Here is a 230,686-nt window from a genome sequence, read left to right as displayed (position 1 = left end):
TATCCATGGCTGGCGACTTTCCCGGATAACAAGGACGAGTTTTATCTGTTGGTCCTGATTGCCGCACTGGGCGGTATCGTGCTGTCAGCGTCTAACCACCTGGCATCGCTGTTTATCGGAATTGAACTGCTGTCACTGCCGCTGTTTGGTTTGATTGGTTACGCGTTCCGTCAGAAACGTTCGCTGGAAGCGGCCCTGAAATACACTATCCTGTCGGCGGCGGCATCGTCCTTCCTGCTGTTTGGTATTGCGCTGATTTACGCTGACTCTGGCAACCTGGGCTTCGTCAGCCTGGGCAAAAGCCTGACTGACAGCATGATTCAGGCGCCACTGTTGCTGGTGGGCCTGGGAATGCTGATTATTGGTCTGGGCTTTAAGCTGTCGCTGGTGCCGTTCCACCTGTGGACGCCAGACGTGTATCAGGGGGCACCGGCTCCGGTATCAACGTTCCTGGCCACGGCCAGTAAAATCGCCATCTTCGGTGTCGTCATGCGCTTGTTCATGTATGCGCCGGTGACCGACAGCGAAGCGGTGCGAACGGTATTGGGTATCATCGCCTTCGTTTCCATCCTGTTCGGTAACCTGATGGCGATCTCGCAGAGCAACATTAAGCGCCTGTTGGGTTACTCCTCCATCGCGCATCTGGGTTATTTGCTGGTGGCGCTGATTGCGGTGAAAGATCATCAGCTGTCGCTGGAAACCTCTGGGGTTTACCTGGCCGGTTACCTGTTCAGCAGCCTGGGTGCCTTTGGTGTCGTGAGCCTGATGTCGAGCCCTTATCGCGGTCCGGATGCGGATTCACTCTACTCATATCGCGGTCTGTTCTGGCGTCGTCCGGTTCTCTCTGCGGTGATGACGGTGATGATGCTGTCGCTGGCCGGTATTCCAATGACGCTGGGCTTTATCGGTAAGTTCTACGTGATTGCCTCTGGCGTGAGTGCGCACCTGTGGTGGTTGACCGGTGCGGTGGTGGTGGGAAGTGCTATTGGCCTGTACTACTATCTGCGCGTGACCGTGAGCCTGTACCTGAGCCCACCAGAACTGCTTAACCGCGATACGCCTGATAACTGGGCCTTCACTGCGGGCGGCGTGGTGGTGCTGATTTCAGCGATTCTGGTACTGCTGTTAGGTGTTTATCCGCAGCCGTTAATCAGACTGGTACAGATGGCTCAGCCCCTGATGTAATCGTCGATTGTCATACTGAATCAGGCCCTCGGGCCTGATTTTTTTTGTCTGAAATCTGCCTACTGCACCATGCAGCGACTTAACCGCACGACCGGTGACGACGCAAGGGTTGCTGCTGCCCTAAAAAAATGCGTCATCTTCATTCTGTCTCCCTATTTTTCTGCTGCAATGTCCTCTGGCTTGTTACAGGAGCATGGCCTATGGAGCGCCGTCATTTTTTATTAGGCTTCACCGCTGCGCTGATAGTCGCAAAGAGCACGCTGTCGCGGGCATCCCAGCCGGAAATCTCACACACGGTGATTCCGCTCTGGCCTGGCACGCCACCCGGCGGCGGCGGCCCTGTCGGTGCCGTTAAGACCTCATCTTCGGGCGCACAGCGCAATATCGCGGTGCCGACGCTGACAGTGATCAAACCGAACATGCCCAACGGCCATGTTGTTCTGATAGCCGGCGGCGGGGGGTACAAACGGATAGAAATGGCGAAAGAAGCCTGGCCTGCGGCACGCTGGTTAACGGCACGCGGCTATACGGCGGCGATTCTGCGCTATCGGCTTCCCGGCGAGGGCTGGGCAGCGGGCAACATAGTCGCGCTGCAGGATGCCCAGCGCGCGCTGCGGCTGTTACGGCCGCAGGCAAAGCGGCTCTCGGTGCTGGGTTTTTCCGCGGGTGGGCATTTACTCGGAATGGCTGTGACGCGCCATGACTTTCAAAGCTATGCTGCCCTTGATGCGTTGGACAGTGCGCCAGCTTATGCTGACGGGGCGGCGCTGATCTATCCGGTGATCACCCTGGAAGCGCCCTATACGCACACCGCAACGCACCGTATGTTGGTGGGAACGCATGCGACGGCGGCAGAGGACGCAGTCTGGTCGGTTCAGAATTACGTGTCATCGACATCGCCTCCCTTTTTTCTGGTCCAGGCCGAAGACGATCCGGTTTCCGATCCCCATAACACCCTGATCATGGCCAGCGCCTGCCAACAGCATCAGGTTGACGTCGAGCTGGTGCGCTATCTCACGGGCGGGCATGGCTTTGGTATGGGAAAACCCGGCACGCCGACCATGGCCTGGCCTCAACATTATCTTCACTGGCTGCAGAAAGGCCGGCGCGGTAAAGTGATGTGATGCCTCCCGGGCAGGCGGCCCATTTTAGTAAGGATAAGACATGCATATCAGTTGGCTGGATCTTCAGCATCAAGCCTTAAGCGTTCCGCAGCTCTACGCGGCGCTGGCTTTACGCTGTGAGGTATTCGTCGTGGAGCAGCAGTGCGCCTATCTGGACGTCGATGGCCTGGATTTGCAGGGCGAGAATCGTCACATTCTCGGCATGGCGCAGGGGGATCTGCTGGCCTACGCGCGCATATTGTCACCCGATCGCGCGGGGGCAGAGGTGAAAATCGGACGCGTGCTCATATCCAGTAAGGCTCGTGGCCTGAACTTAGGCAACCAGCTGATGACACAGGCAATCGCCAGTTGTGAGCAGCACTGGCCGGGGCATTCACAGTTTCTCTCTGCTCAGGCGCATCTTGAGGCGTTCTACCAGCGACATGGCTTTATCACGGTCAGCGACAGCTATCTTGAGGACGGTATTCCCCATATCGATATGCGCAGAGCAGGGCAGTAAAGCGCCGCTAACGGCTCAGATGCCCTGTGGGGCAAAAAAAATGCATCCCGGCGGTTGGCCTGAGATGCATTTCACGTGAGAGGGAAGCGTTAGCTTACGGTCATCTGGCGATCGTCAACGTATTTACGCTGGTCCGGCGGCGGTGGCACATACTGATAGAGCCAGGTCTCACTCAGGGTTTCGTCTTTGGTGCGCAGGAACAGGCGCATCTCGACGGGCTGTACGCTGTCGCTGTTGGGATACCAGTCGAACAGGATGCGGTAACCTTTTATCGGTTCGACATACAGGATCTCTACCTGTTTAAAGGTGCCTGAGGAAACCGTAATCACCGGTTCAATGCCTTTCGGTGCGGCTGCCTGCAAGTCGCCGCCGATAAAGTCCACAGCGAAACGGCGGCACCAGACATCCGGGAAGTGCTCGCCCGGCGCCCAGCCTTCGGGGAAACCACCAATGCCGGTGCGGGTCGCATCTACGCGGGCCAGATCGCTCTGAACGGGCGGCAGGGCGCTCCAGTAAAGCTTGTAGGCAAAATTGTATTCGCTACCGGCTTTGATCGGCTCTGCGGGCTGCCAGAAGCAGACGATGTTATCAAGCGTTTCGCCGGTGGTTGGAATTTCCATCAGGTTAATGGCGCCTTTGCCCCATTTGCCTACCGGTTCCACCCACAGGCTTGGGCGTTTGTTATACCAGCCAATCACGTCCTGATAGTTCTCAAAGTCATGGTCAAGCTGGAGCAGGCCAAAGCCGCGCGGGTTTTCGTCTTCGTAGGCGTTGAACTGCAGGCGCTGAGGATTATTTAACGGCCGGGCAATCCATTCACCTTTGCCGCTCCACATCGCCAGGCGATCGGAGTCATGAATCTGCGGATGATAGGTGTTACACATCCGGCGTTCGTTGGTGCCGCAGCTGAACATGCTGGTCATCGGCGAGATGCCTAACTGACGAATGTCCTTGCGGGCAAAGAGATGATTCTCAATCTCCATGACCACGCGTTCTGCTTCGCAGTGAATGACAAACTTATAGGCCCCGGTGATGCTGGCACCGTCCAGTAAGGCATAGCAGGTAAAAGTGGTGTCTTCCGCTTTCGGCGTTTCAAACCAGAAGGCCGTAAAGTCTGGAAACTCTTCCTGACCGTTGCTGAAGGTGTTGATGGCCACGCCACGCGCGGACAGGCCGTACTGATAAGTGTCATCGACCGCGCGGAAATAGCTGGCACCCAGAAACGAGACAATGTCGCGGCGGGCTAGCTCAGGTTTTTTGAAGGCGCGGAAACCGGCAAAGCCAAGATCCGTTTTACCCTGCAGTTGTTTGGTATCGACTTTGGCATCGTTGTAGTTAAACAACTCAGGACGAAAATGAATTTCGCGTGCTTCACGACTGGCGCTGTCCACAGAGAACATGCGGATGCGGCGTTTAAATCCCATGCCTACGTGGAAGAACTGCACATCCAGTTCGCGATTGGGAATATTGTTCCACAGAGAGTGGTTGGCATCATACTGAATGTCGTTGTATGCCTGTGGTGTCAGGGTTGCCAACGTGGGGGGAAGGGGGCCGGGTGCGCCGCCCCAGGGTTTTTTAGCCAGCGCGGCCGCATTCTTCTTCAACTCATCGAAATCGAAGCGTACTGCGGTTCCGTCAGCAATGCCATCATCTGCCCAGGCGGATTGCGCGAACAGCGTTGATAAGCCTGTCATACCGCTTACGGCGGAAAAGGCCATTGACGCTTTCATAAACATTCTGCGATTCATGCCAGAGATCATTCCTTAGCTGTTCGAGTTTGCTGTGACTGTCGTGTCAGCGCATTGATATGCACATGGCCTGATTATTACAGGCAACAGCTGGGTACGACAGTCGGCGTAGATAAAAATTCATTTCGTTGAAAATTTATCAGATAAATCAAATAAGCGAAGCGAAATCGCTGCCAGCAGGCCATCTCTTACACTTCTTTGCGTAGCGCCCAGCGTGACACAGATTCACTGCCGTTTTGTTTACTCACGCTGATTTTCAGGCAATTCCTGGCGGAGTTCCACGCAAAGCCCTGTTTTGTGACTATAGTTAACCAGGTGCTTTGCAATTCACATGGAGGAAATGATGGTAAAACAGACTGAATCTTTTGAAACAGGCTATGACGACGATATCGCACTGCTGACCGAAACGCTGGAAGAAGTGCTGAAGTCATCAGGGGATCCGGCCGACCAGAAATACATCGAACTGAAAACCAAAGCTGAACGAGCGCTGGAAGATGTAAAGTCACGTGTTAGTCAGGCGTCCGATAGCTACTACTATCGTGCTAAACAGGTTGCTTACCGTGCCGACGATTACGTCCATGAGAAACCGTGGAAGGGCATCGGTATCGGTGCAACGGCAGGGCTGGTTTTAGGCCTGCTGCTGGCTCGCCGTTAAGCTAAACGCGTAGTGCAATACGTACAACGGGCAGGCTCACTCCTGTCCGTTTGCGCTTTCTCAACATCCCTTGCCTGCTTCTTATCTCCTCCTTATCCTCTCGCCAGACGCGGCCTTATTCGACGCTAAATCTCCCTTACAGATTGTGTTTTACGCAGGGGCTTTCTAAAGTGAACCTAATGGCACAAGGAGAAAGAACGTGATTAGAGTCGAAATGCTGTCCACGGGCGATGAAGTGTTACACGGTCAAATCGTCGATACCAACGCGGCCTGGCTGGCTGATGTGTTGTTTCAGCACGGAATGCCGATGACCAGCCGTACAACAGTAGGTGATTCCCTGTCGTCCCTGGTTGAGACCTTACAGGCACGTAGTCTTGAAGCGGATGTGCTCATCGTTAACGGCGGCCTGGGGCCCACATCTGATGACCTTAGCGCCCAGGCGGCTGCGATGGCGAGTGGCGTTGAACTGGTGATGCAGGAAGCCTGGCTTGAAACTATGGAAGCCTGGTTCGCCAGTCGTGGACGTGTGATGGCCGACAGCAATCGCAAACAGGCCGAAATTCCTGCCAATGCCGAAATGCTCGATAATCCGGTCGGCACCGCCTGTGGATTTGCCCTGCAGCTCAACCGTTGCTGGCTGTTTTTTACCCCCGGCGTACCCTCTGAATTTAAAGTGATGGTTGAACAACAAATCATCCCCCGCCTGAAAAATAAATTTGACCTGCCAGAGCCGCCGCTGTGCCTGCGGCTGACGACCTTTGGTCGGGGTGAAAGCGATATTGCTAATGAACTGGAGCCGCTGGCGCTGCCGGAAAACGTGTTGATGGGCTACCGTTCATCAATGCCCATTATCGAAATTAAGCTCACCGGGCCTGCCTCACAGCGCGTGGCGATGGAGCAGGTCTGGCAGCAGGTGCGTTTACTGCTGGCGGAATGCACGATTTTTGAAGGGTTGGAGGGGCTGCCTGCGCTGTTGGCGCGAGAACTGAATCAACGTAACCTACGTCTCGCAATCAGCGAGCAGTACACGGCGGGGTTACTCAACTGGCAGTTGGCTTCGGCTGAGGTTCCCCTGAGCGCCACCGAAATTCTGCCGCAGCAGGACGAAAGCCTTGAGGTACAGGTGATGCGCACGCAGGCGCTGGCGGCGAGGCTGCAGACGCCGTTGGCCCTGTCGGTCGGCAACCTGAGCGAAGGCGAGATTTCCGTTGCGCTACACACGCCGGAGGCGACCTGGGGACAACGCGTGAAGTTTAACCACGGTCGTCATAATCTGGAAACCCGGCAAAAAGTGGTGGCGATGATGGCGATGAACATGTTGCGCCGTTGGCTACACGGCAGTGAGGTAAGCACAGGGCACGGTTGGATCGATGTGATCGAAACGGTGAAGCACTAAGCCTGAGCTTACGTAAGGGGCTGGCGTCGCCAAGCCTGTCTTATGAAAGCGCCGACAAAACGTTAAGCGGCGCGCGCTGACGGTTTTATGCTGCGGACGTGGCGTTGTTGATCTCACCTGGCTGGCAGGCTTCGATTTTGAAATCAAGGTGATTGCCCGTATTCCCTGAGCCAGCGCCAGAAAAAAAACCGCCATTCGGTTGGAATGACGGTTTTTTAACTGCCTGAGATGCGTGCCTAGAGTTCAAGCTCGATCTCGCCCTTCGCCTTACAGCAGCAGGGCAGGATCTCGCCCTGCTCAATAAACGCCAGCGGCTTTTCCGCGTAGTCGACTTCGCCGCTCAGTAGCCGCATCCGGCAGGAGCCGCAATAGCCCTCACGGCACTGGAATTCAACACACAGGTTGTTGGCTTCCAGCATCGTCAGCAGGTTAGGGTGATCGTCTGCGCCCTCCAGTCGGGTACCGGAACTGCGCAGAATAACAACGGAACGGCTCATCATTACAACTGGAAATCGTCGAAGTCGTTTTCGCCCACTTCGGAGTCAATCTGACCGACCAGATAGGAGCTGACTTCCACTTCCTGCGGGGCCACCTGTACGTTGTCCGACACCAGCCAGGCGTTGATCCAGGGAATCGGGTTAGAACGCGTTTCGAAAGGCAGATCGAGGCCAACCGCCTGCATACGAATATTGGTAATGTATTCAATATACTGACACAGGATATCTTTGTTCAGGCCGATCATCGAACCGCCGCTGAACAGGTATTCCGCCCACTCTTTTTCCTGTAGTGCCGCTTTTTTGAACAGTTCAAAACACTCTTCACGACATTCGGCGGCGATCTCTTTCATCTCAGGATCGTCTTCGCCAGTGCGCAGCAGGTTTAGCATGTGCTGAGTACCGGTCAGATGTAAGGCTTCGTCGCGGGCAATCAGCTTGATGATTTTCGCATTGCCTTCCATCAGCTCACGCTCGGCAAACGCAAACGAGCAGGCAAAGCTGACATAGAAACGGATGGCTTCCAGCGCGTTGACGCTCATCAGACAGATATACAACTGCTTTTTCAGGGCACGCAGGCTGACGGTGACGGACTTACCGTTAACCTGATGGGTGCCTTCACCTAACAGATGCCAGTAGCTGGTCATCTCAATCAGATCATCGTAGTACTGCGAGATATCCTGAGCACGTGCCAGAATCTGCTGGTTGGTCACGATATCGTCAAACACCACCGCCGGGTCGTTTACGATGTTACGAATGATGTGGGTGTAGGAGCGTGAGTGGATTGTCTCTGAGAATGCCCAGGTTTCGATCCAGGTTTCCAGCTCAGGAATGGAGATCAGCGGCAGCAGCGCCACGTTAGGGCTGCGTCCCTGAATGGAGTCCAGCAGCGTCTGATATTTCAGGTTGCTGATAAAAATGTGTTTTTCGTGATCGGGCAGGGCCTGGTAATCGATACGATCGCGTGAAACATCGACCTCTTCAGGACGCCAGAAGAACGAAAGCTGCTTTTCGATCAGCTTTTCAAAGATATCGTATTTCTGCTGGTCAAAACGGGCCACGTTAACGGACTGACCGAAAAACATCGGCTCTTTCAACTGGTCATTTTTATTCTGAGAAAAAGTGGAGTAAGCCATAAAAAACTGTCCAATGTAGACGAGGCTCAGCACCGGCCTCGCGGGAAAATGTGGGCGGGAATGGCTCCCGCCCGACCGTCAGATCTTACAGGCGCCGCTTTCGCAGCCATCATCCTGAATAGAAGGTGCCAGATCATCCTGCGCATCTTCCGCACCATCACGGGTGTTTTGATAATAGAGCGTCTTCACGCCGAACTTATAGGCGGTCAGCAGATCTTTCAGTAACTGCTTCATCGGCACTTTGCCATTCGGGAAGCGTGACGGATCGTAGTTGGTGTTAGACGAAATCGCCTGATCGATAAATTTCTGCATCACGCCAACCAGCTGCAGGTAACCGTCGTTGGAGGGCATATCCCACAGCAGTTCGTACTGATCTTTAAGACGCTCATACTCCGGCACCACCTGACGCAGAATACCGTCTTTGGATGCCTTGATGCTGATATGACCACGCGGCGGCTCAATACCATTGGTGGCGTTTGAAATCTGCGATGAGGTTTCAGACGGCATCAGCGCAGAAAGCGTTGAGTTACGCAGACCGTGGGTTTTAATCTGCTCACGCAGGGTTTCCCAGTCCAGGTGCAGCGGCTCATTGCAAATCGCATCCAGATCTTTCTTGTAGGTGTCGATCGGCAGTACGCCCTGCGCATAGGTGGTTTCATTAAACCACGGGCAGGCACCTTGCTCTTTCGCCAGCTCGTTTGAGGCTTTCAGCAGGTAATACTGAATGGCTTCAAAGGTTTTGTGCGTCAGGCCATTGGCGCTGCCGTCGGAGTAACGCACGCCGTGCTTCGCCAGGTAGTAAGCAAAATTAATCACGCCAATACCCAGCGTGCGACGGCCCATCGCACCGCGTTGTGCGGCAGGAATCGGGTAATCCTGATAATCGAGCAGGGCATCCAGCGCACGTACCGCCAGGGTCGCCAGCTCTTCCAGATCGTCCAGGCTGTCAATGGCGCCCAGGTTGAACGCTGACAGCGTACACAGCGCGATTTCACCGTTCTCGTCGTTGACGTCGCTCAGCGGCTTGGTCGGCAGCGCAATTTCCAGACACAGGTTAGACTGGCGAACCGGCGCGATGCTGGCGTCAAACGGGCTGTGTGTGTTGCAGTGATCGACGTTCTGGATGTAGATACGGCCCGTTGAGGCGCGTTCCTGCATCATCAGCGAGAACAGATCCACGGCTTTCACTCGCTGCTTGCGAATGCTGCTGTCTTTTTCATATTTGGTGTAGAGGCGCTCAAACTCATCCTGATCGGCAAAGAAGGCATCGTACAGGCCAGGCACGTCTGACGGGCTGAACAGCGTGATGTCTTCGCCTTTAAGCAGACGCTGATACATCATTTTGTTGAGCTGCACGCCATAGTCCATATGACGCACGCGGTTGCCTTCAACGCCACGGTTGTTTTTCAGCACTAACAGGCTTTCGACTTCCAGGTGCCACATTGGGTAGAACAGCGTGGCTGCGCCGCCACGAACGCCGCCCTGCGAACAGGATTTCACCGCAGTCTGGAAGTGCTTATAGAACGGGATACAGCCCGTGTGGAATGCTTCGCCACCACGGATAGGGCTGCCCAGCGCGCGGATACGTCCGGCGTTGATACCAATGCCCGCGCGCTGAGAAACGTATTTCACAATGGCGCTGGAGGTGGCATTGATCGAATCCAGGCTGTCGCCGCACTCAATCAGCACGCAGGAGCTGAACTGACGCGTAGGCGTACGCACTCCCGACATTATGGGCGTTGGCAGCGAGATTTTGAAGGTCGAGATCGCATCGTAGAAACGCTTGATGTAATCCATACGCGTATCGCGCGGATAACCTGAGAACAGGCAGGCGGCGACCAGGATATACAGGAACTGGGCACTTTCGTAGATCTCACCGGAGACGCGGTTCTGAACCAGGTATTTGCCTTCTAACTGCTTCACGGCCGCGTAGGAGAAATTCATATCGCGCCAGTGGTCGAGAAAGCCATCCATCTGCTCGAACTCTTCACGGCTGTAGTCTTCCAGCAGATGGCGATCGTACTTGCCCAGATCGACCATCTTAACAACCTGATCGTACAGCGCGGGCGGTTCAAACTGACCGTAAGCTTTTTTACGCAGGTGGAAGATTGCCAGGCGGGCGGCAAGGTATTGATAGTCAGGGGCATCGCGAGAAATAAGGTCTGCAGCGGCCTTGATGATCGTTTCATGGATGTCAGACGTTTTGATGCCATCATAAAACTGAATGTGGGAACGCAGCTCTACCTGTGAAACCGACACATTGTTCAGCCCTTCGGCCGCCCAGTCGAGGACACGGTGAATTTTGTCGAGATCAATGCGCTCCTGGCGGCCATCGCGTTTAGTAACGAGCAGACTTTGGTTCATGTCGCGTTTTTACCTTTGCGTGAGTATCCAATAATTAAAAGAAATCCCGATTTATACACAGCATATTCATTGTGAATAATGTTGTGGATAAACACTACATCTTGGGGTTGTTGACGATATGCATAACAATATGGAGGCTTATTCTAGTATTTTGCTGGCGCTTAACAAGAGGAAAAAATGATGTCTGCGGGGGTTGTATTTTCTGAGGGTTTTCTTAAGCCGCGTCTCGTAAGGCCGCAGGTCGTGTCAACCATTCAGAGAAAATATTGCAATTTATGATCGACCGCTGATTTTTCAAACATTGCGCTAACTTTTCCAACACCTCAGCGCGGGAGAGCAAAACGTGCAGATACCGTCTCAGCCAATGCCCTGGATCCGCCCCACGGAAACGCTAACCTGCGCAGATGACAACAGGATGACAGCAGCGTGGGCAGGGCAGAGCCGCACGCTGCAGGATTATCAGGCGTCGCCGTGATGCGTGTGTATCATGTAGTTCACATCCACACCGTTACCCAGACGAAACTTATCGGTGATGGGGTTGTAGTGCAGGCCAATCATATTGCGCTCACGAAGCGGTGTTTCATCGACCCAGCCCAGCAACTCAGAAGGGCGGATAAATTTTTTCACATCATGCGTGCCGCGCGGCACCATGCGCAGCACATATTCAGCACCAAAAATGGCCATCAGCCAGGCTTTAGGATTGCGGTTGATAGTCGAGAAGAACACCTCACCGCCGGGTTTCACCAACTGCGCGCAGGCGTGCACCACCGAACGCGGATCGGGCACATGTTCTAGCATCTCCATGCAGGTCACCACATCGTATTCGCCCGCGTGTTGGCTGGCGTGCTCTTCCACCGTCTGTTGCACATAGCTGAGTGTGACGCCGCTCTCCAGGGCATGCAGACGCGCCACTTCCAGCGGTTCGGCACCCATATCCAGCCCGGTGACCACCGCGCCTTCCCGCGCCATGCTTTCGGCCAGGATGCCGCCGCCACAGCCAACATCGAGAACTTTCTTGCCGAACAGCCCGTTGCTGTGTTGCGCAATATAGCCCAGCCGCAGAGGGTTAATACGGTGCAGCGGTTTAAATTCGCCCTCCAGATCCCACCAGCGCGAGGCAACGGCCTCAAACTTGGCAATTTCCTTATGGTCAACGTTCTGACCGCTTTCCTGTGAAGTTGAAATCATAACCTTGTTACTCCGGCTAATAGCGTTGATGGTTGGGAGTATACCTCAAGCTGGCCGGGGCCGTAGACTGAAGAGTCAGCAGTCATTCCCCGACTCGCCTTAAATTGAAATGCATGATAGCTGAATAGAATGTCCCATTTGTAAGCCGTCAGGTGGGAGCATCTGATGTGTGATTGCGTTATCGGCACTATCAGACTGACGGCCGGAAAATAAATATGACCTGTAGTGGAGGTGGACAGGATGGAAAAAGGCGAGGCAAAAAGCACGCTTAAGTTATTTTTTCCTTGTCAATAACAAAGGGATTAACGCCATGAAATAGGGAAAAGGTATCCACAGAAAACCAATCACACGACTTCTGTTGAGATAGTTAAGGCACCGCAAACTGCTGGAAATAACCGGCATAATAAATGCAATGATAAGAAGTATTGAAAGAGAATCGTCCGCCAGAAAGGACAGATAGAGTGAAAACCAGGCTATCTGGAAAACAAGGAAGATGAGATATTCGAGTTTCGAATCCTTTTCTTCGTAGTTCATGCAAAGTCTGAACCCTTTTTTAATGGTTTTAAAAATCAAGGTGCTCTCCTTTTTAACACTAGCGCAATACTAATGACAAAACCGCACAAAATTGCCAGTGCGGCAGGCAACGGATAACCTGTAGTGATAGTTTCACATGGAGAGGATTTTATTTGATACGTCACTATTATCAGAACTAACGAAATCGAAAATTGAAGAATTTGTTGTGTTATAAGTTTAATGAAACGGTTGTTTTTCTTTCTAAGGATTAGAGCTGAAATTAATAAATAAATTGAAAAAGTCAATCCTGTAATCAACTTGTTATAAAATAAACTGCTGATATTATCCGTTAGTGTTTCCTGACATGCAGATCCCAGCGTTAATATTTCATAGTTGAAAGTAAATCCAATACTAAACAGAATTAGCGATAGTAACACGGTTGAAAAAATAAAGTTTTTTTTAATCATAGCTTTATACCGTGTTTTTTCATGTCAAACATTGATTTTGCTAATTCAGTTTTATCAGTAATGAATTTTGTTTCTTTCGTATTGCTATTGTATTTAGCCATTGCAGTGGGGGTATCAATCCCTCCATTGTCCATAGTGAATTTCACATTTTTATTTCCATATAGAATAATATTAGGGATAGGGTCCTTGCCGTAATTAACTGTTGGTGAAAATCTGGTTGTTCTAGGCTTAGTTAAATTTTTAGGAATATCCAGAACATCAGAATCAGGCAAAAGTGAAAATGAGGCTAAAGACCCTGAAAATGCAAGCGTATAAACTAAATCGCCAGTGTATTTTGTGTGTACTGGAGCGCCGAAAGAATACTTAATGGTTTGCCAAAGGGTGATATCTGCAGGATTGATTTTTTTGCCCTCCATATACATATCTTGCTTTTTGGATAAGCTGATCACCATCCGGTAGACCTGAACTAGAGATGGAGAAATTCCGCCGAAAGAAAAACCATCAGGAATGAGTCCATCGCGAGGATAAATGCGCTCAATGATGTAATAGAGTCCTGTGGATTCAACTAGTGATATATTCATACAGTAACCGATGGCAGATATAATTTTCTGATTAGCATACCACTTACACCTTGATTTTGAAGCAGCAAAGAAGGAACAGTTGAATGGAAAACAGTGGGATTAATAATATTGAGAGTTTTTTAAGATTTTTCTTAGGTGGTTTTGGCCTCTGTCCTAAATCGTACTCTTAATGGAAGGCTGAGGCAGATTAACAACAGTTTAGACTGGGGGTTTGAGGCGGCTCTGTAGAACGGTATATTCGTCATGCTAACCTCAATGTCCTGCTCGTCGAGCACAGGCCACTTTCTTTGCACGCATCTAGCGAAGAATCTTTTTGCGTTGCACTTTCCCGTATCAAAATTGACTCTGTCGGGGATGAAAAACCTCGTCCTTAACGATGCTTTACTTTCCCCTCACGTGCGCCTGTGTGATATACTTTCGCACCTTTAAAATCCGGGATTAGTAGAGGGATAGCGGCTCCATGAGCGACCTTGCGAGAGAAATTACACCGGTTAATATCGAAGAAGAGTTAAAAAATTCTTACCTCGATTACGCCATGTCGGTCATCGTTGGCCGAGCTTTACCCGATGTGCGTGATGGCCTGAAGCCAGTACATCGCCGCGTACTATACGCGATGAGCGAACTGGGTAATGACTGGAACAAACCCTATAAAAAATCTGCCCGCGTCGTCGGTGACGTTATCGGTAAATATCACCCCCATGGTGATTCTGCCGTTTACGACACCATTGTACGTATGGCCCAGCCTTTCTCCCTGCGTTACATGCTGGTGGACGGTCAAGGCAACTTCGGATCCATCGACGGCGACTCCGCTGCGGCGATGCGTTATACCGAAGTGCGCATGTCCAAAATCGCCCACGACCTGTTAGCTGACCTGGAAAAAGAGACCGTTGATTTCGTTCCGAACTACGACGGCACCGAGCAGATCCCTGACGTTCTGCCCACCAAAATTCCTAACCTGCTGGTAAACGGTGCGTCCGGTATCGCAGTCGGCATGGCAACCAACATTCCACCGCACAACCTGCGTGAAGTGATCAACGGCTGCCTCGCCTATATCGAAGATGAAAACATCAGCATCGAAGGGCTGATGGAGCACATTCCGGGGCCTGACTTCCCGACAGCGGCCATCATTAACGGTCGTCGCGGCATTGAAGAAGCCTACCGCACCGGTCGCGGTAAAGTGTATATCCGTGCCCGTGGTGAAGTGGAAGTGGACGCCAAAACCGGGCGTGAAACCATCATCATTCACGAACTGCCGTATCAGGTGAACAAAGCGCGCCTGATTGAGAAAATCGCCGAGCTGGTGAAAGAAAAACGCGTTGAAGGCATCAGTGCGCTGCGTGATGAGTCTGATAAAGACGGCATGCGTATTGTCATTGAAATCAAGCGCGATGCGGTTGGTGAAGTCGTCCTCAACAACCTCTATTCACTGACTCAGTTGCAAACCTCTTTCGGTATCAACATGGTGGCGCTGCATCAGGGCCAGCCGAAGATTATGGCGCTGAAGGAGATTCTGGAAGCCTTCGTTCGCCATCGTCGTGAAGTGGTTACGCGTCGTACGATTTTTGAACTGCGCAAAGCTCGCGATCGTGCGCATATCCTTGAAGGCCTGGCGATTGCGCTGGCTAACATCGATCCGATCATTGAGCTGATCCGCCGTGCGCCCACGCCTGCCGAAGCGAAAGCGGGCCTGATCGCACAATCCTGGGATCTGGGCAACGTGTCTGCCATGCTGGAGCGTGCCGGTGATGATGCTGCCCGCCCAGAGTGGCTGGAAGCGCAGTTTGGTATTCGTGAGGGTAAATATTACCTGACTGAACAGCAGGCTCAGGCCATTCTGGACTTACGTTTACAGAAACTGACCGGGCTTGAGCATGAAAAGCTGCTGGATGAATACAAACAGCTGCTGGATCAAATTGCGGAGTTGCTCCACATCCTGGGAAGTTCTGAGCGCCTGATGGAAGTCATTCGTGAAGAACTGGAACTGATGCGCGATCAGTTCGGCGATGAGCGCCGCACGGAAATCACTGCGAACAGCGCAGACATCAACATCGAGGACCTGATCAATCAGGAAGATGTGGTCGTCACGCTGTCGCATCAGGGCTATGTAAAATATCAGCCGCTGAGTGATTACGAAGCGCAGCGTCGCGGTGGCAAAGGCAAGTCTGCCGCCCGCATTAAAGAAGAAGATTTTATCGATCGTCTGTTGGTGGCAAACACCCACGATACGATTCTGTGCTTCTCCAGCCGTGGCCGACTCTACTGGATGAAGGTTTACCAGCTGCCGGAAGCCAGCCGTGGGGCACGTGGACGTCCAATCGTCAACCTGTTGCCGCTTGAAGCGAATGAACGTATCACGGCGATTCTGCCTGTGCGCGAATACACCGAAGGCTTCAATATCTTTATGGCAACCGCGAGCGGCACGGTGAAGAAAACCGGTCTGCAGGAGTTTAGCCGTCCACGCAGCGCCGGTATCATCGCCATTAACCTGCGCGATGATGACGAGCTGATTGGCGTAGCGCTGACCAACGGTAACGACGAGGCGATGCTGTTCTCGGCCGCCGGTAAAGTGGTTCGCTTCGCCGAATCTGCCGTGCGTGCCATGGGCCGTACGGCCTCGGGCGTACGCGGTATCAAGCTGGCGCAAAACGATCGTGTGGTTTCCCTGATTGTGCCGCGTGAAGAGGGCGCAATTCTCACCGTGACGCAGAACGGCTACGGTAAGCGTACCGCGAACAGTGAGTATCCAACCAAATCCCGTGCGACGCAGGGCGTGATCTCCATCAAAGTGACCGAGCGTAATGGACCGGTGATTGGTGCAGTGCAGGTGGTCGACAGCGATCAGATCATGATGATCACCGATGCCGGCACCCTGGTGAGAACCCGTGTGTCTGAAGTCAGCATCGTGGGCCGTAATACCCAGGGTGTGATTCTGATTCGTACGGCAGAGGACGAGAACGTGGTCGGACTGCAACGCGTGGCTGAGCCGGTGGAAGAAGAAGAGCTGGACTCTATCGACGGCAGCGTGGCTGAAGGGGATGACGATATCGTACCTGAAGTCGACAATGACGACGATGACGTACCCGCAGCGGACGACGATGAGTAATTAGCGCGTCGTACGTTAAGAGCAACGGCAGGTCAGGGATCACCCGACCTGCCGTTTTTTTTGCGGCAGGTTTGGCAAAGGATGATTTCCTCAGGGGCAAATAGTCCCAAACTGCGCCCGGTGCCCGTCACCGACTGGCTTTTTTGCTGCGATAAAGCTAGTGTATGACCATTAAAAATCCCACGATGCGACTAACCTTGCCACCTGCGAGTTACCTTTGAAATATCTAGTCTCTTTCCGCACGACGCTTCGCATTTCGCGCTATCTGTTTCGCGCGTTGGCGCTGCTAATCTGGCTACTGGGCGCGGTGCTGACCACCTTCTACATCATTAGCGTACTTCACGATAAAGAGAACAAGGTACGGCAGGAATTTGCTGGCAACTACGGCACAATTGACTGGTACGTTCGCCTCTCAGCGGGCAAGATGCGCGAGCTTAAGTTCATCGCTGAAAACCACCTCACCAGCGCCAGCGGCGGGGGAGAAGCCTCAGATCGGTCAACGGCAGGAAAGACGATTCAACCGCAGTTTACCCCCCTTTTTTCCAGTGATGACTGCACCGCCATGAGCGCGACCTGGCGCAACTCACTGGACTCACTCAGTAACTATATCAATTACTGGAGGAGTCATTTCGCCTCATCTTATGAGCTCAACCGGGTGTTCCTCATTGGTGGCGATAACAAGTGTCTGGCGGATTTTGCTATTGGTAACAACGTTAACCGCGATAACAGCCTCAAGCTGTTGCAGGAAAACCTTCAGCGCTACCGCAACAGTTCGGAAGAGGAGCGTCGCAACCCGGTCTACTGGGTAAACAGCAGCGCCCAGCCAGGCGTAGGAAACTTCTCTGTTATCATGCCGATCTACGTGGCGGATAAACTTCAGGCCCTGCTGGGCGTCGAGCAAAATATCCAGCTTGATGCGTTTATTCAGCCCGGTAGCCTGCCCGTCACGGCAACGATTACGGATGAAAATTACGCTCCGCTCCTGACCTCGCGCCGGGGCGGTTTGGGCTTTTCATTAAATGAATTGCCTGATGATAAAACCTGGTTTGGCTATCTTGACGGTTACCGTCAGCTGGTGCTGAAAAAACCGTTGCCACCGTCGAATCTTAACGTGGTGTGGTCGGTCTCTACCGATGTGCTGGTCGATCAGCTCAAACTGATGATGATCAATGCCCTGTTGCTGAATATCCTGAGCGCTATCCTGCTGTTTACGCTTGCCTGGCTGTTTGAGAGACGCATGTTTTTGCCAGCGGAAGAAAACGCACACCGGCTGGAAGAGCACGAGCAGTTTAACCGTAAAATTGTCGCTTCAGCGCCGGTAGGGATCTGCATTTTACGCACCAGCGATGGTACCAATATTCTCAGTAACGAGTTGGCACACAACTATCTGACGCTGCTGACGCAGGAAGACCGTAAGCGATTAAATGAGATCATCGGCGGGCAGCAGGTTAACTTTGTTGATGTCCTGACGGGCAGTAATACTAACCTGCAAATCAGCTTTGTGCATTCCCGCTACCGCAATGAAAACGTGGCGATCTGTGTGCTGGTGGATGTTTCCGCCCGCGTGCGCATGGAGCAATCCTTACAGGAAATGGCCCACGCGGCAGAGCAGGCCAGCCAGTCGAAATCCATGTTCCTGGCAACGGTCAGTCACGAACTTCGTACGCCGTTGTATGGCATCATTGGTAACCTGGATCTGCTGCAGACGCGGCAGCTGCCGAGCGGTATAGACTCGCTGGTGACCGCGATGAATAACTCTTCCAGCCTGCTGTTGAAGATCATCAGCGATATTCTCGACTTCTCCAAAATTGAATCGGAACAGTTGAAAATAGAGCCGCGACCTTTCTCGCCGCGCGAAGTAATCACCCATATTGTCGGAAACTATCTCTCCCTGGTGGTGAAGAAGCGCCTGACGCTTTACTGCTATATCGAGCACGATGTTCCGCAGGCACTTGATGGTGATCCTCTGCGACTGCAGCAGGTGATTTCTAACCTGCTGAATAACGCCATTAAATTCACCCATACGGGCTGTATTATTCTGCATGCCTATGTCACACAAGGCTATCTGGCGTTCCGCACGCGTGATACCGGTGTGGGTATTCCGGCTAAAGAGTTGACCCGACTGTTTGATCCCTTTTTCCAGGTGGGCAACGGCGTACAGCGTAATTTCCAGGGGACCGGATTGGGGCTGGCGATCTGTGAAAAACTGATCAACATGATGGACGGTGACATTGAGGTTGAGTCTGAGCCGGGAATGGGAAGCCAGTTTATTGTCCGTATTCCGATCTACAACGGTAAACAGCCTTCCATTCCGCTGCTGGACGGCTTACAGGATAAGAAAATCTGGCTGGCGATGCGCAATGAATATCTGGCGCAGTACCTTGAACGGCTGCTAAAGCAGCATGGTATCCAGGTTGCTGAATATCAGGCCCAGCCGGGCAGTGATGATGTGGTGCTGACAGATTACGTGCCCGACATCCACGCGCCAGTGCGGGCGGTTATCACTTTTGACGGTTCGCACGTGGACATGCCTCGTGAGCCTCAGACGGGACGCTGGATCCACAGCACGGCAACCCTGCATGAGTTACCCACGCTGCTGGCGCGCATTTACCGGATTACGGTTGACGCGGAGGTGAATGATGGCCTGGCGCTAGACGGTCCGGTGGAAGAGAAAATTCATAATGACGACATTATGGTACTGATCGTTGACGATCATCCTATCAACCGTATGCTGCTATCAGAACAGCTTGGCACCCTCGGTTATCAGGTCAAGACCGCCCAGGACGGCGTCGATGCGTTAAACGTTCTCAGTCGTAATAACATCGATATCGTGCTTACCGATGTCAACATGCCGAATATGGATGGCTATCGCCTGACGCAGCGGCTGCGCCAGCTGGGGCACGTGTTCCCGGTAGTCGGCGTCACCGCCAACGCGCTGGCAGAAGAAAAACAGCGCTGCATGGATGCAGGGATGGACAACTGTTTGTCTAAGCCGGTGACCTTAGACGTGTTGAAAACAACGCTGGGCATTTATGCAGAGCGGGTAAGGAAAACGCGGGTAGGGTAGCAGGGAAAAGAGGCGGTGCGAAACGCACCGCCTGAGGACTTAATCTTTATCGATTTGTGTCGCACTGACGGACGACAGGTAGTTGAGCAGGGCGATATCATTATCCACGCCCAGCTTCATCATGGCCGATTTTTTCTGGCTACTGATGGTCTTAATACTGCGGTTCAGCTTCTTGGCAATTTCGGTCACCAGGAAACCTTCAGCAAAGAGGCGTAATACTTCGCTCTCTTTAGGTGACAGACGTTTATCGCCATAGCCGCCCGCGCTGATTTTCTCCAGCAGTTTGGCGACGCTTTCCGGCGTATATTTCTTGCCTTTCTGCAGTGCCGCCAGCGCTTTTGGCAAATCGGTTGGCGCCCCCTGTTTCAGGACAATGCCTTCAATATCCAGATCCAGCACCGAGCTCAGAATGGCTGGGTTATTGTTCATTGTCAGAACAATGATGGACAGATCGGGATAGTGACGTTTGATATATTTAATCAGCGTAATACCGTCGCCGTATTTTTCCCCTGGCATAGAGAGGTCGGTGATCAGGACGTTCGCATCAAGTTTGGACAGGTTGTTGATTAGCGCCGTTGAATCTTCAAATTCACCTACAACGTTAACCCACTCAATTTGTTCCAGAGACTTTCGGATACCGAAAAGAACAATTGGGTGATCATCGGCAATAATTACATTCAAGTTATTCATCTTATTGGTTACCTTGCTGCAGCAGTTGATTGACATAAGCGTCAATATTACTGGTGGTATTTTTAATGTTTGAATCGTCACATACTTTGATGTGGTGTTCTAACGCTTCACAAAGCTGTTTGCCCGGTGTCAAATTGAGCATAGCAAACACGCCCTTAAGGCGATGAGCTGTCTGAGCAAGCGAGGCATAATCTGATATCGCTGACTCAGTATACAATCTCTTTACATCATCCGGTACTGTCTCAGTAAACAGCTGGAAATAGCCTCCACTTAACAGTGCCGTGCCGGCGTCATCTTCAGTGTCATCCTCCATCACATCGTGGGACAATTGCTTCTCAATCAGTGCCAGCAAGGCATCAAGTAATGCATTGCTGAGATTGAAATTGACGCGATACTGTTGGTCGTTTAAAGCATGATGGCCGGGTTCATCCTCCGCCAGCAATAAAGCCCAGCCGCTGAGTTTGCTGGGATCGTCAGTAATCTGTACATCGTGATCCTGGCCTGAGATACGTTCATCCGGCGTCAGGCAGCGTGCGCCCCAGTTCTCCAGATGGCGACAGACGATCTTGTGCACGTCTTCAACGGCAATCTCAACCAGGGCGGTAATCCCTTCGAGAATCTTCTCTTGATCGTCTTCGTGCTTCTCTTCAAGCGTGAGCGGAAGCTGAATGTTATATCGGGTGCCAATGTCCGCCTTGGCAACGATTTCCAGGCTGCCGCCCATTTGCTTGCACAGCTGTTTGCACAGGAAAAAGGCCATGCCCGAAGCCTGACCATAACGATCCTGGCTGGTATCGCCCAGGAACGGAAAATCGACATTGGCCAGTTCATCGATCGTGAGCCCAGCTCCCGTATCCACCAGCTCGATATAGAGGCGGTCAGGGTGCTGTTCGGCGGTTTTTACCTCAAGGGTAATCTTGCCCCAGCGCGTGGTGATCAGGGCATAGTGCATTAGCGTCGTCAGCACTTTGCGCAGGGCACGGCGATCGCCAAAGCGTACTTCATCGTTCGGCTGATGATTATTCACCACCAGCGATAACCCTTTACGACGCAGCAGTGGCAGGCTTTCCAGCGCGATTTCGTCCAGAAGTTCCTGCAGATTAAACACACTGGCGTCAGGCGACCAGTCGTGCGCTTCAAGGCGATTCAGCAGCACAATATCGTCGACCAGACGTGCCAGTGACTGGCTCTCATCCAGAATATCCAGCACGCTTTCGTCATTCTCTCGCTGGCTCAGGTGCACCAGCTGCGAGACAATTTTTTCCAGCGGCTGATTTAACGCGTGACCAAGATGATGCAGCAGTTGCTGACGCATCTGGTGGTTGCGATCTAACACCTGTTGCGCTTTTTGCAGTTTCTTGTTCACCAGCAGCTCGCGATCCTGATCGCGCATCATGAACAGTTGGGTGTGCGGAGACAGCACGCTTCGTGCGTGACGAATCTCATACACTTCATTGTTGATGGTGGCTTGCAGTACGCCCTGATGCTGGTCGGACATATTGATGATTTTCTGCAGATTCAGGTGAGGCAAAAGATGCTCAGCGATTTTATTGCTCAACAGCGTGCGGTTACTGGCAAAATCATAGACCAGCAGGCCAACGGGCAAACTGGCCACAATCTCCTGATTGAGCACCCGGAGCGAATCCAGCTCGGCGCTTTGATTCTCACTGGGTCGCAGAGACTGCTGACGTAGCAACAACATGCCGCTAAGCGAGAGTAAAAACAGCACCAGGTTAATCAGCAGCGGCCACATCAAATTATGTGCGCTGTCGAGCAACAGGCGTAAGAGCGGCACACGGTAAACCAGCTGTAGCGATGTACTGGGTAGTGCAGCGGCGATTTCAATATCGTGATTGACCAGGGCTACCTGTGTGGTTTCAACATCGTCCTGATTGCTGCTGGCGTTGTTATTCAGCGTGGCATCCTGACGCAGCTGGAAATTCTCCACCGGCATATTCAGGGGAATTAAGTCGTTGATGGGCAGATCAAATGCCACCACGGTCGCCAGATGACCGGGCTGATTAAACGTGGTGCGCAACGTAAAATAGTGGTCGTTCTGAAAGGCAAGATGGCGAAGGGGAGAAAAGCTTTCACGCTCATCCAGCGCATTGGCCTGCTGCAGCATTTCAGCACGTCGTGCCTCAACCAGAGAACTGATGGCATTCTCTTTGTAACGCGTCGTCATGTCTTTCAGCGGCAGGGTGGAGATCATGATCAGGCTGTTGTCCTGACCATTTAAAAAGTACATGGACCAGGTCGGCGTTTCTGCACCCCATAAGGTGTCCAGATAGCTGGACATTCGCATCGACATATCCAGCGTGCTGCTGTCATGGGACCCGAAAATCAGCGCTTCGGTTTTGCGGCGCGTTTTTTCCAGATAGTAGACATCCGGACGCAGGCGCGTCTCTTGCAGATTACTGGCAGGAGGCGTACCGGCAGCACTGGTCGACAGGTTTTCATAAATCTGCCAGGTAACGAAACGGTAGGCATCAATACGTTTCTGAATATCTCGCGCCATATCCGCCATGGCGTAACGTTTGTCGGTCAACCAGGCATTGACGGAGTTTTGCACCATAAAGCCTAGCGCCAGTAACAGCACCAGATTAAATACGATAAAAAAGCGAGTGACATTGCCGGATGTCAGCGGAAACTTATACAACATAGCGTCTCAGATACCTGAATTATCGCGCAACGTTGCGCGCACTGACAGCCACAGCCAACAATAACAGTGCTATGAGTAAAAACGCACCGCTAAGGCTAATCCATTGAGAAATGAACCCGATCAACGCCGGACCAGAAAGAATACCTGCATATCCCAACGTTGTCATGGCGGAAATCGCCAGGTTAGCCGGCATATCATGCTGGTTACCTGCCGCATTGAACAACATCGGCACGGTATTCGATAAGCCAAAGCCGACCAGTAAGAACGCCAGCAATGAAGCTTCGGGCCATGGGAGGAGCACCGCTAACGCCATTCCTGATGCCGCCGCCAGCGCGCCCACCAACATGACAGGATAACGGCCGAAGCGATGAATAATTTTATCCCCGCTAAAACGCCCAACTGTCATGGCAACGGAAAACAGCGCGTAGCCGAGCCCGGCATGCGCGGTCGTCATCACAGGGTTTTGCAACAGCAGGAGTGCGCCCCAGTCGAGCACGGCGCCCTCTGCTAAAAACAGAATAAAACACAGCATGCCCAGAAAGGCGACGCGTCCACGTGGAATGACCAGCCACGGCTGATCGGGCTGGTGCAAACGCTGATTCATAAAGGTGGGGATTCTCCACAACAACAGCACCATCATCACGGCCATCACGATCAGCACGGAAAGCAGTGGCGTCAATCCCAGGCTCAACAGCAGGCTGACCGCCCCGGCACCCAGAATACCGCCCAGGCTAAAAAAAGCATGAAAGCCTGACATCATCGGCTTGCCAGCCGCTTTTTCCACTTCAACGGCCTGATAATTCATGGCGACGTCCAGCATGCCCAGTCCGGCACCAAACAGCATCAACGCGGCGGCCATGAAAAGATGCGTTTGCACCGTGGCGAGCAGCGGCATCATACATAACACCAGTAGCGTTGAAAATATCATCACTGTACGGCAGCCAAAGCGCGCTACCAACGTGCCGGTTACCGGCATCGCGAGCAATGAACCGATACCCAGACACAGCAACAGGGCCCCCAGGGAAGCACCATCTAAATGCAAGCGATCGCGTGCATAGGGCACCAGTGGCGCCCAGGCTGACATTCCCAGGCCATTGATCAAAAAAATGATGCGTGTGCCCCCGCTCAGGCGGCGGTCAGAGGGAGTTGATTTTGCGGCATCCAATGCTGTCATGGCCCTAATTCATCAGTAGCAAAGCAGAAAAGTGTAGCATTAATTGGCTGCAAAACGCTGTGAGAACACAGGTTTAACAGGTTTTCCGGACCGCTTTTATCAGCCCTGTCAGCGGCCAGTGTACCGACTTTTACCGCGACAAATTTTTTTTCCAGAACTTTCCTGGCATAACCCGCGGGTAAACCCTGCACCGGCCCTCTTTCAGGAACGATCTGCATCACAGTTTAGTGATGTGAATTGCTTAGCTGAATTTCAGTATCGGGCAGGAACCCAGAAAACAAAAAAATAGAGACATTTCCGGCACTTTTGCAATTTACTGGAAATATTTAGCAATATTTTGACATGCAATAACATGCATTCCGCCTTTTCCCTCCCTGATAAATCACAAAAATTGCTAATGTTATTTTTATTAATTCATAAATAAAACTGCATCTTATGATTGATTTTTAAACGCAGACAGTTAACTATTGATTGCACGATGTTGCCATTTGTGAGCATCGATTAATACAAATGTTAAAAAAACAAAGTCAATACTTGCGGAGTTGCCTTTTACTTCGCCTGTTTGCTTAAACCGCCTCCGCCAGGCTGAAACGTTTTCCGATACACAGCATGAAAAAACGTCAATGAAAAATCATAACTTATTTTTATGGTTTTCATTTCAGCTAATTAGATATTCTGGTGGAGCAAGGTCAAGATGGCAGAACTCACTCAAAGTCGCGTCGATATCATTTCCCGTGCAAATGGTACGCTTACGTCTCAGGTCGACGGCGGCTTAACGCAAACGATCACTCTTAATGAACCGAGCGTAGTACGCATTAATGGTACGCGTGAGGCTGTCGTACAATACCAACGTCAGGGCGACGATCTCATCGTCCAGATGCGTGACGGAAGCTCCGTTCGCTATAAAAAATTCTTCCTCGACGATGCCGCAGGCGACCACAGTGAACTGGTCTTTGATGATGGCGTGAACCCACCAGAGCATGCACTCTTTCCCACGACGGCAGGCGCAACAGATTTAGCGACAACATCCGTGACGCCCGGATTTGAGTCACTGGATAACGTGGAGCCGCTCCTGCTGGCTGATAACAGCAATATTTCTACCGGCCTGATGACGGCGAGTGGTGTTGGCCTGTTGGGACTGGGGGGGTTAGCACTGGGCACCAGTCGCGGCGGAGGCGGAGGCGGAGGCGGTGACACACCGGCAGCACCGGGAACGCCTGGAACGCCAGCAACACCGACCCTGACCGTTAATCCCTTTGCCGGTGACAACGTTCTGGACAACAGCGAGAAGGCCAGCGATCAGCTGGTGTCCGGCACCACCAGCAACGTGGAGGCGGGCCAGACCGTCACCGTGACGCTGGGCGGCCAGACCTATACCACCACAGTTGGGCCGGACGGCAGCTGGAGCCTGAGCGTACCTTCGGCGGCGCTGACCGCGCTGGCCGCGGGCACCACCACGCTCAACGTGACCGTGAGCAACGCGGCGGGAGCGGCGGCCAGTGCTGAGCAGGTGATTACGGTTGACGCGCCCGTTACCACGCCGGGCGCACCGACCCTGACCCTTGATCCCTTTGCCGGTGACAACGTTCTGGACAACAGCGAGAAGGCCAGCGATCAGCTGGTCTCCGGCACCACCAGCAACGTGGAGGCGGGCCAGACCGTCACCGTGACGCTGGGCGGCCAGACCTATACCACCACAGTTGGGCCGGACGGCAGCTGGAGCCTGAGCGTGCCTTCGGCGGCGCTGACCGCGCTGGCCGCGGGCACCACCACGCTCAACGTGACCGTGAGCAACGCGGCGGGAGCGGCGGCCAGTGCTGAGCAGGTGATTACGGTTGACGCGCCCGTTACCACGCCGGGCGCACCGACCCTGACCCTTGATCCCTTTGCCGGTGACAACGTCCTGGACAACAGCGAGAAGGCCAGCGATCAGCTGGTCTCCGGCACCACCAGCAACGTGGAGGCGGGCCAGACCGTTACCGTGACGCTGGGCGGCCAGACCTATACCACGACCGTCGGGGCCGACGGCAGCTGGAGCCTGAGCGTGCCTTCTGCAGCGCTGACCGCGCTGGCCGCGGGCACCACCACGCTCAACGTGACCGTGAGCAACGCGGCGGGAACGGCAGCCAGTACTGAGCAGGTGATTACGGTTGACGCACCGGTTACCCCTCCAGGCCCACCGACGATAACGGTGAATGACTTTGCCGGTGACAACGTCCTGGACAACAGCGAGAAGGCCAGCGATCAGCTGGTCTCCGGCACCACCAGCAACGTGGAGGCGGGCCAGACCGTCACCGTGACGCTGGGCGGCCAGACCTATACCACGACCGTCGGGGCCGACGGCAGCTGGAGCCTGAGCGTGCCTTCTGCAGCGCTGACCGCGCTGGCCGCGGGCACCACCACGCTCAACGTGACCGTGAGCAACGCGGCGGGAACGGCGGCCAGTGCTGAGCAGGTGATTACGGTTGACGCGCCCGTTACCACGCCGGGCGCACCGACCCTGACCCTTGATCCCTTTGCCGGTGACAACGTCCTGGACAACAGCGAGAAGGCCAGCGATCAGCTGGTCTCCGGCACCACCAGCAACGTGGAGGCGGGCCAGACCGTTACCGTGACGCTGGGCGGCCAGACCTATACCACGACCGTCGGGGCCGACGGCAGCTGGAGCCTGAGCGTGCCTTCTGCAGCGCTGACCGCGCTGGCCGCGGGCACCACCACGCTCAACGTGACCGTGAGCAACGCGGCGGGAACGGCAGCCAGTACTGAGCAGGTGATTACGGTTGACGCACCGGTTACCCCTCCAGGCCCACCGACGATAACGGTGAATGACTTTGCCGGTGACAACGTCCTGGACAACAGCGAGAAGGCCAGCGATCAGCTGGTGTCCGGTACCACCAGCAACGTGGAGGCGGGCCAGACCGTCACTGTGACGCTGGGCGGCCAGACCTACACCACCACAGTTGGGCCGGACGGCAGCTGGAGCCTGAGCGTGCCGTCGGTAGCGCTTGCTGGGTTAGCGGCGGGTGCGGCCACCATCGACGCAAGTGTGACGAACACCGCAGGTAATAATGCGACAGACAGTCAGCCGTTTACCGTCGAAGCGCCAGCAGGTGCAGCAGGTACACTGGTTATCACGCAGCCGCTGGGCGGCGACGGTTTTATTAACGCTCAGGAAGCAGCTCAAGGATTGACCGTAAAAGGATCGGTCGCAGGGGTGGCCCAGGGGCAGCAGGTCGTTGTGAACTTTAATGGTGTCGATTACACCGGCACCGTTGATGCCAATGGACTCTGGTCCGTCATCATTCCGTCCGGTGCCTTTAGTGGCGTCAGTGATGGGGTGAAACAAATCACCATCAGCACCGTGGATGCCAATGGTAATCTGCTGTCCAACACCGCCGATATGACCCTGCAGGCCACTACGCTGCCTGCCATCTCGCTTGATAGCGGCTCGCTGAGTGACGGTATTCTCAATAATACCGAAAGCAGCAGCGATCAGGTATTAAGCGGCAATACCGGTGTCACCGGGGCTGGCCAGCAGGTACAGGTTCAGCTCGGCGGTAAAATCTATGACCTGCCAGTAAATAATGACGGAAGCTGGAGTGTGACCGTACCTGCGGCCGATCTGGCTGCACTGCCACAGGGCAATAATCCGCTTGTGGTAAGCGCGATCGATCAGGCCGGGAATGTGGTGACACAGACCAGCACGGTCAATGTCGATACGCAACCGCCTTCATTAGGTGTGGATCCCGTGGGCGGTGACAATACGCTCAGCGTAAGCGATCTGACCCAGCCGCTGATATTGAGCGGTACCGGGCAGAATGGCGATCAGGTCACGATGTCACTTAACGGCAGATTCTACCGCACGCTGGTCAGCACCAATGGACGCTGGTCATTGCGTATCGATCAGTCCGATTTGGCCGCGTTACCCTCGGGTAGAAATCCTTTTACAGTCACCATTACCAACGCCAATGGCAGTCAGACGACGTTCACCAGCGAACTGAACGTCGCAACGGCACCAGAAGTGCAGCCAACATTGAGTGTGAACAGCGGCACCTTTGCGGGTGATGGCGTGCTGGATGGTTCAGAACAAAAACTGCCACAAACGCTCACCGGTACCTCAACAAACGTAGAGGCCGGACAGCAAGTTAGCGTCACCATTAACGGTATAACCTATATCGGTACGGTAGAAGCAAGCGGTAACTGGAGCATCGTTATACCACCCGTAGCACTGGCAACGCTGGCTGAGGGCAGTCAGGCTCTGACCGTCACCGTGGTGAATGCCGCAGGTAATACCACCAGCACCGAACTGACCTTCCAGGTTGACGCAACAGGAAGCAGCGTTGCCCTGGCTCCGGCAGGAAACAACAATTATCTTAATGCCGATGACGTGGCCAGTGAGGTCGTGCTTAGCGGTAGCACCAGCAATATCCCGGCAGGCAGCATTGTTAACGTCACCGTTAACGGTAACAACTACACCGGTACGGTAGGCGCGGATGGCACCTGGACGGTGACGCTGCCGGCGGGTAGCCTCGTTGGCTTACCCAACGGCGCGCTTCCTGTTACCACCACCATTACCGATGCGGACGGCAATACGCTGGCAACCAGCACCTCGAATATCAACGTTGTGGCGACCGATGTACCGGTTGCGACACCGGGCGATGCGTTTGTCGATGGCGTACTGAACGGCAGTGAAGCGGCAGCGGGCGGTGCTATCACCGGCAACAGTGGCGTAACCGGGGAAGGCCAGCGCGTGGTGGTTACGCTCAATGGCGTCAACTACACCGGTATTGTCGATAACACCGGTAACTGGCAGGTGAACATTCCTTCAGCGGTGCTCTCAACACTGCCACAGGGATCGGTGCCTTATACGGTTACCCTTACCGACATTGCCGGCAACACCAGTAATGCCGCCGGCAGCGTGACGGTCGATACTTTACCGCCAGCCCTGACGGTAGCAACACCGTCTGGCGATGGTGTTCTTAATGCAGTTGAACTTCAGCAGCCCCTGGTCCTGAGCGGTAACAGCGAAGGTAATGCCGTTATCGTAGTCAACATTAACGGAACCACCGTCAGCACCACCGCCAATCCGGACGGGAGCTGGACGCTGGAAGTACCGGCTGCGGCACTAAACGGTCTGACCAACGGCAGCTATCCCCTGACCATCACTGCTACCGACACCGCGGGCAATATCACAACGGACACCAGCAGCCTGACGGTGAAAGCCGATGCGGCTTCATTACCCACGCTGACCCTTAACCCGTTTGCCGGTGACAATCTGGTTGACGGCGCTGAACGTCAGGTCAATCAGGAACTGTCGGGCACCACCACCAACGTGGAGGCGGGGCAGGTTGTGACGCTGACCGTGGGCAGTGACGTGTTTAGCGGTACCGTTCTGGCGGACGGATCGTGGCGCCTCACTGTTCCTGCTTCCGTTCTGTCGGCGCTGGCCGATGGTAGCGCCACCTATACAGTTGCCGTCAGCGATGCCGCAGGCAATACCACCTCGACGGATCTTGCGTTGACGGTCAACAGTAATGCTTCCGGTGTGGCGCTTGATACGATAAGCGGAGATAACTTCCTGAATGCCAACGAGGCGGGGGAACCGTTGATCATTGCGGGAACCACCGTCAATGTGGCACCGGACAGCACTGTCACGCTGCAGTTTAATAATGTCACTTACACCGCCGTGGTCTCTGCTGGCGGTACATGGAGCGTGATCGTCCCACCATCCGCTCTGGCAGCCCTGACGGATGGCCCTGCGGCCTTAACCGTAACGACGACGGATACAACGGGCGCGGCGCTGAGCAGTTCAGCCACGCTCAATGTCGCGATTAACAATGTTCCCAACCCTGTGGTGATCACGGCCTTCGGCGACGGGATCCTGAATGCCACGGATATTTCCAGCGTACAGCAGCTTAGCGGAACGACCGGCGTAAGCGGTGTGGGCCAGACCGTGAGCGTTTCCCTGGGCGGCAATGTTTATACCGGTACGGTAGACGGAAATGGTAACTGGCGTGTGAGTCTTCCTGCCAATGCCTTAGCCGCACTGAATGAAGGCAGCACGGACTATACCGTCACGGTCACGGACGCGGCAGGGAACAGCCGCGAGGTAAGCGGTAACGTTAATGTTGACCTCACGCCACCGACCCTGACGCTTGATCCCGTCGCCGGGGACAATATCGTAGACGCCGCAGAAAGCACGGCGCCGATCGTCCTGAGCGGCAGCAGCGATGCGGGCGAGGGGCAGGTTGTGACCATCACCCTGAATAACCAGGTATGGAACACCACGGTAGGTGCTGACGGCAACTGGAGCTTTGCGCTGCCAGCGGGCGCCCTGGCAGACGTCGCAGCGGGCAGTTATACCCTGACGGTGAGCGTCAGCGATCCGGCGGGGAACCTTTCAACTGAAACCCGTGATATTACCGTGGCGACCGGTACATTAGCGATAAGCATTGATACGCCTTTTGCCGACAGCTACCTGGGTCAGATTGAGGCAGCCAGTGAACAAACGCTGACAGGCACGACAGGGCTGTCCGGCGCAGGCCAGATTGTGACCGTCACGCTAGGCGGTAATGACTATGCAGCCACGGTGGATGCTCAGGGCAACTGGACGGTCACGCTGAGTAGTACCGTCCTGCAGGCCTTGCCCGAAGGCACAAATACGCTTGTCGTCACCGTTAGCGATGCGACAGGCAGCAGCGGCAGCCTGAGCAGCGCAATCACCGTTGACTTTACCCCACCGGAACTCAGCCTGAATCCTGTAACCGGTGATAATCAGATTAACTCACTGGAAATTCTGCAAAATATTTCCGTTTCAGGTACAGCATCGCTGGCCGATGCAGGGCAAACGGTGACGGTGACGCTTCAGGGCGAAACCTATCAAACCCTTGTCTTGATTGACGGTACCTGGGTTCTTGAGATACCCGCCAGCGTCATGCAGGGCTTGCCGGATGGCCCTTACTCACTGGACGTCACGCTGACCGATGCCGCAGGCAACCAGACCACGCTCACCCAGACCCTGACGCGCGTCGCAGACAGCGCGTCGCTTCCGGTACTGACCCTCGATGCCATCAGCGGGGATAATTACCTTAACCAGGGCGAAGCGGCTGCGGACTTAACCATCAGCGGCGGCAGTACGAATTTGACCGCTGGTCAGGTGATCACCGTTTCGCTCAACGGGCAAAGCTACACTGGAGAAGTGCAGGCAGATGGCCGCTGGACGGTGACCATTCCACAGGCTGACGTCAGTGCCTTACCGGACGGTCCTCAGAGCGTGGTGGTGAGTGCCACCGACAGCGCAGGCAACCCGACCAGCAGCGATGCGACCCTTAATGTTATTGCCAGTGGCGCGGCGCTGCCGACCCTGAGCGTGGATGTGGTCGCCAGTGATGACATTATCAACGCCATTGAAGCCGGAGCGGATCTGGATGTCAGCGGCAGCAGTACGCAACTGGCAGAGGGAACGGTAGTGACCGTCACGCTGAACAACGTCGGCTACACCGGCACCGTTGACGCGGCGGGTAACTGGACGGTCTCCGTGCCGTCTTCGGCTCTGAGTGGTCTGCCTTCCGGCTCGCAACAGACCTTTGTCGTCACGGCAAATGACGTGGCAGGTAATACCGCCCTGACTAACCACAATGTCGCGATTGACACGACATTACCGGTATTGAGTGATATCAGCCTGAGTGCAGGCACATCGCTTAATCTGGCCGAGTCGCTGCAGGATCTGACCGTGAATGGCAACAGCGATCCGGGCGCGCAGATCACCGTCGTCCTGAACCAAATCACCTACACCACCAGTGCAGATGAGAATGGTGTCTGGTCACTGGCAATCCCCGCCGCGGATTTGCAGCAGCTCAATGACGGGCTCCAGACGCTGACGATTACCGCAACGGACGCCAGCGGCAATGTCACTACCAACACCAGCACCACGCTGGATGTGGCCTTCCGCACACTGCCGGAGCTGACGCTGGATACGCCGTTTGGTGATGGCATTGTCAGTCAGGCCGATGCTGCCGGTGAACTCACCCTGAGCGGCAGTGCGACTAATCTGCCAGAGGGCAGCCCGATCACGGTGACGATCGGCGATCAGCCGTTTAATACGACCGTTGGTGCCAACGGTGCATGGACCTTAACGCTGGCGCCGGGCGCGCTCGATGCCTTACCCGATGGCCTGACCCAGGTGGTGGTGACGGCCAACGATGCGGCAGGCAACCCGGCTGAAGTCAGCGCAGGCATTGAGATTCTGGTGACCGTACCGGCCGATCCGACCATAGCCGCCACGTTGTTTGGCGATAATGTGATTAATACCACTGAAGCCGCCTCCGTGCAGCTGATTACCGGCACCACGCCGTTTGGCGATGGACAAACCGTCAGCGTCAGCGTAGACGGCACGCCGCTAACCGTCTCTGTCGATGCGAACGGTAACTGGAGCGCCAGCCTGCCGCCCGATGTGATTGCCGGTCTGGCAGACGGAACGCACACGATCAGCGTGATCACCACTGACCGGGCCGGTAATACTTCTGTTGCCGTTACGCAAGACTTTACGACGGCCACGGCACCTATCCCCGAACCGACGCTGAACACGCCATTTGGTGATGGCCGTATCAACGCGATAGAGGCGCAGGCAGATGGCACCCTGAGCGGCAATCTGAATATTGATAATGCCGCCTCCGTTACGGTAACCGTCAACGGTACGGCCTATGCCGCCACGCTCAACGGTGATGGCACCTGGTCCCTGGCTCTGCCATCGGCATTACTGCAGACGCTGCCAGACGGTAACTGGCCCGTTGCGGTAACCATGACGGACACCAACGGCAATACGGCCACGATAAACAGCAACATTGTGGTAGCAATACAAACCCTGCCGGATGTCAGCCTGACTCTGCCGTTCGGTGACGGAGCACTGAATGCGGCTGAAGCGGCACAAGACCAGACGCTGACCGGCTCGACAGGTATCAGCGGCGAGGGCCAGACAGTAACGGTGACCATCAGCGGCTTTAATAACGATTTGCCACTGAATGCAACCGTTCTGCCGGACGGAAGCTGGTCACTGGTCCTGACGCCGGCGCAGATGGCGCAGATCCCCAACGGCAGTCATGTTATTACCGTCAACGCCACGGATATTGCCGGCAACACTGACAGCACTACGCTCAATGTGGTCACCGCCGTCACCGTTCCCGTGCCCACCTTTACTGACCTGCAGTTTGGTGGTGATAACGTGCTGAACATCAGCGAGGCCGCTGCTGGCGTAACGCTGACCGGGACGACCGGTAGCCTCGGTGCAAACCAGGCGGCAAGCATCAGCGTGGATCTGGATGGAACACGCTATCCGGGTACCGTTGATGCGAATGGTAACTGGAGCGTCACGATCCCACCTAATGCGTTGAATACCATCGGAAGTGGCCCGCACAGCGTGACGGTGAATGTGGTGGATGCAACGGGTAATCCGGCTACGGCACAGTTTGACTTTACCGCCGATCTGACACCGCCAGCCCCGAGCGTGGATCCGCTGCCACGCAACGGCTATGTCAACGCCACTGACGTCGAGAACGGTATCACGCTGACGGGCAATACCGGTGAAACCGGCGCTGGGCAACAGGTTGTGGTGACTATCGGCACCACCGATTTCACTGCCCAGATAGCGGCGGATGGAAGCTGGACATTGCCGTTGAGTAACGCGCAACTGAGCGCCTTAACCGATGGCACCTATTCGTTAGCCATCACCGTCACCGATCCTGCCGGTAACAGTACGACGCTCAACGAATCCCTGGTAATCGACACAACGGCGCCAGCGATCACCGGCGTGACGTTTGCAGGTGATGATGGGCTGAATTATGCCGAGAGTATTCAGCCTCAGGTGTTAAGCGGCATCGCTAACGGTGCGGAGACCGGGTCACAGTTAACCGTCTCCTATAACGGCACGCTGTTAGGTACGGCGGTTGTCGGTGCCAACGGCGCCTGGAGTCTGACCCTGACGCCAGAACAAATGAGCACCTTCGTCGCACCGGATACCACGTTAACGCTTGCCGTCAGCGACCTGGCGGGCAATCCGGTCACGCAGGATCTGACGGTGCCGGTTGATCTTACACCCCCACCAGGACCGCTGGTCACGCTGGGCACCGTATCGGGTGATAACATCATCAGCACGGTCGATCAGCAGGCAGGTGGCGTCGTGGTGAGTGGAACGTCACAAAATCTCGGTGCCACCGGTGTCGTTACCGTCGTGATCAACGGCGTGGACTACAGCACGACGATTGATGCTAACGGCAACTGGACGACGGCAACCTTACCGGTCAGTGATTTTGGCAGCACTGATGGCCCGGTCACGATTACCGTCACTGCCACCGATGGAACGGATACCGTGACCACCAGCGGCACCGTTCAGATCGATCTGACGGCACCGGTACTGACGATTAACAGCTTCACGGGTGACGATGTGGTTAACGCCAGTGAAAGTTCGACGCGTCAGACCATTAGCGGTACGGCGGACACCAGCGAAACGGGACGTACTGTGACGGTTACCCTGAATGGCAAAACCTACACGGGGATCGTGCAGGGCGACGGCACCTGGTCTACCAGCGTGCCAGCCAGTGATATGCAGGCGTTGGCCAACGGTGAAACGACCATTAATGCGCAGTTGACCGATGCCGCCGGCAACGTGGGCAGTGCCAGCCGCACCATTAACGTCGATACCGCAGCACCACTGATTGAGATTGACGCCTTCCTCGGCGATAACCTGATTAACGCCGCCGATATTGCTGTCGGGCAGGTATTAACGGGCCGGACAACCGGTGCGGAAGAGGGACAAACCATTTCCCTGTACGTGGGCGATGGCGCCCCTGTCGCCACCGGGATCATTGGCGCTAACGGCGTCTGGAGCATTGACCTCACGCCGCAGGTGCTGTCCAGCCTCAACGACGGTGCGCTGGTCTTTGGCGTGCGCGTCAACGATCAGGCTGGCAACCAGACGGATGCCACGATTACCGTGAACAAAGTGGTCAATGCCGCCTTGACGTTGGTAGTGGATTCTGTCTTTGGTGACGGCACGCTGAGCGCGATCGACACCACGATTGCCCAGACCATTACCGGTACGGCGACCTCTGCAGGCGTAGGCGCAACCGTCGCGGTCACGATCGGCGGCACTACCCTGACCAGCGCCGTGGGCCAGGACGGGAAGTGGGCGATTGTTGTTCCCCCCAGTGTTCTCGGCCTGCTGAGCGACGGTGAACTTGCCCTGAACGTGACGTTAACCGATGCAGCAGGCAACAGCCGCAGCGTGGGTGAAACGGTCAATGCCATCGTGAATGCCGTACCTGTCGTGGATAACCTGACCGGTCTGTTTGGCGGCGATAATCTGCTGAATATTGCCGAGGCCGCGGTTGATCAACAGATTGGCGGGATTATCGAGAACGCGGCAGTGGGCTCACGCGTGACCGTTATCCTGGGGACGAAGACGTATAACACCACGGTGCAAGCCGGGGGCAACTGGAGCGTGACGCTGCCGTCCGGCGATCTCTCTTCCTTACTTAATGGCAATCTGACGCTGGGCGTGACTGTCACCGATGCCGTCGGTAACGTAGCCAGCAATAGCGCAACCATTGGTATCTTCACACAAACGCCGACCATCAGCCTGACGTCACTGTTTGGTGATGGCGTGCTTAACCTGGTTGATATTGCCACCAGCCAGACCATCAGCGGCGTGGTGAATAACGTTGCTGCCGGTTCGGTGGTCACGCTGAACGTGGGGAACAGCCAGGTCACGGCAACGGTCGGCAGCAACGGCACGTTCACCGCCACGGTTGCGCCGGATATTTTGAGTACTCTGACGCAGGGAAATCTCACGATTGGCGCCACGGTCACCGATCAGGCCGGTAACACCGCCTCTACCAGCGCCGGTATTCGCGTCGATACCATCGCGCCTACCCTCACGATCAGTCCGCTGTTTGGCGATGGCCTGTTAAATGCCGCGGATGCGTTACTGGGCCAGACGATTGGTGGCGTTGTGAACGGTGCAGAGGCCGGTTCCCGTGTCGTAGTGACGATTGGCGGCCAGCAAATCGTGACGGCAACGGACGCCAGCGGGAACTTTTCTGTGTCACTGACGCCAAGGCTGCTCCAGGGTCTGACGGACGGTACGCTGACGGTCGGCGTCAGCGTCACGGATGCGGCAGGGAATACGACCAGTAGCACGGCGTCGGCCACGGTAGGGATTAATACCTTACCTAAAGTCACGCTCAACCCACTGTTTGGTGACGGCATTTTGAATATTGCCGAGTCGCTGGTCACCCAGACCATCAGCGGTACCGCCACCGGCGTAGCCGCAGGCAGTACCGTCAGGCTGGCGATTGGTAATACCACGGCAACGGCGATCGTTAACAACGACGGCACCTTCTCGGCCACGGTTTCCCCCGCCATTCTGGCCACGCTGCTCGGCGGTAACTTTACCGTGAGTGCCTCGGTTACCGACGCCGTAGGTAACACCACCTCCACCAGCGGCGGTGTGCAGCTGGGGCTGACTCAACCCACCCTGACGGTCAATACCGTGTTTGGTGACGGCATCCTCAGCGCTGCGGACCTGGCCTCTAACCAGACCATCAGCGGGACATCGAATCTGGCTGCCGGGGCGACGGTCAGTGCTACGCTCAACGGCATTACCTATTCAACGAAAGTGATCAGCGGTGGCAACTGGACAATCAGCGTGCCAAAAGGTGATTTAACCGGTATCAGCGATGGCCTTAAAGCGGTTGCGGTGACCGCCACAGATGTGAATGGCAACACCGTGACAGGCAGCGGCAGTCTGACCGTCATCAGTAATACCCCACCCGCCGTAACCATTACTTCGCTGTTTGGTGATAACGCATTAAGCGTTGCCGATGTGAAAACCACCCAGACGATTAGCGGTACGGCGACCAATGCGGAAGGGTCGCTGGTGCAGGTGACGATTGGCGGCCAGACCTTTACTACCACGGTCAGCAGCAACGGCAACTGGAGCCTTCCGGTTTCTGCCTCTAATCTCGCGGCGATCGCGGATGGACTCTATACCGTCACGGCAAGCGTGACGAATGGCGTGGGCAACAGCGGTAATGCCTCGGCTTCGCTGGGCGTTGCCAGCCGGACCACGCCAACGGCGGGCATCAACAGCTACTTTGGTGGGGATGGTTATCTGAATATTGCCGAGGCGAATGTTGCAGAAACCATTAGCGGTACGAGCAGTAACGCGATTGGGGGACGGGTTTCCGTCAACGTGGCGGGCAACATTTTCACCACGACGATTGGCAGTAACGGTGCCTGGAGTATCAGTGTGCCGTCAGCCACCCTGAAAGGCATTGCGGATGGCAGCCATTCTGTAGCCGTTACCATCACCGACGTGGGCGGTAACAGCACCACAGCCTCCAGCAGCTTCACGGCGCTGTCGCACAATCAGCCGCTTCTGGGCGTCGATCCTGTGCTGAGTGTGGTGTCATCGCTGATCAACGGGCTGACGGTGCAGGGGGGCTCTCTGAATGCGGCTCAGGGGTCAAAAGTCAGCGTTACGCTGCTGCTGGCTAACGGCAGCAATGGGCCGACGATTAACACCACCACGGATGCGCTCGGACGCTACGCGGCTAACTTCAGCCCCGCGCTGTTATCGGTTGGGGGACTGCTGCTGTCGCTCAATACGCTGGCGAAGGTCACGATTACGGATGTGGCGGGCAACAGCTACACCACGACCAATACGCTATTGTTAGGCGCTGTGTTGCCGGTTACCACGGCGTCAACGACCGAGTCCGTTGCGCTGTTCTCACTGGTGGACGACAGTGCAACCGCGGCGGGCCATGATACGCAGCACAACACGCAGTCCACCGAAGAGGCAACGCCGACGGTGCACGTGGCTTCAACGCTGACCACCGAAGCCGATGTGGCCGCGCCGGTCAATGCGTCGGAGGACAATACCGGCGTCGCGGCGGCGGCAGTCGCTGAAACGGCAGCCGTAACAGACACGCCTGTTGACGAAAGTTACAGCATTGGCGGGGTGGTCATTACGCTGGCAGATGGCAGCATCGTGGAAGGCGCATCGGTAAATGGGAGTAGTGGTGCCGATACGGTTGTGGTCAGCGATCTGAACTTCAGCCATATCGATGGCGGTGCAGGAACCGATACGCTGGTGCTGAACGGCGATCATCTGACGTTGGATCTGACCGATCTTGGTCTGAAAGTGGAAAACATTGAAGTGCTCGATCTCGGCCAGAGCGGCACGAACGCTGTGAAGCTGGATCTCAACGAGGCGCTGAATATCACTGACCAACAAAGCGATGACCTGGTGATTAAAGGGGCCGACGGTAGCCTTGTCACGCTGGTCAATGGCCAGGGGGGCACGTGGGAAATCAGTGGCGAACGCATGGTGAATGGTCAGTCCTACGAGGTCTACCATAACTCGGCGCTCACCAATGACAACACGTTGGGCGATGTTCTGATTCAACACAATCTGCAGGTACACATCGTTTAACATACGATATTCACGTTAAGCACTTACCCACAGCAGCGGTTGCGCAAGCTTCCGCTGCTTTTTTCTGCAACGTGGCTTTCAACATTCCGCCACTCTTCCTGGCAACATGTCAGCATGGGGTAAGCACGCCGTGAGGGCATCCGGCCACTAACGGATAGATGAAACAGGCCGTTTTATCTTGACTTCGGGTAACGCTGTACCGACCCAGAGTAACGGGCAGATTAACGCCGGTTCGACAGGAAGCGTAATCGTCGCCTTTTGATGCCGCCTTGCCTGACAACCGCTTCATTAATCACAATCACGAGACCTTCCAGGACCTGAGAGTGCAGCGTTCCGACTGACGGCCGCTCGTGACTCAATGGTAAGAAATATGACTTTTTTAAAATCGATGTCGTTAATTTTATCTTAAGTAGTGGCAGGGAATGGTGTCTGTTTAAAAAATCGCCTTTCAGTAAATATATTTGATAATTGGTGATTTTTAACATGACCACTTTCTCTGTATGTACTATTAATAGTAACTCGCGCTTAGCGGTCTTTACTGAACGCATTAAATAAATTAACAATAAAATGCGTGATGCTTATCGTGCCCTTGCTTTTTTTACATACTGAAATCACCAGGACGTCATCGAATGATCATAAGAAAACCTGTTGGTATGAATAATGAACAAAGCGCGTTTAGCCCTGTTTTTTTACGCCCTGAATGGCCTGGTCCTGCCCGCGGCATTTGCCGCCCCCTTACCGAAAGCGGAGTTCAACTGGCGCGCAGCACCCAGCGAAGAGCAGGTCGCCATTTTGACCCTGCGGGAAGCCATCCTTCGAGCCTTCGCACGCAACCCAAAAATTTCCGAGGCGGCGGCGCAGATTCATATTGGTGAAGGCGATCTGAGTGCCGCGCAAAGCGCCTGGTATCCCCAGATATCGCTTCAGGGGGCCGCGGGGCGCTCACATCAAACCGACTCATCTGGCAGTCTGAATAACAATGGGTCCGGCGGAATCACCCTCAGCCAGCTGTTATATGACTTTGGCCGCACTAACGGTGCCATTGACGAGCAGCATGCCCTGTCAGATGCCTACCGCTTCGGGTTATTTGACGCCATGACGCAGGTGGCTAAAGAGGCCTTACAGTCTTATCTGGAAGTCAAACGTTATCAGGCACTCGCCGCCACGGCACAGACGAATATCGCCTCGCTGGAGCACGTACGCGACATTGCCAAAATGCGTGCAGATGCCGGGCTCAACTCTCAGTCAGATGTGCTGCAGGCCGAAACCCGTATCGCCGCCATGCATGCCACGCGTGAACAGTATCTGGCCCAACTGCGTTCTGCCAACGCGCAGCTTACCGTCCTGACTGGCGTGGTGCCTGCCACGCTGCCTGAGCTGCCCCAGGCGCTGTTACAACAGCAAATTACCCTGGACAAAATCGCCTATGAAAACAGCGCATCGGTGCGCAGTGCGCAATACAAACAGGAAGCCGCCCGCGAAAGGGTCCGTCAGGCGCAATCGGGTCACTGGCCCAGCATCAAGGTTCAGGCTGGCCGGACGCGTTACGAAAACGATACCCGCTCATACTGGGACGATGAAGTCCAGCTTCAGGTAGAGGCGCCGCTCTATCAGGGCGGTCTCGTCAATGCCAAAACCCAGTCAGCGGAGGGCGATCGGCTGGCCGCCCAGGCTGCGGTACAGCAAGCCAAACTCACGATTAATCAAAACGCCTCCACATCTTACGCCGATATGATCGGTGCTCAGCAGCGTCAGCTGGCGGGAGAGGCGCAGTTAGCCAGCGCTGAACATACGCGCAACGTGTATGCCGATGAGTACCGGCTCAGTAAACGCAGCCTGAACGATCTGCTTAGCGTTGAGCAGGATGTGTTTCAGGCCGACAGCGCGCGAATCACTGCGCTTTATGACGGGTGGGATGCCACCGTCCGTTACGCCGCTGCCGTCGATAACCTGCTCGACATCATGGGTATCGATCGTCAAAAAAACAGCGGTGATCTTCTTCCTTCTTTGCAATAGCCAACCCGTTTTAAAAGGCGCGAACAATGAGTGCACAAAACCCGACGACCGATAACTGGATTGCTGCGATGTTGCGCGTGGCGGCACGCTTCGGTAAGCCTGCAGAGGGCAAAACGCTTCGCCAGCAAATGCGCTGGTTTGAACACCTGCCGGTGGCGCAGCAGCGGGATCGCCTGTGCGGGCTGCTGGGTCTCCATTTAACCATGGTGCCGCAGAACCAATTGCGCTGGCGGCAGGACATCACGCCCGTGGTGCTGGTGATGGAAAATAGCAGCGTCGCCGTGCTGGAAGAAATTGATGGCAAGGGCGGGGCGCGCTACTGGCTTAGTGAAGGCGGCGATGTCATTCGGGAAGGCGAGCTGGCAAGCCTGCTCTCCAGAGCGCAGGGGGACATTGGCGTGATTGGCGTGGCCGCGCGCGGAAGAGATGCCCGCATTGATGAATTCGTGCAGCCCTATGAGCCACACTGGTTCTGGAAAAACTTTCGCGGCATGGGCCGGCGAATCGGCGAAATATCTCTGGCATCGGTAATCAGTAACGTCCTGGCACTCGCCGGTATTCTTTTCTCAATGCAGGTGTACGACAGGGTTATCCCGGCGCAGTCCGAGGAGACGTTGTGGGTGCTGTTTGTCGGCGTGCTCATTGCCGCCGCCATTGAATATCTGATTCGCCTGATGCGAACGCAGGTTTCTGACCTGATGGGGAAACGCATCGATCTGAAAGTGTCCGCCATGCTGTTTGCCCGGGCGATGAATATTCGCAATGAGTCACGGCCTAAATCCACCGGCTCTTTCATCTCCCAACTGCGTGAAATCGATCAGGTTCGTGAGTTACTGACCTCAACCACCGTTGGCGCTGCCGCAGACTTACCCTTTGTTATTCTGTTCCTGTTTATCATGTCGTTTATCGGCGGCTGGCTGGTGCTGATTCCGCTGGCTGCTATTCCGCTCATTATCATTCCGGGGATGTTAGTGCAGTTCCCTATGGCGCGTCTGGCAAAAGCCGGGCTGCGCGAAGGCGCGCTGCGGAATGCCGTGCTGGTCGAGACGATAGAAGGCATTGAGGATATCAAAGCGCTGCAGGCCGAGCCTTACTTTCAACGCCAGTGGGAGCAAACCCACGAGGTCAGCGCCTCGATTGGCAATCAGCAACGTCTGTGGGGCGCCAGGCTGACCGGCTGGGCCTCCACCGTGCAGCAACTGACCTACGCGGGCATGCTGGTGTTCGGGGTTTATCTGGTACTGGATTCACAAATCACCACCGGTACGCTGGTGGCCTGTAGCCTGCTCTCTTCGCGCACCATCGCGCCACTCATGCAGCTGACCATGGTGTTTTCTCGTTGGCAGCACGCCAAAACCGCGATGAAAGGGCTGGATGAGCTGCTAAAAAAACCGCTCGATAAACCCGAGTCGGCCACCATGGCGCACTGTCCGACCCTGACCGGCCACTTTGAACTGCGCAACGTGCACTATACCTACGACGAAGAGAACGAAAAAAACGTGCTCAACGTGCAGCAGTTGAACATTAAGCCTGGAGAGAAAATAGCCATTCTGGGGAAGGTGGGCGCGGGCAAATCGACCCTGTTAAAAATACTGGCGGGCCAGGCGCAGGCCAGCCAGGGAAAAGTGCTGGTGGACGGCGTGGATATGGCACATATCGATCCGACCGATTTGCGCCGCCAGCTTGGCTGGCTGTCCCATGATTCGCGGCTGTTTTTTGGCACGCTCAGGCAGAATCTGCTGCTCGGCAATCCCCACGCCAGCGAACAGGAAATGCTGCAGGCGTTACGGATCAGTGGCGCGCTGTCGCTGGTTCAGCAGGATGCGGCCAGTCTGGATCGCGTGATCAATGAAGGGGGGCGAGGGCTGTCAGGTGGACAGCGGCAGATGATCATGCTCAGTCGAATGATCCTGCGCCAGCCGCAGGTGGTGCTGCTGGATGAGCCAACGGCCGCCATGGATGAGCAGCTTGAAGAGCATGTCATCCGTCAAATGCAGGGCTGGATCAGTGGACGCACGTTGATTCTGGTGACGCATCGCCCCGCTCTGCTGAAGATGGTCGATCGCATTGTCGTGATGGATAACGGGCGCATTATTGCCGACGGTGCGAAAGAGCAGATATTGCGGCGCGCCACTCAGAACGTCCCGGAAGCGACACAGGGAGGTGCGGTATGAGTGTGATCATCGATAAAGACCTTGCCAGACACGAGCGGCGCACCTCCGCGATCATCTGGTTGTGTACGGCGGCGCTGGCCTTTTTCCTGATCTGGGCGCACTTTGCCATTCTTGATGAGGTAACCGTCGGGACCGGTAAGGTTACGCCATCTACGCGCGCCCAGGTCATTGACAGCCTGGACGGTGGCATCGTTAAGCAGCTCAACGTGCACGAAGGCGATATTGTAGAAAAGGGCCAGATACTGGCCACGCTGGACCCAACCCGGTTTCAGTCCAACTTTGGTGAAGTACAGGCCAGAGTTCGCACGCTGCGTGCTTCATCGGAACGGCTCAACGCTGAACTGTCGGGAATTCCACTTAAATTCAGTGCTGAGACGCAAAAAGAGCCGCAGCTGGTGGCGCGTGAGAGACAGCTGTATGAATCGCGTCGGCGTAACCTCACCGAGACCATCAATAACCTGCAACAGTCTTTGCGGCTGGTACAGGATGAGCTGCGGTTAACTGAACCGCTGGTGGCAAAAGGCGCAGCGGGGCAGGTTGAAGTGATTCGCCTGCGCCGCCAGGTCAGCGATCTGCGTGGAAAAATCGACGAGGCGCGTAACGACTATCTGGTCCGCGCTCATGAGGAGCAGGTAAAAAACAATGCTGAACTCGACGCCCAGCTACAGGTAGCCGCAGGCAAAGAGGATCAGCTGACGCGCGCCACGCTCTATTCACCCGTGCGCGGCATCGTTAAAGATATTCAGGTCACCACGGTAGGTGGTGTGCTCGAACCCGGCGGAAAAATGATGGAAATCGTCCCCCTGGAAGATCAGTTACTGATTGAAACCCGTATCAATCCCCGTGATATCGCTTATATTCGGCCCGGGCTGGCGGCCGTGGTGAAAGTCACAGCCTATGACTCATCCATTTACGGGGATTTAACCGGCGTGGTGGAAACCGTTTCGCCTGATACCTTGCAGGATGAAGTTAAGCGCGACCAGTATTACTACCGGGTTTATGTGCGTACGCAAAAAGCAGAACTCACCAACAGGGCTGGACGACGCTTTCCTATTGTACCGGGCATGGTGGCGAATGTGGAGATCAAAACGGGGCAGAAATCTGTCATGGACTATTTGCTTAAGCCGTTGAATAAAGTCAAAGAATCGATGCGTGAACGCTAATATAGCCCACGTTTTCTGACGTCACGTATTTTAGTTACTCTGCGTGATAAATTAGCCGCTGAAGTTTACCTGCTGAGGCGGTATATTACGCGAAATAAACCCATAAATACGGTGAAGAATCCCGCAGCTATCCCGGCTATTCAACTCTCTAAGGCAATACAGACAAAGTTCAGGCAAAAAAAAGCCGGGCAATAAGCCCGGCGATATATAAGGGTAAAAAAAAATCATTCGGGGTGAATGAAGATAAGAAATAAATGATGATAGCGGGAGTAAGTATATTGGCTGGCGAATAATAAGTTTTACCATTGAGTGCTTAGGATTATTCCCACTAAAATCATTCGGATAGCTATTATTTTCAACGCGGTTGTCATTTTGTGCTTTATTTTTTATCACTCCGTGCGGCTAATAAGTTCCCCTTTATTTACATATAGCAATAAATTTTACAGATCATGAAACACTTTCGGAAATTTAGTAGCATTTTTACGATGGATTATTACCCATTATGAAACAACAATGGTTTGCCGACCGATATTACCATCGGTTTGCAGTGGCAAATATAAAAGGCACATAACAGAGGGTAATAAAAATGAAGCGTCACATTCTCTCCCTGGCGATCCCGGCATTACTGGCAGCTGCGGGCTCGGCAAATGCGGCTGAAATATACAATAAAGACGGCAATAAATTAGACCTGTTCGGCAAGGTTGACGGATTGCACTATTTCTCGGACAACGACGGTGCCAACGGCGACCAGTCTTATGTTCGTTTTGGCTTTAAGGGTGAAACCCAGGTAACAGATCAACTGAGCGGCTACGGCCAGTGGGAATACCAGGCGGCGCTCAACAATTCAGAAGCACAGGGTACGGCAAACAGCTACACCCGTGTTGGTTTTGCAGGACTGAAATTCGGCAATGCGGGTTCATTCGACTACGGTCGTAACTACGGTGTGGCTTACGACATTGGCGCATGGACTGACGTTCTTCCTGAGTTTGGTGGCGATACCTATGGCGCAGACAACTTTATGTTCCAGCGTGGCAACGGTATGGCGACCTACCGCAACAACGGCTTCTTCGGTCTGGTAGACGGCTGGAACTTTGCAGTTCAGTATCAGGGCAAAAACGATAACCCAACGGAAGCAAGCGGCGGGCGTGATGTGCTGGGTGAAAACGGCGACGGCTGGGGTCTGAGCACGACCTACGATCTGGGCTCCGGTTTCGGTATCGGTGCGGCAACCTTCCAGTCGGATCGTACCAACAACCAAAATGGCAATGCGCCGGGCATTCTGGGTCGCGGAGATAAAGCGGAAGCTTATACCGGTGGTCTGAAATACGATGCTAACAACATTTATCTGGCTGCGATGTACACGCGCGCCTATAACGCGATCAGCTTTGGCGACAGCACAAGCGCTAATCAGCCAAACACGGCCTACGGCTATGCTGACAAAGCTGATAACTGGGAATTAGTGGCACAGTACCAGTTTGACTTTGGTCTGCGTCCTTCTCTGGCGTACGTTAACTCGCGCGGCACCGATGTGCAGAACTGGGGCAAACAGAATCTGAAGAAATATGTCGACGTGGGTGCGACTTACTACTTCAACAAAAACATGTCGACCTATGTTGATTATAAAATCAACTTACTCGATGACAACGACTTTACCAAGGCCGCCGGCATTAATACCGATGACGTGGTGGGCGTAGGACTGGTGTACCAGTTCTAAATGTCACAGGGAGCGCCCGTGCGCTCCCTGATTTATTAATCTGCCGGGTGTTCCGGCTCGTTATCATCCTGTGGCACGATCACGTTGCCATATCTGGCCCCCTCGAATGCCACACCTGAAAGTGTAAACGCAGCAAAACTCAGCCAGTTTTGCATCGCAGTCATCACGGTTTCCGACTTATCCATCCCACACCTCTCAGCAACACAGTTAAGGTTTCTGGTGCAGGAATCGTGCCAGCCCAACCGCTCTCATAGCCACGGAAAAACAGGTGATTTTGCTACAATGGCGCGCGAATTAGGGGGCTGATGACCTTAAATGGTGCAGGGGCGATCAACGACGGCGCAGGTAAGTGGTTGGCATGTTGCGATTACGGCGTTGCTGCCATGTTTTATAGCTTCCTAATACGAACAGGCCCAGCACAGCGGCAAGGATTACATAAATCATCTGTGACTCCTTATTCTGACGCTCTCAGGAGCGAGCGGAACGTAGCAGTGTGATCGACCTAATAAGTTTTATCAACCATGTTTAAGTTACTTTACTTAGTGTTTGTGCTTTGAAATATGCACAGATGACCTGTTACGGATAAATAATGATGCGTTTTAAGATAAATCTCCTGTTTGTGGCTTTAATGTCATTGTTAATGGGATGTGACGACACGTCATCCAAAGCCCATGACGCCATGGTGCTGGAAGGCAAAACGATGGGAACGGTGTGGCGAGTCAGCCTGGCAGGCGTGGAGGCTGGACGCAAAGCGGCACTACAACAGCGCATCCAGCAACAACTGGATGCCGATGATGCGGAACTCTCGACGTGGAAACCGACGTCAGTGCTGTCACGTTTTAATCAGAGCCGTGCAACAACGCCTCAGCCGGTGAGTGAAAACATGGCTGATATCGTGACGATTGCGCTGCGTATCGGCAAAAAAACCTCGGGCGCCATGGATATCACGGTCGGGCCGCTGGTGAATTTATGGGGATTTGGCCCCGATAAGCAGCCCAACCATATTCCGGATGACAGCCAGATCGCCGCGGCCAAAGCCCTGACCGGCTTACAACATTTACGTGTCATACAGGGAGGCGAAGGCCAGTGGTTACAGAAGGATCTGCCAGGCTTGTATGTTGATCTCTCCACGGTGGGAGAAGGTTTTGCGACCGATCACCTTGCGCGACTGATGGAACAGGAGGGGATTAACAATTATCTGGTCTCGGTGGGGGGGGCTGTGCTATCCCGCGGGATGAATGCGCAGAACCAGCCATGGCGGGTGGCGATTCAGAAACCGACCGATCGCGAAAATGCCGTGCAGGCGCGGGTAGACCTGCAGGGACACGGCATCAGCACATCTGGCAGCTATCGAAACTATTATGAGCTAGACGGCAAACGTCTTTCACACATTATCGATCCCGCGACTGGCCGCCCGATTGACCATAAGCTGGTGTCAGCGACCGTGATTGCCACTACGGCGCTGGAAGCGGATGGCTGGGACACCGGCCTCATGGTGTTAGGTACTGAAAAAGCCAAAGCGCTGGCGATTAAAGAGAAACTGGCGGTGTATTTAATCACCCGGGAAGGCGATCGCTTCGTCAGCTGGATGTCGCCCCAGTTCTCTGCTTTTATTATTCCATCTGACTGACTGAGAGAAGCGCTATGCTGGATCTGTTTAGTGATGCCTCACCCTGGCAAGAACCCCTGGCTGATGGTGCGGTGATTTTACGCCGTCGCGCACGCGATGAAGCAGAAGATCTGTATCAGGCCATGATGGCAATAGCAGAATGTAATCCGTTTGAGCACCGCATCACGCCGGGCGGACATCGCATGTCCGTTGCGATGACCAACTGTGGGGACTTCGGCTGGTCGACAGATGCGCGCGGCTACCGATACAGTGAACAGGACAGCAGCAGTCAACGTCCGTGGCCGGCAATGCCGGATGCGTTTCGCCGGCTAGCGCAGCAGTCGGCTGAAGAGGCCGGCTTCCCGGGCTTCAATCCGGATGCCTGCCTGGTTAACCGCTACGAACCCGGCGCTAAGCTGACGCTGCATCAGGACAAGGATGAAAAAGACTTACGCCAGCCCATCGTTTCAGTGTCACTGGGCCTGGCGGCGGTTTTTCAGTTTGGTGGCTTTGAGCGGGGCGACCATGCACAGCGGGTTTTGCTGGAACATGGCGATGTGGTGGTGTGGGGCGGGCCTTCGCGACTGCGCTATCACGGCATCCTGCCGCTCAAGGCAGGCATCCATCCGCTCACCGGCGCCTTTCGCTATAACCTGACATTCAGGCGGGCTTTTTAACCCCCGCGCAAAGTGCGAATAACTATTGCTATCATTTGCCATCACATTACACTGCAGGCTGATTTTCATGTCTGGTAAGGTTCTATGGCGTTGTTGAATGTGGTTTTCTGCCAGTATCGCTGGCCGTTTATTGGCGTAATTTTGCTCACCCTGCTGAGTGCCGCATTGGGTATTGGCATGATTGCTTTTATCAATAGCGAAATGATCGTCGCCGTGAATACTTCCCTGACTGTTCTGCCCGCGTTTCTGTTCCAGGTCGTGATGCTGATGGGCGTAACGCTGGCCTCACAGCTGGCGCTGACCTGGCTGGGCCATCAGTTTGTCTGGCGCATGCGTGGCGAATTTATCAAGCGTATCCTGGACACGCGCGTGGAGCGCATCGAACAGATTGGTAGCGCACAACTGCTGGCGGGATTAACCAGCGATGTCCGGGCAATCACCCTCGCTTTTGTCCGATTGCCTGAGTTAATTCAGGGCATCATTATCACGCTCGGTTCAGCGCTGTATCTTGCCTGGCTGTCACCCAGAATGCTGCTGGTCACCAGCGGCTGGCTGGTGGTGACCATCGTCGGCGGCTGGATGCTGGTGTCGCGGGTTTATCAGCATATGGCGAAGCTACGCGATGTCGAAGACAATCTCTACCGCGATTACCAGACGGTGATCGAGGGGCGTAAAGAGCTACAGCTTAACCGTGAGCGTGCCAGACTCATCTATGAAACGGTTTATCAGCAGGACGCCAACACCTACCGGCACCATATTGTGCGTGCCGATACCTTTCATCTCAGTGCCGTTAACTGGTCAAACATCATGATGCTGGGCGCTATCGGGATGGTGTTTTACATGGCTAACAGTCTGGGATGGGCCAATACGGCCGTCGCGGCCACCTTTTCCCTGACGTTGCTTTTTTTGCGCACGCCGCTGCTGTCCGCGGTCGGCGCTCTGCCTACGCTACTGAGCGCTCAGGTCGCCTTTCGCAAGCTCAATACCTTTGATCTCGCGCCCTATGAACCTGACTTTCCCACCTTTAACGGCGAAACCGACTGGCAGACGCTTGAATTGCGAGATGTGACCTTTCACTACGGCGATAACGGTTTCCAGGTCGGACCGGTTAACTTGCGGCTCCAGCGCGGCGAGCTGGTGTTTTTAATCGGCGGTAACGGGAGCGGCAAATCGACGCTGGCCATGCTGCTCACCGGACTGTATCGCCCTCAGTCCGGCAGCCTGTTAATCGATGGCAAACCGGTTGATATGGGCGACCTCGATCGCTGGCGCAAACACTTTTCCGCCGTCTTTACCGATGTCCATCTGTTTGATCGCCTGATTGACAGCAAAGGCGATCCGGCGTCACCCGCCCGGATTCAGCAGTGGCTGGAAAAGCTTAAAATGCAGGACAAGCTAAAGATTGAAGGGAATAAGATCCTGAATCTGCAGTTGTCAAAAGGGCAAAGTAAAAGGCTGGCGTTGCTGCTGGCCGTGGCTGAACAGCGCGATGTCCTGCTGCTGGATGAGTGGGCAGCCGATCAGGATCCCCATTTCCGCCGGGTTTTCTATCGTGAACTACTACCGGCGTTACAGGCCGCCGGTAAAACGGTATTCGCCATCAGCCACGACGACCACTACTTTATTCATGCCGATCGTCTGCTGGAAATGCGTGAGGGTAATCTGTACGAATTAACCGGCCATGCTCGCGACCACGCCAGCCTGGATGCCGTCAGGCTGACCGATACCGGATTATGATGTCTGATGAACGCGATTGACAAGGCTGCCCAATGCCAGACTACTACACTCAGAAGAGGGGCAGAGGGTTGATGCATAAAGGATAAAGCCGCTCAGGGTGAGCGGCTTAGAAAAGGTCTGGTTGGCGCTTGAAATCACACGTTGCTTTGCTGTAACGCGGTGTGAGGTTGGTAGCTTGTTATAATCAATCGTTTGGCGGGATGGAGAAGTTTTTCAGTGAAACGACAAAATGTTGTTGGCCTTTGCTGATGCGCGCACCGCGATCGCACCACTGACTTGCCAGACGAAAGAAATCGTCACAACCGATGTCGTATGCCAGCTCCACCTTATTGATACCTGAGTGCAGTAAATTTTCTGCATCCTTCAGGTTTTTAGCTTGGATGATCATATCTGTACCCTCGATTTCAGGAGGAAACAGAATAAGCTTTTTTTATGACAAAAATGTTTCAGTTTGATGAACCGCTGTCTTATTTGTTATTTTTGTGAAGCATTAGACATTATGGGTTTATCACTAACTCATTAATTAATATCAATAATGGTGATTTTTTAGCAGTTTATCGGGAAAGTCTGATATTGCAACCATCAGCAGCGGGCTGTTCAGCACAGCCCGGCAAACAGAAATCGTTTAGTCCTGTTGATGTCTGTCAGGCAGCAGGCCAATCAGAGGTTTTCAGGTCTGGGCTTCATGCTCACTCTCAGGGCGAAGACGTTCCTGAGCCAGAAAACTCAGGTCGCTGCCTGCAGGACGCTGGTAAATGCGCAGCGAAAAGACGTTAGCGATGGCATATACGTATTCGAAGATGGCCGATTGGGTATGTTCATAATCGACCCAAAGCACTGACGACGTAAAGCAGTAGATCTCAATGGGCAGCCCCTCAGAAGACGGCTTCATTGACCTCACCACGATATACATCTCTTTATGGATATCATCTCGCTGAGCCAGCCAGGCGGTGAGATAGTGACGAAAGATCATCAAATTCGTCATGCCATTTTCAACGAACCAGCGATCGCCGACGGCACTCAGTTCGCGACCATCCATAAGTTTGGACAGTTGTTCATTAATGCCGCGAATCTGCGTCATGGGCTCCAGCATGGCGTGATTTACAAAGCTTATGGACGTTTGATCAATGTAGAAACTGCGCATGATCCGGCGTGCACCGGATGAGAACATGGCCTGCCAGTTGGTATAGGTTTCGGTCAGAAAGGTTTTGGTGGGAACGCGGGACAGAGTATTGTCCCAGTTGCGAATAGTAATGGTGTGAAGGGCGATATCCACTACCTCTCCACTGATATTATTGACCGGAAGCTCTATCCAGTCTCCTAGCTGCAACACATCATTCGAAGAGAGCTGTATATTCGCCACCAGCGACAGTAAGGTGTGCTGAAATATCAACATCAGTACCGCTGCCACCGCACCCAGACTGGAGATAATAATGACTGGCGACTTATTTGACATGATAGCCAGGATCATAATCGCCGAAATGATATGCACCAGAATTTTGCCGACCTGAATATAGCCTTTAATGGAATGGTTTTTACGTTTCGACTTTTTTACGTAGGAGATATTGATAATCTCCAGTACTTCATTAAAGAACAGCGACAGATAGACCATAAACAAAATGCCGCAGATGGTCTTAATGGCAATCAGCAGATGCTCGGGTAAGTCCGGCATAAACTGCAGCAGGAAGTAGACGGTGATCACCGGAATAAAATTAGACAGCTTTTCAGACAGCCTGACGTCTTTGTCCAGCGGCACCTGATTTTTATGGCTGCTGAAGAACACCTTACGTACGACTTTGACAACCAAAAACTTACAAATCAGATGCGCAACCAGGCCCGCGACAATCAACACAACGATGTTAATAGCAATGGAAAGAGCAGGTTTGTTCTCGATAAAGTGTTGTATGTTGTTCAAATAATTCATGTTAATCGTATGCCTGGAAATTTGTCTGTATTCAATCACAAACCTGATAATGGCGATAAGCGTAGCGTGCGTTTGAACGTCGTGCGAGGGGTAAGTTAATTGAATTGATTTATCATGCCATAGTGCCACTTTACGCCTGTGGCATCGCCAGCCTGTCTGACGCGTGAACAGGGGCGGCAGAGCGGGGCAGTCAACGAAAGTCTGGCTCGTTCAGGCCATGACTGTACTGCCTGTGCTGAGGTTCACGTACGCGTCCTGCGAGCGCTGGCGCGTTCACCAGGGCAGTGCATGGGTAACCGGCTTTGTACTGTGCCACAGAGGTATTTTTCGCCGCCTCATAACGGTCAGTTTCGGCAACAGGTCTTTAGCCTTTCGGTTATTCAGGACAGGCAGATATCAGTATCGTCATATTGAACCGGGGATGCTATGCGCGCATTAACTCCCTGCATATAAATGAGCATCATTGAATTAAGGTTATATTTTCCCGATGCTCATGATTTTATTGAACCTGTTCCTGCTGTCGCTCAGGCGTGTTTTTTTTCTTAGTGACATGTTGTCGGCCTGATTAAAAGGCGCTGCAAAATGCGGGTTTTACACTCTGTATTTATAGCTATTTACGCTAAATATATGGAGGATATCGCCGTGATTTGACTTATGAGAGGCATGCTGTAGGTTAAAAATACCTCAAAAACATATGCTTATCTCCACCTCTTTTCAGGAAGGTGGAAAATGAAAACTCACACTATCTCTAACAGTCACCCCGGTGGTCGTGTTCAGTCGGCGCGCTCGGGCAGAGTGGGCTTTATTGAAAAAGCCGGGTTTGGCGCCGGCGATGCGGCCTGCAATATGTTGTTTAATCCGATAACCATGTTCTTGTCGTTTTTCTATACGGATATATTTGGCCTTGCGCCGGGCGTGGTGGCGACCATCTTTCTTGTTGTACGATTTGCCGATGCGGTTTTCGACCCCTTTTACGGCGCTTATATTGATAAAACCGCGACGCGATGGGGCCGTTTTCGTCCCTGGATTATAGGCTTTGCCGTACCCTTTGCCATTAGCTGTATGGTGATGTTTTACACACCGGATTTACAGGGGCATGCAAAGGTCATGTATGCCTTTATTACCTATCTGATTTTGTCGCTGCTTTATTCCGGGGTTAACATTCCTTATTGCTCGCTGGGCGGCGTAATCACTACCAACGCGCAAGAACGGGTGTCCTGTCAGCAATTCCGTTTTATGGGCGCCGGGCTCGCCAGCCTGTTCTGCACGCTGACATTACTGCCAATGGTGGCCTTTTTCGGTAACGGAAACCGGCAAATCGGTTTCTTCTGGGTCATCACCATTTTTGCCATCATTTCCCTGTTTTTGTTTGTTTTTTGTGTGGCAACCACCCGGGAGCGCATTACACCCAAGAGCAATGCCGGAGAATCCATTTTCACTATTATCCGGCAAATCACAAAAAACGATCAGTGGGTCGTCTGTGTCTTTGCCATGTTTCTGGACTGTATCCCTTCTTTTGTGCGCGGCGCCGCCTGTATCTACTTTGCGAAGTACGTGATGGGATTAAACGATTACTACGCCACGCTGTTCCTGAGCACCGGTATTGTTGCCGGTATTCTTGGCTCTTACATTACCCCGTTTTTCACGAACCGGTGGTGTAAGGTTCAGGTTTATCAGGCATGCAAAGCGGTCGCGCTGGCGATGTCAGTGGTGTTCTTCTTTTTGCCCGCCCAGAACGTGGTACTGGTGTTTGGCTGGTTTTTTATCCTGTCAGTCATTCATCAGATTGGTGCGCCTATCCTGTGGTCGTTTATCGGTGACGTTGATGACTATGGCGACTGGAAAACAGGCAAGCGCCTGTCTGGGATCTGTGCCTCTGGCAACCTGTTTTCACTCAAAATTGCGCTGGCCGTCAGCGGCGCGATTGTGGGGGCTGTCCTGTCGGTCACCGGTTATCAGGCCAACATTGCTGTGCAAAGCAGCCGCGCCATCGCCGGGATTTATGCGCTGATGGTCTGGATTCCCGTCGTGGGTTATCTGCTGTCTGTGTGGCTGGTCCGTTCGCGCTACATATTGACCACAGCCAAAATGAAAACCATTGAAGACGATCTGTTCTCAACGCATCCCGAGTAAGCCTTTATCCGTAATTCGTTATGAAGACAGAAGGGAAGAAAATGATTACGTACTTTTTCCAAAAACAAAACTACATCGACCAGGTGGACGATGCCCTTTACGGCTCCTTTGTTGAGCATCTTGGCCGCGCTGTCTATAGCGGCATCTATGAACCTGGGCATGCCACGGCGGATCAACACGGCTTTCGGCAGGACGTGGGGGAACTGGTGCAGGATCTGGGGATCAGCACCGTACGTTATCCCGGTGGTAACTTTGTCTCGGGCTATAACTGGCGTGACGGCATTGGCCCGCAAGCCGAGCGCCCGGTCAGGCTGGATTACGCGTGGCTGACGAAAGAAAGCAACCAGTTTGGCATCGATGAGTTCGCCACCTGGTGTGAGAAATATGCGGTGACGCCAATGATTGCCGTCAACCTTGGCACAGGTACGCCGCAGGAGGCCGGTTACTTTATTGAATACTGTAATCTGGCGTCCGGCACTGCGCTCAGCGATCTGCGCATCCAGCATGGTCGTGAAACGCCGTATAATTTTAAACTCTGGTGCCTGGGTAATGAGATGGACGGCGAGTGGCAAACCGGGCAGCTGAGCGCGGAGGATTACGTCAAAAAAGCGCGGGAAACGGCAAAAATCATGCGCTGGGTCGACCGGGATATCAGGCTGGTCGCCTGCGGCAGTTCTAACTCGTTACAGGCCAGCTACCCGGAATGGGATCGTATCGTTTTGGAAGGGCTCTATCATCAGATCGATTACCTCTCATGCCACCATTATTTTGAAAACAGCACCGGTAACCCGCAGGATTTCTTAGCGTCGTTCCAGAGAATGGATGATTTTATTCATACCATCACGGCCACGGCGGACTATGTAAAAGCCAAACTGCGCAGCGATAAAAAGATGATGCTGTCGTTTGATGAATGGAACATCTGGTCAATCGAAGGCGAACCCTGGCAGGATCATTTTATCGATCCCAACAACCTTTATCAGGAAGCGCCGCCCCTGCTGGAGCAGTCTTATACCTTCCTGGACGCGCTGACGTTTGGCGGGCTGATGTGTTCATTACTCAATCATTGTGACCGGGTGAAAATGGCGTCGCTGGCCCAGTTGGTCAATGTGATTGCTCCCATCTTTACCCGCCCCGGCGGCGAGGTGATTCGCCAGACCATCTTCTGGCCTTTCCAGATGGTGAGCCAGTATGGACGCGGGCACGCGCTGCGCTATTTTGCCAACGTTCCCACCGTTAACACGGTGCATGGCGAAACCCGGCAGGTACAAAGCGCGGCGGTGTACAATGAAGAGAGGCAGCAAATTGCCTTCTTTGCGCTCAATACACACGACCATGACGCAACAGACATCAGGTTTATGCTGGATGCGTTTGGTGAGGGAGTACTCTCACAACATATCGTGTTAGCCGGCCATGCGCTGGATGCCAGAAATACCTTCTCTCAGCCGGATAATGTGGTGCCGCAACCCCGCACGCTGACAAATGAGCAGCGTCGCCAGAAACAGGTGTCGCTCCCGCCTCTTAGCTGGAACATGGTGCTGATCGATCTGCAATGCTGAACAGGGATAAACCCGCCAGTGTCGGATGTTTCTGGCGAAGGTGATGAAGCGGCGGAGCCACTCAAAACCCACTATCGAGTGGGTTTTGACCGAACTGGGCCGGGTTTATCAATCGCCTTACTCCAGGATTTCGGCCAGATTTACGATATAACGTGAGGAGATAAAGGCAATTGACCTTTTATCAAATTCCCGTTCATGACGGATATTGGATAATAGGTTCCAGTAAAAAACCTTCGCCCCATACGGCTGCAGCGACAATCGACAATCTGACAGCGCGTGGGTTTTTTATCATTGTTTATCGCGCCTTTCCGGAACCATGAACCCTGTTTATCGGGGCGACGTTCTACGCATCAGAATAAATGTTTCCCTTAAACGAAATCCTGGCATGATGCTTTTTTAACAGCGCATATTGGCCTTTATTCGCTGTTGATCATTGATTAACCCGCTCGGCACAGTCATTCCTGACTATCGAACAGCCTGTGTTTTTTATCTGTTATTGACAAATGCAGTTAAATGACGCTCAGGCAGCCGGCACTTTTTTATCCACCACAAAATCAAACTTTGTTAAACCAACACTCTGGGCACTTGTCATCACGAAGGCCACTCGCCCATACGGGGTTCCCTGATCCGCATAGATACGGATATGCGGCGGTTCAGGCAGTTTTGCCGCATCCTGCAGTCGGGCTACAAAGGCGGCGTCATCGAGTGTTTCTTTATCCCAGGCAATATTCCCGTTGGCCGTCAGCGAGATATTCACTGATTTAATGTTCTTATCGACCATGCTGGCGTTAGCTTTGGGCAAATTGACTTTTACCGCCGGATTGATCACCGGCAAGGTAATCATAAAGACAATCAGCAATACCAGCATGACATCAATAAAAGGGGTCATATTAATATCATTGACCAGCGGATCGTCATCTGACTCAAACTGTGATTTACCTGACATACTCATTTTTCACGTCTCCTGAGAAAGCCGCGCTAAACTGGCTGACTGGCGCGAAATGGCTGAACAGAGCTCGACTGAGCTTTATCGCCAGCGTGCAGTTCCTCTACGTTAGACGTAATACGTGAGCCGGTAAGATAATAAGCGTGCAGATCGTTGGCAAAACGCGCGATGGCGTGCTGAAGGGCGCGGTTGCGACGACTTATGGTGTTAAACCCCAGAACTGCCGGGATAGCCACGAAAAGGCCAAATGCCGTCATGATAAGCGCTTCGCCCACCGGCCCGGCAACGTGAGCCAGATCGGGCTGGTCGGCCATGCTGATGGACTGCAGCGCATGATAGATCCCCCAAACGGTGCCAAGCAAACCTACAAATGGCGCCGTACTGCCAATGGAGGCAAGGATCCCCAGGCCTGATTGCAGATTGGCAGCGCTGTCGTCGATACTGTTTTTCAGGGCGCGGGCCAGCCAGTCGCTAATATCCAGATTGTTGCTGATGCCTGCTTCAATCGTATATTGGTGGGACATGGCCGCGTGTCCGGCGATGGCAAGGTCGCGAAACGGGTTGTTACCGTTGGCACCCAAGGTATCAATGGCTGCCGGTAGCGTCTTTTGACTCCAGAATAAATGCTTGGTGCGGTGGGCTATCTTTTTCATGCCCGCGCCTTGTATGCATTTTATAACAATGACCGACCAGGACATGACCGACATAATTAGCAGGATAATGGCCACTGACCGGGTAATGATGTCACCCTGTTCCCATACATGTTCTATGCCAAACTCATTCATAATGCATCCTCAATTAGTAAGAAAAGCGCCCGCTCATCATCATCCTGCCCTAGCTGGATAATTTGAACGTGATGGGTTGAATCGTCATAACGGAAATCGCCTGGCCGTTTTCCATGTAAGGATTGCAGCGTATTCGGGAAACGGCTTCCATTGCCGCCTGATCCAGATCGTCAAAGCCGCTGCTCCGTGCAATTTCGCGGTGTTTCACCGTGCCATCGGAGTTAATGATCAGGCGGATTAGCACCTCGCCCTGTTCCTGAAGCCGTTTCGCCCTACGTGGATAGTCCGGAGCCGGTACCTGGCAACCCACTGTGGCGACATTCCTGGGGGCAGCATTCGGTACGCTTTTCAGCATTTGCCCTTGAGACGTGGCGGGAATCGCCGTTCGTTCCGCCACTTTTGCATTTTGCACGGGTGAAGGTTTAACCGGTTCGACCGGGTGCGTTTTTTCCGTTAACGTTTTGTGTCGAACAACTGGCTTTGGTTTGGGCTTAGGCGGCACGACTTTTGGCTCAGGTGGCGGTACAACCGGCTTGACGTCATCCTGATCGATTTCGCGCGTGCTGTTATCGGCGGTCAGGACAGGTGGCGCTTTGACGACCTCCGGAACCGGTACGGGTTCAGCGGGCGCCTCGACCATGGTTGCTTCAATACTGGTTTGGGTCGCGGGATTAATAATATTCAGCGGATGGTATTGAGTGGTGTGGGTAATAGCCATGGCAATCAGTGCCAGGTGCAAGATAACCACCGCGCTCACCGCCAGCTTTGGCAGATTTTTTTTACAGGAACTCTGCGCGCCTTGCGGAGCAATCAGGGGAGCCGTTGGTATTCCAGGCACTGAAAGATGATCTTTGAAAATAAGGCGCTCTGCTTTCACTACTACCTCACGATAAATCGCTACTGCTCAATGATTCTCAGCAGCAGTTTCTGGAAGACTTATCCTGTATGTGCAACGAGAATGAAAAAATGACACCGGCCGGGGAAGAAAAAACGCAAATTTTTATGACGCGGCCGGCTCGATCCTGATCCAGTAATTCGTAGTGCGAGTGATCGCAATCGGCATTGTTTGGGCAAGCGCGTCGAGCGTGTAGGGAATATTATCAAGCGGGAAGTTGCCGCTGACTCGCAGGTCAGCGACGGCCGGGGCGACGCGAATGACGGCAGGACTGTAATTTTTCAGTGAGTTAATCACGGAACCCAGCGTAGCATCTTTCACTTCCAGGCGACCCTGCGTCCATGCGGTTTCCTCATAGGGCGAGACGCCCAGCGGGATAAACGACTGATGATCGAACCACAGACCGTGGCCTGCCTGAACCTGCCGACTGTCACCGTTTCGATTGGTCACTTTTACCACCGCGTTCAGGACGGCCAAATGAATACCGCTCGATTCCTGCCGAACATGGAAACGGGCTTCCTGCGCAAGAATTCGCCCTGCGTGGGTGGCAATGGTGAACGGGCGTTGATCGTCGACCACTTCGGCAATGATGCCACCGGTGCGCAGTTCCACTTTGCGCAAGGTTTCATCCAGCGAAATATTCAACGCCGTGCGGGCATTCATATCCAGCGTGCTGCCGTCGTTAAGTTGGATCCTGCGCCGCTGTCCGGTATCGGTATAAGCATCGGATAACAGGTAGGGCAAAGGATATCGCTGGTTTAATATCAACCCACTGAACACACCTAACGCGGCAACGCCACAGGCTTTTTGCAGGAACTGACGGCGGCTTGACGGCGCAAGCAACGTCTGGCGCAGATTTTCTGTGGGTATACTGTGGTTTAGCGTCTGAATCTTACCCAACGTTGCTTCAATTTTTGCACAGGCGGCGTCGTGACGATCGTCGGAATAACGCCAGCGCTCATACTGCCGGAAGTCATCTTCTGTGGCATCGCCCGAGCGTAACAGCACCATCCACTCAATTGCTTCCTGCGCGACGTCGTCGGGACGCTGGGTAAGTTTCATTTGTGATGTCCCGCCATCGGGTCAGATTGACCCTGAGCCACCAGATAACAATTCGTCAGTGCTTTAGCCACATATTTACGCACCATACTGGCTGATACGCCAAGCTCTTTAGCGATTTCAGCATAGGTCATGCCATCCAGTTGGTTGAGCAAAAAGGCCTTTCTCGCATTTACGGACAAGCCATCCAGAGCGCGATCGATAGCCAGTAAAGACTCCATCACCATCTCCAGTTCTTCGGGCGAGGGGTGACAATGCTGCGGGCTATCTGCCAGAGCTTTGAGATAAGCCTGTTCAAGGTCGCGGCGTCGCCAGTTTTCATATAACACGCGCTGGGCCAGTGTCGTCAGCATGGCCCTCGGCTCGCGAATGTGGGGCAGTTCCGGAATTGCCGCCAGACGTAAAAACGCTTCAGAAGCGATATCTTCTGCCATGGTGCCGTAGCTAATTCGACGCCGTAATTTATCCGTCAGCCAGCGATAATCGCTGCGAAAAATAAGCGTTAATATATCTGAACGATCGGTCATGTCGGCAGGCATAATGTCCCCCATCTGAAAACTTAACACCTTTCTCAGCGCCTCAATAAAGACCGAGAAATGGAACCCACTTTCTACCTTGCGCTAAGGTGCAGCTTATTGTGGGAAAAACCTTTGCCTACCAGGCAAAAGAAAGGCCAATGTGTTTCCGGACTTTTCTTTTTTAAGTTTATTTTTTTTATTTATTACTATTCAGCTTGTTATAAATGCATCGTTACGCTCTGCCACTCACTTCTCTTGTGCCATCTTTTTGACGCTGGAAGGCCAGCCTCAGTAGGCCGCACCGCAAAGGTGCTGCGTTCATCTGTCGCTGACGGCGGAGACAAGACAGAACGAAAGACAAGAGTATGATTTTTTTATTAACGCGTTTCATCTTCCTGACGCGAAGCGTCATTGATGCGAGTGTTGATTCACCAGAGAGCGCCCAGTAAAAGCTCACATCCAATTAAGCACCAGAATGGTGCGCTAATGCGTCGCCGTTCACTCGGCGTTGGGTTACACAGTGATGAATAACTTATAAATTAATTTTGAATTTAAATAGTTAATATTATTAATGTTTTAAAATTAAGTGATTTTTTTCACACAAACACCCTAATGAGGTGTCACTTTTTAAATCTCATTGCACATACCTACTGAGAAGAATAATCGACTCATAACAATACGACGTAGTCCCTTTACCTTTTCTGCTGGAGCTGTAGCAATGAACGAAGCACCGCATCATGCAAAGAAAACGTATTTTACCCAAGGCCGTCTGGCGTTGGCGGTAAATATTGCCCTGGCCATTACTGCCTTTCCGCTACTTGCGTTGCAGGATGGTTATGCTGCAGCGCCTGCGGCAATCAATTATTCCGTGCCTTCCGGTTCTCTGGAGCAAGGTTTATTAGCGATAGCCCGTCAAAGTCATCAAACCATCTCGTTCGATCCTAAACTGGTGGCGCCTTACCAGGCTAAAGAGATTAAAGGTCACTTCACGCTGAAGCAGGCTATTTTGCAACAGTTGCAGGGAACGCCACTTTCCGTCACTACCACACCTAATGGTACGCTGACTATCTATGCGATGAATCCCACCTCGCCGGTTAAACCCGCCTCAGATCTGCAAGCTGCGCAGGACAGCGGTCAGACTCTGCCAACGATTACCGTTAACGGTGAGGCAGAACGCAGCGAAGATGAAACGGTATATAATCCATCAATGTCGAGTTCTGCGACGCGCACCAATTTATCCCTGCAGGATACGGCACAGTCCGTTCAGGTCATCAGCCGCAAAGTGCTGGACGATCAGCAGGCCACCTCTGTGGAAGATGCGCTGCGTAACGTAGGAGGGGTCAATCTTAGTACCGGTAATCGCGGACAAAATGGCGTTAGCATCCGAGGTTTTGCCATTACCTCAGGTTCCACAGACGGCGTATCCAATCCCAGCAACGCGGTAAACGGCAGCCCTTTAGGTTACTCCAGTATTGATGGTGTTGAGCGTATTGAGGTATTAAAAGGACCACAGGCGGTATTAGCAGGAAACAGCTCACCTGCGGGTTCGGTTAACCTTGTCCGTAAAGCGCCGACGGCTTACCCACTGCATACAATAAAAGTCGAGGTGGCCAAATACGGTGAAGTCAAAACCGCAATCGATCTCGGCGGACCATTAAACGACGATAAAACGTTCCGCTACCGCCTTAATGCATCCACCATGCACTCCGATAACAGCTTCCCGGATTTTAATGGTAATCGTGCCGACTACCTTGCACCGGTTCTCGCATGGGAAGGGGAAAAAACACATATAAAAGTGGGCGCCGAATTTACCAATACCCGAAAATCAGGCCCTGCAGCAACTCTTTATAGTAACGGCCATATTTTAAAACTGCCTGAATACCGACTGGGTGATAAAGATGACCACTTCGCTCTTGATTCTAAAACTACCTATTATGAACTGAAGCAGGATCTGTCAGATAACTGGTCGTTTAACAGTAAAGCCGCTTATGTGGACAGCGTGAATAATTTCCGCGTTCATGAAGTTTACAATGCCGCGCGCAATGGCAATTTACTGAGCCACGAGCTGGGTATCAGACAGGACACCACGTCCTTAAGCCTGCAGAACGATATCCGGGGCAAATTCGATACCGGGCCGTTAACCCATAATGTTCTGGTGGGTTATGATTACCAACATACAGAGACCACCGACTGGGAACTGGTTCAAGGGCGAATCTTCACGACGGGAAATTATAACAATCCTGACAGCCTTTCTTTTCCGCCAATACCCGATCCAACCGCTAAAAACTATAATACGCTCGAACAACAAAAGGGAATTATTCTTCAGGACCAGATTGATTTCTGGAAAAAGCTGCATCTGCAATTGTCCGCCAAGCGAGCGCAATGGACGTCAAAATCGACAGCCTATGTTTCACCGACGCGCACTTTAATTACCTTTTCAGATGAAACGAAATGGGTGCCCAGCTACGGTGTGAGTTATGACATTACGCCTGAGGTCACCGTCTATGCTAATTTACTCAACAGTTTTCAGACAAGTGGATTGCTGGACCCCCGGACCGGAAGTGCATTTGCACCTTCCACAGGAAAATCGAAGGAGGCCGGCTTTAAATTCAGTCTGCTCGACGATAACCTGACGATTACGACGTCAGCCTTTGACATTATTCAAAAAAATCTCATCATTACGAATTTTGCCGGTCAACCAGTCGGGACACAGGGAAGGGAAACCAAAGGTTTCGATTTCGATTTAAATGGTCAGATATTGCCGGGCTGGAATATCACCACCAGTTATACTTTCTCTCAGTCAAAAGATCCCGACAACGCGGCACTTATCGGTTACCAAAGCAAAGTTGTGGGTCAGCCAAAACATACCGCGAGCCTCTGGACCACCTATGAAATACAGCAAGGGAAATTACAGGGACTGGGTGCGGGTGTCGGGGTACAGGCAGCAAGCAGTACCTGGAACGGTTACAGAAACAACTATTTTAAAGAGGGCGGTTGGACCCAAACGGATGCCTCCGTTTTCTATCATCAGCCTAAATATACGGTGACGCTGGGCGTGAATAATATATTTAATCGCACGCTCTATTATTACACCTCAACCCCTCAGTTTATCAGTGTGAAACCTGACAGGACAGCACGTCTGACGCTGACTTATTCGTTCTGATACATGTAAATCACCAGAGTATACTAACGTGGTAAATAAAATCCCATCGGATGATAACCGTCCGGGTACGTGGCAATTAATCTATCCTTTCTGGATATCATCAGAGAAATGGCTGGCTATATTATTACTGGCTGTCATCCTGACAATTAATTTTACCACGACCTATGCCTTTGTCGCATTGAACAGGCTACACGGAAAATTAACCGATGCACTGGTCGCACTCAACTGGCCGGTAATCAGCAATGTCATGATTGAAAGCCTGATTATCGGCGCGTTAACCACGGTATTGCCTTTGATAAGCGTACTGGCGATAAACTATCTCACGTTGCGATGGCGGACATGGATGACCGCTCGCTTTGTGGAACGCTGGACAGAACATCCTGCTTATTATCAGTTAGAACGGGACAACGTTATCAGCAACAGCGATCAACGCGTTGCGGAAGATATCAATCTTTTTACCGACGTCACAATCAATTTATCGACCAACATTATTAATGTGCTGGTCAACATGGTCACTTTCACCATTGTGCTGTGGGGATTATCAGGCGCGTTATCCATTAGCCTGGGCAGCACGACATTATCTATTCCCGGTTACATGGTGATTGTCGTCTATTTGTATTCTGTTGCCCATCTCGCGCTGGCGCACTGGCTGGGTAAAGTCCTGATCGGCGTAAATATGAATAAACAAACGGTGGAAGCTGACTTTCGTTTCCTTGGCATGCAGGTTCGGGAAAACGCCGAGCAAATTGCTTTTTTTGAAGGTGGAGAGCGTGAACGGCGGCGGCTATTTTCGCGCTTTGAACGGGTGCGCGCCAATACCCTGCTGATGATGCGTAAGACGTTCAGACTCAACTTTTTCCAGAGCTTTTTTTCGCAGGTATTTTCGCCCTTACCCACGCTGCTGGCACTCCCGTTGCTACTGTCGGGAAAAATAACGATGGGCGGCCTGACGCAGATCACGATGGCCTACGGAACCTTGCTTAGCACGCTTTCTTTTTTCCCACAGGCTTATCAGTCATTTACCAACTGGATGGCGCTGTCCAACCGACTTCGTGATCTGCTCTGGGCGTTAAATAAAGCGCGCGATAAGCCCTCAGGGATTTTACTGAAGCACCAGGGGACGCGCCTGCAGTGCGAGAACCTGACGCTTCGGCAGCCAGATGGTTCGTTACTGTCCCATCTGCCGCACTGGCAGGTACAGGCGGGCGAGCGCTGGGTGATTCGCGGCCGTTCGGGCTGTGGTAAGAGCACGCTATTACGCGCCTGCGCCGGGCTCTGGCCTTATGGCGAAGGCACTATTATTGCCCCCGAGTCTGTTCGTACGCTTTTTTTACCCCAGAAAAGCTATATCCCGGTAGGCACGTTAAAAAGTGCGCTGACCTATCCGCTTGAACCTGACGTTTTTACCGATCAGCAGTGCCAACAGGCGTTAATTGACTGTTGCCTGGAGGCTCACGCCGCTTCGTTAACACAATTTGACCGCTGGCAGCAGGTGCTCTCCGGCGGCGAACAGCAACGGCTGGCGATGGCCCGGGTGCTGTTGCACAAACCCGAAATGCTGTTTCTTGATGAAGCGACCAGCGCACTCGATCCGCAGACAGAAAACCGACTTTATCAGGCGCTTATCGACCAGTTGCCCAACTGTACGCTTATCAGCGTGGCACACCGTAAAGAGCTTGAACACTTCCACCCTCATATTCTCACGCTCACGGCCCGTTAATGAGCGTTAACGCTTGCAAAGGAAACACTATGACGCATAAATCCATTGAATTAACCGATCTTGAGCTTGATGTCTTTCTGGCCGATGCTCAGTTACCGGTTCTCGTCGATCTCTGGGCCCCCTGGTGCGCGCCTTGCCGAGCGATGTCGCCGATTATCGATAAGCTGGCCCGTAACACGGCGGGACATTTACTGGTCGCCAAACTTGATGTCGAAAAATATCCTTCCATCATGCAGCGCTTTAGCGTACGGGGCATTCCCACCTTATTGCTGTTTAACCCGGCTCAGGACCCGGTTCGGTTAGTGGGCGCTCAGTCTCTGGCTCAGCTCAACGAATGGCTTGCCAACCATCAGGTCAACATCTCGGTACCCACAGTGCACGTCCAGCAGGACGAAAGTCTGGAATGGGGCAGTTTCTATGAGGATGACGAACTGCTCGCTTTTATTGCGGCACGTGTGCTGCGACATGCCCGCGAGCGAGAGATTACCACGGGCCAGAGTCGCTACTGGATCGAGGGTAAAGGTACCCTTGCGGCGGCGATGGTCCATCAACCCGACAGTAATGCATTTGAACGTATCACCGGGCTTTCCGCTGCACTGGGCTGCCTGCTTGACCGTTGTGAATATCTCACGGTGGAACAGGTGGAAGGCCTGTTTGGGGCGTTACGGGCAGGTAAAGATTACCGGCTGGTGCCACCAGCGTTTATGCAGTGGTGGCTGAGCGATGGGTTCTTCCCCTGGGATAATCATCTGCGTGCGCCCGAGCTAATAGCGTTACTGGCGCAGTGGCAAACACTGTGCGCCGACCGGTTTGCCGGACGCGAAACGACACCGCAGGCCTGGGCCGATATTGGCAATCTGGCATCTTCCCTGTTGTCTGGCTTCCAAACGTCAGACCGACAGCTGGAAAAGATAGTCGCCATGATGATCCAACATCTTTCACCGTTTCCTGTTACGACCGACGGTGAACGGTGGGACATCATCACGAAAAATATGAACTGGGCGCATTTCCACATTATGCAAATCCACTCAGGCTGGAGCGACGACGATCGCGCCACACCAGAGAAGCGAATGGGATGGTTTATGGCGAAAGAGCGTCAAACGCCGACGGGCAAGCTCACTCAGGGGGAGATCGCCCAGCTCAGAGAAGAATGGAAGTCGCTAAATGGTGAATTTATTAGTAAAGAAAACGCGCTTCATCAAAACCTGTTGCAGCTTGCGCTGCCAATAAGCACAGCATCGCAGACGGTTTTGAATCGCCTGCTTGCCGCGGCACCGGACCTTTAATAATGATGCATAAACAGGGGGCCGCTATGGCAAATACGTTGGCGCACAGCCGGGTTCAGCTGTCGGACCTGGCTGACAGCGTTATCAGGATGGCCTTGCAGGAAGGGGCTTCCGATGCGCAGGTGATGTTTAACGAAAGCACAGGACTGCTACTTGAAATGCGTCAGGGCCGGTTAAAAACGCGCACCCGCGCCAGTCAATCCAGCCTGTTTCTCACCGTTTACCGAGGTCATCATCAGGGAACGACCAGCTCAACGAACTATTCGTCTGCAAGCCTGCGTGAAACGGTGCAGGCCGCATGCCGTATTGCAGGTTACACCGGCGAAGATCGTTTCGCCGGACTGGCGGAGGCACGCTTTCTTTGCCGTGCATCGGACGAACTGGACCTCTGGCATCCCTGGAACCTCGACGAAGCCGATGCGACAGCACTGGCACAGCGCATAGAGGCCGGGATTGTTTCAGCGGGTGACGACGTCATTAGCGACGGTGTTACCGTGCACACCGGGCACTCGGACTGCTTCATCATGAACAGTCATGGATTTAGCTGCAGCGAACGCCAGAGCAATCACATGATGGCAGCCCGCGCGCTGGCCCGTAAGCAGAATCGCAGCCTGCTGGATTTCCATTTCTCGGTTGCCCGCCACGCCCAGTCACTCATGGCACCGGAAGAGATTGGACGCTGGGCTGGAAATGGCGCGATAGCGGCGCTGGATACTGCCCCGCTTCAGGGCAGCCAGCGCTGTCCGGTCTTGTTTGACGCTAAATGTGCGCTGTCTTTGCTTGACCATCTGGTTCAGGCGACCAGCGGTAGCGTGCTGTATCACCGTAACAGCTTCCTCGCTGACAGACTGGGCGAGACGGTTTTCAGCGACCACGTCAGCGTCACTGAAGATCCCTTCGCGCCGCAGGGGCTCGCCAGCCGGTCATTCGACGGCGACGGTATCGGCGGCACAACCCGCAAGATCGTTAATCAGGGGATTCTGGCGGGTTTTTTCCTCTCGGCTTATGCCGCGCGCCATCTTGATATGGCTCCGACCGGGAATGGATGGGGGCCGGGAAACCTGTCTCTGACCAGCAGCCTGACGCAGAAGGGCGATGATTTCGACGCGATGGTAAAAAAACTTCATACCGGGCTGATCGTGACCAGTTTCAGCGGCGGCGGGCCACGGTTGATTAACGGTGATTACTCGCGAAGCCTGCGGGGTTTTTGGGCTGAAGGCGGGCAAATACGGTACGCCGTTGATGGCGTTACGGTGGCGGGTAACCTGGCCGAAATGTTCCGCAACATTGTGGCTATCGGGACTGACGTGATAACCCAGGGCGCACTGACTTCCGGGTCTGTATTAATTGATAACCTTCAGGTGGCAGGACGCTGAGCCAAAGGAGTTTTACTATGAGTCAAACAGGCACAACCACTCGCCTGGTACAGGCCAAACAGCAATTGCTGGAACCCTACGGCCTGAGCGATGCCCTGCTACAGGACATCATGGGACGGATTCTCGTCCATCGGGTCGATTACGCCGATTTATATGTGCAGAGTCTTCGCCATGAAAGTTGGGCAATGGAAAATGGCGTGGTGAACTTTGGATCGTTTGATGTCGATCAGGGGTTCGGCCTGCGTGCGGTAGAGTACGATCAGACCGCCTTCGCTTATTCTCAGCATCTTGATCTCAAACATTTGCGCGAAGCCGCGCGATCGGTGCGGACCATCGCTAAGCATTGCTGTCTCGCCCTGCCTGAACCTGTTAAAGCCCGGCCCGAGTCAACGCATATCGGCTCCCGCGATCCCTTAGTGGCATGGGAGGCGGCAGAGAAAATCAGTCTGCTCGAAAAAATCAACCAAATGACTCGTGCGCTTGACCCACGGGTGATTCAGGTCACGGCCAGCCTTCGATTGTCCCATTCGGTTAACTATGTCCTGCGCCATGATTTTTATCAGGCTGCAGATATTCGTCCGATGCTGCTGTTGCAGGTCAGCGTCATCGTCGAGCAGCGGGGCGTCCGTGAGTCGGCCACGACCGGCATAGGTGGGCGCGGCGATTTCAACATGTTCAACGATCAGGTGCTGCAACAGACTTTACGCACGATGGTGGATTCAGCACTGATAAATTTAGAGGCGGTTGCGGCCCCGTCCGGCGGAATGCCTGTTGTCATTGCCGCCGGATGGCCCGGCATGTTGTTGCATGAAGCGATGGGGCATGGCTTTGAAGGTGACTATAACCGGCTGGGTACCTCAGTTTACGCAGGGCGCATCGGAGAGAGAGTTGCACCACCTGGGGTGAATATCGTCGATGACGGCACGCTACAGGGGCGCCGGGGTTCGCTCAATACAGATGATGAGGGGCACCCGACGCAGTGCACCTCATTGATTGAAGACGGTATTCTGCAAGGTTATATGCACGACAGCCTGAGTGCCCGTCTGATGAAACTTCCCCCCACTGGCAATGGCCGACGTCAGTCCTACGCGTATCTTCCTATGCCGCGCATGACAAACACCTTTATGCGTAATGGCCAGTATGAACCTGAGGAGATCATTGCGTCTGTTAAACGTGGATTATATCTGGCTAACCTGGGCAGCGGACAGGTGGATATCGTCAGTGGCCAATACAGCTTTCAAAGCGCGCTGGCCTACCTGATCGAAGACGGCAAAATTACAACACCGGTTAAAGGCGCCACGCTGACCGGAAAGGGACCGGAAACGCTGCAGCAGATCAGCATGGTTGGCAACGATCTGGCCCTGGATCGTGGCGTCGCCACCTGCGGGAAATCGGGACAAAATGTTCCAGTGGGCGTAGGGCAACCGACGCTTAAAGTGGATAACCTCATCGTTGGCGGCACGCGCCAGCGATGAGGTCATCATCCGACGAAACCGGTCTGTGGCGCTTGTCGCTTTGACGGACGCTACGGGTGGGCTGACCGCTGTTCAAATGTCGATGCCAGCGTTTGCGCGCGCTGCGGACGCGCCAGAGCCCGCAGCGATCATGTGTTTTAAGCCAAAAATGAACCTGCCGTCACTGACTGGCGGTAAGGGGAATCTTGAGACGGTTAACGCTTTCTCGGGTAAGGAATGATGATGAAATTAACGCCATCCTGGACTGATGCATTTGCCCGGATGCCATTAACCTATTTGCGCCAGGAATATCCCAGTCATCTTGTACACTTAATGCTTGATGACAGTGATGCCTTGTCGCCACGTGTACTGCATCCGGTTTTCTATGGCTGCTACGACTGGCACTCTGCGGTACACGGTTACTGGCTGTTGCTCCGTGCCCTGAGCCTTTATCCCACGTTGTCATGCCGTGATGAAATCATTGCTGTTTTTCATGCGCATTTTACTGAAGAAAATATCGCGCAGGAACGTGCTTATTTTACCGTACCGTTTCGCACGGCGTTCGAACGTCCTTACGGTTATGCATGGTTGCTTGGCTTATCCGGGGAGCTGAAAAAATCTGCCTTGCCGCAGGCTGCGCAGTGGTATCAGAGGCTTGAGCCACTGACGCAGGACATTCGCAGTCGCTTTATCGACTACTTCAGTAAGCTGACCTACGCTATTCGGGTCGGGACCCATACCAATTCTGCCTTCGCGCTGATGTTAGCACTGGATTACGCACGCACTTTAGAGGACAGCTTGCTGGAAAACGTCATCGTTAATGTCGCAGAACGTTTTTACCGCGAGGACACTGATTATCCAGCACATTATGAACCCGGTGGGGACGAATACCTTTCTGGTGCATTAACGGAAGCCATGTTAATGAGTAAAGTCACCGTTAACTTCGCCAACTGGTTCGATGCATTTCTACCTGATATCGCCAGTAAGACCGCGCTGATGCAGCCTGCAGAGGTCAGCGATCGTACCGATCCCACCATCACACATCTTGACGGATTGAATCTCAGCAGAGCCTGGTGCTTTAGGCATCTTGCTGTTGCATTGCCAAACGCTCATCCCGCTGTCTCGTTGCTTCAGGCCGCAGCCGAACGGCATCTGACAGCCAGTCTCCCTCACGTGGTGGGCAGCCATTACAGCGGCGGCCACTGGCTTGCCAGCTTTGCACTGCTTGCTTTGGCGTCGCCTGTTGACGGCCAGGCTCATCATCAAACGTGATCTCGCGTTTGAGATCCTCTCCGGCATCCTGAGGTTACGATAACAAGATACGTAGCAGTAAACCGATGGTCCTGTAGATATCGCAGGGAATTTGTCATGACGCTGTTTTCAATGACAAAGCGCGGTCCGTTTGCGGCAAAGACGTTGACGCCGTTTGGCATCTTGACGCTAGAGCCTGCGCTTTTTCTGGGTGCGGGCGTGGGACGTTTTTGGGGCACGAGGGCAGAAATGTACTGGACGATGATGTGCGAAGCGGCGTTGTCTCATGCCACGCGCTTCTGCTATCTGATCACAGCAAAATGATGGCTGTTTTTACCATTGTTTTACCCTCACCAATCGCAGGCAATAAAAAACCAACCGTAAAGGTTGGTTTTTTAAGGGATAATTTGGTCGGCACGAGAGGATTTGAAAAGTTAAACTAACATTATGCATTTAAAGGTATTTAAAACTGATATATATGTTAAATATGCCTATGCATATGCCTAAAACATGTGCTTATGAAAATTACTTACTTTTCCATTGTCGACGTAAGAGGGCTATGAAATCTTCGACATATAAAAGCTTATCTAAGGTAAATGCCTGTCTTCCAACATGAGCTGGGTTCAAGAAGACTGGAGCTTTATCTTGTCCCATCGAGAATGATGAATACATAGTATTGGGACTAGCCATGTACTCAGCCTGAGTTTTCCATGAGGCTGAGGAGCCACCTGATATGCTTAGTGCAGGCACGAGATGAGTTAATCGTTGTGTAGGATCGATGTCAGAGTAGATCCATAAAGCATAATCTAAAGCTTTTGAGAGCTGCTCAGTTACCTGTTCTTCGATGATGGCGGGAAGGCCTCCTGAAGGTGAAGCCAAAGGTAATGAGATCAGTAGATCGCCATTAGAATGTAGCTTTACAAGATTCTTAAGATCCCGGTTTAGCGTCTGACATATACACATCGCTCCATTTTCAAGCGATACATTTGTGCCAAATTGCTTGTCGAAGATAGCATGCCTGCCGAAAAGAGCTTCTTTTGATAACTTATCCTCAAGCTCTTTAGAGTCCATTTGAGCAGGACGGATAATGGTTGAATCAGGGCCGGCAGCAATTGAGATATCCAGATTGATTGCGCTTTGTGAAAAAGTTTGGTTACTGCGCGGCAGATTCTCAACTGCTCTAGTTTTAAGGCCCACAGGATCAAGAGGTGCTACTGCACGGGCAAGTACAAGGTCATGAATTGCTTTAAGAGCTTTAGCTTTTAGATCTTCAGCTGAAGAAAATTCCCCTCTAAAAAAGCCTTTTTCCCAAGTACTTACTTCCTTTATCAGTTTATCCTGTTCAGGTTCCGCTTCGCTGATTTCACTTTCAATGAAGATAATCAATGGCTTGGTATTACGAGCTTCGATGATTTCCTCGTGGGTTGCTGACAAGCCTGACTGTTGTATCGCTCCATATCGAGAGCCTAAAATCAAAATTACAGCGTCAGATTCACGAACACCGTTAAGACAAGTGATTTGTGGCGAATTTGCTCTAGCCCCAAAATCCTCTGCCATAAGTGGTTTATGCCCAAGAACACAAACGGCATCCTTGACAGCTTTTCTTTTATCTTCAAAACCCGATATCAACGAACTTATGAAAATATTCATATGAATTCTCAGCAGACAGGTTATTAATAAGTATAGGCATTAATCGTGAGTCGACCTTTGTTACCAAATAGGAAAATTATGAAAAATTGGTCTGCTGAGGATACAAGAGCAGTTAAAGCTTGGCTGAAAATAGAAAACTATAAAAGTTTTGAAGATACAACGCTCAATGCGCTATACCACGAGTTATGGGCAAGAGCCCTTCTTTTTAAGCCATGGCCGACTGAAGAGGAAAAGGTCGGTCTTGGTGGATACATGAGACAGATCTTCAATGGGAAGCCTTTCCTCTTCGAGCCCGAACAGCTTAACTACATGCAAGATGATCAAACTCTTCAAAGCCCACCGCATATCTTCATTACAGACATAAGCCGCCTTGCTCAACTTAGTGTAACTGGTCTCCGGGTCAATCTGTTCTCCTGGGAGCAAGGTAGTGACGAGTACTGCGTAAACCTTCCCCACCATGAAGCATATGTATCTACGGTTATGTCAGCGATATGTGAAAGCACCGTCCTTTTAGAAATCGACCTTGCCAGTGGTACAGACGATGAAATTGCAGAGTCTATCAAATCAGCTCTTCCGCAATGGAGACGCGTGAAGGGGATTGAAGCTGACGAGTCAAGAGCTGTGCGCTTCGGCTACGGGACGATAAAGAAGATTATCACCTATAGGCTAATCGCTATGCTCGACGTGCTTCTGTGGGCAAAAATGAATGACCTACGCCTTTCAGACGACAGGCTGTCGAGACTTTTGTACACAGACGAAGATGATGAGGCAGTTATTCGTCTGCACTACCATATCAAAGACGCAGACAGACCCCTTGCGATGAAAGCCGCGACCATAGATTTCATTAGGCAGTTCAACTTCTTCATAAATCGAAACCTACACCTGAAAAACATGAGAGTTTCGGAGGTTATGAAACTCTCGGATTCTAACTGACCTATCCTTCAGCGGTTCTGTTGTCTTGAGTCGCACTAACCCTCCTCTCCATATCTCCCTTACATTTGCTCTCGTCGAAACTGCACCGAGGAGAGCAACATGAAAACACAAAATACGAAACTAATGCGTTTACCTGCTGTGATTGAGAGGACTGGTTTTAGCCGTTCTTGGATCTACGAGTTGATCAATCAAAAGCAGTTTCCTCAACCTATCAAGATTGGCTCTCGTGCGGTGGCATTTATTGAGGGTGAAATTGATGAATGGATTGATGTGTTAATTGCTAAATCACGAAACGAATCCATTTAAGAGGGCTTTAATGTGAAGTTGAACGATTTTATTAGTACTAATGAATATTTTAGGTCTATGGAAAAACAATCATTTAATGAAAGATTCGATCATGTTGCAGTTACAGCCATGTGTAATGATGAATTTTCCAAAAGTATTGCTTTCTGGTTAGGAGAATATCTCTCAGGGAATATAAAGGGGGCAGTATCTGCTATTTTTGAACTTGAGTTTAAAATACAGTACGCGGTCTTTTCAATATGGATGACTTTATTTAAACAGAAAGCAGATGTTGAAAATTTGGCCAAAATGATCCTTTTGTTTAAATCTGAACATGAATTTAAGAATTTTAAGTTGTAAGATTGTTTTAAACAAATCTTATTTGTATAGGGTTAATATGGCAGTAGTAGGAATGGGGCCATGTATCATATGCATGGCCCTTTATATATGAATTACAATCTGTCTTGCTTTTTTATGGTTTCTGATAGTGGTTCAATCTTCGCACCCAACACTTCCTGTTCATTTTTAATTCTTTGAGTTAAATGTTCGTTTCTAAGATCGGCAACACGTGATTGAATAGACAGAAGGTTTTCGAATTGTGGTTCTCCGTCGAGAGTAGATTTCTGACCAAAGCCATAGATAATGAGTTGAGATATTGAATGTTTATCATCAAGATTATTGTCGATTTTGTAGTCTGATAAATATTGGAAGAAATCAAGGAACTCTCTTGCTGATAACTCTAACAGGTAGCGTTCGTAGAACTCGAAGGCGGATGATTCATTTAATTCTTGCAAGATTTCATGTTCATTTTCAGGAAAATATATCCACATAATTTCTAAGTTATTTTTAATATCAATCATAGGCTCTCCTTGGTTTTTATTGATATATAACAAATGATAAAGTAAAAGCAAGTATTGACTAGTTAAATACTTGTGTTATTAAAGATTAATGCCGTGAAAGTTGTCGATAAAATGGAAAGAATTAAAAGCCAAAACAGCTTAAATTTTGCAAAATTCTTTACGGAAATAAAGCGAAGATAGTTGTATCAAGCTGCGCAGAGTGTTTTTAAGGTATCAGGTAAATAGAATGCACCTAATATATACCTTATTAACATTTGGAAAGAATATTTAGTACCATCCTTTATTGACAGCTATTAAGCGGTATATTAATAAAATATTCTTGCAAAATTATTGTAGGTCATTGTTTTTGAATATTTAACCTATACCTGTTTTGCAAAGAATTTAACTGAAAAAAAAGGAGAGTTTATGGAAAGATTTGGTATTAAAACGTTTAAAATGAAAAATGGTGAGCGCTATTGCATTATAAAAAACAAGAAAACAGGCATCCCGTTATTTTATCCATGTTTATTTATTACAACACAACTTAGAAATAGCAATGAATCGATAAAAACAATTGAGACTCAGGCAGGGTGTATTGCACTTTTTTATCGGTTTCTTTTTATACGCAATATAGACATTGAAGAGCGAATTCAAACAGCCAGATTCCTGGATAACAACGAAATTGATCTTCTGCGCGATTTTGTCGGGAAGAGGATGAGAACTGCGAAAGTGACTAATATCAAAGATCATCATCCTGGAGTATGCAGTGCGACAAAGTACATACGGCTTACAACAATAGCAAAATATCTCGAATGGTTGTGTCAGCTAACTATCAAAAATATTGGCGACGGCTACAGGAAAATTTTCTACTTTGTGAACAAGATAAAAGCCAGAAGGCCGAAGATAAAATACAGAAATTCAGAAGGCAACGTTTATAAAACAATTGAAGAAGAAGACCTGGAAATCCTTCTTTCTGTTATTGATCCGCAATGTGAATTCAATCCATTCGACAAAAAGGTTCGGCAGAGAAATCAGCTTATAGTCACGATATTACATTCATTAGGGATAAGGTGTGGAGAGTTATTGAACCTGAGAGTAGAAGATATTGATTTTGCGGCGCAAATGCTTTTCATAAGACGAAGGGCTGACAGTATTGAGGACACAAGAGTCAATCAGCCCCTCGTAAAAACGCTTGAAAGAAATTTACCCATGTCTGACGAACTTACCAGACTTCTCCATTCATATATTACAGGCGAAAGAAAAGCCAATATCAGAAAGAAAAAGCACGGATACCTTTTCATTACTCACAAAGAAGGAGAGACACGTGGCGATCCTCTGTCCGTTCCTTCCTACCATAAGATCATTTACAGACTGAGAAGCATTGACTCAGGTTTAAGCCAGTTGACTGGACATAAGTTCAGACATACCTGGAACTATCTATTTTCGAAACTGATGGATGAAAGCACCGAGCATGTGAGTGAGGAGATGCAAGAGAAAATGCGTTCAAACCATATGGGGTGGGAGCCGGGTTCTGGAACAGCACAAACCTATAACAGACGATTTATTGTTAAGGAATCAGTAAAAGCAGCCTTGCAACTTCAGGATAATATTTTTAAAAAGCGCAGTGGGGTGTCTTATGAATAAATTAAAGGTTATAAACGCGCATAGAGATATCTTGTATGCAAAAAACGAAAGTTACACATTCGGGTTGGATGATGAATTCTGGGAGTTAAGTAGAAATATAAAATTGAATGTAGGTGAGGTGACTGAGAAGTTATCAGAAAATCTCAGATACGGTTATGTGAATACACTAAAATATTTCGCAGAAGAAATTAGCCCCGGTTCTGTTAAGCAAATTAACAGGGTTTTTATGAAGTTAATTTCAGTTATGAGCTTTGATACATTTGATGAGGCCGTAATGTTAACAACAAAATCTAATGATAAGTTCTCAAACCAGGATATCCTTTGTCTAAGGATCCTGATTAAAAAATGGTATGAATTAGGTTTTAAGGGGGTTACCAAAAGCTGTGTAGACCTCGTTGATAACTGGACGATCAAAGACAATAAAAAAGGTGAGGTTGTTAAAAGACGAGACCCTTACCAGGGGCCTCTGACAGACATGGAGTTTGATAATTTTTACGATGCCGTCTCACGTGCATACCAGAAAGGTACAATATCCTATTCTGATCTGGCAATGGCTTTAATCACTATTCACACGGGCAGAAGAAGTTTACAAATCACACAGATAAAAACGAAAGATATCATAAAAGAAAGAGCCATAAACGAATGCTATATAAATATCCCCAGAATAAAGCAAGGTGAGAAGTATAGAGCGTCATTCAGGCGATTCAGAATTACAGATGAATTATTCAACATATTTAAAGAGCAGGCACGTATTGTTTCTGAGAGTTTTAGCAAGCAACTCGGTAGAAAACTCTCTGATAAAGAGATATTAGAATTACCTTTGTTTGTCTGTCAGGAAAGGCTTGAGGGGGTTATTGAGGGTGAGAATTTACATGAGATTCTTTCTTCAGACAAACTTCACGCCTATGCGATGAAGTGTACTCAAACGCTCAAAAGAATAGCTATAGCAGAAAACGTGATCTCGGAAAGGACGCGTGAAGTAATAAATATGAATGCCAGGCGGTTTCGCTATACATTAGGTACCCGGCTTGCCAGAGAAGGTTATGGAGAAGTTGTTATAGGCGAATTACTTGATCATTCCACATTAATGTATACAGGCGTTTATGTTCAGTCAGGTCCAGATAGTTTAAATAAAATCGAAGATGCAGTTTCAGTTGAGCTTGGCTACTACGCAAAGATGTTTCAGGGAGTGCTGATTAACAAAAGTGAGGATAAATATCCCGGTGGCAACATCAGAATCAATACTGGTGAAAAGTCAGGGCAATGCGCCAGTTGCAAATCCTGCACAGCATGTGTGCCCATCCCCTGTTACACCTGCATGCATTTCAGACCTTTTGTTGAAGGGCCGCATGAAAAATTACTCGAATATTTACTCGATGAGCGTAACAGGATTCAGTGCATAGTGGCTGATCCTATGACTATACAAATACTTGATAGAACAATTATTGCAGTATCAGAGGTGATAAATAAGTGCAAAGAAATCAAAACAAACCCGGAGGTGTTAAATGGATAATATTAAAAATGATAAATTAAGAGTGCTCGAAACGCGCAGGGAAAAATATTGTGCGCAAAAAATAGATGATTTTGTGAGCTACTGTCGGTTCACTCTCAATGAAAACGACCTTGTGAGCTGGGAGGAGGTTAACTGGACAAAAGTTTTCCTTTTTACTAAAACCCCTGTCAAAGGCGTTAAAAAAAGCTCTGTTATTGTAAATGAGCCATTAGACAAGAATTTCATTGAGTTCGCTAAAAGCTATGTCCTTTACCACTACATGAATGGAGGCAGGAAAATCAATCAGCGTCTGAATATCGTTTTCAGAACACTTGAGGCAGCCCTCTTGCAGGTCAATGGGCGGAGTCATATTCAGTACGTTAATCTCACTGTTCTGGACCAGTGCGTTGTCACCTTAAGAAGCGCATACAACAAAGCAGTAGCGCATGCCTGCGGTAAAGTACTGGAGGGACTGGTTTCATTTCTCAGAGAAAAAGAATTCCTGGTCATGCAGTCACTGCTCTGGAAGAGTCCACTCAGAGCGCAGGAAGCAAGCAACAGGCTCACTAAAACTGCACAAGAGGCCCGTGAGGCAAAGTTACCTGACGAAGAGTCGTTGAATGCTATCGCTGAAATTTTCGCACTTCCAGACGATCAGCTTTCAGAAATGGACTTGTTCATAAGCTCCGTCTTTGCATTGCTCATGTGCGCACCTTCCAGAGTAACCGAAATCCTGACGCTCCCTGCGGATTGTGAAATCCGTGAGGCGGACAGGGAAGGAAAGATGCGGTACGGGCTGAGCTTCTATTCCGTGAAGGGGTTTGGTGGAAATGTGAAATGGATACCTGAAGTCATGGTCCCGGTTGCTGAGATAGCTATCAGGAGGCTAAGGACTCTTTCAGAAAACGCCCGGACATATGCCAGAGAGATTGAGATTTCTGGTGAGGGCCGTGAGCTTTACCCAGACTTCCCCTGGTACGATAAAGAAAAGAACATTCGGTATAGCAACGCACTATGTCTTCTGTTCCGGTATCAGCTCAGTGCAGGTTTAACAACGCAAAGATCTCTTTTCAGACCAACTGCCTCTATGGTTAGCGCCAACCTGGGAAGCACTGAATATCGCCGGACTCACTCTATTACAACAATTTTTGACAGGCACGGATACAGAGGGGCAAATGGGAACAGCCTTTCCCTCAGAAGTCACCAGGCAAGGCACTTACTCAATACAATTGCACAACGTGGTGGCCTTGGCGATTTTGAACTAGCCAAGTGGTCAGGACGAGTGAGGGAAACACAAAACAGAACCTATAACCACGTCAGCCAGGAAGAGAAGGTTCGGGAGTCAGTTAAGCATGGTGTGCAGAATATTGGCATTAAACCAGAAAACACCACCCCACGTGACCAGCCCCCAGTATTAGATACTTAATCAATCAATGGGGAGCAGGTCACACGAGCTATAGCAAACCCTTCATGGCGTATTGATGTCAAAGATACAGGTCACGCAGCCATTCACGTTACAGAGTTCGGCTACTGCACTCATGACTACGTAATCTCTCCGTGTACTAAGTTCAGGGACTGTATCAATTGCAGCAATCATGTGTGCGTGAAAGGGGACAAAGCCTCGCTAGGCAGGCTGGAAGCTACAGCGGCCTACACAGAGCAGCTTCTTGAAAAGGCAAAGGTAGATATGGAAGAGGAATACGGGGCTGACAAGTGGGCGGCCTATCACGAAAAAAATCAAGCAAGACTTCTGGATTTGATAGCGCTACTCAAAAGCAAAAATCTTGAGGACGGGGCGCTGGTAAGACTGGAGGGTGATGATTTTACACATATGAAAAATCTCACAGGCGCGAGCAGAAAGGAACTGATTGGAAATGAAAGGATAAATAATAATTAAAAGGAGAGCTATATGGCTAAACATCTAGATAATAAAGATATCAGCATAATTAAAAACACAATAGCAGGTTGGGACAGTGAGAAGTTAGGTAAGCTTTCATGGGAATATCTTTGTGACAGGCTTGAACCTCTGATTGGTAAGCGACCAACCCGTCAGTCACTGGGGCTTCACAAAGATATTGTCATGGCTTTCAATATTAAGAAGAAAAATATTAAGTCTGGAAACGATGAAGAAAAACGGCCAGCTAATTTAAAAATGGCCTCACAGCGTATCAGTAATCTCGAATTCAAAAATAAAGCACTGGCAGAAGAGATCAGGAGTCTGGAAGAGAGGTTTGTTGTATGGCAGTTTAATGCTATAAATCACGGAATCAGTTTTGAACAACTTAATAATGGATTGCCTGAGATAGACAGGGAAATCAATGCTGATTAAATATTTATTTGCGCATATGTTGCGCAATTTAAATTATATGTTATCTTGTATATACAACCAAGGAGTGGTTGATCATTTTTGCAAGGATGCAATCTATGAAAAATACAGACGCTCTTTCAAAAGAAGAAAAGCTACTTTTGCTTTTGCAAATGTTCATTGAGAGATTAAAAAAATCAGGTTTTGCACATGACAAGATAATTCGCTATATCTGGCTATTCTGTGTCGGCTACTACATTAAGTACTACCTTCCACAATCTAAAACAGATTTTGCAGATCGTTTTACGATCATATCTATGCTTTCAAATGCTCTAAAATCGTGTTCTTCAAGAATCATTCAGCACCTTGGCTATGAACATGAGATCACGTTTTTCTTTAGGTTTATGATTCATTATGCCATTGATAATGAAGAAGAGGCTGAGGCCGTTTATCGTAAGGAAAGGGTAAAGTATGAGAAAGCTGTACTCCTGAATCAGGTCGTTGCGGCCAGAAGAAAGAGAAAGAAAAGGAGAATTTAAAATTATATTTTGATTTGACCCTATATATCTAACGCTTTATATAATTTAAGATTGACTGAGTGGATGTATCTTCTAATATTGATTGGCAATTACACAGAGTGTTCATTGCCAGGTTAGTCTCTAATGAAGAAGTCTATCCTGGCAGAAAATATCAGCCTTTTATCAAACTGGATATCAATCGTGAGCCTTCTGAGATATCTGCTAACTGTATATTATCATGTACAGGGAGGATAAGCAGACGACGAATAAATTTCATCGCGTTGGGTAGTTTATTATTTCCAGGATGATACTCTGCGAAAACCGGGTAGCAGGTGATTGGTTTCAGTTCATAGCGATAAGGATCGGTAAGCAGGCCAAGGGCAGTTAATTGAGCCGCAAAGTGCAGCCCGTCAGTATTATCATTGAACTGCATAGCACATGCATAGGGCGCTACTTTACCGTTATCTGCAACTGGTAAAGATTTAAGCTGGGAAGCAAAGAAAGTGACTCGAGCCATGCTGAGCATATTGTCTCACGAGTCGATAGGTAATTATCCAGCCCCGTCAGCGAATGCTGACCTGCGATAGCCTGTTAACCTAACAGTTTATGTTTATAGTTCACACCGAACTGATTGCCATATCCATTCCCGTCAAAGCCCCGGCGTATAAAGGCGCGAAGGCGCTCAGCCAGATCCGTATCATTTGTTGATACGAAACCGCTTTCTCCTATTAAGAGCAGCTTATATTCATGGGCACTAAAGCAACCTAAGTGGCCCTTAAGACCTTCCTGCCCGCAAGGAGTTGAGGATCGGAAAGACTGAGCGGCATCTTCTAGCAATGGGACATTAAAACGTTTAGAAAGGAAAAGCATAGTTTCTGAAGTGCCTGGTTTACCCCACATATTACAGGCTATGATGGCTGCCAGTGCATTGTTAAGTTCAGATTCTAGCTGTTCGGGATCAAGGCAGAAGGAGTCACCATCTGTATCGATCACCACAGGCGTAGCGGCAAGCTGAAGGATAGGCAACACAGTCATAACTGCACAGACTGCTTGCTGGTACAGCGACACGGCTACCTTTACCCACGTCAATAGCTACCAGCCCTGAGTGGATTGCTGCTGTACCTGAGGAGATGGCGATGACATGTTTAAAATTAAGCCTAGCTTCCAGTTTTAGCTCGTAGTCTCTTACAGCAGCTGCAGTACCTGAGTCGTCCCGATAGTTCATAAGGCTGTTCTGATATGCTTCTGTCATGCACTCAGAAATGAATTTAGGCCTGTCGATTTAATCATTATTATTGCCCCAGCCCCATTCAAGATAAATTTCAACCACATTTTCTGACAATGAATGAAACTGGGGGTTATGCTAGTATATTTTATGTAAGTAAGCATATAAATTTATGGTGAACAGGATAACATGATCTTTTTAAAGCGGTCAGAGCATATATATCCTGACGCCACTCGATCAACTTCTGTCAAACAAATCATCTACATTATCATAATTATTATAAGCATTTTTCCCACGATAAAAATTCTCCCCATCCCATTCCTGATAATTTTCCACATTACGTTCTATTATTTCACTAGCATCTAAGTTGTCAATTATATCGTTAACTTCCTTATCGCTAAAATGCAAAGAGCTTCCACTTAAAAGATCTCTAATGATATCTTTCGCCCTTGACTCAATAATCTGTACATCGTCACTTCCATAATAATCGTTAAAGTCGCTGCTATCTTTAAAGAAATCGTGTACAGTATCTTCCCAATAAATAATTAGCTCATTTTTTATTTTCTCTGCTAATTCTTCTTCATCGAGAAGGGATGATAATGAAGCCAATAAATTTAAGTCCTCATAATCCATGTTATCGTTAATAGCTTGAAATGCAGCTTGTAAATATTCTTTTATTTCATCTTCATGGAGCAAAGTAGGGTTGTTTAACGCAATCCAGTAAATAATGCTCATTATTCTATGGTCGTAGTGAGTGCGAAGATCAAGTGTTGGTATAATATCATTTATAAAAAAAAGAGCTGTTGCTTTTTTTATTTCTTTATTAACCCTAAATATGTCAAGGAAGTTGCTGACGAAGTTAATGTTATAATTTATTTCTTTATCGTTTAACCCTTTGATAAACTGTAGAACTATGTCAGAAATAACGCTCTCGGGGATTATTTCCTTCAATAAAGTATTAAAGTTAAGCAATGATTCATTAGAGTTAAGTGAAAGGAAGTAGTTAGGAAGCAATTCTTGATTAAATTTTAAATTTGATATTAAACAATCTGATATTGAAGGGTTTAAAACATCATAATAAACAACATCGTTTTGGTCTAAAGTTCGTTGTAAAGTAGATTTGACGGCAAGTTTGCGACAATCGTCAAAACTTATATATTCGCTTCGCGAATGATCTAATTTTAAGATAGATAAGAATTTGTTATAAGAATAGCTAAGTTGTGTCTCGCTTATTTTTTTGTTGTTTAAAGACACTAGGTTTGTTAAGTAATAAACACATTTTGGAATTTGTTTAGTGAGCATATGCTCCCAAATTTTCGATGGGTTACTTAAACTATCAATAATATATGCCCAATATTCTTCAGGTTTAAGGCGTTTAATTTTATTTATATCAGTAATGAAAGATATGAGTCTTGGGTTATAATTTTTATGGCTAATGATTTTTCGGTAATTTTTATCTTTCCAAATTTGCTCCTTAAAGTTTTCTGGAAGTTCACTTAGCCAAATGTGGTTATATAATACTTTTGCTTTGTCAATAAGACTTGCATTTTTTATTTCGACTTCATATTCATGTTGCTCAGTATTATGAATATAAAAAAGTTCGCTTGTTCGCTTGCCTTGGTTCAATATTGTTGTTCTCGATGTAAGAACAAACTTTTTATCTTCCTTATTTTTAATTCTATTTATAAATCTTACTATTTTTGAGTCTTCTTTATTTAGCAATGCATCAAAATAGTTCCTGCCAAGAAAATCATCGTATAAGAAAAGCTGTCTGCGCTCTAAGGCGAAAACCCGTTCAGCTTCTTCAATGTCGCTTTCTACATATACAACTTCCCATTCATTCAAAGCATAATCGATACATATTTGTTCAGCAAGAGTAGTTTTACCCACCCCTGGAGCTCCGGTTATGATTAAAGTATTCAATTTTTTTAACCTATTTACAGCTATTTCAAAATCGTCTGTTTTTACATACCTATCTATATTTTCTTTTATTTTTTCAAGAACATCTCGACTTCTACCCACTACATCGTTATGAAGTACTTCTGCTAATACAGATGTACTATTTAGCCAGAGCTTGTAGTATTTCCTTTCTATCTGCTTGAATTCACCTATTTTGTGAGTTATATCGTCAAGGGATAATATGTCATCACTTCGTAAATACTCCTCTCCAAAAATTTCTATGATTTCCTTTTTCCGGTGAGGAGTTAATCCCTGACTTAATGCTAATATATATCTTGAAGGATTTAATTTTTTCACCTTTATTGCTTCATTTTTCAAGCTTAACAATAATGAATTGTATGGAGTGTTGAGATAGTGTTTGCATTGAATTATCACATTATTACTGCCTGAATAAAATCTTCCATCAACACCCCCATCTCTACCGGCCATGAATCTTTCTATATTTTGAATAGATTTATAGTCTTGCTTAATAATATCAATGACTAAGTTCTCGAATTCCTTATCATTTAACCTTGAAAAATCATAGCTGTTCATCTTAAAATCTCTATATGAATAAAAAGGATTGAGGTTTAATTAAGTTATCTTTTTATTGATTTTTATAAACTGTTTGTAGAATTAATATTTCATATTTCGCTATTGCTTTTGATATCCCACCCAGACTGGCTTTCAGCACCTTTGCCACCGCTTGCTGACTGTTCCCAGTATTGTGTTTTAACTTTTGATGCCTGGAACTGATAAGAGACCCCTATCAAGTCACGGTTTGTAGTGCCATTGAAAATGACATTGGTTATAAGAACGTCTTCAAGCGTAATGCGGCAATACTCGATTTGACTCCCTCCGGCCTTACATACCGATAGCTCTACCTTACCAATATGCTTGCCGTTAGAGACATAGCGCATTATTGCTGGAGTTGCTTTGTCTATCAGGGTCTGAACCGAGAGATCGCGGTACTGAACTTTTCCAGCACCACCTCCGCCTCCAACTGACATGTTCCCTGGCTGGTTCGCGCCCCATGTGAAAGATTCAATAGCAATCCAGCCCTTATGGTTACTGTCCAGTGATTCACCTGTAATTCCATCAATTTTTAGGAAGAGATCTGTACTCATGACTGGTCCTTTTTCTTTCCCTGAGAAGGGTAATCTGATTAAATAAACTTAACGATACGTATAATGACATAAAGGTACAGTCATGGACTACTGGAAACCAGATCGATTCAAGGATTACTTTCTGACTATGGCTCATGCTGAGGCAAATCAGCTGCTAAGCAATGCTAATCACCTTTCTCACATCTATCTTAAAGACGGATTTAATAGGTTACAGTTTCAGGATAACGTCAAAGCTTTCGTTAACGCTCAGCTTAACGTTATCCGTTCAGACTCCACTGATGATCAATGTCAGGAGTGCATCCAAAATCTCAAAAAGGAAAATGAATACCTTACGATTCAGGACAGAATGCTCAGAGCAGGCACAGCTGCGGTTCATGCTTCGGTACAATTGGTCAAGAATGGAGATTTTTGGGGCTATGTGATCAATGGCGTTGGGGTAGTGCTAAGCGGTATGCAGGTAATAGCCGGTGTATCAGTGATTGGTGCCTCACTTGCGTCAGGGACAATCATAGGTTCAGCCTTTGGAGGAATGTTGGTTCTGCATGGACTTAACGGCTTTCAGGAGTCTGTTGAAAACCTGGTGTATGGCAAAACTGATAGTGTGGGGTTACTCAAACAGGGGTATGTAGCAACAGCTGAGTTTTTGGGCTTCGATCAGAGGGTTGGGCAGTTAGCATACAGTTCAATGGATCTGGCACTGTCTCTCTATGGCATAGTACGTCTGGTACAAAAACCTGAGGCCTGGCGGCTCTACTATTTTCTTAATACCGACTACGTTCGCGGTATTAAGGAAATGAGCAGAAAAGAGCTATTCATAGAAGTCTATAATGACGCTTCAGCCATTAAATCAATCTCTGATACTTACAAAGAGTGACCATGCTTTTTCATGAATCTGTAAGCTTTAAATGCAGGTTTCAAAGGGACGAATATATATAAAATAACGAAACCTGCTACAAGCGTGATTGAATACGAAACAAGGTTTTCTTGTGTACCACTGCGAAAGGTATAGATGAGCCCTGCGAGAAGGATTGCTATTAATATCATTGCAACTATGAATCTCTTCTTTAACTGTGAAAGGAGCCAGGGATAAGGATAACCGTCTTTCTCAGCATGCTGACGTATCACAGAGACTTCTTTTGGTGTAAATCCTTCTTTTACAAGCATTTCTTCGATTTGCATTTTGTTCATAATTAGCGTCATTCATTTGTCTTACGATAGTCTGATTATAACTCATCACTTAAGCTTCATACAAACGTGACAGGCCTCTGAAAGGCTTCTGGTTTTTTATTTTTTAGAATGGTTCCATGGTGCTAACACTTGCGCATAAAATATATGCTTTTAAATTCCGGTAAAAAGTGAGATTGTTAATTATTGGATTCAATTAAGGTGATACTTTCCAGTTCCCATCACTTTTGGTGAATTTGAATTCAGCAACAGTTTGCTTCTCGCCCATCATTGGTAGAGTTATATCAGTATCCACTTTGCAAAGGTATGTCCCCTTTGACTCTGACTCCTTACATGAAACCTTCTCAGCTTTGTTCAGAGTCGTGAGCATGTCTTTGCTGTTCTCACCGAACCGTTGTCTGGCTTGCTTGTTTGTGTGGTCAATGTTTTCCTGCATAGCTTTCTGAATCTCGGAAGAGGATGGCTCGCTGTAGCAGCCGGTAAGCAAAACTGCTAAAGACAGGACTGCAACTGTTGAAATTTTATTCATTTTTTAATCCCTTATTTGATATTGATGATTATTGTGTTGCTGTGGTTTTGTTGAGTGTCTGATCAAAAATTTCACACCACCGCTTTAACTGCATTTCCGTATCGCGGATCCCGCGTTCATGGTGGAACCGGCCTTTACGGGGGTGAAATTTGATTTGCCACTCTGGGATTTCGATGTCTTTGACTTCAATGAAGAACCCTGAGTTCTCGAAGTTTTTAAGGCGGGTAAGGTTGTTGTGACCTATAGCCCCTGCCATACCCACTAAATCGAAAGCGACGATTTCTCCTCCATTAGCCAGGTGGTATCTCCAGCCTTTAACGTCACTGAACTTGTAAGCCTTTTTACGCTTACCTGCCTCGAGAGTTAGCAACTCACGATTCATATCAATGGTCATTTTGCTGTCCTGGAACTCATGGATCCACAGACCGTTGTCATTGACGTTCAGCAGGTCGATAGTCGACGCGTTTGCTCTTTTATGTGTGTATGACACATATGCCGTAAGGAGTAAGAAGAAGGCAGGTAATGTCCACATGAACAGGAACCCTGCAGTGTCTTTAGGATTTGAATCAGTCAATATCCACACAATCACCAGTACAACAATCCATAACCTGATAGAACGAAAGAACGAAGGTTTACGTACTTTCTGGTCATTCAAAGCCGCTGTATCCATTTTATATACCTTTGAGGTTATGTAATTCATAACTTGCTGATTGGTAACTGCTTTTACGACGCATTTTTGAACGAGTTCAAAACTTAAGCAAATCACTTGTACCGATCGATGATCTCCTTTTGATAGTTATTGGCTATCCTATATAGTTTATCGATCTGTAAAAACGATCAATTATTTGTGCAAATAAGAACTTAGGCTGAAAAATTGCGTTGAGACAGGAGGTTATCGAAAGGGTACTGCGGTACGTTCAGTCACTATTTTGCTGCTGCCTGGTAGGTCAGATAACTCAGGCTCAGCTGAGAGGACTGTATGAATTGTCGAAAATGAGGATTTTCTGTGAAGAAGTGTTTTGCCTGTCTTCTTCAGCATGTCTGTGAAAGCGTCCAGGTAAGGAATGCTCAGCAGCCATCTCAATACCCTTGTCATGAAGAAGTCAGTGCTTCTGGTTTGCTCGCTTAGCATACGCGTCATGTCGAGCAGTGTCTGCGCTTCGGTTGTCTCTGACGCTTCAACTACATGTTCATACATAGGAGGAGACGTAAGTTCGGATTCTAAAGCAGATGGTAATGACGGTGTAATAGCTACCTTTGTAGCTTTTAACTCTGAAGCACTCGTTTCATTATCTCCTATGGACGAAGCTTTCAAAGCATAGAGCAGAGGATTGTCACGTTCGGGTTCGTAGCTAAGCTTCTCTTGCAGTGTTGCCCACGAATACCCTTTACCGAGTTGCGAAGCTTTGAAAGCTATACCTGAGTATTCGAAGGAGAAACCATTCATACGGCCCGTGGAGGAAATGTTTGGTATGGGCGTTATGTCGTGCTCGCGAAGTGCTTCAATGAAGCGAGGAATATCATTGGCAGTTACAAGAAGCTCATCGATAGTATTCTGCAGGAAAGTCTTGGGGCTTTGCTGACCTTCGCGCTTCTCTTTCTGTTGCTCACTTCGTGATAGCCTCTTACGCTTACTGGATGGGGAAGGGCTATGTGAAGGCGAGGGACCTTTTGTTTTAGTCAGTTCATGCGCTATCTCAAGCTCCTGAATTACTCGCGTACTGATCAGGTTTTCATTCCTGCCCAGGTAAAGCTTCCCTCCAATGAGATCCACTCTGCTCGCAATGATATGAATGTGCTGGCCGGCCTCATCGTCATGTATGACATAGCAGCGTAGGTGCGTATCACTGAAACCCATGCGATTCATGTAGTCGTCAGCAAATGACACCCATTGTTTTGTCGTGAGTGATTCACCGATAGGTAGGCGAAGCGAGTTGTGCCAAACCGGTTTGGCAACGTCTGCACGAAGTGAAGCAGAAGCGCTGAACTCAGCTATCACCTCAGTTGCAGAAGCGCCCAACATATTGCCGCCGATAACAATCGGATTGGTTTTATGGTGCGTTCCAGGTTTCAACGCGTATAGAACAATTCCGGCAAAGCTCTTACCTCGTTTGATCTTCTGCATGCCCTTCATTAGAGGGGATACTCCATAGATCAGCGGTAAGTAGGCGAGAGCGAAGCTCAGTGATTTGCCGCTTTACTGCGAACAGTTCTGTCTTGGTAAGAGGGTTACATGACTGCTTTGCATTAAGGTGGTTAACAATCTCATTAAGCCTGTGATTTATCTCGCCAAACATTTTCCATGTTGCTCTGTTGATCTCAGGAACGACAGGAGGTTGGGTCTTTAACAGGCACATGCGAAGCCACTCACCCTTAGCGTGTTGCTTACGCTCTTGATCTAAAACATTTAGCTCTGAATTATTAAGTCTGACGCTGACGCAATGTATACGTAGATTCTCTACGAGGGGAGGGGGACATATATTATTCATAGGAATTCCTTTTCTAAATATAAGCATAATCCTTATGCCTAATCCATTTATATCCGATAGCTGAATTATGTCAACGGTTTGGGGTTGACCTACCTTTTACAATCGAAGAGCAGAAAAAGCAAGGCTACTCAGCTTCGCTGAGTTAGACCTTGCTTTCTAAAGGATTTACTTAATATAATCAGGCACTTCATTCTAAATAATTTTGTGATAAAATCTTCCCGCCTAATATGCCAGCGGAGGGGCCAATTTTGATCTCGTAATCAGCGAGGTCAATAATTTCTTGTCTATGCTCAATAATAATAACTGAATTAAATAATGGAGTTTTTTTATAAATGTATTCAGCAACTTTGCTTGCAGTTTCCGGATCTAATCCAGCTACAGGCTCATCTACAATAAGTATTTTTTTTGTTTCTTTTTTTCTGGACAGATGCTCGCAAAGTTTTATCCTACGTAATTCACCACCAGATAATGTTTGAGTTTTGCGATTTAATTTCAAGTGTCCTAAGCCTAGAGAAACCATGGTTTCAATGTTTTTATGAAACGGTAGGTTGGACTTTTCCAATAATGAATCTAACTCTTTTATTTCTTTATTGTAAAACTCAACAATATTCAAACCGTTTACTTTTAATTCAACACCTTCGCTTTTTTTATCAAACAAACTGCCTTCACAAGTTGGGCAAGTCAAATAAATGTCTTTATCATATCCTCTTTCATACCTGATGATCCCTGTGCCATCGCAGGATTTACAACCAGCTTCTTTTGAAAGTAAAAAATTTTTTGGTTCCAAATTTGTCTCTTTGGAGTAATATTCAGCTATAAGAGTATTTATTTTTATCGTAGACGCTAAAACAGAACGTCCGCTGAAGTTTGAGGTCTTCTGTGAAACATAAATAGCATTTTCATTTTCTTCTATCACTTTTGCAATGGATGATTTTCCAGAACCAGATGGGCCAGTTAGGACAGTTAAGCAACCTCTTGGGATTTTAAATTCCTGATTAATGACATTATTTCTAGTTATTGCCTTAAATTCAATAAAATCATTTGTTTTGCGCCTCTTCAAGTCCATTTTAATTGGTGAAATGTCTTCACTCGGGCAAATGTACCCACCTTTATCACCTGCTTCGATTCCTATATGTATTTTGTAATCTGCATTATCAATGAAATACGATGAATGTTCGATTAAAACAATAGTGTTATTTAAAGAAAGTTTAATAATTTTTTCATATATTTTGGGGAAGTCTTCCCTGTTTATTTGAGCTGATATTTCATCTATGACTAATAAAATGCCAGATATGTTTGAAATGAGTAATCGACTAAATCTAAGCTTTTGTAATTCGCCGCCTGATAAACTAGGAATTGAACGTGAAAAATTAAGGTACCCTAAGTTCATTTCACAGATTGATTGAAGGATCTTTTTGATTTCATCAGTTTCAGGAATGCTAGATATTCTCTCTAAGATGTCTGAAAAAGAGAGCGTCATAAATTCCAGCATATCAAATCCAAGAACACGGATGTTATTTTTACTATAATAGTTAAGATTAACTCTTGATCCGTGACATTCTGTACAGGTATTTTTTATAGTTGAATTTACAAGTGATTTTTGGCCTACCAATCTTTGAGCAAAGATCATCACACCTTCATAATATGCTCGCCTTTGTCTTGTTGAACCTTTATATTTAAATTTAAAAGCTAATCTCGATTCCGATACACCATAGAGAATTTTTCTCTTTACAGTTTCAGAAAGATTCTTGTAAGGGATTGATATGTTAATATTTTCAAGTTGGCAATAAGATAGTAACAAATTATGATATAAACCTGAAAAAGTCCCTGTCCTCCAAATAGAAAAGGGTTTTTCTTCAATACTTAGATTTTCATTAATAATTGCATTTGAATTAATAGAGGATATTTCACCTAGGCCTTTGCAAACAGGGCACTCATTATCAGGCTTGTTAATTTTTAGGAATTTGAAGTTTGGAATATGTTTACTGTTTTTCTTTGCAAGAAACGATAATGTTTGCGGAATGTTCAAATATGAATACAAAGTAGATCTAGGGTTGTTATTATTATTCGATTGCGCAATGGCTATTGCCGGTATAATACCAGCGTAACTTTCTATTTCGTATTCGTGATTTTCTCCATAACCATTCTCTAATGCGTCAAATTCATCACTACATAGTTTATATAGGCTAGAAAATGCGAGTGAACTTTTCCCAGCTCCTGACCGACCATAAATTGCTGTTATTTTGTTTTTATATATTTCAATATCTATATTTTTTAAATTATGTGTAGACACGCCATTAAGTCGGATACTATTCATTAGATCACTCTCCGCACCATTCACATTTAGGATTTCTAGTTATATCCATAATCTGCATACTAAAATCTATTGAATTGAATTCTATCCTTTTGTTCGTTTGCTGTAACATATCATATCTGTTGATAAGAATCTTGAATGCATCTAGAGAAGCCAAGCTTGCTGCTATTCCAGATAGAGGTGAGAAAGAACCAAGCTTGCGATTATTTCTATTTAAAGCTTTTACGTTTTTCAAATCATCGTCGTTAATTGAATTTAAAGCTGTTTTAAAACAATCGAAGCAAGCACTTTGGAATGGAATTATAGTCTGGCCAATTAATGTAAGATGCAAATTATAACCACCACCAACAATATGCGGGATATTATGATTCATGGCATATTTAGCGATAATTCTACTTGTTGCATCAACACTTGGCTCATCAGAACAGTTTATTATCAAATCTATGTTATTTGGTAATTGAGTTACTTCAAAAAAATCGGAAGTTAAAAACTTCGAAATAATAATAGCATTAATGTCTGGGTTAATATCTTTTAATTCTTTTTTCAAAACCGTGGCTTTATCTAAACCAACATGACTTTCAAAGTAATATTGTCGATGAAGGTTGCTCAAGTCAACGATGTCACTATCAACCAATATTAAATTACTTACATGATTTTTAGCTAAATAAGCAGAAATGATACTACCTACGGCACCTAATCCAATGATCATTACTGTCGAATTTTTTAGCCTCTCTACTGCTTTAACAACGTCACTTGTAGAATGGAAATAATCCTCTAGTAAATTAATTAGGCGGTAATCACTTTCCAATAGTTCGATAGGGTAAGGCATGTCTTGTTGAATGAGAATAAACTGTTCTTTCAAATAGGAAGCTAATTTATTCAATTGTTTTACATCAATAAACCCATGCTTTTCTGAAATTTTTTCAATGGATGTCTTACCATCAAACTGATTTAAAAGATTAACAATGTCAGGGAAATTAATTTTTAATGAAAGATTTTCACGAGTATTTGATTTAAAGAAATCTATGCCGGATTCATGAGATATTATCCCAATGCTTTCTCGTAATCTTAGCTTATCTATTACACACATTACAATCACCTTGCTTTGATAATATAAAGCTTGTTAGGTCACCGCTATTTGGAAGATATTCATAACGGATGGTTGAATAATTATATTGAGAGTCTTCCGACAAGAAGTGAATTATTTTGAAAGTGCTTAAAAATGCTGAGTACCCGCTCATCGAAGCTATGCCACCAGGACCACCGATGACATATTCCGTAAGTATATCATTTTTATTGTTAAAGTCGCTCACTAAAGGTTCAATATTATCTGTCCTGCTATATATTGGTTTCCAGTCACTTAATGCATTACTGAATGTCTTTTGAATGCAATCTATACAGGGGGTATTGGGAGGATAGACTAACTCTCCAGAACTCATCAGGTGAGCATCAAATCCGCCCGAAACGTATAAAGCAATATTTTTCTTTTGAAGAAATCGTCCTAACTTTACAGATGTGTGACCTATATAAGGTTCATCGCAACCATTAATTACAAGATTAACGTCCTGATCAATCCATTTAGATAAATTGGAATTAGGTAAAAGTTTTTCATGGTAAAATTCTATTTTAATTCTTGAGTCTATTTTCATTAAATAATTAGCTAAGACCTCAGCTTTATTTTTACCTATATCTGAGACTCTTGAAAAAATATGCCTGCTTAAATTAGACTTTTTGAAATTTTTAAAGTCGACAAGAATGAAATTTAGGATGCCAGCTCTTGCTAAGTTTTCTGCTATATTCCCCGTAACGGCTCCGCAACCTATTATTGCGACTTTTTTCGACTCTAATATTTCTTGTGTTTCATGCCCTTTCCTGTCAAATATCATATCATCAAGGTAGGCAATTTGCCGAGCATACCGAGACTTTGCATCAACGTTTTCATTGTCTTCAGTAATCAAATGTTGACCTAAAAGAAATTCAATTAGATTTTTAGCTGAATATTGTTCGAATGCCCCTAACATAGTTAGTATTTCTTGGACTGATTTTCTTCCATCTAACAAAGCTAAAAATTCAGCAATTGTTTTTGATGTAACGATTTCTACTTTTTCACGAGTAGTCATTCTATGAAAAGTAATTCTAACTTTTTCATCTTTCAGTTCAGTAACGTATACATCCACTGTGTGTTGTAAATAAAATTTTTTATTTAACATAATGTATTGATTTAAGTGTGGTTAAAAGTTCAGCCCATTTATGACTGCAAAATGGGCTGGAGTGATTAGTATTGTAATACACCTGCATTCATTTGTAAGTATTGATCCCAAGCATCCATTCCAGATTCAGTTTCCGACCCGTTTTCAATACCCCGACAATTTTTTGCTGTGCAGTATGTTGAACAGCAAGTACTAGTACCGTTAGTCTTACAACCCGCACTGTTTTGAGCTATAACATTCTTTTTTATTACTTCAAAGGTAAGATCTAAAAGCTGGCTCATTTTGAATATCCTTCAATGAATATTAAAGTGTAAAAGAAAATATAGAATAAACTCAACGCTAATCTCGGTCAACTATATTTATCTAAGTAATGATGATTTCAAAGGATTGTTTATAGGTTATTGTCATGAGATTACAGGAACTTTATCAAAAGATTATTTGATAAATATCATATAGTAGTAATTTATAGCCAGTAAACCATAGAATAGAGTGCGATATTTTCCCTGCTTGCTTATGTATGGTGTTCTCTAAGGACGGCACGAACAGCAATAAAGCATATCTGTAAACATTTAGACAACCAATGAAATTCATGAATTTTTAACTCTAAATATTTTCCATGAAATAAAAATTGATATTAACTATAGCTTATTGTATTGAAAAATATACGGCAATTCATTGATTCAAAATGTCCGGAATCTCTCAGGTTATAGTTGTTAAAAATAGCTTCAAAGAAATAAAGAAACCCGACTCATGTATGCTTTAAATGCGTTTAGGTTGAAATCTACAGAGTATTTAAATGGCCTCCGATAAGATATAACTATTAATTTGATGTACTGGCGGAGATGCTTTTAATATTTACGGGGTAATAAAAAGTCTGCCGATTTTACTTTTAATATTTCCTTAATATTGGGTTGGCTAACCAAGTTTTTATTAACGTGTCAAAAATTTTTTATAGGGGCACTTTTACGGTTTGGCATAATTTTATTCAAAGTGTATGAAGGTCACCAATAAAAGAGAGCATATTTTTAATGTAATGAAGGGTTTGAATAATAATTTTTTAAAGCATTACAGTCCCCATTTTGCTTTGTTTTTTGTGACTATAAATACAATTGTACTATTTTCTTATTTTTTGTTGACAGTTTTAAATTTGATGTTATCTATTAATCAATCATTTTATTAAATAATTGATTATCAATAAAGCTTAGGTGCTCTTCAATAGGAGAATTTATGAAAATTTTTTTTATTTTTATTAAAAGTGAATTTTATAGATTGATTTTTTTTATTGTTTATCTCTCTTTTTTTGTTTCGGGTCTTGCTGGATATAATAAAAGCGTATCTCTTATCAGTATAATTGCATCTTGTTTACTTGCTGCTACAGTTATGCTTTTTCCTTTTTTTATAATTTATTGCTTCGTTCCACTTTACCAAAAGTTTGAAGAAATTGTTTTTTTTAAAGTGTATTAAATTTTCCAAGTCATCAAGGTACGTACCCCGTTATATACAGCATTGAAAGATGTAGTAAGTAAAAGCTTGTCCAAAAGCATTGGCAGCTCTTCTAATTCATTAAATCCCTTTCGAACAAGTACTTCGCGAAACAAAACAAAATTAGAGTAGGTACTTTTGTCTTCAGTCAAATTATTTTGTGAACGCTTATCATGTGAAAATTTTGTCGTGTAAATGAAATTTGTGAAGTAAGGATCCTTAAACGTTGCATATTTATCTAGAACATTTTGAAGGAGACTATTGAGTTGGGATTGCTCTTTCTTTTTCCCGAACAGGTCTTTTATAACTCCTTTTGACTGATATTGGAATTCTGGATAAAAAGAAGGATTAATAGGTATCATTTCTTCCGAGGTTATGGGGATGTGTGTTTTTGTACCCCATGATTTTGTCGCCGTTGGAACTCCGCCAGAGCACCATGGGCAAATAATTTCAAAAGATGTCTTACTACATGAATAACATTGATAAATCATAAAGGGTTGTCCATATTGTTCGTGAAAACCGTGAGTTAACTGAGTCTTTTTATTAAGTGAGACACGAGAATAATATTCTTGTGTCTCAACACTATATGCATTTAGCGGCGCTTAGAGTGCAAGCCACAAAATTAGTATCACATGATATAGTACATTGGTTCTTTAAAAACGATTTTATTATCACTTTCCATTTTTTGAATAACGGTTGTGATAATTCCTTTTAAAGTACCACTTGTAGCTTTGAAGCCCATGGCCCTTGATACAGAATTGACCAACTCGTCCTGGGTAGCACCGAAGCTTTTATTGATAATCTCAATGATTCCTGCCTCCATTTCCTTATTAGATATGTTTTCCGACTTTCTTAATCCTGCTGATTTAACATTCGTTCTGTCTCTCAATGTGATTGAAAGACTATCATTGTATAAAAAGTCATCTTCCAGGCAAAATGAGGAATTTGAGGTTGTAATTTTTATCGCATCTTTAACAATGGCTTCAATACGGGCCCCTGCACGTTGTAGACCCCATGCTGACCTGACACGTGTAATCACTTCATTCACATGTATTGGGGCTTCCACAAGAACAATTTGCTCAACTATCTTGGCGAGCACGCCAACTGGGGTTTCATGAATCTGGAATCTTGTGTCAACAACAGGAACCGCCTCAACATATGTCACAGCTTCGTTAAAACTGCCTTCAATCGTCTCAAGACCAATCTCTGTGACGGTCTCTCTTTCTACTGTCACTATCTCGACAGGTACAGCTCTTGACCGGGATAGAGAAGTTTCCGAACGATTTTCGAGCTCTTTCTTAGCTGCCTGAATAGCAGAGAGAGTTTTCTGTAGTTGCTCTTCGGGGCGTTGGAACCAATCGGTGCTCCAAATCCTGTGAATGATCCAACCATGGTCCTCAAGCACTGCCTGACGTAGGCGATCTCGTTCTCTTGAAGAACGGCAAGAGTGGTACGTCATACCATCGCATTCAATCCCGATAAGGTAGCGACCCGGCATATCAGGGTCGGCAATGGCTAAATCAATAAAGAAACCCGCAATGCCAACTTGGGGATGGACCTGGAAGCCTTCTTTTTGCAGAGCATTTGCAACCTGTTCTTCGAACACACTGTCCATTGAACGGCCACTTTGTTCTGCAACTGACAAGCGTCCAGTTCTTGCATATTGCAGGAAAAGTTTAAAAGCGAAAATACCTCTACCCTTAGCCCTTTCAAGATCGATATCTTCGTCAGTGATTGAGGCATAAACTTCGCAACGCCTTTTAGCTCGACTGATAAGAACGTTCAGGCGTCTTTCACCACCCTCTGCTCCAAGAGGACCAAATCTCATTGCCATGTAGTTTTGTGGATTTCGGGCATATCCAACAGAAAGGATAATGACGTCGCGTTCGTCACCCTGAATGTTTTCAAGGTTTTTAACAAAAAAAGGTTCGCTTGGGTGCGCATAGAAAAAATCCTCGAACTCAGGGTTCAGCCTGCGAAGCACTTCAAGCTCGTCCTGAATACGCTTTCTCTGAGTAACAGAAAAGGTAGCCACACCTAGAGATAAATGAGGGTGGCTTCTTGCATGTTCGAGAATTGCTGTTGCTACGCGCTTTGCTTCATTTGCATTGCTTCCAGATTCGAATACGCCATCTTCAACTTTATGGAAACGCAGGCCCATACCTGCTTCTTGTGTATAGGGGCTGGGAACTATAAAAAGCTTGTTTTCATAAAACTGACTATTCGACACAGCAATCAATGACTGGTGACGACTTCTGTAATGCCAGCGAAGCATTTTTTGAGGCAACCCTCTGGCAACAAAAAGTCCCAGTATGCTCTCAATGTCTGCCACTTGTGCTGACTCGTCATCATCCTGCTCATCTGCGGAACCTGTCATTTTGGCGAAGAAAGAAGTTGGAGGTAACTGACGTTCGTCTCCGACAACAACTATCTGCTTACTTCGTGCAATAGCTCCTAATGCATCTACAGGTTGGATCTGACTGGCTTCATCCATTACCAGTAAATCAAACGACTGCTTACCTGGCACTAAAAACTGGGCAACTGACAGAGGACTCATCATCATAACTGGCTTTAATGCCTGAATAGCTGCTCCAGCTTTTGTCATGAGCTGTCGAATCGCCATATGACCGCGTTTGCGTGCCATCTCACCCCGCAGTACACCTATAGGGCCTACGCCAACTTTAGAGGGAATTGCTTTGTGGTGAGCTCTTACGACTTCAAAACTCGAAGCTTTAATTCTTCGCAGATCCATCTCAGCGAAGCTTGCTACTCTTCTTGAATGCAAATCACCATCAAAACGAGCCAGTTCTGGCTCATCTTCGACCATTAAAGACAGAATTGAGTCGAAATAAGTTCTGTCAAAAGTACCTAGTAAACGTTCGGAGGAAAGAACTCCACTACTCAAATCGGAGATTAATGGATAAATACCAAATGTTTTCGCCAGCTCTACACGGTTTTGCCAGGCAACCCATTTTGAAAGTTGTTCAGAATTATCTATCCAAAGAGTAATCTTGTCATAGACTAGATTAAAGGGTATTTCATGAACATTTTCATTTTTGAAAATTGATCCATAGGAAGATTTAAGAGAAGTAATCACTGATGTGAGTTTGGCAAACTGCGCTTGAATAGACTCACTCAAACTTCTTGATTTATGAACTAGACCCTGTTTGTCATCTATTTTAGACGCTAAAATTCTTAAGTCATCATTTGATTCAATCCAAGAATGAGATTGAAGTAACAGATCCCAGTCACTGTTTTCTTTCAACCATAATGGAGACATGGTTGACTGAGCTAAATTATCGAAATTATGAATGATATTCATTTTTTGCTGGGCGTTTGATAACAAACTCAACAATTCAATACGATCGGAAACAGAGGATTCATTTTTGACGAAAACATCTTTATACGCGGAGTCCATAGTGCTTAGCACGTCAGACTTTACAAAGAGTGATTCCAGTGGAATGCTTTTAACGGAATAATAGTTATCAAAATACTCTTCTGGCGTGGCTCCCAATGAATCCCAAAGAATACGGCTTTCATCTAAAACTTCATGGGTGAGTTTTTTAAGCTGATTCACTTGATATGCTAAGGCGTCTTTGTTGGAGAGGCGACTTGCAATTATTCGGGCTTCAGAGTTGATACCACGTAAGGTTCGCATCCATTCGACAAGTGATTTCAGCAATTCACTATCGCTATTCTCACCTCGCCAGTCTGAACCAAATGCAGACTGTCCGAACTCATTCAAATCAATGATGGATTTTCTCAATTTCTGAGCTTTTATCAACAGATCGAGGTACTCAACCTGCTGAGGGATCGTCAAACCTTTATCATTTATCAATGAAAGGGTAAGATTTTTCGACTTTCGCCATTCGCTATTAAGGAATTTAAAAGCGCCAGTGTTGTTTTCAAGGCTATTTCGTGTGCTTTCTACATCTGTTTCCCACGCCTTTTCAACAAAGATGAGATTGATTTTTTGTTTATAAATACTAATTTGTTTAATGTCTGCAACCAGACTTGCCGCTTTTTCAATACCACCTTCCCAGACAGTGGCGATGAATGCTTCTGGACTTACATTTGGAGCTTGAGTAATACTTTCTCCCAACTCAATAAGACTTTCAATCTCATTTAAATTAGAGAATCCTATTTTTGAACCCAACTCCTGTTGTAATCTTGAAGACTCTTTTAAGATCTTAGGTGTAAGTTTCTTCAGTTTATACGCAGCAGTAAAAGCATTTATATTAATATCTTTGGGTAGCTTTCGATAGCCTTCTGAAAGGCTGGCGACCTCGGTGTTGAATTTGTCTGCATGCAATTCTTTTTCAAGCTTGCTGTAGAGCTCTTTAAATGAGAATCCAGTTTCAATTAACGTCTTTGTCTCATCTTTAGAAGTGGCCCATAATGGCGAACTTAATGATTCAGGTGATAAATTAGGCGCTGAGTTAATTAATTCAGCTATTAGAATGAATTCCTGTAACTCTTTTAATGAGCCTATATGATAGGCTTCATGGGTAAGTTTGGAAAGATTGATAGACTCTTCAATAGAATCTGAAAGTTCAGACTTCAGGTTCGTTAATGAGGCAGTGAGTCTTTCAACTTCACTAGGAAGTATCTCAGTTCTATCGATACCATTCCATGGGTGCGAATCAGGAATGCCAATATCAATTATCCTTTCAATTAATTCATCAATAAGTGCATGTCTTTTGGATAAATCGTCGTTACTCCAAGATTCATACCCGCTAAGCTTATAATCGTTAGGATCAAAACCTGATTGTCTGAGACGTACCAGTTGCGCCATAACCTTATATGGTGTTAACCCAGATGGCATGTACGTTTTATGAATTCTTGCGGGGTGATTGTTGAGGATATCTCTGCTTTCTGTGAGATTATTGACTAATGTATCTGGAAATTCTCCCCGAGGTGAACCAAGTTCCCAGACTCGCTTCAGTTCTTCAAGGAATGCTCTTTTGTTGGTTTTGTTGCTATGTAACTCCAAACAAGCATCTCCGACACCCGCCTGATCAAGTCTGCGCTTGACTACTTCAAGGGCCGCCATTTTTTCAGCTACAAACAATACTTTTTTACCGTCTGCGACAGCTGAAGCTATGATGTTTGCGATTGTCTGAGATTTACCAGTTCCTGGAGGACCCTGAATAACCAAGCTTTTACCATTACGTACTTCGTGAATGGCAAGAGTCTGTGAGCTATCACTGTCCAAAATATGAAGCATTTCTCTGGGGGGAATGACTGAGTCAATTACAATGTCGTCAGAGATTAACTCACCACCAGAGAAGCCTGTTTCTAAAAGACACTTTATTGATTCCTGATCTGTAATCTTTGAATCTGAAGGCCAGTTATCAGGATCTAAATCTGTATACATCATAAATTTAGCATAGGAAAACAGACCTAGATTGACTTCATTTTCTAATACTTCCCAACCTTCTTTCAATGATATAGCTTGTTTTATCTCTGCGAAATAATTCGTTAAAGAAAAATCCTCATCGATACTCAGGGGAGGTAGGGTGATTTGGTGAACACGGCTGAGGAATGTTTCAAGTGACAGGTTGCTAATGATGTCCTCATCCCTGACTTTAATTTTAAAGCGTTCTCCTGCTTTTGCTCGCATTAATTCAACTGGTAGTAATAAAATAGGGGCGTGGCGTATGTTTGCTTTATTATTAGGATCTATCCATTTAAGCGATCCTAGAGACAGAAACAGGATGTTTACGCCTTGTTCTTCTTCAAGGGTTTTTGAGTCATAATATAAATCTAATAGCTTTTTTTGTAATGTCTTTGGCGTGAGCTTGGTCTGGAGTTTTGTATCATTATGGTTGGTTTCGGAATCATCTAAGAAAATAATATCTTCGGACTCTGAGTCTGTCTCACTATTCTCGTTGTTTTCATCTGTCTTTTTATCTTCGCGACCATGAAGAAAAGTAAACGGCTTGCCCTCTTCAAAAAGCATCTTGAACAAAATGTCAGATCTTTCATTAACTACTTCCAAAAATTTTGTAGTCTTTGATTTTGGTATGTTAAGTAAACGATTTCTAGCTGTTAGATCGAGTAACTCTGCTCGCGACTTTTCAAGTTTCTGGCTGAGTGACAGATTTGAGTTTTTGTAAAGTGAGCCTTCAATTTCGTCCATTACGCATAACCTTTGAATTGAGGATTTTACCTTGCTTATCAGTGCATTATCACTTTATAGCTAAGTAACTAAAATTTTTCTATACATATTAGAGTGTTTTGATATGAAAATTAAGAATTTTCTAATTAATATTGTTTTGTATTTTTTAACACATAAAAATCATGCACTTAAAAAATTCCGTACAAGTTGTAGCTAAGGTTAAAGGAGTTTGACATAAGTAAGATTGATGCTTTGATGCTTTAAAGGTCAGGAAATAGGTAGCCAAGTTGGTGGTAACTTATATCCACACAGCATAACGTTGTGAAAAAGATCAGGTTGGGCTTAGAAATTTTTATGCCTAATGTAGGTATAGATGCATTATTAGGTAATTTATTGAATGCTTTAAGTGGCTACCAAGAACTAGTTTCCAGATATAACTAAAGTTAACCTGCACAAGTATCTAATTTTATTGCAGAATTTTGTGAGGTGATTTTAAATCCTGTCAGTAGTTCTTGAAGCGAGTTACGTATGACTCCAGTAATGTTTATTCACTACTCAGATTATGTGTCTAAACCCGGCTGGATTCGAGTGTAACCCTCCACTCCAGCCAAGCAATACGACACTCAGATAGTATCTCGGTCAGAACGAGATTTAGCATTAGTTGTATCTATGTTCATCTTGCTATGAACTCTTAAAAATTAGACCTTGATCAAATCCCTATCAGTTTGTCAAAAGATTTCTTGATACAGCCAACTATTGATCATATTTTGAACGGAAGGATTCCCTTTCAAACATTCACAGGAGAATTTCTATGGCACTTAAGCCTGGTCCGAAACGAATTGCTGATTCAACAGGACAACCTGATCAGCGTCAACGTGATAACAAAAAAACTCCGGGAAATAACCCAAAGGTAAAACCTAGTAAAAATTCCAAACCTTAGTAATTTCTAACTAGTAACAATTAAAAGCCTTGCGGGGCTTTTTTTGTTTAAAGTACAATAAAAATTTAGATGATTATGTGGGTTTTTTAATTAAGGCCTAAATTATTATTTATCGATGAAATTTATGTTCTTTTGTTAGGTTGATTTTTTTCGTTCAGGAGTGAGTTATGCCTATTAATAGGTAAATGTAGTGGTTCGAAAGAAATCGTTAAAATCAATTTTTTATCGCATTGAATCCAGTTATCTTAGTGGCATTAATAAAAATGCTCTTCCTGAAAATTATTTTGGTAATATTCATGGAGACCTTCCCCAGTATATGAGTATCCCGATTTTATTTTTTAGCTGAGGTGGCTGCACACAACTTTCACGTTTGGTCGTCAGTTAAGCCATAAAGCTTGCATTTCAAATTTCACAAGTAGAGGTGGTTGCTTATTGACCTTTTGATAACCATATAAATAATATTTCATATCGATTTTGGTTTTTTAAATAAAAAAATTATCGTTAATTTTTAGATGCAAGGCTTAAAATAAGTGAAAACTATTAAAGCAATTCAGGTTTATAAAAGTGATGATGAGTTACAAAACCTTCTAAATGCTTGGATTAATGCCATCATACGTTATACCTCAACTAATGAGTATGATAACCCATGGTGGTATAATGAAAGGGCTTCGCTAAGTGTTTTAGCTGGAGCCTCATGGACGCTGAAAAATTGGCTCGCTTTGGAAGAGTTTTCTACGATGAAGCGTTACCGCACTCTTGTACCTGGGGTTGATAGCGGGTCTCTGCGCCATGGTCGTTGTGATTTGTTTGTTCAGTCCCCAAACAGTAGTTTTGCAATTGAAGCAAAGCAAACTGTGCAGTCTATTGGGTCTCGTTCCGATGGCAATACTTATATTGCTCGTGCGATGCGAAGGGCTTGGGAGGATTCTGGAGACTTGAGTAAAAAGGAAGCGTATCGTCGATTTGCTGTAACATTTATTGTTCCCTATATACCAGTAAATGAAGTTCTTAACGAAGAGGTTGGTGGTACTGAGGTATGTCCTGTAAAAGTAGAGAAAGCTGTCAACGATTGGTTAAGCAGCCATCATATTTTTTCTGGGAACCCTATGAAAAATGCTAACTATGCTTATGTTTTCCCTAAATTAGGTAATAAGAATTATTCGCTTAATAGGAAGCACTATCCTGGTATAATTGTTTTTTTTGAAGAACGATTCCGTGCACATCGCCAAAAAAATTCAAACGATCAGTAATTCTTCTGAGTCTTTATCTTGCATGATATAAGATGCTTTTGTTTTAACACTAATATATAAAATATTAGTATTTTTAACAATACACTGAATTTTAGCTGTTTGGTATTAAATATGTTTTATGGAGTGTTATTTCAATAAAACACATAAAGTGATAATGAAATATGATGCTAATCAGAATGTTCGAATAATTAGGGTTATGCCCATTTTAACCCAAGTGATTTTAGAAATTAATACATAGCTTTTTAGAAAGGTTTTATGGCGTTAGCGTTCTCACCCTACAGGCTTCCAGATAGTCAGCCCACCATTGCAACATGAGTTTCGCTCTTCTAAACATTCTGGTTTATGGATGTAAGTTTCCCAAACGCTATTTCGCTCTTGATGGCTTATTTGTCTCTCTACGGCGTCTCTTAACTTCAACAGATTCAATTTTTAACTTGCCGTATTCTGCTGCTGTCCTTTCTATAGAACTCATGCCGCGAGCTGTAAACTCTCACCCGAATCCTATTGTGATTATGTTTACATGACAGCTTTTCATGCAAATAGATTAGTTGGACATAATTAATAGAATAGATGCATTTGAGGCTTTTATATCACCGCTATTCTATCCGAATCGGTTTAGTTTAAACATCTCTAATGAAAATAGTAATAAAGTGGTGGAATAAATAAATCCTGGTTTTATTAATAAGGTGGTGTTTAGAGGGTTAATAGAGTTGCCAAGGTAATGAAGCGTAAATACTAAATAAACAGCAAGCGCTGCAGAGCCTAAAATAGGGCCTATGTCGGCGGGATCATTTGATTGAAGAGTCTCATTAAATTTATTGATTAACTTTTCAATTGCAAGAAATATTAAACACGCGATTACCATTCCAGCAAGTAATTTTGATATATTCGTTATCGAAGGTTCTTGTAATGCTGTTGTTTTCTGAAAAATTGAGCATGTCGATAGCCCTCCAAAAATGTAGAGTAATGGGCGTGTACTAAATTTTTCCAAAATTTTTATAAAAGTATCCATGATATTTTTCTTCCTAAACTCGATTTTAGCTAATAAATTTCAGAATTAATTATTTCTTGAATCTTCAAAAAGAGCTGTGACGCTTAGGCACCCGCTTGCCGCTAAATCAACATGCTTTCCCCACCAAGCCATCATTTCTCTTCGTTGATCAAGATACTGAGAACGGTTATATGCTCTCCTGACCTCATTGGTATCAATGTGAGCCAGTGCTGCTTCAATGACGTCAGGTTGAAAGCCTTTCTCGTTGAGAACCGTTGAAGCAATCGATCTCATACCATGCGCTACAAGCATATCTTTGAAGCCCATACGCTTCAGCGCCATGTTTGCCGTCTGACTGTTCATTGGTTCCAGGGGATTACGGTAACCGGGAAAAACGTGTGGTCTGTGCTGGCTAATTGGCTTCATAACTTCTAGCACAGCAAGTGCCTGCTCAGACAGCGGTACAATATGCACACGTTTCATTTTCATGCGACCAGCAGGAATGCGCCATTCCTTCGTCTCGAAGTTGATCTCATCCCAGCGTGTCATCGCCGCTTCTGCCGGTCGTGTCATTGTAAGGAGCTGCCATTCGATAAGACAGCGCGTCTGTCTGCCAATACTCGCAAATGCGAGATTCTTCATAAGCAGAGGTAGCTGTTCAGGTAAGAGGGCAGGGCGGTGTTTTACTTTTGGCTTATGGAATGTCTTACCGATTTTTGCCGCTGGGTTTGACGTGACTAAGCCAGAGTTCAAAGCGTAATCCATAACCTCGTTAATACGCTGACTCAACCTTTTAACAGTTTCGAGTCTGCCTGCTGCATGAGTTGGGCTAAGAGAGCCAATGAATTGTTGGGCTGTAATGCTGGAAATGGGCATAGAGCCAATATGTGGGAACACATATTTACTCATTGAGCGCCAGATATCGTTAAGCGTATGGGTTGTTAATCCTGCTGCCTCTTTGGTCTTAAACCACTCAGCTGCAACTTTTTCAAACGTACTTTCACTCACATTCTTCTGACGAAGTTGCTCTGCCTTTTTGTGCTCTTGAGGGTCGACGTCTTTGCTGAGAAGAGCGCGGGCTGATTCACGATTTTGGCGAGCTTCAGAAAGCGAAACGGAAGGGTATGAACCAAAGCTGATCATGGCCCGTTTACGAGTGAAGGGTTTGTAATAACGAAACCGCCAGAGTTTTGAGCCTCCGGGAGTTACCTGCAGTTCCAGACCATCCCCGTCATAAAGAACCAATGCTCGTCCAGCAGCTTTGGCGTTCTTCACTTCGGTATTGTTTAAGGGCTTGGTCTGTCTTGCCATGAGCAGTCTCCATTCTGTTCCTCGGAAGGCTTAGGCATATCAAAAGGCAGTCTTAAAAACGTATGCCCATGGGTATGCCTAAATCAGGTGGATTCCACTGTATCAATCAGGATTTCACTAGACAACAGAAAAACAGCAGATTTCAACAACCTACTGTTTAAACTGTTTTTTATGGTTCTCTCTGGACTTCACCAGACAAAACGTTGGGATAATTTGGTCGGCACGAGAGGATTTGAACCTCCGACCCCTGACACCCCATGACAGTGCGCTACCAGGCTGCGCTACGTGCCGAACTTTGGAAAGCTAGTCTACTGATTCTCTGCACGAATGCAAGCGATCAGGCAACTAACTGCCTCATTATTAATCAGTTAGCGATAAAACGTTTCTCTTCTGTGAGCACCTGCAACAAGAGCGCGAGTTCCGGTTTGTGATCTTTCAGTACATTTCCACTGGCGTCGTAAGCACGGTAGCTGCCGTTATTGTTCAGCACCAACGTGATTTTAGGCGTGGTAATGACCAGCTTATTATCTTCGCTACTGGTGACCCAGTCATGACGACGCTGAGCAGCAAACAGATCTTCGCCTTGAGCATAGTTGACCGGATTAGTGCGCACATGCAGCAGGCGCTGCATCAGGGTCACCATCACGTCCTGATGATCGGAAAGCCGAGTCACCGTCTGCGCGGGCGTGTCCGGCCAGTGAATAACCAGTGGCACCTGCAAGGTCTGGCGATTGCCTTCGTTGTCCGGATTGCCATCCAGCGCCACACCATGCTGAGCGGTAATGACCACCACGGTGTTTTTCAGTAAGTCACGTTGTTGCAGTGTGGTAAGGATGGCCTGAATCTGTTCATTGAGGGCAGGAGCCTGCCGCATATAGCTTCGCTGACGTGCTTTGTCGTTATCACCGCTTACCGTTGGGCCGTTCAGCGCCACCCAGGAGAACCAGGGCGTACCATCGCCTTTTTGGGCACTCAGCCAGCTTTGCCATTGTGAAACGGTGCTGGCATTGGGCTGCTCCTCGCTGGGGGGCAGAGAGTAGTCGGACAGCAGCGCCTGACGATACAGCGGCTGACTAAAACCCTCTGACGAGAACAGGCCAAACTGATAGCCCTGGGTGCTCAGTGCAGTAAGCAGGGCAGACGGCGTCCGCTGTGCCAGAACACCGTTCATATAACTCGGGGAGATGCCGTAGAACAGGCCAAACAGGCCTTTTTCTGCGTTGTCCCCGGCGCTGAAATGCTGGGTAAAGCGCACGTTCTGGCTGGCAAACTGGTTCAACGCCGGCAGGGCGTTATCGGCACTGGCATTGTTCAGACCATCCACCGTAATGACCAACAGGTTATCGCGTGAGCCTTTGTCCGCAAAGGTGATATCGCTGAGCGGATACTGCACTGCCGCAGCCTCAGGATCGCCTTGCTGCACCAGACGGCGCTGATATTCCTGCGCATCCAGCAAGCCGTGACGCTCAAGAAAGCGACGGGCGGTCATCGGATAAGAAAGGGGCAGATTCGCACGTTGCATCGTGATCGGGCGATAAAAATTAGCGTCCGCCCAGATATACATCAAATGACTGGCAAAAAAGGCGCTGATAAAAAGGGCGGCCAGCGGCTTACCAAACGAACGGCGGTTTAGGCTACGCAGCTTCTGCCAGCTCCAGGTGGCAAACAGAATCTCCACCAGAAAAATGAGCGGCACGCCGATAAACATCAGCTGCCAGTCGCGCGCCATCTCACTTTGATCGGGGTTAATCACCAGTTCCCACACCACCGGATTAAGGTGTAAATGGAAACGGTTAAAGACGGCGCTGTCGACCATCAGCAGTGTCAAACCGGCGGTCGCGACCACCGTCGAAATCACCCGCATCAGACGTTGCGACATCACCACAAACGTCAGCGGGAAGATAATCAGCAGATAAACGGCAAATACAATAAAGCTGAAGTGACCAATCCAGCTGCTGTACGCATAAATGCGCCCAGCCAGTGAAGCAGGCCAGTCGGCAACCAACAGATAGCGGCTACCCAGAATGAGCGCGAAAAAGATATTGAACAGGGCAAACCAGTGTCCCCAGCTAATCATCTGGGAGACTTTTTCGCGGTAGCGCTGTCGGTTGGTTACCATAGTTTGACGTCAGATTAGCGAATTAATGGGCGCTGTCGTCTACCGACGCCTGCAGGGCATCAGCAAAAGAACGGGCCAGAGAGCGGCGTTGCGCGGGAGCAACATCGCTGTTGATCAGATTGGTTACCATGTTCCCCAGTACCATCAGGGAAAGGTCGGTTGGCGCCTGGTCTTTTTGCAAAACCTGCGCCATTTCCGCGAGGAGTTGTTCAACGCGTTGGTCGCTGTAACGGGATGATTGTGGCATAGCGAAAACTTATCTCGTCTCAAAAGGCGATATAGTACCGGAACAGCGCACTTTTTTCCGCAAATTTATCGAAAGCGCGGTGTTCGGGTTGTGCATGGAGTTGAAAGCTGCTGCTGGCGGTGTTTGAATACGCGCCTGTGCTATTAGGAGAGTTTACCATGAGTCTGGATATCGACCAGATTGCCTTGCACCAGTTAATCAAACGTGATGAAAATCAGTTAGAGCTGGTGCTTCGTGATTCGTTACTGCCGGCCACCAATACCGTCGAGGCGATGGTGGAAGAGCTGCACCGTGTATACAGTGCAAAAAGTAAAGCTTACGGGCTGTTTAATGCTGAAAGCGAACTGGCAGATGCACTGCGCAACTGCCGCAAGGGTAACGATGATTTTCTCGCTTTTAGCCGGGCTGCTACCGGACGCCTGCGTGATGAACTGGCAAAATATCCTTTCGCCGAAGGCGGCGTAGTGCTGTTTATCCAGTACCGCTATCTGGCGGTAGAATACTTGCTGGTGGCGGTGTTAAACAGCCAGTCGAGTATGCGCGTCAACGAACAGATGGATATCAGCAGTACCCACTATCTGGATATCAATCACGCCGATATTGTGGCACGAATCGATCTTACCGAGTGGGAAACCAGCCCTGAATCGACGCGCTACCTCACCTTCCTGCGTGGACGGGTAGGGCGAAAAGTTTCTGATTTCTTCATGGATTTTCTGGGGGCGGAAGTCGGACTGGATGCCAAGGCGCAGAACCGGGGGCTGTTACAGGCGGTAGATGACTATTGTGACGAGTCGAATCTGGATAAGAATGAACGACAAAACTACCGTCAGCAGGTTTACAGCTACTGTAATGAACAGCTTCAGGCTGGGGAAGAGATCGCGCTGAAAGCGTTATCAGGTGAGCTGCCGCCACTGGGTGAAAAGACGTTTGAAGCCTTTACTCAGGAGCAGGGCTATGACCTGGAAGAGCATTTCCCGGCAGATCGCAGTACGTTACGTCAGTTAACCAAGTTTGCCGGTAGCGGTGGGGGGCTGACCCTGAACTTCGATGCCCTGTTGCTTGGCGAGCGCATTTTCTGGGATCCGGTCACCGATACGCTGACCATCAAAGGAACACCGCCTAACCTGCGTGAGCAGCTGCAACGCCGCACCAGCAGTAAATAAGCATCTGCCCGATCCGGCGTTCTGGCGGATAACAGGCAAAATAAAAGGGCCGGTTTCGCAACCGGCCCTTCTACTTTCAACGCATTCGGCGATTAAGCGCGAACGAAGTCGATGTGGTGCAGTTTTGGCTTGAACGGATGACGCTGAACAGCCTGCACTTTAACTTTGGTTTCTTTACCGTCAACCACCAGAGTCAGCACTTCTTCGTAGAAGCCTGGCTTGGTTTGCAGGTTCATCACCTGGTCGTGGTCGAGGTCGATAGCAACAGCGGCTTCTGAACCACCATAAATGATGGCCGGGAAGCGGTTTGCTGCGCGCAGGCGGCGGCTCGCACCCTTACCCTGCTCTTTACGTTCTACTGCATTGATAGTGAACATTAATACGTCTCTTTATGATTTCTGCTACAGGCGACCCAGTAACAGAAGGGTTATTCAACACCGCTTATGCACATGCAAAAGCGGGCGGCATTATAGCGGTAATCCCCTACAGGGGCAAACGCTAATAAGGCTTAGCGCAGTTCGTTAGCGCGGCGAAAGCGCCCCTGGTAGTCAAACAGCTTTTCGCGAATCTGCCAGAACTGGCCTTTGGCACGGGCCACCACAAAATCGGGATGGCGCAGAAGAGGCTGCAGGGCCAGCACATCGGCGGCGGTTTGCCAGCCCAGCGGCACGCCGGGCGCGCGCTGATGCGGGCGCATAAACAGGTGCTCAAACGCCTTGCGCTGTGCGGGCGTTTGCAGACGAAACCGCTCACTGACGCTGGTGCCGTCTTCATCGAAATAGGTGGCTTTCAACCATTCGCCTTTGTCGTCGCGGCCCTGTTCCAGCGTCATGCCGCCGCAGCGCAGAACGCGCGCATCTTTCAGCTTCAGCGCGGCTTTAAGCATATCGTCAGGATCGACCAGAATCTTGTCGCATTCGCGGCAGCGGCGCGCGGCGATGTCGTTTTCCGCGTTGCACGCCGGGCAGTTCTTAAACCGAAAGCGGTAGTCACACTGCTCGCGCCCGCCGTCGTCGTCTTCCAGTACGCCCTGACAACGTCGGCCAAAGTGCTCAATCACCATGCCATCGCTCGTGGCCTTGCCCCAGAAGGTATTGGCGAAGCCGCAGGCCGGGCAAAATACCTGCACGGGCTGATTGTCACTTTTCCCTTTCGGTGCGCCCACTTCAGGCGTAAACAGATCGTGAGGATTACCGGCATAGTCCAGAATCAGGCAGTCTTTTTTGCCGGGCGACAGGCGCAGACCGCGCCCGACAATCTGTTGATACAGGCTGACTGACTCGGTAGGGCGCAGGATCGCGATCAGATCCACATGCGGCGCATCGAAGCCGGTGGTTAGCACCGCAACGTTGACCAGAAACTTAAGCTGCTGGGCTTTAAACGCCGCGATTAGCGCATCCCGATCTTTCGCGTGAGTTTCTGCCGACACCAGCGCGCTGTTTTCAGGCAGCAGGCCCAAAATTTCGCGCGCGTGTTCGACGGTGGCGGCAAAAATCATCACGCCGTGGCGATCCTCGGCAAATTCCACAATCTGCTGGATAATATGGGGCGTCACCCGCTGCTGCTGTTTGAGTTCCCGATTCAGGTCGGCTTCGTTGAACAGACCATTTGCCTGAGCGGTGAGGCGGCTGAAATCATACTGAACCACCGGCATATCCAGCCGTTCCGGCGGCACCAGAAACTGATGCTTGATCATATAGCGCAGGGGCAGTTCATAGATGCAGTCGCGAAACAGGGCCTGCTCGTCGCCCCGAACCATACCGTGATAATGAAAACGGTAGATCCAGCCTTTGCCCAGGCGAAACGGTGTTGCGGTCAGGCCGAGCAGACGCAACTGAGGATTATGCTGGCGCAGGTGATTGAAAATTTGCTGATACTGGCTCGCTTTGTCATCACCAATGCGGTGGCACTCATCAACAATCACCAGCGAAAAGGCGCGGTCAAACAGGCTGAGATTACGTGCAACAGACTGGACGCTACCGAACACGACTTTCCGCTGGCTTTCTTTGCGCTGCAATCCTGCCGCAAAGATGTCAGCCTCAAGTCCGTAAGCCTGATACTTGCTGTGATTTTGCGCCACCAGCTCTTTAACGTGCGCCAGCACCAGCACCCGACCTCGAGCCAGGCGCGCCAGCTCGGCGATCACCAGGCTTTTTCCGGCCCCGGTGGGCAGAACGATCACGGCAGGTTCAGGATGACGACGGAAGTGGGCGAGGGTGGCATCGACCGCTTCCTGTTGATAAGGGCGTAAGGTAAAAGACATGCTGTTCACTTTTGTAAAACCTGCCGCAATTATGCCACGAATCCACAATAAACGCGCTGTCAGCGAGGCGCAGATCAGGCTATACTTCCCCTACTTTTTCAACGGTTAAAAATGCCGTTTTAGTTTCCCTCCGCAGTAACAGGCAAAACGAATTCATGCGACTCGACAAATTCATCTCTCAGCAACTGGAAATCAGCCGTGCCATCGCCGCACGTGAAATCCGTGGTCAACGTGTTACCGTTAACGGTGATGTGGTGCGCGACACCGCTTTCAAACTCCAGCCCGATCATGAGGTTGAGTATGACGGCAATGTATTGCAGATGCAGACCGGGCCGCGCTACTTTATGCTGAACAAACCTCAGGGCTATGTCTGCTCAACGGACGATCCCGATCATCCCACCATCGTCTATTTCATTGAAGAACCGATGGCGTTTAAGCTGCATGCCGCGGGCCGGCTGGATATTGATACCACCGGTTTAGTCCTGCTGACGGACGACGGTCAGTGGTCACATCGCATTACCTCACCGCGCCACCATTGTGAGAAAACTTATCGGGTAACGCTGGAAGCGCCGGTGAGCGATGACACGGCCGCACAGTTCAGCGCCGGGGTGCAGCTGCATAATGAAAAAAGCCTGACTAAACCCGCTCAGCTTGAGGTCATCACCCCCACGGAAGTGCTGCTGACCTTGAGCGAAGGCCGCTATCACCAGGTCAAACGCATGTTTGCAGCCGTGGGTAACCGGGTCGTTGGCCTGCACCGCGAGCGCATTGGTGAGATTGTGCTGGACGAGGCGCTGGAACCGGGTGAATACCGCCCGTTAACGGAAGAAGAGATAGCCAGCATTGGCTTACCGGATGAACTTAAACAAAAATAGCGAGAAACCTGGTGCGTAAGGAAAAGAATTCGCCAATGGGGCTGGTCGTCATCCTCGGCCTGTTAGCGATGTTGATGCCGTTGTCGATAGATATGTATCTGCCTGCAATGCCACAAATTGCGCGCCAGTTTGCCGTGTCCGCCGGTAGCGTTCAGATGACGCTCAATCTTTATATCCTGGGTTTTGCCATCGGTCAGTTGATCTACGGTCCGCTCGCCGACAGCTATGGCCGCAAGCCGGTGATTACGCTCGGCACCCTGATATTTGCCTGCGCAGCGGCAGCCTGCGCACTTTCGCAGTCGATTGAACAACTGATTGCGATGCGTTTTTTACACGGTCTGGCGGCAGCGGCGGCCAGCGTCGTGATCAATGCGTTGATGCGTGACAGTTACTCGAAAGAAGACTTCTCACGCATGATGTCGTTCGTCATGTTGATTACCACCATCGCACCGCTGCTGGCGCCCATCATCGGCGGCTGGCTGCTGTTAGTCTGGAGCTGGCACGCCATTTTCTGGACGCTGTCGATAGCGGCGGTTATCACCACTGTGCTGGTGGCAACCCAGATTCGCGAAACCCTTAAACCTGAGCAGCGACAGCGCTTTCACCTGCGCACCACGCTAGGTAACTTCGTTATCCTGTTTCGCCACAAGCGCGCGTTCAGCTATATGTTATCGAGCGGATTCTCGTTTGCGGGGCTGTTTACCTTTCTCAACGCTGGCCCCTTTGTTTACATCGAACTGAATCACATTTCACCGCAGAGTTTTGGCTACTACTTCGGTCTGAATATTGTGTTTTTGTTCATCATGACGCTGATTAACAGCCGGGCAGTGCGCCGTTTTGGCCCCGTGGTCCTGTTTCGCTTCGGATTGTTGGTGCAGTTTGCTATGGGCATCTGGCTGTTGATCGTCAGCGCTTTCGATCTGGGGTTCCTGCCGCTGGTATTAGGCATTGCAATGTTCATCGGCTGCGTGTCGATGGTGTCGTCAAATGCTATGGCGGTATCCTTGATGAGTTTCCGCATATGGCCGGTACGGCCTCTTCTCTGGCGGGCACCTTGCGTTTTGGCGTGGGTGCGCTGGCGGGGGCGCTGCTCTCCCTGTTCAGCTTCAACAGTGCCTGGCCCATGGTGGGAACCATTGCACTGTGCGCGACAATCTCCGTTTCGTTATTTCTCTACGCCTCACGTCCGCGTACCGTCGCCCGCTAAGCGGGCGTCTGCCATCCTCTTTTTCCGCTTAGTCAAAAATGTTTCTTATTTGTGAAAAAAAATAGCAAATAAAGTAATCGTATTGGGACTAAAATGATTGTTAGTTATCATTAAACGCGGTACATATAGCCCAAAGTGAGATTTAACTCGCAAATTTGCTCTACCGGGCGATTGCGGATCGGCGCGTTAAGCAGACTTTACCCACTCTGCAGGCTGACACCATTGGTTGTGAATTGCGCTTCATTCTCTGGAGATAGGGATCACTATGTTGCAACTTTCGGTTGTGCATCGCCTGCCGCAGCGGTTTCGCTGGATTAGCGATCGTCATGCCGTGATTGAAACCGACGATGCGGGCTCAGAAGAGCATGACGTTATTGCGCTCCGGCTGATAAGCCATGATGGTGTTCCGGCATGGGAGATTCTGCGGGAACTGAAAGACATGCTGGCCGCCATTCAGGTTGACGGCAAAATCGCTGAGTGCGAAGGGCAGCCCTGCCTTTTTATCCGCCGTTGTGATGAGAGCGCCACGAACTGCTGCCTGAAAAATCAAGGCGTGGCGATTGCGGAAACCTTCATCGGTCACTGAGCGAAACGGAGCCGAGCAGCTCGCGGGTATAAGCCTGTGCAGGTGTGGCAAAGAGTGTCTCACAGTCGCCTTGTTCAACGACCTCGCCCTGACGCAGTACGATGAGCTGATGGCAGAGCGATCGCACCACTTCCAAATCGTGACTGATAAACAGATAACTCAGCTGACGCTGCTGCTGTAATCCCCGTAGCAGCGTCAGAATCTGTTTTTGTACGGAGCGGTCGAGTGAGGAGGTTGGCTCATCCAGTATCAGCAGCTCCGGTTCAAGAATAAGGGCGCGCGCAATAGCGATTCGCTGACGCTGACCGCCGGAAAACGCAGCTGGATAGCGATGGCGGCTTTCCGCGTCCAGCCCGACCTCGGTCATGACCGCTTTGACCCGTTCGTCCTGTTGTGCGGCACTCAGGTGTGGATAATGCACGGCCAGACCTTCGGCAACGATCTGCTGAACCGTCATTCGGGGGTTCAGCGCAGAATTAGGATCCTGAAAAACGACCTGAATGCGTCGACGCAGCGGCAACAGCGCTTTTCTCGACAGCTGATGCAGCGGCTGATTGTCAAACCAGACCTCCCCCTGAGCGGCAATAAGACGCAACAACGCCATACCGGTGGTGCTTTTACCTGAGCCTGACTCGCCTACTAATCCCAGACTTTCGCCTCGTTTCAGGCTAAAGCTAAGATTCTCTACTGCAATTTTTTCGCCTGTTTTACGTTTAAACAGGCCCTGACGCAGGGGAAAACTGACGCGCAGGTTGTCCACCTTAAGAATAACCGGCGTATCCGCAGGGAGCGGCACTGCACGACCTTCCGGATCGGCTGCCAGCAGCTGCTTCGTGTAGGCGTGCTGAGGCTGTGTTAGCAGGCGCTGGCCGGCGTTATGCTCAACCACCCGACCAGAGCGCATCACGCTGACGCTGTCTGCCAGTTGGCGAACAATCTTCAGGTTATGGGTAATAAACAGCATGCCCATATTCAGTTCCTGTTGCAGTTCGCGCAGCAGGCCAAGGATCTGCGCCTGAACGGTGACATCAAGCGCGGTGGTCGGTTCATCGGCAATCAGCAGCCTCGGCTGGGTCAGCAGGGCCATCGCGATCATCACACGCTGGCGCTCGCCCCCGGAGAGCTGATGTGGAAAAGCGTTCAGGCGGGAGGCCGGCTGGCGAATACCCACGCGATCGAGGCAGCGCAGGATTTCCGCTCGCGCGGGCTCGCGTCGCATGCCGCGATGTAGAGAAAGCACTTCATATAGCTGCTTTTCAATACTGTGCAAAGGGTTGAGTGACACCATGGGTTCCTGAAAAATCATCGCCATCTGATTACCCCGCAGGCCGCGGAGTCGCTGCGCCGACGCCTTGAGCAGGTCTTCGCCTGCCAGCAGAATTTCGCCCTGAGGATAGGCGACGGCGGACGCGTGCAGCAGCCGCATGATCGACAGGGCGGTAACGCTTTTTCCGGAACCGGATTCGCCCACCAGGGCTAGGGTTTCTCCTGCCTCTATATGCAGCGAGACATCGTCCACCACCTGATACAGCTGTTTGCCCTGACGAAAGGCGATGGAGAGATGGTTAACAGCAAGCAGCGGGGTGCTCATTCAGACTCCTTTACTGGGATCAAAGGCGTCGCGCACGGCTTCGCCAATGAAAATGAGCAGCGACAGCAGAATCGCCAGCGTAAAAAAGCCCGATAAACCCAGCCAGGGGGCCTGCAGGTTATTTTTCCCCTGCAGCAGCAGCTCTCCCAGAGAGGGAGAGCCGATGGGCAGACCAAATCCGAGAAAATCCAGCGAGGTTAAGGTGGTGATAGAGCCACACAGGATAAAAGGCAGAAAGGTCAGGGTTGCCACCATGGCGTTGGGCAGGATATGACGCAGCATAATACGTCCGTCACTGACGCCCAGCGCCTGCGCGGCCCGAATATAGTCAAAGTTACGGGTACGCAGAAACTCGGCACGTACGACGCTGACCAAACTCATCCAGCCAAACAGCACGGTAACCAGCAGCAGCCACCAGAAGCTGGGCTGAATCACGCTGGAAAGCAAGATCAGCAAAAACAGCGAGGGCATCCCGGACCAGACCTCAATCAGGCGTTGACCTATCAGGTCCACCTTGCCGCCAAAGTAGCCTTGTATGGCACCGATGACGATCCCAATCACGCTGGAAAACAGCGTCAGCAGCACCCCAAACAGGAGTGAAATGCGCAGACCATATAACAGACGCGCCATAACATCGCCGCCGTTGGCATCCGTGCCCAGCCAGTTCTGCCGGGAGGGCGGCGAAGGGAAGGGCACCTGAGAAGCGAAATTAATACTGTTGGCACCGAAACGGATGGGTGCCCAAAGCGCCCAGCCGTGATTTTCAATGCGCTGTTGCAACCAGGGATCCTGATAATCCGCTGCCGTGGCAAACGGGCCACCATAATCGCTTTCGCTATAGTTAAAAAACAGCGGAGCGTACCAGCGCTGCTGATAATGCACCAGCAGCGGTTTATCATTGGCAATGAATTCCGCGCACAGGGAAAGCATAAAGACAGACAGAAAAATCCACAGCGACCAGTAGCCACGGCGGTGATGACGAAAGCGCTGCCAGCGCTGCTGATTCAGGGGAGAAAGACGCATCACCGGCCCTCAAAATCAATACGGGGATCCACCAGGGTATAGGTCAAATCACTGAGGATATTCATCAGCAAACCTATCAGGGTGAAAATATACAGGGTGCCAAACATCACGGGATAATCGCGCTGGATCGTCGCATCAAAACCCAGCAGGCCCAGGCCATTAAGAGAGAACATCACCTCAATCAATACCGAACTGGTAAAAAACATGCTGATAAAGGTGGCGGGAAAGCTGGCGATCACCAGCAGCATCGCGTTGCGAAACACATGATGGTAAAGAATGCGCCGCTCTGAGAGGCCTTTAGCCCGGGCGGTGACCACATACTGTTTGCGAATCTCATCCAGAAATGCATTTTTGGTCAGCATAGTTAAGGTAGCAAAACCGCCAATCACCGTCGCCAGTACCGGTAGCGCAATGTGCCAGAGATAATCGGTTACCCTGGCGTACCAGGGCAGCGAATCAAACTGTGGAGACGTCAGACCGCGCAGGGGAAACCAGTCAAAATAGCTGCCGCCGGCAAACAGAACAATCAACATAATGCCAAACAGAAACGCCGGAATGGAGTAGCCAATAATGATGAAGGTGCTGCTCCAGACATCAAAGGTACTGCCGTTACGCACCGCCTTTCTAATGCCCAGCGGGATGGAGACCAGGTAGATAATTAAGGTACTCCACAGGCCAAGGCTGACAGAGACGGGCAGGCTCTGTTTGATTAACTGCAATACGGAAGCACTGCGAAACAGGCTGTCGCCAAAGTCAAAGCGCAGATAGTTCCACAGCATGGTGAGATAGCGCTCCCCGATAGGTTTATCGAAGCCGTAACGTCGCTCAATTTCTGCGATGACCTCCGGGTCCAGGCCGCGCGCGCCGCGGTATTGATTATCCCCTGGCGTGACGCGATGCAGGCTGGCCTGGGTGCCACCGCCTTCACCGCTGCCCGCACCAGGCAGCCCGCTGGTCTGGCCAAACTGGATATTCGCCAGCGCCTGATCGACCGGGCCGCCTGGCGCAATTTGTACAATAAAAAAGTTGAGCGTAATGATGGCCCACAAGGTAGGAATAATCAGTAACAGTCTACGTAAAAAGTAACTTGCCAACCTGCCTCTCCTCAGCGTTTGTCGGCCGGCAGTCGCCCGGCTTTATTCACGTCATACCACCAGTTATCCAGACCTGTGCTGTAGGCAGGTTTAACCGCAGGATGGGAAAATTTGTCCCAAAAGGCAAGTCGCTGCTCGGCGTTGTACCACATCGGGATCATATACGCATTCCACAGTAAAATACGGTCCAGCGCCCGGCCCAACGGCAGCAAGGCGTCCGCATCGTCCTGATGGGCGATGATCTGTTTCACAACGCTATCGACAACGGGGTCCTTGACCCTGGCCGTGTTCCAGGAGGACTGAATATAGTCCGATTGCCAGTTGGCCTGCAGACTGCGTGAGGGGGTTGGCATCGCATGATAAATATTACTGACCATATCATAGTCACCGCTGCGCAGGCGGCGCAGGTACTGCGAGCTGTCAATTTGGCGTAGCGTTAACGTGATACCCAGCCGCGCCAGATTATGTTGATAAGGAAGCGCCCATTCACTGTTTGCGCCTGCGGGCAGCAGCAGCTCTGCGCTAAAGGGCTGCCCGGTTTTATCATTAATCAGGCGCTGATTCCTGATGTGCCAGCCCGCCTTATTCAGCAGGGACATTGCCTTGAGCAGGTTGGTGCGATCGTAGCCGCTGCCGTCAGTTTGTGGCGGCACATAGGTTTCACTGAAGACTTCAGGCGGTAACTGTGCTGCGAACGGCGTCAGAATGCGCAGCTGCGCGGCATCGGGCAGGCCCCGTGCGGCATAGTGGGTATTCTGAAAATAGCTGTCTGTGCGCTTAAAAGCCTGATAGAAAAGCGTTTTATTCATCCATTCAAAATCGAAAGCCAGCGCCATCGCCTGCCGGACCCGACGATCGCTAAACAGGGCTTTTTCATTATTCAGCGCCAGCCAGCGCGTATCAATTGAGGCGGTATTCGGTGTGGTTTCTTTCACGATCTGTCGATCGTCGAAATGACGCCCCAGATACTGCGTGGCCCATTTCTTTGCCGACGTCTCTTCCCGCAGATCAAAGGCCCCGGCTTTGAATGCCTCAAATGCCACGTTGTCGTCCAGGTAATAGTCGTAACGCATTACATCAAAATTGAACCGGCCACGGTTAACCGGCAAATCCGCCGCCCAGTAATCGTTTACGCGACTGAATTCAATAAACTGGCCCAGCTTCCACTTACTGATGCGATAAGGCCCACTCGACAAGGGGGGCTGGCTGAGCGGCTCGTTAAATTTTCTCGTCTGCCAAAAGGTTTGGGAGATCACCGGTAGCGTCAGCAATCCCAGCATCAGGTCTTTATCCGGGGCCGGTAACCTAATACGCACGGTCTGGCGGTTGAGGGCGGTGACCGTGACGCCGCGATAAAATATCCGAAACTGCGGAACCCCTTCAGTCATAAACTTTTGGAAGGTAAAGGCCACATCCTCCGCCGTAATGGGTGAACCATCCTGGAACCGGGCGCGGGGATTAAGGGTAACGTCCATCCAGCTGAAATCCACGGGATGACGAGCAGATTCCGCAATGAGGGGGTAATAACTGCTGGTTTCATCGTCCGACGTCGTGAATAAGCTGTCATACAGGGGCCCGGTACCGGCACCGGGATTGCCACGTGAGGCATAGCGGTTGAAATTGTCGTAAGTGCCAATGACGGACAAGACGATCTTGCCGCCCTTGGGCGCGGCAGGATTCACATAGTCGTAGTGACTGAAGTCTTGCGCATACTTTGGCGTTCCAACCTGAGCAAACGCGTAGCTGGTCTGAACCGGGGAAGCGTGCAGCGGAAGGGTAAGCAAGCTACACAGCAGCAGAAGGGCGAAGCGGAGCTGCATAAGGGATGTTCTCTCCTGTGAGTGTCTTGCACCGCAGCGATAATCTACGGCAATTAAAGCATGGGTTACCTGTTTTGACGCTGAAAATAGTCTTTGATCTGCTCCGGGCGTAACGGACGGCTATAAAAATAGCCCTGTAAATAGGTGACGCCGCGGTCGATCAACCAACTGGCCTGTTCGTCGGTTTCAACGCCCTCGGCCACGCTCATCAGATTGAGCCGTTTAGCCAGTTGTAACACCGTATCCAGCACCGGCGAAGTGATCGTTTCCGTTCCGATACTTTGCACAAATCCACGATCGATTTTCAGGTAATCAAAATGGTACTTCTCAAGATAGATTAATGCACTGTGCCCGGTCCCAAAATCATCAACCGCGATTTTAATGCCTCGCTGTTGTAGCCAGTGAAACAGTTCGGCCGCATTCGCGTTCTCGACGACTGCGCGCTCGGTAATTTCAAAAACATACAGAAAATGATCGTGAGGCATATTGTCCTGCCAGTACAGGACATCGTCACGAAAACTGCAGGCGCTGAGATGCAGAGGGGAAATATTTACGCTGATGCAGGTTCCTTTGGGCAGGCTATCACGGAGTTGATGTGCATCGCGGGCGACCAGTTCAAACAGGTGTCGGGTCAGGGGGACGATTTGGCGTTGTGCTTCAGCATAGCTGATAAAAATATCGGGTGGGACCGTTTCACCCGAAGGATGTGTCCAGCGTAGCAGTGCCTCCATACTATAAGATTTGCCATCCTGGGCCGAAACTAAAGGCTGATACTCGACATGAAATTCCCCTCGTCGGATACCCAGGGTGATCTCTTTGCCTGGCCGCTGAAAGCGGGTCAGCAAAAACCAAAAGGCACAACTGGCGATTAATGAAATCAGCAGGCTGCTCAGCATGATGGTCTGATAGTCACTTGCTGACAGCGTTGAACCGTAGAAAGCAAACTGGAAAGGAAGGCCTTCCAGGGGCGTTTGCATTAGCGGCGGCGGGAGTTGACGATTTCGTACCAGCGTTGGCTGCCAACTGGTCATGGCAGTTTTATGGGCGAGTAAGGCAATCCCGGTGATTTCGGGGTAAGAAGACGCTTTTAGCTGATACGTTGCCAGGCTCAGATTCAATGTCGTAAAAATGCCGGACTGAAGGGTGCCGGGCTGCTTAATCCAGATGGCCAGCACCGGCTTTGTCGGCTGCATCGGCGTACCCGGCAACAACCGAATGTCCCTGTCACGTGTGCTATCCGTTCGGGCTGAGAGCGCGCTGAGCGGCTGAAAAAAGCTTCCGGTTGCGGAAGAGCAAAACGCGTTGCCGTCTTTAACTAAAATAATGGCGCGTATGTCGCCGGCAAACGCGGCTCGCGCGGTTAACTCATGATTACCGATATAGCATTCTGACTGAACGAACGGAAGCAGGGGGGAAAGCGTGTCCGAAATAAGCGTCTGGACGCTACGTTGAAAGTCGTTACTACTGTCGATGAGCAACTGTTTATGTTGGCTTTCCCGACGATGTTGGGTTTCGATGAGCAAAACAGAGGTTAACAACAAAAAAAACAGACTGCCAATAATCGCGCTATTCCACGCGATTTGACGAGGATAAGTTGCCTGGCGTATCAGCGCCCGCGACAATGGCATGAAGTGCTTCCCCTGATCAAAATATAAAACTTACTGGTGCGCAATCGCCCGAATATTTGCGTCTGAGAATATAACGAGTCTGTTAATAATGTCTCGTTATTATTTTGATAAACAAGTATTTTTAGGGGGATTCGAGGGATTAAAAAAAAACGCTGCCTGGGCAGCGTTCTGTTTTTCTCTGGCTGAGAGGACATTCGGGAGCTGCATTAGCTCGGGTTGCGACTTAAGACCCGCCGCGCTTCGCGATAACGTTTTTTCCAGTAATCTTCATTAAGGCTGGAGATCATGACACCGCTGCTGGTCGAAGCATGAACAAAGTTGTCATTGCCGAGGTAGATACCGACATGACGGCCCGTTGAGCCAGCACGGAAGAGAACTAAGTCACCCGGTCGCAGTCTGCTGCGAGAAATCTCTTTTCCCGTTCCCTGCTGTTCGGACGTTGAGCGAGGAAGATCCAGACCAAACTGTTCGCGGAACGTACGCTGAACGAAAGCGGAACAATCAATACCACGCTTGGTATCACCGCCAAGACGGTAACGAACACCTTTCCAGCTCGCGTATTGATCCATGATGCGCGTCTTAACATCAACGTTGCGCACCATCTCTTCGAACTCATCCTGAGACGCTTGAAGTAAAAAACCATTCTGGTTGTTAACTTCATGATTCTCGTTTTTAACGGTGTTATGGGTACTGCTACAAGCTGAGAGGAGAGTTGCCAGCGCCAGAGCGGGCGCAATCCGCCAGATATATCTCAGTATTGGTTGAGACTTGACCATTATTCGGGTTTTCCTTCGAAGTCCTTACGACAAGATTGTCGCCAGCCAGATGACAAAACGGAATGAGATTAATAAGCCAGTCAGAACAAGACAATGCTTTAATTATAAAAATGTGTAAATCACCACATTTTATCTATTAAAGAATGCTTAATACCGCGTCTTCTTTTCTCACTGCGACCGAGATTAACCGATTCCAGAGGCCGTGGCGAGCGCTTTTAATCAAATTCTGATAGGTTTTTTTGATACTTATCAAACTTAAATAACTTGTTCACTTTATCAACAGTTATTCAAGGTGATAACAGGATGAAAGGGGTGATCTGGCGCTAATTCCAGGCTTAGTGCGGGCTGGGAGAAGGTCTGCAGAGTAACTATCGCCGAAGGCTGAAGAGAAGTCCTGCATTATCATCGGGTTCGGATGTTTTTTTGGTTAGCTTGCTAATTATTTCCATAGGTTTTTTATAAGTGAGGGCGGGTTATAATTTAATCATAATTCCGCCCTCGCTAATTAATTACTATTAGGGTTTATTTTTACCCGGTAATTTGTGATAAAACCAATTAACCAGATAATCACTTGCCGGCGTTAATAGCCACCAGCTTAATCCCACTAACGCCACGGAAAGCGATCCGACTGCAATATCGCTAAACCAGTGCGCGCCTGCCATGACGCGTGGCAGCGAGAACAGCCCCACAATGACAACACCCACTAAAAACGTACGGAAGCCGAAATAACGCCACATGAATGCTGCAAAGATAATGAGCATCATGCCATGATCGCCTGGAAAACTGTCGCTTGACGCATCTTTGGCTGGGATACCCGTTAACTCACTGACGCGGTGAACGTTCTCAAAGAACAGCGTCGGGCTGGCGTGTTTTTCCGGGATCAAATGACCCGCCTGGTTCAAAACGACCGCTGTCAGCAACATCGTAATGCCAATGGCAAACATACGACGGCGGCCCGCAGGCGTTTCCCGCCGCCACAGCCACAGATAGAGTAACCCCATCGCCAGCAACGACACGGCGTCAAAACCGCGAAAGTTAGTGATGGCGACCAGCAGGGCAAAGCCTGGGTGATCCACAATTTCATTATTAAACGCGAAGAAAATCCCTTTATCGATATCAAACCAAAACCCGTGATGGGGCGGTAAATACCATGAAAAAAACAGCACCAGTCCCAGCGCGTTAAGCAACAGGATGGTGACAAGGCGTGTTGCGTGCATAATTCTGCCCTAGTAAAAAATAACCGCCGACCTTAATCCTGTCAGCTTAAACGAAACCTCAACAAAGCAGATTGTAAACTATTCCAGTCGGCAGATGAGGAATGAATCATCTCAATGCGACTGTCAGGTGGGGTTGCGGCGAGAATTTCAACATGCACGTCTTCTCCCTGACGGTTAATGCTGACGCATCCTTCGGGGATGCGCAGCACGCCTTTAACCCGATCGACGGGGGCAAGCCGCGCCCATTCCAGCAAAGGAAGGCTATCAAACACCGTTTCGTGGTCAAAAATCCAGCCGCAGGCGACATAACCCTGACCCTCATTCACCGCCCGACGCCATGACGCGCGCCCGTCGAGTCGCAAGGCTGCGATACCGCTGCCCGGGGCCGCAGCGTGATGATGGTGGACCGGATGCGGAAGGGCGCGCGGTTTCCCGCGCGGACTGTCAAGTAACGCCAGGGGAATCTGACCGAACTCGGCAGTAACAAATTCACGATCGTCCTGATGGGCGGCAAGCCACGCCTGGAGGCGCTGCCGATCGGCCTCGCGCCAGCAGTCGCGTTTATTGCCGACAATAATGTCGGCCGCGGCCAGCTGATCGCGAAAGTTTTCATTTTCCGTTACACGCCCGTCGGCTAGCTGGCGGGCGTCCAGCAGGGTTAGCGTGGCCTGCAGTTCGATCCAGGGTTGATAAACAGACGACGTCAGCATCTGTAGCAGCTGGCGTGGATGGCCCAGGCCCGTGGGCTCAATCAGCAGGCGGTCGGGCTTGTTTTGTTGAAGCAGCCTGTTTAGCCCGACCTGCATGGGCAGCCCATTAACGCAACACATGCAGCCGCCGGGGATCTCCTTTAACGTCGCGCCACGGTTGGCCAGTAACGCGCCATCAATACCAATCTCACCGAATTCATTGACCAGCACAGCCCAGTTTTCATTCTGGGGCTTGTGCGCCAGCAGATGAAGCAGCGTGGTGGTTTTTCCGCTGCCTAAAAATCCGGTGAGAAGGTTAACGCGTGTCATGCCAGTGACTCCTGTAGAGAAAGAGGGTGGTGTTATAATATAACACTACCTGTCAACCCGGCGTACAGCGCGCGTTATCAGTCGGCACGTCCCATATAGCGACGCTCGGCAACATGGATGCGAATGCGATCGCCGTTGCTGAGGTACTCGGGAACCTGAATGATCAAACCGGTAGACATTCCCGCCGGCTTAGTGCGGGCACTGGCCGATGCGCCTTTGATACCGGGTGAAGTATCCACAATATCCATGTCCACCGTTTGTGGCAGCTCAAGCGCCAGCACCTGGCCATCCATCGTGAGTACCTGAATGCCGGGAATGCCACCTTCCGGGATGAACAGCAGCTCTTCTTCTATTTGCGCTTTTTTAAAGGAATAGGGCGTGTAATCTTCGTCGTCCATAAAGACGTATTCATCACCATCAATATAGGAGAAGGTAACGCTGCGGCGGCTCAGGGAGATGGCCTCAATGATCTCGTCGCCCTTAAAGCGTTCTTCCACCTTCATACCGGTGCGAACATCGGTAAAACGCATTTTATAAAGCGTTGCCGCACCGCGCGCGCTGGGGCTCTGGACATCAATATCCTTTACCAGCAGCAGTTTTCCATTGTGGGTAACGGCCATTCCTTTTTTGATTTCATTCGCCTTTGGCATTGCTGTTCTCACTTGCAGAGTAATAGTGCGCGCAACGTTACTCGCGCGGTCGTGAACAGGCAAGATAGCGCGAAAAATTTTGTGGTCGCGGATCAGTGGCAGTGCAGGCGGGCGTTTATCTTCAGGCAGGATGAAGTGACTCAAGCCTCTCGCTCTCTGGGCATCGCGCTTCTTGCGAAAGCACGTTAGCCGTGGCAGGAAAAAATTTTTACGCGGCAAGGGATTTCGACGCTTTAAGCGTTCTGCTATCGTCCACCTTTGACACTATACAGAGAAATTCAAGATGGAATGCCGTTCAGGCTGTGGTGCATGTTGTATTGCACCCAGCATTTCTTCACCCATACCTGGTATGCCCGACGGGAAGCCAGCTGGCCATAAGTGTGTTCAGCTCGATGAAAACATGCGGTGCAAAATTTTCGGTCATCCTGACCGTCCTCGCGTCTGTGGCTCGCTACAGCCGAGTACTGCGATGTGTGGCGATAATCGCGAGCAGGCAATATTCTGGCTTGGTGATTTGGAGAGAGCGACAACGCCAGGAATTTCAGTTGTGCAAAACGATGAGCAGTGAGCTTAATGCTTCGCTGTAACGCACAAGCGATAGCGCTGATTTAACGATGTGTTGAATTACTGTTAATGTATAAAGCAATACCTTTTCTGTATACCTGAGTCAGTGATCTTAAAAAAACCAACCTGGTCAGAACATCCTGAGATTTCCTGTTAAACGGGATGTACCTTCGTTTGATTCTGAGTCGTTAGATCTGGCCAATCTTCAGATTTGATTCTATAACGCCCTGAAGCCGCGGCGTTCTGTTTATAGGTGGTTCATGGAAAGAATGAATGGAGACACTTACGCGTATGGACAATTTTTTATCAAGAGTCTGATTTGGTTGGGAATTTTTGTGGCCCTTTCAGAGGCAGTATCGATTATTGTCTCATTGATATTCACTGATTTTATCCATGGAAATCCACACAGAAGCAAAAGTAATGCTGTTTCTATGATGGAAATTTTTCCATTAATAATGGGTTTTATAGCGATAATTGGCGTCTTTATTGTATTTTCACTCTCACAGGCTATTCAGGTAATTATGCTGCGAAAACTGTATCCAGCATTTGGTCGCCGTTCCTGTTTATTCGTCGCCCTTGCGACGCCGTTGGTTACGATTGTGACCTGGTATAGCTATGATTACCTGACGCCCACCGATTTTAGTTTTGTCGGAGCGGATTGGGTGCCGCCCTATCAGCATGGTATAAGTTTCACGAGATATTTCTTAACACTCGCATACCAGTGTATGGTAACGGCATTTAGCATGCTCTATTTTGATTATGAGGTCAGGGAACGCTCAAAAAAATCAGTGTTGCTGGGGACTCTTCTCATAACGATTATTGCTGGCGCTTTGTGGGGATATCACGATGCAACGGTACAATATCATTTTATAGATAATCCTGCAGATTCTCCTTCTATAACCGATTCTTAAGTTCATCACTTTTGAACTGTGCTCTTGCGCATTACCCTCCATCTTTGCCATAGCGTTTGTCAGGTACGCTTTAATCGTCCTTGTTTTAAGCTCCACCATTCAGAGTTTAAATAGCGAGAAACGGAGCGTTCACTTCATTGCGTCCAGCCGACTTCAGCGTACGCCCGGACGGTAAACGGCAAGACTCAACGCCAGATTCGCCGTCCAGAGTCGGTAACATTTTGTTTTTCAAAGCAAATCTGACGAGCCAGAGAAAGACCCGTCAGATGATGGCTATCGGTCTCACCTGATTAGCACCGTAATTTTGCCTGGCTAGGGCGATAACTCTTCAAGCGATTTCCCTTTGGTTTCAATGGCGAAGAGCAGGGTAATCATTCCGCCGATTAGGGCAATCACGGCGAACGCAATGAAAACAAACCGGATACCAAATCCCGATACAATGAAACCCACCATTAGTGGCCCAACAGACGACCCGGCGCGCAGCCAGGCGCTGGAAAAGGCAGTACCTGTCGCGCGAAGTCTGGTCGGATACAGTTCGGCCGAATAGAGATAAAGTGAAAAGGCAATTGTTTGCAAAATAGCATAGGCCATGCTGCCCAATATCAGTATCTGCCATGGCGTATTGGCACCCAGTACACACAGCACGATGAGCGGAATAATGGCCAGCATAAATGCCCAGGTGTACCAGCGCTTACGGCCTACTTGATCGATCTTAAAGGCACAAATGACAGAGGCAATAACGCCACAGGTAGAGGTAATCCATCCATAGGCCAGGCTGGTTTCTAATGGCAGATGAAACAAGGTTCTGTACATAGTAGGAAACCAGGTAATCATGCCGTTGTTAACGGTATAAACCGTGAGCCACAATCCCCACAGCATAAACGTGCGGGATTTGTAGATACCTGAAAACAGCGCCTTTACGCCGCTGGACGAGGCGGGCATCACCGGTACGGGTTTTATTACAGGCTCGGGTAATGACATACCACGACGAAGGGCTTCTGCTTCAAACAACTGAACGACTTTTTCAGCCTGTTGATGGCGGCCTTTAGAGACTAACCAGCGCGGAGACTCTGGCATAAACCAACGCAAAGGCGCCGCCAGAGCTGAAGGGATCAGGCCAATAAGAAACATGATTTTCCAGCCATAAATGGGCACCAGAAAGAATCCGATAAGGCCAGCACACATCATGCCGACTGGAAAGATCACTTCATAAAGCAGAAAAAACCGACCCCGCTTCTTTGCACCGACAAATTCGTTGATATAGGCACTGGCAACGGGAACCTCAGCACCAATGCCCAGTCCCTGCAAAAAACGAATGATCAGAATTGACCAACCGTTCCAGGCGAACAGGCAGGCGGCATCCATAATCACAAACATCACGATGGTGATACGTAAAACACCAATCCTGCCAATTTTTTCTGCCAGCGTACCAAAAAAGAGCGCTCCCACCAGTTGCCCAATATAGCTGGCTGCAATGATCAGACCGACGAACGTCGGCGTAAGCCCCCATTCCTGCGTCAGTTGTGGCAGGGCAAACGCGATGGCAATAATGGTATAGGCATCAAAAAAAGTGGACAGCCCTACCACAACACGAATCGCCATTAACCGGCGTGTGATGGGCAATCGCTCAAGCCGTGCCAGTAATACTGATGCGTCGGCGGGATGAGCGTGGCAAGCGATAACCTGAGTTGACATAGTTACACCCTGTTGCGTGATGGATATGGGGCAAACATGCAAGACGACGCGCGTTCCTGAGCCATGCATTTGCAGCCACTCACTGACGGTAGTTGCATAAAACCTGTGCAAAATGGATAGTGTGAAAACGTTAATGCAATCGTTTTCACATGAATTATCGTTGGTTTAATATCCCGCTGCGTCAATTAAGCGGCTTGATTAATTGTTAACGTGTTCACATTCCGCTCTCAGGCAATCGAAAAAGCGTGAAACAGGTCATACTCTCTTCAATAGCCTTTACGGGGATGCTCAGGCTGGGGAGAACAATGAGAGCCTAAGCGTTGAAAATCGTATTCTTCAGGCGTGACGACAAAGAGAAATGCGGCCCCCACGCAGTGCATGTTAAGGGCGTATCCCGTTGTTATAGCGTCTGTTGTATAGTATTGCCGTCTGCAGAGGGATCTTTGCCACCCACATTAATCCTCGGAGTGATATATGGATCAGGAAAGCCAGGAAAAGGAACAGTCGGATAAAAGGCTGATAACGATGCGTGATGTTGCTAATGCCGCGGGCGTAAGCATCTCCACCGTATCGCGAATTCTGGATGAGAGGCTTCCGCAGTCAAAAAGCGCGTCAGCTGAAAAGGTTCGCCAGGTTGCCCGTGAACTTGGCTATCGGCGTGATTATGTTGCCTCCAGCCTGCGCAGGGGCGATACCGGCACGCTTGGCGTTCTGGTTCCGCGTATGACGGATGCGGTGACGGCGATGCTGTTTGAGGCTATCGCGACAGCAGCTTCACGACGCGGCTATTTTGCCATCGTGGCGACCTGTGGTGACGATCCGCAACAGGAAAAAGCGTCCGCAGAATCCCTACTGGACAGACGCGTTGACGGCCTGATTCTTTCAACCTGTCGTCTGGGCGATCCGCTTCCCCAGACCCTGCGGGAGCGCGAAATACCGCACGTGCTGGTATTGCGTACGGATGGCGTAAGTCCCTCTTCCGTTGGCGATGACGAAATGGGTGGCTACCTTGCAGCGCGTCATCTGATCGATTTAGGCCATAAAAAAATCGGGATGATTGGTGGACCGGATTTTGCGTCCAATGCGTTGAATCGTCGTAAAGGTTTTGAACGGGCAATGAGTGAAGCCGGTTTGCCTGTTCGGCCAGAATGGTGCCGTTCGTCTGACTTTAATATCAAGTCAGGCGAAGATGTGGGGTCGTCAATGTTGAACCATACCTCGCGGCCAACCGCAATTTTTGCCGTCAATGATGAGATTGCGATTGGGGTCATGGCTGCGGCGCATCGTGCAGGCATGACCATCGGCAAAGACCTGTCACTGGTCGGATACAACGATATCCCCCTGGTCAGCCGCTTGCCTGTCGCATTGACCTCAGTGCGAACACCGCTGGAACATATTGCCGGTAATGCTGTAGATATGCTTATCCATGGCAGGCATGAACCCCATTTATCGACCATTATTCCTACGTTAATTCCGCGAAAATCCACGTCTTCTCCTCATCAGTAATCGTTCCTTTAATGACCGCATTGCGAATGTAATGTGGTCATTAACCCGCTGGGATCCCGATCGCAAACTCTCTTCGTCTCCCAAAGCGTTTTGTGATAACTGCCTCATTTATCAATCGCCGCTGGTTGACGCGATGAAATTAGATTGCCAATTTATCTTATGTGAAAACGATTTCAGTAACGTTTTCATATTGTGGTCACTTTGACTGAACCTGTGACTAAAAGTATTTCACATCAAGGAGTTAATCATGATTAATATCGACCTAAGAGGTTTAACCCCTGCGCCTGTCACCCCATTCACGCGCGAAGGGCAAGTGGATTTTGACGCGATTCAACGTCTGGGCAGTTGGCTGGGAAGTATCGACGGCGTAAAGGGGCTGGTGGTCCTGGGTCATGCTGGCGAGGGCACCTTTCTGACGCAGGATGAACAGGCCGACGTGATTCGGGCATTTGTAAAATCGGTCGAAGGCAAAATCCCCGTTATTGCCGGTATTACCGGGGAAGGCACCGAAGTCGCGGCGCGTGAGGCAAAACGCGCTGTCGAGGCCGGTGCGGCTGCCGGTTTGCTCTATCCCTCACACGGCTGGTTGCGTTTTGGATACCAGGACGGCGCACCTCAGGATCGCTACCGCGTCGTGTATGAAGAGAGTGGTTTACCGCTTATTTTATTCCAGTACCCGGATGTGACCAAAGCCACCTATAACCTGAAAACGCTGCTGGATATTTCCGCGCAACCCGGCGTGTTTGCGATGAAAAATGGCGTGCGTAATATGCGGCGGTGGGATACTGAAATTCCCGTCATCCGCCGTGAACGTCCCGATCTACAGATTCTGACCTGCCACGATGAATATCTGCTGCATACCATTTTTGATGTTGATGGCTTCCTGGTGGGCTACGGCAATATTGCCCCTGAGCCGCTGATTGAAATGATTAACGCAGGTAAAGCGCAGGACTATAAGAAAGCACGTGCTTTACATGATCGACTGATGCCTGTGACTAAAGCGGTTTACCATCGTGGCTCACATATGGAAGGCACTGTCGCACTCAAACATGCGCTGGTTGCGCGTGGCATTCTGGAACATGCCACTGTCCGTTCACCGCTGTTACCGCTGGGTGACGGAGCGGCCGAAGAGATTCATGCCGCAATGCGTTCTGCTGAGCTGGGCCGGGTGAAATAAAATGGGCGAGTCTGGCAGGCAGGGCGCCTTCATGTGGGAACTGCCTGTCGTCGCGGCCTAAGGCTATTCAACGTATCTCTGGGATAACCCGGTTTACTGACCGGCAGCCAGCCAGAGAAAAAAGGCATCAGCGCGATAAGAATTTACACCCTCAGTGCACCTGATACGCAGAAAACGGTTATTTAGCCGCGTGCCATTTCTCTGTAGGACATACCGATAAATAACCCGTTGCAACCTTGCGGAGTGAAAGGAAGCCTGTACCGGCCTTGAGTGTGGGCTGGAACGGTGTAAACCGCAGTCAGAAGGAATGGGATCATGCTACTACTACAGTTTATGACCGTGCTTTTTTTTCTGTTTTTGGGAATGCGTATTGGCGGTATCGGTGTGGGGTTTGCAGGTGGGGCGGGTGTAATCATGTTGTGCGCGCTGGGTGCCACGCCTGGCGATCTGCCCATGCTGGTAATGGTATTTATTATGGTGGTGATCGTCGCCATATCGGCCATGCAACAGGCAGGCGGCATTGATTATCTGGTGCAACTGACAGAACGTGCCTTACGTCGCTATCCGCGGTTGTTGGTGATTACGGCACCGCTCTCAACCTGGTTACTGACCATGATGGCCAGTACCGGGCAGGTCTCTTTTGCCTGTATGCCCGTGATTGTGGCTGTGGCCAGAGATAATCACCTTCGTCCAACCCGCGCATTAGCGCTTTCCGTTGCCGCATCCTTACTGGGCATTGTGGCCTCGCCCATTTCTGCCGCCGTGATTTTTCTCTCTGGGATTCTGGAACAGGGACCGCATGGTTGGGGCTATATTGAACTGATTGCCGTGACCATTCCCGCCACCTTCATGGCGCTTTTCTGTTCCGCCTTGTTTTACCTGTGGTGGGATCGCTTACGTCACACAGACCAGCTTGAGCATCAGGATGATGCGGTAAACACCGTACAGCATTCGCATTCCGCTCTCCACGGTAGACGTTCAGTACTGATTTTTATTGTCGGCCTGGTGACAGTGCTGATTTATGCCATTATCAGCAGCCCTAAAATGGAGATCATTACCCGCCCCGTTCTCAATAGCGGACAGGCACGGATTGCCGTAATGCTAACGGTGGCGATGGCTATCGTCATGTTCTGTCGGGTGAATGTGCATACAATTCCGGGATCGTCGGTGTTTAAAACCGGAATGACGTCTTGTATATGCATACTGGGTGTGGCCTGGCTGGGTTCCACATTTATGGAGAGCAATCGTCTGTGGTTGCAGGATAGGGTGGCGAGCTATTTTCTGGATTCCACATGGTTACTGGCGTTGATTATCGTACTGGCATCATGTTTTCTCTATTCTCAGGCGGCATCGACCAAAATTTTATTTCCGATGGCCTTAAGTATGGGCATTGCGCCCGCCACGCTTGTTATCTGTTTTCCCGCTACCGCGTCCCTGTTTATCTTACCGAACTATCCCACATTGCTGGCCGCCGTTGCGCTGGATGATACGGGATCCACCCGCCTTGGCCGACGGATAATCGATCACCCATTTATCCTGCCTGGCCTGCTGGCTACCGGTCTGTCGATGCTTTTTGCAGCAGGTTTAGCAAGGCTGTTCTAACCTTAAGGACATCATGAGGGTAAAAGGCTAAGCTCCTTTGCCGCCATGCTGTGAAGCCCGTGCTGGTGGATTATCACTGTCTGGCAACGTGCCTCTGAGAGGTTAACGTTACCCTGTTTGCAGCGTCTGCTGACGCTGCTGAAATCACGCTCAAAAAATCGGCCTCGTGTCGTCCAGACTTCAGCACTATTTTTAAGAAAATTCCGTAACCTCTCTGAATTGTGCGTAATGTCAAAGATCTGTTATGCCGTTTACGCATTTTCTTGCCTGCAAAGCCAAGCTGAATAACAATCCCTGAAACGTTTCAGCGTTGCTGTGACAACCTTCACCAGGTCAAACAGCAAGATTCAACACCATTGAGCTGAAACGATTCAATCAGCAAGCGAGGAGAATTATGTTCCAGCTCGAATTGCAGGCCATCCATACCGGAGCCAGCGCCCAAAATAAAGAAGATGCGATTCGTCAGGTTGCGGCGGCACTTACCGCTGCGGGTAACGTGGCGGAAGGTTATGTCAACGGCATGCTGGCGCGTGAGCAGCAAACCTCAACCTTTTTGGGTAATGGCATCGCCATTCCTCACGGCACCACCGACACGCGCGATCTGGTGCTGAAAACCGGCGTTCAGGTCTTTCAGTTTCCTCAGGGAATTGCCTGGGGCGACGATCAAACGGCCTATGTCGCGATTGGTATTGCCGCGAAATCTGATGAACATCTGACGTTGCTGCGCCAGCTGACGCACGTACTGAGTGACGACAGCATCGCCGAACAGCTTAAAACGGCCTCTGCTGAAGATCTGCGCGCGCTGCTGATGGGTGAGAAGCAGTCAGCTGAATTCAGCTTCGATACTTCACTAATTTCCCTGGATGTCAGCGCACGTGACCTGATAACGCTGCAGGCCGTCAATGCCGGCCGCTTACAGGCTGCGGGTGTGGTTGATGCCAGCTATGTTGCTGAGGTGGTTTCCAGTAAACCGCTGAGTCTGGGGCAGGGCATCTGGTTAAGCGACAGCGGCAAAGGCAATCTGCAAAGCGGTGTGGCCGTCAGCCGCGCGGCGACAGCCTTTGAACATGAAGGTGAATCCGTGGCAATGCTAGTCAGCGTGGCCGCCGTCGATGACCGCCCGCTGGAGGTACTGGGTTACCTGAGCGCACTGTTGCACAGCAACAAAGCCGACCGTTTGCTGAAAGCCGATGCGGCAGGTGTTTATGCCCTGCTAACCAGCGAAGTTGACGAGCAGGCAGACCAACTGACGGCTGAATTTACTATTCGCAACGAGCATGGCTTACATGCGCGTCCGGGGACCGCCCTGGTGAGCGTGATTAAACAGTTCAACAGCGACATTACGATTACCAACCTCGATGGCAGCGGTAAACCTGCAAACGGACGCAGCCTGATGAAAGTCGTTGCGCTGGGTGTGAAAAAAGGTCACCGCCTGCGTTTTACTGCCAGTGGGGAAGATGCCCAACAGGCGCTGACGGCTATCGAAGAAGCCATCAACAGTGGCTTAGGTGAGGGGGCGGCATGACCAGACGTGTTGCAACCATCACGTTGAATCCTGCGTACGATCTGGTCGGTTATACGCCAGAAATTGAACGTGGTGAAGTGAACCTGGTGAAAACCACTGGCTTACATGCTGCCGGGAAAGGCATCAATGTGGCGAAGGTGCTGAAAGATCTGGGTATCGACGTAACCGTTGGTGGCTTTCTGGGTAAAGACAATCAGGATGGTTTTCAGCAGCTCTTTAGTGAACTGGGGATCGCCAACCGTTTTCAGGTCGTGAATGGCCGCACGCGCATCAACGTCAAGCTGACTGAGCAAACCGGTGATGTGACCGATCTTAACTTTTCCGGTTTTCAGGTGACGGCTCAGGACTGGGATCGCTTTACCAGCGACTCATTAACCTGGCTGGGCCAGTTCGACATGGTGTGCGTGAGTGGCAGCCTGCCGGAGGGGGTCGATCCTGATGCCTTTACCCGCTGGATGACTGAACTGCGTACGCACTGTCCCTGCATCATCTTTGACAGTAGCCGCGAAGCCCTGGTGGCGGGCCTGAAAGCCGCCCCCTGGCTGGTTAAACCTAATCGTCGCGAGCTTGAGATTTGGGCAGGGCGCAAGCTACCTGCACTTCAGGACGTGATTGACGCAGCGCACGAGTTGCGTGAGCAGGGCATTGCACATGTGGTGATTTCTCTGGGTGCTGAAGGCGCACTTTGGGTCAATGCCTCAGGTGAATGGATAGCTAAACCGCCGGTGTGCGAAGTTGTCAGCACCGTTGGCGCAGGTGACTCCATGGTAGGTGGCCTGATTTATGGCCTGTTAATGCGTGAATCCAGTGAACATACGTTACGTCTGGCTACTGCGGTAGCCGCGATGGCTGTCAGCCAGAGCAACGTCGGCGTGACCGATCGTACCCAGTTGGCCGCAATGATGGCGCGCGTCGACTTACAACCCGTTAACTGACAGCAGGAGAGCGATAGTGAAAACGCTGCTGATAAAAGATCCTTCAACAGGACTGGCTTCTGCCTACATGGCAAAACAACGTCTGGCCGCTGCGGCTGCTCAGGCTGGTATAACGCTAACCGAAAACCCGGCCGAGGCCGAACTGGTGATCGTCACCGGTAAAACAGTACCAGAGGATGCCGCGCTGACGGGGAAATCCGTGTGGCTGGGCGATGTGCAGCAGGCAGTCAGTGAACCTGAACTGTTCCTGAATCGTGCCAAAGCCGAAGCGAAACCCTGGCAAGCCAGCGTGGCAGCACCTGCTGCCGTTGCCGCTGTGCCAGCGAATGGGCCAAAACGTGTGGTTGCTGTGACCGCTTGCCCAACGGGCGTTGCGCATACCTTTATGGCGGCCGAGGCAATCCAGGCGGAAGCGACCAAACGCGGCTGGTGGGTTAAAGTTGAAACCCGTGGCTCTGTAGGGGCCGGTAACGCGATCACCCCTGAAGAAGTTGCCGCAGCCGATCTGGTTATCGTGGCCGCGGATATCGAAGTGGATCTGGCTAAGTTTGCGGGTAAACCGATGTACCGCACCTCAACTGGTCTGGCACTGAAAAAGACCGCGCAGGAGCTGGATAAAGCCGTGGCAGAAGCGAAGCCTTATAAACCTTCTGGCGCGCAAAACAGTTCTCAGGAAGAGAAAAAAGAGGGCGGCGCGGGGGCTTACCGTCACCTGTTGACCGGCGTCTCCTACATGCTGCCCATGGTGGTGGCGGGTGGCTTGAGTATCGCGCTGTCTTTTGCGTTTGGTATCACGGCCTTTAAAGAGCCCGGTACGCTGGCCGCTGCCCTGATGCAAATCGGTGGCGGGAGTGCCTTTGCACTGATGGTTCCGGTTCTGGCGGGCTTTATTGCCTTCTCAATCGCGGACCGTCCTGGTCTGACGCCTGGCCTGATTGGCGGTATGATCGCCACCAGCATCAACGCGGGCTTCCTTGGCGGCATCATCGCCGGTTTTATTGCGGGTTATGCGGCCAAACTGATCAGCGGTAAGGTGAAGTTGCCACAGAGTATGGAAGCGCTAAAACCTATCCTGATTATTCCGCTGTTTGCCAGCCTGATCACCGGCTTGCTGATGATCTACGTGGTAGGTAAACCGGTCGCGGGCATCATGAGCGGTTTGACCAGCTGGCTGGCTAACATGGGTACCGCGAATGCAATCCTGCTGGGCGCTATCCTGGGTGGCATGATGTGTACCGATATGGGTGGTCCTGTTAACAAAGTTGCTTACGCATTTGGCGTCGGCCTGCTGAGTTCACAAACCTACGCACCTATGGCCGCGATTATGGCTGCCGGTATGGTGCCACCGCTGGCGATGGGGCTGGCGACGCTGGTTGCGCGTCGTAAATTTAACAAAGGTCAGCAGGAAGGCGGTAAAGCCGCGCTGGTTCTGGGTCTATGCTTTATTTCAGAAGGTGCGATTCCGTTTGCGGCCCGTGACCCGATGCGCGTCCTGCCATGCTGTATCGTCGGTGGCGCAGTAACCGGTGCCGTTTCCATGGCGATTGGGGCCAAGCTGATGGCACCGCACGGTGGCCTGTTCGTCCTGTTAATCCCGGGGGCGATTACGCCGGTCGTGGGTTATCTGATGGCGATTTTGATTGGTACCGCGATTGCCGGATTAGGCTATGCAGTACTGAAGCGCCCGGAAGAAGAGCTGGCGAAAGCCTGACAGGTAAGACGACAAAGGAGCCGCAAGGCTCCTTTGTCTTATTTCTTAACGTTGTTCTGACTTAAGCCAGGCAATTTCATCTTTCCAGATATCGGGATTAATGGTTTCCAGAATCAGCGGAATACCATCGAACCGCGAATCCTTCATCATCCAGCTAAAGACGGTTTTACCGATATTCCCCTCACCCAGGCTGTGATGACGGTCAACCCGGCTGCCCAGCGTACTTTTGGCATCATTCAGGTGCATCCCGCGAAGATAGTTAAAACCCACCACGCGCTCAAATTCGGCAAAGGTCTCCGTGCAGGCGGCTTCACTGCACAGATCGTATCCGCCCGCGAAGGCATGGCAGGTATCGATGCAAACGCCGACGCGCGACTTATCTTTGACGTGTTCAATAATGGTCGCCAGATGTTCAAAGCGGAACCCCAGGTTGCTGCCCTGACCGGCGGTATTTTCGATAACGGCGGTCACGCTGTGGGTTTGATCCAGGGCGATGTTAATTGACTCGGCGATGCGCTTTAAGCAGGTCAGCTCATCAATTTGCTGTAAATGACTGCCCGGATGAAAATTCAGTAGCGTCAGCCCCAGCTGTTCCGCGCGCTGCATTTCATCTACGAACGCATCGCGCGATTTTTGCAACGCGTCCATGACCGGATGCCCCAGGTTTATCAGATAGCTGTCGTGCGGCAGAATCTGGCCCGGTCCAAAATGGTATTTCTCACAGGCAGCGCGGAAGGCGGCGATGGTTTCGTCTGACAGCGGGGCGGCTTTCCACTGACGCTGGTTCTTCGTGAACAGCGCAAAAGCCGTGGCTTCCAGTTCGTGGGCGCGGAGGACCGCCTGATCCACACCACCCGATGCGCTGACGTGCGCGCCAATATACTTCATGCCGTTCTCCTGAAGGATTTAACTCAGATTGAACGGCATGATACACGATGGCGCTGTGGCAAAGCGCGGTGCGCAGGAAATTTTTAGCGAGGTCAGGAGGAGGCATTATCAGGAATACAGCCGTGCCACAAAGGGCTCGCTGTTTTCACCCGAATACGCGAAAAGTCTCAGAAAAGGGGCCGGGCGTGAGGCGAAACCGGCCGGTGCCGAATCGACCTTGTCTGTCAGAAGAAGGCAACGCAGCGGATCAGTGGCGGAGTTTCGCCAATTCGTCTTCTGTCAGGCCGGTCATTTTAATCACGGTCGGGCGATCAAGGCCGTTATTTAACATGGTCCGGGCAATCTTCAGCGCTTCTTCCTTCCTGCCTTTTTCAATGCCTTTTTGTTCCAGCTGTTCTGCAATGGTCATCAGAGCCTCTCCGTGTTGCGGCACCCGCTGTGCCAGCTTATGAACAAAGGTTTGCGCATCTGAAGCTTCGCCCACCTGTATCATGTAGTTTACCAGCGATATCACCAGCGATGAAGAGAGATGTTTATGTAGAAGAAGACTGACCAGGCTGTCAATCAGGGCTGTCAGGTTTCGCTGGTGGATATGCTTTTGCAGTAAGGTTAAGGCGGCCATGCTGCGATGGTGTGCAATCTCCTCGTCAGGGATAATCGTCACATCAACCAAAGGGAAAGCCGTGGTGTACAGTGCGCCCGCGATGTCCGGTCGGGCAAATTCATCGAGCCAGCAGAGGGAATAAGGATACGGGCTGCGTTTACCGGTATAGAACAACATTGGGATAACCAACGGCAGTGTTTTATGCCCGGCCTGCAGGTGGCGGTGCATGGCGGCAACCGCATAGCGCATCAACCTGAAGGCCATATGTTGATCCGGACCGGACTGATGCTCGATAAGCACGTGGATGTAGCCTTCCCCGGATGCGGTTTTAAGGCTGTAGAGCACGTCGCTGAAATACTGACGCAGATCGTCTTCGACAAACGAACCCGATTCCAGTTTAAGGGTGGACAGGTCGCAAAAGGCTCGTAACGGTTCTGGCAGGTGGATCGCCATAAAATCCCGCGCAATATCGGGCTGTGTCAGAAACTGCCTGAACAGGGCATCGTGAGGCGTTGGCGTGGTGGTTTTTATCTTCATCCGTCCCGGCTCGAAAAAATGACCTGCCTAAAATAGGGCAGACCGGGGCGTTCGCCTAATAACGGCGCAGTAATGTACGGCGCGTCTCGCAAATCCCCGCGAGTGGTGCAGTGAAGGGGAAGTGGCCGCCATAACCGGCCCCGTCAAGGGCCGGTCAGGAAGGGAGAGGGCTGCGTGCTTACGCCATGAGGTGCTGGACCAGCAGATTAATAGTACCGCCACCCACAATCAGCCAGACAAATACCAGTGCTCCTAACAGCACAGGCTTAAATCCGGCAGCGCGCAGGGCAGTAAAGCGGGTAGTTAAGCCCAACGCTGCCATTGCCATGGTCAGCAGGATCCCGCCGAGGGTATTTAATGTGTTAACCCACCCGGCCGGCAACCAGTGCAGAGAGTTGAACAGAGCGACAGCAACAAACATTAAAGCAAACCACGGAAAGGTGACCGGCTGTGCGCTATGCTGTGCTGTCTGTTCACGTCGCAGTACACCGCTCAGCAACAGTAAAAACGGAGCCAGCATCATCACCCGGAGCATTTTCGCAATGACTGCGCTGCTCTCGGTTTCGGGCGCAATGCTGTGCCCGGCGGCGACCACCTGGGCCACTTCGTGGATCGTCGAACCGGTGAAAACACCAAACTGTGTCAGACTGACGGCAGGGAAAAGATGATGAACCCATGGCCACAGCAAGGGATAAACAAAGATCGCCAGGGTGCCAAACAGCACGACCGTTGCCACCGCCACCGCCACCTTTGAGGGGGCCGCTTTCACGACTGGCTCTGTGGCCAGTACGGCAGCGGCACCGCAGATGCTGCTCCCCGCACCGATTAACCACACGGTGTCACGATCGAGCCTGAGCAGGCGCCTGCCCAGCAGGCAGGTTATAAAAAACGTGCTGCTCAGGGTCAGTACATCAATAACGACGCCGCTCAGGCCGACATCCGTGATTTGTTGTAAGGTGATGCGAAATCCGAACAGTATCACGCCCAGCCGGAGCAGTTTTTGTTTGGCCAGCAGTACGCCAGCGTCGCACTGACCGGCCATGGGGGAATAAACACTGTTCCCGATAATGATGCCCAGCATAATGGCCAGAGTTAACGAACCCAGCCCCAGACGCGAGACGGCAGGTACCTGCGCCAGCAGCGCCGTGACGCTGGCAAGGGTACCGCATAGCAACAGGCCTGGCAGCCATTGCTGCACAGTGTGAGATTTTGAAATGCTGATGTCGGCCATGATTACGCTCCTGGTTGAGCAAGCATCATCACGCCGGGTTTGTTAAAAGTGAAATTGATTATATATTTATAATCTACCGCTATAAGTGATAAGGCAGGATATATGCTGTTCGCACGACTGGGGCGCTTCATTACGCTCATCAAAAGAGATGTTTTAACGCTCGCCTATGCCTGCCGCGATCCCCGAACGCCGCTGTGGTGTAAAGGCGCGGCCGTGGGACTCATGGCGTACGGCATCAGCCCCATTGATGTGATCCCTGATGTCATCCCGGTCGTCGGGCTACTTGATGATGCAGTGATCATTCCCACCGGCGTCATGTTGCTGCTGAAAATGTTACCCACGGAAGTGCGCGCCAGCAGCGCAGAGCGTGCCCGGCAGCAGCGTGCACGCGGTAAAACCCTGTTCGGTGTGCTGGGTGTGGTTTTTCTGCTGTGGATAGCCCTGATGGTTTACCTCTTACAGCGTTAGATTCAGGAGTCTCCATGCACATTACACTGCGACAAATCGACGTTTTTACCGAAGTGCTGAAAAGCGGCTCCACCACGCAGGCTTCTCAGGTGCTGGCCTTGTCCCAGTCAGCCGTCAGTGCGGCACTCGCCGATCTGGAAAACCAGCTTGGCGTTCAGCTTTTCGACCGTGTAGGTAAGCGACTGGTAGTGAATGAACACGGCCGGTTACTATACCCGCGGGCCGTGGGCCTGCTTGAACAGGCGACGGAAATCGAACAGCTGTTTAAAGAAGATAACGGGGCTATCCGAATTTATGCCAGTAGCACAATCGGGAATTACCTGTTGCCGGGGATGATTGCCGGCTACCGCCGTGATTTCCCGACCTTACCTTTAGAGCTGAGCGTGGGAAACAGCCAGGACGTGATCATGGCCGTGTCTGAATTCAGGGTTGATGTCGGGTTAATCGAAGGTCCCTGTCATATGACGGAACTGGTAAGCGAGCCCTGGCTTGACGATGAGCTGGTGGTGTTTGCCGCGCCGGATGCTGCCATTTTACAGCAGCCGGTGACGCTGGCATCGCTGGCGGAGGCCACCTGGATTCTTCGCGAACGGGGTTCAGGGACGCGCGAAATCGTTGATTACCTGCTGCTGTCTCATCTGCCAACCTTCCAGCTGGGCATGGAACTGGGCAACTCCGAAGCGATCAAACATGCCGTGCGTCACGGCATGGGCATTAGCTGTTTATCCCGCCGGGTTATTGCCGACCAGCTCAGTGCCGGAACGCTCATTGAGCTGAATACGCCTTTGCCCAATTTGACGCGTACGCTTTACCGTATTCATCACCGGCAAAAACATATCTCAAAGGCGCTGTCACGGTTTTTGTCCTACTGCCGGGAATAACCGCAGGGGGAGGCTGATGATGAAATAAGCGGTTCAACCCCTTGAAATTCAGGGAGACAGGCGCTGCCGCTAATAATCTGCCGCCTATCATGAAGGTAACTTATATCAACGCAGCATTCGCTATACAGTGCGGCCTTTGCTGCTACAATCGCGCCTTATTTTTACCCAGCGTAATGTTTACACATGCATAATGACACAAAAACAACACAACAACCTGCGTTACGACGCGATCTAAAAGCGCGTCACCTCACCATGATCGCCATTGGCGGTTCAATCGGTACAGGCCTCTTTGTGGCATCAGGTGCCACCATCTCTCAGGCCGGTCCAGGCGGCGCGTTACTCTCCTATGCCCTGATTGGTTTGATGGTTTATTTCCTCATGACCAGCCTGGGTGAACTGGCGGCATTTATGCCGGTATCCGGTTCTTTTGCTACCTACGGTGCGAAATACGTCGAAGAAGGCTTTGGTTTTGCCCTTGGCTGGAACTACTGGTACAACTGGGCGGTTACGATTGCCGTTGACCTGGTGGCTTCCCAACTGGTGATGAATTACTGGTTCCCGGACACGCCAGGATGGATCTGGAGCGCTCTGTTCCTGAGCCTGATGTTCCTGATCAACTACATCTCGGTGAAAGGCTTCGGCGAAACGGAGTACTGGTTTTCGCTGATCAAGGTTGTCACCGTGGTGATCTTTATCGTGGTTGGCGTACTGATGATTGTCGGGATTATGCGCGGCGCTGAAAATGCGGGCTGGCATAACTGGCAGGTCGGTGACGCGCCATTTGCGGGCGGTTTCGCCGCGATGATCGGCGTGGCGATGATTGTCGGCTTCTCCTTCCAGGGCACTGAACTCATCGGTATTGCGGCGGGGGAATCAGAAGATCCGGCGAAGAATATTCCTCGCGCAGTACGTCAGGTGTTCTGGCGTATCCTGCTCTTCTATGTGCTGGCTATCCTGATCATCAGCCTGATTTTGCCTTATACCGATCCGCAGCTGTTACACAATGATATTAAAGATATCAGCGTCAGTCCGTTTACGCTGGTGTTCAAAAATGCCGGTCTGCTGTCAGCGGCGGCGGTGATGAACGCGGTCATTTTAACGGCGGTATTGTCCGCGGGTAACTCCGGAATGTACGCCTCAACGCGCATGCTTTATAACCTTGCACGCGAAGGCAAAGCACCGCGTATCTTTGCCCGCCTGTCAAAAGGTGGCGTCCCCCGTAATGCCCTGTGGGCGACCACGGTGGTGGCTGCTCTGTGCTTTTTAACCTCGAAATTTGGCAATCAGGAAGTCTATCTCTGGCTGTTGAATACCTCAGGCATGACCGGCTTTATCGCCTGGCTCGGTATTGCAATCAGCCACTACCGTTTCCGTCGGGGTTACGTTGCGCAGGGCCACGATCTTACTGCGCTGCCATATCGTTCCGGCTTTTTTCCCGTTGGACCGATTTTTGCTTTTGTCCTTTGTCTGATTATCACTCTGGGCCAGAATTATCAGGCGTTCCTGCAGGATAAAATCGACTGGTACGGCGTGGCGGCTACCTATATCGGTCTGCCTCTGTTCCTGCTGATCTGGCTGGGTTACAGGCTGGTGCGGGGCGGTCGGATCGTCAAATATACTGAAATGGAATTTCCCGTCTATAAAGACTAACAATGCCTGAAAGCGCCCGGTGAACGCCGGGCGTTTTTTAAGCTTACGTCATCACTGTTAACATTCCATGAATTGATAATTATTATCACCTGCACTATTGTGGCTGCGTTTTTAATTCTGGAGCCATTACTGGGTTGAATCATGACAACGGAATCCTCGTTGATCGGTGCTGAAGCGGATCATCAGCACACATTAAAAAATTATCATCAGGTTGTGCGCCGCCGAATCTTCTGGCTGGGTGCGCTGCTGATAGCGATACTCGCCTCACTCGTTCTTGATTTTACGCTCGGTCCGGCAGGGCTCTCTTTGTCCGTGTTGTGGCACACGCTGCTCTCTCCTGAGAGCGTCGATGCAGGTACCCGCGTAATCGTCTGGGATATTCGCCTGCCTTATGCCTTGATGGCGATTGTTGTTGGCCTGGCGCTGGGCCTCGCCGGCGCCGAAATGCAAACGATCCTGAATAATCCGCTCGCCAGTCCGTTCACGCTGGGCGTGTCTTCTGCGGCGGCGTTTGGTGCAGCACTGGCGATTATTCTGGGCGTAGGGATTCCGGGCATCTCCGGGCAGTGGTTTATCTCGGCCAATGCCTTTCTGTTTGCCCTGTTTGCCGCGTTGATGCTGGATGGCATTACGCGATGGACTCAGGTGTCATCGTCCGGTGTGGTGCTGTTTGGTATCGCCCTGGTGTTTACTTTTAACGCCCTGGTTTCAATGATGCAGTTTATTGCCAGCGAAGATACGTTACAGGGGCTGGTGTTCTGGACCATGGGCAGCCTGGCGCGCGCCTCCTGGGAAAAGCTGGGCGTACTGAGTGCGGCCTTTGCGCTGTTGGTTCCCTTCTCTATGCTCAGCAGTTGGAAACTTACCGCGTTGCGCCTGGGTGAAGACAGGGCGATCAGTTTTGGTATTGATGTTCGTCGTTTACGCCTGGCCACGCTGCTCCGTATCAGCGTACTGTCCGCGCTGGCCGTGGCCTTCGTCGGGCCGATTGGCTTTATTGGGCTGGTGGCACCGCATATTTCCCGCATGATGTTTGGTGAAGATCATCGCTTCTATTTGCCGGCCAGCGCGCTGACCGGTGCCCTGGTGTTGTCGCTGGCTTCTGTGGCGTCGAAAAACCTTATTCCTGGCGCCATCGTGCCGGTAGGCATTGTGACTTCGCTGATTGGCGTACCGTTCTTCCTGAGTATTATTCTGCGTCACCGGGGGACAGTATGAGGGAGCAAGGATTAAGCCTGCGCGGCTTCACGACCGGCTATCCCAAACGCCAGGTCATTGAAAACCTGAATGTGGCGCGCCTGCCGCGTGGGGAAATTACGGTTCTGCTAGGACCGAACGGCTGTGGCAAATCTACGCTGCTGCGTGCGCTGGCCGGACTGAATAAAGGGCAGGGCGAGCTGTGGCTCAACGGGAAAGACCTGATGACCCAGCCTTTCGCCCAGCGTGCCAGACAGGTCGTGTATCTGCCCCAGTCGCTGCCGGCTGGCGTTCATCTGCACGTGCTGGAGTCCATTATCGTGGCACAGCGCGCCTCCAGTGGTTTACATAGCGCCGCCAGCGAGGCGGACGTGATGGCGCTGCTGGAGCAACTGGGCATTGCGCATCTGGCCATGCGTTACCTTGACCAGCTCTCCGGTGGACAGAAACAGTTAGTGGGCCTGGCGCAGTCGCTGATTCGTCGGCCTGCGCTGCTGCTGCTGGACGAACCGCTCAGCGCGCTGGATTTAAACTACCAGTTCCACGTGATGGATTTGGTACGGCGTGAAACCGCGCTGCGCAATATGGTCACGGTGGTGGTGGTGCACGATATCAATATTGCCTTACGCCACGCTCAGCATGCGGTGATGCTTAAAGCGGGCAGGTTAATTGCCGAAGGCACGCCGGATAGCGTTATCACCCCAGCAACCCTGGCGCAGGTTTACGGCGTACAGGGCCGCATTGAGCACTGTTCACGCGGTACACCGCAGGTCATGATTGACGGGCTGGTACAGGAAGGACTGTCTTGAAATCAGGGGATTGCACTGGCAATCCCCTGTGTGAGATCACCCTACCAGCAGGTGTTGCGCATGGAAGCGCAGGTGATCTTCGACAAAGCTGGCAATGAAGAAGTAGCTGTGATCGTAGCCAGGCTGGATGCGCAGGGTCAACGGGAAGCCCATTTCCTGCGCGATCGCTTCTAAGCGCTCCGGCTGCAGTTGATCCGCCAGGAACTGATCGCTGTCGCCCTGATCGATCAACAACGGCAGACGATGCTGAACCTCCCGCATCAGCTGGCAGCTGTCGTAGGCGAGCCAGGCCTGGCGATCGTCCCCCAGATAGGCCGTGAATGCTTTCTGGCCCCAGGGAACCTCACAAGGGTTAACGATGGGCGCAAAGGCGGAAGCCGACGCAAAGCGGTTTCCCAGACGTAATGCCAGCATCAGCGCACCGTGTCCGCCCATGGAGTGGCCCATTATCGACTGACGTTCACTGACCTTAAAGTTATCGGCAACCAGCTCAGGCAGCTCGTCACTCAGGTAGTCGAACATACGGTAGTGATCCGCCCAGGGTTGTTGCGTGGCGTTGAGGTAAAAACCTGCGCCATGGCCCAGGTCATAGCCTTCGTCATTCGCAACCTGCTCACCGCGTGGGCTGGTGTCCGGCATGATTAACACCAGGCCCAGCTCGGCAGCGACACGCTGTGCGCCAGCCTTGGTGGTGAAGTTCTCGTCGTTGCAGGTCAGGCCCGCCAAAAACCACACCACCGGCGGCGGGGAATCACCGCGCGGACTCGGCAAATAGATACTGAACGTCATCGGGCAATGAAGCACCTGAGACTGATGACGCCAGCGCTGCTGCCAGCCGCCAAAAATACGATGCTCTTCCAGCAGCTCCAGAGTAGATGTCATAGATAGCGCCCCCGGTTACTTGTTAAAATGCACGACGGAGCGGATCGATTTCCCTTCATGCATTAAATCAAAGGCGTCATTAATCTCTTCAAGCGGCATGGTATGGGTAATGAAATCGTTCAGCGCGAATTTCCCATTAAGATAATCCTGCACGATACCGGGAAGTTGTGAACGGCCTTTCACGCCACCGAAAGCAGAGCCACGCCAGACGCGGCCGGTTACCAGCTGGAATGGACGCGTTGAAATCTCCTGACCTGCGCCTGCGACGCCGATGATCACCGACTCGCCCCAGCCCTTGTGACAGCACTCCAGAGCAGAGCGCATCACATTGACGTTACCGATACATTCAAAGGAATAATCCACGCCGCCGTCGGTGAGTTCAACAATCACGTCCTGAATAGGCTTGTCATAGTCTTTCGGGTTAATCAGATCGGTGGCACCCAGCTTACGCGCCAGATCAAACTTACTGGTGTTGATATCAATACCAATAATGCGGCCCGCTTTGGCCATTTTCGCGCCGATAATCGCCGACAGACCAATGCCGCCCAACCCAAAGATGGCAACGGTATCGCCTTCTTTAACCTTGGCGGTGTTCATCACTGCGCCCATACCGGTGGTTACGCCACAACCCAGCAGGCACACTTCTTCCAGTGGCGCTTCTTTACTGATTTTCGCCAGGGAGATTTCAGGCACGACGGTATATTCAGAGAAGGTTGAAGTGCCCATGTAGTGGAAAATCGGCTTGCCGTCTTTAAAGAAACGCGTGGTTCCGTCAGGCATCAGACCTTTGCCCTGCGTGGTGCGGATGGCCTGACACAGATTCGTTTTACCGGACAGGCAGAACTTACATTGACCACATTCTGGCGTGTAAAGCGGGATCACGTGATCGCCCACTTCAACGCTGGTCACGCCTTCGCCGACCGCTTCAACAACGCCACCGCCTTCGTGGCCCAGAATCGCCGGGAACACGCCTTCAGGATCGCTGCCGGACAGCGTATACGCATCCGTATGGCAGACGCCGGTGGCGACGATACGTACCAGCACTTCCCCTTTCTGCGGCGGCATAAGATCCACTTCTTCGATTTTTAGCGGTTCACCTGCGGCCCAGGCTACGGCGGCACGGGTTTTGATCATGTTCATGCAATCCCTCTTCCAGTCAGATTGTGACGCGATGTGGCGTCTGGATGGTCGTGATAAGTTAAAAATAGCGCGGAAACTCTATTCCGCCGCCTGCAATGGATGCATCAGCTCGTCATTGAGCGGACGATCGTGAAATTGTTCAATAATAAGATACTTCAGCGCCTCAACGTTGGGCGTGAAAGCATCGCGTCGCCACATCAGCCAGGTGGCGGTGTTGCGATATTCAGCCGGCAGGCTGTGTACCTGAACACGGGCGCGGTCTGGCATCTGTTTCAGCACCGACGCGGGAATCATAGCCACGCCCGCGCCGCCTGCGACACAGGCCAGCATGGCATGGTAAGACTGAATCTCCATCACGCTGTGAGGCGCGGCCTGGCTGTCGCGGTACCAGGCTTCAAGTTTAACCCGGTAAGAACAGCTGTTGCGAAAGGCAAACAGGGTATCGTCTTGCGTGTCGCGCGCGCAGGTTACCGGGATATGATCAAGATCGGTGATCAAGACCATCTCCTCGCGAAATGCAATACAGCCATTCAGATCGTCGTGCTGAACCGGGCCATCGACCAGGGCCGCGGCCAGCGTACCTTCACGTACTCGATCAATAATTTCCCCTGAGGTGCCTGTGATCAGCGATAAGGCGACAGCAGGAAAACGCTGATGGAAGGCAGCCAGAAGGCCAGGCAGGCGCGTCGCGGCGGTACTCTCCATCGAGCCAAGTGCAAAATTCCCGCCGGGTTTACCCGCTCGGGTCATATTTAATGCTTCATCACTCAGGGCCAGAATACGCTGGGCGTAGTTAAGGAAATTATGGCCCATGGGTGACAGGCGAATGCGCTGTTTTTCGCGAATAAACAGATCGACACCCAGTTCCTCTTCCAGCTGACGCAGACGCGTCGTGAGGTTGGAGGGAACCCGATGCAGCTGTTCCGCAGCACGGGCCAGGGAACCGCTTTCTGCCACGGAACAGAACATACGTAACTGAACTAAATCCATAGTGTTCTCTTCCTGTAAACAAGTTGCTTAAGATTATTCACTTTTTGTGAGTGTAAGCATCGTTCATGCTATAAGCAAGTTTCTGTGTAAAAAACTGAGGTGGCAGATGGCGTTTCGCGTGGCAATAAGTGCATTTTTGACGTTGTTTGTTGTAATGGGAATCGGGCGATTTGCCTTTACCCCGCAGGTTCCCTTGATGATTCAGGCGCACCAGTTAACGCTGACCAGCGCCAGCCTGGTGGCGGCGTTAAACTATCTGGGCTACCTGTGCGGGTCTTTCGATGCCATGCGCGCACGCCATAAGGTCGCGTTGCGTCTGCAACTCGGAACGTGGGGCGCCGTGGTGCTGACGGCACTGTCGGCCTTTGCCGACGGGCCGTGGTGGCATGGCGTTATTCGCTTTGCCATCGGCTGGGCCAGTGGATGCGCCCTGGTGCTGGCGGCGGCGTGGAGCAACGAGCAGTTGCATCAGTATGGTCGTCCGGGGCTGTCGGCAGCCGTCTTTGCCGGACCGGGTGCAGGCATTTTTATCAGCGGTCTGCTCGCGGTGAGCTTGCACAGTTATCAGGTCTCAGCGGCGCTGGCCTGGTGGGTTTATGCCGCACTGGCGGCGCTATTGGTGGCGCTCATTAGCCGAAATCTGCCGCGCAAGGGTGAGCTGCATCGTCCGGAGCAGGCACCGCCGTCGCTGGTGCTGACCCGTAACCTCCGGCGGCTGGTCCTGAGTTACAGCCTGGCGGGCTTTGGCTATATTCTCCCCGCGACATTTCTTTCACAAATGGCTGCAGTGCGTTTTCCAGGCAGTGCCATGGCACAGTTTGTCTGGCCGATATTCGGCGGTGCGGCGGTCATCGGTATTGTTCTGGGCATTGTCACGCGCAAGACGGGGAGCAGTCATGCCCGCCTGGCGGTGGCCCTGTGGGCACAGGCGCTGGGTGTGCTGGCGGCCGCATTGCTGCCGGGATTCAGCGGGCTGCTTATCGGCGCGCTACTGGTAGGGGGCGGCTTTCTGTGTGTGGTACAGCTGTCTTTGCTCTGTGCCCGTGAACTGGCACCACAGCATATGCGTTATATGGCCGGCCTGCTGACAACCGGCTATGCGGTTGGGCAACTGGCAGGGCCTATGCTCTCCTCGCTGTCAACGCTGTTTCTTCATCGTCTCGAACCCGCACTGTGGGTGGCGGGGGCCAGTCTGATCGTCGCAGGCCTTCTGGTCTGGCGGCGGGACGCGTGAAAAGCTTTCATCTCCAATCGGATTGATTGCTGGATTCCCTGCACAGAAAGTTTCACAATACGCACTCAGAAATATGACCCGCTGGCAACAGACGGCGGGCGCAACACCTGCCGGAGAAGAGTAAGATGAGCACCTTGAGTCAGGAAGCTGCACAGGTCCACGAAGCGCTGCTGGCGCGTGGGCTGGAAACGCCGCTGCGCGCACCCACGCGTGAAATAGACGATGAAACGCGTAAGAGCCTGATTGCAGGCCATATGACGGAAATCATGCAGCTGCTGAATCTTGATCTTGAAGATGACAGCCTGATGGAAACCCCGCATCGCATCGCCAAAATGTATGTCGATGAGGTCTTTTCCGGTCTCGATTATGCCAACTTCCCCAAAATCACGCTCATCGAAAACAAGATGAAAGTGGATGAGATGGTGACGGTTCGCGACATTACGCTGACCAGCACCTGCGAACATCATTTTGTGATTATCGACGGGAAAGCCACCGTCGCGTATATCCCTAAAGATAAGGTGATCGGCTTATCCAAGATCAACCGCATTGTGCAGTTCTTCGCGCAACGGCCTCAGGTGCAGGAGCGTTTAACACAGCAGGTCCTGCTGGCGCTGCAAACGCTGTTGGGAACGAATAACGTTGCCGTTTCGATCGATGCCGTTCACTATTGTGTGAAAGCGCGCGGCGTGAAGGATGCCACCAGCGCCACGACCACGACCTCGCTGGGTGGGCTGTTTAAATCCAGTCAAAATACCCGTCAGGAATTCCTGCGTGCGGTGCGTCATAACTAAAGCTGACGGGCGGGCGCGACGGTCGCCCGCCTGAGACATCAGGATCCCACATGCAACGCTACCTCGTGCTGGATTTTATTCGGGGCTGTGCCATTCTCGGCATTCTGTTGTTAAATATTATTGGCTTTGGTTTACCTTCTGCTGCCTACCTTAATCCTGCCTGGCAGGGCAGCATCACACTTTCTGATGCCTGGACGTGGGCTATTTCCGATGTCTTTGCCCAGCTTAAATTCCTGACGCTATTCGCCCTGCTGTTCGGAGCAGGCCTGCAGATGCAGCTGTCACGCGGTAGCCGCTGGCTGACTGCCCGTTTATCCCTGTTAGTGATGCTGGGATTGATTCACAGCGTATTTATCTGGGAAGGCGATATCTTGCTGGATTACGGCATTATCGGGCTGGTTATCTGGCGTATGCTGCGCGATGTTCCCTCTACCCGGGGGTTAATTAACACCGGAATTCTGCTCTATCTGATGGGATGCGCCGTGTTGCTGGTATTTGGCTTGATCTCCAGCCCTGAACCGTCGCCCTCATGGCTCCCGGGCGCTGCAGAGATCCAGTACGAGCAGTTCTGGAAGCTCAGGGGCGGTCTGGCCGCCGTGCAGATTCGTTTAGATCACCTTTCTTCGGGATTGATGGCGCTGGTGGCCCAGTACGGCTGGCAACTGGCGGGACTGATGATGCTGGGGGCGGCGCTGGTGCGCAGCGGCTGGCTGAAAGGAACCTTTCCGCTACAGCACTACCGACGCGTTGCCGCGCTGTTGCTGCCGCTGGGTTTGCTGATGGCGGCGGCGGGCGTTGCCGCACAGTGGTGGGTTCACTGGGACTACCGCTGGAGCGCGTTTTATCTGCAACTGCCGCGCGATCTGGCCAGTCCGCTCATCAGCCTCGGCTATACGGCATTGTGTTTCGGCTTTTGGTCTTCGGTCCAGCGCTGGCGGCTGAGCTATGCCATTCGTTGCGTAGGTCGAATGGCGCTCAGCAACTACCTGTTGCAATCCCTGATCTGTACCACGCTCTTTTATCGCTTCGGCGAGTTTATGCATTTCTCACGCCTGCAGCTGGTGATGCTGGTGCCAGTCATCTGGTGCGTTAACCTGCTGTTTTCCGTGCTGTGGCTGCGTTACTTCCCGCAGGGCCCCCTCGAATGGATCTGGCGTCGTCTGACGCTGATTGCCGCAGGCGCACCGTCCACTTCCCCCTCTGAAAGATAATGACCGCCATCACAAAGGTTACAGAATTGTATGTAACCGTTTTCATTGATGTGACGTAATTCACGCTGTGTGGCGATCTTCCCTGACAAAATAGCGCCGGTGTTGTAACTGGCGTAATGCCTTATCTCTCTGGAAGTGCTGCATGATAACGATTCGTGATGTTGCGCGTCAGGCCGGTGTGTCAGTGGCCACCGTTTCGCGCGTACTAAATAACAGCAGCGCGGTCACCGCTGAAACACGTGACGTCGTGTTACAGGCGGTTGACGCTCTGGGCTATCGCCCAAACGCCAACGCTCAGGCGCTGGCTACCCAGGTGAGTGATACCATCGGGGTGGTGGTTATGGATGTTTCCGACCCCTTTTTCGGCGCGCTGGTGAAGGCGGTCGATACCGTGGCACAGCGCGTGCACAAGCATGTTCTGATCAGTAACTCCTGGCACCATGAAGAAAAAGAACGCCACGCCATTGAAGTGTTGATACGCCAACGCTGCAATGCGCTGGTGGTGCACGCGAAAACGCTTTCAGACGCCGAACTGGCCGATTTTATGAGCCAGGTGCCCGGTATGGTGGTGATTAACCGTAGCGTGCCGGGTTTCGAGCATCGCTGTGTCAGCCTTGATAATGTAACGGGCGCATTGATGGCCTCAAGAATGCTGCTGCAACAGGGGCATTGCCGCATTGGCTATTTGTGTTCCAGTCATCCCATTGAAGACGTTACACAGCGGCGTGAAGGCTGGCTGCAGGCCCTGGCAGAGCAGGGGATTCGTCCGCAGGAAAGCTGGATAGCCAGCGCCGAACCCGACATGCAGGGCGGCGAAGCCGCAATGGTTGAACTGCTGGGGCGTAATCTCAATCTGAGCGCCATATTCGCCTATAACGACAGCATGGCGGCAGGCGCGCTTACGGCCCTTAAAGACAACGGAATTCAGGTCCCTCAGCATTTTTCCGTAGTGGGCTTCGACGATATTCCGATTTCACGATACACCGATCCGCAGCTGACCACCGTTCGCTATCCCATTGTTTCAATGGCAAAACTTGCCACGGAGCTGGCGCTTCAGGGGGCCGCGGGCTGTATCGACAGCAGTGCAAAACACATCTTTATGCCGACGCTGGTACGCCGCCATTCCGTAGCGCAAAAGCAAATTGTGGAGTCCGTCACTAATTCAGGCGATTCCACGATGTAACCGTTTTCAATCTGTGATTGTATTCACAGTTAATTAACATTGCTATCACTATGATGGCAGCGTCTTACAGTACTGAAACATTATGTAACGCCACTCTCCTGTTGAGGGCACCGGCCTGGTCGCCGGTTTACATGGTTCATGACACGCACTATGGATGCAGTAGCCTACACGGAAGTCACGGAAGTTGAGTTTTGCATGGCACAGCAGTGGCTCAGCCTGATAGAGAGCGCATCCTGCCTCGCCGAATAATTCTACCTGATGTTCTAACGCCATCTGCGCGGCAGAACAAAAAAAGACCCTGCAAAAAAACCGGAGATACCATGAATAAGAAGGTTTTCACGCTCACAGCACTGGTTGCCAGCATGATGTTTGGTGCAACGGCGCATGCCGCTGACACGCGTATCGGCGTAACCATTTACAAATACGACGACAACTTCATGTCGATGGTACGTAAAGATATCGAGAAAGAAGCCAAGACGCTGGGCGGTATTCAGCTGCTGATGAATGACTCGCAGAACGACCAGTCTAAACAGAACGATCAAATTGACGTGCTGATGGCAAAAGGCGTGAAAGCGCTGGCAATTAACCTGGTCGATCCGGCCGCGGCCGCGGTGGTTGTCCAGAAAGCCCGTGCTAACGACATTCCCGTGGTGTTCTTCAACAAAGAGCCAAACGCGAAAGTGCTGGCCAGCTATGACAAAGCTTACTACGTGGGTACTGACTCAAAAGAGTCGGGTGTGATTCAGGGCAAACTGATTGAGAAGCACTGGAAAGCAACCCCGGCCTGGGACCTGAATAAAGATGGTGTGATTCAGTTCGTTCTGCTGAAAGGCGAGCCGGGCCATCCGGATGCGGAAGCGCGTACCAAATACGTTATCGATACGCTGAACAAAGACGGTGTTAAAACCCAGCAGTTAGCGATGGATACGGCAATGTGGGATACCGCTCAGGCGAAAGATAAGATGGACGCCTGGCTGTCAGGTCCTAACGCCAAGAAAATCGAAGTGGTTATCGCCAACAACGATGCCATGGCAATGGGTGCCGTAGAAGCGCTGAAAGCACACAACATGTCTTCCATCCCGGTCTTCGGTGTGGATGCGTTACCTGAAGCACTGGCGCTGGTTAAGTCAGGCGCAATGGCCGGTACCGTGCTGAATGACGCGGAAAACCAGGCGAAAGCCACCATCGACATGGCCAAGAACCTTGCAGATGGCAAACCGGCGACGGCAGGCACCAACTTCAAGATGGTTGATAAGATCGTACGCGTACCTTATGTACCGGTTGATCAGGAAAACCTGTCTCAGTTCCAGAAATAACTCTTTGCAGACGGGCGCGGCAGCTGCTGCGCCTTTTTTATGTCATCACCGTTTTGTAGCCAGGTAAATTATGGCCAGTGATAATACGACCGCGCAGCGCGAATATCTGCTGGAAATGACCAACGTCAGTAAATCATTTCCCGGCGTGAAAGCTCTCGACAACGTTAATTTAAAAGTGCGGCCTCACTCCGTTCATGCACTAATGGGTGAAAACGGCGCTGGTAAATCGACATTGTTAAAGTGTTTATTTGGTATCTATAAAAAAGATACAGGCAGCATTCTTTTTCAAGGGCAGGAAATAGATTACAAAAGCTCCAAAGAAGCGCTGGAAAACGGCGTGTCGATGGTGCACCAGGAATTAAACCTGGTATTACAGCGTACCGTGATGGACAACATGTGGCTTGGGCGTTATCCACGCAAAGGCGTTTTTGTCGATCAGGACAAAATGTACCGTGATACCAAAGCGATTTTCGACGAGCTGGATATTAATATCGATCCGCGTGATAAAGTCGCCCATCTCTCCGTCTCGCAAATGCAGATGATTGAGATTGCCAAAGCATTTTCCTATGACGCCAAAATCGTGATCATGGATGAACCGACTTCTTCGTTAACCGAAAAAGAAGTTAATCATCTGTTCACGATTATTCGTAAGCTCAAAGATCGCGGCTGCGGAATTGTTTACATCTCGCATAAAATGGAAGAAATTTTCCAGCTGTGCGATGAAATTACCATCCTGCGTGATGGCCAGTGGATTGTGACTCAGCCGCTTGAAGGGCTGGATATGGATAAGATCATCTCCATGATGGTTGGGCGTTCTCTCAGTCAGCGCTTCCCGGATCGCACCAATGTTCCGGGTGAAACCATTCTGGAGGTGCGCAATCTGACCTCGCTGCGTCAGCCCTCAATTCGCGATATTTCTTTTGATTTACGTAAAGGGGAGATACTCGGCATTGCCGGGTTAGTGGGTGCAAAACGTACCGATATCGTTGAAACGCTGTTTGGCATTCGCGAAAAATCGGGCGGCACAATTAAACTGCATGGTAAAACGATTAACAATCATACCGCCAATGAAGCCATTAACCATGGTTTTGCGCTGGTAACTGAAGAGCGTCGTTCTACCGGTATTTACGCTTTTCTGGATATTGGATTTAATTCCCTGATATCCAATATCAAAAAATATAAGAACAGTATTGGTCTGCTGGATAATAAACGCATGAAAAGCGATACCCAATGGGTTATCGACGCTATGCGGGTAAAAACGCCAGGGCATCATACGCAAATTGGTTCACTTTCTGGTGGTAACCAACAGAAGGTCATTATTGGTCGCTGGTTGCTGACTCAGCCTGAAATCTTAATGCTTGATGAACCCACGCGCGGTATTGATGTGGGGGCCAAATTCGAAATTTATCAGCTGATGGCTGAGCTGGCGAAGAAGGAAAAGGGCATCATTATTATCTCTTCCGAAATGCCAGAGTTGCTGGGCATCACCGATCGTATTCTGGTAATGAGTAACGGTCTGGTCGCCGGCATTGTTGATACGAAAACGACCACGCAGAACGAAATATTGCGTTTAGCGTCATTACACCTTTAATGAAGTAAGGGCTGTTAACATGAAAGCGACTACAAAAAAGAATGCGCTAACCTGGCTGAAAGAGGGCGGCATTTATGTCGTACTGCTGGTACTACTGGCTGTTATTATTTTCCAGGATCCGACATTTTTAAGTTTAATGAACCTGAGTAACATTCTGACCCAGTCTTCGGTGCGTATTATTATCGCGCTGGGCGTGGCGGGGCTGATTGTGACCCAGGGTACTGACCTGTCTGCCGGGCGTCAGGTGGGGCTGGCCGCCATTGTAGCCGCCTCATTGCTGCAATCCATGGATAACGTCAACAAAGTGTTTCCGCATCTGGAAACCGTGCCGATTCCGGTCGTTATCCTGATTGTTTGTGTGATTGGTGCCGTTATTGGTCTGGTGAATGGTGTCATTATTGCCTATCTGAAAGTGACGCCTTTTATCACTACGTTGGGTACCATGATCATCGTTTATGGCATTAACTCACTGTATTACGACTTCGTTGGGGCCTCACCGATTGCGGGCTTCTATGATGGCTTCTCAACTTTCACACAAGGCTTCCTTCGTTTCGGTGATTTCAAACTGTCTTACATCACCTTCTATGCAGCGATTGCTGTCGTGTTTGTCTGGATTCTGTGGAACAAAACGCGCTTTGGTAAAAACATTTTTGCTATCGGGGGTAACCCGGAAGCGGCAAAAGTGTCAGGTGTGAACGTTAACCTGAACCTGATCCTGATTTATGCCTTGTCAGGCGTGTTTTATGCCTTCGGCGGTATGCTGGAAGCGGGTCGTATCGGCTCAGCCACGAATAACCTCGGTTTCATGTATGAACTGGATGCTATCGCAGCCTGCGTAGTCGGTGGCGTGTCCTTTGCCGGTGGTGTCGGTACGGTGGCCGGTGTGGTGACCGGGGTGCTGATCTTCACCGTCATCAACTACGGTTTGACCTATATCGGTATCAACCCTTACTGGCAGTACATCATCAAGGGCGGCATCATTATCTTCGCTGTGGCGCTCGACTCGTTGAAGTACTCGCGTAAAAAATAACAGCAGTGGCAATGATGTAAGCGGCCTCAGGGCCGCTTTTTTTGCGCCCTTTTACGCGGTTTGTGGGGTTCGCTCATCGTCGGGGCGCTGTTTCTTTCATGGCACCGGCGCAACGTCACGGGTGCGCAACCCTGAATTGGCTGGCGGACGTCGCCGCAGCCTTCCCGTTTCATTTCTGACAGCAGCATCAGGCGGGCAAGGGGGGGGAGCCATAAGCCATTCCGGGCTTATCTGTTACTAAAACGCGGGTAAACGGGGTGAATTACTGGCGGCGTTTCTGTTCCAGTTCCAGTAGCTGTTCTGGCGTCACGGCAGGATAGCTCTGTGCATCTTCAGGAACTTCATGTACAGCCGGGATCGGCACCAGCGGGCCAAGGAAACGCGGTTCGCGCTTCAGTAAAAACAGATCGGCCAGCGCACCCAGCCGCGCACCGACTTCACGCATTCGTACGCTGAGCATATTTTTAGGAGACGGAACCGCATAGCACTGCGCCTGGATCCCCAGGTGCAGGGCAATAAACAGCGCCCGTTCGCAGTGAAAACGTTGGGTAATGATAATAAAGTCGTTGGTATCGAATACCTTACGCGTACGGACGATAGAATCCAGCGTACGGAAGCCCGCATAGTCCAGCACAATATCAGCAGGATCGACGCCACCTTTGATGAGATCGCGCCGCATAGTCATGGGTTCGTTGTAGCTTTGCTGCGCATTGTCCCCGCTCAGCAGCAGGTAGTTCACCTTTCCACTGTTATAGGCGTTAAGCGCGCCCTGCATGCGGTACAGGTAATACTGGTTAATCACGCCGGTGCGATAATATTTGGCCGTGCCCAGTACCACCCCGACCTGACGGTGGGGAAGGGATGCAAGGTTGTCATAGATATAGGGTGCCGTTTTCCAGCTGATCCAGCGGTCCAGGCCGAGCGCCGTCGCCACCATCGTTAAGATGATGAAAAGCAGAGCAATGAAAACGCGTTTCAACATGCGCCTGAGCACTCGAGATCCGAAGTTTGGGTGGGACAAGGCTACTTGAGCGTCACCCGCTAAGCAAGTTTACCCCGTCTGGCTGGTGTAAATTTAAGCAGCGCTGGATCCGCAGGGATCCAGCGCCGAGTTTTTAGATAGAGGTACGGCGGTAGTGGCGGTATTGAGGCAGCCAGAAATTATTGGCGATAGACTGTGAGAGCACGTCTTCTGAAGTCACCACCGCGACGCCCGCGAGCTGGGCAGCTTTGCCCACTTCCATCGCGATAATCTTCGACACGCCCTGAATATCTTTAATTTCAGGCAGAACCGGGCCTTCACCATCGTTCACCAGCGGTGAACAATCCGCAAGAGCACGGCTGGCCGTCATCAGCATGGTATCGGTGACACGCGATGCGCCAGACGCAATCACGCCCAGGCCAATGCCAGGGAAGATGTAGGAGTTATTACACTGCGCGATCGGGTAGGTCTTACCGTTCCACGAAACCGGTGAGAACGGACTACCGGTAGCGACCAGGGCGGCACCATCGGTCCAGGCAATAATGTCTGCCGGCGTGGCCTCAACGCGAGACGTTGGGTTAGAAAGCGGCATCACGATTGGACGTTTGCAGTGCTTGTGCATCTCACGGATGATCTCTTCTGTGAACAGCCCAGGCTGACCTGACACACCGATTAAGATGTCTGGCTGTGCGTTACGCACCACGTCCAGCAGTGAGATCGCATCATTTGAGGTATCCCAGTCTTTCAGGTTGTCGCTTTTCTGCACCAGCTTGCTCTGGAAATCGAGCAGGTTAGGCAGTTTGTCGGTCAGCAAACCAAAGCGATCCACCATCATGACGCGACGACGGGCTTCGTCGTCGCTCAGACCTTCCGATTTCATCTGTGCGATGATCTGTTCGGCAATACCACAACCGGCTGAACCCGCGCCCAGGAAGACAACCTTCTGCTCGCACAGGCGGCTGCCTGCTGCACGGCTCGCGGCAATCAGGGTGCCAACGGTGACCGCAGCGGTACCCTGAATGTCATCATTGAAGCAGCACACTTCGTCACGATAGCGCTCCAGCAGTGGCATGGCGTTTTTCTGTGCAAAATCTTCGAACTGCAACAGCACTTTTGGCCAGCGGCGTTTCACGGCCTGAATAAACTCGTTTACAAACTCGTCATATTCTTCGCCCGTGATACGGGGATGGCGCCAGCCCATGTACAGCGGATCGTTGAGCAGCTGCTGGTTATTGGTGCCCACATCCAGCACCACCGGCAGGGTATAAGCCGGGCTGATGCCGCCACAGGCGGTGTACAGTGACAGCTTACCGATTGGAATGCCCATGCCACCGATGCCCTGATCGCCCAGGCCAAGGATGCGCTCACCGTCAGTGACCACAATCACTTTCACATTTTGTTTGGTGGCGTTTTGCAGCATGTCTTCGATGTGCGCACGGTTGGGATAGGAGATGAACACGCCACGCGCGCGGCGATAAATTTCTGAGAAGTGTTCGCAGGCGGCACCGACGGTTGGCGTGTAGATAATCGGCATCATCTCTTCGAGATGGTTGTCCAGCAAACGATAAAACAGCGTTTCGTTGGTATCCTGAATGTTGCGCAGGTAGACATGTTTATCGTTGTTGTTTTTGAAGTCCTGAAACTGACGCCATGCGCGTTTTGCCTGCTCTTCGATGGATTCTACCGCTTCTGGCAGTAAGCCATTGAGGTTAAATTCATTGCGCTCTTCGATGCTGAAGGCACTGCCTTTATTCAGCAGCGGAAATTCCAGCAATATAGGGCCAGCATAAGGAATATATAGCGGGCGTTTACTTTCGTATTCGAGTTCCATGCAGTCATGCTCCGGTTGCAAGTTTTCCTGGCGCAATAATCAAAGAGTAGGGTGACGCCAGTTTTATTGTGATGACGAAGACCTGGCGCCAGATCCTATGAAATTTCTGGCCGATGTACAGCTTTTGTAAATAAAAGATTTAGAAACTGTTTAAAACCGTGCCTCACCTTACGCTTTTGCCAGCGTAAGGTGCGTCAGGTTATCGCAACCCAGGGCGTGCAGGGTGGCCTGAGTTGCAGAGAACTGATCCAGGGCTGGCTGCGGCGTCTGGGCTAATGCGGCGGCCTGAATATCGTGGCAGGATTCCCCCGCCATATTCAGTAGAATCAGCGCGGCCTGCAAAGGGGGCAGGCTGGGATTGAAGGCGGCGTTTTCTGCATAGCGTCCGCTGAAAATCCGGCCGGAGGCGGTCTGTAACGCCACCCCGCTGAACGCCCGACTGTAAGGCGCATGGCTGCGATTAGCCGCCTTAACGGCGGCCTGAGACAGCGCATCGCCCGTTGCAACATAACCCTGGTCCACATCATCCATCAGGCGTTCGGTGATATTCAGATCGCCTGGGCCGAATGCGTCAGGCAGATAGTGCGCCAACGTATGCACCGCGCGCTGCGGCAGGCTAATGCGAATATCTGTGCCGCTGTTAAGTTCATTCATAAACTGGCGACAGTGACCGCAGGGGGTGTAATTGACAGTAATGGTCTCCAGACGGGATTCACCGCGCAGCCAGGCATGGGTGACGGCGCTCTGTTCAGCATGAACGGTTTGCTGCATGGTCGCGCCGGCAAATTCCATATTGGCGCCGAAATACCAGTTGCCGCTGACGCCGCGCGCAATCGCGCCGACGTTAAAATGTGAAAGCGTGGCAACCGCGCAGGCAGCGGCAACCGGCAGAAGCGCCAGCGCCAGCGCATCGGCATCCAGTTGAGTTTGCTCTTGCAACAAGGTGACTTGATCGGCCTGCAGCATCGCGTCAAATCCCGGCTCGCTCAGCACCGGACGCAGCGCGGTTTGCAGAGTGGCTGGAAGTACTTCAAAAGCAGAGTGGAAACGTGGATGCATGGAAGCCTCATTCAATCATCAGGGCAATGTGCCAGACATCGGTTTATATGTGATCTCTGTCTCTCTGACAATGCAACATGTCTTACAGTTTTCAACTTTGCGAGATCTCTCCCAAAGTTTTAGCCAAACCAGTGCAGCAGCAGCGGGAAAATAAAGGGGGCGAGCAACGACGTGATGATGCCGCAGATCACCAGCGCCAGCGAGCTGAAGGCACCTTCCTGAAAATCAAGTTCCGCTGCCCTGGCCGTGCCCAACGCATGCGAGGCATTGCCAATCGCCAGCCCGCGTGCGGCTTTGCTTTTCACTCCCAGCAGATTAAGCAACATATGACCAAACACGGCGCCCAGTACGCCCGCAATCAGGACACAAATTGCGCTGATGGCGGGAATGCCGTGCAGTGAGGCTGAAACCGCCATGGCGATCGGCGTGGTAACCGATTTCGGCAAAATCGTGGCGGCGATTTCTGGTGTGGCGCCCATCCACAGCGCGATGGCGGTGCCTGAAATCATCGCCGTCAGGCTGCCAATCATGCAGACGCCAATAATGGATTTCCAGCGAGCGCGAATTTGATGCATCTGCTCATACAGCGGCAGCGCCAGGGCCACGACGGCGGGCTGCAACAGTTGATTCAGTATCTCGCTGCCTGCGAAGTAGCGGGCATAAGGCATGTGCAGTAACAGCAGAAGGGGAATAATCACCGCCATGGAGACCAGAAGTGGGTTCAGCAAGGGAATTTTCAGCGTTGCCGCCAGCTTGCGCGCCAGCAAAAAAGCCCCGACAGTGAGGGGCAACGACCACCAGATATCACTCATCGTTGCCCCCTTTGATCACGGGGCGCGAATGCAGCTTATGCGCGCTTAACCCTACAATGGCCAGGACAGCGAAGGTACTGACAAGACAGGAGACCACAACAGGACCGAACTGCGCGGTAAGAATATCGGTGTAATTCATGACGCCAACGCTGATGGGCACAAACAGCAGCGCCATATAGCGAATAATCAGATGGCAACCCGGTTTGACCCAACGCACGGGCAGGATTTGCGACGCAAGCAGTGCAAACAGAATCAGCATGCCAATAATGCTGCCGGGCAGGGTGATGGGCAGCAGCAGGGCCACGCCGTTTCCGGCATATAAGCAAAGATAGATAATGATAAAAGCGCGCAGATAACGCCAACTCATCGTTAGCACGGTGTGCATGACAGGCTCCTGTTTTTAACGGGGTTTATCATACGCACTAACGGTCAGGCCCGCCAGCAATCAGCGGTGTGGCTGAAGCGCCATCCCCGGCGGTAAACCGCAGAGGATGGCCAACGGACTATTTCACCGGCATGCCGGGCACCGCGCCGCTGTCTACGGACAGGACAAACAGATCTTTGCCGCCGGGACCGGCAGACAGCACCATGCCTTCTGACACGCCAAACCGCATTTTACGCGGCGCAAGGTTGGCCACGATAATGGTCATTTTGCCAACCAGTACCGCCGGATCGGGATAGGCCGCACGAATACCGGAGAAAATCTGGCGCTTCTCGCCGCTCAGATCCAGTTCAAGACGCAGCAGCTTGTCCGAGCCTTCGACGAATTCCGCTTTCTCAATCAGCGCCACGCGCATATCGACTTTGGCAAAATCATCAATGGTAATGGTATCGCCAATCGGCGCATCGGCCAGCGGGCCGGTCGCCGCGGGTTTATTGGCGTCTGCCGCATCCGCTTTTGACGCCTCAATCAGGCCGTCGACCTTCGCCATTTCGATTCGGCCATACAGGGCCTTGAACGGCGCAACCTGATGGTTCAGCAGCGGTTGCTGAATGGCATCCCAGTGCAGCTCAGTGTTCAGGAACGCTTCGGCGCGCGCGCTCAGCGACGGCATGACCGGTTTCAGCCAGGTCATCAGCACCCGGAACAGGTTAATGCCCATCGAGCAAATGGCCTGCAGGTCTGCATCGCGGCCTTCCTGCTTCGCCACCACCCACGGCGCCTGCTCATCCACATAGCGGTTAGCCAGATCGGCCAGCGCCATGATTTCACGAATGGCACGGCCAAATTCACGGCTGGCCCAGGCCTCACCAATCTTCTCAGATGCGTCCAGGAAGGTTTGATACAGCGCCGGATCGGCCAGCTCAGCTGACAGCTTGCCGTCAAAGCGTTTGGTGATAAAACCGGCATTACGTGAGGCCAGGTTCACTACTTTGTTAACGATATCGGCGTTAACGCGCTGAACAAAATCTTCCAGATTCAGGTCGATGTCATCAATGCGCGAAGAGAGCTTGGCCGCATAGTAGTAGCGCAGGCTGTCGGCATCCAGGTGCTGTAACCAGGTGCTGGCTTTGATAAAGGTTCCACGCGACTTCGACATTTTTGCACCGTTGACGGTGACGTAGCCGTGCACGAACAGGTTAGTCGGCTTGCGGAAACCGCTGCCTTCCAGCATGGCCGGCCAGAACAGGCTGTGGAAGTAGACAATGTCTTTACCGATGAAGTGATACAGCTCCGTGGTGGAATCCTGCTGCCAGAATTCGTCAAAGTTAATATCGCCACGTTTATCACACAGGTTCTTAAAGGATCCCATGTAGCCGATAGGCGCATCCAGCCAGACGTAGAAATATTTGCCCGGCGCGCCAGGGATTTCGAAGCCAAAATATGGCGCATCGCGCGAGATATCCCACTGTTGTAGACCGGATTCGAACCACTCCTGCATTTTGTTCGCGACCTGCTCCTGCAGTGCGCCAGAACGGGTCCAGGCACGCAACATCTCACTGAACGAGGGGAGATCGAAGAAGAAATGCTCGGAATCACGCAGCACGGGTGTTGCACCCGACACCACAGATTTCGGATCGATCAGTTCAGTCGGGCTGTAGGTCGCGCTGCACACTTCGCAGTTATCGCCGTACTGGTCAGGTGACTTACATTTTGGGCAGGTTCCCTTAACAAAACGGTCAGGCAGGAACATGCCTTTTTCCGGATCGTACAGCTGAGAGATGGTCCGGTTTTTAATGAAACCGTTCTCTTTCAGGCGGCCGTAAATCAGCCCGGCGAGCTCACGGTTCTCATCGCCATGCGTGGAATGGTAATTGTCATAGCTGATGTTGAAACCGGCGAAATCTGTTTCATGCTCCTGCTTCATTTCAGCAATCATCTGCTCCGGCGCAATACCCAACTGCTGGGCTTTCAGCATGATCGGCGTACCGTGAGCGTCATCGGCGCAGATGAAATAAACCTGATTGCCACGCATTCGCTGATAACGCACCCAAATGTCCGCCTGGATATGCTCGAGCATGTGGCCGAGATGAATTGAGCCGTTTGCGTAAGGCAGGGCGCAGGTTACCAGAATTTTTTTAGCGACTTGAGTCATAGTTTGCGTAGCTTTCAGTTAAGTAAAAAAACGGGCTTAGATGGTAACCGATGGGCACAGCCGCGTAAACATAAGGGATTTCCCGTGCGCGACAGCCCGCGAAACGATCGGCATCTGATAGTATTGTTAGTACATCGCTGAAACACAGCGCAGGCCTAGCAGAAAAAGGAGTGGGGATGACAGCGCAATCCCGGGAACCGCATACACCAGAAGCTTTACGCGCCGTTGTGGCCGGCGTACTGAGCGGCTTTGAACATCCGACGCTTCAACGTAACCTCATTGCACTCAAGGCGTTACACCACGTAGCCCTGTTGGACGGCACGCTGCACATTGAACTGCTGATGCCGTTCGCCTGGAACGGGGCGTTTGAAGAGGTGAAAGCAGAAACCAGTGCTGAGCTGCTGCGCCTCAGTGGCGCGCAGGCTATCGACTGGCGTCTCAGTCATGATATCGCCACCCTGAAGCGGGTTAAAAATCATCCCGGCGTTAACGGCGTGAAGAACATTATTGCCGTCAGCTCTGGCAAAGGCGGCGTGGGTAAATCGAGCACGGCAGTTAATCTGGCCCTGGCGTTAATCGCAGAAGGGGCACGCGTAGGCATTCTGGACGCCGACATTTATGGCCCGTCCGTGCCCAACATGCTGGGGTGTGAAAAAGAGCGGCCAACGTCGCCAGACGGTAAGCATATGGCCCCTGTTATGTCGCACGGGCTGGCAACCAACTCCATCGGTTATCTGGTAACAGATGATAATGCGATGGTCTGGCGCGGCCCGATGGCCAGTAAAGCGCTCATGCAGCTGCTTACCGAAACCCAGTGGCCAGAGCTGGATTATCTGGTGCTGGATATGCCGCCGGGCACCGGCGACATTCAGCTTACGCTGGCGCAAAGCGTACCGGTCACCGGCGCGCTGGTGGTCACCACGCCGCAGGATATTGCGCTTATCGACGCGCGTAAGGGGATGGTAATGTTTGAGAAGGTGAACGTGCCGGTACTGGGCGTTGTGGAAAATATGAGTATTCATATTTGCAGCGAGTGCGGCCATCACGAGCCAATCTTTGGCACCGGCGGCGCGCAACGGCTGGTGGATGACTATGGTACCCGGCTGCTGGCGCAGCTACCGTTGCATATTCACCTGCGTGAAGACCTCGACGATGGCGAACCCACTGTGATCCGTCGTCCACACAGCGAGTTCGCGGCACTTTATCGCCAGCTTGCCGGCCGGGTGGCGGCTCAGCTCTACTGGCAGGGCGAGGTGATTCCGGGCGATATCGCGTTTCGCGCGCTTTAACGCCCGCTGGCCTCGCTGGTGTAGAGCGATGGCTGAGGATAGTGCATCAGCACATAATTCCCCTGTTCGCTCTCACCCTGAGAAATGATTTTCCAGCCGCGCTGCAAATAAAATGTTTGTGCGGCTTTGTTCATTTCCAGGCACTTTAGCGCGCCCGTTGAGGTGAAGCGCCCCTGAACCTCATTAAGCAGCGCGCTGCCTACGCCACGGCCCTGATAAGCCGGATCGACATACAGGCTGTGCAGAAAATTATCGTTTTCCATCAGCCCGGCAAACCCCACCCGATGACCGTCCAGTTCTGCAACCAGAATCGTCTCGCCGGGGATGATCTGATCGAAATCTTCAAGCTGCCAGTCCTCGTTTTCAATCCAGTCCCAGTTATGGCGGCGTGCCGCCAGATACAAGGTTCGCAGAAAAGGGCGGTCAGCCTCAGTAAACGGTCGAATATGCACATCGCGCTCCATTAATCCTTTTTAACAAACATGGCAGGGATTGCCAAAAAAGCAAAAGCAGAACAAATGTCATCTCTTTCACTGTACACTGCTGGGCGGTGCCTTTCGGGGAGACAGGAACGGGTGGTGAATTTCAGGCGCTGGATTTCACGCATAAGCAAGTAAAACGTGATTTCGCAGCGAGCGTTGCCGCCGTAAAGTCGGTTTTTTCCCTGAAAGATCAAGACGATCGGCGTTTGATAGCTTTCGTTTATTTTATTGATAACGAGGGCTTATTAGATGTTGGCCCGAAAAATTTGTAATCTGCATCACATATTCTAAAGGAGGCCATCACATGTCCATTATCAATACCAAAATTAAGCCGTTCAAAAACAGCGCATTCAAAAACGGCGAATTCATTGATGTAACCGAGAAAGACGTTGAAGGTAAATGGAGTGTTTTCTTCTTCTATCCTGCTGACTTCACTTTCGTTTGCCCAACCGAACTGGGCGACGTAGCGGATTACTACGAAGAGTTCCAGAAAATGGGCGTGGACATCTATTCCGTGTCTACCGATACCCACTTTACCCACAAAGCCTGGCACGGTTCTTCCGACACCATCGCGAAAATCAAATATGCGATGATTGGTGACCCAACTGGCGCGCTGACCCGCAACTTCGACATCATGCGCGAAGACGAAGGTCTGGCGGATCGTGGTACGTTTATCGTTGATCCACAGGGCGTGATCCAGGCAGTAGAAATCACTGCTGAAGGTATCGGCCGTGACGCCTCTGATCTGCTGCGCAAAGTGAAAGCGGCACAGTATGTGGCGTCTCACCCAGGTGAAGTGTGCCCGGCGAAATGGAAAGAAGGTGATGCCACTCTGGCACCGTCTCTGGACCTGGTTGGCAAAATCTAATTTCGCATCGATACGTCGATCATTTTCTCATCGGGTGCTGCGGCACCCGATTTTTTGACCAGGAACTCACTATGCTTGATACTAATTTAAAAACACAGCTCAAAGCCTATCTTGAGAAACTCACCAAGCCTGTGGAGTTGATTGCGACGCTGGATGATGGCGCGAAATCAACGGAGATTCGCAATTTGTTGGTCGATATCGCGAGCCTGTCAGACAAGGTCAGCTTTCGTGAAGAGAACGATCGTCAGGTGCGTAAGCCCTCGTTTTTAATTACTAACCCAGGCGCTGATCAGGGGCCGCGTTTTGCCGGTTCGCCGCTGGGTCATGAATTTACCTCACTGGTACTGGCACTGCTACAGACCGGTGGGCATCCCTCTAAAGAAGCGCAAAGCCTGCTCGACCAGATTGCGGCGCTGGATGGGGATTTCCATTTCGAAACCTATTATTCACTGTCGTGCCACAACTGTCCGGATGTGGTGCAGGCATTAAACCTGATGGCGGTGTTAAACCCACGTATCAGTCACACCGCCATTGACGGTGGCCTGTTCCAGAATGAAATTCAGGAACGCAATGTGATGGGCGTGCCCGCTGTCTATCTGAATGGCAAAGAATTCGGTCAGGGCCGCATGAGCCTGGCGGAGATTGTCAGCAAAGTCGACACCAATGCAGATAAGCGTGCCGCAGAAGAGCTGAACAAGCGTGAGGCTTACGAGGTTCTGATCGTGGGCAGCGGTCCGGCGGGCGCCGCCGCGGCTATCTACTCCGCACGTAAAGGGATTCGCACCGCGTTACTGGGCGAGCGCTTTGGTGGACAGGTGTTGGATACAGTCGATATTGAAAACTACATTTCCGTACAGAAAACGGAAGGGCCCAAACTGGCCGGTGCCCTGCGCGCTCACGTGGATGATTACAACGTTGACATCATTGACAGCCAGAGCGCGATTAAACTGATTCCCTCAGCGGTGAAAGGCGGCCTGCACGCTATTGAAACGGCCTCCGGCGCGGTGCTGAAATCGCGCAGTATCATTCTTGCCACCGGTGCGCGCTGGCGCAACATGGGCGTGCCTGGCGAAGAGCAATATCGCACCAAAGGCGTGACGTACTGCCCACACTGCGACGGCCCGCTGTTTAAAGGCAAACGCACGGCGGTCATTGGCGGCGGTAACTCCGGCGTAGAAGCCGCAATCGATCTGGCGGGCATTGTTGAACACGTGACGCTGCTGGAGTTCGCCAGTGAAATGCGTGCAGATAAAGTGCTGCAGGACAAACTGCGCAGCCTGAAAAACGTGGATGTGATTCTGAATGCACAAACCACGGAAGTGAAAGGCGATGGCAGTAAGGTGACGGGCCTGCAATATCTGGATCGCACTAACCAGACTACTCATGAGCTGGCGCTGTCGGGCATTTTCGTGCAGATCGGTCTGCTGCCTAACACCAACTGGCTGGAAGGTGCGGTTGAGCGCAACAAGATGGGCGAAATCATGATCGATGCGAAATGCGAAACCAGCCTGAAAGGCGTTTTCGCCGCAGGGGACTGCACCACCGTTCCTTATAAGCAGATCATCATCGCCAGCGGTGAAGGATCAAAAGCCTCACTGAGCGCGTTTGATTACCTGATTCGCACCCAGCCTGCGCACTAAGTTTTACGCGTAAGACGAAAGCCCTGTAACCTGTGTTGCGGGGCTTTTTAATATCCGGCCAGCGTCATCAGCATCATCCATAATGGTGTAGTTATGGCAGCAAAAAGCGTGGAAAACAGCATGCTCGCGGCCGTCGGTCCGGTTATCACATTAAATTTCTGCGACATCAGATAGACGTTCACGCCCACCGCCATGGATCCCAGCAGCACTACCACTTTGCTTTCCAGCGCGGGTAACCCGGTCAGCCAGGCAATAGCCCAGACGCACAGCGGTTGCAGAATCAGTTTCAACGCACAGATGGTGTAACTCTCTTTTAAGCCTTCCCGAATCCGGTAGTGCGCCAGGCTCATGCCAAGGGTGATCAGGGACAGAGGCGCGGCAATCGATGCCAGCATGCGTAAGGGTTCAGCGGCAATAACGGGAAGCGGCCGCTGTAGCAGACTCCAGGTCGTGCCGGACAAAATACCGATGATTAATGGGTTCTTCAGCACGCTGATCAAGGTTCGTTTAAAACCCCCCAGTGAGAAACTGCCCTGTTTGGACCACTCCACCGATACCGTCAGCAAGGTCCAGAGAATCAGGCTGTTAAACACCAGCACCAGCGCGACGGAGGGGAGTGCCGCTTGACCAAGCAGGACGGTAGCAACCGGAATCCCCAGCATCACGTTGTTCGAGAACACGCCGCCCAGGGCAAAAACCGATCCGGCTACGCCATCCAACTGAAACAGGTGCGATGCGACAATCCGTCCCACAATGAAGACCAACAGGCAACTGCCAAAAAACGCCAGCAGCAGGCGTACATCGACCGGTGGACTGTTATAAAAATCACTCATGATGCGAAACAGCATGCAGGGCAGGGCGACATTGAACACAAAACGGTTCATGCCTTCGCTGACGGTAACGGGCCATCTGCCAAACCGGATAAGGCAGAATCCCAGAAAAATCAGGATAAATAGCGGGGCGGAAAGGTAGATCTGGTGTCCTAGTGTATCCAGCAGGAATGGCATAAGTGTAAGCAATCCAGTGACTCAGTAACCGCAAGACTATCAAATTGCTTCAACCACGTAACCTGGCAAAACAGGGCGCGCGGTCAGCCAGATCATCCCAGCCAGCGACGCGCCTGATCATCACTGATATCGCGGTAATAAACCCGATGGATAACCGTATCGCAACGTTGGCAGCGGGCAGAAAGATAGGTGGAATAATAATATCGGCCAGAAGGAGAAACCGCACCCTGACGGGTGATGCTAATGTCGGTCCATCGGTGACGATGAGGAATAAGCGCTAAGAATCGCATCATGCTTCCTGTAAAGGATGAAGTGTTCTGGTAATTTTTAACTATATTATTTGAATACTTATTGTTGCGATGTTGTAGGCAGGCTTGTTAACTTCCGGGCGATGTAATAATGGTGAAAAATATTACTTAATAGTGTTAATAACTCTACTGCTATTACTTGAGAATTTTTAGCCCGCAGCATTAAGCCTTTTTTTGTAGGGAAGGGAGTTGATCCAGATCATGCAAAAGGTTGCGAAGAATTTTTCATATCAACGCAAAGCTTTGCAGAGAGAAACCATAAGGTGATGACGACCTTGATCAGTTGAACAGGCGTTAACGCCACAACGTATCCTGAAGATAGAAGTGGCCAATCAACGGTTGGGTCACGATACTAAGCTCGGGATCACGTTTTTTTGAACAGCGGTCAAAAATGCACTCGGCTTGCCACTGACTTTCAGGTGCATAGACGAGATCGGTAAATCCCTCATTAAACTCATCCCATTTTATGATGACTGGCTGATGAGTGTAGTATTGTGCAATATCAAAAAGGGGATAATAACTAGGGTAAATCAAAAATAACTTGATATAGTTAAATTCTGTGACAGAAAGGAACACTAAGCCAGCGAAAATGAATGGCAGGGAAATAACTTTCGCGACATCTTTCCAACGGCGTTCCCAAATAGATGTAACAAGTTCGCATATTAACCACATTGCCCAACTTATTAATATTAAAGTGCCCCCTATTAAAGAAAAGATAAATGTACCAGAAGACAAAGATTTATAAGCCATAATCATCAGAAGTGCAATAATCACAATCAGCGGTAAGCTAATTAAGCCTTTGATATTAGATGGTGCTTCATCGTCTTTTTGCATTTTTTATTACTCATCATCGGTAATGTTATTCAGCAGGATCGTGATTGAACGTCTGGCTTCGCTATTCGCCGTATCCGCCGGCATGTTAAACGCATGTTGGTAGTAGTGTGCCAGCTCAATAAGGCTATTCTGGTAGCCTTCAGTATGCTGCTTGATAAACTGCTGTGCGTCGTCAGATAAGCTATTTTTTCCGTATTGGATGGACTTTAAATACTTCATGCTGTGACTTAACGTGGCCGACATTTCCGCCCGCGTAATGGCATAAATTGTAAAACGAATGGTCCCTGTGCTAACAGGGGTGGCATCTTCCGCCAGATGAATAAATTGCTTAAACAACGGCAGTGTGGGCTGAGTTTGTTCGCAGTCACTGATGGGGGTTCGGCTGTCAATTGCACCACCGGCCAGCGGTTCCAGCCAGACGATATTTTGTGGATGCCGTAAAAATGCCTCGCAGGGGATAATAAGTGATTCTGGATTATTTTTGGCAATGAGCCAGAGAAACATGCCGAAGTTGTTGGTATTTTCTGCTGCGCTTTCTGCATCAGGAATTTTATCTTCGAATATATGGTTATCTGTTACTTCGAAAGCGGGTCGAATGAGTTCGGTGACCTTATTATGCCGGGTTGAACCTGCTGGAAGAGAAGTAAACTGATAAATCGCTTCGTATATGTTTACTAACTCGGGATGTGTTTTACGGATTTGCTTAATGGCTTCGCCATGATGGGTATAAAGAATCATGACAGCGAGTTCAAAAAGCCGATGATCGTAATATCCTTCAATGCATTTTTCTTGAGGATCTGTGAGACACATTTTAGTCAGGTTTTTTAACCATTGCCGTTGTGCGGTAATGAGCCCCGAAGGTCCGGCCGTGGCGTTTTTTTTCGCGAGATCAAAAAAATGCGCCATTAACCGATCTTTTGCCGATAACGTCTGGCTCTGACAAATCACCTTTTCGATTGTGCTGGGATGCGCACATGAAAAACTGGGGGCGGCACTCGCCTGAAATGCCAGCATCAATCCTGACATGAGTAACGCCAGCTTTATAAAATATGCGACCAGGCTGAGGCCAGTTTTCATCAGGATACTCTGAGTAAATAATTGTTATCTCGAGAATAAGCCCAAGAAGGCGTGTTGAATATAAACCCGGATTAAACGATCTGATTTGATGCGGGCAAGGTTGCTTTGCCAGTGGCGCAACCTTATGCTGATAACGGGTAAAGTGAATTTACCTGACGACTCGGGGTGCCCTTCTTTGTGAAGGCTGAGAAAAACCCGTATTACCTGATCTGGATAATGCCAGCGTAGCCATGGCAATTATTCAGATAAAAATCAAATGATTACTTTCAATGCCTGTCCCGTTTTGTTCAGCCGTATCTCAAAGAGGCTCACCAAATGGGACACAAGACTATTCGTCACACCATCACACGCAACGGGATTTACTACGTCCGTTTTCGCCTGCCGGGCAATACATATTTTCGTAAGTCACTGGAAACAGACAGTCACACCCAAGCTCATTTGATAATGTCGTTTGCTTCCCCTGTAATTCACATGGTGCAGAGCGGTGCAATCCAGCCGGATCAATTTGCTGCTCGTCTTTCAAACTTATCCAAACGCCTGAAACAGCAAACCGATCAATGGATAGCTCATCAATTTTTCGATGATGATCACCGTCTTGCTCAAACTCAGCCAATAGAACTGCATGAACGCCGAGATACTGTCACTCCCCTGGTAGTTGCGAAACAAAAACAAGTTACCGAATCAGCAGAAGTTTTAACTTTGGCTGGAGCATGGAACATGTACAGATGTGAGAAGGAACGTAACTGGACTAAAGCAATCGCCCAAGCCAACGAGCGTTTTATGGAAGTGTTGCTTGTTGTCTTAGGAGGGGAAACTGATGTTACGGGAATCGCCAAGCAGGACATAAAGCAAGTGATGGAAATTGTAGAAAATCTGCCGAAGCGAGTTGTTCAGCCATATCGTTCAATGACCATTCAGCATTTGATCGAATGTGATGATGTTCCAGCGGAAGATTTGGTGGGAACTGAGGCTATTCATAAACATCTCAAAATCTACAAATCTTTGTTCAAAACCTTTCTCACTGACAGCAAAGACATCCTAAAAAAATCGCCAACAGATGGAGTTGTTGCAGCACCAACAAAGGCAAGATTCGGAGCGTACAGTGCGGCAGAAATGCGTAAATTTGTGGGTTGGGCGCTTGAGCAGTCTGATGGATGGGAGAAGTGGATCACTTTACTGCTCGCTTATACCGGAGCTAGAAGAGGAGAAATAGCCAAACTTGAGAAGTCACAAGTCAAATTTGACGAAGATAGCCAGCGGCACTATCTGCTGATAGCAGAAGGAGGGCAGGGTAAAACTGAAAATGCTACAAGGCAGGTTGCGACTCATCCCAAGTTAATTGAATGGGGTTTCCTCGATTTTGTGAATCGTCAGTGGAAAGAAAAAATCTTCTCGCCAGTGGCGGGGAAGAACATGCCGAAGATTGGCAAGGTATTAGTTGATGTCCGAGATCAACTTGGGATTCCGTACCTTGACGACTTTGGGCAACGTAGACTTGTGCATAGCTTCCGTCATTCTGTTTGCTCCGCTGCAATGGCTGGATGGGTTGAAAATATTTTCCATTTGCAACAAACCGTAGGCCACGAGAAAAGCGGGTCGGGGATTACAAGACGCTATTTACATACGTTCCCATTATCTTCTGTATGCTACGTGATCGATGGTTTAGGCTGGTACTAATTTTAACTTCTCAAGCTGAATCTGCGAAGTTGGTGGATAACTAACCTCGTATCGTGGTTTAGCGAGGTTCATCATGAGGGCAAAGCTATTGCTGAGGCAGTCACCTTTGTTCTACCCATTCTTCCGCATCCGCGCTTATGTCCTTCCACACACTAATGTTTTTCACCCAATCCTATCTTTACTGAATGAACCCTAATGCAGATTGGGAAATGTTGCTTTATAGAATTGTTAGCTAAATTACTAATCATTAGATTGATCACTTTTTCCGATTGATTTATAAAATATTGATCGTTTTTACCGATCAATAAAGTGGCTCCCAACTCGAAGTTTTAAAATTTACTTTTAGTGAAAGATTTTTTTGATGTTAAAAATCATTGCCTTAAACATTATATTTTGCTCTTTTGCTCTTTTGCTCTTTTGCTCTTTTGCTGTTTTCGCCGCAAGTGAAAATGTGGCAGTAACAGAGGCTAAAAAAGTTCAAGATGAAATCCGATATGCTGGTTACGGATGTGAGCGGGTAGATGGTATTGAAACGGAAGGGTTCTTTGGAACGATAGTAAAGGTTACATGCGACAGGGTTTTTAGATTTGAATTACGATATGAACGGGGAGGTGTTAGCGTAGAGGTAGTAAATCTTTAAAGAGAGTTGGCTAACTACCAAGTATTAATTAAATTGTATTCTTGTGGCTAATGCACTATTGATAAAACGATGGTTTTTAAATGTGCTTTATCTTTCAATATTTATTTATGTCATGTTTTTGTGTAAAAAATTTAAAAAATGACGCCTTCAATTAAGGCGTCATTTTTTATTTAAATAGTAAATGCCTTTTTAGCGACTCTAAGTCTATTGAACTCAGTAATCTCTTCTACTACATAACTTATATGGTGGTTTGTGTCGTAGCTGATCCATTCAGTGTTACCACCCAGTATCTCTTTTTTACTACATGCGAGAATGCATTCATCACCCCAACTAAACTCTGGGCCTAAATAGTGAGAGGATTTAACTACTTTTTCAGATAAATCATGGAGTTGCTTATATTTCTCGTCTTTGTTTTTAGCGTAACCACGAACAACAAAGAATTTGTCTTCGATAGTATATCGTATTTTACCATTTGCATTTGGTGCTATAATATCATCTTCTGCCTTGGGGTTTCTGATACCATAATCAGAGAAAATGAGCGGTAGCTTTGAATCATCAACGAAAGATTTCCAAACGTGAATCTCGCGTCTCGTTACATAATCAGATGAGTTCTCATCTTTAACCGCTTTGTTTATGAACGCAGGGAAAGAACCGCCTGAAATAATAATGCACGAAAAATCATAATCGGACAGAATATTTAAGACATGCTTGACATGAGCATTTAACGACTCAACCGATTTGTTTGTGACGTCATCAAAGTCAAGCATTATCATAACTTCTTTGCTTGATAATCCAAGCTCTTCAATGATTGTTTCAAGAGTCTCAGTGAAGTAATCGACATCGTAAGAATCTTCAATAATTGAAGAGGAATCAATTCTAATGCAATAATTATTACCATCAGGGATATTTAAATCTTTCAATGCTATTTGGTAGTCTAAAATATCCCATCTATCGAATCCCACAACAGGATGAATAATCGCGCCGCTTTTGGAAAGTTCTCTGTAAAGATAGCTTAGTACATGCTCACCAGTTTCAATGTAGCAGTCGGCTTTCCATTGTGTGATGTCAAAGAAAAAAGCATTAGATTGACATGAAGCTACGACCTTTTTTGCCGTTCTTTGAAGGTGATCAGTTAAAGGCTGTGTTGATTCCATAAGCCATTTTGGTTCTTTTTCTTTTCTAACTAAAATAGGAATTTCAAAAAAAGGTGCTATTTTTTCAGAGTGTGCAGCCTTCAGTTTTTTTAAAGCGGCGAATTCACCTGCTTTTGCTTTGAGAATAGGTACATATGTAGGGTACATAATAACTCTCCTGCGTTTAGTTATCGAAGGCCGGAACCAATAATGCTTTTACTTCACCTTGACCAATTAGGTCGTTAAAAATTCTATAATTTCCGCTTTCACGCCGTATCCGACCTGCAATAATCGCAGGTGTGATTTTTAATTCTCTTGAGAGACTGTCAATTGCCTCTTTAGATGGGGATGAATAAACTTGGCTTCTCTTCCATATTGACCTTGGTATAAATGCTTCTCTGGCAAGTCTATTTGCTTCTGACTCCTGTCTATCATCGGTATTTGAGTCAAGGTCGTCCAAGAAAATTTCATTAGAATCAATATGCTTCCATATATGTGCTACTTCATGCAGCAAGGTAAACCAAAAGTTATCTAAGCGGTCATACCTTAACGTCAAACCTATTATAGGTAGCCCATCGATATCTTTTAAAGCCGCACCATCAATTCTTGTGCCTTTTAAACATGGTTCAATCACGATGGCGATGCCATGCTTTTCAAGAAATTCAATAGCCAATAATGGGCCTTTTTCAAACCAGCTTAATTGTGCTAAATCACGTAAGAAATTGGCAGACAAAACTTCATGGTTGAACAGGCCTAAATTTTTTTTCCGCGTGCGTGCTTGCTGAACTACTCTGCTGACCCATGCAAAAAGAGCATATTTTGTTGCAGGTGAATACGCATCGCCCGAGAGCGTTCTCTTAAAAGAAACATTGCTGCTTGCTTGCCAGCCAACCTGATCGATAAATCCTTTAATTAATTCTTCTGTTGTTTTTTTTGCTTTATCCGCTAAATCTGGAAGCCACCCTCTTCTAATCATTTCCTTTACTGGGAATTTTGACCAGTCAATATTGTCATCTGAGGAAGGCGGCCCATCTGAATTTAGGCCAACTAATGTATCGGTTGAAATACCAAGACCAATTGAAAGCGCCTTGATCATAGAGACGGTTAGGGGTCTCTTACGAGAAAGAATCTCAGAAACTCTACTTCGTGTTCCCAAATAGGGTACAAGATCAACCTGCTTGAGTCCTTTCTCATGCATTCTAAAAAGGATTGCATCGATAGGATCTGGTGGTTCAATTGGATATTTGGCGTTTTCGTAAGCCTCAACAATCGTGATGAGCAACTCAAGTTCTTCATACTCTTTTGAATGCATTGGAGGCATAGCAAGCATGAGAGAATGGATCTGCTTTAAGTACTCCTGATGCTGTTGCTCTGTTTTTATGACTTTAATATCCATTACATTACCTTTGTTGAGGTAACAAGCACCACTAACAAGTTGAAATCAATGATGGTTTCAATTACTGCATTACACCCATCAACTTTGAATATGAAGGAACGTCCATCAGCACTGTAAGCACTGGGATAATGATTTTTAACTTCATGGATAGATTTCCACATCACAGAATCTAAATCTGCTAACCATGAATTTATCCAAGCAACGCTTGATGGACTGGACAGCTTTAATGCATCCAAATGGTTTCTTCCACACAATCGCATATTTGTTCCTAATCTGGGAACATCATAGTGTTCTCTGTCTGCTGTGTCAAATTGTTCCCAAATGTGGAACGTGAAGTTGTGAGATTATATTTTACACGGTTACAGTAATTATTTTTATGGGTTCAATCAACTAAGTAAGCCAATTCACTGCCTTAACAGGAGTTTAGCTAACTAAGCATATGGGCTAATTTGTTAGGCTGTTTAAAGTATGAGGTGGGTTAAAATGTTATTTTTGATAAATATCAGTGATTTACCTTTCGGGTTTCTTCCCGGTTTCGTGTCGTCATGAAGTTGGACGCGCAGCGGTGCATAATGCCCACGCCAAGCGCACTGCGGCACGGCTTCACATCAGCTTGTAATGAGCGCTTATAGCATCGGCAGAGCATGAACACAGACCCCTGGCAGAGCGACACCAACAGCAGGAAAAATTACTCAGCCGCCCGGTAAATCGGGCTAAATCGGCAGTCGTTTAACATAATAGATGTTACCATAACCACACTGTTTGTGTGTTTTTGTCTGTGCGGGCCTTTCAAGACAAGGTGACACGATGACGCTTATTTCCACACATGTTCGCCACTGGTAGCGCCACTTTGCTGGCAAGAAAACCTTTTCAGTAATTTTGCACAACTTTTGGCGCATGGCACCGAATATCGGGTTTCAGTACGTTGATTGTCTCCAGGCGTCAGGCGGCACATTTCCATTACTTCATTTTTAGGCAGCGGCTGCATGAAGTCATCAACAAAGAGATCAACGGTTCGCGGTTCGGCTGCTGGTCATTTCGGTTATCGGTTGTGCGGTATGTCGTCGCTATCTTCACGGTTCGCCGTATCCGGGCGCTCCCATCTACTAAGAGTGTCGCCAAAAACGGTGATCACTCCAGACACCATTATCATAGGCCGTCAGGCTTCACATAAGCCATCATAGCGAGGCGATTACCAACAATTCAAGGCGATACAATCATAGAAATCAGCGAGTCTCTGTATGGCTGGCAGGCCGTCAGGTGAGGGGGCCAGCCAGAAAAATTTTTTTTCGTGCTTGGCGTAATCCATCCGGGACGCGGAAAACGTTCCCGGTCAAGCAACGCATCAGAACATCATTGATTTAATGTTTTTCATTGCGTGGCGATAGTTTTAACGCCTCCTTTGCTGGCGCGGGTTAGAGGCCTGTTTGTGCTTATTCTTAGCAGGTTTGGTTGTTGATTTTCACTGTAGGCGGTGAGCCGGGCGCATGGTCTGACACATGGCGAGATAGCTGAAAAGGGTGTATATCTATGCCTATTCGGCTCATTAAACCGTTAATTTTCGGAATTAAATGCTATTGCTTGGTGTTGGCTCTGTGCCAGTTCTGACCATGCCGCTCAAAGGCGACGATCATTCAATCATCAACCTTTCGGCACTTGCACGTTGGCTTGATATGAAACGAACAACGCTGTTTGACCATATCCAGGCTAAAGGGCTGGAGACAGCGATCAGAGAAGCCGTGACAGCAAAGCGAATGAAGAGGTTAGAGAGTTAAGCTGGCGACAGGATTAGGCAGCAGACAATGTTAATTATGTCTACTGCCCGGACTGATTACGATCAAGATGGTTTATTCGCTTGAAGCTGAGAAAATAATGACAACATTTGCTGATTCAGTAGCTGTGACTGCTGGAGCTGCATCTGTGACTGTTGAAGCTGTACTTGATAGCTGCTAATCACGGGTTGCAAAGAAGCTACGCCCAACCCGAATCCAATAGAAACAACACCGTTGTTCCCACCGTACATAGCGGTTCTTACATTTCGTGCTGCACCGCCATAACACCAAATTCCAGTTACTGGGTGCTGAATAGGTTTTGTCCAGCCATCTTGATAATCCTGTTCATTAAACATCGCAATTTCCTATTAAAAAAGGTTTATTTTTCATAGCTATCCCTTAGTTTTTCCAACTTAGTATTGCCGTGAACAGAGGCATTACCATCACCAGAAACCACGCTGTATGACAGGTTAAAGCCATCCAATGTGGAGTCTATCCGGTTGGCTAAAAAGTCACTTAATCGCGTACTATCGGAGGCTTGCCTTTTGTAGTCATAATCAGGAAGATCAATGCCATTCCCATTAGACCGGATTACAATACGAATACCTTCCTTTTCAAATATTTGGCGTTCATAGTCATAAACTGATGTCACTTAATACTGTCTCCAATAGTGCCGCGTTGTGGTTAGCTTGAAATGATAATAGTGAGTAAATTAGGCCTTAATCAACAGTTATTTTCAATAGGCGGCATAAACGCGGACAGATTGCAGATAAAAGCTGGTCAAAGAGCTGTGCTGGATATGTGGGAAGAGGACGGATTGAGATGAAGTGAAGCAAGGCACCGCAGCGGATCGCTGGTTCTTGGGCAGGTCTGCCCCTCCTGGCCTTCGACACTGAATGAAGGTAACAATCAGTGCGATCTTGCTCTAACCAACACGGCAGAAATTAATCTCAAAATTCATGGCTGGGTAACCCGGCCTTTTTTACGTCAGGATTATATCCAATTGGGCCACAATGTGGGTCACAAGCTGGGACACATTGTGTGTTTTATGGGTTGTGTCTTTGACTTCCCGCTGGCATTATCCGGATCAGGGATTAACGGGACGTTAATCGCAAGTAGTTGATTTTGATTTTAAATGACTCGGGGTGCCCTGTAATACAGGGCTGAGATACACCCGCTGACCTGATCTGGATAATGCCAGCGTAGGGAAGTCTGATGCCTGACCGCATTCGCCTTCTTGTCCGCCGGTTGGGAGTTATGATGACACATCAACCGCAACACCTTTCTGATGCGCAATGCGCGCCCATTCTGCAACAATTTCGCCGTCAGTCACCGCTGGTGCACTGTATGACCAACGATGTGGTGCAAACGCTAACGGCTAACGTTTTACTCGCCCTTAATGCCTCTCCGGCCATGGTCATCGACGCTGACGAAGCGGCGCAGTTTAGCGCGCTTGCCGATGCGCTGCTTATCAATGTCGGTACGCTAACCCACGATCGTAAGCAAGCGATGCAGGCTGCGGTGCTTGCAGCAAACCAGGCGGGCACGCCATGGACACTGGATCCGGTGGCGGTCGGCGCGCTGACGCTGCGCACCGCGTTTTGCAAGCAGCTACTCGCGCAGTCGCCTGCAGTGGTTCGCGGCAATGCCTCAGAGATTCTGGCGCTGGCGCAGCAGGCAGAAGGCGGACGCGGTGTTGACAGCCTGCATTCGGCCGAAGCCGCGCTGCAGGCTGCCCAACAGCTGGCAAAAGCTTTTGATACCTGTGTCGTCGTAACCGGCGAAGTAGACTATGTCACCGATGGACAGCGAACCTGGGCGATTACGGGCGGCTCGCCGTTAATGACGCGGGTGGTCGGCACCGGCTGTGCGCTTTCAGCGGTGGTTGCGGCCTTTGCCTGTTTGCCAGGTGACCGACTGATCAACATCGCCTGCGCCTGTCGGGTGATGGCGCTGGCTGGAGAAAAGGCCGCGCAGGATGCAGATGGACCGGGTAGCTTTGCGCCTGCTTTCCTTGATGCACTCTGGACGCTGGAGGCACCTGATGAAACGCATTAATGCCCTGACGATTGCAGGGACCGATCCCAGCGGCGGGGCCGGTATCCAGGCCGATCTGAAAACCTTCTCTGCACTGGGCGCGTACGGTACCAGTGTGATCACGGCGCTGGTGGCGCAGAATACCTGCGGCGTGCAGTCGGTATACCCTGTTGCGCCAGAGTTTGTGACCGCCCAGCTGGACTCGGTGCTGGATGATGTGCGCATCGACAGTGCGAAGATTGGCATGCTGTCTGAAACAGAAATTGTCGAGCGGGTGGCCCATGGCCTGCAGCGGCGGGAAATTCCCTTTGTGGTGCTGGATACGGTGATGGTGGCTAAAAGCGGCGATGCCCTGCTGAATCCGGATGCGATTGCCTGTGTGCGAGATCGTTTATTGCCACTGGTGTCATTGATTACGCCAAACCTGCCCGAAGCCGCTGCACTGCTGGGATGCCAGGTTGCCCTCAATGAAGATGAGATGCTCACCCAGGGCGAAGCGCTACTGGCGCTGGGCTGCCAGGCAGTGCTGATGAAAGGCGGTCATCTCGATGGTGATGAAAGCCCGGACTGGCTGCTGACCCGGGCAGGGCGTCAGCGCTTTAGCAGCGTGCGGGTAAACACGCGTCATACGCACGGCACTGGCTGTACGCTGTCCGCCGCACTCGCGGCCTTACGTCCCCGGCATGACAGCTGGGAAGCGACGATCAGTGAAGCGAAAGCCTGGCTGCAGCAGGCATTACTGGCGGCAGATTCGCTGGAAGTGGGCAACGGGATTGGGCCGGTGCACCATTTCCATCAGTGGTGGTAGCCCATCGTGTTTCGCCTTGCAGACTGGCAAGGCGTTAATCCTCTTCAAACCAGGCGCTGTTTTGCTTGATGACTGGGGTGATCGAAAACATCATGGCCTGCAAATGATGGCGCAACGCCGCCTCAGCCTTGCCGGGATCGTTTGCCTTCAGCGCCGCAAAAATAGCATCATGCTGTTCTATCAGGGTTTCGGCGGGTGCAACGTCATTCAGGGTTAAATAGCGTACCCGGTCCATGGTGGCTTTGATGTTTTCAACCGTTTCCCACGCCAGTGGACAGCCGATGCTCTCAGCGATGAGGCGATGAAACTCATCGTCCAGGCTTAAGAACATCTGGCTATCGCCACGGGCAGCGGTGATGCGTTGCAGTTGCAGGTTATGCTCCAGCGCCATCAGCCCTGACTCTGCGATTTCCTCAGCAGCGCGACGGACCACGGCAATCTCCACGGCCTCACGAATGAAACGACCATCTTCGACCCGTTTAGCCGAGATCCTGCGCACAAAGGTGCCGCGCTGCGGCAGGATCTGAACCAGACCGGCCTCCGCGAGCTTGATAAAGGCTTCCCGCACCGGCTGACGTGAGAGGTTGAACCGGGCGGAAACCTCTTTTTCCGAGAGCAGTGCGCCCGGCTGAATTACGCACGTCACGATATCGCGGCGCAGATAGCGGTAAACCTGCTGATTCACAGGTTCGCTGGTGGTAATGGTGTAAGAAAGTGTCATATCGCTGTCCGTTTTATCTTCGGCCTGGGCATCAGGCGATCGCATCAGACCTCAGGACCGGCAATGGCTTGCTGGACGCTGGCACGGGCTCCCTGAGCGGCAAGCTGCAGGTAACAGGCGGTAAGTTGTTGCACCAGTGCATCGTTTTTAGCAAGATCGTCGCCAAATACCCTGCTGATGTTGAGTAACGCCCGCACGCGAGCTTCACCGTCATCACTTTCCGCTACGCAAGTGGCCAGTTGTGCGTTCAGCGGATCGCGGATCTCGATGGGCTCGCCTTTTTCGTCCACTGCGCTGACATAGCGCATCCAGGCCGCGATGCCCAGCAGCAGCAAGGGACACGGCGTGCCGTGGTCCAGATGCCAACGCAGGCTGTCGAGAAAGCGCTGGGGCAGCTTCTGGGTCCCGTCGGTCGCAATCTGATAAGTCCGATGCTTAATCGCCCGATTGGCAAAGCGGGCGATAAGCGCATCGGCATAGGCGGATAAATCGACATCCTGAATGGTCAGCGTAGGTGCCTGCTCATTGACCATCAGCGCCCGTGCCGCTGCGCGAAACGCGTCATCAGCCATACAGTCGCTGATGTGTTCGTAACCGGCAAGATAGCCAAGGTAAGCTAAAAACGAATGGCTGCCATTGAGCATGCGCAACTTCATCTGCTCAAACGGCAGAACATCCTGCACCAGTTGAGCGCCCGCTTTATCCCAGTCCGGTCGGCCGCTGACAAAATGGTCCTCGATCACCCACTGGAAAAAAGGTTCAGCTTCAACGGCGACCGGATCCCGTGAACCGATGCGCTGTTGCAGGGCGTCAAATGCCGCGTCATTCATGGCGGGCACGATACGATCCACCATGGTGGAGGGAAAGGTGAGGTTCTGTTGGATATAGTCAGCCAGGGAGGCATCGTAGTGCCGGGCCAGCTGCATCACGACATTACGGGTTACGCGGCCGTTTTCTGGCATATTGTCGCAGGACATCACGCTAAATGGCGCGACTCCCCGTTCACGGCGGCGGCGGATTGCCGCGACAATCAGACCCGGCAGAGAGTGCGGCTGGTCCGGCTGCGCCAGATCGTGCTGAATATCCGCGTGCTGAACGTCAAGGTCGCCGCTGGCGGGCAGATGACAGTAGCCTTTCTCTGTCACGGTCATTGATACAATCGCCACGTCAGGCTGACACAGCGCCTCAATGACGGCCTCGATACCGTCCGTTTTGCCATGCAACGCGGACGTGATAATGCCGATTACACGGGTTTCTACAGCATCGTCGCTCTTTTCTGTCAGCGTGTAGAGCAGGTCCTGTTCCCGCAGCGCCTGAATAAGAGCGCCGCTGTTCAAATTCACCTCGCAGTAACCCCAGTCGCTGCCCAATTCAGCCAGCTTATCGCTACATAACGCCTGGTGGGCGCGATGAAAGGCACCAAACCCGATGTGTATCATTCGGGTCTTAAGCTGGCTACGGTCGTAGGCGGGGCGCTTAACATCAGCGGGAAGGTGGTCAGTTTGCAGCATCATGCATCCTTGTGGCGGAGGGAGCGACAGGCCATTCCGGCGGTAAGGATGAAAAATTACGCGCCCCGCGACTACCATACAAGTTGGCGTGACGAAATTGTGAATGCAATCACGAACTGTTTACATCTAAGCCGGGAGTCTTCACTCCCGGTTAACTTAGCTCAGCAACGCGCACTGCGGTGGCAGGCGACAGCTTAGCGCACCTGGCATAACATCAATCGTAAACTCCTGTCCGGACAGGGGTTCGCCATCCAGATTAAACGTCATCTCATGCGATGAGCGGATCGTCAGGGACGATAGACGGGTGGAAATAATGCTGGGATTGTCCTCATCGCCGCCGGTCAGTGAGTGCAGCAGGGTAGGCAGTAACTCCTGCGCGGTGACCACGCTGATGTCGAGCAGGCCGTCGTTGATCAACGCAGCGGGACACAAACGCTGACCGCCGCCAGCCTGACGGCCGTTACCAATGCCAATGACCAGCGCATCACCCTGCCAGCTAAAATCAGGTCCGGTGATTTCACAGCTGTCGGGCTTGAGCGTGTCCATGCGCATCAGCCCGTGAATGAAGTAAGAAACGCCACCCAAGGCCGACTTCAGTTTTTCCGGCGTTTCAGTGGTAATACGTGTACCGAAGCCGCCGGTCGCCATATTGATAAAGTAGTGATGCTGATTTACCCGGGCCAGGTCGATATCGTAGGCTTTGCCCTGAATCGCCAGACGCAGCGCAGGCTCGATTTCTTCAGGAATGCCGACGCTGGTCGCAAAATCGTTGGCCGTCCCCAGGGGAATAATGCCTAAGACAGGACGGTCGGCGACGTTGACGGACGCCAGGGCGGTGGCGATTTCATTGACGGTGCCATCGCCGCCGCCTGCCACCACGGTTTCAGCCTGTAATTCCAGGGCTTCTTCGACGTAGCGCTCGCCGTCGCCTTTTTCATACGTCACGCGCACGGCAATGTTGTAGCCCTCATCGCGTAGCTTAGTGACCGCTTCACGTAGATCATCATTGCCTGCGCCTTTACCGTTCAGGATCAGCAGCGTAAGCGATTGTTTGTCCATTATCTGTTCCTTGGAGATCTAAAGCGTAGTGAGTGGTTATAGCATAGCCGGAGAAGAAAAATGATTGGCGAAAAGGAGAAAAAAGAAAACCCGCACGGGGGAGCCGGGCGGGTGAATGAGGTGGATCCAGTTACAGCTGCTGATAATTGTTACTCATTGGTAGCAGGCAGCACTATAGAACAGCAAAATTAAGCCGTCTGTGATCCTACTCTTGCTTTTGTCAAAATGTGTCAAGCTGGCACGCGCGTGGCGTGCGGATCGCGTGTATCCTGACCCGCAGTAAAGTTGCGCAGCAGCAACGCAAATTGCAGGTCAACATCAGGCGGCACCTTCATCCAGACGCGATGTCCGTCTCCCGGCGCCACCTCCGTCGGCTCGCCCCGGCTGTTTTGCAGGGCATCCAGCGTACAAATCAGGTTGCCGGCGGGCGTCATGATCTCCAGGCTGTCGTGCAGGGCAAATTTATTTTTCACCACCACTTCCGCCCAGCCATCACGCAGCTCGCCGCTGAATTCGCCGACAAACTGCTGACGTTCCGAGATGGAATAGCCGTTCTGGTAATTCTGGTAGCTGTCATGGGTATGACGGCGTAAAAAGCCTTCGGTGTAGCCGCGATGCGCCAGGCCCTCCAGCGTTTCCAGCAGAGCGGGATTAAAGGGTTTGCCCTCGGCGGCATCGTCAATGGCTTTGCGATAGACCTGAGCGGTGCGAGCGCAGTAATAGTAGGATTTGGTCCGGCCTTCAATTTTTAATGAGTGAACGCCCATCTGGCTGAGCCGTTCAACATGCGCCACGGCACGCAAGTCTTTCGAATTCATAATGTAGGTGCCGTGCTCATCCTCAAAGGCACTCATCATCTCACCGGGTTTCATCTTCTCTTCCAGCAGAAACACCTTGTCGCTGGGTTGGCCGATGCCCAGGGTTGGCGTGACGTCCTGCACGGTAACCGGCTGATGGATTTCAACAATATTCCCCACGTCATCCTGCTTAGCCTCCTGCAACTGGTATTCCCAGCGGCAGGCATTGGTGCAGGTTCCCTGGTTAGGATCGCGCTTATTCATGTAACCGGAAAGCAGGCAGCGCCCGGAATAGGCCATACACAGCGCACCGTGTACGAACACTTCCAGCTCCATTTCAGGCACCTGCTGGCGAATCTCGGCGATCTCTTCCAGCGACAGTTCACGTGACAAAATCACCCGACTTAGCCCCATTTGCTGCCAGAACTTCACCGTTGCCCAGTTAACGGCATTGGCCTGAACGGATAAGTGAATGGGCATGGACGGAAACGCCTCACGCACCAGCATGATTAATCCGGGATCGGACATAATCAACGCGTCCGGCTGCATCTCAATCACCGGCGTTAAGTCGCGGATAAAGGTTTTCAGCTTGGCGTTATGCGGGGCAATATTCACAACGACGTAAAACTTTTTACCCAGTTCATGGGCTTCATTGATGCCCTTCGCCAGGTTTTCATGGCTGAACTCGTTGTTACGCACGCGCAGGCTGTAGCGCGGCTGGCCGGCATACACGGCGTCCGCGCCGTAGGCAAAGGCGTAACGCATATTCTTCAGCGTTCCGGCTGGAGAAAGCAATTCTGGTTTCATGATGAACTCACTGATATCAGGTCAGCATGCCGCCTGGGCGGCACGTGCAGGGCTAAACCCTGCAAAAGATGCGGAATTGTAGGCAGTGAGAAAAAGGAAGTAAATTGATCTGAATCAATCTAAATCAAATGACAGATATCGGCTTCCCAGCGATAGCCCATGCCGTACACGGCGCGGATAAAGGGCTGCTCGCTGTCCAGATTTTCCAGCTTCCTGCGCAGGTTCTTGATATGGCTGTCGATGGTGCGGTCGGTGACCACGCGATAATCATCATAAAGATGGTTTAACAGTTGCTCACGGGAAAAGACTTTCCCCGGCTCAAGGGACAGCGTTTTTAACAAACGAAATTCCGCAGGGGTTAAATCGAGCGGCTCATCGCGCCAGCTGGCCTGAAAGCGGCTTTCGTGCACTTTCAGCAGCGATGCGACCGGCGCGTCTTCTGGCGAGCGTTTGACGCGACGCAAAATGGTTTTGACGCGCGCAACCACTTCCCGCGGGCTGAAAGGCTTACAGACATAGTCGTCTGCGCCAATTTCAAGGCCGAGCAGGCGATCGATCTCTTCCGTACGCGCGGTCACCATAATAATCGGCAGTTCAGAGTCGCGCCGGATTTCACGGCACAGCGTCAGCCCGTCTTTACCTGGCAGCATCAAATCCAGCAGGATAAGATCGGGCGGCGTCTGGTTAACATAATCCAGTACTTCATTGCCGTGCGCCAGGTGATGAGTCCGGTAGTTAGATGCCTGTAAATAATCAATCATCAGTTGTGCCAGCTTGGGTTCATCTTCAACCACAAGGATCAGCGGATATGCGTTTTCCTGATTCATAGTCTTCTAAACGGGAGGAACATAACGCAATTGTAGCGCGATTTTCAGTCCACCTAAATCAGCGTGCGTCGCGGTTATCGTGCCGCCATGCGCATCAACGATGTTTTTACAGATAGCCAGGCCCAGCCCCGAGCCGCCGCTGGCGCGATTGCGTGAACCTTCGGTACGGAAAAAACGCTCAAAAATTTTGGCCTGCTGCTCGCCATCCACCCCGGGTGCGCTGTCTTCAATGATGACTCGCCAGTCGGGCGCGTCATACCAAAGACGTACCCGGACCTCGCCACCGGCATCGGTGTAACGCAGGCTGTTTTCCAGCAGGTTGATAAACAACTGCATCAGGCGATCGGGATCGCCAAAGAAAGGGGCTTCTTCAGGCATGTCCAGATGCAGCGTTAAATCATGAGCCCGGTAGCGCTCAGTAAAGTTGCCTGCGCTGACCTCAATAAGCTGCACCAGATCCGTCGCCTGCTTGCGGTAGGCCAGCGCGCCGACGTCAGAAAGAGAAAGCTGATGTAAATCGTCAACCAGCTTGGTTAACAGGGCAACCTCACTTTGCAATGAGGTAATGGCGTCGGGCGTCAGCTTACGAACGCCATCCTGCATGGCTTCCAGTTCACCGCGTAAAATAGCCAGCGGCGTGCGTAACTCATGGGAGATATCGGCCATAAATGCCCGGCGCATACTTTCATTTTTTTCCAGCGAACGGGCTAACAGGTTAAAGTCATGGGCCAACTGACCCAGCTCATCCTGACTGCTGACCTCAACCCGGGTGGCTAAATTCCCTTCGGCAAGATGATGGGTGCCGTCCACCAGCCTTTTGACCGGCGCCAGTAGGCCCCGCGCCATCAGCCAGGTCACCAGCGCGGCAAGCAGGGTAGAGAGGCCAACGATATACCAACTGGTTCGTCGCTGTTGCTGATCAAAATTAATATCGGTACTGCGCGTCAGGCGTTCAGGCGGGGAGCTGATTATCCAGCCCACGATTTTGCCGTTGCTGGTGGTGATGTTATGACGTATGCCTTCTGGCGGCACCTGTGAACGTGGGCCTACCATCACTTTGTACTGCTGATCGAGCACCCAGAACTGGGTTCGCCAGCCGTGCGGCGGAAGCTGATTACTGCTGTCGGGATTTTGTTCCAGCGATCGCAGCATGGTAAAAATCAGTCGGTCATTATTACGCAGAAAGTCCCAGTTGCCATGCTGCTCGTACTGATCGGCCAGCGCTGCACCCAGCAAATTCAGTCGCTGTTCGTTACCACGTTTAATGTAGTCGACGAAGCCATGCTCAAAACTCAGCCTGACGCCCCAGTGCATGGTGATCAGCACCAGCATGCAGGTGGAGAAAATAGCCATAAACAGCTTGGCACCAATGCCAACGCGCAGAAACGATCTCATTCACTTCTCCGGCGCCGCAGATCGACGCTTTTACTCTCTTCTTTCGGAACGCGCCAGAACACCAGCGCAGGCAGAATAATAATCAGGGCCATACAGAGATAAACGTAGATAAAGGCCTGATGGCTTAGCCCGTGGTGCCCCAGCGCCGACTGGCCGAAGGCGCCCAGCAGCAGGCCCGCAACGGTAACGCCGATACTCATGGATAGCTGCATGATCATGGATAACAGACTGTTGCCGCTGGAGGCCAGTTCGTCCGGCAGCTCCTTTAGCGTCAGCGTATTCATTGAGGAGAAGCGAATGGCATTCACCATGCCCTGCAGAAACAACACCAGCGGCAACATGGCCGTCCAGCCCAGCATCGCCACCAGCGGAAACAGTAAGACCACCAGCGCCAGGCCCACCGTCGATCCCACCAGCACGTTGCGGTAGCCAAACAGGTTAACGATACGGACCACGATGCGTTTCATGCCCATATTCCCCAGCACCATCGCAATCATCATCAAACCGGCATGAAACGGGCTGAAACCCATGCCGATCTGTAAAAAAAGCGGCGTCATAAACGGCAACATTCCGCTGCCGATGCGGCCCGCCAGGCTACCGAGTAAGCCAATAGAGAACACCCGATTATCAAACAGCTTCAGGCTAAACAGCGCATCGTCGTTATGGCGCGCATGTAACAGGTAAAACAGCAGTGACCCCATTCCTGTCAGAATCATCGCCGCCAGCAACAGCGCAGAGCCGCCGCTGCTGCGCTGACCATCAAGGGCCAGCGTCAGGGTTGCCATACCGACTGCCAGCAGGATAAAACCCAGAAAATCGAAGCGTCGTGGCGGCATGGCGTAGTTGGGTAACAGCTTTAAGGTGGCGATGGCGCCGATCACACCAACCGGGATGTTAATCAGGAAAATCCAGTGCCAGCTGGCATATTCCACCAGCACTCCGCCAAGCGCCGGACCCAGTAGCGGACCCACCTGGCCGGGCAGGGTGACGAATGTCATTGCAGACATATATTGATCGCGCGGCACAATGCGCATCACCGTCAGGCGACCCACCGGCACCATCATGGCGCCGCCGATGCCCTGCAGTACCCGCGCGACGAGCAGCTGATCCAGCGTGTTCGATAACCCACACATCAGCGACCCCAGGCTAAACAGAACGATGGCGCTAAAGAAGATATTTCTGACGCCAAACCGATCGGCCAGCCAGCCGCTCAGCGGCAGCGTCACCGCCACCGTTAACACATACGCGACAATGACCGAATGCATATGCAGCGGGCTCACGCCCAGATCCTGAGCCATTGACGGGATCGCCGTGTTGACGATCGTGGTATCCAGCGCCTGCATAAAGAAGCCAAAGGCGACAATCCATAACTGCCAACGGACAGTTACGCTCTGCATGATAGTGACCCCTTAATGCTGAGTGGCATTGATCGTCTGGGTGCGCTTTTTACGACGCAGTTTATCCATCATTAAGTACACCACCGGCGTGGTATACAAGGTGAGCAACTGACTCATGATCAGGCCACCCGCAATAGTAATGCCTAACGGCTGGCGCAGTTCCGCGCCATCTCCGCTGGTCAGCACCAGCGGGAGTGCGCCAAACAACGCTGCCAGAGTGGTCATTAAAATAGGGCGGAAACGCAGCAGGCAGGCCTGAAAAATGGCATCGCGCGGACTCAGGTTACCGTTGCGCTCTGCCTCAAGAGCAAAGTCCACCATCATGATGGCGTTCTTTTTCACGATCCCGATTAATAACAGAATACCGATCAGGGCAATCAGGCTGAACGGCGTATCAAACAGCGCCAGCGCCAGCAGCGCACCGACGCCCGCCGAAGGCAGCGTGGAAAGAATGGTTAACGGGTGCACATAGCTTTCATAAAGAATGCCCAGCACAATGTAGACCGCCGCAATGGCGGCCAGCATCAGCCACAGCTGGCTGCTCTGTGACTGCTGGAAAGCCTGCGCGGTACCAGCGAAGCTGCCCCGCACGCTGGAGGGTACGCCCAGCGCGGTCATGGTGCGCTCAATGGCCTCCGACGCCTGCGACAGCGACACGCCTTCTGGCAGGTTAAAGGAAATGGTCGATGCGGCTGACAGCCCCTCGTGGTTGACCGACAAAGGTGCGTTAGCCGGTTGCCATTTGGCGAACCAGGCGAGCGGAATCGGTTTGCCCTCGCTGTTGATCACAAACATCTGATTCAGGGCGCTAATGTCCTGGGTGTAACGGGGATCCACTTCCATGACGACCTTGTACTGGTTCAGCGGCTGATAAATAGTGGAAATCTGCCGCTGCCCAAAGGCATCATTTAACAGGGCGTTGGCTTCTGAAACGTTGATCCCCAGCCGGGCCATGCTGGCGCGGTCATAGGTCAGGGCCATTTCACTGCCCTTATCCTGTTGGTCGGAGTTGACGTCAGCCAGTTCCGGCAGGGCAGTAAAGGCCTGACGGATTTTAGGTTCCCAGGTGCGCAGCGCAGCAAGGTCGTCTGACAGCAGCGAGTACTGATAGCTGGCATTGGCTTCGCGACCGCCCACCCGGATATCCTGCACCGCATTAAGATACAGATTGGCACCGGGTTCGTTCGCCAGTTTGGCACGCAGGCGGGCAATCACCGCCTGCGCCGTGTCTTTCCGTTCAGACAGGGGTTTCAGAGAAATAAACATCAACCCCATGTTGGTGCGCATGCCGCCGGTAAAGCCTACCACGCTGGAAACGTCCGGATCGGCGCCAACAATTTTCATGAAATCTTCCAGCTTGCCGCGCATCGCCTGGAACGAAATACTTTGGTCGGCCGAAATAAAGCCAGACAGGCGGCCGGTGTCCTGCTCGGGCAGGAAGGTTTTGGGAATACTGATAAACAGCCATACCGTCAGAGCCACGGTGCCCAGCAGCAGGAGCAGTACCCAGCGGGCATGATTGAGCACAACGGTCAGCGAGCGGGCATAACCGCGCTGAACCGCCAGCAGCAGCCGTCCAACGCCCCGTCGCTGAGGTTGACTGCGCGGCGCGTGGGGTTTGAGCAGATAAGCACACATCATTGGCGTGAGCGTGACCGAGACAAACAGGGAAATCAGAATGGCGACCGACAGGGTGATTGAGAATTCGGCAAAAAAGCGACCAATCAATCCGCCTGTCATGAGCAGCGGCAGGAAGACCGCGATTAAGGAGAGGCTCATCGACAGCACGGTAAAGCCGACTTCACGCACCCCTTTCAGTGCGGCCGCCATCGGTTTCATCCCGGCTTCCACATGGCGGGCGATGTTTTCCAGCACCACAATCGCATCATCCACCACAAAACCCGTGGCGATCGTCAGGGCCATCAGCGACAGGTTATTCAGGCTAAAGCCGCACAAATACATTGCGGCGAAGGTGCCGATCAGGGATACCGGCACGGCAACGGCGGGGATCAGCGTGGCGCGGCCGGAGCGTAAAAACACGAACACCACCAGAATGACCAACGCAACGGCAATCATCAGCGACTGCTCCACTTCCTCAAGAGAGGCGCGGATGGTAGGGGAGCGGTCCTGAGCCACCTCAAGGTTGATGGCAGCCGGAATGATCTCGTGCAGTTCGGGCAGTTCGGCACGAATGCGATCCACCGTTTCAATCACGTTCGCATCGGCGGTTTTTCGTATCACCAGTAACACTGCCGGTTTACCGCGCGACATCCCGGCGTTGCGCACGTCCTGGACTGAATCCTGCACCGTGGCAACATCCGACAGGCGCACCGCCGCGCCGTTGTTGTAGTGCACCACCAGCGGCTGATATTCACTGGCAGTTTGTAGCGCATCGTTAGTGCGCAGCTGCCAGCGCTGCTGGCCGTCTTCCACCGCGCCCTGTGGGCGGCGCTGGTTGGCGTTGGAAATCGTCTGCCGTACTGCATCCAGCGAAACGCCCTGGTTAAACAGCGCCTGCGGATTCAACGCCACGCGCACCGCGGGCAAAGAGCTGCCGCCCACGGTCACATCGCCCACGCCGTTAATCTGCGACAGCTTCTGCGCCAGCTGTGTGGACGCGTAATCGTAAAGCTGAGCCGGGCTGTACAGATCTGAGGTCAGCGTCATGATCATGATCGGTGCATCAGACGGGTTCGCTTTGCGGTAGGTCGGGCGCGAAGGCATTCCCGTGGGAAGCAGACTCTGCGCGGCATTGATCGCCGCCTGCACATCCCGCGCCGCGCCGTTGATGTCACGATCGAAATCGAAAACCATAATGATGCGGGTCGATCCCAGGGAGCTGGTGGAGGTCATCTCACTCACGCCCGCGATGCGGCCCAGCGAGCGCTCCAGCGGCGTGGCAACCGAGGAGGCCATGGTTTCCGGCGAGGCACCGGGCAGAGAAGCCGACACCATTATGACCGGAAAATCCACCTGCGGCAGCGGCGCGACCGGCAGCAGGCGGAACCCCAGTATCCCCGCCAGCGCAATCGCCAGCGTGAGCAGCGTGGTGGCTACCGGCCGATGGATGAACAGCGCAAAGAACTTCACGACGGTTCCTCCGTGTGACCGATGCGGCGACGCAGATTGTGCGCCAGACGGTCAAACAGCAGATAAATCACCGGTGTGGTAAACAGGGTCAGAACCTGGCTCAGTATCAGGCCGCCGACCATGGCAATCCCCAGTGGTTGCCGTAATTCTGCGCCAACGCCGGTGCTGAGCATCAGCGGTAACGCCCCCAGCAGCGCCGCCAGGGTGGTCATCAGAATGGGGCGGAAGCGCAGCAAACAGGCCTGGTAAATGGCGTCATAGGGCTTCATGCCCTGTTCCCGCTCGGCGGCCAGGGCGAAGTCAATCATCATGATGGCGTTCTTTTTCACGATACCAATCAGCAAAATGATGCCGATGATCGCCACAATATCCAGCTCGTTACCGCTTATCATCAGGGCCAGCAGCGCACCTACGCCCGCAGTAGGTAGCGTTGAAAGAATGGTAATGGGATGGATAAAACTCTCATACAGGACGCCCAGGACGATGTACATCGCCACGACCGCCGCCACAATCAGCCATACCGTGCTGGTCAATGCGGCCTCAAAGGCCAGCGTGCTGCCCTGGAACTGGGTCATCACCTCTGACGGCATGCCAAGCTGTTCCTCGGCCTGGATGATGGCTTTTGTTGCGTCTTCCAGAGAGTAGCCTTTTGCCACATCAAACGAGAAAGTGGCAGACGGAAACTGGCTCAGGTGATTGATCGTTAAGGGCGCATGGCGTTGCTCAATACTGGCGATAGCATTAAGGGGAACGCTGCCGCCATCGGTACTGGTCAGGCGAATGCCATCCAGACTTTGCAGGCCCTGGATCGCGCTGTTGTCCTGTTCCAACACCACGCGGTACTGATTTGCCTGGGTATAAATGGTGGAGATCAGCCGCTGACCAAAGGCGTCGTAGAGCGCATTGTCCACATCTGCCATGCTGATGCCCAACCGGCTGGCGCTGTCGCGATCGACCTTGATATAGGCTTCCAGGCCCTGATCCTGCCAGTCGCTGCTGACATCACGCAGCGCGGGCAGTTTCTGCAAGGCACTTACCAGCGCGGGCACCCAGGTGCTGAGTGAGTCCAGCGACCCGGACTGCAGCGTGAACTGATAGGGCGTTCGGCTGGCCTGGGTATCGATTGTCAAATCCTGAACCGCCTGCAGCCATAACGTCACGCCGGGGATCTTGCTGACTTGCTGTTGCAGGCGTTGCTGAATCTCAGGAATACGTTCGCTGCGCGCATCCAGCGGTTTAAGGTTTATCTGCAACCGGGCACTGTTAAGGGATGGATTGGTGCCGTCTACGCCCACAAACGAGGTGAGACTTTGCACCGCCGGATCTTTCATAATCACCGAGGCGACGTCGCGGGTGCGTTCCGCCATACTGGCATAGGACACCGACTGCGGAGCCTGCAGGGTGCCCTGAATAATGCCGTTGTCCTGCTGCGGGAAAAACCCTTTGGGAATGGCGATCCATAACAGCACGGTAAGCAGCAGGGTCCCCAGCGCCACGGACAGCGTCAGCCAGGGATGATTGAGCACCCGGCTTAGCCCCCGGCCGTAAACCGCGATGATACGATCAAACATCGCTTCGCTGGCGCGGGAAAAGCGGTTCTGCCTGCGCAGTGATTCGGCGCTGAGCATGCGTGCACACATCATCGGCGTCAGGGTGAGCGACACCACGGCCGAAATCAGAATCGCCACCGCCAGCGTGACCGCAAACTCCCGGAACAGACGACCAATCACATCGCCCATAAACAGTAACGGGATCAATACCGCAATCAGTGAAAAGGTCAGCGAGATAATGGTAAAGCCGATTTCGCCGGCGCCCTTCAGGGCGGCGGTCATGGGTTTTTCGCCTTTCTCGATATAGCGTGAGATGTTCTCGATCACGACGATGGCATCATCCACCACAAAGCCTGTGGCGATGGTGAGCGCCATCAGCGTCAGGTTGTTGATCGAAAACCCCAGGAAGTACATCGCGGCGAAGGTGCCGATCAGCGACAGCGGCACCGCCACGGCCGGAATAATGGTTGCAGGGACGTTGCGAAGAAACAGGTAGATGATCATCACCACCAGCCCCATCGCCAGCATCAGTTCATGCTGTGTGTCAGTGACCGACGCGCGAATATTGGTGGTGCGGTCTGTCACCAGCTTCACGTCTACGGATTTAGGCAGGCTGGCAATCAGCGACGGCAGCATGGCACGAATGTTATCGGCCGTGGCAATAATGTTGGCACCGGGTTGGCGCTGCACATTCAGCACGATAGCCGGTTCACGATTAGACCAGGCTCCCAGCCAGCTGTTTTCTGCGCCCTGATCGATGGTCGCCACGTCGGCCAGCCGCACCGGGGCGCCATTTTTATAACTGACGATCAGCTGGCGATAATCCTCCACGGATTTCATCTGATCATTGGCGGAAAGGGTGACCGAGCGGGTAGGGCCATCCAGGCTGCCTTTCGCGGAGTTAACGTTAGCATTCGTGATGGCCGTACGTACCGCTTCACTGGTCAGCCCCATAGCGGCCAGCGCCTGGGTGTTCATTTTCACGCGTACGGCGGGACGTTGACCGCCCGTCAGCGTGACCAGACCAACGCCCGTGACCTGGGATATTTTCTGTGCCACGCGCGTTTCCACCATATCCTGCACCTGGGTTAACGGCATGCTGGTGGTGGTGACGGCCAGGGTCATGATCGGCGGATCGGCCGGATTCACTTTGCTGTAAACCGGCGGGTTAGGCAGATCGTTGGGCAGCAGGTTGCTGGCGGAGTTGATCGCCGCCTGCACTTCCTGCTCTGCCACGTCGAGCGGCAGGGTCAGCTGAAACTGCAGAGTAACGATGGAGGCGCCGCCAGAACTTTGTGATGCCATCTGCTTGAGTCCGGACATCTGGCCGAACTGACGTTCAAGGGGCGCGGTAATCGAAGAGGTCACCACATCCGGGCTGGCCCCGGGATAGAGGGTAACGACCTGAATGGTGGGATAGTCCACTTCCGGCAGGGCGGAGACCGGCAAAAAGCGGTAACCCAAAATCCCAGCCAGAAGAATGGCGATCATCAGTAAGGTCGTTGCGACCGGACGCAGGATAAACTGGCGTGACGGCCCTCCGCTGTGGTCAGGAGGCATAACCTGCATTACTCAGATTCCCCTTTTGACGGCAAGCTGGCACGGGTCTCTTTTGTGGCGCGACTCTGCGCGGCAACCACTTCGACTTTTGCCCCTTCCGTCAGGCGGTCCAGCCCGTCGGTAACAACGCGGTCGCCTGCGTTGAGTCCGGCGCTGATCACCACTTTTTGGCTGTCCTGCAGTCCGGCGGTTACGCTTTTCTTACTGACCTTGTCTTCATTGTTGATCACCCAGACAAAGTGGCCTTCATTGCCCATTTGCAGTGCGGCGGCAGGAATAACCACTGCATCCTGCAAGGTATTCACCTTCAGCCGGGCGTTGACGAACTGGTTCGGGAAGAGCAGGTCATCCTGATTATCAAAGCGCGCTTTGATTTTGATCGTACCGGTCGTGGCGTCGATCTGGTTATCCAGACTGAGCAGCTTACCGCGGGTGATTAAATGTTGATTGCTGCGATCCCAGGCTTCTACCAGCAAGGGTTCACCACTTTTCTGCGCCTGCATGATCTGACTAATATTATTCTCAGCGACGCTGAACACCACGTCCACCGGATGCGTTTGCGTAATCACCACTAAGCCATTGGTATCGCCGCTGGTAATGTAGTTGCCAATATCAACCTGCTTCAGGCCTACACGGCCATCAATCGGCGAGGTGATGCGGCTGTAAGTCAGATTCAGTTGGGCGCTGGCAACACTGCCTTCGTCGGCTTTAATGGTGCCCAGGGTTTCACTGACCAGGGCGTTCTGCGTGTCCAGATCCTGCTGAGACACCAGCGACGTTTTCGCCAGTTTTTGATAACGGGCTAAATCGCGGCGAGCGTTAGCCAGAGTTGCCTGATCGCGTGCCAGCTGGCCCTGTGCCTGCATGAGCGCAACCTGATAGGGGCGCGGGTCAATCTCCGCTAACAACTGCCCGGCTTTGACCTGCTGACCTTCCGTGAAGTGGATAGACATCAGGTTTCCATCAACCCTGCTGCGGACCGTCACGGTATTGGCGGCCGTCACGGTGCCTAACCCGTTAAGGTATTGCGGCACACTTTCTGTCACCGCGCTGGCCGCCTGAACGGGAGCCAGCGGTTTGTGCGCGCCATTGCCTCTTTTGCCATGTGCTGACTGACCAGACAGGTCACCGTCGCTGCTGGGCTGTGCCGGATGTTTCCACCAGTAAAAGCCGCCTGCGGCTACGGCAATGACCACCAGCACAATCAGACCTTTTTTCATAACAGGGTATCGGTTGTTCATTGTTGTTGTTGCTCTCCAGCTATGTCTTTCCAGGGCGCGGGCTTAAACGGTAGCCTGCAAACCACGAATTGTAGTCGTCCCTGCCGGTAAAAATTTGAAGGAATTAAGGATATCTGTCAGCACAGCGTAATTATGTTCTTTTTCTGAACAGACGTGGCCGTTTAATTGCCGCCCGTCACCAGAACGCGTTTCATAAAGTTTGCCACAGGATAACGGGTGATGAGCCGCTGTTGTCAGGAAATAACACGTTGAAATTTGATCAATGGCAACACGGGTAAAAGCCAGAGAGTCAATGTTCGCCGTTCGCCAGGCGATAGTGATGCGCGGGGGCATCCGCTGGCAGTTGCCCGCAGGGAGGCGGGCAAAAGGCATGGCTGGCACAGGACGGTTCCGCCTGTGCCGGTAGGTCAGGCAAACATAACCTCTGCCCAGCGCGCCAGGCCAGCGGTCACTGAGGCAAAGTCGTCTCCTCCCGCTATCGGTGTGTCTGGCAGGGCCTGCTGGAGCGCCGCGCGCAAAAGTGGGGAACGGGCACTGCCGCCGGTGAGATAAATCACCTCGGGTTTGATATGGCTGGTCGCCAGCGCCAGATGAACCTGCTCCAGAATCTTCTCCAGCGGCTGGACGATCGCCTCCTGCAGGGTCGCAACGCTGATCTCGGCCTGTAAGCCGGAGGTAACAAAATCCAGTGACGCCGCAAACGCAGGGCGCTCAGACAGCGCGATCTTGCTCTCTTCCGCCGTACGGACCAGGCGATAACTCAGCTTCTGTTGCCAGACTTTAAGCAGGTGAGCCACGGCGGCAGGATTTTCTGCATCGCGCACTAAATCACGCAGCAGCTTGCCGCAGGCGGCGCTGTAGAAATCGCTTTGTGCCGGCACGTCGTTCACCGCCACCGCATTCCACCAGGGCAGGGCAGGCAGGGCGGTGCCTTTTTGAGTGTTGCCGCCCGCGCCGAGCAGGGGCATCAGGGCTTTAAACGCCAGCATAATATCTAAATCGTTACCGCCAACGCGGCAGCCGCTGTGACCCAGCAGGCTTTCACGCCGGTCTGACAGGTTGCGCCATTGCGGGCCCATCAGCAGCATTGAGCAGTCGGTGGTGCCCCCGCCAATATCGACAACCAGTACGCGGGTCTCTTTTTCCAGTGTCGCTTCAAAATCCAGGCCCGCCGCGACCGGCTCGAACTGAAATTCGACATCCCGAAAGCCGGCGCGTTTGGCCGCGCGAAGCAGAATGCCCTGTGCCTGTTGATTCGCGTCTTCGCTGCCTAATCCCTGAAAGTTGACCGGGCGGCCGATGACCGCCTGGTCGATAGGCTGCTGGGTCTGCGCTTCACCCTGCTGGCGAATGTGCAGCATCATGGCGCACACCAGATCCTCAAAAAAGGCAATCTGCTGCGGTTTCAGGCCGGTTGCGCCCAGAAAGGATTTGGGGGATTTAACAAACCAGACATCTTCTGGATCGACCATGTAATGCTGAAGTGCGGTCAGGCCGAACTGCACGCTGTCAGGTAAGACATCAATATCTTCTTCACGGTTGTAGCGCAGGGCCCGCTGCAGCAGCGCGGTGCTTTCCTGTTCCGGTGTTGCAACCTGATGATGGCGGTGAAGCCATTCCGTCACCGCTTCACGCGTTGGGGAGCAAATCATGGACGGCAGCAGGCGTTGGCCATTCTCCAGCGTTAACAAACGCGGCGCGCCTTTTTCACTGACTGCAATTGAGCAGTTAGCCGTACCGTAATCAAATCCAATGAACATTTTTCGCCCCCAGGCCGGAAAAAAGGGGGCGACTTTAGCGCAGCTGATCGGTCGTGGCAAGCGGTGAGCGGCAGAATTAGCGAATAGCGAAAAGGGGGGCTTCCGCAAGTCTGCTCATTGGCTGGCGTTCCGCAACGGCACTGCCCCAAACGCCGTCCACTTCAAGGCTGATCAGCGTGGTGAGCACCGCGGGAACGGACACCGGGCCGGCAAGCAGGGTAATATCACGCTGGCTGGTCTGGCTCTGAATAATGGAGATTAGCATCTCATCCATCAAATTGTTGTGCAGGTTAGCCACCAGTTCCGGGGACAGGATCAGGCAGTCCACCACTTTACCGGTCAACTGGTTAAAGGCATCCAGATTGCGGCCGAAATGCTGCAACACGATGCGGCAGCCCGCCTGGCGCAGTTTCATCAATGCACCGATCAGGCCATCGCCGCTGGAAAGCACGCTGGAGGCGTTAAGCGCGATCCCGCTATGGCTGCGGGCAAGACCGGATTCGGCGAAGCGCAGGCAGAGATTGTCAACGAAAGCCGGATCGTACAGTGCGTGCACATCGAGAGGCAAAATTAGTGCGATACCTTTTTGGCTCATCGTTGCAATCTGCTGGCGGAAGAAGGCATTAACAATATTGTCTTCAAGCCGGCGTTTCAGCATATCGTCAGTCAGGTTATTACGTAGCAGATGCTCATCAATGAGTAACCCTTCTGGCGAAAATAGCTGAACCTCAACCAGCCAGACGCTGGCGGAATGCGGCTTGCCAGGCGGCGCAACGGCCCATACCTGCATGTCCACTTGTAAGACATCCAGGGTCGCGAGATCCACGGAGTGATGGCTTCCCATGAGCGCCAGCGCATGCTGCTCATACACCTTATACCGACCCCGCCCACTCCGCTTGGCGTTGTAACAGGCAATATCTGCCTGAGACAGCACATCGCTACTCTGACAGTTCTGCGCGTTGATTTGGGTTATGCCTGCGCTGGCACCGACCTGATAGGCGCGCCCCAGCCATTCAAAACAGTAGTCACCGACCGCGCGAACGATGTCCTGCACCACGTCGCGAGCCTGATCCAACGAACATTCGGGCATCAACACGGCAAATTCATCCCCGCCCAGGCGGGCCAGGAAATCGCTCCCGCGCAGGCGATGGCGCATTAAATCCGACAGTTCGCTCAACAGGGCGTCCCCGGCTGCGTGGCCAGCGCTGTCGTTCACCGCCTTAAATTTATCCAGATCGATAAAGACCAGAACGTGCTGATTCTGATGCTCGACGGCGTCGGACAGTAACCGCTTGAGCTGCAGTTCAAAGCTGGCACGATTAGGTAACCGGGTCAGCGTATCGTGCAGTGCGCTGTAGCTCAGACGCTTCATCACTTTACGTGACTCACTGACGTCCTGAATCACCATCACCGCTCCACGCTCGGTACCTGATTCAGATTTCAGCGGCGTTATACTGTAATGAATATCAATATGCTCGCCATTGAGCGTGTGCAGCACCCACTCCTCAGAGAGATAGGGCGCGGTTTTTTCAGACGGCACATGGCACAGCAGCAGATTATCGACTTCAGGGCCATGACGACCGTGCGTGATATGCAGCAGTTCGTTTACCGGTTTGCCCGCCGCCGCCTCTTGTGACCAGCCTGTCATTTTTTCCGCGACCGGGTTCATAAAGGTCACGCACATGTCCTGATCGGTACTGATAACGGCCTCTCCGATCGAGTCGAGCGTGATCATCATGCGCTCTTTTTCCTGAAACAGCGCCTCATTCAGGTTCCGTAATGAGGTGATGTCCTGAGAGATCCCCAAAATGCGTTCGATACGGCCTTCTTTACTTAGCAGGCGGTTTGCCTGAGAACGGATCCAGTGCTGCCCGTCCTCCCGTACCACCCGGTACTCCATCTGGAAGGAACTGCTTTTCTCAATGGCACCCTGAATGGTGAGCACACAACGTTCGCGATCGTCGGGATGAACCAGCGTGACCCACAGATCGTAGCTGGGCAGTTCATGGGGCTTCATGCCAAACAGCGCATACATGCGTTTATCCCACAGAACTTCGCCGCTGGTCAGATTCCATTCCCATACGCCGATGCCGCCCGCCTCATTCGCAAGGGTAATGCGTTCCATCAGGCGTTTGTTCACCTGCTCACTCTGTTTCAGCTCAGAAATATCAATAATCTGCGCGATAAAATAGAGTGGTTGCTGCGCCTGATCGCGCACCAGGGAAAGCGTTAGCCGTACCCAGACGATTTCGCCGTCTTTGCGGAAATAACGTTTTTCCAGCGTATAAGAGTAAATCTCGCCCTGCAGCAGCTTTTCCAGTCGGCCCTGGACGTCGTAAAGATCATCCGGATGAGTGATTTGCTGGAACGTCAGTTGAGTCAGTTCATGTTCCGGATAGCCCAGCGTGTCACACAGGGATTTATTAACCTGAAGCCATCGGCCTTCAGCAGAAACCAGCGCCATGCCAATCGCGGAATACTCCATGGCATGACGGAAACGGGTTTCGCTCTCACTGATATGGCGCTTCTCATGCCGAAAGGCATCCATCACTAATGCCATGATATGACAGGGAATTAAGACCATCAAAAACGGAAGCCAGCTGCTTATCACCGCATAGGTGCTGGCGGCCGTTGGCGTGACGTTAATCCAGCCCAGTGACAGCAGCAGTGCCATAAAGCTGGCGTTAACAAAAAACAGCACAAAGGCTTCCACCTTCGGCAACCGCACGGCACACCAGAACAGCACTACTAAAATAAAAGTAAAAGGCCAGGGTAAAAACCGCAGTGACAGGTAGCTGGCGGTAAGCGTCAGGGCCAGCGTGATGAGCGTCTCCACCAGAGACGCGCGTTTCAGGCCATTCTGCGACAGCGGCCAGGTCAGCAACAGTAAAACCGGCCCGAGCGCTAACATGCCGATAATTTCCGAAATGACCCAGGTGTAAAAGAAAGCAAATGAGGCCTGATCTCCAACCTGCAGTATCCACAGCGCGAGTACGCCGCCAACCAGGGGCGAAATCAGGCCGGTAGCGATAACAAAGCGGATCCAGTCATTGAGCGAAACCAGCGGCGCCTCACGGTCAAGCAACGCGCGCAATAACAGCCCGCCCAGTATGGCCTGCAGCAGATTAAGCAGGGCAAATTTTAAATTAGAGAGGGCGGGACCGATAATGAAGGCATTCGCCAGTGCCGTACCGATAAGGCAGGCGATGAGTAACAGGGGGAGCTGGCGAGACGTGCTGCGAAACACCACGATGGTCATCAGTGCCGTCGAGAACCAGAGCGGTGAAATTTTACCGCTAACCACAATCAGCTCAAGGCAAAATAGCGTCAGGACGAAGGAAGCCAGGCCAAGCCAGCAGGCGTTTAGCCACTTTTTAGGTGATTTATCTGACGAGGCCAGTGTCTCAACGATCATTAATCGATCCAGCAGAGGGCAAAATAGTGCAATGGCATGCGCTGCATCGCCATTGTCATTCGAAGAATGCTAGCACATTTGATAGAAAAAACAGGGGGGAAATCATTAAATTGCGTTATTCGTTGGATTGAATGGCTCGCGGAAGCACGAGCCACCATGTGCATTATTCCCGGAAAAGATCGGCCCGGGTGTAAGGTTTTTCCATGCCAGCCAGACGGGCAGAAAACTGCGCCAGGAACTGTTGTGTGGTGGCAATCCGACCGTGACCCAGCAGCAGAACCGGCACCAGCAGCGCAGCGGCGATTTGCGGCAAGCTGAACCCTTTAAGTGCCGTCTCGCGCTGGGAAAGTAAAAACGCGGTACTCAGCGTAAAGCCCAGCAGCAGACCGGTAATGACCTCGCTGACGGAATGCGCATGGATAACCAGGCGCGAAACGCCAACCATTAAGGGAATCACATAGCCCACGCCAATCGCCAGGCCGCGCCACAGGCTTGAGCAGCGCCCTGAAATTAACCAAAGCATAACCGGCCACAGGGTCGCTGACATCGCGCTGTGGCCGCTAAATCCCGTGAAGTTAAAGCGTGCGCTGCCAATACCAAAGCCAAGAAACAGTATTTTTGACACGCTGACCACCAGCCCGGCCAGGCCAAAGGCCAGAAGCCAGTACCACAGGGCGCGATGGTTATCGCTTTTCCACGGTAAAATCAGGGCAATAATCACCGCCGTGGGAATCAATAACATGCTGTCACCAAAATAGGTGAGGGTCTTCCAGAGCATAATCTTCCTTTCTTCTTCTTGAGCAAAATGCCCTTATTCATCGGCTATACCGAGCCCGACAGGTGCTGTGCGGCGTTGTTCTGTGTGAAGCGGCTAGTTTATCGGTGAAACCTTTCAGGTTAAAAGGGGAAAGTCTGAAAAGGGGGGCGGTGCCATTTCTCTGGCATCAAAAGGCCGAAATCCCTATACTGAGCGCCAACTCACCCTCTCCGTTCAGCCCCATTAACTGGGTGCGCAGTTTGCGTACAGTTTCTGGCTCCAGTATCAGGTTTTTAAAAGTATGACTGACAAGTCCCATCAGTGCGTGATCGTTGGCATTGCAGGTGCATCTGCATCCGGTAAAAGTTTAATCGCCAGTACGCTCTATCGTGAAATTCGCGACCAGGTCGGCGATGAGCACATCGGCGTTATCCCTGAAGATGCCTATTACAAAGATCAAAGTCACCTCACCATGGAAGAGAGGGTTAAAACCAATTATGACCATCCCAGCGCGATGGATCATGATTTGTTATTGCAGCACTTACGTGCGGTAAAGGCAGGGCAGGACATTGAGTTGCCCGTTTACAGCTATGTTGAGCACACGCGTACTCAGGAAACGCTGCAAATTAAGCCTAAAAAAGTCATTATTCTTGAAGGCATTCTCCTGTTAACCGATGCGCGTCTGCGCCAGGAACTGAACTTCTCCATCTTCGTGGACACGCCGCTCGACATTTGCCTGATGCGACGTATGAAACGTGATGTCAATGAACGGGGGCGTTCAATGGATTCCGTCATGAGTCAGTATCAGAAAACGGTCCGCCCCATGTTTTTGCAGTTCATTGAACCCTCTAAACAGTACGCAGATATCATTGTGCCGCGCGGTGGTAAAAACCGTATTGCTATTGATATTCTTAAAGCCAAAATTAACCAGTTCTTCGAGTAGTTTACGTCTCAAAGGACGTGACGCGAGCAGGTTAAAAGCACAGATGCCGCCTGTTCGCTACACTTACTTCATGGAGTTACCGTAATGAGATTATGCGACCGCGATATTGAAGCCTGGCTGGATAGCGGGAAACTGGCGATCACGCCACGGCCACCGGTGGAACGGATCAACGGTGCAACGGTCGACGTACGTTTAGGCAATCAGTTCCGGACATTCAGCGGACATACCGCCGCGTTTATTGATCTGAGCGGGCCGAAGCACGAAGTGAGCGCGGCCCTGGATCGCGTGATGAGTGATGAGATCGTTCTCCCCGAGGGAGAAGCATTCTTTCTCCATCCCGGCGAGCTGGCCCTGGCGGTAACGCTGGAATCTGTGACCATTCCCGACGATCTGGTTGGCTGGCTGGACGGGCGCTCCTCGCTTGCCCGCCTGGGCCTGATGGTCCACGTGACCGCGCATCGTATCGATCCGGGCTGGCAGGGCCGTATCGTGCTGGAGTTCTATAATTCTGGCAAACTGCCTCTGGCACTGCGCCCGGGAATGCTGATTGGTGCGCTAAGCTTTGAACCGCTTTCGGGACCTGCCGCGCGTCCTTATAATCGCCGTGAAAATGCTAAATATCGTGGCCAGCAGGGTGCTGATGCCAGTCGTATCGACAAAGATTAATTCATGAGGATGTGATGAGAAGAGTGATAACCACGCTGGCCATCTTACTGGTGGTGGTCGTAGCGGGATTAACAGCCCTGGTTATGCTGGTCAACCCCAACGACTTTCGCAGCTATATGGTGCAACAGGTCGAACAGCGCAGCGGTTATCAACTCACTATCAATGGCGATTTGCGTTGGCACGTCTGGCCTAAACTCAGCATTCTGGCCGGGCGCATGAGCCTGACCGCGCCCGGTGCAGCCCAGCCCGTGGTCTCTGCAGACAATATGCGGCTGGATGTGAATCTTCTGCCCTTGCTATCACATCAGCTGAGCGTGAGCCAGGTGATGCTGAAAAACGCGGTGGTGCGGGTCACGCCAGACAGCACGGCGCAGGTACCGCAAAATGCCCCGCGCGGTCCGCACAACAGCGAGCCTGCATCTTCAGACCGATGGTCTTTCGATATCGGCAAACTCCAGCTGATGGACAGCCTGTTTATCTGGCAACAGCCTGGCGGCGATGCGTTCACCTTCCGTAATCTCAACCTGAATATGGAGCAGGATCAGTCGAGCCTGGCAACTGTCAATCTCAGCACCAGCCTGACACGCAACCAGCGCACGGCGATGATCAATCTGAAGGGGCAATTTGATAAATCGCAGTATCCCCATCAGCTCAGTGGTCAGCTCGAACAACTGGATTACGCGTTGTCCGGGGCCAGCCTGCCACCGCAGGGCATTAAAGGTACGCTGAGCTTCCAGGGAAACTGGAATGGCGACAGAAATACCGTTGCCCTGTCCGATCTTAAGCTTAACGCCAACGACAGTGTTCTCAGCGGCAGCGCGCAGGGCGATCTTACGGCTCCGCAAAAGCTGTCTCTGGATCTTCATGCGACCTCACTGGATATGGATAACCTGCTTTTTATCTCTTCGTTAACTCAGCAGGTGAGTGGACAAAGCAGCCAGATTGCCCCTGCGCCGGTGATTGCAGACCAGCGCGAACCCACCAATGCGGACTCGCCGCTCAACGATATCGATCTGGACATAAAACTGCAGGCGGACAGCGCGGTCTGGCGAGGTCTTACGCTCTCAAAACTGGCTGTGGATGCGGTCAACCAACAGGGACTGATGACATTTAATACCTTGTCAGGAACGGTGGGGCAGGGGCGTTTCTCCGTTCCCGGCAGCATTGATATTCGTCAGCCCGTTACGCACGTCAGTTTCAAACCCGTGTTGAGTCAGGTTGATCTCCAGCCATTACTGAAGGCGTTGGCCCTGCCTCAGTCGCTGCAGGGAACTCTTGATCTTAACGGCGAGTTGGCCGGTGATAACCTCACCCTTGAGGACGCGAAACAGAGCTGGCAGGGCAAGGCGGATGTCCGTGTGAGCCATCTGAAACTGGCGCAAATTGACTTACAGCAGATGGTCCGTCGCGCGGTGGCGCGCGTGAGCGATCGCGTCAGCAGCGACGATCAGGTATTGGGACAGGGAATCGATCACATCAGCGGTCAGCTTGCGCTGAAGAACGGCCTCCTGTCCTTTAACCATCTCAGCGGCGAAAGCAAGCAGCTGACGTTACGTGGCGATGGGAGCGTCAACATGGTGCAGCAGCAGTTAGACGTTACATTGGGCCTGACGCTGAGCGGCTGGCACGGGGATGAAAAACTGGTTGCGGCCTTATCCGATCAGGTGATCCCGTTTCGTCTTTACGGCAGCTGGGAGAATCCGCAATATACGCTGCCGGTTGACGATATGCTGCGCGAGAAGCTGCAGAATGAGGCGAAATCGCGCCTGAATCAGTGGCTTGATCGTCAGCAATTAAAAGGAAATAACGCCACGCAGCCAGATTCGGCACGCCCTTAAGGCGCGGCATGCTGTTGCATGTCAGGCTGCGGCAGAATTTCAACCTTCTGAACCCGGTGCTGTTCAACCTGCAGAGTACGTAAGCGGTAATCCCCAAGGAGGATCTCTTCACCTTCCTGGGGAATATTCTGCAGGCGATCCATCACTAATCCGGCCAGCGTATGATAATTACGCTTCTCATCCAGCGGTAACGTCACGTACATCGCCAGATCCTCCAGCGGCATTTGGCCATTGGCAATCCAGCCACCCGACCCGTTAGGCTGGATATCATAGCGGGCATCGGTTTCGCCTGCTTCATTTGGCAGATTTCCCGCAATGGTTTCCATTAAGTCGCTCAACGTGACCACGCCCTCTACCGAACCAAACTCATCGACCACAAATGCAAAATGTGTGTGACCCTGACGAAACAGCTCCAGCGCTTGTAACAAGGTGATGTGCTCGTGGAACACCAGGGGCTGACGAATCAGGCTGCGTAAATCAAGGGAGTGGTGATGCAGTGACTGATGGAGCAGATCGTTAACATGCACAATGCCGAGCGGCTCTTTGCTGTTGTCCGTAACAACGATGCGCGTATGCTGATTACGATCAAGGTTAGCCATGATCTCCGCCGGATCGTCGCTTAAATCAATGTGCTGAACATCGTGACGCGTCGTCATGATGGTGTTGACATGACGCTGCCCAAGCCCCATCACTCTGGCGATCATCACGCGCTCCTGGCGATTAAACAGCGCGACAGCCTCTCCATCGGCAATCATTGACGAAGTTTTTGCATCCAGTTCCGCCTGTTCGGCTTCGCCACGTAACAGACGTAATACCGCTTCGGCAGTGCGCTGGCGTAACGGACGACCCGCCGACAGCACCTTGCGCCGGTTAAACTGTGCCAGCTGGTTCAGGGCTTCGATTAGCACGGAGAAACCGATCGCCGCATAGAGATAGCCTTTAGGAATAACAAAGCCAAAGCCTTCAGCCACCAGACTAAAGCCAATCATCAGTAAAAAGCTCAGGCACAGAATAACGATGGTCGGGTGACTGTTGACGAAACGGGTAAGGGGTTTACTGGCGAGCAGCATCAATAAAATCGCCACGGTAACCGCCACCATCATGACCGGCAGGTCGTTTACCATACCGACGGCAGTAATCACCGCATCCAGCGAAAAAATCGCGTCCAACACCACGATTTGCGCCACGACAGGCCAGAATTTAGCGCCGCCTTTTTGTTGAGCGTTCTCCTCGTCCTCCCCTTCGAGCCGTTCGTTCAATTCGGTTGTCGCTTTGAACAGCAAAAACAGTCCGCCAAACAGCAGCAGCAGGTCGCGCGCGCTGAAGGCGTGATTAGCCAGCGTAATCAATGGCTGCGTCAGCGTGACCAGCCAGGACAGGGAGGCTAACAGCAGCAGTCGGCACACCAGCGCCATCAGCAGGCCAATCACCCGCGCGCGGTCGCGTGCGGCTGCCGGCAGCTTCTCGACCAGAATAGCGATAAAGACCAGGTTATCGATACCCAGTACCAGTTCAAGAACGATTAGCGTTACTAATCCTGCCCATAGCGAGGGATCGGCCAATACCTCCAGCATGCTTTATTCACCTGAATGTCTAAAAATAAGCTTTGTCTGATGATAGTGGAGAGATGGCCTTGGGACAAATAGCGAGCTTACAGGGTCTTTACGATTTAATTGAATAGCCCATACATTAATTACAGGATAATTCTTCAGCAGATTGATTAATGCGGCGGTGAAGGTAGCGCATAAAGGTTGCAGATTAATGTCACCGTATTTCTCATTCAGAGGAATTTCTTATGCGATTATTCCTGGTGCGAACATGGAATAAATCTGATTTTTTCCTACCTGAAAGCTGAAAATGAGCGGCTTCAATACTTATTACTGGTAGTCTTTTTCCTAAAATAGTCCGGGGATGGCGGGGTCTACTTGTAAACATGCCAGTAATAACTAGTATAGCAACGAGTTAGACAACGCCTGCGCCCGAATCTGTAATTTGCGCAATCAACCGCCTCGGTACGCAGCAGAATGTCAACGCATTCTGCACAAGGACGCTTTGTGCGCAATCGCGCGCGGCGCAGGGAGAAACAGAGGTTATCAGGGCGGTATTGGCAGCGACAGCCAAGGGCGGTAGCGTGTCTGCGTCACCGCTTCGGTTTGATATTTAATCAGCACATTGCTGATAAAGTCAGAGTAATCTGTTGGTATTGTGCACGGTATTATTGGTTTCATAGTCAATGGCAATGGCGTAAATGCCGCAGGAGCTCCCCTCAGAAACGCTCGGGCTTAAGAGACAATGCTGGTCACTTAAGCGTCTGGTGTGGTGGGTTAAGGAAATAAAATAAAGAGTTAAATATGCGCGATAATGAATTTACGTTTAAAAGTCTTATCACCAAATTATTATTGGCTTGTTCTGATTTAATATGTTTCAACGCGGCATTATTTATCGCGATGATGCTAATTAATATGACATCTCCTTCACTGTTATCGGATATGTCTGATCGGGAATTTAATTTAAAAGTTGCTACACACATCTGTCTGTCAGTAATTTGCGTGGGCTGGTTTTGGGTCAGACTGCGCCATTACACCTACCGCAAACCGTTTTGGTTCGAATTAAAAGAAATTTTTCGTACCATTCTCATTTTTTCCGTCATTGAACTGTCGATCACGGCCCTGTCTCAATGGCAGATGTCGCGCTTTGTCTGGCTGTTAACGTGGCTTATCGCCCTGGTGGCAATGCCGGTGTGCCGCGCACTGTCCAAACGCCTGCTGAATAAATACGGCCTGTGGAAGAAGCAGACCATCATTATTGGCAGCAATAAAAATGCCCAGGAAGCGTGGGAGGCTCTGCAAAGCGAAGAGGTTATGGGCTTTGAGGTTATTGCCTTCTATGACGTGGACGGATCCTGCCCACAAGAGCTGATTTCGGGTATTCCGGTGCTGCGCGACGAGCAGGCGCTGTGGAGGCTCACTAACAGTGAAACCCAGTTCATTGTGGCGGTTGAGTTTGAGCAAAGTCAGTATCGTGACATGTGGCTGAAATCGCTGGCGATGCATAACTGCCGCTCTGTTTCAGTGATTCCTACCTTACGTGGGGTGCCGCTGTACGGCACTGACATGGCTTATATCTTCAGCCATGAAGTCATGATCCTGCGTGTTCAGAATAACCTGGCCAAACGTACCTCACGCTTCCTGAAGCGCACGTTCGATATCTTCGGGGCACTCTCCATCATTTTGATGCTGTTACCGGCGCTGCTAGTGCTGGGATTCCTGGTGGGACGTGATGGCGGGCCGCCTATTTATGGTCACGAACGCGTCGGCCTGAACGGGCGTAAATTTAAATGCCTTAAGTTCCGTTCAATGGTGATCAACTCGAAAGAAGTGCTTGAGGAAGTCTTGCGAACCGATCCGGTTGCCCGTGCTGAATGGGATAAAGATTTTAAACTCAAAAACGATCCCCGTATTACTAAAGTCGGTCACTTTATTCGTAAAACCAGCCTTGATGAGCTGCCGCAGTTGTGGAACGTCGTACGCGGCGACATGAGCCTGGTCGGGCCGCGCCCGGTTATTGAAGACGAACTGGCGCGTTATGCGGGCGATGTCGATTACTACCTGATGGCAAAACCGGGTATGACCGGATTGTGGCAGGTGAGCGGCCGTAACGATGTGGATTATGAAACGCGCGTCTACTTCGACTCATGGTATGTAAAAAACTGGTCGCTGTGGAACGACATTGCAATTTTGTTCAAAACCGTGGGTGTGGTTTTGAAACGTGATGGTGCTTATTAGCCGCAAAAGAGCCTCTGTCAGCCGCGCGCCGAAGTGCCACTTCAGGTTCCGGCGGGCAGATTTCTCTAAAAAAAAGCGGTACGGCATTGATAAACCGAAATGTTCTGCTTTGCTTTATTCCGTTCCGGGTAAAGCGCGTGATGGGTACAAGACAGGAGCTAAGAATAATGAACGACATGTTCAGGGCCTGAGTCAGGATAGCTTACTTTTTTCGAGCGCTTACACAGCGGCGTATTCGCCTCTATCAAACATTAACTGATAGCGAAGATCTAAATGATTACAATGAAAATGAAGATGATACCTGTTCTGGTATCTGCAACTTTTATGGCCGGGTGTACTGTCGTGCCGGGGCAAAATTTATCCACTTCGGGAAAAGATGTCATTGAGCAGCAGGACAGCAATTTTGACATCGACAAGTACGTTAACGTTTATCCGTTAACGCCAGGCCTGGTGGAGAAAATGCGTCCTAAGCCACTTGTGGCACAGGCTAATCCGTCGTTACAAACCGAAATTCAGAACTACGAATACCGCATCGGCATTGGTGATGTTCTCACCGTCACCGTGTGGGATCACCCCGAACTCACCACGCCTGCCGGTCAGTACCGTAGCGCCAGTGACACCGGTAACTGGGTCCATTCCGACGGCACGATTTTCTATCCTTACATCGGCCGCGTCCGTGTTGCTGGCCGTACCGTAGGTGACGTGCGTAATGAAGTGGCGCGTCGTCTGGCGCAGTACATCGAAAGCCCTCAGGTTGACGTCAGCATTGCCTCGTTTAAGTCACAGAAGACTTACGTGACCGGTGCCGTGACGACCTCAGGCCAGCAGCCTATCACCAACGTACCGCTGACTATCCTGGATGCGATTAACGCAGCGGGCGGCTTAGCGGCGGACGCAGACTGGCGCAACGTTATCCTGACCCACAACGGCCGTGAGCAGCGCGTGTCACTGCAGGCCCTGATGCAGAACGGCGATCTGAGCCAGAATCACCTGCTTTATCCGGGTGACATCCTGTATGTGCCGCGTAACGACGACCTGAAAGTGTTTGTCATGGGCGAAGTGAAACAGCAGGCCACCCTGAAAATGGACCGCAGCGGTATGACCCTGGCTGAAGCGCTGGGTAATGCGGCAGGCATGGATCAAACCACGTCCGACGCGACCGGGGTCTTTGTTATCCGACCGACGCGCGGCTCCGATCGCAGCAAAATCGCCAATATCTACCAGCTGAATACCAAAGATGCGGCATCCATGGTGATGGGTACCGAATTCCAACTTGAACCTTACGATATCGTCTACGTGACATCGACGCCGCTGACGCGTTGGAACCGCGTGATATCGCAGTTGATACCAACCATAGCCGGTGTTAACGATGCGACGCAGGCTGCACAGCGCATCCGCAACTGGTCGAACTAAGGTTTCGCCATGATTAAGTCCGTGTTAGTCGTCTGCGTAGGCAACATCTGCCGCTCTCCTACGGGAGAGCGCCTGTTCAAACGCGCGCTGCCGCACCTGCCTGTGGCCTCCGCCGGACTCGGCGCCCTGGTTGGGCACGCGGCGGATAAAACGGCGACGGAGGTGGCAGCCGAAAAAGGCTTATCGCTGGAAGGTCATGAGGCTCAGCAGCTAACGGCCAGCCTGTGCCGGGAGTATGACCTGATTCTGGTGATGGAAAAGCGCCACATTGAACAGGTAAACCGCATCGATCCGGCTGCACGCGGCAAAACGATGCTGCTTGGGCACTGGCTCAATCAGAAGGAAATTGCGGATCCGTACAGAAAAAGCCGTGAGGCCTTTGAAGAGGTTTACGGGTTACTGGAACACGCCACTCAGAAATGGGTCAGCGTACTAAGCCGATAGTTGGGATTATCCATGAATATAAAAAACAAAGTCATGACCGCGCCGCGCGAGGAATCGAATGGGTGGGATCTGGCGCATCTTGTGGGACAGCTTATTGATCACCGTTGGGTTATCGTCGCTGTCACCGCTTTTTTCATGCTGGTAGCAACGCTCTACACACTGTTTGCGACGCCTATTTACAGCGCCGATGCCATGGTTCAGGTGGAGCAGAAGAATACCAGCACCGTCCTGAATGAATTACAGACGCTGATGCCCACGACGCCAGCATCGGATACCGAAATCCAGATTCTTGAATCACGCATGGTGCTGGGAAAAACCGTTCAGGATCTTGGCCTGGATGCAGTGGTTTCACAGAACTATTTCCCGGTTATCGGCAAAGGTCTGTCGCGCCTGATGGGCAACAAGCCTGGCAATGTTGCGATCTCCCGTCTGGAGATTCCGCGTACGATCGAGAAGCGCAGTGTTGAGCTCGAGGTTACGGGTAAAGACAGCTATACCGTTTCTGCCGATGGCGATGAGCTGTTCAAAGGCAAAGTGGGGCAGTTCGAAAAACACGGCGATGTGAGCATGCTGGTCAGCGATATCAATGCGGAGCCGGGGACCACGTTTACCGTCACCAAACTCAACGATCTGCAGGCAATTAACAGCATCCTGTCTAACCTGACCGTTGCAGACAAAGGGAAAGACACCGGCGTACTGGGACTGCAGTATGTGGGTGAAGATCAGGAGCAGATCAGCAAAGTTCTGAACCAGATCGTGAATAACTACCTGTTACAGAACGTGCAGCGTAAATCCGAACAGGCCGAGAAAAGCCTGGAGTTCCTGAAACAGCAACTACCGGAAGTGCGTGGCAAACTGGATCAGGCGGAAGACAAACTTAACGCCTTCCGCCGTGAGAATGAGTCCGTTGACCTGTCGCTTGAAGCCAAGTCTGCGCTGGATTCATCCGTTAGCGTGCAGAGCCAGCTTAACGAGCTGACGTTCCGCGAGGCCGAAGTTTCGCAGCTGTTCACCAAAGATCACCCTACCTATCGGGCACTGTTGGAAAAGCGTAAAACGCTGGAAGATGAGCAGGCGCAGCTGAACAAGAAAATTGCGCAGATGCCGAAAACTCAGCAGGAGATTCTGCGTCTGACCCGCGATGTGCAGTCAGGCCAGGAAATCTACATGCAGTTACTGAACCGCCAGCAAGAGCTGAGCATCAGTAAGGCCAGCACCGTGGGTGATGTTCGCATCATCGATCAGGCCGCCACGGCAAACTCGCCGGTTGCGCCGAAAAAGCTGCTGATCATCGCAGCCAGCCTGATTCTGGGGCTGATGGTGTCCGTCGGTGTGGTTCTGCTTAAAGCGCTGTTGCATCACGGTATCGAGAACCCGGAACAGCTGGAAGAGCTGGGCATGAACGTCTATGCCAGCGTACCGCTCTCTGAGTGGCAGCGTAAGAAGGATACCGAAGCACTGGCGCGTCGCGGTCACAAAGGCAAAACCGATCCGCATGAGACGCTGTTGGCTCTGGGTAATCCAACCGACCTCTCTATTGAAGCGATTCGTAGCCTGCGTACCAGCCTGCACTTCGCCATGATGGAAGCGAAAAACAACATTCTGATGATCACCGGCGCCAGCCCGGGTATTGGTAAAACCTTTATCTGCGTTAACCTCGCTACCCTGGTGGCCAAGGCCGGTCAGAAGGTGTTGTTTATCGATGGTGACATGCGCCGCGGTTACACTCACGAACTGCTGGGTGCGGACAATAAATCCGGTCTGTCTAACGTCCTGTCTGGCAAAACCGAGTTTACGCCGACCATGATTCAGCAAGGGCCATACGGTTTTGATTTCCTGCCGCGCGGACAGGTTCCACCGAACCCGTCAGAGCTGTTGATGCACCGCCGCATGGGTGAGCTGCTGGAGTGGGCAAGCAAAAACTATGATTTAGTCCTGATTGATACACCGCCGATTCTGGCCGTAACGGATGCGTCCATCATCGGTAAGCTGGCCGGTACCTCGCTGATGGTGGCGCGTTTTGAAACCAACACCACAAAAGAAGTGGATGTCAGCTTCAAACGCTTCGCGCAGAACGGTATCGAAATCAAAGGGGTTATCCTGAACGCCGTGGTACGTAAAGCGGCTAACTCGTACGGTTATGGTTATGACTACTACGACTACGAGTACGGTAAACCAACGAAAAGCTAAGAGCTGAAAGAAAAGGGGCGGGTTTGACCGCCCCTTTTGATCCCTGGCTCAAGATAACGACACGTAACGATTTGCACAGGTGATTCTGGATACAACGCACAATAAGCGACGATCTAACGTCAATCATCAGAATTCATCATCAACACGCTTTTGTCTGTCGCGATGTCGGCGCAGACCTGCTGAGAGATCAACCCGGAAGGTAATCAGCACTGGCCACTGTTGGCATGAGAACTTGTGGATTTAAGGAATCACACCATGGCTCCATATTGGTATATATCAGGGTTTTTGCTGCTGATTTCGCTGTTCGAAATCCTGGTGAAAAAAGACGAACGCACAAATTATATTTTGACCTGGCTGCTGTGCTTTGCGGCCATTATTCTGATCGTATTCGGGGGGATTCGTGGCCTCGGCACCGGCATGGATGACTTCCAGTACCGCAGTTTCTTTGAGGACTTTGTACGGCGCATTCAGATCAACGGTTTTTTCAATACCGTCGCGTTTTTCCGCTACGAACCGCTGATTTTTGCGATGGCGTGGATAACGAGTCTGTTTTCGCATAACGCCAGCGTGTTTCTGTTCGTCTTCTGTGCGATTGCGGTATCCATTAACGCCTTCTTTTTCAGAAAGATGTCGCCTTATCCGGTACTGGCGCTGGCGCTGTATTCGGCGCACATCTTTATTAACAAAGACATCAACCAGATACGTTTTGGCTTAAGCTCCGCCCTGTTCCTCGGCGTGCTGTGGACGATCTACCTGAAGCGTTACTGGTGGGCGTTTACCTTTTTTATCCTGTCGTTCATGAGTCACAACACCGCCGTTATGGTGATAACGCTGGTGCCTTTCCTGTTTATTCGTGACTGGCGCTGGTGGCCGGTGGTGATCATCGTTGTCAGCCTGCCGCTCTCGGTCGTCGGGGGTTCAAGCTTCATCGCCCTGATTGCCGGACACCTCGGATCGCTGGGGGAAAGGGCATCGGGCTATAACAACGATCCCTCCTATGCAATGGATGGCAGCATCCTGTCAGTCTCGAACCTGAAGAACATTATGCTGGTGTTTATTTTCTTCTATTTCATGCTCACTGAAGAACTGAAGCGTGAAAACTATGCCCAGTATCGTCTGAACTACTTGCTGATTTTAAGTTTTGCTATCGGCGGGGCGATCCGCATCTTCCTGTATAACTTCCCGTCAGGTTCGCGTCTTTCCAACTATTTGCAACAGGTTGAACCCATCATTCTGACCTCGCTTATCTATCAGGCCAGACGCGTCTGGAAGCCGGCGCTGTTTGGCATGCTGTTTTTTTTCCTGCTCTATTACCTCTACTACAACACCATCTCAACCAAGCAGGCGGTTGTAGGGTACGAAGTGGCCCAGGAGTTCTGGCTGATTCGGTAACGGACCCGGCGGCGCGCCCCCAGTGAACGGCTTCACTTCGCGGGGCGGTCGCCTGTAACAACACAGGTTTTTCTTCGGCGTTTGTCGATTGAATTGTTTATTTTTGAATACTTTAATGAGGTGCTGGCAATGAAGGACATTCGTTTCTCCATCGTAATTCCGGCTTATAACGCGTCAGAATCGATTGTCACGACGCTGGATTGCGTTAAAGCACAAACGTATCGCCATTTCGAAGTCATCATCGTGGATGACAAATCTGCCGATGCCGCCGCGCTGGCGGAAGTGGTGCGCAGTGAGCGCTATCAGGACCTGGACATCAATCTGGTCTTGTCTGAGGTGAAACTCAACGGTGCCGGCGCGCGTAACAAAGGCATTGAGTTGGCAACGGGCGACTATGTCAGTTTTCTGGATGCCGATGACGAGTGGCATGCCGACAAACTTCTGCAGGTCAGTGAAAAGATTGCGGAGCTAGAGGCGCAGGGTCAGCACAATACCATTATCTACAGCCAGGTAAATATCTATCAGGACGGTGCGTTCCTGAAGGTTATGCCGATGCAGCCTCCGGCAAAAAATGAAACTGTCGCAGAGTATCTGTTTGGCTGTTATGGCTTTATTCAAACCAGCACCATCGTGCTGAAGCGTGAAGATGCCGCTAAAATTCAGTTCGATGCGCGTTTTATCCGCCATCAGGACTATGACTTCTGCATCCGTGCCGACCGCATGGGTTACCGGTTTGAAATGATCGCCGCCCCGCTGGCCAACTACCACCTGGTGACGAAGTTTGGCTCCAAACACAAAGGTGAATCGGTCAAGTACTCCCTGTTCTGGCTGGATACGATGAAACCGCACCTTACCGCACGAGATATTCACACCTACAAAGCATTCAAGCTGCCCCTGCGCTACAAAATGGACGGTAACTCGCTGATGGCGAGCGTCAGCTTCGCGCGCTACTTCCTGCTCACCAATAAAGATAATCGCACCTACTTCCTGAACCGCGTGAAAGACAAACTGAAAGCGCGGTTGGGTGGCGAAAAGGCACTCTCCTGATTCTATTGAATGTCGTGACGTTTTAACGCTACCGGAAGGTTATCTGGTGGCCCCGTCTATTTTATTTATTCAGGTATGAAAATGAATAATCACTCTGGTACCGTCGGCATTGTCATGCCTATGTATAATGCCCGCGAGACGGTATTACGCGCTGTACAGTCCGTCATCAATCAAACCTATCAGGACTGGCACCTGTATCTGATCAACGATAAATCCACCGATGATTCACTCGCGTGGGTGCGCGAGCAGTGCCAGGACCCGCGTATTACGATTCTCGACAATGCGGTCAATATGGGCGCGGCCGAAACCCGCAATGTTGGATTACGTGCTTCGCAAGAAGAGGTGATCGCTTTTCTTGACAGCGATGACGAATGGCACAGCGATAAGCTTCGCCAGCAGATGCAGGCTATCGCCGACGGGGACAATCTGGTCATCACGGAATACCATTACAAAACCCGCAAAGCTGACCACGATATTCGCTATACAAAGCCTTACCTTAAGCAGGACAGCTATGTCAAAAAGCAGTATCGGGTGTGCTTCTCATCCGTCTGTTTCCGCCGTCCGCCAGGCGGGATTTTATTTGAGCGAAAAGGTCACGAAGACTTCCTTTTCCTCTACGAACTCTTTAATCGCTACAAACAGGCCCGCGTAATTCAGAGTATTCTGGTGAATTATTACGAGTTAGGAAATTCCCTGTCGCGTAATAAAAACAAAGCCGCCAAATGGCACCTCGAACTATTAAGAATTATCTATAAAAACAATCCGTTAAAAATCTATTACTATTACGCTTGGTATATGGTGAATGGTGTGCTGTTTAGCCTGAAACACCGTTAAGCCGATCGGCAGGATTGTGTATAAATTTGAGGTGGATAACGTTTCATGAAAAAAATCGTCCTGGTGATCAAAGACGCTTACTCGTATGCGGGCACCGAAAATATCTGTAACTTTATGTCGGAATGTCTTGGTGATGCGCATGAGGTCACCATCTACTCACTGGAGGGGCACGGCGAACCCTTTTACCCTTTCGATAAGGTCAAGCAGATCGTCAGCTTCGAAGGTGAAAGTAACCCCATCAAACGTGCCGTGGCGCGTATTCAGCAGGAAGGCTTCGACACCGTGTTTTTAATCAGCATGGGCCGTCTGAGCGTGATGTTTGCTTTCTGGAACCTGATGACGCTGAAAAAGAAGCGCTTCAAGGCCTATGCCTGCGAGCACGTTGCCATCAACTCCTTCAGTAAACCCATTAAGTTTCTCAAGTTCCTGCTACTGCGCTTCTACGACCGCGTCATTGTCCTGACGGATAAAGATCATCAGGTCTTTCAGCGCTGGCACATCCCCAGTCAGGCCATTCCTAACCCGGTGGTGTACAAATCCTGGCACCGTACCACGCGCCATCGTCAGGCGCTGGCGGTCGGCCGTCTGGACAATCAGAAAGGGTTCGACCTGTTACTGGATATCTGGCGTGACTTTTCCAGAGCGCATCCTGACTGGACGTTGGTGATTGCCGGCGACGGTGAACTGCGCCAGCAACTACAGGATCAGGCAGCCGTGCTGGGCATTACCTCCAGCGTGAAGTTTGTCGGTAAGGTCAGCAATATCAACGATTACTACCGCGACAGTGATATGGCGCTGATGACCTCCCGTTATGAAGGTTTGCCGCTGGTGCTGCTGGAAGCCAAATCCTGGTCGCTGCCGGTGGTGGCCTATGACTGTCCGACAGGTCCACAGGAGATTATTAATCACGGCGAAGACGGTTTCCTGGTGCCGATGAACAAGAAAAGCGAATTTCTGGCGCGGATGGAACAACTGGCCAGCGACGATGCACTGTTCTATGCCATGAGCGAAAAAACCCAGCAAACCGCGCTGAAGTTTGACGGTAAACAGATTAAACAAAGCTGGCTGGCGTTGGTGTAAGGGCTGAAGACGCTCACTTTTGATGTGCCTCATGGGACACCTTTTATGGCTGAGTTTACGGCCTTCATGACGACGGGATTAATTGCATGAAAAGAAGAGAAGTCTTGCAAACCGCAGCCTCCGCCCTTGTCGGCGCGCTCTCCGTGAGCACCTTTTCCAGCTACGCGGCCAAAAACACTGGCCTGGCGCTCAAGTCGGTTGATGCAAGCGCGGTACCCAAAGGCGATGTTCCGATTCTGACGCCTGAAAATGTCTACGCGATGCCGCCGCAGTTCTGGCAAAACTTCCAGGGAAAACTGTGGATCGGTAAGTCGGGAAGCGATGCCAGCCAGGCGGGTAACCAGATCCCCGTGTTCCTGCGCGATGCCAGCGGCAAGCTGGCACAAATCACCCAGCCGATTACCCTGAATAAGGGAAATTTTGACCAGTTTGTAAAGGATAATGCGGCGCTGATCGCGAATCCGTCTCACTCTATGGCGCTGGAAGACAGCAACGGGCAGATGGTCTTTAACATCCCGGATGTCAGCCAGCCGGGCCAGGCTGCCTTTAGTCAGCGTCTGGCACAGCCTGCGGGTTATCAGCTAATCGGTGAGATCCCCTCGGTGGACGATCTGCGCAAGACGCGACCGCTGTTTGAAGGCGCGAAGATCAAGCTCAAAAGCTGGCACCCCGGCCTGGAAGTGGGGGGCGGCGAATTCGTCGGCAGTTTCCAGCCGGCGCAGGACGATCAGGGGGTGATTTTCAGCGGCGACGGCTTTCACTGGCGTCGCGTAGTCGATGACTATAACCGACTCTCGCTGTTTGACTTTGGCGCTATCGCCGACGGCAAAACCGACAGTGCGCCCGCGATTAAAGCGATGTACCAGTGGTCGCAGCAGAGCGATCAGCCTATCTGCGTACAGTTCCCTGCGGGCACGTTCTTCGTTTCCGCCTGTAACTTCGGTGAGGAGCAGCGCCGTTTCTTCCGCATCTCCGGTGCGATGGTCAACTTTGGGTATTTCCCGGCGACCAGCATCGTCTCCGACGGCAAATCGCCGTTTGTTTTCGAGGTCAGCGCCCGCTGGGTGGAAATCTCTAACCTGATTTTTAACGGCAATACGGATACGCATCCCAATAAGCAGGGATTGTTCCGTAATACCTGCCCGGGCGGACAGTTTTTCCGTGGGGCCTGCCTGCGCTTCAACCAGGTTGGCGGCACCGCGCTCAGCCTGCTGGATACGCTGGATTGTAAGATTGACCAGTGGTACGCCTCAGCCTGTACGGGCGACGTGATTCAGGCCGGCTGGTCTGGTCAGAAAAAGGGGAACTGGGACCACAGTACCGCGATTGAGCTGTCAAACTTTAACGCCCAGCACTGTAAAGGCGGCAAAGTTCTCAACCTGCCGCGCTGCAGCCAGTCGCTGATTCACAACGGCTGGATTGAGCACTGTGATAATCCCGGCGATATCTCAAACGGTCAATGGATTATCGATGCCTTAAGCCTTGAGGACTGCAAGAACCCGCTGATTGCCTGGCACTCCCGCCTGAATACGCGTCAGACCAACCTGCAATCCGGCAGCTGGATTGACAACTCAGAGCAGGGCGATCGTTGGCTAAGCGCCTGGGAAATGGGATCGACCCGCGTTGAGTCCTACGGCGTCGCGATCGATGGCAGCCTGAAATATAACTATCTGACCTCACGCTGGCTGTTGGAAAACAACACCAATCAGGCCGTGTGGTTTGAACTGGGCAATCTTTATTCCCCCACCGTTGGCGACTCGTGGGAAATCGAAATTTTTGGACAGTCGCAGTTCAATAACGGCACGGACGGTGAGCCGCTGATGAACCTCATCAGTGGGAAAAACACCGGCGGCCGGGCGGTTATTCACGTTCAACGTAAGAAAGACCATGCTGAAGCCAGCTGGTCGGCGGAAGGCAGCAGTCCGGTGGTGGATGTGCGCTACGTCGCTAAAACCGATACCGACACGCAGGTTTTCATCAGGCTGGCAGGCTGGACGCCTTCGGCAGCGGTGATGATCAAGAGCACGGCGAAAGATCGCTTTGTCACCGGCCGCTGTGCGCGGGTCGATGCCAAAATGGCGAAGGCTACGCCGGACAGCGGCAGTCATGCCGCGCCGCAGCGCTTTAGCCTGCATAACGGTAAAGCGGGCGTGGGCGCGAATGAGCAGGGGGATTTATTGCTGGCCTCCCGCGCGTTGTCTGATGACAAGGTGGATACCAGCAAACCTGAAGGATTCGTGTCTGTCGTTATTAACGGTAAGCAGGTTGCCTTACCGTATTTTGCGATTAAATCGTAGTCAGAGAGGGCTGCCCTGATACGGCAGGCCACACCAACAGCATCTGGGATGTTGGTGCAGGATTTTTATTTGCTGTTTTTCTCCCTATTCATTTTGCCCGTTTCGGAACTGGGCGGTTGGTAGAATTAGAAAAAATTATTCGGAGTTTTTATGAAGATTTTATTGGTGGGTAACCATACCTGTGGGAATCGTGGGGATGGCGCGATTCTGCGTGGACTGATTGATTCAATTCAGGCCGCGCGCAACGATGTGGATATTGATGTGATAAGCCGTTATCCAACCAGCTCCGGTTATCTGCTTCAGCAACATATTCAGCAGGATAAGCTATTCCTGCACAACAACTCCTCGGGTAAGGGCCTGATTGGCTCTGTTAAACGCAAAGTCGCTAACCGACTGATGCCGAATATCATGATGGCGCATCTGGGCAAGGGTGGACCCTACAAATCCTTCTCCGTGCCGCCACACCTCAAAGCCTTCACGGAAAGTCTGGCGCAGTACGATGCGGTCATTCAGGTGGGCGGTTCATTCTTTGTCGATCTGTATGGCGTGACCCAGTTTGACCATGCGCTCTGCGCGCTACTGGCTAAGAAGCCGCTTTACCTGATTGGCCACTCCGTTGGACCTTTCCAGAACGCCCGCACTAATCAACTGGCCAACTTCGTGTTTGACCGGGTTGACCGCCTTATCTTGCGTGAGTCCGTTAGCCTTGACCTGATGAAGCGCGATGGCGTGACCAGCTCAAAGGTGATGCCCGGTGTGGATACGGCCTTCCTGGTACGTGCCCGTCACGTTGAAAACCCCAGCCACAGTCTGCAGCACTGGCAGAGCGTGATTCGCACCCGCAAAACCATCGCGATTACGGTCCGTGAACTGGCGCCGTTTGATAAGCGTCTGGGCGTCACGCAGCAGGAATACGAAGCCGCCTTTGGTCGCGTGATCAACGCCATGATCGCCAGCGGTTATCAGGTCGTCGCCTTATCTACCTGTACGGGCATCGACAGCTACGCCAAAGATGACCGTATGGTGGCGCTCACTTTGCGCGATCGCGTTGAGCAGCCAGAGCACTACCACGTTGTAATGGATGAATTTAATGACCTCGAATTAGGTGTCCTCCTCAGCGAGTGTCACCTGACCATCGGAACCCGTCTGCACTCTGCCATCATCTCAATGAACTTTGGTACGCCAGCGGTCGCCATCAACTATGAACACAAATCCATGGGCGTCATGAATCAGCTAGGTCTGCCGCAAATGGCTACCGATGTTCAGAGCCTGATGGACGGTTCGCTGATTGATAAAGTTCAGGCTATCCTGGCCGACTACGACACGATCAAGCAAAACGTCGAAACCGCCGTGGCGCATGAAAGGGAAGTAGGTAACAGAATCACTGAAGAGATTCTAAACGTAATAGGATGATGTGATGAAACTGACTTTTTTCACGATGCGTTTCCCGGTTGCCTCTGAAACTTTTGTTCTCAACCAGGTCACTCATTTTATTGATGCCGGTTACGACGTTGAGATTATCTCGGTATTTCCGGGAGACCTGGTCAACCGCCACGGCGCATTTGACGAATATGGTCTGGCGGCAAAGACGCATTACCTGTTACCCGAAGAAAAAATTTCCCTGACGGACAAGCTGGGACAGCGGCTGAAACTGGTTCTGCCCAAAATCACCAAAGTGTCGTTACTCCGTTCCCTTAACGTGCGCCGCTATGGCGCACAGTCCAGTAAGCTGCTGCTGCCGGCGATCGTTGCCAATGCGCGTCAGACCTATGTCGCGGATGTTTTCCTGGTGCATTTCGGCTATGCCGGGGCGCTGGCGAATAAACTGCGTGAACTGGGTATCCTGAAAGGCAAACAGGCAACGGTGTTTCACGGGGCGGATATCTCTCGTCGTCACATCCTCGACGAGCATAAGCAGGATTACCGTAATCTGTTTCAGCAGAGTGAGCTGATGTTGCCCATCAGCCATCTTTGGCAGAACAAGCTGATTGAAATGGGCTGCCCGCCTGAAAAAATTCACGTTACCCGCATGGGAATTGAACCTGAAAAATTCAATTTCCAGCCGCGTGATGCCTTCCATACACCGTTGCGCATTGTTTCCGTTGCCCGTCTGACCGAAAAGAAAGGACTGGATGTAGCGGTGAAAGCCAGCGCCATTCTGAAACAGCGCGGTGGCCAGTTCCAGTACACCATCATTGGCAATGGCGATCAGGATCAGATGATGCGTGACTTTATTGCGCGCGAAGAGATGGACGACTGCGTGACGATGCCGGGTTTCAAACCTCAGGAAGAGATCCGTCAGGCCCTCAACGAAGCGGATATATTTCTGCTGCCCTCTAAAACGGCCGCAGATGGCGACATGGAAGGCATTCCGGTTGCGCTGATGGAGGCGATGGCGGTAGGGCTGCCAGTGGTCTCCACCTTCCACAGCGGCATTCCGGAACTGATCGAAAATAACGTTTCTGGCTGGTTAGTGAAGGAAGATGACGCCGAGGCGCTGGCCGAGACGCTGCTGAAATTGTCAGAAGGCGCGGTGGACGTGGCACCGGTTGTTGCCGCAGCCAGACATAAAGTTGAAACCGAGTTTAATCAGCACATCGCGTATCGCGAGCTGGCACAGATTCTGGAGCAAATGGTTTGAGTGGAATAAAGTCACAGGCGATTTGGTTGTTTGGCAGTACCTGTTTCTCTGCTGTATTACAGGTTGCTCAACTGAGTATTCTCGCCCGTAAACTCGAAACCCATGAGCTGGGGCTGTTGGCGATCATCAACGCTATTTTAGCGGTGGCGGGCGTGCTGCAGGACATGGGCATGAGCAGTTATCTGGTCCATCGCCAGAATATTACCCGACGCGAACAGAGCACCATCTATTGGGTCAACGTCTCGCTCAGCTTATGTACCGGCGTTGTCATGCTGCTGATTGCCTGGCCTGTTGCCTGGTTCTATCATCTGCCGGAACTGGTAGGGTTGATTATGCTGACGAGCCTGAACTTTCTGGTGCTGGGGCATCTTTCGCAATATCAGGCCCACTACATTAAAACCAAACGCATGGTGTCGCTGGCGAAGATCGAAATGGGCACCAAACTGTTTGCCTTCCTGTGCGTGGTGGCGATGCTGGAGTTTACCTCGCTGACGGTGGCCGCCGCGATTCTGGGGCTGTTTATTAACGCCTTTACCCGCATCCTGTGCATGATCGCGCTGGGTGAGAAGTCATGGCGTCCCACATGGGAGTTCGATAAACAGACTTTCTTTAGTGCGATTCGTTACGGTATCTATCAACTGGGTTCGCAGACCATTAACCAGCTTCGTACTCAGGCCGATGCGCTGGTGGTAGGTAAAGTGATGGGGGCAGAAATGCTCGGCGTCTATTCTCTGGCGAAAGAGCTGGTACTGCAGCCCCTGAAGTTGGTTTCGCCGGTGATTAACCGTCTGGCGCTACCGCGCTTCGCGGAAAAACAGCAGGATCCCGAGCAGTTGAAGAAGCTGTTCCTGAAAGGCACGCTGGTGATTATGCTCTTCAGCAGTGCCATGTACCTTGCTATCGGTATCTTGTCTCCTGTCATCGTACGCATTCTGTATGGTGCGTCTCACGAGCAGGTTTATCATCTTATCCCGCTGATGCTGCTGTTTGGCATGCTGCGTCCGATGGGTGGACTAACTGGCGCCATTTCACAGGCAAATGGCCGAACCAACGTGGAGTTCTACTGGAACATCGTGGCCAGCCTGGTCGTCATGGCTGTGCTTGCGACCACCTTTATCTGGCCAAACGTGCTTTACGTCGCGCTGACGTTGTCGATCTCACAGGTACTGATTTCAGCGCTGGCGCATCCGTTCTTTATCAAGCCGGTTATTGGTATTCGCTTCATCCCTTATGCCCGACAGTGGGTATCTGTATCGGTCCTGTTTGTGGGGCTGATGCTGCTGGTAAATCACTTTGACCTTTTCGTGATGCCAGAATGGTTTGAACAGTGGCTGTGATGCCAATAACAACGGGCGACTTAGGTCGCCCGTTTCTTTTTATGGCTGGCACCAAAAACGGCGACGTCAATTTCTCTGCCGCTCATGTGGCCGGTCTTTACTGTTTGTGTTAACTCAGTTTATGGGGATGTTTACTCTAGGTAAAATCCCGAATTTGTAAGATTTCACAGCGAGTTAGTGTCGGCTTTTCAGATAAAGATTATACTTCCTTTTCCGGTCCATCCGGCATAATTGACGCATGTCTTCACTTCATTAGATGGAATAACTATGACCAAGCTTAAAGCAGTAATCCCGGTTGCGGGTCTCGGTATGCATATGCTTCCGGCGACTAAAGCCATTCCGAAAGAGATGCTGCCTGTCGTGGACAAGCCAATGATTCAATACATCATTGATGAGTGTGTTGCAGCAGGGATCAAAGAGATTGTGCTGGTCACCCATGCGTCCAAGAATGCGGTAGAAAACCACTTCGATACCACCTATGAACTCGAAGCCCTGCTGGAAGCACGCGTTAAACGCCAGCTGCTGAGTGAAGTCCAGTCAATCTGCCCGCCGGGCGTGACCATCATGAACGTGCGTCAGGCGCAGCCACTGGGCCTGGGGCATTCTATTCTCTGCGCGCGTCCAATGATCGGCGACAATCCTTTTGTGGTTGTCCTGCCTGACGTGCTGTTGGACGATTCCACCGCTGACCATTTACGATATAATCTGGCGGCGATGGTTGCGCGTTTTGAAGAGACTGGTCACAGCCAGGTGCTGGCAAAACACCTCACCGACTACGATCTGTCTGAATACTCAGTGATCACGACTGAGCAGCCGCTGGAAAACCCAGGTGATGTCAGCACGATTACTGACTTCGTTGAGAAACCTGAGCATCCGGCCGAGTTAAACTCAGACCTGGCAGCGGTGGGACGCTACGTGCTTTCAGCCGATATCTGGGCTGAGCTGGAGCGTACCGAACCGGGCGCATGGGGCCGTATTCAGTTAACGGATGCTATCGCCAGCCTGAGTAAGAAGAAAACGGTCGATGTCTCACTCATGACGGGTCACAGTTTCGACTGCGGACGTAAAATGGGTTACATGCAGGCATTTGTCTCCTACGGTCTGCGCAATAACGCTCAGGGCCGCGACTTCCGCGAAGCGATCGAGAAAATTCTGGCGAAGTAATCAACTATCATTCGCCGCGGCTAACGCGGCAGAAAGGGAGAAGAGATGGCTATTTTGGTAACGGGCGGGGCAGGTTATATCGGCTCCCACACAGTGCTGGCACTGCTTGAGCGCGGTGATGATGTGGTGGTACTGGATAATCTGTGCAATGCCTCGCGTGAGGCCATCAATCGGGTTGAGAAACTCGCCGGCAAGAAAGCAACGTTTATCGAAGGCGACGTTCTTGACCGCGCCTGCCTGCGTGACCTGTTTGCCTCCCACAGCATTTCTGCCGTGATTCACTTCGCCGCACTTAAAGCGGTGGGTGAATCCACGCGTATGCCTCTGGAATACTACGAAAATAACGTATCCGGTACGGTCGTACTGCTTGAAGAGATGCGCAACGCGGGCGTATGGAACTTCATTTTTAGTTCTTCCGCTACTGTTTATGGTGCCAATGCCCCGGTGCCTTACGTGGAAACCACACCGATTGGCGGCACAACCAGCCCATATGGCACCTCTAAGCTCATGGTCGAATTTATCATTCGGGATTTCGCCAAAGCTGAGCCGAAGTTCAAAACCATTGCACTGCGTTACTTTAACCCGGTCGGTGCGCATGAGTCGGGCGAGATTGGCGAAGACCCAACCGGTATCCCTAACAACCTGCTGCCTTACATTGCACAGGTTGCCATCGGTCGTCTGGATAAACTCGGCGTGTTTGGTGGTGACTACGATACGCCAGACGGCACCTGTCTGCGTGACTACATCCATGTCGTTGACCTTGCTGAAGGCCACCTGAAAGCGCTGGACCACCTCGATAAAATTGAAGGCTATAAAGCCTATAATCTGGGTGGTGGGAAAGGCTTCTCGGTGCTGGAAATGATCAAGGCGTTTGAGCAAGCCTCAGGCAAGCCCATTCCGTTTGAAATCAAGCCGCGTCGTGACGGTGATCTTCCGGCATTCTGGGCCGATGCGTCACTGGCCAACCAGGAACTGGACTGGCGGGTTTCGCGTGGTATCGATGCGATGATGCGTGATACGTGGAACTGGCAGTCGAAGAATCCGGAAGGGTTTAATTAAATACCCAAAAAACCCGCATACTTGCGGGTTTTTTTTAGGTTTTAAATTTGAATTTTTGATTTTTCGGGAAATTTAGATTAGATTTAAATGCTTATATTATTTATTTTATTTAAAATATTATATTTAATAAATCCTTTTTACTTTTTATTTATAAACTTACATTACAAATTATTAAGAGTAAATAAAGTTGGTTAAAATAAATAAGTAAAAGAGGGTTTTTACATTGCTGATAACATATGTGTAATTTAGTTAAAGTATTTGTTTTTTAAGGCTCTCATCCTCATACGTCCGAACTTTAAAAGATACTTTATTGGTCTTTTCTTGATACGAGCCTGAACTATAGGATGATAACGATCTATAATATCGAGAATCATTAGGTCAGTTACTGTAGTAATAGTTCCTGCATCAGATCTTACAATTTCGTAAGGCCAGTCATCAGTGTATTTAACCTTAAGCCCTCCACATGCAACTAAATGAAAATATAGAAGTGTTTCTGGTGTCAACGGAACTTTCTGAGTTATATAATCTTTTAAGTTCGGCAAAAAAGATTCAATAAGTTCTGATGAGTTTCTGGAAAATACTAGTAACTGATCATTGAAACCTACGTTTGTAGGAATCATTTTTCCAGTAGAGCGATTTCTGTATGCAAGAACTTTCGCCAATCCATGATTTCTGTTCCCAGTATGCTGGCAAAAGTCTACTCCTGAAGGGATATATACAAAACCTTCTCGAATATTTTTAAGATTAAATTTAGAGTAAAATGATAGATCAGGGCGAGTAATTATGACTTTATCATATTTAAAATCGTTCTGAGATTCAAACTCTTTCATGAGCTTGAAGACTCCGTGAATATTGTAGAACATACTAAAAAATCTTGCAGGATTTAAACTAAAAAGCCATTGGTTTTTATCAATGAATGATGCCTCATTATTGAAATGATCAAAATTCCTGTCGTGAAGTTTATAAGAAGTTAAGTGACGACCGTAATTTTTTTCTAATCTTGTTGCAACTCCTCCAGCAACCTCATGAGCATCATTTTTAGGATTAATTTTAAGGAAACCAGATTTATCCAAGATACCTTGATGTATTTTTAAGGGGCTGTCAGATGAGTCAGGACCGAAATAGAAAATGTCAGCATTATTAGGGATTACTATATTGTTTAGTAATGATCCTGCAGTTATTTCAGCAGTCCGTAAGAAGCCATATAATAATACTGCAACCTTTTGCTCTTTATCCATTTTATTTCCTGTCTATAAAGTTATATATAATCTTTTCTCGGGGCTTAAGTTTTTAAGTACCTTGTCTAATACGGTTCTGTAACTTAATAATAGGGTGTTTAAATTCTTCCATCATAAAAATTTTCTTTAAACTTATTTATTTTATATCTAACTTTCAAAAGACGTGTGAAATAGCTAGATGCAGTGCCTTTTCAATTATCTCCTGTGCAAGCGTGATAGTATTTATATGACAACTAAATTCAATAAGTGTAAGATAAGCGAATTATATACGTGGTTATGCATGTTAATAGGGCGTTTCAAAACTAAAGTTTATAGGCAAAACGTATGAATGAAACATCAAAAATAAGTGTAGTGATTGCTGGTACGCAATATAGCGAGTTTGATATTAAATATACAGTCAGCATGCTGAGAGATTGTTTTGACAATCCAGAAATCATTTTATCCACAAACGATACCTCATTTGCAGAATCTTGCAATAAAACTAACTACTTTAACAAGGTTATTTTATGCAAAAATGAGGGTGAGTTACCATCATTAAAATTTCCTCAAACATTAATTTCACCTATTGTTAATAATAATATTAATAAGCAAATTGCTTGCTCTTATTCTGGAGTCAAAGCTGCATCCAACTCATTAGTAATGAAATTACGCACTGATCAAATTATTGTCAATAACAACGTACTAACACTTTGGTCTTTAATAAATGAAATCCCTCAACTCTCTGGAGTTGAGAATAAAAGAATTATAACTTCGAGTGTGTTTTCAATAAACCCAAGGTTTAGCGAAAGGATGCCTTTTCATATTGGTGATATGTTTCAGTTCGGATATAAACAAGATATTTTAGATTACTATTCCGCTCCAGAATATCCATTCTCGTACTCCATTTGGTATGAAAATCATTTTCATAGTGTAGGAAGTAATAAAAATGAAAAGGCTTTTAGGTCAAAATATGCTGTTGAGCAATGGTTAGCCTTGCACTATATCTATAAGAAAGAAAAAAAATTCCCCATAAAATATCATAATGACTGTTCTGAAAAAATTATTGCAGAATTCGAGAGTGTTTTTCCAGAGCATTTTATTATTGCACACCCGGATGATATCGGTCTTCGTGTATCTAAATTTGAGAGCGCAAGAAGTTACTTTAACACGCAATGCTACTCAACATATGAGTCGATAGAGTTACTAAAGAAAATGCATTCTAACATTACAATACACAATTTTTACAAACCTAAAGGGATAAGTAAAAATAAATTTATTTACCTCATGGCTTTATTAAATAATAATATTGTACAAGTTTTAATTAAAAAAATGCCATTGGAGCTTAAAGAATGGTTAAAAAAAATGATTTCCTAGCGTAGTATTTTGTAAATAATTTTAGATAAAGCGATTGGCATTATCCTGATTGCGAAATGCGCAAAACTATATGTGACATTTCGCAATAAGTTATTTTGGCTGTGCCTTATATAATTAATCCGGCACAGCATTTCCGAATATGCCTTCTTTATCCCCGTTCTGCGGTGCAGTGTAGCGTTGTTGAGTCTGTAGAATAAGACAATGTCAGGTATATTGTGAAATATGTAACCTGAAAGAGCAAGGTCAAGCCAAAATGCTAAATCTTCCGAAAGATGTGTCTTAACCGGATAGCGTTTACCTTTAACAAAAACTCTTTTTCTAAAAACAACTGTAGGGTGAATAAAGGGAGTAAGCTTTATAATATTATGCTTTATTTTAAAATCGGAACCAGATTTTATTATGGTTTTATAAAAAATACCGAATTCTTTGCAACTCCCACCTAAAACATCAATATTCTCATTCTTAATAAGAAAAGATCTTTGTAAGTCAATTCTTTTTAATGCGCTAATGTCATCAGCGTCCATCCTAAAGAAAAATTCTATATTAGGATGGTTGTATAGTAAGTGATCAATTGATTCATTGAGAGAAGTTGCCAGCCCTCTGTTAATATCAGAATTAATAACTCTGATGAAACTAAAATTTTCTAAAAAGAAATTTACAACTACTTTCAATGCATTTGAAATGTTACCGTCTATAAAAATCAGAACAACAAATCCGTCAGCGGTTTGATTTACTAAGCTCCAGAGGCTGCAATAAAGCTGAAAAGGTTTATCTTTATAATATACTGACATTATTACAGCAGCATCTGCTTCATCAAAATTGCGATGTATCATCAGGTTTTGTTTATCTTAGTTAACTTGTTACGCGTGAGTGTGCATAAAAATCGTAAGCATCATCAACTGAACCGTTAAAAACAATTTTTCCAGCATCTAAGACAACCCCTTTTGTACAGAATGATTTAACATCAGCTTCAGAGTGCGAAGAGAACACTAAAATACCGACGGATTCAATCAAATTCAAGATGCGTTTACGTGCTTTATCCATGAAATTAGCATCACCCGCTCCGATGACTTCGTCTAATAATAAGATATCAGGTTTCACAGCAGTCGATATAGCAAATGCAAGACGTACTGACATACCCGATGAATAAGTTCTTACTGGGAGATCAATAAAATCTGCCAAATCTGTGAAATCAATAATCTCATCTATTGTTTCATTTATTTGGCGTTTGGACATACCTAAAAGCATACCACGAGAATAAATATTTTCACGGCCGGACGATTCGGGATTAACCCCCAAATTAATATCGAGTAAGCTCGCAATGCTCCCTTTGCTTTCTATTTCACCCTGTGTAGGCTCGTAAATTCCTGCCATTGTTTTAAGTAGAGTCGATTTTCCTGCACCATTATGGCCGATCAAGGCTAATCTATCACCATGTTCTAATTTCAAATTGATGTTTTTTAATGCATCAACCGTGACTTGTCTGGAGTTTGATGATATGACGCCTCCAGTAGTTAATCTCACAAAGTTTGCTTTAAGAGAACGTGATTTAACGTCAAAGATTGGATAGCTGACGGCAACATTGTCAAGTTTCAAATAAGAGGACATGATTAAACCCAATAAGATATTTTCTTGCGAGAACAGCTGAAAGTATAAAAGCTGACAATCACATTAATAATTGTAAAAACCAATATATATTTAATGCTAGGATGCATAACTGCCGGAGGGAAGTCTGCGGGTAGCAACGAGTACCTTATAAAATCAATAAAATGATAAATAGGGTTCCATTCTAAAAGATATGCTTTGGTTCGCATTGACTCAGTCGGTATCCACATAACAGGAGTAACTAAAAAACCTATTTGCAGAATAGATGCAACTATCTGGCGCAGGTCCATGAATCGTGTACATACGCATGCGAGTGTTAGAGACATAAAGAAAATATTAAACGTTAGAATACATAATCCAAACAACGCCTTACCAATGGTGTAGAAAGTCAATGTACTGTCGAAAAAAATTAAACATATGACCAATATAATGGCATTATGCAAGAAAAAGTAAAAGTTCCTTGCAACAGATTGGTAAATAAAAACGCTTCTTTCAATTTTTATTTGTTTTATAAATCCTGCGCAGGCAATGAAAGAATCGGCGGATTCAATAATGGTTTGGTTGATGTAATTCCAAACGAGGATACCAAGTGACATATATAGCAAATAATGCTTTATATCTTGATTGAATAGTGTTGAAAATACTGTTGATATTGAAATAACATATATAGCTGTGCTTGCAGTGATCCAAAATGGTCCCAAAATACTTCTGCGATAGCGAATGACAATCTCCTGCCATGCCATATAGCTCCAAAACTGATACTTCTTGAATCCATCAAATATATCTTTCAACGCCAGTTTAAACATTATCAGTGCCCAAAAAATCAGTATATTCCGTAGGTGTGCCCATAAAGATATGTTTCTCAATAGACGTCAATTTATAGTGAACGCTCATTTTCTTATCAATGATAAAGTTAAACATTGGAGCTATATAGAGTTCACCCATACTTTCACGTTGCATTTCGATATACGCATTAATATAAATCTCTTTACTTTTAAAACCGTATACTCCGTTTGAGCACAGATCTGAAATGCGTACTTTTTCCGTCGTTTTCAGTACTTTTGATGTGTTGCCGTCGGGGAGGGCAAAAGACCAGTGTTCACCTTCACCTTTAAAGACTTCCAAATAAGCATCATTTTGAGTCTCAAAAAATTTAAATTCTTTTTCGTAGGTATCGATGTTAAAAACTACAAAAGGTAGATCATTCGGCACTTTGTCTAAACTTAAAAAAACCGTTTCAGCCTGGCCGCGAGTTTCAGAGCTCAAAACTACGATTTCAAAA

The 230,686-nt window shown here is 50.6% G+C and carries 176 protein-coding genes, 1 tRNA gene, 3 pseudogenes and 2 riboswitches (2 of these 182 only partly in view); of the genes and pseudogenes, 87 read left to right on the top strand and 93 right to left on the bottom strand.

Translation table 11 applies throughout. The features are described from left to right. From nuoN to EL29_RS11255, 3 genes are all read left to right on the top strand, one after another. A protein-coding gene (nuoN, locus tag EL29_RS11265) for an NADH-quinone oxidoreductase subunit NuoN (RefSeq protein ID WP_013026503.1) crosses the window boundary here: on the top strand, window positions 1-1,185 show its 3' portion. 273 nt of this gene lie to the left of the window's left edge; the window shows 1,185 of its 1,458 coding nt (coding positions 274-1,458); the start codon falls outside the window, past its left edge; it ends in the stop codon at window positions 1,183-1,185. Window positions 1,186-1,385: 200 nt separating this feature from the next. Beyond that, complete coding sequence (locus EL29_RS11260; RefSeq protein ID WP_028715402.1) at window positions 1,386-2,309, top strand: alpha/beta hydrolase; 924 nt, start codon at window positions 1,386-1,388, stop codon at window positions 2,307-2,309. 40 nt (window positions 2,310-2,349) lie between these two features. After that, window positions 2,350-2,808: a GNAT family N-acetyltransferase gene (locus EL29_RS11255; RefSeq protein WP_013026501.1), complete on the top strand. Its 459-nt coding sequence runs from the start codon at window positions 2,350-2,352 to the stop codon at window positions 2,806-2,808. An 89-nt stretch (window positions 2,809-2,897) separates the two neighbouring features. Here EL29_RS11255 and EL29_RS11250 read toward each other — a convergent pair whose 3' ends face one another. Continuing rightward, window positions 2,898-4,556, bottom strand: a complete 1,659-nt coding sequence (locus EL29_RS11250; protein ID WP_019105998.1) for a glucan biosynthesis protein D — start codon at window positions 4,554-4,556, stop codon at window positions 2,898-2,900. A 343-nt stretch (window positions 4,557-4,899) separates the two neighbouring features. Here EL29_RS11250 and elaB point away from each other — a divergent pair, with 343 nt between their 5' ends. Together elaB and EL29_RS11240 are read left to right on the top strand one after the other, a co-directional pair. After that, window positions 4,900-5,211 (top strand): stress response protein ElaB, encoded by a 312-nt coding sequence (elaB, locus tag EL29_RS11245; RefSeq protein WP_015699853.1) that lies wholly within the window; start codon window positions 4,900-4,902, stop codon window positions 5,209-5,211. Between the two features lie 199 nt (window positions 5,212-5,410). Next, the gene (locus tag EL29_RS11240; RefSeq protein ID WP_028715401.1) at window positions 5,411-6,607 is read left to right on the top strand and encodes a nicotinamide mononucleotide deamidase-related protein YfaY; all 1,197 of its coding nucleotides are present in this window, start codon (window positions 5,411-5,413) and stop codon (window positions 6,605-6,607) included. A gap of 236 nt (window positions 6,608-6,843) precedes the next feature. On the opposite strand, the gene yfaE is transcribed toward EL29_RS11240, so the two are convergent. The 5 genes from yfaE to EL29_RS11215 all read right to left on the bottom strand — a co-directional run bounded on the left by yfaE (window position 6,844) and on the right by EL29_RS11215 (window position 13,350). Then, complete coding sequence (gene yfaE, locus EL29_RS11235; protein WP_014605383.1) at window positions 6,844-7,104, bottom strand: class I ribonucleotide reductase maintenance protein YfaE; 261 nt, start codon at window positions 7,102-7,104, stop codon at window positions 6,844-6,846. 2 nt (window positions 7,105-7,106) lie between these two features. Then, on the bottom strand, window positions 7,107-8,237 hold the full coding sequence (nrdB, locus tag EL29_RS11230) for a class Ia ribonucleoside-diphosphate reductase subunit beta (RefSeq protein ID WP_014594159.1): 1,131 nt from the start codon (window positions 8,235-8,237) through the stop codon (window positions 7,107-7,109). A 78-nt stretch (window positions 8,238-8,315) separates the two neighbouring features. Further along, entirely contained in the window at window positions 8,316-10,601 is a 2,286-nt protein-coding gene (nrdA, locus tag EL29_RS11225) for a class 1a ribonucleoside-diphosphate reductase subunit alpha (protein WP_013026495.1), read from the bottom strand. A gap of 459 nt (window positions 10,602-11,060) precedes the next feature. Further along, entirely contained in the window at window positions 11,061-11,789 is a 729-nt protein-coding gene (gene ubiG / locus EL29_RS11220; RefSeq protein ID WP_014605384.1) for a bifunctional 2-polyprenyl-6-hydroxyphenol methylase/3-demethylubiquinol 3-O-methyltransferase UbiG, read from the bottom strand. A 976-nt stretch (window positions 11,790-12,765) separates the two neighbouring features. Further along, window positions 12,766-13,350, bottom strand: coding sequence for a hypothetical protein (locus tag EL29_RS11215; protein ID WP_028715399.1), 585 nt, complete (start codon window positions 13,348-13,350; stop codon window positions 12,766-12,768). A 460-nt stretch (window positions 13,351-13,810) separates the two neighbouring features. Between EL29_RS11215 and gyrA the strand changes: the two genes are divergently transcribed. Both gyrA and rcsC read left to right on the top strand, forming a co-directional pair. After that, complete coding sequence (gyrA, locus tag EL29_RS11210) at window positions 13,811-16,453, top strand: DNA topoisomerase (ATP-hydrolyzing) subunit A (protein ID WP_013026491.1); 2,643 nt, start codon at window positions 13,811-13,813, stop codon at window positions 16,451-16,453. Window positions 16,454-16,670: 217 nt separating this feature from the next. Continuing rightward, entirely contained in the window at window positions 16,671-19,520 is a 2,850-nt protein-coding gene (gene rcsC / locus EL29_RS11205) for a two-component system sensor histidine kinase RcsC (RefSeq protein ID WP_013026490.1), read from the top strand. Window positions 19,521-19,559: 39 nt separating this feature from the next. Here rcsC and rcsB read toward each other — a convergent pair whose 3' ends face one another. The 3 genes from rcsB to EL29_RS11190 are packed head-to-tail and all read right to left on the bottom strand — an operon-like array spanning window position 19,560 to window position 24,046. Continuing rightward, window positions 19,560-20,210, bottom strand: a complete 651-nt coding sequence (gene rcsB, locus EL29_RS11200) for a response regulator transcription factor RcsB (protein ID WP_014605387.1) — start codon at window positions 20,208-20,210, stop codon at window positions 19,560-19,562. A 1-nt stretch (window position 20,211) separates the two neighbouring features. Then, the gene (gene rcsD, locus EL29_RS11195; RefSeq protein ID WP_014605388.1) at window positions 20,212-22,872 is read right to left on the bottom strand and encodes a phosphotransferase RcsD; all 2,661 of its coding nucleotides are present in this window, start codon (window positions 22,870-22,872) and stop codon (window positions 20,212-20,214) included. A gap of 19 nt (window positions 22,873-22,891) precedes the next feature. Beyond that, complete coding sequence (locus tag EL29_RS11190; protein ID WP_014594154.1) at window positions 22,892-24,046, bottom strand: MFS transporter; 1,155 nt, start codon at window positions 24,044-24,046, stop codon at window positions 22,892-22,894. Window positions 24,047-24,740: 694 nt separating this feature from the next. Between EL29_RS11190 and EL29_RS11185 the strand changes: the two genes are divergently transcribed. The 5 genes from EL29_RS11185 to EL29_RS11165 all read left to right on the top strand — a co-directional run bounded on the left by EL29_RS11185 (window position 24,741) and on the right by EL29_RS11165 (window position 45,601). Further along, complete coding sequence (locus EL29_RS11185) at window positions 24,741-38,534, top strand: Ig-like domain-containing protein (protein ID WP_029571442.1); 13,794 nt, start codon at window positions 24,741-24,743, stop codon at window positions 38,532-38,534. Window positions 38,535-39,194: 660 nt separating this feature from the next. Then, window positions 39,195-40,550, top strand: a complete 1,356-nt coding sequence (locus EL29_RS11180) for a TolC family outer membrane protein (RefSeq protein ID WP_013026484.1) — start codon at window positions 39,195-39,197, stop codon at window positions 40,548-40,550. Between the two features lie 26 nt (window positions 40,551-40,576). After that, window positions 40,577-42,724, top strand: coding sequence for a type I secretion system permease/ATPase (locus EL29_RS11175; RefSeq protein WP_028715397.1), 2,148 nt, complete (start codon window positions 40,577-40,579; stop codon window positions 42,722-42,724). Next, on the top strand, window positions 42,721-43,887 hold the full coding sequence (locus EL29_RS11170) for a beta-barrel domain-containing protein (protein ID WP_014594151.1): 1,167 nt from the start codon (window positions 42,721-42,723) through the stop codon (window positions 43,885-43,887). Before EL29_RS11175 ends, EL29_RS11170 begins: the two co-directional genes overlap by 4 nt. A gap of 586 nt (window positions 43,888-44,473) precedes the next feature. After that, a complete protein-coding gene (locus EL29_RS11165) occupies window positions 44,474-45,601 on the top strand; it encodes a porin OmpC (RefSeq protein WP_014594150.1) in 1,128 nt (375 codons plus the stop codon). Between the two features lie 35 nt (window positions 45,602-45,636). On the opposite strand, the gene EL29_RS11160 is transcribed toward EL29_RS11165, so the two are convergent. Next, on the bottom strand, window positions 45,637-45,786 hold the full coding sequence (locus tag EL29_RS11160) for a hypothetical protein (RefSeq protein ID WP_014605391.1): 150 nt from the start codon (window positions 45,784-45,786) through the stop codon (window positions 45,637-45,639). Between the two features lie 145 nt (window positions 45,787-45,931). Then, window positions 45,932-46,045, bottom strand: a complete 114-nt coding sequence (locus tag EL29_RS11155; RefSeq protein WP_013026480.1) for a hypothetical protein — start codon at window positions 46,043-46,045, stop codon at window positions 45,932-45,934. A gap of 145 nt (window positions 46,046-46,190) precedes the next feature. Here EL29_RS11155 and apbE point away from each other — a divergent pair, with 145 nt between their 5' ends. From apbE to EL29_RS11140, 3 genes are all read left to right on the top strand, one after another. Next, on the top strand, window positions 46,191-47,231 hold the full coding sequence (gene apbE / locus EL29_RS11150) for an FAD:protein FMN transferase ApbE (RefSeq protein ID WP_014605392.1): 1,041 nt from the start codon (window positions 46,191-46,193) through the stop codon (window positions 47,229-47,231). Between the two features lie 14 nt (window positions 47,232-47,245). Beyond that, a complete protein-coding gene (gene alkB, locus EL29_RS11145; protein ID WP_013026478.1) occupies window positions 47,246-47,887 on the top strand; it encodes a DNA oxidative demethylase AlkB in 642 nt (213 codons plus the stop codon). An 84-nt stretch (window positions 47,888-47,971) separates the two neighbouring features. Then, the gene (locus EL29_RS11140) at window positions 47,972-49,624 is read left to right on the top strand and encodes a multidrug ABC transporter permease/ATP-binding protein (protein WP_028715396.1); all 1,653 of its coding nucleotides are present in this window, start codon (window positions 47,972-47,974) and stop codon (window positions 49,622-49,624) included. A gap of 184 nt (window positions 49,625-49,808) precedes the next feature. On the opposite strand, the gene EL29_RS11135 is transcribed toward EL29_RS11140, so the two are convergent. Both EL29_RS11135 and EL29_RS11130 read right to left on the bottom strand, forming a co-directional pair. Further along, complete coding sequence (locus EL29_RS11135) at window positions 49,809-50,012, bottom strand: hypothetical protein (RefSeq protein ID WP_013026476.1); 204 nt, start codon at window positions 50,010-50,012, stop codon at window positions 49,809-49,811. Window positions 50,013-50,294: 282 nt separating this feature from the next. Next, on the bottom strand, window positions 50,295-51,548 hold the full coding sequence (locus EL29_RS11130; protein ID WP_015699866.1) for a mechanosensitive ion channel family protein: 1,254 nt from the start codon (window positions 51,546-51,548) through the stop codon (window positions 50,295-50,297). Window positions 51,549-52,277: 729 nt separating this feature from the next. Between EL29_RS11130 and EL29_RS11125 the strand changes: the two genes are divergently transcribed. Both EL29_RS11125 and arfA read left to right on the top strand, forming a co-directional pair. Beyond that, window positions 52,278-53,681 (top strand): glycoside-pentoside-hexuronide (GPH):cation symporter, encoded by a 1,404-nt coding sequence (locus EL29_RS11125; RefSeq protein WP_014605394.1) that lies wholly within the window; start codon window positions 52,278-52,280, stop codon window positions 53,679-53,681. A 41-nt stretch (window positions 53,682-53,722) separates the two neighbouring features. Then, a complete protein-coding gene (gene arfA, locus EL29_RS11120; protein WP_019106566.1) occupies window positions 53,723-55,237 on the top strand; it encodes an arabinosylfuranosidase ArfA in 1,515 nt (504 codons plus the stop codon). Window positions 55,238-55,757: 520 nt separating this feature from the next. On the opposite strand, the gene EL29_RS11115 is transcribed toward arfA, so the two are convergent. The 5 genes from EL29_RS11115 to EL29_RS11095 all read right to left on the bottom strand — a co-directional run bounded on the left by EL29_RS11115 (window position 55,758) and on the right by EL29_RS11095 (window position 59,473). Next, window positions 55,758-56,189: an ExbD/TolR family protein gene (locus EL29_RS11115; RefSeq protein WP_013026472.1), complete on the bottom strand. Its 432-nt coding sequence runs from the start codon at window positions 56,187-56,189 to the stop codon at window positions 55,758-55,760. 26 nt (window positions 56,190-56,215) lie between these two features. Next, window positions 56,216-56,836, bottom strand: a complete 621-nt coding sequence (locus tag EL29_RS11110; RefSeq protein WP_235193314.1) for a MotA/TolQ/ExbB proton channel family protein — start codon at window positions 56,834-56,836, stop codon at window positions 56,216-56,218. 181 nt (window positions 56,837-57,017) lie between these two features. Continuing rightward, window positions 57,018-57,716, bottom strand: coding sequence for an energy transducer TonB (locus EL29_RS11105; protein WP_227008702.1), 699 nt, complete (start codon window positions 57,714-57,716; stop codon window positions 57,018-57,020). 252 nt (window positions 57,717-57,968) lie between these two features. Beyond that, window positions 57,969-58,925, bottom strand: a complete 957-nt coding sequence (locus EL29_RS11100; protein WP_013026469.1) for a FecR family protein — start codon at window positions 58,923-58,925, stop codon at window positions 57,969-57,971. Then, window positions 58,922-59,473, bottom strand: a complete 552-nt coding sequence (locus EL29_RS11095) for a sigma-70 family RNA polymerase sigma factor (protein ID WP_014594144.1) — start codon at window positions 59,471-59,473, stop codon at window positions 58,922-58,924. Before EL29_RS11095 ends, EL29_RS11100 begins: the two co-directional genes overlap by 4 nt. A 685-nt stretch (window positions 59,474-60,158) precedes the next feature. Between EL29_RS11095 and EL29_RS11090 the strand changes: the two genes are divergently transcribed. From EL29_RS11090 to EL29_RS11060, 7 genes are all read left to right on the top strand, one after another. After that, the gene (locus EL29_RS11090; protein ID WP_028715394.1) at window positions 60,159-62,603 is read left to right on the top strand and encodes a TonB-dependent siderophore receptor; all 2,445 of its coding nucleotides are present in this window, start codon (window positions 60,159-60,161) and stop codon (window positions 62,601-62,603) included. A gap of 28 nt (window positions 62,604-62,631) precedes the next feature. Beyond that, window positions 62,632-64,323: an ABC transporter ATP-binding protein/permease gene (locus EL29_RS11085; RefSeq protein WP_019106562.1), complete on the top strand. Its 1,692-nt coding sequence runs from the start codon at window positions 62,632-62,634 to the stop codon at window positions 64,321-64,323. A gap of 29 nt (window positions 64,324-64,352) precedes the next feature. After that, window positions 64,353-65,609: a thioredoxin family protein gene (locus EL29_RS11080; RefSeq protein WP_028715393.1), complete on the top strand. Its 1,257-nt coding sequence runs from the start codon at window positions 64,353-64,355 to the stop codon at window positions 65,607-65,609. A gap of 26 nt (window positions 65,610-65,635) precedes the next feature. Continuing rightward, complete coding sequence (locus EL29_RS11075) at window positions 65,636-66,985, top strand: TldD/PmbA family protein (RefSeq protein WP_028715392.1); 1,350 nt, start codon at window positions 65,636-65,638, stop codon at window positions 66,983-66,985. A gap of 17 nt (window positions 66,986-67,002) precedes the next feature. Further along, window positions 67,003-68,460 (top strand): metalloprotease TldD, encoded by a 1,458-nt coding sequence (tldD, locus tag EL29_RS11070; protein ID WP_013026463.1) that lies wholly within the window; start codon window positions 67,003-67,005, stop codon window positions 68,458-68,460. A 222-nt stretch (window positions 68,461-68,682) separates the two neighbouring features. Next, window positions 68,683-69,711 carry a DUF2891 domain-containing protein gene (locus EL29_RS11065; protein ID WP_042678205.1) on the top strand — a complete coding sequence of 343 codons (1,029 nt, stop codon included), beginning with the start codon at window positions 68,683-68,685 and terminating at the stop codon, window positions 69,709-69,711. A gap of 96 nt (window positions 69,712-69,807) precedes the next feature. Next, window positions 69,808-70,014: a hypothetical protein gene (locus EL29_RS11060; protein ID WP_015699874.1), complete on the top strand. Its 207-nt coding sequence runs from the start codon at window positions 69,808-69,810 to the stop codon at window positions 70,012-70,014. A 201-nt stretch (window positions 70,015-70,215) separates the two neighbouring features. On the opposite strand, the gene EL29_RS11055 is transcribed toward EL29_RS11060, so the two are convergent. Further along, entirely contained in the window at window positions 70,216-71,340 is a 1,125-nt protein-coding gene (locus EL29_RS11055; RefSeq protein WP_028715390.1) for a DUF4062 domain-containing protein, read from the bottom strand. A gap of 78 nt (window positions 71,341-71,418) precedes the next feature. Here EL29_RS11055 and EL29_RS11050 point away from each other — a divergent pair, with 78 nt between their 5' ends. The 3 genes from EL29_RS11050 to EL29_RS11040 all read left to right on the top strand — a co-directional run bounded on the left by EL29_RS11050 (window position 71,419) and on the right by EL29_RS11040 (window position 72,915). Continuing rightward, the gene (locus EL29_RS11050) at window positions 71,419-72,273 is read left to right on the top strand and encodes a DUF6387 family protein (protein WP_028715389.1); all 855 of its coding nucleotides are present in this window, start codon (window positions 71,419-71,421) and stop codon (window positions 72,271-72,273) included. Between the two features lie 99 nt (window positions 72,274-72,372). Beyond that, window positions 72,373-72,579: a helix-turn-helix transcriptional regulator gene (locus tag EL29_RS11045; protein ID WP_028715388.1), complete on the top strand. Its 207-nt coding sequence runs from the start codon at window positions 72,373-72,375 to the stop codon at window positions 72,577-72,579. Window positions 72,580-72,636: 57 nt separating this feature from the next. Next, a complete protein-coding gene (locus tag EL29_RS11040) occupies window positions 72,637-72,915 on the top strand; it encodes a hypothetical protein (protein ID WP_152548269.1) in 279 nt (92 codons plus the stop codon). A gap of 92 nt (window positions 72,916-73,007) precedes the next feature. On the opposite strand, the gene EL29_RS11035 is transcribed toward EL29_RS11040, so the two are convergent. Next, complete coding sequence (locus EL29_RS11035; RefSeq protein ID WP_028715386.1) at window positions 73,008-73,415, bottom strand: hypothetical protein; 408 nt, start codon at window positions 73,413-73,415, stop codon at window positions 73,008-73,010. 405 nt (window positions 73,416-73,820) lie between these two features. On the opposite strand from EL29_RS11035, the gene EL29_RS11030 reads away from it, so the two are divergent. The 6 genes from EL29_RS11030 to EL29_RS11005 all read left to right on the top strand — a co-directional run bounded on the left by EL29_RS11030 (window position 73,821) and on the right by EL29_RS11005 (window position 79,374). Beyond that, window positions 73,821-75,038, top strand: a complete 1,218-nt coding sequence (locus tag EL29_RS11030) for a tyrosine-type recombinase/integrase (RefSeq protein ID WP_028715385.1) — start codon at window positions 73,821-73,823, stop codon at window positions 75,036-75,038. Further along, window positions 75,031-76,551: a site-specific integrase gene (locus EL29_RS11025; RefSeq protein ID WP_050442534.1), complete on the top strand. Its 1,521-nt coding sequence runs from the start codon at window positions 75,031-75,033 to the stop codon at window positions 76,549-76,551. The genes EL29_RS11030 and EL29_RS11025 overlap by 8 nt, the downstream gene beginning before the upstream one ends. Continuing rightward, window positions 76,544-77,956, top strand: coding sequence for a hypothetical protein (locus EL29_RS11020; protein ID WP_033788613.1), 1,413 nt, complete (start codon window positions 76,544-76,546; stop codon window positions 77,954-77,956). The genes EL29_RS11025 and EL29_RS11020 overlap by 8 nt, the downstream gene beginning before the upstream one ends. A 177-nt stretch (window positions 77,957-78,133) precedes the next feature. Further along, window positions 78,134-78,427, top strand: coding sequence for a hypothetical protein (locus EL29_RS11015; RefSeq protein ID WP_028715383.1), 294 nt, complete (start codon window positions 78,134-78,136; stop codon window positions 78,425-78,427). 12 nt (window positions 78,428-78,439) lie between these two features. Beyond that, window positions 78,440-78,859, top strand: coding sequence for a hypothetical protein (locus tag EL29_RS11010; protein WP_028715382.1), 420 nt, complete (start codon window positions 78,440-78,442; stop codon window positions 78,857-78,859). Window positions 78,860-78,954: 95 nt separating this feature from the next. Next, on the top strand, window positions 78,955-79,374 hold the full coding sequence (locus tag EL29_RS11005; protein ID WP_028715381.1) for a hypothetical protein: 420 nt from the start codon (window positions 78,955-78,957) through the stop codon (window positions 79,372-79,374). 151 nt (window positions 79,375-79,525) lie between these two features. Here the strand turns inward: EL29_RS11005 and EL29_RS11000 are convergent, their stop codons facing one another. From EL29_RS11000 to EL29_RS10980, 5 genes are all read right to left on the bottom strand, one after another. Further along, window positions 79,526-79,879, bottom strand: coding sequence for an aspartate aminotransferase family protein (locus EL29_RS11000; protein WP_033788612.1), 354 nt, complete (start codon window positions 79,877-79,879; stop codon window positions 79,526-79,528). Between the two features lie 65 nt (window positions 79,880-79,944). After that, entirely contained in the window at window positions 79,945-80,421 is a 477-nt protein-coding gene (locus EL29_RS10995) for a DegT/DnrJ/EryC1/StrS family aminotransferase (RefSeq protein WP_235193312.1), read from the bottom strand. Further along, the gene (locus EL29_RS23435) at window positions 80,327-80,578 is read right to left on the bottom strand and encodes a DegT/DnrJ/EryC1/StrS family aminotransferase (RefSeq protein ID WP_071999623.1); all 252 of its coding nucleotides are present in this window, start codon (window positions 80,576-80,578) and stop codon (window positions 80,327-80,329) included. The genes EL29_RS10995 and EL29_RS23435 overlap by 95 nt, the downstream gene beginning before the upstream one ends. A gap of 237 nt (window positions 80,579-80,815) precedes the next feature. Then, window positions 80,816-83,071, bottom strand: coding sequence for an nSTAND3 domain-containing NTPase (locus tag EL29_RS10985; RefSeq protein ID WP_028715378.1), 2,256 nt, complete (start codon window positions 83,069-83,071; stop codon window positions 80,816-80,818). An 89-nt stretch (window positions 83,072-83,160) separates the two neighbouring features. After that, the gene (locus tag EL29_RS10980) at window positions 83,161-83,643 is read right to left on the bottom strand and encodes an Hcp family type VI secretion system effector (protein ID WP_028715377.1); all 483 of its coding nucleotides are present in this window, start codon (window positions 83,641-83,643) and stop codon (window positions 83,161-83,163) included. An 82-nt stretch (window positions 83,644-83,725) separates the two neighbouring features. Here EL29_RS10980 and EL29_RS10975 point away from each other — a divergent pair, with 82 nt between their 5' ends. Continuing rightward, window positions 83,726-84,517, top strand: a complete 792-nt coding sequence (locus tag EL29_RS10975; RefSeq protein ID WP_028715376.1) for a DUF4225 domain-containing protein — start codon at window positions 83,726-83,728, stop codon at window positions 84,515-84,517. Here EL29_RS10975 and EL29_RS10970 read toward each other — a convergent pair. The 10 genes and pseudogenes from EL29_RS10970 to EL29_RS10925 form a co-directional block, all read right to left on the bottom strand. Then, a complete protein-coding gene (locus tag EL29_RS10970) occupies window positions 84,505-84,831 on the bottom strand; it encodes a hypothetical protein (protein ID WP_152548267.1) in 327 nt (108 codons plus the stop codon). The genes EL29_RS10975 and EL29_RS10970 overlap by 13 nt on opposite strands. A gap of 193 nt (window positions 84,832-85,024) precedes the next feature. Beyond that, on the bottom strand, window positions 85,025-85,357 hold the full coding sequence (locus EL29_RS10965; protein WP_028715374.1) for a hypothetical protein: 333 nt from the start codon (window positions 85,355-85,357) through the stop codon (window positions 85,025-85,027). 28 nt (window positions 85,358-85,385) lie between these two features. Next, on the bottom strand, window positions 85,386-86,027 hold the full coding sequence (locus EL29_RS10960; protein WP_033766020.1) for a DUF4755 domain-containing protein: 642 nt from the start codon (window positions 86,025-86,027) through the stop codon (window positions 85,386-85,388). Between the two features lie 222 nt (window positions 86,028-86,249). Further along, window positions 86,250-87,491, bottom strand: coding sequence for a relaxase/mobilization nuclease domain-containing protein (locus tag EL29_RS10955; RefSeq protein ID WP_050442532.1), 1,242 nt, complete (start codon window positions 87,489-87,491; stop codon window positions 86,250-86,252). A 542-nt stretch (window positions 87,492-88,033) separates the two neighbouring features. Next, complete coding sequence (locus tag EL29_RS10950; protein ID WP_028715372.1) at window positions 88,034-90,163, bottom strand: ATP-binding cassette domain-containing protein; 2,130 nt, start codon at window positions 90,161-90,163, stop codon at window positions 88,034-88,036. Window positions 90,164-90,167: 4 nt separating this feature from the next. Then, the gene (locus EL29_RS10945; RefSeq protein ID WP_028715371.1) at window positions 90,168-91,250 is read right to left on the bottom strand and encodes a HesA/MoeB/ThiF family protein; all 1,083 of its coding nucleotides are present in this window, start codon (window positions 91,248-91,250) and stop codon (window positions 90,168-90,170) included. Continuing rightward, complete coding sequence (locus tag EL29_RS10940) at window positions 91,234-92,370, bottom strand: HesA/MoeB/ThiF family protein (RefSeq protein WP_028715370.1); 1,137 nt, start codon at window positions 92,368-92,370, stop codon at window positions 91,234-91,236. The genes EL29_RS10945 and EL29_RS10940 overlap by 17 nt, the downstream gene beginning before the upstream one ends. 65 nt (window positions 92,371-92,435) lie before the next feature. Then, window positions 92,436-92,651: a hypothetical protein gene (locus tag EL29_RS10935; protein WP_071999622.1), complete on the bottom strand. Its 216-nt coding sequence runs from the start codon at window positions 92,649-92,651 to the stop codon at window positions 92,436-92,438. 1,209 nt (window positions 92,652-93,860) lie between these two features. Beyond that, window positions 93,861-94,343, bottom strand: a pseudogene (locus EL29_RS10930) (restriction endonuclease); the annotation flags it as partial. A 137-nt stretch (window positions 94,344-94,480) separates the two neighbouring features. Next, window positions 94,481-99,994, bottom strand: a complete 5,514-nt coding sequence (locus EL29_RS10925) for a DUF3320 domain-containing protein (protein ID WP_028715367.1) — start codon at window positions 99,992-99,994, stop codon at window positions 94,481-94,483. A 790-nt stretch (window positions 99,995-100,784) separates the two neighbouring features. Here EL29_RS10925 and EL29_RS23325 point away from each other — a divergent pair. Both EL29_RS23325 and EL29_RS10920 read left to right on the top strand, forming a co-directional pair. Continuing rightward, window positions 100,785-100,913: a hypothetical protein gene (locus tag EL29_RS23325; protein ID WP_004170286.1), complete on the top strand. Its 129-nt coding sequence runs from the start codon at window positions 100,785-100,787 to the stop codon at window positions 100,911-100,913. 530 nt (window positions 100,914-101,443) lie between these two features. Further along, the gene (locus EL29_RS10920; protein WP_200870529.1) at window positions 101,444-102,163 is read left to right on the top strand and encodes a hypothetical protein; all 720 of its coding nucleotides are present in this window, start codon (window positions 101,444-101,446) and stop codon (window positions 102,161-102,163) included. Between the two features lie 253 nt (window positions 102,164-102,416). Here EL29_RS10920 and EL29_RS23105 read toward each other — a convergent pair. From EL29_RS23105 to EL29_RS10895, 6 genes and pseudogenes are all read right to left on the bottom strand, one after another. Continuing rightward, a pseudogene (locus tag EL29_RS23105) lies at window positions 102,417-102,571 on the bottom strand (integrase); the annotation flags it as partial. Between the two features lie 193 nt (window positions 102,572-102,764). Next, the gene (locus EL29_RS10915) at window positions 102,765-103,175 is read right to left on the bottom strand and encodes a hypothetical protein (RefSeq protein WP_028715366.1); all 411 of its coding nucleotides are present in this window, start codon (window positions 103,173-103,175) and stop codon (window positions 102,765-102,767) included. A gap of 45 nt (window positions 103,176-103,220) precedes the next feature. Beyond that, complete coding sequence (locus EL29_RS10910) at window positions 103,221-104,465, bottom strand: integrase domain-containing protein (protein WP_029571437.1); 1,245 nt, start codon at window positions 104,463-104,465, stop codon at window positions 103,221-103,223. Between the two features lie 214 nt (window positions 104,466-104,679). Further along, window positions 104,680-104,756, bottom strand: a tRNA-Pro gene (locus EL29_RS10905). A gap of 73 nt (window positions 104,757-104,829) precedes the next feature. Further along, window positions 104,830-106,584 carry an LPS biosynthesis-modulating metalloenzyme YejM gene (yejM, locus tag EL29_RS10900; protein ID WP_028715364.1) on the bottom strand — a complete coding sequence of 585 codons (1,755 nt, stop codon included), beginning with the start codon at window positions 106,582-106,584 and terminating at the stop codon, window positions 104,830-104,832. Window positions 106,585-106,606: 22 nt separating this feature from the next. After that, window positions 106,607-106,831: a YejL family protein gene (locus EL29_RS10895; RefSeq protein WP_013026459.1), complete on the bottom strand. Its 225-nt coding sequence runs from the start codon at window positions 106,829-106,831 to the stop codon at window positions 106,607-106,609. A 158-nt stretch (window positions 106,832-106,989) separates the two neighbouring features. Here EL29_RS10895 and yejK point away from each other — a divergent pair, with 158 nt between their 5' ends. Then, window positions 106,990-107,994, top strand: a complete 1,005-nt coding sequence (gene yejK / locus EL29_RS10890) for a nucleoid-associated protein YejK (protein ID WP_014594136.1) — start codon at window positions 106,990-106,992, stop codon at window positions 107,992-107,994. 92 nt (window positions 107,995-108,086) lie between these two features. Here yejK and rplY read toward each other — a convergent pair whose 3' ends face one another. Continuing rightward, window positions 108,087-108,371, bottom strand: a complete 285-nt coding sequence (gene rplY, locus EL29_RS10885; protein ID WP_013026457.1) for a 50S ribosomal protein L25 — start codon at window positions 108,369-108,371, stop codon at window positions 108,087-108,089. A gap of 131 nt (window positions 108,372-108,502) precedes the next feature. Then, a complete protein-coding gene (radD, locus tag EL29_RS10880; RefSeq protein ID WP_028715363.1) occupies window positions 108,503-110,257 on the bottom strand; it encodes a DNA repair helicase RadD in 1,755 nt (584 codons plus the stop codon). Between the two features lie 155 nt (window positions 110,258-110,412). Here radD and rsuA point away from each other — a divergent pair, with 155 nt between their 5' ends. The 3 genes and pseudogenes from rsuA to EL29_RS10865 all read left to right on the top strand — a co-directional run bounded on the left by rsuA (window position 110,413) and on the right by EL29_RS10865 (window position 112,925). Then, a complete protein-coding gene (rsuA, locus tag EL29_RS10875) occupies window positions 110,413-111,132 on the top strand; it encodes a 16S rRNA pseudouridine(516) synthase RsuA (protein ID WP_013026455.1) in 720 nt (239 codons plus the stop codon). 11 nt (window positions 111,133-111,143) lie between these two features. After that, window positions 111,144-112,339, top strand: a pseudogene (locus EL29_RS10870) (Bcr/CflA family multidrug efflux MFS transporter). 265 nt (window positions 112,340-112,604) lie between these two features. After that, the gene (locus EL29_RS10865) at window positions 112,605-112,925 is read left to right on the top strand and encodes a YejG family protein (RefSeq protein ID WP_013026453.1); all 321 of its coding nucleotides are present in this window, start codon (window positions 112,605-112,607) and stop codon (window positions 112,923-112,925) included. Here EL29_RS10865 and yejF read toward each other — a convergent pair. The 9 genes from yejF to yeiP all read right to left on the bottom strand — a co-directional run bounded on the left by yejF (window position 112,912) and on the right by yeiP (window position 123,743). After that, entirely contained in the window at window positions 112,912-114,516 is a 1,605-nt protein-coding gene (gene yejF / locus EL29_RS10860) for a microcin C ABC transporter ATP-binding protein YejF (protein WP_028715362.1), read from the bottom strand. The genes EL29_RS10865 and yejF overlap by 14 nt on opposite strands. Further along, window positions 114,517-115,539: an ABC transporter permease gene (locus tag EL29_RS10855; protein ID WP_014605409.1), complete on the bottom strand. Its 1,023-nt coding sequence runs from the start codon at window positions 115,537-115,539 to the stop codon at window positions 114,517-114,519. Then, window positions 115,539-116,633 (bottom strand): microcin C ABC transporter permease YejB, encoded by a 1,095-nt coding sequence (locus EL29_RS10850; protein WP_015699894.1) that lies wholly within the window; start codon window positions 116,631-116,633, stop codon window positions 115,539-115,541. Before EL29_RS10850 ends, EL29_RS10855 begins: the two co-directional genes overlap by 1 nt. An 11-nt stretch (window positions 116,634-116,644) precedes the next feature. After that, complete coding sequence (locus EL29_RS10845; RefSeq protein WP_028715361.1) at window positions 116,645-118,453, bottom strand: extracellular solute-binding protein; 1,809 nt, start codon at window positions 118,451-118,453, stop codon at window positions 116,645-116,647. 65 nt (window positions 118,454-118,518) lie between these two features. Further along, complete coding sequence (locus EL29_RS10840; protein WP_028715360.1) at window positions 118,519-120,081, bottom strand: cyclic di-GMP phosphodiesterase; 1,563 nt, start codon at window positions 120,079-120,081, stop codon at window positions 118,519-118,521. A 206-nt stretch (window positions 120,082-120,287) separates the two neighbouring features. Continuing rightward, window positions 120,288-120,857, bottom strand: coding sequence for a bifunctional murein DD-endopeptidase/murein LD-carboxypeptidase (mepS, locus tag EL29_RS10835; protein ID WP_013026447.1), 570 nt, complete (start codon window positions 120,855-120,857; stop codon window positions 120,288-120,290). A gap of 515 nt (window positions 120,858-121,372) precedes the next feature. Then, a complete protein-coding gene (locus tag EL29_RS10830; RefSeq protein WP_028715359.1) occupies window positions 121,373-122,074 on the bottom strand; it encodes a phosphatase PAP2 family protein in 702 nt (233 codons plus the stop codon). Between the two features lie 41 nt (window positions 122,075-122,115). Further along, complete coding sequence (locus EL29_RS10825; RefSeq protein WP_015699898.1) at window positions 122,116-123,093, bottom strand: CobW family GTP-binding protein; 978 nt, start codon at window positions 123,091-123,093, stop codon at window positions 122,116-122,118. Window positions 123,094-123,170: 77 nt separating this feature from the next. Beyond that, window positions 123,171-123,743: an elongation factor P-like protein YeiP gene (gene yeiP, locus EL29_RS10820; RefSeq protein WP_014594125.1), complete on the bottom strand. Its 573-nt coding sequence runs from the start codon at window positions 123,741-123,743 to the stop codon at window positions 123,171-123,173. Between the two features lie 283 nt (window positions 123,744-124,026). Between yeiP and EL29_RS10815 the strand changes: the two genes are divergently transcribed. Both EL29_RS10815 and EL29_RS10810 read left to right on the top strand, forming a co-directional pair. Then, window positions 124,027-124,311: a YkgJ family cysteine cluster protein gene (locus tag EL29_RS10815; RefSeq protein WP_014594124.1), complete on the top strand. Its 285-nt coding sequence runs from the start codon at window positions 124,027-124,029 to the stop codon at window positions 124,309-124,311. A 256-nt stretch (window positions 124,312-124,567) separates the two neighbouring features. Next, window positions 124,568-125,218, top strand: coding sequence for a hypothetical protein (locus EL29_RS10810; RefSeq protein WP_128391945.1), 651 nt, complete (start codon window positions 124,568-124,570; stop codon window positions 125,216-125,218). A 312-nt stretch (window positions 125,219-125,530) separates the two neighbouring features. Here EL29_RS10810 and EL29_RS10805 read toward each other — a convergent pair whose 3' ends face one another. Then, complete coding sequence (locus EL29_RS10805; RefSeq protein ID WP_028715357.1) at window positions 125,531-126,913, bottom strand: MFS transporter; 1,383 nt, start codon at window positions 126,911-126,913, stop codon at window positions 125,531-125,533. Window positions 126,914-127,387: 474 nt separating this feature from the next. Here EL29_RS10805 and EL29_RS10800 point away from each other — a divergent pair, with 474 nt between their 5' ends. The 6 genes from EL29_RS10800 to fruA all read left to right on the top strand — a co-directional run bounded on the left by EL29_RS10800 (window position 127,388) and on the right by fruA (window position 135,369). Beyond that, window positions 127,388-128,419: a LacI family DNA-binding transcriptional regulator gene (locus EL29_RS10800; RefSeq protein ID WP_028715356.1), complete on the top strand. Its 1,032-nt coding sequence runs from the start codon at window positions 127,388-127,390 to the stop codon at window positions 128,417-128,419. Between the two features lie 247 nt (window positions 128,420-128,666). Continuing rightward, a complete protein-coding gene (locus EL29_RS10795; RefSeq protein ID WP_013026440.1) occupies window positions 128,667-129,596 on the top strand; it encodes a dihydrodipicolinate synthase family protein in 930 nt (309 codons plus the stop codon). Between the two features lie 315 nt (window positions 129,597-129,911). Further along, entirely contained in the window at window positions 129,912-131,198 is a 1,287-nt protein-coding gene (locus EL29_RS10790) for an anaerobic C4-dicarboxylate transporter family protein (protein WP_028715355.1), read from the top strand. A 394-nt stretch (window positions 131,199-131,592) separates the two neighbouring features. Next, window positions 131,593-132,723: a fused PTS fructose transporter subunit IIA/HPr protein gene (gene fruB / locus EL29_RS10785; protein WP_014605419.1), complete on the top strand. Its 1,131-nt coding sequence runs from the start codon at window positions 131,593-131,595 to the stop codon at window positions 132,721-132,723. Further along, window positions 132,720-133,658 (top strand): 1-phosphofructokinase, encoded by a 939-nt coding sequence (fruK, locus tag EL29_RS10780; RefSeq protein ID WP_013026437.1) that lies wholly within the window; start codon window positions 132,720-132,722, stop codon window positions 133,656-133,658. Before fruB ends, fruK begins: the two co-directional genes overlap by 4 nt. A 16-nt stretch (window positions 133,659-133,674) precedes the next feature. Next, window positions 133,675-135,369: a PTS fructose transporter subunit IIBC gene (fruA, locus tag EL29_RS10775; RefSeq protein ID WP_014605420.1), complete on the top strand. Its 1,695-nt coding sequence runs from the start codon at window positions 133,675-133,677 to the stop codon at window positions 135,367-135,369. Window positions 135,370-135,414: 45 nt separating this feature from the next. On the opposite strand, the gene nfo is transcribed toward fruA, so the two are convergent. The 3 genes from nfo to EL29_RS10760 all read right to left on the bottom strand — a co-directional run bounded on the left by nfo (window position 135,415) and on the right by EL29_RS10760 (window position 138,629). Further along, window positions 135,415-136,257, bottom strand: coding sequence for a deoxyribonuclease IV (nfo, locus tag EL29_RS10770; protein ID WP_028715354.1), 843 nt, complete (start codon window positions 136,255-136,257; stop codon window positions 135,415-135,417). 247 nt (window positions 136,258-136,504) lie between these two features. Further along, on the bottom strand, window positions 136,505-137,398 hold the full coding sequence (locus EL29_RS10765) for an Rpn family recombination-promoting nuclease/putative transposase (RefSeq protein ID WP_014594117.1): 894 nt from the start codon (window positions 137,396-137,398) through the stop codon (window positions 136,505-136,507). Window positions 137,399-137,576: 178 nt separating this feature from the next. Next, a complete protein-coding gene (locus tag EL29_RS10760) occupies window positions 137,577-138,629 on the bottom strand; it encodes a YeiH family protein (protein ID WP_014594116.1) in 1,053 nt (350 codons plus the stop codon). Window positions 138,630-138,731: 102 nt separating this feature from the next. Between EL29_RS10760 and EL29_RS10755 the strand changes: the two genes are divergently transcribed. The 5 genes from EL29_RS10755 to EL29_RS10735 all read left to right on the top strand — a co-directional run bounded on the left by EL29_RS10755 (window position 138,732) and on the right by EL29_RS10735 (window position 143,634). After that, window positions 138,732-139,097 carry a YkvA family protein gene (locus EL29_RS10755; protein WP_013026432.1) on the top strand — a complete coding sequence of 122 codons (366 nt, stop codon included), beginning with the start codon at window positions 138,732-138,734 and terminating at the stop codon, window positions 139,095-139,097. 14 nt (window positions 139,098-139,111) lie between these two features. Beyond that, entirely contained in the window at window positions 139,112-139,978 is an 867-nt protein-coding gene (gene yieE, locus EL29_RS10750; RefSeq protein ID WP_014594115.1) for a DNA-binding transcriptional regulator YeiE, read from the top strand. A 183-nt stretch (window positions 139,979-140,161) separates the two neighbouring features. Continuing rightward, window positions 140,162-141,628, top strand: a complete 1,467-nt coding sequence (locus EL29_RS10745; protein ID WP_028715353.1) for an amino acid permease — start codon at window positions 140,162-140,164, stop codon at window positions 141,626-141,628. Window positions 141,629-141,769: 141 nt separating this feature from the next. Then, the gene (locus tag EL29_RS10740; RefSeq protein WP_013026429.1) at window positions 141,770-142,846 is read left to right on the top strand and encodes a FecCD family ABC transporter permease; all 1,077 of its coding nucleotides are present in this window, start codon (window positions 141,770-141,772) and stop codon (window positions 142,844-142,846) included. Beyond that, window positions 142,843-143,634 carry an ABC transporter ATP-binding protein gene (locus EL29_RS10735; RefSeq protein WP_028715352.1) on the top strand — a complete coding sequence of 264 codons (792 nt, stop codon included), beginning with the start codon at window positions 142,843-142,845 and terminating at the stop codon, window positions 143,632-143,634. The genes EL29_RS10740 and EL29_RS10735 overlap by 4 nt, the downstream gene beginning before the upstream one ends. Before the next feature lie 36 nt (window positions 143,635-143,670). Here the strand turns inward: EL29_RS10735 and fghA are convergent, their stop codons facing one another. From fghA to ptrR, 3 genes are all read right to left on the bottom strand, one after another. After that, a complete protein-coding gene (fghA, locus tag EL29_RS10730) occupies window positions 143,671-144,516 on the bottom strand; it encodes an S-formylglutathione hydrolase (protein ID WP_028715351.1) in 846 nt (281 codons plus the stop codon). 15 nt (window positions 144,517-144,531) lie between these two features. Beyond that, window positions 144,532-145,656: an S-(hydroxymethyl)glutathione dehydrogenase/class III alcohol dehydrogenase gene (locus tag EL29_RS10725; RefSeq protein WP_028715350.1), complete on the bottom strand. Its 1,125-nt coding sequence runs from the start codon at window positions 145,654-145,656 to the stop codon at window positions 144,532-144,534. A gap of 78 nt (window positions 145,657-145,734) precedes the next feature. Then, window positions 145,735-146,646, bottom strand: a complete 912-nt coding sequence (ptrR, locus tag EL29_RS10720; RefSeq protein ID WP_013026425.1) for a putrescine utilization regulator PtrR — start codon at window positions 146,644-146,646, stop codon at window positions 145,735-145,737. A 106-nt stretch (window positions 146,647-146,752) separates the two neighbouring features. On the opposite strand from ptrR, the gene EL29_RS10715 reads away from it, so the two are divergent. The 7 genes from EL29_RS10715 to mglC all read left to right on the top strand — a co-directional run bounded on the left by EL29_RS10715 (window position 146,753) and on the right by mglC (window position 155,002). Continuing rightward, complete coding sequence (locus EL29_RS10715) at window positions 146,753-147,880, top strand: YbfB/YjiJ family MFS transporter (RefSeq protein WP_028715349.1); 1,128 nt, start codon at window positions 146,753-146,755, stop codon at window positions 147,878-147,880. Between the two features lie 125 nt (window positions 147,881-148,005). Beyond that, the gene (gene folE, locus EL29_RS10710) at window positions 148,006-148,671 is read left to right on the top strand and encodes a GTP cyclohydrolase I FolE (protein WP_013026423.1); all 666 of its coding nucleotides are present in this window, start codon (window positions 148,006-148,008) and stop codon (window positions 148,669-148,671) included. Between the two features lie 50 nt (window positions 148,672-148,721). Beyond that, window positions 148,722-149,882 (top strand): DUF418 domain-containing protein YeiB, encoded by a 1,161-nt coding sequence (gene yeiB, locus EL29_RS10705; protein ID WP_028715348.1) that lies wholly within the window; start codon window positions 148,722-148,724, stop codon window positions 149,880-149,882. Window positions 149,883-150,024: 142 nt separating this feature from the next. Further along, on the top strand, window positions 150,025-151,065 hold the full coding sequence (galS, locus tag EL29_RS10700; RefSeq protein WP_013026421.1) for an HTH-type transcriptional regulator GalS: 1,041 nt from the start codon (window positions 150,025-150,027) through the stop codon (window positions 151,063-151,065). Between the two features lie 320 nt (window positions 151,066-151,385). After that, a complete protein-coding gene (gene mglB, locus EL29_RS10695) occupies window positions 151,386-152,381 on the top strand; it encodes a galactose/glucose ABC transporter substrate-binding protein MglB (protein ID WP_013026420.1) in 996 nt (331 codons plus the stop codon). A 70-nt stretch (window positions 152,382-152,451) separates the two neighbouring features. Further along, complete coding sequence (mglA, locus tag EL29_RS10690; RefSeq protein WP_014605428.1) at window positions 152,452-153,972, top strand: galactose/methyl galactoside ABC transporter ATP-binding protein MglA; 1,521 nt, start codon at window positions 152,452-152,454, stop codon at window positions 153,970-153,972. Window positions 153,973-153,991: 19 nt separating this feature from the next. Beyond that, window positions 153,992-155,002, top strand: a complete 1,011-nt coding sequence (gene mglC, locus EL29_RS10685; protein ID WP_013026418.1) for a galactose/methyl galactoside ABC transporter permease MglC — start codon at window positions 153,992-153,994, stop codon at window positions 155,000-155,002. Between the two features lie 262 nt (window positions 155,003-155,264). Here the strand turns inward: mglC and sanA are convergent, their stop codons facing one another. The 6 genes from sanA to metG form a co-directional block, all read right to left on the bottom strand. Further along, window positions 155,265-155,984: an outer membrane permeability protein SanA gene (gene sanA, locus EL29_RS10680; protein ID WP_014594108.1), complete on the bottom strand. Its 720-nt coding sequence runs from the start codon at window positions 155,982-155,984 to the stop codon at window positions 155,265-155,267. A gap of 133 nt (window positions 155,985-156,117) precedes the next feature. After that, complete coding sequence (locus tag EL29_RS10675) at window positions 156,118-157,815, bottom strand: NAD-dependent malic enzyme (RefSeq protein ID WP_014594107.1); 1,698 nt, start codon at window positions 157,813-157,815, stop codon at window positions 156,118-156,120. 168 nt (window positions 157,816-157,983) lie between these two features. After that, the gene (gene cdd, locus EL29_RS10670; RefSeq protein WP_014594106.1) at window positions 157,984-158,874 is read right to left on the bottom strand and encodes a cytidine deaminase; all 891 of its coding nucleotides are present in this window, start codon (window positions 158,872-158,874) and stop codon (window positions 157,984-157,986) included. Between the two features lie 119 nt (window positions 158,875-158,993). Beyond that, complete coding sequence (locus EL29_RS10665) at window positions 158,994-159,686, bottom strand: CidB/LrgB family autolysis modulator (protein ID WP_022623412.1); 693 nt, start codon at window positions 159,684-159,686, stop codon at window positions 158,994-158,996. Then, window positions 159,679-160,071 carry a CidA/LrgA family protein gene (locus EL29_RS10660; protein ID WP_014605429.1) on the bottom strand — a complete coding sequence of 131 codons (393 nt, stop codon included), beginning with the start codon at window positions 160,069-160,071 and terminating at the stop codon, window positions 159,679-159,681. The genes EL29_RS10665 and EL29_RS10660 overlap by 8 nt, the downstream gene beginning before the upstream one ends. 118 nt (window positions 160,072-160,189) lie before the next feature. Beyond that, window positions 160,190-162,223 carry a methionine--tRNA ligase gene (metG, locus tag EL29_RS10655; RefSeq protein WP_028715347.1) on the bottom strand — a complete coding sequence of 678 codons (2,034 nt, stop codon included), beginning with the start codon at window positions 162,221-162,223 and terminating at the stop codon, window positions 160,190-160,192. A gap of 176 nt (window positions 162,224-162,399) precedes the next feature. Between metG and apbC the strand changes: the two genes are divergently transcribed. Further along, window positions 162,400-163,512 carry an iron-sulfur cluster carrier protein ApbC gene (apbC, locus tag EL29_RS10650; protein WP_014594102.1) on the top strand — a complete coding sequence of 371 codons (1,113 nt, stop codon included), beginning with the start codon at window positions 162,400-162,402 and terminating at the stop codon, window positions 163,510-163,512. Here the strand turns inward: apbC and EL29_RS10645 are convergent. After that, the gene (locus tag EL29_RS10645; protein ID WP_080695279.1) at window positions 163,509-163,976 is read right to left on the bottom strand and encodes a GNAT family N-acetyltransferase; all 468 of its coding nucleotides are present in this window, start codon (window positions 163,974-163,976) and stop codon (window positions 163,509-163,511) included. The two genes, apbC and EL29_RS10645, sit on opposite strands and share 4 nt — an antisense overlap. A gap of 322 nt (window positions 163,977-164,298) precedes the next feature. Here EL29_RS10645 and ahpC point away from each other — a divergent pair, with 322 nt between their 5' ends. Beyond that, the gene (ahpC, locus tag EL29_RS10640) at window positions 164,299-164,862 is read left to right on the top strand and encodes an alkyl hydroperoxide reductase subunit C (protein WP_028715345.1); all 564 of its coding nucleotides are present in this window, start codon (window positions 164,299-164,301) and stop codon (window positions 164,860-164,862) included. 71 nt (window positions 164,863-164,933) lie between these two features. Beyond that, a complete protein-coding gene (ahpF, locus tag EL29_RS10635) occupies window positions 164,934-166,502 on the top strand; it encodes an alkyl hydroperoxide reductase subunit F (protein WP_028715344.1) in 1,569 nt (522 codons plus the stop codon). 47 nt (window positions 166,503-166,549) lie between these two features. Here the strand turns inward: ahpF and EL29_RS10630 are convergent, their stop codons facing one another. The 4 genes from EL29_RS10630 to EL29_RS10615 all read right to left on the bottom strand — a co-directional run bounded on the left by EL29_RS10630 (window position 166,550) and on the right by EL29_RS10615 (window position 169,728). Beyond that, complete coding sequence (locus EL29_RS10630; RefSeq protein WP_028715343.1) at window positions 166,550-167,509, bottom strand: AEC family transporter; 960 nt, start codon at window positions 167,507-167,509, stop codon at window positions 166,550-166,552. Between the two features lie 92 nt (window positions 167,510-167,601). Next, window positions 167,602-167,799, bottom strand: a complete 198-nt coding sequence (locus tag EL29_RS10625) for a hypothetical protein (protein ID WP_014605434.1) — start codon at window positions 167,797-167,799, stop codon at window positions 167,602-167,604. A gap of 312 nt (window positions 167,800-168,111) precedes the next feature. Next, complete coding sequence (locus tag EL29_RS10620) at window positions 168,112-168,651, bottom strand: hypothetical protein (RefSeq protein ID WP_028715342.1); 540 nt, start codon at window positions 168,649-168,651, stop codon at window positions 168,112-168,114. Window positions 168,652-168,657: 6 nt separating this feature from the next. Continuing rightward, a complete protein-coding gene (locus EL29_RS10615) occupies window positions 168,658-169,728 on the bottom strand; it encodes a lysozyme inhibitor LprI family protein (protein WP_028715341.1) in 1,071 nt (356 codons plus the stop codon). A 151-nt stretch (window positions 169,729-169,879) separates the two neighbouring features. Continuing rightward, a riboswitch (TPP riboswitch) is annotated at window positions 169,880-169,976 on the top strand. Between the two features lie 67 nt (window positions 169,977-170,043). On the opposite strand from EL29_RS10615, the gene EL29_RS10610 reads away from it, so the two are divergent. Both EL29_RS10610 and EL29_RS10605 read left to right on the top strand, forming a co-directional pair. Continuing rightward, complete coding sequence (locus EL29_RS10610; RefSeq protein ID WP_028715340.1) at window positions 170,044-171,405, top strand: site-specific integrase; 1,362 nt, start codon at window positions 170,044-170,046, stop codon at window positions 171,403-171,405. Window positions 171,406-171,766: 361 nt separating this feature from the next. Next, window positions 171,767-172,045: a hypothetical protein gene (locus EL29_RS10605; RefSeq protein ID WP_029571436.1), complete on the top strand. Its 279-nt coding sequence runs from the start codon at window positions 171,767-171,769 to the stop codon at window positions 172,043-172,045. Between the two features lie 170 nt (window positions 172,046-172,215). Here the strand turns inward: EL29_RS10605 and EL29_RS10600 are convergent, their stop codons facing one another. Both EL29_RS10600 and EL29_RS10595 read right to left on the bottom strand, forming a co-directional pair. Next, complete coding sequence (locus tag EL29_RS10600; protein WP_028715338.1) at window positions 172,216-173,346, bottom strand: beta family protein; 1,131 nt, start codon at window positions 173,344-173,346, stop codon at window positions 172,216-172,218. A 16-nt stretch (window positions 173,347-173,362) separates the two neighbouring features. Next, window positions 173,363-174,574 (bottom strand): ImmA/IrrE family metallo-endopeptidase, encoded by a 1,212-nt coding sequence (locus EL29_RS10595; RefSeq protein ID WP_028715337.1) that lies wholly within the window; start codon window positions 174,572-174,574, stop codon window positions 173,363-173,365. A 1,571-nt stretch (window positions 174,575-176,145) separates the two neighbouring features. Between EL29_RS10595 and EL29_RS10585 the strand changes: the two genes are divergently transcribed. Continuing rightward, on the top strand, window positions 176,146-176,349 hold the full coding sequence (locus EL29_RS10585) for a hypothetical protein (RefSeq protein ID WP_028715336.1): 204 nt from the start codon (window positions 176,146-176,148) through the stop codon (window positions 176,347-176,349). A gap of 62 nt (window positions 176,350-176,411) precedes the next feature. On the opposite strand, the gene EL29_RS10580 is transcribed toward EL29_RS10585, so the two are convergent. Both EL29_RS10580 and EL29_RS10575 read right to left on the bottom strand, forming a co-directional pair. After that, window positions 176,412-176,702, bottom strand: a complete 291-nt coding sequence (locus EL29_RS10580; RefSeq protein ID WP_028715335.1) for a hypothetical protein — start codon at window positions 176,700-176,702, stop codon at window positions 176,412-176,414. A gap of 23 nt (window positions 176,703-176,725) precedes the next feature. Beyond that, window positions 176,726-176,998 carry a hypothetical protein gene (locus EL29_RS10575; RefSeq protein ID WP_071999619.1) on the bottom strand — a complete coding sequence of 91 codons (273 nt, stop codon included), beginning with the start codon at window positions 176,996-176,998 and terminating at the stop codon, window positions 176,726-176,728. 479 nt (window positions 176,999-177,477) lie between these two features. Continuing rightward, window positions 177,478-177,572, top strand: a riboswitch (TPP riboswitch). Window positions 177,573-177,603: 31 nt separating this feature from the next. Between EL29_RS10575 and thiM the strand changes: the two genes are divergently transcribed. Further along, a complete protein-coding gene (gene thiM / locus EL29_RS10570; protein WP_028715334.1) occupies window positions 177,604-178,404 on the top strand; it encodes a hydroxyethylthiazole kinase in 801 nt (266 codons plus the stop codon). Further along, window positions 178,391-179,191, top strand: coding sequence for a bifunctional hydroxymethylpyrimidine kinase/phosphomethylpyrimidine kinase (thiD, locus tag EL29_RS10565; RefSeq protein WP_028715333.1), 801 nt, complete (start codon window positions 178,391-178,393; stop codon window positions 179,189-179,191). The genes thiM and thiD overlap by 14 nt, the downstream gene beginning before the upstream one ends. A 34-nt stretch (window positions 179,192-179,225) precedes the next feature. Here the strand turns inward: thiD and EL29_RS10560 are convergent, their stop codons facing one another. The 3 genes from EL29_RS10560 to yegS form a co-directional block, all read right to left on the bottom strand. Beyond that, window positions 179,226-179,912, bottom strand: coding sequence for a GntR family transcriptional regulator (locus tag EL29_RS10560; protein ID WP_013026403.1), 687 nt, complete (start codon window positions 179,910-179,912; stop codon window positions 179,226-179,228). Window positions 179,913-179,956: 44 nt separating this feature from the next. Beyond that, window positions 179,957-181,423 (bottom strand): mannitol dehydrogenase family protein, encoded by a 1,467-nt coding sequence (locus EL29_RS10555; RefSeq protein ID WP_028715332.1) that lies wholly within the window; start codon window positions 181,421-181,423, stop codon window positions 179,957-179,959. Window positions 181,424-181,579: 156 nt separating this feature from the next. After that, complete coding sequence (yegS, locus tag EL29_RS10550; protein WP_014594093.1) at window positions 181,580-182,482, bottom strand: lipid kinase YegS; 903 nt, start codon at window positions 182,480-182,482, stop codon at window positions 181,580-181,582. A gap of 60 nt (window positions 182,483-182,542) precedes the next feature. On the opposite strand from yegS, the gene EL29_RS23315 reads away from it, so the two are divergent. Next, on the top strand, window positions 182,543-182,674 hold the full coding sequence (locus EL29_RS23315; protein ID WP_019106532.1) for a hypothetical protein: 132 nt from the start codon (window positions 182,543-182,545) through the stop codon (window positions 182,672-182,674). A 38-nt stretch (window positions 182,675-182,712) separates the two neighbouring features. Here the strand turns inward: EL29_RS23315 and trhP are convergent, their stop codons facing one another. The 10 genes from trhP to EL29_RS10500 all read right to left on the bottom strand — a co-directional run bounded on the left by trhP (window position 182,713) and on the right by EL29_RS10500 (window position 201,099). Next, a complete protein-coding gene (gene trhP / locus EL29_RS10545) occupies window positions 182,713-184,089 on the bottom strand; it encodes a prephenate-dependent tRNA uridine(34) hydroxylase TrhP (RefSeq protein ID WP_028715331.1) in 1,377 nt (458 codons plus the stop codon). Window positions 184,090-184,205: 116 nt separating this feature from the next. Next, entirely contained in the window at window positions 184,206-184,913 is a 708-nt protein-coding gene (gene baeR, locus EL29_RS10540; protein ID WP_013026399.1) for an envelope stress response regulator BaeR, read from the bottom strand. Window positions 184,914-184,919: 6 nt separating this feature from the next. Further along, window positions 184,920-186,308, bottom strand: a complete 1,389-nt coding sequence (baeS, locus tag EL29_RS10535) for an envelope stress sensor histidine kinase BaeS (protein WP_019106530.1) — start codon at window positions 186,306-186,308, stop codon at window positions 184,920-184,922. Continuing rightward, window positions 186,305-187,705: an MFS transporter gene (locus tag EL29_RS10530; RefSeq protein WP_013026397.1), complete on the bottom strand. Its 1,401-nt coding sequence runs from the start codon at window positions 187,703-187,705 to the stop codon at window positions 186,305-186,307. The genes baeS and EL29_RS10530 overlap by 4 nt, the downstream gene beginning before the upstream one ends. A 12-nt stretch (window positions 187,706-187,717) precedes the next feature. Beyond that, a complete protein-coding gene (gene mdtC, locus EL29_RS10525; RefSeq protein ID WP_028715330.1) occupies window positions 187,718-190,795 on the bottom strand; it encodes a multidrug efflux RND transporter permease subunit MdtC in 3,078 nt (1,025 codons plus the stop codon). Further along, window positions 190,792-193,914 (bottom strand): MdtB/MuxB family multidrug efflux RND transporter permease subunit, encoded by a 3,123-nt coding sequence (locus EL29_RS10520; protein WP_014605440.1) that lies wholly within the window; start codon window positions 193,912-193,914, stop codon window positions 190,792-190,794. The genes mdtC and EL29_RS10520 overlap by 4 nt, the downstream gene beginning before the upstream one ends. After that, window positions 193,914-195,146, bottom strand: coding sequence for an MdtA/MuxA family multidrug efflux RND transporter periplasmic adaptor subunit (locus EL29_RS10515; protein WP_014605441.1), 1,233 nt, complete (start codon window positions 195,144-195,146; stop codon window positions 193,914-193,916). Before EL29_RS10515 ends, EL29_RS10520 begins: the two co-directional genes overlap by 1 nt. Window positions 195,147-195,553: 407 nt before the next feature. After that, window positions 195,554-196,906, bottom strand: a complete 1,353-nt coding sequence (gene yegD / locus EL29_RS10510; RefSeq protein WP_028715329.1) for a molecular chaperone — start codon at window positions 196,904-196,906, stop codon at window positions 195,554-195,556. A gap of 76 nt (window positions 196,907-196,982) precedes the next feature. After that, on the bottom strand, window positions 196,983-200,321 hold the full coding sequence (locus EL29_RS10505; RefSeq protein WP_050442530.1) for a diguanylate cyclase: 3,339 nt from the start codon (window positions 200,319-200,321) through the stop codon (window positions 196,983-196,985). A gap of 163 nt (window positions 200,322-200,484) precedes the next feature. Further along, the gene (locus tag EL29_RS10500) at window positions 200,485-201,099 is read right to left on the bottom strand and encodes a phosphatase PAP2 family protein (RefSeq protein ID WP_028715327.1); all 615 of its coding nucleotides are present in this window, start codon (window positions 201,097-201,099) and stop codon (window positions 200,485-200,487) included. A 280-nt stretch (window positions 201,100-201,379) separates the two neighbouring features. Here EL29_RS10500 and udk point away from each other — a divergent pair, with 280 nt between their 5' ends. The 3 genes from udk to asmA all read left to right on the top strand — a co-directional run bounded on the left by udk (window position 201,380) and on the right by asmA (window position 204,525). Beyond that, window positions 201,380-202,021, top strand: a complete 642-nt coding sequence (gene udk / locus EL29_RS10495) for a uridine kinase (RefSeq protein WP_013026389.1) — start codon at window positions 201,380-201,382, stop codon at window positions 202,019-202,021. 84 nt (window positions 202,022-202,105) lie between these two features. Next, window positions 202,106-202,687 carry a dCTP deaminase gene (gene dcd, locus EL29_RS10490; RefSeq protein WP_013026388.1) on the top strand — a complete coding sequence of 194 codons (582 nt, stop codon included), beginning with the start codon at window positions 202,106-202,108 and terminating at the stop codon, window positions 202,685-202,687. A 14-nt stretch (window positions 202,688-202,701) separates the two neighbouring features. Then, window positions 202,702-204,525 (top strand): outer membrane assembly protein AsmA, encoded by a 1,824-nt coding sequence (gene asmA, locus EL29_RS10485; RefSeq protein WP_028715326.1) that lies wholly within the window; start codon window positions 202,702-202,704, stop codon window positions 204,523-204,525. Here asmA and EL29_RS10480 read toward each other — a convergent pair. After that, window positions 204,522-206,099, bottom strand: a complete 1,578-nt coding sequence (locus EL29_RS10480; protein WP_028715325.1) for a TerC family protein — start codon at window positions 206,097-206,099, stop codon at window positions 204,522-204,524. The two genes, asmA and EL29_RS10480, sit on opposite strands and share 4 nt — an antisense overlap. A 777-nt stretch (window positions 206,100-206,876) precedes the next feature. On the opposite strand from EL29_RS10480, the gene wbaP reads away from it, so the two are divergent. From wbaP to galE, 14 genes are all read left to right on the top strand, one after another. Continuing rightward, window positions 206,877-208,310: an undecaprenyl-phosphate galactose phosphotransferase WbaP gene (gene wbaP, locus EL29_RS10475; protein WP_013026385.1), complete on the top strand. Its 1,434-nt coding sequence runs from the start codon at window positions 206,877-206,879 to the stop codon at window positions 208,308-208,310. A 273-nt stretch (window positions 208,311-208,583) separates the two neighbouring features. Further along, window positions 208,584-209,723, top strand: coding sequence for a polysaccharide export protein (locus EL29_RS10470; RefSeq protein WP_013026384.1), 1,140 nt, complete (start codon window positions 208,584-208,586; stop codon window positions 209,721-209,723). 9 nt (window positions 209,724-209,732) lie between these two features. Beyond that, window positions 209,733-210,167, top strand: coding sequence for an arsenate reductase/protein-tyrosine-phosphatase family protein (locus EL29_RS10465; RefSeq protein ID WP_013026383.1), 435 nt, complete (start codon window positions 209,733-209,735; stop codon window positions 210,165-210,167). A gap of 12 nt (window positions 210,168-210,179) precedes the next feature. Then, complete coding sequence (gene wzc, locus EL29_RS10460; protein ID WP_014594083.1) at window positions 210,180-212,357, top strand: tyrosine-protein kinase Wzc; 2,178 nt, start codon at window positions 210,180-210,182, stop codon at window positions 212,355-212,357. A 255-nt stretch (window positions 212,358-212,612) separates the two neighbouring features. Further along, complete coding sequence (locus EL29_RS10455; RefSeq protein ID WP_014594082.1) at window positions 212,613-213,749, top strand: EpsG family protein; 1,137 nt, start codon at window positions 212,613-212,615, stop codon at window positions 213,747-213,749. A 129-nt stretch (window positions 213,750-213,878) separates the two neighbouring features. Next, the gene (locus EL29_RS10450) at window positions 213,879-214,796 is read left to right on the top strand and encodes a glycosyltransferase family 2 protein (RefSeq protein WP_028715324.1); all 918 of its coding nucleotides are present in this window, start codon (window positions 213,879-213,881) and stop codon (window positions 214,794-214,796) included. An 81-nt stretch (window positions 214,797-214,877) separates the two neighbouring features. Then, on the top strand, window positions 214,878-215,630 hold the full coding sequence (locus tag EL29_RS10445) for a glycosyltransferase family 2 protein (protein ID WP_014605450.1): 753 nt from the start codon (window positions 214,878-214,880) through the stop codon (window positions 215,628-215,630). A gap of 45 nt (window positions 215,631-215,675) precedes the next feature. Beyond that, window positions 215,676-216,710, top strand: a complete 1,035-nt coding sequence (locus EL29_RS10440) for a glycosyltransferase family 4 protein (protein WP_014605451.1) — start codon at window positions 215,676-215,678, stop codon at window positions 216,708-216,710. 86 nt (window positions 216,711-216,796) lie between these two features. After that, a complete protein-coding gene (locus tag EL29_RS10435) occupies window positions 216,797-219,007 on the top strand; it encodes a phage tailspike protein (RefSeq protein WP_028715323.1) in 2,211 nt (736 codons plus the stop codon). 150 nt (window positions 219,008-219,157) lie between these two features. Next, window positions 219,158-220,420 (top strand): colanic acid biosynthesis pyruvyl transferase WcaK, encoded by a 1,263-nt coding sequence (gene wcaK / locus EL29_RS10430; protein ID WP_013026376.1) that lies wholly within the window; start codon window positions 219,158-219,160, stop codon window positions 220,418-220,420. A gap of 4 nt (window positions 220,421-220,424) precedes the next feature. Then, window positions 220,425-221,648, top strand: coding sequence for a glycosyltransferase (locus tag EL29_RS10425; protein ID WP_014594078.1), 1,224 nt, complete (start codon window positions 220,425-220,427; stop codon window positions 221,646-221,648). Next, window positions 221,645-222,985 carry a lipopolysaccharide biosynthesis protein gene (locus tag EL29_RS10420; protein WP_013026374.1) on the top strand — a complete coding sequence of 447 codons (1,341 nt, stop codon included), beginning with the start codon at window positions 221,645-221,647 and terminating at the stop codon, window positions 222,983-222,985. Before EL29_RS10425 ends, EL29_RS10420 begins: the two co-directional genes overlap by 4 nt. A gap of 267 nt (window positions 222,986-223,252) precedes the next feature. After that, window positions 223,253-224,149, top strand: a complete 897-nt coding sequence (galF, locus tag EL29_RS10415) for a UTP--glucose-1-phosphate uridylyltransferase GalF (RefSeq protein ID WP_014594076.1) — start codon at window positions 223,253-223,255, stop codon at window positions 224,147-224,149. A 45-nt stretch (window positions 224,150-224,194) separates the two neighbouring features. Continuing rightward, window positions 224,195-225,208 (top strand): UDP-glucose 4-epimerase GalE, encoded by a 1,014-nt coding sequence (gene galE, locus EL29_RS10410; RefSeq protein ID WP_014594075.1) that lies wholly within the window; start codon window positions 224,195-224,197, stop codon window positions 225,206-225,208. Between the two features lie 245 nt (window positions 225,209-225,453). On the opposite strand, the gene EL29_RS10405 is transcribed toward galE, so the two are convergent. Continuing rightward, window positions 225,454-226,446 carry a hypothetical protein gene (locus EL29_RS10405; RefSeq protein WP_014594074.1) on the bottom strand — a complete coding sequence of 331 codons (993 nt, stop codon included), beginning with the start codon at window positions 226,444-226,446 and terminating at the stop codon, window positions 225,454-225,456. Between the two features lie 324 nt (window positions 226,447-226,770). Between EL29_RS10405 and EL29_RS10400 the strand changes: the two genes are divergently transcribed. Then, window positions 226,771-227,799: a WavE lipopolysaccharide synthesis family protein gene (locus EL29_RS10400; protein WP_014594073.1), complete on the top strand. Its 1,029-nt coding sequence runs from the start codon at window positions 226,771-226,773 to the stop codon at window positions 227,797-227,799. Here the strand turns inward: EL29_RS10400 and EL29_RS10395 are convergent. The 4 genes in view from EL29_RS10395 to EL29_RS10380 are tightly spaced (at most 19 nt apart) and all read right to left on the bottom strand, a layout consistent with a single transcriptional unit that may run on beyond the window. Further along, window positions 227,796-228,632 carry a glycosyltransferase gene (locus tag EL29_RS10395; RefSeq protein WP_014594072.1) on the bottom strand — a complete coding sequence of 279 codons (837 nt, stop codon included), beginning with the start codon at window positions 228,630-228,632 and terminating at the stop codon, window positions 227,796-227,798. The two genes, EL29_RS10400 and EL29_RS10395, sit on opposite strands and share 4 nt — an antisense overlap. A gap of 19 nt (window positions 228,633-228,651) precedes the next feature. Further along, window positions 228,652-229,407, bottom strand: coding sequence for an ABC transporter ATP-binding protein (locus EL29_RS10390; RefSeq protein ID WP_014594071.1), 756 nt, complete (start codon window positions 229,405-229,407; stop codon window positions 228,652-228,654). A 2-nt stretch (window positions 229,408-229,409) separates the two neighbouring features. Beyond that, complete coding sequence (locus tag EL29_RS10385; protein WP_014594070.1) at window positions 229,410-230,210, bottom strand: ABC transporter permease; 801 nt, start codon at window positions 230,208-230,210, stop codon at window positions 229,410-229,412. Further along, window positions 230,203-230,686, bottom strand: partial view of a glycosyltransferase family 2 protein gene (locus tag EL29_RS10380; protein WP_014594069.1) — the 3' portion only. 221 nt of this gene lie beyond the right edge of the window; 484 of the gene's 705 nt are visible here — the last part of the coding sequence; its start codon lies off the right edge, out of view; the stop codon is at window positions 230,203-230,205. Before EL29_RS10380 ends, EL29_RS10385 begins: the two co-directional genes overlap by 8 nt.

This window comes from Pantoea ananatis LMG 2665 (assembly GCF_000710035.2).
In the GTDB taxonomy this organism is placed as follows: domain Bacteria; phylum Pseudomonadota; class Gammaproteobacteria; order Enterobacterales; family Enterobacteriaceae; genus Pantoea; species Pantoea ananatis.
This window is presented reverse-complemented; position numbering and strand designations above follow the sequence as displayed.

Excerpts from the sequence above, each read along its gene's own strand:
- EL29_RS11255 (WP_013026501.1), top strand. The coding sequence starts at position 2,350 with ATGCATATCAGTTGGCTGGATCTTCAGCATCAAGCCTTAAGCGTTCCG.
- rplY (WP_013026457.1), bottom strand. The coding sequence starts at position 108,371 with ATGTTCACTATCAATGCAGTAGAACGTAAAGAGCAGGGTAAGGGTGCG.
- EL29_RS11110 (WP_235193314.1), bottom strand. The coding sequence starts at position 56,836 with ATGAAAAAGATAGCCCACCGCACCAAGCATTTATTCTGGAGTCAAAAG.
- EL29_RS11180 (WP_013026484.1), top strand. The coding sequence starts at position 39,195 with ATGAACAAAGCGCGTTTAGCCCTGTTTTTTTACGCCCTGAATGGCCTG.
- EL29_RS10950 (WP_028715372.1), bottom strand. The coding sequence starts at position 90,163 with ATGAATAGTATCCGACTTAATGGCGTGTCTACACATAATTTAAAAAAT.
- wzc (WP_014594083.1), top strand. The coding sequence starts at position 210,180 with ATGAATATAAAAAACAAAGTCATGACCGCGCCGCGCGAGGAATCGAAT.
- nrdA (WP_013026495.1), bottom strand. The coding sequence starts at position 10,601 with ATGAACCAAAGTCTGCTCGTTACTAAACGCGATGGCCGCCAGGAGCGC.
- yieE (WP_014594115.1), top strand. The coding sequence starts at position 139,112 with ATGCACATTACACTGCGACAAATCGACGTTTTTACCGAAGTGCTGAAA.
- yeiB (WP_028715348.1), top strand. The coding sequence starts at position 148,722 with ATGCAACGCTACCTCGTGCTGGATTTTATTCGGGGCTGTGCCATTCTC.
- EL29_RS11175 (WP_028715397.1), top strand. The coding sequence starts at position 40,577 with ATGAGTGCACAAAACCCGACGACCGATAACTGGATTGCTGCGATGTTG.
- EL29_RS11025 (WP_050442534.1), top strand. The coding sequence starts at position 75,031 with ATGAATAAATTAAAGGTTATAAACGCGCATAGAGATATCTTGTATGCA.
- EL29_RS10825 (WP_015699898.1), bottom strand. The coding sequence starts at position 123,093 with ATGACACGCGTTAACCTTCTCACCGGATTTTTAGGCAGCGGAAAAACC.
- EL29_RS10725 (WP_028715350.1), bottom strand. The coding sequence starts at position 145,656 with ATGAACATGATCAAAACCCGTGCCGCCGTAGCCTGGGCCGCAGGTGAA.
- EL29_RS10440 (WP_014605451.1), top strand. The coding sequence starts at position 215,676 with ATGAAAAAAATCGTCCTGGTGATCAAAGACGCTTACTCGTATGCGGGC.
- EL29_RS11035 (WP_028715386.1), bottom strand. The coding sequence starts at position 73,415 with ATGATTGATATTAAAAATAACTTAGAAATTATGTGGATATATTTTCCT.
- EL29_RS10830 (WP_028715359.1), bottom strand. The coding sequence starts at position 122,074 with ATGCACGCAACACGCCTTGTCACCATCCTGTTGCTTAACGCGCTGGGA.
- EL29_RS10910 (WP_029571437.1), bottom strand. The coding sequence starts at position 104,465 with ATGGCAAGACAGACCAAGCCCTTAAACAATACCGAAGTGAAGAACGCC.
- baeR (WP_013026399.1), bottom strand. The coding sequence starts at position 184,913 with ATGAATCAGGAAAACGCATATCCGCTGATCCTTGTGGTTGAAGATGAA.
- EL29_RS10595 (WP_028715337.1), bottom strand. The coding sequence starts at position 174,574 with ATGGATATTAAAGTCATAAAAACAGAGCAACAGCATCAGGAGTACTTA.
- galF (WP_014594076.1), top strand. The coding sequence starts at position 223,253 with ATGACCAAGCTTAAAGCAGTAATCCCGGTTGCGGGTCTCGGTATGCAT.
- EL29_RS10865 (WP_013026453.1), top strand. The coding sequence starts at position 112,605 with ATGTTGCAACTTTCGGTTGTGCATCGCCTGCCGCAGCGGTTTCGCTGG.
- EL29_RS11215 (WP_028715399.1), bottom strand. The coding sequence starts at position 13,350 with ATGAATATATCACTAGTTGAATCCACAGGACTCTATTACATCATTGAG.
- EL29_RS10610 (WP_028715340.1), top strand. The coding sequence starts at position 170,044 with ATGGGACACAAGACTATTCGTCACACCATCACACGCAACGGGATTTAC.
- EL29_RS10795 (WP_013026440.1), top strand. The coding sequence starts at position 128,667 with ATGATTAATATCGACCTAAGAGGTTTAACCCCTGCGCCTGTCACCCCA.
- EL29_RS10405 (WP_014594074.1), bottom strand. The coding sequence starts at position 226,446 with ATGGATAAAGAGCAAAAGGTTGCAGTATTATTATATGGCTTCTTACGG.
- mepS (WP_013026447.1), bottom strand. The coding sequence starts at position 120,857 with ATGGTCAAGTCTCAACCAATACTGAGATATATCTGGCGGATTGCGCCC.
- EL29_RS11130 (WP_015699866.1), bottom strand. The coding sequence starts at position 51,548 with ATGAATTATTTGAACAACATACAACACTTTATCGAGAACAAACCTGCT.
- rcsB (WP_014605387.1), bottom strand. The coding sequence starts at position 20,210 with ATGAATAACTTGAATGTAATTATTGCCGATGATCACCCAATTGTTCTT.
- EL29_RS10935 (WP_071999622.1), bottom strand. The coding sequence starts at position 92,651 with ATGAGCCAGCTTTTAGATCTTACCTTTGAAGTAATAAAAAAGAATGTT.
- EL29_RS10630 (WP_028715343.1), bottom strand. The coding sequence starts at position 167,509 with ATGCCATTCCTGCTGGATACACTAGGACACCAGATCTACCTTTCCGCC.
- EL29_RS11090 (WP_028715394.1), top strand. The coding sequence starts at position 60,159 with ATGAACGAAGCACCGCATCATGCAAAGAAAACGTATTTTACCCAAGGC.
- EL29_RS10940 (WP_028715370.1), bottom strand. The coding sequence starts at position 92,370 with ATGTTAAATAAAAAATTTTATTTACAACACACAGTGGATGTATACGTT.
- alkB (WP_013026478.1), top strand. The coding sequence starts at position 47,246 with ATGCTGGATCTGTTTAGTGATGCCTCACCCTGGCAAGAACCCCTGGCT.
- wcaK (WP_013026376.1), top strand. The coding sequence starts at position 219,158 with ATGAAGATTTTATTGGTGGGTAACCATACCTGTGGGAATCGTGGGGAT.
- mglA (WP_014605428.1), top strand. The coding sequence starts at position 152,452 with ATGGCCAGTGATAATACGACCGCGCAGCGCGAATATCTGCTGGAAATG.
- EL29_RS11160 (WP_014605391.1), bottom strand. The coding sequence starts at position 45,786 with ATGGATAAGTCGGAAACCGTGATGACTGCGATGCAAAACTGGCTGAGT.
- EL29_RS11055 (WP_028715390.1), bottom strand. The coding sequence starts at position 71,340 with ATGAATATTTTCATAAGTTCGTTGATATCGGGTTTTGAAGATAAAAGA.
- radD (WP_028715363.1), bottom strand. The coding sequence starts at position 110,257 with ATGTCTTTTACCTTACGCCCTTATCAACAGGAAGCGGTCGATGCCACC.
- EL29_RS10895 (WP_013026459.1), bottom strand. The coding sequence starts at position 106,831 with ATGCCACAATCATCCCGTTACAGCGACCAACGCGTTGAACAACTCCTC.
- folE (WP_013026423.1), top strand. The coding sequence starts at position 148,006 with ATGAGCACCTTGAGTCAGGAAGCTGCACAGGTCCACGAAGCGCTGCTG.
- ahpF (WP_028715344.1), top strand. The coding sequence starts at position 164,934 with ATGCTTGATACTAATTTAAAAACACAGCTCAAAGCCTATCTTGAGAAA.
- EL29_RS10505 (WP_050442530.1), bottom strand. The coding sequence starts at position 200,321 with ATGATCGTTGAGACACTGGCCTCGTCAGATAAATCACCTAAAAAGTGG.
- rsuA (WP_013026455.1), top strand. The coding sequence starts at position 110,413 with ATGCGACTCGACAAATTCATCTCTCAGCAACTGGAAATCAGCCGTGCC.
- arfA (WP_019106566.1), top strand. The coding sequence starts at position 53,723 with ATGATTACGTACTTTTTCCAAAAACAAAACTACATCGACCAGGTGGAC.
- EL29_RS10800 (WP_028715356.1), top strand. The coding sequence starts at position 127,388 with ATGGATCAGGAAAGCCAGGAAAAGGAACAGTCGGATAAAAGGCTGATA.
- EL29_RS10975 (WP_028715376.1), top strand. The coding sequence starts at position 83,726 with ATGGACTACTGGAAACCAGATCGATTCAAGGATTACTTTCTGACTATG.
- nfo (WP_028715354.1), bottom strand. The coding sequence starts at position 136,257 with ATGAAGTATATTGGCGCGCACGTCAGCGCATCGGGTGGTGTGGATCAG.
- EL29_RS10660 (WP_014605429.1), bottom strand. The coding sequence starts at position 160,071 with ATGCACACCGTGCTAACGATGAGTTGGCGTTATCTGCGCGCTTTTATC.
- EL29_RS11080 (WP_028715393.1), top strand. The coding sequence starts at position 64,353 with ATGACGCATAAATCCATTGAATTAACCGATCTTGAGCTTGATGTCTTT.
- thiM (WP_028715334.1), top strand. The coding sequence starts at position 177,604 with ATGATGACACATCAACCGCAACACCTTTCTGATGCGCAATGCGCGCCC.
- nrdB (WP_014594159.1), bottom strand. The coding sequence starts at position 8,237 with ATGGCTTACTCCACTTTTTCTCAGAATAAAAATGACCAGTTGAAAGAG.
- EL29_RS11075 (WP_028715392.1), top strand. The coding sequence starts at position 65,636 with ATGGCAAATACGTTGGCGCACAGCCGGGTTCAGCTGTCGGACCTGGCT.
- asmA (WP_028715326.1), top strand. The coding sequence starts at position 202,702 with ATGAGAAGAGTGATAACCACGCTGGCCATCTTACTGGTGGTGGTCGTA.
- EL29_RS11045 (WP_028715388.1), top strand. The coding sequence starts at position 72,373 with ATGAAAACACAAAATACGAAACTAATGCGTTTACCTGCTGTGATTGAG.
- EL29_RS10395 (WP_014594072.1), bottom strand. The coding sequence starts at position 228,632 with ATGATACATCGCAATTTTGATGAAGCAGATGCTGCTGTAATAATGTCA.
- EL29_RS10400 (WP_014594073.1), top strand. The coding sequence starts at position 226,771 with ATGAATGAAACATCAAAAATAAGTGTAGTGATTGCTGGTACGCAATAT.
- EL29_RS10390 (WP_014594071.1), bottom strand. The coding sequence starts at position 229,407 with ATGTCCTCTTATTTGAAACTTGACAATGTTGCCGTCAGCTATCCAATC.
- EL29_RS10455 (WP_014594082.1), top strand. The coding sequence starts at position 212,613 with ATGGCTCCATATTGGTATATATCAGGGTTTTTGCTGCTGATTTCGCTG.
- ptrR (WP_013026425.1), bottom strand. The coding sequence starts at position 146,646 with ATGGATTTAGTTCAGTTACGTATGTTCTGTTCCGTGGCAGAAAGCGGT.
- EL29_RS11190 (WP_014594154.1), bottom strand. The coding sequence starts at position 24,046 with ATGACAGCATTGGATGCCGCAAAATCAACTCCCTCTGACCGCCGCCTG.
- EL29_RS10480 (WP_028715325.1), bottom strand. The coding sequence starts at position 206,099 with ATGCTGGAGGTATTGGCCGATCCCTCGCTATGGGCAGGATTAGTAACG.
- EL29_RS11185 (WP_029571442.1), top strand. The coding sequence starts at position 24,741 with ATGGCAGAACTCACTCAAAGTCGCGTCGATATCATTTCCCGTGCAAAT.
- EL29_RS10520 (WP_014605440.1), bottom strand. The coding sequence starts at position 193,914 with ATGCAGGTTATGCCTCCTGACCACAGCGGAGGGCCGTCACGCCAGTTT.
- EL29_RS10605 (WP_029571436.1), top strand. The coding sequence starts at position 171,767 with ATGTTAAAAATCATTGCCTTAAACATTATATTTTGCTCTTTTGCTCTT.
- EL29_RS10755 (WP_013026432.1), top strand. The coding sequence starts at position 138,732 with ATGCTGTTCGCACGACTGGGGCGCTTCATTACGCTCATCAAAAGAGAT.
- galS (WP_013026421.1), top strand. The coding sequence starts at position 150,025 with ATGATAACGATTCGTGATGTTGCGCGTCAGGCCGGTGTGTCAGTGGCC.
- sanA (WP_014594108.1), bottom strand. The coding sequence starts at position 155,984 with ATGTTGAAACGCGTTTTCATTGCTCTGCTTTTCATCATCTTAACGATG.
- ubiG (WP_014605384.1), bottom strand. The coding sequence starts at position 11,789 with ATGATTTCAACTTCACAGGAAAGCGGTCAGAACGTTGACCATAAGGAA.
- EL29_RS10580 (WP_028715335.1), bottom strand. The coding sequence starts at position 176,702 with ATGTTTAATGAACAGGATTATCAAGATGGCTGGACAAAACCTATTCAG.
- EL29_RS10805 (WP_028715357.1), bottom strand. The coding sequence starts at position 126,913 with ATGTCAACTCAGGTTATCGCTTGCCACGCTCATCCCGCCGACGCATCA.
- EL29_RS10470 (WP_013026384.1), top strand. The coding sequence starts at position 208,584 with ATGATTACAATGAAAATGAAGATGATACCTGTTCTGGTATCTGCAACT.
- EL29_RS11155 (WP_013026480.1), bottom strand. The coding sequence starts at position 46,045 with ATGATTTATGTAATCCTTGCCGCTGTGCTGGGCCTGTTCGTATTAGGA.
- EL29_RS10845 (WP_028715361.1), bottom strand. The coding sequence starts at position 118,453 with ATGCAGCTCCGCTTCGCCCTTCTGCTGCTGTGTAGCTTGCTTACCCTT.
- thiD (WP_028715333.1), top strand. The coding sequence starts at position 178,391 with ATGAAACGCATTAATGCCCTGACGATTGCAGGGACCGATCCCAGCGGC.
- EL29_RS11040 (WP_152548269.1), top strand. The coding sequence starts at position 72,637 with ATGGAAAAACAATCATTTAATGAAAGATTCGATCATGTTGCAGTTACA.
- EL29_RS11135 (WP_013026476.1), bottom strand. The coding sequence starts at position 50,012 with ATGATCATCCAAGCTAAAAACCTGAAGGATGCAGAAAATTTACTGCAC.
- EL29_RS10665 (WP_022623412.1), bottom strand. The coding sequence starts at position 159,686 with ATGAGTGATATCTGGTGGTCGTTGCCCCTCACTGTCGGGGCTTTTTTG.
- EL29_RS11060 (WP_015699874.1), top strand. The coding sequence starts at position 69,808 with ATGACGCTGTTTTCAATGACAAAGCGCGGTCCGTTTGCGGCAAAGACG.
- EL29_RS10465 (WP_013026383.1), top strand. The coding sequence starts at position 209,733 with ATGATTAAGTCCGTGTTAGTCGTCTGCGTAGGCAACATCTGCCGCTCT.
- EL29_RS10445 (WP_014605450.1), top strand. The coding sequence starts at position 214,878 with ATGAATAATCACTCTGGTACCGTCGGCATTGTCATGCCTATGTATAAT.
- fghA (WP_028715351.1), bottom strand. The coding sequence starts at position 144,516 with ATGACATCTACTCTGGAGCTGCTGGAAGAGCATCGTATTTTTGGCGGC.
- EL29_RS11115 (WP_013026472.1), bottom strand. The coding sequence starts at position 56,189 with ATGAGTATGTCAGGTAAATCACAGTTTGAGTCAGATGACGATCCGCTG.
- yegS (WP_014594093.1), bottom strand. The coding sequence starts at position 182,482 with ATGGACAAACAATCGCTTACGCTGCTGATCCTGAACGGTAAAGGCGCA.
- EL29_RS10985 (WP_028715378.1), bottom strand. The coding sequence starts at position 83,071 with ATGAACAGCTATGATTTTTCAAGGTTAAATGATAAGGAATTCGAGAAC.
- EL29_RS10790 (WP_028715355.1), top strand. The coding sequence starts at position 129,912 with ATGCTACTACTACAGTTTATGACCGTGCTTTTTTTTCTGTTTTTGGGA.
- EL29_RS10955 (WP_050442532.1), bottom strand. The coding sequence starts at position 87,491 with ATGAAGGGCATGCAGAAGATCAAACGAGGTAAGAGCTTTGCCGGAATT.
- EL29_RS11260 (WP_028715402.1), top strand. The coding sequence starts at position 1,386 with ATGGAGCGCCGTCATTTTTTATTAGGCTTCACCGCTGCGCTGATAGTC.
- EL29_RS10615 (WP_028715341.1), bottom strand. The coding sequence starts at position 169,728 with ATGAAAACTGGCCTCAGCCTGGTCGCATATTTTATAAAGCTGGCGTTA.
- EL29_RS10925 (WP_028715367.1), bottom strand. The coding sequence starts at position 99,994 with ATGGACGAAATTGAAGGCTCACTTTACAAAAACTCAAATCTGTCACTC.
- EL29_RS10715 (WP_028715349.1), top strand. The coding sequence starts at position 146,753 with ATGGCGTTTCGCGTGGCAATAAGTGCATTTTTGACGTTGTTTGTTGTA.
- EL29_RS23435 (WP_071999623.1), bottom strand. The coding sequence starts at position 80,578 with ATGAACTATCGGGACGACTCAGGTACTGCAGCTGCTGTAAGAGACTAC.
- EL29_RS11165 (WP_014594150.1), top strand. The coding sequence starts at position 44,474 with ATGAAGCGTCACATTCTCTCCCTGGCGATCCCGGCATTACTGGCAGCT.
- metG (WP_028715347.1), bottom strand. The coding sequence starts at position 162,223 with ATGACTCAAGTCGCTAAAAAAATTCTGGTAACCTGCGCCCTGCCTTAC.
- EL29_RS10980 (WP_028715377.1), bottom strand. The coding sequence starts at position 83,643 with ATGAGTACAGATCTCTTCCTAAAAATTGATGGAATTACAGGTGAATCA.
- EL29_RS10600 (WP_028715338.1), bottom strand. The coding sequence starts at position 173,346 with ATGTACCCTACATATGTACCTATTCTCAAAGCAAAAGCAGGTGAATTC.
- EL29_RS10970 (WP_152548267.1), bottom strand. The coding sequence starts at position 84,831 with ATGAACAAAATGCAAATCGAAGAAATGCTTGTAAAAGAAGGATTTACA.
- EL29_RS10840 (WP_028715360.1), bottom strand. The coding sequence starts at position 120,081 with ATGCCATTGTCGCGGGCGCTGATACGCCAGGCAACTTATCCTCGTCAA.
- EL29_RS11000 (WP_033788612.1), bottom strand. The coding sequence starts at position 79,879 with ATGCTCAGCATGGCTCGAGTCACTTTCTTTGCTTCCCAGCTTAAATCT.
- tldD (WP_013026463.1), top strand. The coding sequence starts at position 67,003 with ATGAGTCAAACAGGCACAACCACTCGCCTGGTACAGGCCAAACAGCAA.
- galE (WP_014594075.1), top strand. The coding sequence starts at position 224,195 with ATGGCTATTTTGGTAACGGGCGGGGCAGGTTATATCGGCTCCCACACA.
- EL29_RS10555 (WP_028715332.1), bottom strand. The coding sequence starts at position 181,423 with ATGCTGCAAACTGACCACCTTCCCGCTGATGTTAAGCGCCCCGCCTAC.
- EL29_RS10765 (WP_014594117.1), bottom strand. The coding sequence starts at position 137,398 with ATGAAGATAAAAACCACCACGCCAACGCCTCACGATGCCCTGTTCAGG.
- yejF (WP_028715362.1), bottom strand. The coding sequence starts at position 114,516 with ATGAGCACCCCGCTGCTTGCTGTTAACCATCTCTCCATCGCCTTTCGT.
- EL29_RS11020 (WP_033788613.1), top strand. The coding sequence starts at position 76,544 with ATGGATAATATTAAAAATGATAAATTAAGAGTGCTCGAAACGCGCAGG.
- udk (WP_013026389.1), top strand. The coding sequence starts at position 201,380 with ATGACTGACAAGTCCCATCAGTGCGTGATCGTTGGCATTGCAGGTGCA.
- EL29_RS11250 (WP_019105998.1), bottom strand. The coding sequence starts at position 4,556 with ATGAATCGCAGAATGTTTATGAAAGCGTCAATGGCCTTTTCCGCCGTA.
- fruB (WP_014605419.1), top strand. The coding sequence starts at position 131,593 with ATGTTCCAGCTCGAATTGCAGGCCATCCATACCGGAGCCAGCGCCCAA.
- wbaP (WP_013026385.1), top strand. The coding sequence starts at position 206,877 with ATGCGCGATAATGAATTTACGTTTAAAAGTCTTATCACCAAATTATTA.
- cdd (WP_014594106.1), bottom strand. The coding sequence starts at position 158,874 with ATGCATCCACGTTTCCACTCTGCTTTTGAAGTACTTCCAGCCACTCTG.
- EL29_RS11005 (WP_028715381.1), top strand. The coding sequence starts at position 78,955 with ATGAAAAATACAGACGCTCTTTCAAAAGAAGAAAAGCTACTTTTGCTT.
- dcd (WP_013026388.1), top strand. The coding sequence starts at position 202,106 with ATGAGATTATGCGACCGCGATATTGAAGCCTGGCTGGATAGCGGGAAA.
- mglB (WP_013026420.1), top strand. The coding sequence starts at position 151,386 with ATGAATAAGAAGGTTTTCACGCTCACAGCACTGGTTGCCAGCATGATG.
- fruK (WP_013026437.1), top strand. The coding sequence starts at position 132,720 with ATGACCAGACGTGTTGCAACCATCACGTTGAATCCTGCGTACGATCTG.
- apbE (WP_014605392.1), top strand. The coding sequence starts at position 46,191 with ATGATGCGTTTTAAGATAAATCTCCTGTTTGTGGCTTTAATGTCATTG.
- ahpC (WP_028715345.1), top strand. The coding sequence starts at position 164,299 with ATGTCCATTATCAATACCAAAATTAAGCCGTTCAAAAACAGCGCATTC.
- EL29_RS10450 (WP_028715324.1), top strand. The coding sequence starts at position 213,879 with ATGAAGGACATTCGTTTCTCCATCGTAATTCCGGCTTATAACGCGTCA.
- EL29_RS10740 (WP_013026429.1), top strand. The coding sequence starts at position 141,770 with ATGACAACGGAATCCTCGTTGATCGGTGCTGAAGCGGATCATCAGCAC.
- EL29_RS10585 (WP_028715336.1), top strand. The coding sequence starts at position 176,146 with ATGCTATTGCTTGGTGTTGGCTCTGTGCCAGTTCTGACCATGCCGCTC.
- EL29_RS10760 (WP_014594116.1), bottom strand. The coding sequence starts at position 138,629 with ATGGCCGACATCAGCATTTCAAAATCTCACACTGTGCAGCAATGGCTG.
- EL29_RS10620 (WP_028715342.1), bottom strand. The coding sequence starts at position 168,651 with ATGCAAAAAGACGATGAAGCACCATCTAATATCAAAGGCTTAATTAGC.
- yfaE (WP_014605383.1), bottom strand. The coding sequence starts at position 7,104 with ATGAGCCGTTCCGTTGTTATTCTGCGCAGTTCCGGTACCCGACTGGAG.
- gyrA (WP_013026491.1), top strand. The coding sequence starts at position 13,811 with ATGAGCGACCTTGCGAGAGAAATTACACCGGTTAATATCGAAGAAGAG.
- EL29_RS10385 (WP_014594070.1), bottom strand. The coding sequence starts at position 230,210 with ATGTTTAAACTGGCGTTGAAAGATATATTTGATGGATTCAAGAAGTAT.
- EL29_RS11065 (WP_042678205.1), top strand. The coding sequence starts at position 68,683 with ATGAAATTAACGCCATCCTGGACTGATGCATTTGCCCGGATGCCATTA.
- rcsD (WP_014605388.1), bottom strand. The coding sequence starts at position 22,872 with ATGTTGTATAAGTTTCCGCTGACATCCGGCAATGTCACTCGCTTTTTT.
- yeiP (WP_014594125.1), bottom strand. The coding sequence starts at position 123,743 with ATGCCAAAGGCGAATGAAATCAAAAAAGGAATGGCCGTTACCCACAAT.
- EL29_RS23325 (WP_004170286.1), top strand. The coding sequence starts at position 100,785 with ATGGCACTTAAGCCTGGTCCGAAACGAATTGCTGATTCAACAGGACAA.
- EL29_RS11170 (WP_014594151.1), top strand. The coding sequence starts at position 42,721 with ATGAGTGTGATCATCGATAAAGACCTTGCCAGACACGAGCGGCGCACC.
- EL29_RS11030 (WP_028715385.1), top strand. The coding sequence starts at position 73,821 with ATGGAAAGATTTGGTATTAAAACGTTTAAAATGAAAAATGGTGAGCGC.
- EL29_RS23315 (WP_019106532.1), top strand. The coding sequence starts at position 182,543 with ATGATTGGCGAAAAGGAGAAAAAAGAAAACCCGCACGGGGGAGCCGGG.
- EL29_RS10745 (WP_028715353.1), top strand. The coding sequence starts at position 140,162 with ATGCATAATGACACAAAAACAACACAACAACCTGCGTTACGACGCGAT.
- EL29_RS11050 (WP_028715389.1), top strand. The coding sequence starts at position 71,419 with ATGAAAAATTGGTCTGCTGAGGATACAAGAGCAGTTAAAGCTTGGCTG.
- elaB (WP_015699853.1), top strand. The coding sequence starts at position 4,900 with ATGGTAAAACAGACTGAATCTTTTGAAACAGGCTATGACGACGATATC.
- EL29_RS10425 (WP_014594078.1), top strand. The coding sequence starts at position 220,425 with ATGAAACTGACTTTTTTCACGATGCGTTTCCCGGTTGCCTCTGAAACT.
- EL29_RS10645 (WP_080695279.1), bottom strand. The coding sequence starts at position 163,976 with ATGGAGCGCGATGTGCATATTCGACCGTTTACTGAGGCTGACCGCCCT.
- mglC (WP_013026418.1), top strand. The coding sequence starts at position 153,992 with ATGAAAGCGACTACAAAAAAGAATGCGCTAACCTGGCTGAAAGAGGGC.
- EL29_RS10530 (WP_013026397.1), bottom strand. The coding sequence starts at position 187,705 with ATGCAGAGCGTAACTGTCCGTTGGCAGTTATGGATTGTCGCCTTTGGC.
- baeS (WP_019106530.1), bottom strand. The coding sequence starts at position 186,308 with ATGAGATCGTTTCTGCGCGTTGGCATTGGTGCCAAGCTGTTTATGGCT.
- EL29_RS10735 (WP_028715352.1), top strand. The coding sequence starts at position 142,843 with ATGAGGGAGCAAGGATTAAGCCTGCGCGGCTTCACGACCGGCTATCCC.
- EL29_RS11125 (WP_014605394.1), top strand. The coding sequence starts at position 52,278 with ATGAAAACTCACACTATCTCTAACAGTCACCCCGGTGGTCGTGTTCAG.
- yejK (WP_014594136.1), top strand. The coding sequence starts at position 106,990 with ATGAGTCTGGATATCGACCAGATTGCCTTGCACCAGTTAATCAAACGT.
- EL29_RS10675 (WP_014594107.1), bottom strand. The coding sequence starts at position 157,815 with ATGGAACTCGAATACGAAAGTAAACGCCCGCTATATATTCCTTATGCT.
- EL29_RS10560 (WP_013026403.1), bottom strand. The coding sequence starts at position 179,912 with ATGACACTTTCTTACACCATTACCACCAGCGAACCTGTGAATCAGCAG.
- EL29_RS10815 (WP_014594124.1), top strand. The coding sequence starts at position 124,027 with ATGGAATGCCGTTCAGGCTGTGGTGCATGTTGTATTGCACCCAGCATT.
- yejM (WP_028715364.1), bottom strand. The coding sequence starts at position 106,584 with ATGGTAACCAACCGACAGCGCTACCGCGAAAAAGTCTCCCAGATGATT.
- EL29_RS10960 (WP_033766020.1), bottom strand. The coding sequence starts at position 86,027 with ATGGATACAGCGGCTTTGAATGACCAGAAAGTACGTAAACCTTCGTTC.
- EL29_RS10500 (WP_028715327.1), bottom strand. The coding sequence starts at position 201,099 with ATGCTCTGGAAGACCCTCACCTATTTTGGTGACAGCATGTTATTGATT.
- EL29_RS10435 (WP_028715323.1), top strand. The coding sequence starts at position 216,797 with ATGAAAAGAAGAGAAGTCTTGCAAACCGCAGCCTCCGCCCTTGTCGGC.
- EL29_RS10965 (WP_028715374.1), bottom strand. The coding sequence starts at position 85,357 with ATGAATAAAATTTCAACAGTTGCAGTCCTGTCTTTAGCAGTTTTGCTT.
- EL29_RS11095 (WP_014594144.1), bottom strand. The coding sequence starts at position 59,473 with ATGGGGGACATTATGCCTGCCGACATGACCGATCGTTCAGATATATTA.
- EL29_RS11140 (WP_028715396.1), top strand. The coding sequence starts at position 47,972 with ATGGCGTTGTTGAATGTGGTTTTCTGCCAGTATCGCTGGCCGTTTATT.
- EL29_RS10915 (WP_028715366.1), bottom strand. The coding sequence starts at position 103,175 with ATGGATACTTTTATAAAAATTTTGGAAAAATTTAGTACACGCCCATTA.
- apbC (WP_014594102.1), top strand. The coding sequence starts at position 162,400 with ATGACAGCGCAATCCCGGGAACCGCATACACCAGAAGCTTTACGCGCC.
- EL29_RS11010 (WP_028715382.1), top strand. The coding sequence starts at position 78,440 with ATGGCTAAACATCTAGATAATAAAGATATCAGCATAATTAAAAACACA.
- EL29_RS11100 (WP_013026469.1), bottom strand. The coding sequence starts at position 58,925 with ATGAAACTTACCCAGCGTCCCGACGACGTCGCGCAGGAAGCAATTGAG.
- EL29_RS10515 (WP_014605441.1), bottom strand. The coding sequence starts at position 195,146 with ATGAACAACCGATACCCTGTTATGAAAAAAGGTCTGATTGTGCTGGTG.
- EL29_RS10855 (WP_014605409.1), bottom strand. The coding sequence starts at position 115,539 with ATGCGTCTTTCTCCCCTGAATCAGCAGCGCTGGCAGCGCTTTCGTCAT.
- EL29_RS10625 (WP_014605434.1), bottom strand. The coding sequence starts at position 167,799 with ATGCGATTCTTAGCGCTTATTCCTCATCGTCACCGATGGACCGACATT.
- EL29_RS10810 (WP_128391945.1), top strand. The coding sequence starts at position 124,568 with ATGGAAAGAATGAATGGAGACACTTACGCGTATGGACAATTTTTTATC.
- EL29_RS10945 (WP_028715371.1), bottom strand. The coding sequence starts at position 91,250 with ATGTGTGTAATAGATAAGCTAAGATTACGAGAAAGCATTGGGATAATA.
- yegD (WP_028715329.1), bottom strand. The coding sequence starts at position 196,906 with ATGTTCATTGGATTTGATTACGGTACGGCTAACTGCTCAATTGCAGTC.